Below are 230,686 nucleotides of genomic sequence, written 5' to 3'. Positions count from 1 at the left end.
CATCACAGGGAATCATCTCGATGTGATTTCGCAGCCAAGGGTATTGCCGTTCGATAATAGGAATAACTTCTGCTGGAGTATAAAGTTCACCCTTAATGCCCGTCCATCGACAAGCATCTGCCCATTCCGGTAGCCCACCAATATGATCAAAATGAGCATGCGTCACCAGCAGTCTTCGCATATTCCGAACTCCCTGCGCCTCCATCTGACGTCGCCAATCTGGCCCACAATCAATCACTAGAAAGTCACTGCTATTATCTATAAGTACAGAGGAACGCAGCCTTGTATTGCTCCCATGCTCCCTTGCTTCTGTGCAGGTCTCGCAGCTGCAATATATCCGTGGAACACCCATGGCATCCCCAGTACCCAAAAACACCAACGTATCCATATTCTATCTCTCCTTCAGTTCCCATCAAGGAAGTCTTAAATTACCATATGTCTATCTTAAAGATGCTCACCAAAATATCCCCACAAAGTGAAGCTTTGCTTCGATGCGTACCCAGGTACTTTTTGCGGGGGCCCCAATTATATACTTTCGTCAAAAAAGTCATCCCTTAAGCAGTAGCCCTGCTAGGATGACTCTATTTTTACACCTCTACCTATATTCCGGCAAGTATCTGATACCAAATTCCCCGCTTGGAATAAAGCGTGCTTCGCACCTCAGCCCAGCCCCCTAAATAATTAATATCGAAGAGACCCGCTGGATCGGGGTAGCGGCTTTTGTTCTCCGCATAGACCTGTTTATCTACGGGACGAAAGCCATATTTTGCAAAGATCTCTTGTGCCTGTGGGGTCATCAAGAAATCAACTAATGCTTCTGCTGCCGCGCGTGTCCCATGCTTATCCGCATACTTCTCTACGACAGCCGCCGGGTTCTCAATCAGCATTGTATTTTTAGGAATAATGACTTCATATTTAACACCCTGAGCAATCCGGGCCAGCAGTTCATTCTCATAGGTGACAATGACATCACCCACTCCATACTCGAAGGCAGCCATAGATGCGCGTCCGCTCTTATCCAAAGACTCCACATTGGCATGTACACTTTCTAAAAAAGCTTTCGCTGCTGCTGGATCCTTAACGCCCTCTTGCTCCTCTGACAGCTTCAGACCAGCCCCATAGATCGCGTTAATATCCCACTGCGCACCACCGGATGTTTTGGGATTTGGGTATAACACTTTAATCCCTGGCTTGGCTAAGTCCGCAAAATCGTGAATTCCTTTGGGGTTTCCCTCACGGGTACCAAGTGCGACTACCGAACGTGTCACCATGCCTTGTTCACCCTGCTCTTTCCACGTTGGCGCTACGAGTCCAGCCTTAACCAGCTTCTCGACATCACCTTCCATGGCTAGCAGTGTAACATCTGCTTCGAACCCGCCTACGATTGCACGTGCCTGTGTTCCGGAAGCTTCATAGGACTGCTGAAAACTAATCTCCTGTCCAGTATCCTCTTTCCACTGCGCTGCAAATAACGGCAAAATGTCTTCCATCGCATCCTTAGCCACACTGTATGCGCCAACGACTAGCGTAACATCCCCTTGCTTCGAAGGATCTGCCATCGTCGTAATCGCCTTCTCATTCCCGCAACCGACTGCCGCCAGCGTGAGTATGGCCAGCATTAGGGCAGCAAAACATCCGTGCAGTTGTCTGCTCCTTTTGAAATTCATTGCGGCCCACATCCTTCGAGGTAATGATTTTAATATTTCCTTGAAAGTAGCTCTATGGCTGAACTAAAAATTCAAGTAACCAACGTTCGGTATTTGCCGTAATTACGCGGAATGTTTGGACTTTCGGCCGCTGTTATGCTCTAATTTCTTGATTGGAACCGTATTACGGTTGAAATTAGAGCATAAAGGCGGTTGCTACCGCTCCTACAGTTCCAAACTTCCACTCCATTACTTCATACCTTCACATCAGTTCCTCTAATCCTAGCTCATCACATTCGCTACTCTTCAAAAAAATTGAAAATCATATTATTTATTTTATATTAAATAAATATCGGCATCGGATCTTCTTTCAGGTTGTTCTCCTGGATCCAGCTTCGCTCATCATTAAACAGGTAAGCGCGGTGCACAAGAACTGAGATATCCTGTCCCGGCTGCAATGTTTCTTTCTCCAAAGAACGGTAAGTGACCAGTTTATGACCATTAACTTCAACCTCTACGAGCCATTCACTTCCACGGAAATGCAGATGCTTTACGACACCTTTTTCCGTAGCTGAAGCCATCTTGAACTCATGCAGGTTACCAACTTCAATATACTCAGGACGAATTAGTGCTTTGGTAGGCTTACCGTCTCCAGCGCCTTTAAAGCCTTTCACCTCAGAAGCATCTTCAATCAGTGTCGACTCCCCGATAAAAGTTGCCACAAATGGTGTTTTAGGCTCCTTGTAAATGTCCCAAGGCGTACCCTTTTGTTCCAACTGTCCTTGGTTGATGATCATGATCTCATCTGCCACTTCTATTGCTTCGTCTTGGTCATGTGTTACGAAGATGGAAGTGATGCCAACACGCTCAATCAGCTCACGTAGCCAAGCGCGCAGCTCCTGACGGATCTTCGCATCAATAGCTGCGAACGGCTCATCTAAGAGTAATAGCTGTGGTTCAGGCGCGAGTGCACGAGCAAAGGCCACACGCTGGCGTTGTCCACCAGATAGCTGATGCGGATAACGCTTCTCGAAGCCTTTTAACCCCGTAAGCTCTACCAGTTCCATAACACGATCACGAATGGCGGTTTTGCTGGCTTTTTTTACTTTTAATCCAAAAGCAATATTATCAAAAACAGTCATATGCTTAAATAATGCATAGTTCTGAAACACAAAGCCGATCCCGCGCTCTTGAGGAGGAAGATTGTTAACTGTCTGACCATGAAAAATGATCTCGCCATTATCCGGTGTCTCCAGCCCTGCGAGCATACGAAGAATCGAAGTTTTACCGCCACCACTCGGGCCGAGCAGTCCGATCAGATGACCTTTTGTAATGGTGAAATTGACGTCCTTGACCGCATGAAAATCTCCAAAATGCTTATTTAATCCCCGCACTTCCACATGCATATTACTGCACTTCCTTTCTTCTCTTGGTCCATTCCATCAACAACAGTAGACCTGCGGAAAATGCAGCCAGAACTAGCGCTATTCCTCCAGCAGCCGTTACATTAAAATTCTCAACATCCTGATAGACTAGCGTCGTCGCCGTCTGGGTTTTGTTCATAATGTTACCCGAGACCACGAGCACCGCCCCGAACTCACCTAGTGAACGAGCCACCGTAAGGATGACCCCATACACAACCGCCCAACGGATCGAAGGCCAAGTCACCTTCCAAAAAATTGTCCAGCCACGAGCGCCCAGTGTAGAAGCAGCTTCCTCCTGTTGTGAACCAATCTCCTGGAGCACCGGCATTACCTCACGCACCATTAAAGGAAAGGTTACGAACAAGGTGGCAATGATCATTCCAGGAATCGCATAGACGATCTTCAGCCCAATCCCTTCAAATATCGCACCCAAGGCGCTATCCGGACCCAGCAGCAGGACAATCATCAGTCCGCCAATAACAGGGGACACAGCATAAGGCAAATCAACAATACTGTTAAGCAAGCCCTTTAGACGTCTATTTATCCAGTTCGCCCGGACAAGATACAGCGCCATCATAATTCCGAACAACGTATTTAATAACGTAACTACGATCACAACAAGCCCAGTCATCATAAGCGCATGCAGCGCTTCAGGCCTAGTCAGAGCATTCCAGAAACCACCAAATCCTTCACTAAAAGCACCTATAGCCATTTTCCCTAATGGTGCAGCGATTAGCAGAAAAAACACCAAGTAAGTGAGTCCGATCCACAATTTTCTCATGAGCGTCTCCCCCGCATCTGCAGCATATTAATGAGCCAAAGAATGAGAAAAGATAAGGTCAAGAGAATGACAGAAACCGCTGCTGCGGAAACCGGATTATCACTTTCAACTTCACCAAAAATAAAAACAGAAGATACGAGTGTACGACCTGGAATATTGCCTGCTACGAGGACTACAGCGCCGAATTCAGCAAGTGCCCGCGAGAAAGCAAGCATTCCACCGCTGATCATCCCAGGAGCCATAGAGGGGAGAATAACATGCCAGAAGACTTTAGTTCCCTTGGCACCCATTGTATATGCCGCTTCCTCTTCGGAAGGATCAAGTTCCTCCAGCAAGGGCTGAACCGCTCGAATCACGAAGGGAAAGGTTACGAAGACCATAGCAATTACGATTGCCGGTTGATGAAAAACAATTTCAAAACCAAGCGCTTCTGCAGCCTTGCCGATAAGACTACCAGGTCCGAGCAAGAGTAAAATCATCAAACCACCAACTGCCGTCGGCAGTGCAAATGGTAAATCCACAAGACTATTAAGCAATGCTTTACCAATGAATTGATAACGAATAAGAACCCAGGCAATCATTGTTCCTAAAAAGACATTAATTAAAGTAGCGATGATCGCCAGCTTTAAGGTTAACAGCACCGACTTCCAGGCAATCGGGTCGCTTATGCTTTCCACAAAATTACCGAAACCCAGTGAAAAAGAGTTGTAATAGACCCCAAGTATAGGCAGCACGATCAATACTACAAAATAGAGCAAAATTGTAGTTCGGAAACCCCAAGTCCAACCTTTGTGTCTAAGCAGCGAATTCAATGATTTTGCCCTCCCACCTCCGGATAACCGGTCGGTATACTAACCAACATCCCCATTAATTATTCCTATTTATATACTTGGTTTTATATTATTACTACTTTACCAAATCCTTCTCGTTGTCGTCAATTACTTTCAAGTGAATTTGGGGTAAAATATATATAACAAAGGTTAGGAAAAAGTGGCACATCACAGGAAGGGGAATGATTATGCTGCATACACTGGAGATTACTACAACGAAACGGGATGAATTACGGGATATTACTCGTGAAGTCATTTCTTTTGTGAAAAAAAGCGGGGTGCGTAGCGGGGTGATCGTAGTTTATTGTCCACATACCACCGCAGGAATTGCAATCAATGAGAATGCAGATCCTGATGTGAGGCATGATGTTCTGATGCGTTTGGATGAAGTCTACCCTTGGGAGCACCCGAAGTATCGACATGCTGAAGGCAATACTGCCTCCCACCTTAAGTCTATTACATCCGGACCTTCCCAGAGCATAATCATCCATGATGGCGAACTATTACTTGGACGTTGGCAGGGTATTTATTTTTGTGAGTTTGATGGACCTAGACGTAGACAATGTTTCTTAAAAATTATTGAGGGATAAACGATGAATGGCCGCTTCCGTTATTGCTACGGAGCGGCCATTAAAATATAACTAGAATTAAATATTACTTTGACCAAGCAGAGAAGTAGCGTTATACCAATGCACAGCTTTAAAGTGTGAACTTATAAAAAAAACAGCATGTTAAAGGCTGCGACATAAAACCTTGATATGAGCTGATGCTGCCTCTTTTACATCCTCAAATGATACTTTATCTTGGATATAATAAGATATAAATCCGTGAGCGGATAAGAACAAGGTTAGCGGCACGTTCTGCCAATCCTCGGACACATATCCCTCTTCCTTCATATGACGGCGTACAATACTTGAGAATAAATCAAAACATCGTCCCTGCTCTGCTCTACAATAAGCCAGCAGCTCTTCATCACGAATCATAAACATAATTTCATACTGATAAGGATGATCTATTCCAAACCTTATAAACTCCATAATTAGCTGCTCTACTCGAGTCATACCCTCTTCAGGTGGCTTATTCATTACTTGACCAAGCAAAGTAGCCACATGATTAAAATCTTCGACAACAATGGCGTAGAACAATTCCGCCTTCTCTTTGAAATGATAATAGAGAGAGCCGTGGCTGTATCCCAAATGCTGACCGATGCTTCGCATTGAAATCGCTCGATACCCTTTGGTAATAAACAGATGCCTAGCGGCCTCTAATATTCTTTCCCTCGACAACTCCTGCTCCACTGCTCTCCTTGCCATATACCTAATCCCCTTCGCTGTAGTAAATCCGCCGCCCTTCTGTTACCAAGGCTTGCCCTTGGGTTAGATCTGTTATCCATGCCATAAATGCGTCTCCCTCATCATTTCGCGGTAAACATAACAACGTTACTTTATCGGTGAACAAAGTCTCGCCGGTCTGAATACCTCTTCCCCGAAGTTCGTTCTCAACCTTGCCTAGCCAAGTGTAATCAATTTCTACGAATACCTCTCGTCTTAGCACACGGGTGATTACTTCTCCTGCTTCAAGCGCAAGCACTGCCCCATCCGTATAAGCTCTAATCAGCCCTCCGGCACCCAGCATAATGCCTCCGAAATAACGGGTAACAACAATTGCGACATTTTTAACTCCCTGGTTGCGAATTACTTCCAAAATCGGTTTGCCGGCTGTTCCACTCGGCTCCCCGTCGTCCGATTGCCTCTGGATTTCGTCTCTCTCCCCAATCACATAAGCAGAACAGTTATGCGTTGCGTCCCGATGTTTCTTCTTGATGTCTTCGATAAACAACAATGCTTCTTCTTCATTCTCAACTGGCATAATATGACCAATGAAGCGAGATTTGCGGATTACGACTTCCTTAGAACCGGAAGAGCGTACCGTTCGATAATGTTCTAACATAATTATTCCAGTCCTTATATACATATGATGTCTTCATATAATGTCAGGAGCAGCCCCGGTATTGGATTACCTATGGACTGCTCCTGGTGACTTACACTAGTATGAATGGTCTCTAAAATACTGCTGCAATACTATTCTGTAAGTCTTGCTTCCAACTCTGCCTTTTCTTTTTCGTAACCCGGTTTGCCAAGCAGCGCAAACATATTTTTCTTGTATGCTTCAACGCCTGGTTGGTCGAATGGGTTAACACCGAGCAGGTAACCGCTGATGCCGCAAGCTTTTTCAAAGAAGTAAACCAAATAACCAAATGTGTATGGTGTTTGATCAGGAATAGTAACGATAAGGTTAGGTACTTGACCATCTGTATGCGCAAGCATTGTACCTTGGAAAGCCTTCTTATTTACGAAATCCATAGTCTTTCCTGTTAAGAAGTTCAAGCCATCCAGATCATCAGGATCGTTCTCAATGGTCACATGATGAGCCACTTGATCTACTTGGATTACCGTTTCAAAGATATTACGGTTACCTTCTTGGATAAATTGACCCATGGAGTGTAGATCCGTAGAGAAATCAACGGAAGAAGGATAAATTCCTTTGAAATCCTTACCTTCGCTCTCGCCAAACAATTGTTTCCACCACTCCGATACAAAGTGTAAGGAAGGCTCATAGTTAACGAGGATTTCAGTTGTCTTACCTTTGCGATACAGAGCATTACGAACTGCAGCATATTGATAAGCTTGGTTAGTAGCTACATCTGGATTATTGAACTCATCCGCAGCGGCAGCAGCACCTTGCATCATCTCTTCAATGTTAATACCTGCTACAGCGATTGGAAGCAAGCCTACAGGTGTCAATACGGAGTAACGTCCGCCTACATCGTCTGGAATGATGAAGGATTCATAACCTTCTTCAGTAGCCAATTTCTTAAGGGCACCTTTTTCCTTGTCTGTAGTAGCGTAAATACGTTTGCGAGCTTCTTCCTTACCATATTTCTTCTCCAGAGCTGCGCGGAAAATGCGGAAAGCAATGGCTGGCTCAGTCGTAGTTCCTGATTTGGAGATTACGTTCACAGAGAAGTCTTTGCCTTCTACTAAATCAAGCAAATGCGTGATGTATGTAGAACTGATGTTATTACCAGCGAAATAAACTTCTGGAGTTTTGCGCTTATCTTTAGAAAGGTTATTGTAAAAAGAATGCGAGAGCGCTTCAATCGCTGCGCGTGCTCCCAGATAAGAACCACCAATACCAATTACAATCAGTACTTCGGAATCGCTCTGGATCTTCTTTGCGGCTTGCTGAATGCGTGCGAATTCTTCCTTATCATAAGCTGATGGAAGATCAATCCATCCAAGATAGTCGGAACCTACACCAGTCTTATTATGCAACTGTTCGTGCGCTAACATAACTGGAGCGGCAAGGTTGTCAATTTCTTGTTGGTTGAAGAAAGTAAGGGCTTTGGTGTAGTCAAAATTAATCTTCTTAGACATCGGTAATGGAAACCTCCTGTTTATCTCTTTAAATTTGAAACCGCTTGTTACAACTTTATAATTAGGATACTTTAATTTGCCTTGACTGGCAAGGTCTTAGGGCACATCCCGGGCTTTAGAACCAAGTTTTCGAAAGTTTCATGGAAGCGTTTCCCGCATCATTAGGCATGGCTGAGCTGTGGTGCTAGCCTAAGTGCCGTGATAGAATGAAGAAAACGGAAGGTGGCTATACAAATGAAACAAATCGGTTTTATCGGACTTGGAACAATGGGAGCGCCAATGGCTTCCAACTTGCTTCGTGGCGGCTTTCAGGTGACGGTGTACAACCGTACAGCAGCTAAATGTAAACCTCTTGAAGCAGAAGGTGCCCAGACTGCCCTTACGCCACGTGCCGCCGCTGAAGGTAAGGATGTTATTATTACCATGATCAGTAATGATGATTCGGTTCGTGAAGTGTTTTATGGTCAGGATGGTATTCTTGATGCACTTAAGCCAGGCGGCTTAATTATTGATTCCAGCACAATTTCTCCAGGACTAGTTCACGAAATTGCCACTGCTGTAGAAGCTCGAGGTGGACATTTCCTTGACGCGCCAGTGACCGGAAGCAAGCCGGCAGCTATTGAAGGAACCTTGGTGTTCATGGTTGGCGGCAGTGCTGAAGTTATAGAACAGCATCGCGATATCTTCGATACTTTGGGCAAAAAGCTGATACATATGGGTGAGAACGGCAGTGGTGCTGTAGCCAAGCTGGCTCATAATGCTATGGTCGGCATTCACAACATTGCCCTGGCTGAAGGATTCGCTATCGCTGTAAAATCAGGTGTTCCAGCTGACAAGTTCCTTGAACTAGTGCAGCTTGGTTCTGCGGGTAGCAAACAAGCAGAGCTTAAAGGCCGTAAAATCATAGAAAATGATTTCAGCAATCAGTTCTCCCTTGCATTAATGTTAAAGGATTTGAAGTTAGCCTCCGCCCACAGCGATTTCACAGGCGTCCCTTCTCCAATGCTGGGACTAGCTAAAAGCATGTTTCAAGCTGGGTTTACCCAAGGCTATGGCGACGAAGACCTCTCCGCTGTAGTGAAATGCTATGAAGAGTGGATCGGACAAAAAATGGGTTCTACTGTATCCGAATAACAGTTCACTTACTCATGACCGTTTCTCACATGACTTCCAATGTGAGAGGCGGTCTTTTTTAACTAATTAATTACTTATGCAGTTAAAATACACGAACGTTTGTTTGCATTAATAGTACTAAATTATTCTTTGTAGTGCAAGAAAAAAAAAGAAAAAGCCCTGCTTTTCAGCAGAGCTTTCTAGTTATCTCTTTATAGAACCGGGTAAGAACAGCAATAATCAGTTACTTCAAATACTTCCAACGCAAATTTTGAGTTGCCAGGGACATTGAACGTTGCCGCTCCCTTAATCTCCTGCCATACCTCAGTGCCGGGAAGCAGCACTTTAAGATCGCCGGACAGAATCTCCATAATTTCAGGACCATCCGTACCAAATTCATATACACCAGGCAACATGATACCAAGTGTGACCTTAGTTCCATCCTGCAAAATTACCGTACGGCTTGTTACTTGTCCGCCATAATATACATTGGCTGCTTTTTCAATCGTTGCGTTGTTAAACTGACTCATTACTTGTTCTCCCCCTAATGATTATTCAGTTAATTACAGAAGTGCTTTCACACGGCTAACTACATTTTCAACAGTAAAGCCGTATTCTTTCATTACTCTGTCTCCAGGTGCGGAAGCTCCGAAAGTAGTGATACCGAGGATATCGCCTTGGTCACCAGTGTAACGTTCCCAGCCAAAGGTTTGTGCCATTTCGATTGCAAGACGAGCCTTAACTCCTGGAAGAATTACGGAATCACGGTATTCTTTATCTTGTTTTTCGAACAGATCCCAGCTTGGCAAGCTGATTACACGAACATCGATACCTTCTTCAGCCAAAGCAGATTGTGCTTTAACAGCCAATTGTACCTCAGAACCAGTAGCGATCAGTTGTGCTTGTGGAGTGCCATTCTTGGAATCAGAAACAACATAACCACCACGTTTGATGTTTTCACGAACGCCATCAACTGTTCCAGCAAGAATTGGCAAGTTTTGACGAGTCAGAACCAAAGCAACTGGATTCTCTTTGTTTTCCATAGCATAAGCCCATGCTGCAGAAGTTTCGTTAGCATCAGCCGGACGAATAACAGTCAGACCTGGGATGATACGCAGGGAAGCCAATTGTTCGATTGGTTCATGCGTAGGACCATCTTCACCAACTGCAATACTGTCATGTGTCAGTACATAGGTTACTGGCAATTTCATGATCGAAGCCAAACGGATGGCTGGACGCAGGTAGTCTGTGAACACGAAGAATGTTCCTCCGAATACTTTAAGACCTGTGTGCAGTGCAATACCGTTCATTGCAGCAGCCATACCAAACTCACGTACGCCGAAGTAGATGTTGCGGCCATCATAAGATTCTGGTGTGAACGATGTCAAACCATTCAAATGCGTCATAGTGGAGCTTTCCAAGTCAGCAGAACCGCCCACAAGCTGAGGAACACCAGCAGTCAGACCGTTAAGCGCACTACCGGAAGCAACACGAGTCGATACTGCTTTATCTTCAGTAGTGTAAGTTGGAAGGTTAGCATCCCAGCCTTCTGGAAGATCGCCGTTGATTACTGTTTCGAACTGTGCAGCAAGCTCTGGATATGCTTTTTTGTAAGCTGCGAATTTGTCATCCCAAGCTTTATTAGCTGCGATTCCGTTTTTCTTCACTTCTGCAAAATGAGCACGCACTTCGTCAGGTACATAGAAATCTTCTTCGTATACCCATTTGTAGAAATCTTTGGTCAGCTTAGCTTCTTCTGCTCCAAGTGGGGAACCGTGAGTACCTCCATGGCCGCCTTTACCTTGTTTGTTAGGGCTACCATAACCAATTACAGTTTTCACTTCGATCAAAGTCGGTTTGCTAGTCTCAGCTTGAGCTTCAGCAATCGCTTTGGCAATAGCCGGAAGATCATTTCCGTCTTCAACGCGAAGTACTTGCCAACCATAAGCATCAAAACGTTGAGCCACGTTCTCGGAGAAGGAAAGGTTCAATTTACCATCAAGGGAAATATCATTTGAATCATACAATACAACCAATTTGCCCAGTTTCAAATGACCAGCGAGTGAAGCGGACTCGGAAGAGATCCCTTCCATCAGGTCACCATCACCACAAATAGCGTAAGTATAGTGGTCAACCACTTTATGTTCATCTTTGTTGTAGGTAGCTCCCAATTGAGCTTCAGCCATAGCCATACCAACAGCCATACCAATACCTTGTCCAAGTGGACCTGTTGTTGCATCGACACCAGCGGTGTGACCTACTTCTGGGTGACCCGGAGTCAAGCTGCCCCATTGACGGAAATTTTTCAATTCTTCCATAGGCAGATCATAACCACTAAGGTGCAACAAGCTGTACAGAAGCATAGAACCATGTCCTGCGGACAATACAAAACGGTCACGGTTTACCCATGTTGGATGATCAGGGTTGTGTTTCATTGTTTTTGCAAACAATTGGTAGCCCATTGGTGCAGAACCCATTGGCATACCTGGGTGGCCGGAGTTTGCTTTTTCAATGGCGTCAATCGCCAAAGTACGAATCGTTGTAATGGACAGGTTATCTACAGTTGAGTTTTCTTCCTTTTGAATCGCTTGTTCTTGTTCACTCATTTAATAGTTCCTCCTCTGAAATCTCAAGAATGTCATTTTGACTCTTATTGTATCATTAGTGTGGAAGCAATTCCAATTGTTTTTAAAAACTCTTTATTTGAACAGCTTATCTTTTGCAATATCGACGTATTTATATACACACAAGAACTATGAGACAAGCCAGAATTGCACTAGTCTATGGTCTAGTTTTTAATTGCGACTAAAGATTGTTTTACAATGCTCAAATATACAGTAAGATGGAGTTAGTTAAGCATAATTTTCATTCATTACCCAACATTTCCTAGTGGAAAGGAACTTTGAACATGAGTTCGAATAAGGACATCTTTATTGTGCTTACCGGTACAGGTACGGCCTTTAGTGGTTTTATTAAGTGGTTTACAAAAGCCGATCTGAATCATGCTTCGATCGCCTTTGACTGTGAACTGCGGGAGGTATACAGCTTCGGAAGAAAAAAAATGCACAATCCATTTGTGGCAGGACTAATCCAGGAGAACTTTATCGACCCTTTTTATAGCAGTGCTAATTGTTCCATCTATCAGTTACGTGTTAGCGCTGAGGAATACGATACGATGTACAATCACGTCCAAGGGATGATGCAAAATCAGGAGCGTTATAAATACCATCTTTTAGGATTAATCGGTGTGCTTCTGAATATTAAAATCGATAGAGAAAATGCTTATTTTTGTTCCCATTTCGTTGCCTCTTTATTTGAAGAAACTGCAGTTCAGCCTGTGAATAAGCCTTCCTGCTTCGTTACACCGGAAGATTTCGCGCTTTCACTCTGTGCACATAAGATTTTTACTGGCAAGCTATCCTATTATTTACGTAGAGCTCAGAGAGCCTCTGCGCGCCCATCCTCTTTACCATTACATACTACTTCGGTTGCCGCACGAATGATGCGAATGAATGAAGACCGGACTGAAGGGGTCGTATAAAAGGTTCTATGCTTGTGAAAAAGGACTAAGCGGATTTAAATCCGCTTAGTCCTTTTTCATTAACCATCAAATAACAAATTGGACCATGTACTGTTTGCACATAAGCTCAAAGCCGATGGATTGATATAGAGAAATTGCGCCTACATTTTCCTCAAGGACATTCAAATACACGTTAGAGGTAACCCTTCCCCCCGCTCGGGTGAGCTCGGCACAGATCTTTTTCCCGTAGCCTTGCCTTCTCCATCTTACATCCGTTCCGATGTTCCCCAATTCAACGTAATCTTCGCTATAAATATGGTATCCACCTACCGCAATCAGCTCATGTTGTTCCATCACACCATAGAACGGATACTGTAATTCTTCTTTTGAGAACGCCATTGTATCTAAATCGGCCATTTTCGACTCAATGAGTTCAAAATAAGGGGGACCCAAATGTAAAACGCTTGTATCCACCGGTGGTAACGCTTCTTGATGGATATGCTTCATTAGAAGCAGTTTTTTGGGTGACTTAACAAGTTCAAGCTGTGAAGCGAGTACAGCCATAACTTCTTCATTCACAATTACATTACCGACAGCATTGTCAGGTAAACTCAATTGATCTTTCATAAATGCAAGCACGGACCGGAGACAGAATGACTTCTCCACAGGGAATACGGAAAACGCATAGAACGAAAGCCCTCTAAAAAAAGCCAATACGCCGAGCAGCTCCCCCTGCTCTGTAAACTGTCCATAGTGTACCGTATTATGCTTACGAGCTGTAAGGTATGAATAGTATAAAAAGTGCTGTTCCCTATTAATCGAACTCAAGATTGATTTCATTTCCGCTGGTGTTAACTCTCGAATCATGTCCCCTACCCCTATCAATGTTTGATACAATGCTTCAACATTAACATGATCCTGTGAAGTCACGCAAAAAAGATAGGGTGATATAGGCTCCTACTCTACTTAATTCGATGACTCTGGAAATACTCCGACCAATCCGATGATATAACAACGGTAACTATATCCGTTTTGGTGTTATACGCATTCTGAGCCGTAAAGGTAAAAGTAACAGGTCCATCTGGTAGCTTTTCAAAAGAGCTATCGTACATTTCACCTGTCCAGAAGGTTTTATCGTCGTTAGTTGGGCTGAGCTGCGTAGTGAACCCTCCGTTCATGGTTACTTGCACAGTATCCGGGAGACCTGTTGCTGTACCTTGCAGAACAAAACGTTCTCCTGCCCAAAATACGTTGTATCCTCTTGGACTCTCCTCATTGCCGCTTTTTTTCAGATTGTAGCCTTTACGGTTGTTGTTCCACTCTTCGGTGTGCTTAACGCCTCCTTTAATACTCAGTAAATTCACCATGAAGTATTTACGTGGAGAGACATCGCTCCAGTTGTAACCATCAAAGACTTCCATTTCAACGGCATACTTTTCATTCTCAATCAGTGAACTGACTGGAATCTGCCATTGTTTTGCGCTTGAAACTTGTTCACCAGATTGTACCTTGATTGCACCGGTGGCCAAGTTAATAATTCGCACCTTATAACGTTGCTGCAGATCTCCGTCCTCATCTTGATAATCCCATTTAATGATCGGTGTAAGTGTACTTGCGATCGTTGGTTTAGATGGATCAACACTGGTTGGGTACGTAATATTAACTGTTGGAATTCTATTCACAACTGTTATACTATGGGATATTTCACGGTACAGCCCCAGAGAATCCGTTACAAGCTGTCTAAAGGTGAATACACCATTACTACTAAACTGCTTCGTGAAGTCCTTTTGAATGCTTGCTAGGGCTTCTGTTCCACTTGATGGTTTTAAGAAATACTTGTGGCTTATTGTATCTCCTTTTGGTTCGTCCGGATCAGTTGCGTTACTCTTAATGTTCAGAACGTCCGTCCGGTAGATCGGTATCTTAGTCGCATCTTTACCAGTATCTGTGATCAGAGTGAATCCCGGCTTAGGTGCATTATCGATGATGAATGTTTTTTCATTTGATACATCTGACCATGAAAATTTGGAGTACGCCCGACCTTTCACTGTAAAGTATTCAAACCGTTCAAATGTATTATTTGGGATTTGATATTGTCTGAGTAGGCCAGTAGGATCTGGATTTTCTACAGTGGAAACTAATAGACCATCCTTCGTAAAGAACTCTAATCTATATTTCTCCTGTGGATCATTTTCTGGATCTGCGTAAGTCCATTTAATTAATGGATCGCCTTGTTCCGAGTCAATCACAGATGGGTTTGTTGCTGTACCTGAAGGGCTAGTTAAAGTCATAGTAGGTGCCAAATTCTCTTTCACTTGGACTTGCAATCCAGCGATATTCGACTTATCTCCTATTTGATCGATTGCCCAATGTTCTAGCGTATATACCCCTGGATCTGAGAAGGTAAGCGTAATATCGCGAGTAAGATATGATTTCACTTCACCATTACTGTTCGTTACTTTCCAGTAGTATTCTAAAGAACCTTGATCTGATGTATCCTCATCGATATCCCCTGATGTAAATTGTTTCGTATCATACTGATTTACGGATGAAGGTCCGTTAATCTTAGCAACAGGAACATGATTCTTAACCATAAATGTACGCGTCGCATAAGAGCTTAACCTTCCATCAGAGGCTGTGAGCTGCATTTCCCAACCATCAGAAATGGCCTTTTTATGTGAGATACCGTTACGATTAATAAGATCACGAACGGTCATAGATTGATAACGGTTGTTTCCTGCCCAGTAGTAAGGAGAGTCATTAAATTTTGCATTCCAGGCATAAGATAAAACATCTCCATCCTCATCTGGATCTGGTGTTAAGTTATCCATTGTGATAATCGTATCGCGGTATATTTCGTTAGGCATTGTAAATGCTGCAGCCGGTGGATGATTGACTACCTGTACATTTTGACTGTACCAATCTGACCACAAGCCACGATTATCATGTACTTGTAGATTGAGTTGATAATTCCCTTCTCCGAATGATGCGATATTCGGTGGTGTTGTTGCTCCACCCCAATGTTCCCATACTTTATTCCATCCGTCTTTGATTACAGTCCAGTAATATACATCTAATGGATCATTATCTGGATCGAAAGATTTGTCTGTAATGGTCGTAGATTTACGATAAGAAACGGTATTCGGATTAACGGTAAATAATGCAACGGGTGGTAGATTAACGGCAGCATTCCCCACAGTACGTTGACACCAATCGCTCCATACACCGACTCCATTATCTCCATCCACATCACGGACTCTTAAACGTATATCGTAACTGTCCTTTTCAAAAACTCCCCCAGGCGGCTGCCCGTCGATCCACATCTCATCAACACTCTTTTTATATTGCCATTGCCACTGCATAATCCCTTTATCAGCACTTGTAATATGATCTAAATCGTAGGATGAATCTATTAATTGAACATTTCCATTGATAAGCCTTGCTGAAAAAAGCGCTATTGGCTTGCGATGGACTTTAAAACTCATCGTAGATGCGGCATCTTTACTCCACATCTGATATTCAGCAAAGCGAGCATCCTGTTTCGGTATATCCTTAGCTTGATAACTCACTACATATTGTCCGGTATACGGAAATGAAGTGTAAAGGCTCGTCCTCCATAGTCCCGAATCCCCTATAATCCCCATTGAGTTATCAAAGTAATTCGGATCATGATCATATCTCACTCGATCAGCGTACTTAGCATCCCACTCATAATCTTCATAGGTGGTGCCGCTATTCTCTATAGGACTATTAACGAGAACAAAAGCGTTTCGCTTCAGTCTGTTTGTAACTTTAAAGGTCATACTCGCGGATTCTGACATGTTTGAAGGATCTGCTACTTTTACAGTCATCGTATAATCGCCCGGCGGGATCGAATCAGCCACAGCGTCTACAGGGATAGAGAAATACTGATATCCTTTCGTTTGAGATACTACCGTCTTCCTATAAAATACATTTGGTATCTCCGCACTTACGATAAGATCATCATTATCTGGATCGTGGACATATCCCTCGATGTTAAGTATGTTTCGTCCAGGCTCGTTCTGCAGGACTTGATTATTGGGTGTATTTAACGAAATGGTAGGTGGACTATTAGGTATCAAAGGAAATACTCTTTGAAAATTATGACCAATGTACGGCCCTCCAAATCCATGTTCTGGACCATATCCACGCCATCCATCTTGTTGACCTGCGCCAAAACCGTAGTTAATTACTAACCCTATTGGAAGTTCGCCGTACCCTAAAGTCCCCGTATAGTTGTAATAGGTAACATCTGTCGCTAGATTAAATGTATGTTCAAATGTATTCGGGTAAAACGGTCCATCAAACCAACTCTTGTACAATGGGGTGAAATTGGTATACTGACTGGTCCAGTCACTCGGACAACCGTATTGGTAACTTGGTAAATCTAATGGTTTCCCCTCTGGAATTGCCGCTACACAGAGATCCGCTCGAACGACACGTTTATCTAGAGCACTTTGTGAAGGAACCAAGTTTACTCCTAAAGTCAATGTTGCATCCGAACTAATATCAAATGTTAGTTGCTTAGTGGTACGATTATATTTAATATTCGTTAGCTTTTGGTTATTTATTGTCCCACGCATAGTACCATAGTTCCAACCAGCGTCATAAAAATCACCATCAGCAGGTATATTTATATCTTTATACGTGATGAAATTTGGATCACCCGTTGCAGCCTCTGCTGTCTGAAGATACATTCCCTGACTAGGGAAAACTCCGAATAGGATAGTGATTATAATTACTAGTGAAAGTATTTCCTTTGTCTTCTTCATTTAAGCACCTCTCCTACCAGGACCAATCAACTTCTGGCGCTCGATTTTTCACTTCTACAATCCGTGAGCTTAACTTTTGTCCATCTGAATTTGTAGATTTCCGATCAGCTTCTGTCACAAACTCATCAATAGTTGGTTGACCAAACTCTTCAAACACAGTAAGTCGGACTTCATATTTCCCTACCTCGCTCAGCTCTAAATTTAAGCGATCTTTGTTCTCATTACTGAAGGTCACCCATGCTTCTCCGCTAAAACTCCCGTCATTATTAGAATCATAGCGATACTCCCAGAGTCTCCGACCCACTACATCTTTATCAGGTGAATAGGATATATCATCCAATGAAACCACCGCTTTATTACCGTAATCAGGACTTCGATATACCACTCCAGGCAGAGTAAAATAGTTGTACGGCGCTTCATCTGGCACAATATCAAAAGTAATCTCATCACTATCAGAATACCCAAGCGTATTTTCCACATAAATCGTAGCCTTATATTTTCCAGCTTTTTTAAATAAGATGTCTTTGCTTTCAAGTTCAGATAATGTACCACTATATTTAATATCTGCGTTCGTACCACCAGATACAGCAGTGATGGTAACTCGTGTTTTTGATGGTATTAACGGAAAGCGTGTTGGACTCTGGCTTCTATTAAACAATGTCGTTTTACGATTTTGTTTAAATATTCCTTCTATATTTATAATTGCTGCTGGCTTCGGCTCAATGACGGTAACTTCTGTACTTGTACTACCTATTTGTCCATCATTGTCAACGACTGTGAGAGCTATAGGAAATGTCTCTCCAACTTGCTCTATGGTATACCATACATACCCCCTTGGGACATTTCCGATTTCTCCCTGCGCTCCAGATGTGCTCCAAGCATAATCAGTGATATATCCATCCGGATCATAGGAGGCATTTCCACTAACGAGCATATCAGACCCTGCTTTTATGTATCTAGCTGTTGATATTCTTGCAATAGGTGGCTTTCCTTCAGGTTCTGTTGGAATAGTTGGATTTGGAGGAAAAGTAACTTGAGGATTGTTTTTATAAATACCTGCCGAAATCTGTAGAGGCTGTTCCAGAGAGGTAATGATTCCACTCTTTGTGACGATTGGCTTTTTAAAGCGGACGAGAACGGTTAAAGCATATTCCTGAGTAAAATGTTCGCCCGTTACACTCGACTTTTTGATCTCAAAGTCAAACAAAGTGCTTACGTTAAATGTCTTTGCAGATTCCTTTTTCGTTTTGAGTGTATTGTTCCTGTCTTTCTCTTTAGCATAGAACACCCACTCATCAATGTTTGAAGCATCATTGTAGCCTTGCAGCTGCCCCATTAATGAAATTTGTACGGGTTCGTCTTTATCTCCCAATTTTGTTGGATTGGGATTAGGTTTATTTAGAGTTACCGTACCGGTAAGTGTGGGTTCTGTAGGAAGGGTGTAGTCGAAGGAGACGCTTCCACTATACTTATACGTAGTCACATTAGCCGAACCTGTAAAGTAGTAGCTTAAATCTGTTTTATAACGTCTCCCCAGCGCATGACCACTTGGATCAAAATTTGAACTTAATTGTTCAGGAGCATAATTTCTTAAAGCTGCGTTAGTTTTATAATAAATAATAAATTGATTCCCATTTACAACATTATGATTAACATAGGTTGTTGGAAGCGATTCTTTAGGTACCACTAATTGGACAGTTGACTCTATGATCTGAGACGAATCAATTACCGAATTTACGTTTTTGTCGTACCATTTAATTCCCGAACGTGATACTGCAGATTGAGTCACCACTGTCATATCAGGTGGATCATTTCTAGGTGTACCACTACCTTGTCCATTTTTATCGTAATGTTTTTGACCATTAATGTATGGGTCCCATTCATTTATCTGCCATCTTACTCCGTCTGAATATCGCCAAATAGAATTACCGGGAATTGTTACAAAAAGGGTTTCAAACGAGCCGTGATAACCGAGCACATTATCTATTCGTTGCTTTGCTTCTACTCCCTTTAAAGTAACCTTTATTTTTCCATTCTCCATTGTCAGAGCAACCTTTTGATTGGTCCCATTATATTTAAGAGAAGAGACATCAATTGCCGAACTGGATACTCCACTTGGAAGATCTAAGTAGTAAGATTTTTGGGCATTTGCAGACCCACTAAGAATTTCTGAAGGTATTGACACTGTTTTGTTTTGCGAATTAGCTGCCTTAATATTCTGTGGGATATATACAAAAATTAATATAACTGTAAGCAGAACTATCCAGATTTTTTTCATAAATATTATTCTCCTGGACGTTTAACAATATATTTTTCTTCAAAACCCCCACCAAAACTAGCATATATAGAAATAACCGAAGGGTCTTTAAAGTACCCATACATTTGATAACTAGACAATTTTCCACCCGGTTTCAACACCCAATTCCACAATGCTTCCTTATTGTTCAACTCTAACATTGTTTTTCCTGGTGTTGGTGCAAGAAGATTAACACTATCCACTTTAAGATGCCATTTTTCATTCAAATCTACCGCACTTACTTGAATGACTTTACTCCCCTTATTTTCAATGGTGAGTTTAGTCCAAATCATATATTTAGTAGGTGATTTATAAATATTATCTGAATAACCATACATCTTCATTAGAGACTGTGCTTCTTTAGACTTTACATCGTAAAACATCAGCTTTTCTAACGTATACGTTAATCCTCCAGCGCTGATTGTTACTGGAAGATCCACTTCTTTTTTTAGACCAAATTTAAACAGATTATCTCTCATGATAGGCACTGGCGTTGCTATAGGTTTCACGGTTGCTGTGGGTACCGCGGATGTGGTTGGCTTAGCCGTAACTACTGATGTAACCGTTTCCGCTTTTGCAACCACTCCCTGCCCCAAAACCACACTAAATAACATTGCCGCTACCAAAGTCGCCTTTACAACTCTCTTCATCCCCAAATCTCTCCTTTGTCTCAATTGGATTTTTCCTACTTATTAAACTTATACTCCTGAACTGCTGGTACTCTGATTGGCTCTTGTGTTTTGGCTCTGGAGATCAGCAACGGATGTTCCGTCTCAATGACGGCAATAACCGAGGGACCCTCTATGTATTTGGTAATGCCATATTCACTATCCTCGTATAAAAGCGGAAAAGTTACTCCATCGGAATCATCAACAATATCAAACTTCACAATCTTTACTTGATTCTTAAAACGGCTGCCTACTTGGGGAGAAAGGCCGTTATCAAGCCCAAGATTCGCCTGCAAGACATGTTGAAAAGTATCGTAAGCAAGCGCGGGATCGATAATTAGACGACCTCGTGTGAGTTCAGTTTCATCTAATTCCTGCGCGGCATCATGAACAGCGATATTGTTTGCATCTTTTAGCATGCTGCGCAGCATGTCCCACTCCTGATTCTGGATCTGAAAGAACCAGGAGTAGATAAAGATCAGTAGGACAAATGCCAGCTTAATAATGTAATCCATAAATTAGGCTCATCCCTTAATCAATCGAGATATTCACTCATAATTGACCCATGTCCATAATATCGGGTCGGCTGCGAAACCGTGGAAAAGTTATACGGAAACAAATTTATCCGTGGTGCTGTTACATACACATCAATTCGTTGCTTGCGTTCTTGAATGGTATCTGTACTGCTCGTAATTTCTATAGAATCCTCTGAGAACCCAATCGCCTTCAGATTTGAAATCACTTCGTTCCGCATAGACGCTGTGACCATCCCCTCCGTTGCAGCTTTTTGTGTGATGTAGGATGTATTAGCTTTGACCTGTAAATCTAGCAGATAATCAATATAGGTGAATATGGGCTGCAGGATAATAAACAGGACAAGCCACATGAATAATGCCCGGAGGACGGTCTCCTTCAATAGAAACGCCTCCTTCTAATATTGTTCTACTTGCTTAGTATGTGTGATGATATCGTCTTGACTGCTGCCAATGATATGCGTAGCTACTGTGATAAACATCCCTGCGATTACAAAGCCAATAGCCAGAAACATTGCTATAGAGATAGAGTCTTTTTTCATAATCGAATTAAACCGAAGGTTGGGTTAAGACCCGAGCAGTTGCCGTTTGGCTGGAATCCAGCGGTTGAATAAATGTCACACCCGGAATCGTCGGTTTATTATCATCCGTAGCATCAATTACATCTCGAACTACAGGAATCAAAACGGCAATTACGATGGCCACACATAAAAATCCAATAGCAATAAACAAACCTGTAGAAATAGCATCCTTTTTCATTGTTAAAATCTCCCTTTTATTTTATATTTTTTAAATAATATTGAATATACTATTTTTCACTGGAACATACCGACCCCATTAAAATTCCCTTTGATCAGTAAAATGTACTGCATCGCCATCGCGACGATCATCAAAAAAGTAGCAATCGATGGGATAACATTAATGATCGTAGATAGATCACCGATAAAAGACCACTTTTTCAAATACTGATCGCTGGAGATTTTGGAGATAATCTTACCTTGCTCACGCAAATAATTCGCCGCTTCTGTGTCGTCATCCATACCCTCAGTAGCCAGCAAAATGGACCGAATGTCATTAATAAAACTATGATTATCCGGAAACTTTGCACAAAACCATTCAATCGCCCCCTCCACACCCTCATCTACTGCTCGTTCTGACAACTCGTACAGATCCTGACGTATATATTGAAAATGTCCAGCCGTACTCCCGCAAAAAGTGCCAAATTGCGCATATCCGCGCTTGCGTAGCCGATTATTCTCGTATAGACGGATGAAAGAGATCAGCTCACCGTCTTTTTTAATAACCGTTTTTTGATGAAGCCATGCAAGCACCCAGCCAAACGGAAGGTAGCGCATCGGACTGCTGATTACGAGAATAAGAAGAGCAATTAGAGGGTCATAAATAGAAAAAGAATTAGAACGAATGAAATCACTGACGACTTGAGTTATTAAATAAATCAGCGCTGCTGAGTAACGGAAAAGCGTAATTTTACGGGCTGAAATCGATAAACCAGAATCATTCAATAATTGCTGAAGTCTATCCCCCTGCACCCGTTCCCCAAGCTCATTCCACCGTAGTCCTAATCGGACAAGATATCTTTCCTGTTTACTACTACTGCTTACAAAGACAAGTAATGCGACATAAACAATCCCGATTACAGTAACTAATAGTAACAATCTGTCCATAGCTCATCACCTTAGTGGTAGTCCAGTTTAGGTCTGGCGAGAATAGTGCTGATCACAAAAGAAATAAAAAGACCGGAGACGATCACCATCAAAAAAGAAAGTCCTACTGTAGTCTCAAACTGCAATTGGAAATAGATATCAGGCTTCAGCATGTACATAAAGGTTCCAACCGTTGATACCAGCACCAAAAGATTCCCGTATAAGCCAAGGCTGATCGCATCTCTACTTCCCGCTTTTACAGTCAAAATCGTTTCTCTCTGTTGCTCCATGGAACGGTTTAACAGCATCAGTGAGCTTTTTAAATAACGGGTTCCTTCCTTCTCGGCATAGAGCAAATCCGATATAAATTCTAGGGCGAAGGTAGTACCAATCGCATTGGAAAATCTCCCTGCTTCCTCAACAAGCTCCTTCTCATTACTGTAATTGGAAAACGCAGCCCCTAGCAGCTTCAAAGGACCCTTCAGCACATTCTTATCCGTAAGAAAATCCGCTGTCCGATCGAGAACGGAATCTACCGACAAGTGAGTGAATTTGGTGGAGATTTTGACTACATCGAGTAAATCATAGCTTCCATGCACCTTCCTTTGCGCGTAGATGTATCTCATACGAAAATAAGGAATCGTCGCAGAAATCACAGCCATAAAAAGTGGAAATCTCCATGCCCCCTGAATCGAACGCCCTTCGTTAAAAGTTATCCCTTCCAGAAAAGGATTGTTAAAACTTAATTGTCCAGGAAGCTCGCTTAGCGTCAGTAGTCCTGATAGAAAAACCGCGATAAACACTATTGCTGTACGCATGATAAAACGCATAACGCTAATTCCCGGCTCATATTTTCGGTGTACGAAATATAAAAGATTATCTAGATGACGGTAGAGCCATAGCCTTTTTTTTACCGAGCTAACTCTTTTGCCAAAAATACTCATTTTATGTTTGATACGAAAATCGAATTTCTGACCCACTTGTCGTAAATGCCTTTCGATTAGCGGTTTAATGAGCAGCCAAATTCCCCATACAATTAACAAATGAAGGACAAAACGAAGAATATACAATAATAAATCCACGGTTTCACCTCCTCACTCGTTAAGAATGATCTTAGATTTCAAGCTTTCTTTGATAGGCTGATCCATTGGTTTTGCTGCTGCAAGCTGTCCCAGCTCTTTTTGAAGTAACTGTGTTGCCTGCTCATTTTTCCTAGTCATCTTCAGAATCAGGTTCTTTGTCAGCTTGTCATTATAGGACCAACACATCTTCTGGGGTTCCCAGCGCATCAGATCATTCGCAAATACAGAGTTCTTTTCCTCGTCATAAAAGACTTCCGATATTCGCGTTAACCGCTTCTTCCCGTTCGGAACACTTTCCAAAATAAAGACCAGCTCGCACGATTTCAGTGCAGAGATCAAATGCCCCTTAAGGCTCCCGCCAATCCTTGTCGACACGGCAAAAGAGCCTTGATAAGGAATATCCTCCGAATCAACGGTGTGGAAGGTTCCGGTGATGCCGTCATACCCTTTTTCCCCACTCCACAGATAAAATTCCCATTCGTTATAACGCATTTCCGTCATATACAAAATGTTTGGGTCATGCCGCAGCGATTCTACCCCTACCTCCATCAATTCCTCGTTCGCAGCCTGGATTGGAATAATTCGGTGCCCTTTAATCTGGTAAGGTAAAATCGACTCCGGATGCTTTTCTATCATCACTACACCCATACAGGATGAAGATCCGAGCAGTTGCTCACCGACGATCGTATTTGCAAAGGTTGTTTTTCCCGAGCCTACAGCGCCCGCAATAATGGTATTGCGAAAGGTAGATGATAACGCCCGAATCATTTCGACCGATTCCGCAGGAATACATTCTGTACCCGCCTGATCTTCCAGACTCAGAAACTCTACAACCTGCCGCCGTAACGATATTGTGGTGAAGCCATCCCATACTCTCGGGGATACCCAAATGGCAAGCCTAATAAATCGACCAGGCCAGAGCGGGTCATCCATTTTAAACTCCACTGAAGGGTTGTCCTTGTTCAGCTTTTTGTTGGGATCACTTTTTAATAAGGAGCGCTTTAACTGTTCAACCCGATCTAGTGAAGGCATCTCATATGGATAAGCTACAAACTCACCTTTCTGGTTATAAAAGATCTGCTTTCCGATCATCTGTAGCCCGGTTGATTCACTGTATGCACGATCAGTAAACCAACGATAAGCCGGACCAAAACCCTTCCACTCATGATAGAGCGCTTCTGCAGCCGTTCTGTATGCTTCTGGAACCTTGCCCGTAAAGGGTGTCTTCCGCAAGTATTTCTCTATCTCATTCATAAAAAAGCTAACCGCCTGCGGATCTCCAATTAGCGCCTTCGCATTTAACTCGAAGTAAGCATCATCCTCACGTTCCAGCCCTTCGTTCATATCGTTCTTCATTTTTTGCAAAAATGCATAAAAGTCTTCCTTGCCCGGTTTGCTCATGCGTAGGATACTTTGTTTTAGAGAGAACAACGGACGGTTCGGTTGATTTCCATTCATAGGAATATGCCTTTCTTTTTAGCTTCTGGTGCCAGGCTCATGGACACGAGCAGAGAATGTACCTTATCATCCACATGCTGCAGCTCTTTTTTGCCTAGAGGTAAGCTTTCCTGCAAGGGCTGGTAATACGGTAGCTCCAGCAATATTTCAGCCCCAAAGCGAAGCGCTAGATTTTTAGGAGAAGATATTTCTTCCACATTACTGCGGTTAATAATCAGTTGAAAATCATGTGGACGTAGATCCATATGCCCAGCAAGCTCTAGAAGAGGTTCGAGTCTGTATTCATGCTTTGGATGAGTGACGATCATACGCAGTGCCGATTTGTGCATTCCGACATACCATGCAGCACTTTCCGGAATAGAGCCAAAGTCAGCAATAACCACATCTGCATTTGCCCCAGCTCTAGCTAAAAAATATTCAATCTCATCCTCCTGATAATCTTGTGCACTCAAGTAATCGTAATTGCCTGGGAGATACGAGTAACCGTCTTGCTTAATCAATTGTTCAAAATCCTCATCATGAATCATCTTCCCTGTGAGCCTTGATCGAAGCCTATCCAGACTAATTGTAGCTTTGCGGTCATATCCGGGATCATATAAATCAAGTCCAAGGACAATAACACGAAGGCCTGCCGCGGCAATTCGTCTTGCGAACAGTTTGGCTACACTAGTGCAGCCGATCCCAGGACCAGATCCAAAAAAACCAACCAGATTACTTCGTTCCTCCCCTTCCTCGTCTAGAATAAAGCGAATCTTCTCTATCACCACTGACGAGGTAGAACGAGGAGGGATAAAATAGATTCCTAAGCTTTCACACAGCATATGTACAGCTTGGTAACCACTGATTCCCTTTTGCAAATATACATATAGGATCATTGAGCTCGGATAATTCCGGCGCAGTTCGCTAAGTGACTGAGCTTGAATCTGGTCACTGGTAACCATTAGCATATGGCCCTCTGCATGAGACGGATCAGGAAGTACGCTTTGTGTAATTACAATAAATCCTGCATTTTTGATATCATTAATGGTTAACTGATCTATGCCTAGACTAAATATTTTCAAGACTCTTCCCTCCTACTCGACCCGTACGATCCACAGCTTTTTTCCCTGCTCCAAAAATTGTCCGAGCCGCTCGCCATCACTTTTCTTCAGCTTCAATTCTGGTGTCGCCACCTTGCCAGTCGAAGTGAACCGATTATTGTTGTTTCCCTTTTCTGAATCCAGCACATCATTATTGTCTTCTGTTCGCACATAATTCACGGTGACTCCAGATATAAACACCTCCTTTGCAGGTTCACTAATTGAGCTCTGCACGATCAGTTCCTCCTCTTCCTTCTTGTTTGGGCTAAGCGATTCACTCCGCCTCTCTCGGTCTCCATCAACAAGATAAATATCTACCTTATCCCGGCTGCGCAGTGAACCATTGATGGCATAGATCGCTTCCTTTGGTATAGGGAAAATCCCTTCATCCTTGAGAGGTTCTAAATCACTAACATCCACTAAGGATGCCGTCAAAATACTTCCGTTGGTCAGATTTACATTCGTAATTTTATGCTCCACTTGTGCGATTTCTGTAATTACACCCGAAGGTATATCCTTGGTCTGAACAGAATCCAGATATAAATCACTTGCTTTCAGCTCATAGTTTTTTGGAAGAAGCTCCCCGCCTTCCACCTTGATTTTGACCACAGTTCGGGATAGTACGTAGGGCTTGAAGTAGAGATCATAGCCTAGCAATCCGCCGACTCCAGTAATCAAAATGAGACTTGCGAAGAAATAATTGCGTTTCAACAGTTGCCTACGCTGTAAAGCCAAGCCTTCCACCTCCTCAAAAACACAGTTTTGAAAAACGACAAAAAGCAACTTGGCGTAAATAGCCAAGCTGCTGGTAAAATGCTTTTTTACCTGTAGAGATTTAGAGAGCTATTAGATTATAGAGTTCCGGTAAAAGCGCTCAGGTTCATACCATAGGCTCTCACCGGAAAATAACCTTTTATTTAAACACTACGGTCTTATTTTGATGGACGAGGATACGGTCTTCGATATGCCACTTCACTGCACGAGCCAGAACAACCCGTTCAATGGTGCGTCCAATCCGCTTCAGCTCGATGACATCATCACCGTGACTTACCCGCTGCACATCTTGTTCAATAATCGGGCCACCATCAAGCTCTTCTGTAACATAGTGAGCAGTTGCTCCGATAATCTTTACCCCGCGTTGGTACGCTTGAGCGTAAGGATTACCGCCAATAAAGGCCGGAAGGAAGGAGTGATGAATATTAATAATTTGGTGGCGATAGTGCTCAATAAACGACGGTGAGATAATCTGCATATACCGAGCCAGAATTATAACATCAATGTCGTCTCCGATGACCTCAAGCTGACGTTTTTCCGCCTCAGCCTTAGTATCAGCTGTAACTGGAATATGGTGAAAAGGAATGCCGAAGGACTCGACATACGATTTCATATCCAAATGGTTGCTCACGACGAGAGCGATGTCGGCTTCTAGATCACCAGCTTGCCACTGCCAGAGCAGCTCCACAAGACAATGGTCTTCTTTAGAGACAAATATGGCTAATCTTTTCTTATGACGAACATTGAAAATTTTCCAGTTCATCTTGAAACGTTCAGCCACCCCACCGAACAAAGAACGTATCTCTTCCAGACGATCTCCTAATTCGGGAAGGTCAAACTCAACTCTCATGAAGAACATTCCGCCATCTGGATCCATTGTGTACTGATCCGATTGCACAATATTCGCGCCATGCTGATACAGAAAGTGTGATACAGCCGCCACGATTCCCGGTCCGTCAGGACAAGAAATGAGCATACGCGCCCGGTTGGAATAAGACTCAACACCTGACGAATTGTTTCTTTTTACGTGTAATTCCATGATCCTCATCCCATCCCCTCATCTACATGTGCAATCTGAAGTCTAACTTATGCGTGAACGAGCACTTACTTGCCTGCTAACCATGCAATCAAGCGATGATTAATGGCTTCCTCGCTCAATTGCGGGAACAGCTCGGCAGCGATGACTTCATCATATAGACGCTCCAGCGGTTCACGTGGATCAGCTTTTTTAGCCTTGGCATCGTTCTTCAGCATCTCCCAGACATTAAGCACAAATTGACGGGAATCGATCTCCTTATTAGCAAAAAACTCACGCAGTTTTTCAACATCCTCTAGAAACTCCGGTCCAAATCGTTCCGCTACGTTACCACGGAGCAAAGCAATCTCTACCTCATACATCGGACGCTGTTTCTTCGCATCTTTACCAACCCATGGCGTCTCAAGAATGAATGGCAGACCTGTCAATTTCTCATGATGGACGATTTTGTTAATCGTATCAAAACCGATCCAACCCGAACCAATTGGAGTGTGACGGTCTTTACCTGCTCCACATGGATTTTTGCTGTCATTGATATGGATAACCCCAAGACGATTCAAGCCGATAATCTCATCAAACTTGTTAAGAACGCCATCCAAATCATTAACGATATCATAGCCAGCATCATGAATGTGACAAGTATCAAGACATACGGACAAACGCTCGTTATGTTCAACCTTATCAATAATAGAAGCAATCTCCTCGAAGCTGCGCCCGATCTCTGTTCCTTTACCAGCCATAGTTTCTAGGGCGATATGAACTTCAGTTTCATTAGTTCCCCCAAGAACCTCATTAAGTCCATCTGCAATCCGCTGAATACCGTATTCTGCATCCTTATCAGTGAAGGCACCCGGATGTAATACGATATGCTTGACCTCAAGCGCATGCGTACGACGGATTTCCTCTTGTAAGAAATCAACGGCCAACTGATACGTGTTCTCTTTATAGGAAGCGAGATTAATAATGTAAGGTGCGTGGACGACAATCTCCTCCACACCGTTTTCTTTCATTGCTTGCTTTCCTTCAACCGGATACATGGCATCAATCGGCTTGCGGCGCGTGTTCTGTGGCGCTCCTGTATATATCATAAATGAGCTGGAACCATACTCATTTGCTTCATTTGCTGCGGTCAAAAGACCCTTGTCCGAGCAAGACACGTGTGAACCTATTTTCAGCATACTTCTTCCCTCTTTCCTTCACGAATTACCCCCTATTCTACCGTGATCAGAAAAATAAATCTAGACAAGGTCAATATGCTGGGTTCTGCTTCGCAAAACTTTGGAAATAAGCTATACTTTAATATGAGATTAAATTATGTGAGAATACTCATTGCCAAAAGGTGGTGTATGCATGTCTATCCAATCAGGACTTGGTTTATTATCCGCAACACCGAGCAATTGGTTCATGAACTCTATCGCTTTCTGGACATTTATGCTGCTGGGTTCCATGTGTATCGGCGGTTTTTTTATGTTCCGGAAATTCCTAAAGGTGTTGCCGAAAGCTGATGGAAAATCAAAGCTGGACTGGCAAAATTACTGGGTAGAACGCAGTCGTTCACTCTGGAGTGATGAATCAAAAGCTTTCTTAGACCAGCTTGTTCAGCCTGTGCCTAGCCCTTTTCGCGATATCGCCAAACATTCCATTGCTGCCGAGATCGGTAAGATCGCTGTGGAAAGTAATGCAAAAGAGGTAACTCGTGATCACTGCATTAAAGGTTACATAGTCGCCACACCACGGCGTGACAATCGTTTCCTCGTCAATTTTCTTGAAAAGAATAAAATCGACTACTCTGCTTACCAGCATTTGTTCAAGTGATTGATAATCTGATGTTGCGTTCAGAACGGAGGCCAACCTTATGAAATATGTAATATGTGGCGGCACCGGTTTTATTGGCAGCGAACTAGCAAAATACTGGCTACTAGCAGGCAATGAAGTTGCAATCGTCGGTCGCAATCTACCTAAGGCTGCACCTTATCATCCTAAGCTGAGTTACCACACATGGGACAGCCTTAACAATGATCAAGTGCCTATAGAAAATGCGGATGCCTTGGTCAATCTTGCTGGTGCTTCTCTTAGCCAGCGTTGGAGTCCAAGTGGTAAAAAGGCAATCATGCAATCCCGTCTTGCAACCGTTTCCGCTGCTGCTAAGCTACTCGACCGTTTGAAACACAAACCTTCTGTAGTCATTCAGGCGTCCGCTGTAGCTATTTACGGAACCTCTTTGCAAGATACCTTTAGTGAATCATCACCAGCCCATGTCATGGACTTCCCTTCAGAAGTGGTTAAGACCTGGGAAGAGGCTACTGATGAAGCATACAAGAATATCCGTATGATCAAGTTGCGTACTGGGGTTGTGCTCGGCAATGAAAGCGGTGCTTTCCCAAAAATGAAGCTACCTTATTTACTGGGCTTTGGTGGTAATATCGGCGCGGGAAACCAGTGGGTATCCTGGATTCACCTGACGGATATCGTCCGTCTAATCGATTTTTGTATTCAGAATCCCACCATCGCCGGACCTGTTAATGCGACTGCACCACATCCGGTCACGAACGAAGAGTTCGGTAGAACGATCGGCAAAGTATACAAACGGCCGCATTGGTTCCCACTACCCGCCATTCTGTTAAAAACAGCAGTAGGTGAATTGTCTGAGATCTTGCTCAAAGGACAACGCGTTCTTCCATCGGCGGCATTAGAACATGGCTTTATCTTTACCTTCCCCACACTTCAAACCGCTTTAGAAGATTTGAAAAGCCAAAAATAGCAGAATTAACATTCTTTGCTTGTACTCTTCATCCCATGTGGAATGTGTAACTTCCTTTTACAATCTTAAATACGGTCCCCTCTGACAGCGGGTACTCTTTGTAAGGGATCATGGCTTCGCCTTGAAAAAGCGTTCCATTTCTGGAGTCGAGATCCTTTAGTACGTATCCGCCAGGGCTCCTAGATATCTCCGCATGTACTCTAGAAGCTCCTTCCGATCTTTCTACATACTGAGCTACTTCTGCCGATCGGCCAATGATAAAGCTAGTTCGGTTTAACGCTATGGTTTCCGACTCTGCCTCTTCCTCATCGCTTCTTTTGAGATAAGGAACATTTCGAGCTAGCTTCTCATTTCGTTTGCCTTGCTCAGGTGTTTCCTCCCGTGATAATAAAGCGGTTGGGGCTATTGGACCTGGTGGTATTACAGTACTATCCTCCTCTTTCCTTGATTCAGATCGCACAGACGGAATGTTAGATAAAGGGTCGGATGGATGCTGATCTCCCTTTGGAATCGATGCTGCTGGACGCACAGGGGTCACAGGATACCTACCGAAATCCCACTCCAGTTCTCTTCGATTCGGACTCCGGTTTGTATCTTCAGAATCCTCACTCGTATGTTCCTTTTCTTCGTCACTTCCAAACCTAATTCTTTCGCTCCATACCATCCAGCTAAAAGTAGCCAAGGCAATCGTTGCGATCCCACAAACGGCTAGCCATAACGGTTTTGGGTTATTCAAATATAGGAATTTCCATAATAATGCATCACCCAATAAGCAACCTAGAATAATATAGGTTCTTGAGCTTGAGGGTTGTGAATTCGTCAACTTATTATCGTCTGTAGACCGAAGAAACCTTTCCTCTTCTTTCACCCTAAAATTCGGACTGGAATAGCTATTTAACCACGGAGCTGAATTCTGCTGCGTACGCAGACCCTTATCCTCGTTCCGCTCACTCATTTTTTTCTGGGGAGCAGGTACCTCATTCACAAACAGTTCCCTTACTCTCTCTTGCATTCGTCCTTCAGGCTCTGCCGGACGTACTTCTGTCAACTTAGGTGATGTGTATGCCATTTCTGCGTTATTACTGAATTGTCCTCTACTAGAGTCGCCCTCTGTCAACAGCTCTGAGAGAAGACCCTTTAAGCCCGCTGGTGTAAATTCTTCTTCCCCACAGTATTGCAGCACTCTTTGAACACCACTGCCAGTAAGCTCTGTGATAGAAGCCATCATCACCATGATCAGCGATTTGAGAGACTCTCCCAGCCTAGAAACAGGCTCATTCCCCTGAACAGGGATATAGGTGAGATATACCTTACCACTCTGCAATGATCCTTCAATAAAAATATAATCTTCATGCAAAGCATACTGATCCGCCCGAAGCATATATAACCTGCCATCTTCCATCCCTTGCGCAATTTGTAGAAGTAATCCAAAAAATGAGGTCATGCTCAACTTCTCACTTTTGAGCAAATGACTGAGCATTTTTTTACGCAGAACAGCATATTCCATCGTAACCTTTAAATCAATTTCCCTAAGTAACAACCTTAAATGATGAGGAATGTCAGTGTTCATCAGCATACGAGCTTGAACCATATTAAGCTTACCTACCGGCATTCCTTCTGGTTCGCCAAGCATCATATATATACCGTCCTGCTGTATAAAGTCACGGGATAATCCGTACAACAAGCATCACCACCTCCTATTTTAAAAATAAAGATAAGCGCAAATGGTACCAGGGACTACAGCCAGCATAAAGGGAAATCTCAACAGCTCATCATCTTTATTTATTAATAGGAATGAACTCTTCAATAATATGAATCCGGAAATTGTGTTAAATATCCTGCGCGTACGCCTGCCTGTCTCCCGTCTCTTTAAGACAATTAGCCAGCCTATCAAGGCCCCAAACAGTACGGAGTACATCACGACCTGCAATGTAAATAGCATTCCTGTCCACGCCCCAATCCCGGCAAAAAGCTTAACATCCCCTGCACCAACCGCCCCTATCAAATGCATAATTAGAAGCACTGCAAATCCTGCAGCGGCACCCACACCAGCCTTAAGCAGACCATCCCAGCCGTTCATCAGCGCTTGAGCAAGCAGACCAGCAAGCAAGCCTGAGACAGTGATCCAGTTTGGTATTCTCATCGACTTTATATCCGTAATAAATGCAGCTGCCAGAAACGGCAGACATCCCCAGAAGGCCCACTCCGCCATGGATTACACTCCTTTCCCCTTCACTCATTTCACTACTGTGAACATCACCTCAATAGATCTACCGTCATCGAGCTGAATTACAAATGGCCACGAGCCCGGTGTGGTATTCACACCAATTTTCCACTCCCACTCGATATATCCGTCCGCATCCGCTTGTTTCCAGCCTAAATATTTAGCAGTGCTTCCCCCGCTTTTATAAAAAACGGATAAGCTAGCGGAAGCATTCGGCGGAATTTTAGCACGAACTTTGCCTTGCTTATTGGCTACAGCTGGATTCGGTTTCTCCAAAATCTTAATAAAATCCTCTGGTTGACCAGTGCCGTCATTGCCCTTATTTGTACCCTCTCCTGTATCCCCGATCCAAAGACGTTCAACAGCACTTGCCTCAAGTACAATGCGTTGGTTTAGAAAGGGAACCTTCATCGGCAGCTCATAGCTAACCACCAATCCAAAGTAAGGTCGGGTACCCTTCTTTAACTCAGGCACGATAATGTTGGATACATGAATTCGATCATAATCCAGTAATTCTGATGACAGATACGGCTTTAATAGGGGTTTTATCGCTAGATCCAGTACACTTTCTGAGGTCTCAGCCTGTAGCTTCTGCAGAGGTCCCTCGCCCTTCTCTAAAGCTGACATGACCCACTCATTCAGCGGCTTAGGTAATGACATTGCATAACTACTGCCCCAATCTGTAAGTGACAAGCGAGGAATCGTCCAATTCGATTCGGCTTGATTGCCAGCGGATAGGTCGGTGCCATCCTTCACTGGATTAGCGCCAGCTTCGCTTGTTGCTCCCCATTTCTGCACAGCCAAAGCTGCTGGGTACATATGCGTTGAAATAGATTTCACAGTATCAGATGCTGTGCTTTGTAAGGCTGTTGAATACAAGGTCATCTGTACGATAGAAATTAGGAACAAAACAAACAGTAGGAAGATCGGAAGTACCATCGCCGCTTCTACTACCATGCTGCCTTCTTCCTGCGTCTTCCTCCTAATCCGGTACCCGTCCCCCATATCCTTACCAACCTCCTGCTAGTATGAAAAATCAGCCTGCACTGCTCTCATATATGTACTGCCTTGCACTTCTCCAGAATACCCAGCGCTATAGTCCAATAGCTTCACAACACCCGGTAGAAACCATAGTCGCATTCCAAGCTTAATATTCGATGAGACATACGTACTTCTTTCATCTGGATTTATTCCTGTGTTCAGTCGAATGAGAGCCAGCATCCGAGATAATTGAACATTCCCGCCTCCATGCAGCATCATGAACAGACGCAAATGATCACGATAAGTCAGCTGGGCCGGTAAATATTTAGACAGTGGTATGGAATCTTTCTCACAGAGTAACAACATGTCCTGAATAGCTTGCTGGATCCCATACAACAGTGCTGCGGCCAGAACAGCCAATGGGTTTCCTAAACTTGCCCTCTCAATAAAACCTTCCATCGTTCGAATAGACAGCCGCATGGCAAATATTTCAGCATACGCTGCGGCTACATTTCCAGCGGGATTATGAAATCCGTAAAGAATGTATTCCAGCTCTTGCGCTTTAGGATTAAGCTGGTCTGTAAGTTCGGCTGTGCCCTCAGAACCTTGTGCTAGAGTAGCTAACTTGGAAACATCAAAATGTTGAAAATAGAGAGCAGAATACTCCGTTTGAAAAAGTCTATCTCTAGCCCCTCCCATAATGCCACCCATCGCTGCATAGATTCCGTCCATATCCTCCATCGCCGAACTCCCAGCAGTATACGGGTTAGTGCTGACTTCAGATTTACCAAGTGGATCTGATGCTAATTCCTTATTAAAAGCAATATTCTCCTCGTAATATTGACGAAGTGTATCATAGCTTTTCAGAGAATCCGTCACTCCGTTACCCATCATTCGAATCTTATCAAGTAACGCTTTCGCTTCACCCAGCTTCGATTTTGCTTCTCTCTCCAATTGCTTACGCTCTTTATCCGAGCTACGGTGCTGTTCGATTAAAGCCAAATCACTAACGATAATACTTCCCTTCTTACCGTAATTCTGTAGATAGTTATTCACTACGCGTGAAGCTTCAAGAACAGAAGAGATCATTTGATAGGAGTCACCATATTCACTCAAAGCTTCATACAGCACACCCGACATTCCTGTTACGATAGGTTCAATGGCCTCGTAAGAACTTTTCTGCATAGATATACTATTCTCCATCTGACTTAGATCAGTTGAGGAGAGAATCAGTGCATCTTCCTGCTCACGCAGCTTTTTAAGCGGGTCTGAGCTTATCTCTCCTGAGCTCGCCGGAATATCCCAGTCATTAGCAGGAACATTTGATAGATCCACCCCCTCCATTCGTGACTGTTCCAATATATTTCTCATCTCGTCATTCAATTGCTCTGCCTTCTTTAACGCTTTATTCGCTCCCTCCATTGATCTTTCATGGTCTTCACGAAAAGCTGTTAATAAGGCAGGAAGCCTCGATAACATTTCAGTAGTTCGACTCCGGTAGAGAGACAATTGATAAGTGTACTTTGCAGGCTTTTTACTATCACGATAAAGATCATCGTAATATTTCCCAAGATAGTCACTATACTGTGCGGGAATATCCGCCGCCGATTGCATACTTCCGAGTGAACTGGCAGAAATGGATTCTGCAGGCGGATTCATAATCCATTGAAGTAACCTTCTTCCACTCTCCGCAGCCAGGCTTCTCTGCTCTAACATAAGATCCAAAGCCTCTTCTCGCTCGTCATATAACGGCTGTAGCTTACTGAGTAGTTCAGTAGCCCGTGAGGCCTCTGCCATTACTCCTGACATCGGCTTGAATTTACCTGCCAATTCCAAAGCGAAATCCACCGGAGCCTTATACTTCATTTCCTCCAGTATTTGTCGACTCACAACATCATAGCTACCCAGCGGTCTGCTCCATTTCAAAGACGACGATTCCAAAGCGAAGGGTACAAGATTGAACGCGTCACTCCTACCACTTTTATGCATATTATCATTGAGTACCTGAGACAGCAGCATATCCCCGTCACTCTCTCCAAAGGCGAATAAACCATACTTTTCTCGTAGCTCAACATCGTAAGATGACATTACAGAGCGAACGCTAGCCCTCGCTAAACGTTCCTCCTGAACATTGAAGGCAGCAATCCGCGCATAGTCAATCAGCACAGCGGTAAATAAAAAGACGAAAGCCAGCACCATAATTAAAAAAATTGAGACTGAACCTTCCGTTTTGCCTTTACCCTGCCTCTGTTTCTTTCGACTCTTACCGCTAACAAGGCAACTGGTAAAGATGCTCCTCATCAAAACCTCCCTCCTTATCCCTACCTTCAATAGATACAAGATCCATTAGCAAGGAAATATTCACTTATCCTGAAGCTTGGTCATCATCGCGGATGCATCCTTCTTCTCCATGTGGACTCCAGACCCACTAGTACCCTCTGAACCTCCCTTGAACTTAGCCCCGAAGTAACGCATCAGGTCGACCGTACGGATAAACTCAACAGGCTCAGCGATGATAGATTGAGTTTTTACAGTTGGCTTTGCCTCATCAGACAAAACTTCATCAAGTACAGGTAAGTGCAGTAGACGATTTAATTCAGCACTTACTTTCCGTCCTGCAAGTGAATATGCGTAGTTCAAATTTCCCGGCATGTTATTCGGAATCATAGAGGACGAATGTCTGAGTTTAAGCACTGGTAGATCACTTTCCTCTGACACTTCACCAGGTAGCTCTATTGTCGCGCCATCACTTCCAGCTTCTCCGCCGAATAAAGAGGCTAGTAAAGCATCGTCTCCAATTCTCCAATAAAGGGAGTCATACTCACCTGCAGCATAGGAGCCAGAAACCTCTTTGTGGCTGTTGTCCCAATTGTAAGCCGCACGCTCAGTAGCCCCTGAGGCCACTTGCAGGAGCATAGATTTCTGGTAGCTATACAAACAGAAGAACAGAAGAAGCATTGTAATACACATGACCATTGGTAGTAGAATTGAAGCTTCAATAGTAAAGCTGCCTCGATCGTCCTTAAGCTTTTTCACTCGAATACTTCCTGGCTCTTTTCTCCTGCAGTTTTAATCAAAGCCTCCACTACTTCCTGAATTTTGTCCTTAAACAAAAGAACGACCGCAATCAGCACTGCAATAATCAGAATCATTTCCAGTGTCCCCAGGCCTTCCTCGTCCTTCCAAAAATTCTTCACGCTACCCAACATTGTCGTCATCATTAGTTTCACCCTCCTACATTTTTAACATCATGAATGCTGGCGTTCCCACCAGTACAATTACTATTAAAAAGATAACTACCATCGGAAAGACTAGTTTAGAGGAAGCTTGCTCCCCTCGCGTTCGGCTGATAGCTTTCCGTTTATCCCACAGCATCCGCGAGAGATCGCGTAGCGATAACACAAAATCCGCTCCACCTCTGCGATAATTCAGAAGAACCGTCGTCGTGAACAACGATACCTCCTGCACTGCACATCTCTTGCTAAAATTCTCGAATGCCTGCTGAAATGAATAGCCTCCTTCCCATTCACTGGTCATGATCCTAAGCTCCTTATACAATGGGTGATTAACATCACCTCGGTGGCTCTCCACACAGCGAATAATCGCCCGTTGCACGGTCTCACCTGCTCCTACCAGCAATACAATGCTGTTCAGAAGTTCTGGTAGCTCGAGCATAATATTCTGCTCTCTCACCCTCACCTTTTTATGTAAATCACTCACCATAGCAGCTGGTAGAGCTACCGCCAAGAAAAAACCTAGAATCAGACCTGTCTGATCGCCGCTAAATCCTGTGATCAAACTTCCACCCACAAGCAGCAACCAACTGTAGCTAAGCATCTCACCCATGAACAACAGGGTTCGTTCTGCACTGTAACGCATCCCATAACTTCGCTGCAGGGAACGTTGAATCCTGAACATCAACGATGGAAAACGACTGACAATGCCGGTTTTCTCAATGAGCAGCAACAGCGGTTCACCCAGCTTCCGAAGTCGTAATCCTTCCATAGGAAGTTCTCTTAATCCGTCATATCTTTTTCCGCATTTAATTCGTAACAGAGCCCAGACAACAAGTAAAAATATAGTGACTACTGCACATAGCCATCGCATGATTTCTTCCCCTTCACAGCGGAATGTCCATTATTTTAGTAGTCCAGAGATAACATAAAAACAAAGCTACTAATGCAAGCGTCGATATGGCTATACCCGCTCCTGTGTACATGGGCTGCATGTAGTCTCCTGCAGTCAAACTCATAAAGATCACCATAATTAGTGGAGATATTAACAGCGCTTTCGCTTCGAATTTCTTCTGTGAAATGCTTACAGTAATATCTTGCTGAATATCCAGCTTCTCTCCAATAATCGTAGACGTACGGCGCACTACTTCTACCAGATCACCGCCTGTACGTTTACATACAGTGAACACGTCAGCGAACCGCTCAATATCTTCCATTCCTGCTCTTTCACTGAAATCCCGAAGCGCTTCCTCCACTGGCTGACCGTATTCCATGCGCGTACAGATAATATTTAGCTCCGAGATCATATCGCCGCCCCCCTCCGGGTCCAGCATACGTAAGTCTTGGACCGCTTCCCGGAAAGCATTCTCGACCGATCGCCCTGCTGAGAGTGAGGAAGACAATGAAAATAACGTCTGTTTAAACTGTAAATTAAGCATACTCCGGCGTCTTTTCAGCAAATAATTACGCAGCATACGAGGTGCATACAGCCCACCTGGCATAAGTAGTAACGACAGTATCCAATGATGATAAAAAAGATATCCCACTCCAAACAGCAGCAAACCACCTACTGCAATAGCCAGAGTTTTCTGCACCAAGGTCAACTCATATACCGTATAATCCGGCAATAATGAATGGCCTCTGGAATCAGCTTTCTTAGGCTTTTCAGCAGCAAACTTAATCTTAAACATTACCTCTTCCCCCTTTTAGAATTCAGAATCCAGCCTGTGATAACGGATAGGAGGTCACACCAGCCATTCTAAGCTTTGCTGTATGCATAAGCGGGTTTGCGCAAGAAACCAGCCCTCCTTGTACCCGGCCCTCTCGTTCACCGGACTCTCGAAATTCATATAGAGGGTTCAAGACCACTTCTCCATCTTTCAGGCCTGCAACCTCACTAATCTCCATCACTCGCCTAGAACGATCACGGAGCCTGGATAAGTGTACGAATATATCAATCGCCGATGAGATTTGCTGACGAACAACCGTTACCGGCAGATCCGCAGCACTTAACACCATCGTCTCCAGTCGACTGACCATATCGTGCGCGCTGTTACTATGCCCTGTGGACAAGCTTCCATCGTGTCCAGTGTTCATCGCCTGTAGCATATCGAGGCATTCCGCTCCCCGTACCTCACCCACAACAATTCGATTGGGTCTCATCCGCAGCGAAGAACGAATCAAATCTCGAATAGAAATCTCCCCTCTACCTTCCGTATTCGCGTTCCTAGTTTCCAGGGAAACGAGATTTGGCACCGTTACAATCTGTAGCTCAGCAGAATCTTCTATTGTGATGACCCTCTCCTGTGAAGGGATAAACTGAGATAACGCATTTAGAAAGGTGGTCTTCCCCGAGCCCGTTCCCCCGCTTATAAAAATGTTGTATTTAGCAGCTACTAAGATTTGCAGTAGCTCTGCTGCTTCCTGACTTAAAGCTTCACGACTCACCAATTCATTCATCGTCATCGGCTTCTCCGGGAATTTACGTATGGTCATCGCTGGTCCCTTCAGTGAGACTGGCGGAAGTACAATATTCACACGGGATCCATCCTTCAACCGGGCATCAACGATAGGAGAGGAGTCATTTACTACCCTGTTAACACCGGATACTACCGTTTGGATAATGTCCTCCAGCCTGCTACTGGACTCAAATTCCAAAGGAAGACGACGAATCTGACCCTCCTCTTCTATAAAAATCTCAGTATGACTATTGATCATAATCTCCGTGATCGCCGGATTATCCACTAATGGCTGAAGCACATCCAATCCTCGGAAGGAGTCAAATAGTCTCTTAACTAACTCATGCTTCTCCTGTGCTGTTAAGTAACGGAGGCTTTCACTTTCTAGAATCGTTCGTTCGATAAACCCAGTAAGTTCACGGTTTCCTACTGCAGAAGTCACATCAAGCCCTGCACGAATCTCACTACGCAGCGCCCTGAACATCTCCATCTCCTCATTCATGGATATTCTTCCCTGTAAAAACTAATGGGAGTGCTGGCTCTACAATCCGCTTGCACAACTGCATGATCTCCTGCTGAAATTGTGGAGAGTTCAAAAAGAGCTCCTCACGGTGTTGCAGCGTCCATGATGGGATAAAGGGACATACGCCTTCAATGATAATTCCTTCAGGAGGCACCCACTCTTCCAAACGATCCACTGCAAAATTCACTACAAATTTACTCTTCTCCATCACATAGGGGAGCATGCCAGAGTTAGGAGCGGTGCAATGCGACAACCATCTCATAGTCTTATACATGCTTACATCATCATTTTTCAGGACCCAAAGTAAAATCCCACTTCGCTGCAGCACAGCTTTCGCACGCTCTTCCTCGATGCTGCCGGTGTCCACAATAACAACATCAAAGTTTCTCTCCGCAACCAGCCGCTCTAACAAATCCAGCGTATCTTGCAAAGTCATCTGCAGCATTTCCTTCACATTAATAACTGGTCTGAAAGCAGCAGTTCGGAGGTGATCATATCTAATGAAGTATTGTCCTAATTCGATCGTATCCGCTTCATCCTTGTCTCGATTGGCCTTTATTTCATATAGCAGCCGCTCTAGTCCAGGCGTATAACCTACAGGGATTCTGAGAAACAACCCACTGCTGTCTATACTCTCAAGGTTCAGATAGAAAACCGAAAGGCCCATTTCACCAAGCTGCTTCGCCATATTCAATGCTATCGTTGTTTTGCCCATGTTGCCGCTGGCAGAGACAACCCCCAGCAACAGCGTTTCATCTAGCACAGAAGATCCTCTACCTCTCTGAACTTCACATAACTGGAGAAATGCTTCAAGGAGGGAAGGAAGCGCCTGATATTTGGCAATCATCACTCCCCCTCCCAGACTCTTAACACTCTTACCGAGATAACCTCCATCCTCACTCAAAACTGCCCATGGAACCGTGCTTTTCCCCTCTACTAGCCAAGCCTCGATAAAAGAAGAGTCCCCCACAACAGCATCCGGGATGTCCTCTCCCCTCATAAATTCGATAAAAGCATCCATTCGGCTAAAAGCCGTAATACGCAGCATTTCTCCGTACTCGCTGTGATGAAGATAGTGCAATAATGGTTCGATATATTGACTTTCACGCACTGCGAGCACAATCCTTGCCGCCATGAAACCACGCTCCTTTCGATAAGAAGAAATCCATTATTTCTTCAAAAAAAGACAGCAAAAAAAGCACCGACAATAACCGTGGATACGGTAATTGAACGGTGCTTCCGTCACTATTCCTTTAATTTACAGCTATAGTAGCATATATATAAGAAGGCAGCAATAAGTTTTTTCGCACACTAGCTGGATACTATACTCTCATCTTATCTTCACGCCAGATCTTAATGGCAGACCGAATATCGGCAGGGTTGAGCTTCTCCTTCACCGCCCGCTGACACAGTGCTGGAAACTCATCATCACCTGCATAGCGTAGCGCTATAATTTGGGCTATTTCAAGCTCTGGATTCAAAGCTTTGCCTGTCAGACGGAAATAGCGAAACTGCTCTTCCACTCTCACCACGCGGTCCTGATTTTTTGTCGCATATATACGAATTCTTGTAATCGCAAAAAGTAAGCATAAGGACATCCCGAATAATAGCAATGGCACCGTTAAAGCACCATCATCACGTATCTCTTGAACAGCATAAATCGCCGACCACACAAACAAAATTAGAGCAAGCGGCATCGTCACAAAATGAAAAGGCCAATCAAAACGCATAAATCCCTTGGGCTTCCCTTTATTCATAATTCATCTCCATATTTTATATGACTTGTATAGCGCTTAAAGCTTGGTCTCGCCGGGAATTGCCACAATAAAGGGCTTGTTGTTCTCCCAGTTCAGCGACTTCCCTGATACTTTAGTCGTTCCATCCGCATTAACGATTCCGCAAATAATCTGACTTCCCCATACACTCGTATAATAATAGGCATAGGATGGGGCTAAAACAGGGGCTTTACCATATTCCTTCGCAATGGGGTGTCCGAATATCGCGGTAAAATCTTTTTTATCAGCCTCTTTCGAATTGTCCAAATCTGCTTCCCATACGACTGTTCTAATGTTGTCTTTAATCTCATAATAAGATACAAAATGCCCATAGATTATGAAATATCCATCAGATCTGCCTTCAGGAAAATAATACGACATAGACAACGCATCATTATCACCCGTTAATTGGGACGGTTCTCTTTCTTCAACCGGGAATTGTAAAGATGCAATACGGGAAACTACCAAGTCCCTACTATTATAATTCTGCATAAGCTTCGCATTGGCACGTTCCTGAACCCAGACAGTATTCGTAGTAACATCTACCGTTACTCTTGCTCCAAGAGCTTCCGCAATAAATCTCAGCGGCACCGTAACTCTTCCATCCATGATGCTAGCAGGTGCATCCAGTTGTACGGATTCGGAGTTCTTCCACGCCGTTCGAGAACCCACAGCAAGCATAATCTTCATGGAGTCTCTAACGATCGTTACTTGCTTTGTACGGGCTTCCCACTGAATAGAAGTATTCTTGAAGCTCTCAAAAGCCTTCAGCGGAACCATCGTCTGTCCAGAGACGATTTGCACGCCATAATTCACGCTCGAATTATTCACCATTACCTTGAGCTTAGCATCTGCGGATACCGTTCCCATCGTACCTAAAGAAACTAGCATAACTATTAATAGATAAAGCCCTGCCTTTCGCAACATCCCTTCGCCCCTCGCTAAATGTCCTTAACTATAACAAATTATGGTTACATTATAACATCTAGCCAAATCCCGGATTACAAAAATCTTTGTTTGATCTCCGGTGTTGGGAGCAGACATTGCTCATCGCGCCCGAACCAACGGTAACGATTCCTTGCAACATAGCGGTAAAGGATATTCCGTATTGGGCGCGGCACTACAATAAAGAAATACGCAGCAGGCCAAGGCCATCTCAATCTACGTGCAATCCGCAGTACAGCAGCCGACTCTGTATAATATACACCGTTCTCCAGCAATACAACTGTGTTCAACTTCCCAGGTTGAAGTCCAGCCTCACTCATTAGCTTAGCGGCAATTTCACTTTGTAAAGGGGCGAATAGAAATTTAGCCTTGGGATCACGCGGGATGATGAAACGAAGCAAACCTTGGCAAAGATGACACACCCCATCAATCAACACAATGGACTTATTTTGCATAATGTTCAGCTCCTCGTTCATAGCTCCCCCTCCTTATAAAGATAAGTGTATCGCATATTTTGGGTAAACAAAAACGCGGGATAGAATCCCGCGCCAACATGTACCGTTCTTTAATTATTCAGCAATTGCCTTTTCAATCCATTGATCACCGATCATTTGTCCTTCGAAATCAGCAGTGAATGCCTCCATGCATTTACAGATGAAATCTTTGCGGCAAATTGGACATGGAGTTTTAAGCAGGCGGCTGATGTTCGTCATTTTCCATTCCGGAAACCGATTATAAAACGCACGGCACTCCGTTCCATCAGCAAGCTTGATAATGAACTCGTACAATCCTTCCTTATCGTTGCTGCTGGCTTTGGTCACATTCGTAATATTCGGTCTGTAAGACATCTTCATCACCCATTATTTAAATTTTTGGTTGTAAATTGCACACGCAACATATTCTCAGATACTTAGACATATTAAAGAATTTTAAGAGTGATGTCAACCAAAGACGCCTAACACGGAGGCTATTTATTGCTCTTTTCTGATCAACGCCTTTATTCAGTCATTATTTCCATAAAATATATACAGATACATTTAATTTATGATCATTCATTTTGCTGTGATTTAATAAACCGAATGGGCGTTAATGGTTCATAGAATTTTCTTATTTGGCTCACCCTCATAAATAGTGTACAATTAAATTGCGATAAATCAAAATTGGGAATTACAAAGGAGGTGGCATCCATGAGTATTTATGATTTTGAGGTCAACACTCTTCGGGGTGCAGAAGAATCATTGTCCAAGTACAAAGGTAAAGTACTCCTTGTTGTGAATACAGCTAGCAAATGCGGGTTTACGCCTCAGTATAAAGGGCTTCAGGAAGTGTACGAGAAGTTTAAGGATCGCGGATTCGAAGTGCTTGGCTTCCCAAGCAATCAGTTTGCTGGCCAGGAGCCTGGCGAAAGTGATGAAATTGCAGAATACTGCGAGATTAACTATGGGGTAACTTTTCCAATGTTCGAGAAGATTGATGTAAAAGGTGATGAAGCACACCCATTATTCAAATACTTATCAAAGGAAGCACCTGGTGTTCTAGGCTCAAAAAGCGTGAAATGGAACTTCACCAAGTTCCTGGTGGATCAAGAAGGCCGTGTCCTTAAGCGTTTTGCTCCTAAAACTACTCCTCAGCAGATCGAATCCTATATCTCCAAGCTTCTGAAATAATCCATTCAATAAGAAATTTTAAAAAAGGATACTGGCCACATCACTCAGCCCACTAGGTGATATGCGGTCAGTATCCTTTTTGTCATTATCCAAAATACGAAAATACAGCTTTCCGATTGCTCGTTAAGCATAAAAAAGAAGCCTTGCGTCGCAAGGCTTCTTTCGTCATTCTGTATGCGGTAGAGAGGACTCGAACCTCCACGGGTATACACCCACTACCCCCTCAAGATAGCGTGTCTGCCATTCCACCACTACCGCGCGGTGAGATAAAACATAAAACTTTGTTTGAGGTCAACATTCATTATTATAAATGTACTTCCCCGAAATGTAAAGGCGTTGATTTAAGAATTTTCGTCGGCCCATTTCTGCTTACGATATTCAGTGAATGCTAGGTATTCTTTAATGAATTCCTTTTCCTCTGGAAGCAGTTTATTCGTTCGATCTTCATTCAACTTTGCTTCTCCGAAATCATAGTCCTCATTGCTCTCTTTCAATATTTCAGATGTATTTCTACCTAAAATAAGCCAGTCCAGACTTACATGAAAAAAAGCGCCGATCTCAATTAATTTATGTGTTCCCGGAGTAGATTTGCCCCGCTTCCAATCTCCCATATTACCTGTGCTTATATTTAACTGCTCGCAGAATGATTTCTTGGTGAGACCTTTTTGCTTAATTAAGTACTCTATACGTTCGTATATGGTCTGCATCCGTAAACCGCCCTTCACAAAAAAAATAAAAAAAGACTTATTTAAGTAATTGCCTATTGCAAAATAACGTAAAAAAGTATATAATTGGTGTTACTATGTATTATCCGATTATATCATATGGTTAGAGTGACGATAAGAGGCGACTCAGGTGACAAGTGTCTGATGTAATGCCGTCTGACCCCCTTAATTAACATGTCATCCCGAAGGATCTCTAGGAGGGAGCGGTGACTTTTGTCAAAATGCTTATCATCTTCCATTATCCATTCACTTGAATATCTGACGCACAATGCAGTGGTCATCAACAGCCAAGGTGTTATCCAGTTCACCAACAGGAAGTGGAAAGCATTTAGTCATGAATATGGCCTCTCCCCTCACAAACAATGGATTGGAGCTTATTATTCGGAGCTTCTGCAAGATGTAATCATCGATTCCGATCAATGGGCCAAGCTTTATGATTCGGTGAAAATTATACTCCGCAGAGAGCAACAGATTTATACCTCTGAGTTCATCATTCAAACCGCCTATAAAGGGACGCGTATCTTTCGTTTGGAAATCTATCCGCTACTCTCTGATTATTATCTAGAAGCTGCTTTTATAATTTCTCTATATGATTTGGGTGTATTTATAGAAGGAACTAAGATGTCGGGGATCACAAGCAGCTGTTCGACATGTCAGCCAACACAAGAGTTAATCCCCATCTGCGCTTCCTGCAAATCCATTCGAAATTCTAAGGATGAATGGATCAACATTGAACATTTTTTAAAACATCAGCTTTCTCTGCAATTCACCCATGATATTTGCCCAGAATGTGTCAGACAGCTCTATCCCCAATATGCAAGAGCCTTCAAGAACTAATCAACTTGTCTAACCCTATAAAAAAAAGTAAGAAAACCTCTGCGAAGCAAAGGAATTCTTACTTTTTTATTTGTATGCGGTAGAGAGGACTCGAACCTCCACGGGTATACACCCACTACCCCCTCAAGATAGCGTGTCTGCCATTCCACCACTACCGCATAATATGACCCGTATGGGATTCGAACCCATGTTACCTCCGTGAAAGGGAGGTGTCTTAACCCCTTGACCAACGGGCCTTAGCAAGGTTGTCTTAACGTGACAACAAAAATTATGATACCAGAAATATAAGGACATGGCAAGCACTTTTTTTCATATCACTTCAGCCTGTAGCATTCTTCGATTCTTCAATCATCTCTATATCCCAATCACGTCTAATCCTTGCCTTGATCTCCTCATATTGTTCCCTGGAGTCGCTGTGTATCTCATGAACATAAAGAAGCTTCCTTCTAGGACCATGATCCTCGTAACGAATAAGTTCAATAGAAAGATTCATGCCGCAAGACTGTATAGTTTTGATTAGCTTTCTCCTAACAAAAGGATAATGCTTAGCAATCAGTACGAGATGCATATGTAGCATCATACCAACGCCGATCAACGCAGCAAGCCCACCAAAGATCAGTCCCGCAAGACCGTTATAATAAGACATATCCCCTTGATGTGTAAACGAAAGTATAGCTGTCTGTGTAAGAACAAGAGATATTAAAGAGGCCGCTAGATTGGATAACTTGATCGCCGAAACGGCTGGCGCTTTTCCTTTTCTCATCATAACGATCGACCCATGCACCGCCATAACAATTTCTACAAAAGTCATGCATGCGATGGCGAGTGCTACATTCTTCGAATAACTCACGGAACTGCCATACAAAAATAACAGCAAACAATAGATGATAAAAACAACGCTAGACGTAGTTAAGATGACTCCAACCTTGAAATAACTCTTATATTCTTCTCTACCGTAACCGTAGGGATGTGTTTCGTCAGGCGGCTGCTTCCCCGCGTAATGTCCCTTGACCGCCGTTGCCTTCGCCAAGGCCAGCCCTACATTGTAAAAAGCATATATGCATAAGAATACCGAGGCAGTGTATAACCCTACAATCATTTTCCCAACGGCCATAACAATGTTCATATAGTACGATACTTTTGCATAGGTGATTGAACGTTCTATTTTCCTATGATCCATGTTCCTCACTCCCGCCAACTAACAAAAAAAGAGCCATTATAGGCTCTAACTTGTGTGCTCTGTCAAATAGGTTTATAACTTAACATACTATTTTGAACAAAACAAATGCTTTTTCTTACAACCAGATTAAAAGATAACTTTACACTTTAACCATCAATTTCTTCTTTAAGCGGGTTACGAACAGCTCCATCAGAACGGCTAGGACTAAAATGAAATACGTTATAGCCCCAATCTCAATATTCCCGATGATCAGCTCTGGCGAAGACTTCGTAGAGTTTCAGTCAAAATGAGAATGGCCCGAATATGAAATAGCAAACCAAGTTGCGAACAATTTATTATTGCTACATCTTTATCTGACCTTATTCTAAGTTGTTCTTAACTATTTTTCATATATGTAATCGATAAATCCTTGCCGTATCCATTCGCCTTCAAACTTTCTTTCAAGCACTCGATCTTCTTTATATATTAATTGCATATCAGAAAACATAGAGTCCACCTCATCATAATCATAATAAGAGTGAATTACTAATTCATCATCTTCCATTTGCTCATACTGATGTTCTCCTAAATCAACTCCGTCACCGACTCGAAAATCCTTAAGGGTTAAAAAATTAACAAATAATAACCCACCAGGTTTTAGCACCCGTTTCAATTCATTTATCGCTTCTTTCACATCTTGTTTTTTCATATGAAAAATAGAATTATAAGAATACACAAAACTCATCGACTCATCGTTTAATGCCAACTGTCTCATGTCACCCTGATGTATGTTTAAATTCTGCCCTCTTTCTGCTGCGAACTGATTAGCTCTGTTCATTTGTTCAACATTCATCTCTATTCCATATGTAGCGTATCCATAATTCGCAAACAAACTTAGTGGAGGAGTATCCCCTCCTGCCCCACAATCTAATATGGTCTTTTCCATGCCACTTTCATTACATAAAGCCAAAAATCTGTACAAGGGTATTTGTTTAAAAAGCTCCACAGTTGTTTCTCTCCTTTGATTTTAGGTTTATGCCTTCCTCAAGCCACCTTAATCATAGCTAAGATCCTTCTTGTAGTAAAAGTGTTTACTTCCAAGCGGAGCATCTTCGATAGTTGCAATTACTTTATATCCATACTTCTTATAAAATTCGGGCGCTTGAAAACTGAATGTATCTAATTTGATAAAAGTACATTTCTTTGCTTTGGCAACTTTCTCTGCTTCTTCCAATAATCTTTTCCCGTAACCTTGACTACGATAGTTATCATCCACCCACAAAATACCAATTTCCATCCAATTCCAACATATCGCACTGTTGATACCGGCAACAATATCTCCATTATCATCCTTCAAGCATAAATTTATCTCCTCATAAATGCCGTTTGGTACTTGTTTAGAGTTAAATTCAATAAGTTTTTTTCTGACGTAATCTGTTTCTTCATTTGTGCTATAAAATATCTTAGGATTAATCGACATAAGTTCCTCCTGATGGTTTATCTCTAACATTTCGACTAACGTTTCTGAGTGGTTAACCACTCTATTATAAATAGTAACCTATCTCATTTAAGTGACCACTAGAAACCCATTCCTGTGCCTCTCGAATTGTCTCAAACTTTATTTTTCAACAAACCAGGATATTGAATTCTCAGAATTTTGATCAAAGTGATTCATTTAACGATCAATACCTTCTGGTTTTAAGGCTAAATGAATTTGTGACTGTAGTCCAACAATAAAATTATGATATGGCATTATAAAACCCTTTCAGATTAAGTCGTATGCATATGCATTTCTGACGTCCAAGCCGCTTCAGGTGCGTAGCATCGGTTAATTTACGAAGCAGAAATGCGACGTTATCCGCAGGTTAATTCTGCCTTGATTACGCCTTTATAATGCTTGTTCACCTTTTGGTTATTTCCTTTTTTCAAAGCTCAAAGACGCATAGAATTCATACAAAAAAACTTCACCTTGCAGATCCTATGAACTTTATGTGTTTTACGTAGGTAGCCTCGCAGGGTTATTCTCCTGATTCAACTCTATTCGAAATTCCTTGAGTGGACCATCAGTAAGACTACGATGCGTAGACGCTATGCTATCGAAAGTTTCTACTTCAATGGAACACTCTCAAATTTTCTTATCAATTATATGTTTGTTGTTCTTAATTTCTGTTCTAAGCATTCTAATTTCATCAATTAAAACATCCATTTTTTTTGACATATTTGATCCATCAATTGCACTTCGAATTATTAATATAAACATTGAAAAACTAAATAATAAAAGAAGAACTCCAGATATTATCAATAATATATTATCCATTAATTACGCTCCCACAGATGTTTTTTTATGATCGCCTTTTTGATCATGAATATAATTCGTCTTGCTGACGACTTCATGAATCACATAAACAATATTTCAATATTTTTTATGTCCTCTTATTACTCCATCATGAAAGATCTCAATCACAAATTCATTTGGTCGATAAAACCATATATCTGGTGAGACCGCAGTTATATTATTTAAGTTCTTTAATGCAGATTCTAACGTAGTTTGTATAACTGGATCTTCGCCATGACTCCACAGTACATACATCTCTTTTGATCTATCAATATATCTCGTGTTGTTTTCTATTACTTCTGCCGTTATTTCTATAAAATCATAATTTGACCATTCGATTCGACCATAAAATGTGATTTCATACTCTGCACTAAAATCTTTATATATTTCCTTTGATTTCTCTGAACTAAATATAAGGGTCTGCTTTCCAAGAGTTTGTATGCATTCATCAAACAAAGAACTTGTTATAATCTTTTTATTCTTTTTGTCTTGATGTTGTAATAGATATTGAAGTCGATCCTGCCTATGTTTGGTATCCATGAATTTTCCTCATTTCAAATTTTTTCGTCAATCTCCCACAACTCCAAACTACCACTCACCTAATCATCTGTTCCTATACAGTCTAATAGTCTCTAGATTCAGGATACCACTGATGTATTTGATGCTAAAATCGATTTCTCAAACGTCTTCTATTTTGCGTATACTTCAGTAAACTTTCGCCTTTCTCACTCTATTCACCTTCCAAAATATTGAATATGATCACTGATAATTCAGATAAAAAAAGACAAATCACACATCCGCGTGATCTGCCCCAGGCACTACCTCAATTCCAGATAATTCGAATTTAGCCACCTCAAATAAATTCATACAACAAAAAAAGAGCCCCCATAATGGAAGCTCTTCTTATGTAATTCAGAACGGAGAGAGTGGGATTCGAACCCACGCACCGCTTACGCAGTCTAACCCCTTAGCAGAGGGTCCCCTTATAGCCACTTGGGTATCTCTCCATAAAAATGGCTCCCCGAACAGGACTCGAACCTGTGACAACTCGATTAACAGTCGAGTGCTCTACCAACTGAGCTATCAGGGAACATTAGAAGTAAATTAGAAGTGAACATGAATTAATTTATCATGATTTCAAGGTCTAGTCAAGCAGGTAAAATAATTTTTGTGATCGTTTTCAAATTCATGCATTATTTCTGCCATTAGCTAGATTTAAGAGGGGATCACTCCCCCCTTTAGTTTATGCGTAACACCATTCCCCGTCTTGCGGAAGCTGTACTCGATCCTGTAGCTCCTCCTTCTCCAAGTGAGCTTTTAGCTTATCCCGGGTAACAAGGCAATGGTTGATGGCGTCCATGTGTACAGCGATCACCTTAGTAGAAGAAGCATATTCGCATAAGTCTACGACATCCTGCTCATTCATTGTGATATGACCTCCGGTTAAAAACTGCGCTCCACCAGCATTAACGATCGTCACCTCAGGTTTAAAGGCATCGAGTGCAATCTTCACCTCATCACACCAAATCGTGTCTCCTGCCAAATACACAACTGGTTCGTTTTCCGCCTGAAAGACAAACCCGGATACCTTCCCCATCAGCTTGCCAATCTCTCCGGTTCCATGCTGTCCACCGGTACGTGTTATAGTTACTCCTTGGAATGTCAGCTTATCGGTGATTTCCGAGACGTTCTCAAATCCCTGCTCTACTAGGGTATGCTTGTCCCCCTCCTGACAAAATAACGGGAGATTATGCGGCAGCAAGGAAACGGCAGCGGCATCCCAATGATCTGGATGAAGATGCGTGACTATTATTGCATTAGGATTCAGCCATTTGTCTACTGATCCCGGTAACGATACAAGCGGATTCCGACGGTCATTTTCCGTATTAAAAATGGGAGGATTAGCGCCCTGCTCACTCAACATAGGATCGATCAGAAATGTACTTCCCCCATACTCCATCCATAGGGTCGCGTTGCGAATATGCTGTATTTTCATCGTAAGCCCTTCTTTCTTTCAGATATCTTCTGCTACAATTAATTATAGTTGGACCTTGAAACAGAATACATTGAGATTGGAAAGAGATTGGCCTGTTCTACTTTCACGCAGAAAGGATTTTAAATAATGACGAGTTCCTATTCCATAGATGATGTGGATTTTCGCATCCTACAGCTTCTAATTGATGATTCCACGATCAGTCACAGAGACATTGGGCAGCAAGTGCATATGACAGGCCAAGCTGTGGGCGCACGTATTCGCAAAATGCAGGACACCGGAGTGATTGAAGGCTACACCGTCCGCTGGAATCCAGATAAAGTTGGTGAGGCGATCAATGCCTTTATAACGGTCTTTCTAGGTTCGAATACGGTACATCCAGCCTTTCAAACATTCGCAAAGCAGCATGACAGCGTAAAAGAAATGCATCGCGTCAGTGGAGAAGGCTGCTATTGGATACGTGTTCGTACGGGAAGCCAAGAGGATTTGAATAACTTTCTCGACGAGCTGCTAAAGTTCGGAAATTACAGAGTCAATTTGTCGATGGGGAAGCTTAAATAAGGCTGTATCGCCTATGAGGCCGCTATCGGAGCCAGTTGACCTTTTACGCAGCATAATCGAATATTTGGCATACTAACGGACCCTCTAGTCGCTATTGGCATGAAAATAACCAAATATGTTCTGGCAGACAGCCTTCGTCCAAAAAACGCAGAGCAGCTATTCTCCAATTACTGGAGAATAGCTGCTCTTTTAGTAGAAATTTAATTCAATAATCCAGCAGCTTTAAGTAATCTTGTTAGGATCACTGCTGCCTCTGCACGGCTAGTATCATTACCAGGTGCAAAGCTATCTGCCGATTGGCCTTTCATGATTCCTTTTGCTGTTAAGACATTCACAGCCTCTTTAGCCCAAGAAGAAATAGCAGATGAATCTGTAAATACATTTGTCGCAGGGTTAGCTCCCGATTCTCCTGCTCCAAGGTTTAACAGCTTCAGTGCCCTAGCTGCCATAACAGCCATTTGCTCCCGTGTAATAGGGGCGTTCGGACGGAAGGTTCCATCCTCATAGCCTTGAACCAGTCCTAAGGCTGCCGCAGCTTTGGCGTCTGCAGCATACCATGATAAATCAGACACATCACTGAAGGTCTTCGTTGTGTTCGCAGCGGCTAGGCCTAAAGAGCGAATTAGCATAGCTGCGAACTCAGCACGACTAACGGAATTATGAGGTGCAAAGTTATCTTTGGATTGTCCGGTCAAGATCAGTCGACTGGCAAGCGTTTCAATCTCGTTCTTTGCCCAGTGTGAAGAAATATCTCCAAAAGTTACAGGATGTTGTGCAACGAGGAATATCCCGCTAGCACTGCTGCTCTTAACAGTAACCTTGGTCATCCCGCCTACGATCTCGAACAATGCAGGTACATAACGGAAGGAACCCGTCTGCTCATCGTATATAAGAACTACTCCCGTCTTCGCATCCAGTACTTCCTTAATCATAAATGTACGCTCTACATACGTAGTACCGAAACCATTAGCAGGTACAGTGGTTTTGCCATCTGTAACCTTTAAGGTGATACTGGCCGGAGTTCCGTGTACAATAAAGCCTTGCTGCTTAGCCTTGGCAAGCAGTTGTTCCAATCCTTTTCCGCTTAGCGGACTTAGCTGAAACTCTAGCGTGCCTGCCGGCATTTGTGCAGCTTTCAGCACGCTCTCCACGAGTCCTAACGGAAAGCGATAGCTCATATCGCCACTGGCAATGACAAGCACCGCATTCGGGCTAAGTGCTGCTGCATCGCGTAAAGCTTCTGCGCTAAAGCGAGCTATACCCTCTCCGTTAGCTGAAATCTCGATAAGAGCTTGCCCAGCAGTCGCCTTAGCTTTTAGCTGCGCATCATGATTAGCAGCTGGTGTTGGAGTTGGTGTAGCGACAGGTGCAACAGGATTTACTGACCCCGCCGGATCAGGAGTACTCGTTGGTTCAGTCGGATCCACAGGATCCGTCCCACCATTAGGTAATACCACCTCAACTGTATACACCCTCTTATCGTTGCCAACAGTTACCGTGAAGTCTGTGCTTCCCACTTTAACTCCATGAATACTGTTGTTTGTAAAAGTAGCAATGTCACTGCTCATAAAATTAAGTGTAGCTTGTGTAGTAATATCCGCTCCTTCTTTGTCCAACACCTGAAGAATAGCTGACTTTCCTTGTTCTAGTACAACAGGTCCGCTCTGCCCATCTGCTAGCTTGATGGAGAAAGGTTTAACAGCTGTGGCTATCCCTTGATTCTGTTCAATGATGCTAAATTCAGGAGATGCATTGGACAGGAGGTTCATCCGTTCACCACGAATAATCAAGTTGTCGACGAGCAGGTTACCTTTCAGATTTTTCGTTACTTCTATACCGCTCGTACCAGCACCGTCTAATACATTATTCGTCAGAACAACTCCATCAATCGTCGTGAGAGCATTTCCCTCCAGATTACCGTGGGCAATCAGGCCAGAATAGGTGCTGTCGAGCGCCGTATTGTTACGGATGAGTACTTTTCCTTTTAGGTTGCTCTCACCAGCGTACAGCCATAACGCACCGAGGTTTACCCCGTAGCCCGAATCATAACTACCTGTGCGAAGCAATGTATTCCGCTCAACGATAGTCGTTCCTTGGAACGGCTCTGCGGAGAAACGGGTAGATACAGCGATCCCGGCTCCGTTAGTTACAGTATCTTTTACCACGTTATCTTGAACTTTGTTATCTTTACCACCGAAGACCACAATGTTATCGGCCAACCATGGCAGTGAGACGTTATTAAAACGTGCCGTATTGTTATAGCTAAATGTCCGTTCCGCGCCATTCACTTCATTCAATTTGGTATCTGTGAACGACCACATCGCAATACCATCATCCCCTGGATAGCGGATGTCACTTTGTTCCATCATGCTGTTGCCAGTGCCTACAGCAAAGTTAATTCCATCCGCCATCAGATTGCGGATTCGAAGACCTGCCATATACAGACCATTCGTACGAGCCTTCTCACCAATAGGTTGTGTTAACCACAAGCCTGCTTTGGTATGTTCAATCCATACGTTCTGAATGACCGAGCCTTGGCCAAAAGCACCATGGAAGGCGTTAGTGAACGCTTCATCGTCCCGTACATTAATGCCACCTTCAATCAATAGATCGTATACGCCAACCTTGCCACCGTGACCGTAAAATTTGGCGCCATTCAGAACCGTATACCACATGCCTGCTCCACGGATTTCGGCTGTATCCAGATCCAGCAGACCCTCTCCGACATTAAAGGTACCTACCGGGAACCAAACCCCTTTCCCTGTTGCCTTCGCTTCGGCAAGCGCTGCCTTAAAGGCTGCGGTATCATCTCCCTCATCATTGGCTACCGCTCCAAAATCCGTTACAGAAATAAAGCCGGTAGGGCGAGTCAACTCAGGGGCTACCTGCTCCATATCCACCAAGTCGATGACGTATGAAGTCGCTTGGTCTCCTGTTCCTTTCTCTAAACGAATGGTTGCTCCGGCAGGAGCATCGCCAATCAGAGCATGAATTTCATCAAAGAAGCGATGTCCACTACCTTGACGAGGATCATTTGACCATGGGTAGCTACCATATTCCCAAGCATATTTTGAAGTCAAATTAAGCTGTTTCTTAACTCCATTTACATATAGAGTCAATGTTTCTTCAGCACCAGCACCATCCGAACTGTCCGGAATGGAATAGCGCAGAACAATAGAATTAGCTGCTTCTGCAAGCTTGAACTCTATATAGTCCCCAGTATTCTTCAAGGCGACGGCTTGTCGTCCAGAAGCCTCAGAAGCCATAGTGCGATATTTCCGCGAAGGACCGATTAGTGTTCCGTTAGTCACTGCATCCTCAGCTTCATAGCTAATATAAGGAACTGTTGCCCCGCGGTAAACTTTGTTCACGCTATTTTTTACTGTCAGGCTATCAATGCCTACTTTATTCCAATCGATATTGTCGTTGCTTAGAGAAACGGTGTTGATTCCTGCACGCAGCTTCAGCTTCACCTGTACAGTCTTCCAAGAGGAAGTCTTGACCACGTTAACTTTATCTGATTCCTTCAGGCCGTTCACCTCAAGCAACAGATCTGTTACATCACTGGAAGTATTCTTGTAACGAACAACGGCATCATATTCACCGGCTTGCTGGGCATTGACTGCAAACCGTATAACATGATCTCCTTGGAATGCTTCTCCTCCTGCATACATTGCATCTGTAGGGATAGGCAGGAAGCTCCAAAGAGTGCTATTGGTTCCCACAGCAGAACCAAGTTGAACAGCTGATGCGTCGTGAGTAAGATAGGCTGTATTATCCGCACTTAACATGAGCTTGTAGCCCAACTTCTCTTCCAGCGTCCACTGGGAACGTTCTGCTTCCCCAGAAGCTAACAAGACGGCTTGGTCTGCTTCATTTAAAGAAAGATAATGTTTGGTCTGAACATTCATTATGCGTTTACGTCCATTTACATCTTGGATGATCCATTGGGTGTGAGCCGCCGTGTCGGAGGCTTCTGCATATACGAGTGCCCCTTCTTGTTCAGCCAATACTTTACCAGTCAGCCCTTTCGGCACGATCGTTATAATGTTGGTATCATTCTGAACTGGAGTTGTTGTATTGTTATTGCGCAGTTCTCCAGACGGAGTAGTAAACTCCTGCTGAGCCGCTTCAAGTGTCCATTGAGCTAAGCCGTCACTCTCTAGTAGGAGCGCACGTTCAGCATATCCTGTCTTATTCGCAATGTTTATTAATTCATCGTCGTATTCTCCATAGAGACTACGAATGGTGTAGTGCGTATAATCGGAAGCCAAGCTTACTTCCCAAGCAGATGCTCCGTCTATAGCCGGTTCCGCGCTACTGCTCTCCAAGTATGAATAATCTCCATTCAATGTTAAATAATGGCCTGTTGCTCGATTGATAATCGTTTGTTTGCCGTCCTGCACAAATATATTCCAATGCGAGAATCCATTCTCTGCTGACGGCTGCCCGTACAGAACAACTCCGTGTTCATTCTCGTATAAATACTCCCCGCTGCTTGCATTCTTAAATCTTACAGGGTAAGCAGGGATAGGTGGCGCAATCGCTTCAACGGCTTCAGCGGCAAAATGAGCACTGTTTCTATCCGCTGCATCGGGAGCCTTACTGATCTTTATAATCGGATTCCCATTCTCATCAGAAGCCCCATACATATAGTGGCCAGCCCATCCACTCTTGAAAGTAGTCAGACCTGAAGGCTGCATATCCACAATCCACTTAATGCTGCCCCATACATCATAGACGGTTTGCAGTGTCTGAACGGCAACATTAGGCTCAATCTCATCTACTGCACCACCTATATGCTCCAGGGAGAGGTAACGTCCAGTACCTTTATTTTTAATCTTCACAGATCCATTGCTACCAGCTATTTCTTGCAGCTGCCAGACAAAGGTATCGTCATTCATATCAAGTGAACCATAAGTAGCCTGACCTACTGTTACATCCTCGTTCGCAGCAGCTAAAGCTACAGGATTTGGATCAGCGGTTGCAGATTCCGACTTATCCTGCGGAACCATTGCTTCAGTGTCCTGTGAATCATAGACAGATTCAGTGACAGTCTTAGATTCTAGCAATTTCTCTAGTACATTTGGAGAAGTCAGCAAAGGACCATCTTTAAGATACTGATCCTCCCCATTTACAGTGTCTAGCTTAAAGCGGAATAAGTCCTGCTTTTTCTCTGTGACAGTAACGAATCTCCACTGTGGACTGCCCCAGCCTGGATTGATCACACCATACTCGGCGTATTTAGTGAGATTTTGAAGTGAAATGAACTTCTCAGGGAATTTATTTGGTTCCTTGTCGAGAACACTGCTAATTACGTATGTGTTGTCGCCAATATTTTTGCCTGTCCATATAAATTCTCGCTCCACATTATTCCTGTCTGGAAGCTCAGTGACCTGAATATGGCCATCTGGCATGTTCACTGTGTTAATGTAATGGCCTGTTTTCTTATTCTTGAATAGCTTGCGGCCATTATATTTCTCCACGAGCCACTGATCGGAGCCATCCTTCTGCATATTTCCATACTTCAAGAGGCCGTCAGCAGACTCATACCAATAAAAAGACTTCCATCCATTTTGAATTCGATAATATGGAATGGTTCCATCAGTCGGTGTATTGGGATCTAGAAGCTGCCACTGGGCGCTCAAGGAAGTCGCATCCCCATTTGCTCCAGCATTACCTCCACCCAAGGTAGAGATATAGATGTCTTTGCTCTCAACATTTTCTAGTGTCAGGTAATCATCATAATCATCAGAATCTTTAAATTTCCACTGATCCGATGGCTGACTTTCGCTGATCTCTACAGCCTTGGCTGTGCCGTCAGTGTATGAAATATAATGATTAGTTTCCGCATTACGGATACGCTTATTGCCATCATAATCCTCTACATACCATAGATAATCGGATGAATCTGCATCCTCTGAAGTCATAACGCCATGCTTAAGCTCGCCGTCTGCAGCTTCATATAAAAAATCTGTAGCTACTTGTGCATCTGTATAAGTAGCCAATCGTACCGGCTTAAATTCAGAAATTGGCACGATGCTCCACTGCGCACTTGGATTAGAGGCTGATCCCGGCCAGCCGTTAGAGCGCACGTTATTGTCATCGTTGAATTGTGGATTTAGCCATAACGGACTCCCACTATCAGTTAAACCACTGTTACGAAGCGTAATAAAGCCTGTTCCATCTGGATCTGGTGCACTCTCTTGGAACCACTCACTTAGCTTTACATTATTCATATCGATTTCTTGCGAAAAAACTCCTGCCCAAGTCTGCTCATTCTGCTTAATATAATGACCCGTCTCACGGTTACGAATCATCAACGTTCCTTCGTCCGTTCCCTGATCAAGATACCACTGGGCTGCTTCATTTTTCAAAGACTGTTTGCCGTAGAGAACATTTCCTTTTTCGTCCTCATACATTACCTGACCGGGACGCATCCGGCTTTCCAGCCTTACAGCTACTGGTACTGAATTCAGATCAATAAAAGCCCACTGCGGACTCTCAAACGTAATATTGATATCCGAGCTTACTTGCGCGTAACCAAGCTGATTCTCCTCGTGGATAACCAGTTTACTCTCTGGCACTGTTGCGCTTCGGATGATCATATATCCGTTTCTATTGGAAGTATCGATCAACCATTGATCCGTAACACTTCCTGATCCTTGTAGATCTGCCGCCTTAAGCGTATCCTCTTTGCCGTTATTACCAGACATTGTAATGTAGTGGCCCGTCTTCACATTCTTAATTCGTGACAGACCATTTACCGTCTCCACTGTCCAATGCGATGATGTGTCCGCTGGATTGGTCATGCCATAACGCACGATACCATCAGACGTTTCATATAAGAAATTATTTTTCCACTTATTCTTGATGAGTACTGTCCCTGATGGAATTAGCCCTGCGCCTGTTCCTCCAACCCCTTCTGCTCCTACGGAACCGCTACCGATTCCCATCACAGGCAAGCTTGAGAAAATCAGCAGCATCGCGAGCAGACCCGCCATCGCGGACCTGAATCGTTTCATAAATGTGCCCCCTCTACCTAATATGGACTTCCCTTCCATCTTAAGTTGGTAACGCTTACAAAACGATGTGTGATTTTATCCATAAAAAGGTGTATTTGTACGTATCTCCCGAAAGGTCTGAGCGCTACTGAAAATTGACAAATCTGCTGAACCCTAAGATAGTTAATTTAATTAGAAACGAGCATTCATTAAATGGAGGTACATATGAAATTCAAAATGGATTCACCAAAAATATCAGATCCAGACGCTCTACTCCCTGAGCAAATATACTCGCTGCAAACCAAAGATGAATTCAGTCGTTGCAGCATAAGCGATACAGTTATTGATAATCAAGAGGCGAATAAAGTCAGCTTTGATCAAGTGGTTTTTAAAAATGTTACGATTATCGAGTCGTCCTTAACTGGGATTGAACTGATGGATGTAATTTTTGAGCGATGCGATCTATCCAATGTGGATTTTACGAATGCAATTGTTCATCGAACCGAATTCAGGAACTGCAAGCTCATCGGTACGGACTTCACAAGAGGCAGATTCCAGAATGTTCGCGTGGTAGATTGTATCGGGGATTTCGCAACATTTCGAATGGCTAATCTGAAGCAGGTTGCTTTTGAGAATAGTTCATTGATGAGCTCTGATTACTACCAATCGAATTTCCAGAAAGTCAGCTTCAGCGAATGTAATATTGATCAAGCCACATTGTCAGGATCAAAGCTTAACGGGATTGATCTTAGTGACTGCGAGTTCAGTGGCTTGATCGTGGATATACAAGATTTAGAGGGATGTATCATTTCGCCTCAGCAAGCTGTTTCCTTTGTTGGATTGATGGGTCTGGTTATAAAATAACGTGCTGTTCTACTTACTGGACTTCCAGCGCTAGCAGCTTCAGCTTACCCGAACATTTGCCGCAGCGGTAGCGCTTTGGGTCTACTTTTCGCTTACGCGGATACTCCATAGCACATGCTGTACAGATCAGCTTGTACCGGTAAGGGAGTGACTTTCGAGCTTTCGCACCCGGCAATGTCTGACAATAGCGACTCCCGCCGACTTGTGCCAGCAGTCTTTTGAAATCAGTGTCACGATGCATATACCCTCGCTTCGCCAAATGCAGATGATAATGACAGAGCTCGTGTTTTATAATCTTCTCCGTCTCTTCTCTGCCGAACATAGCAAGCTGATGGGGATTAATCTCTATATTATGGCTCTTGGTAAAATATCGACCGCCTGTTGAAGATAATCGGCTGTTAAAGCTTGCCTTGTGCCTAAAGGGTACGCCAAAGCTGTCCCGTGATACCTGCTCAATCCACAGCTGCAGCTCTTCGTTGCTCATCGTTTCCATAGCGTTCTATCACAAGTCCTTTCCACGGGAATTAAGATCTCTACTTGAATTGTAACTTGTGCATAGGCTAAACTGTCAAGAAGGAAGACAAGTACGGAGGGAGAATGACCAATGCCGAAAATGCGGTATGTAATTTTGCAGCAACATCAAGAATTGCAATTCGTGGAAATGCCCGAGGAATATGCGTACCAGCTAAGTGCGCTCAATTTACGTCTAAACAAAGAAATCGACAAGCTGACAGCCGATAATGTACCGGAGCTGCCCTTAGCTATTGCTGAGTGTGATTCATTGGATCTGCTACGCGAAGATTACTCCCTAGAGTCCGGTCTGGATTATATCAATAGATTGGAACAGGCCTTTGCCTCTGTTCAGGAGCAAAAGAACTATCCACTCATCTCCCTGCTGACCGAGATTCGGGCGCTGCAGGCTCAATTAGAGCAGTGGTACGAAGAGGAAGCAGAAAGCATTCTGTAAATCGTCACCTTTAGGCTCATTTCTCCATATGCTAACTTACGTAAGCAGTTAGAGGAGTGATACCCTTGCCACAGTGGCTCTGCCATCAACTGATGAAAGCTTATTACAAAAAAGACCGCCGTCAGATCAAGCTGCTGAACGAGTGCTGGTTCTTTTATCGTAATTCTGCGGAATCACCGGATTCCATCCAGAGAAATTTATAGGATTCGTTAAATTCAAAAATCCATCCCGCTACTTACAGGGGATGGATTTTTGTATAGGATTCGTTGGAATCCGAATTAGAACATAGGGAATACATATCTGACCAAGAAGAAAAGTGCTCCGAAAAAAATAATAATATAAGCAGCATATTTAATAAAGGTAGATGCGACAACACTGGAATCCGATTTCCGTTGCACCTCTGTATGCTCCACTTCAACGCTTCTATCTTTATAGCCCGGTTCCATCATCAATCTCTCCTTTCGAATATAGGCTGGTAGATAGTCTCCATTAACCCGGGGCTTTCAGAGTTGAAACAAAATTCCAAATCAAACCAGTTATTTTCCGGCATCATGGAGCTGCTTTATTTCTTTTATGATTTCAAGCACATCGCCTTGTGAATTCGAGCTCCCTGATGGTTCGGCTCCAAGTGCAACGCTTCTTCAAATCGTTCTTTCGCTTCTGCCATTTTCCCTAAGCCTAATAAACCTAAACCCATCATGAACAAGCAATGAATTTGATTGCGTCTATTCAGATCATCCTCAAATACGAGGAAATCAGGTAAGGATACGGCAAAATAATCAATCTTCACCTCATCAAAGAGATGTCTTTCTGCGAAATCGATCAGCTTATTAAAACGCCGGTTCGCTTCCTTCGGATGATTCAGCTGTCCCCATGCTAAGCCCTGATAGAAGATCATTTCTGGCGGCTGATCGTTGTAGTACATCGCGCTGGCTGGTTCTTTCAAGCCTTGAGACGCAATCGCCCAGTGTCGTGCAGCTTCTTGCATATTGCCTAATCTGTTATAAGCCACACCAAGCTCGTAATACACATTATTCTCTTGCGCACCATCGAGCTTACCCTCACCTAAATTCTCTGGATAATGAAGCGCACGTGTTAATAATGAGATAGCCTCTTCATATTGGCCTACCTGATTCGCCTGCTTACTCAGTTCAACAAGCCCCAAAACATATTGCCCCGTAGCTTTCCCTTCGCCACCTTCCCATGGATGGAATTGGCGTCGTAATAGAACTGACAAAGCCTCTTCATACTTGCTAAGCAAATTCAGTAGGGTCACATATTCAAGGTATAGATCATCCCGCTCCTCCACCAGCTCCATATGCTGCTGCAGTCTTGCCATCCGCTCCTGAGCAGAAACACCCATCTTCTTATACAATTGGTCCAGCTCGTAGAATACTCTCGCATCATTCGTATTGCACTGGAAAGCTTGTTCAAGTGACTGCAAGGAAGCCTCAGCATCATTACGCTTATTGTAATAAGCAAGCGCAAGGTTACGATGAACCGTCGGGAAACGATCATCAAGCGCGACGGATTGCTCCCAATGGCGAATGGCATCGTCGGTACGTTTTTTATCATAGAATAGATTTCCTAGATAATAATGAGCCTTACTATCTAGCGGATTGCAGGCAATCGCGCTTTCTAATACCTGCAGCTCAAACAAGCTGTTCGGGAAGCAATAATCAGAAGATGCTGCTTGAGCAAGCTGAAGCTGCGCTGTCGCCTCTTCCTCACGGCCCATTTTCTCGTGTACATAAGCCAATGTGTAATGCACCATCGGATAATTGGGTTCATTCGATGTCCTACGAATTTGCTCTAACACCTGTGCAGCTTCCGCGAACAATCCACTACCTGCATAATCGGAAGCTAGATTTAAATAGTTATGCACATCGTTTCGCATGAACCGTGCAAGCTTCATCTGAGCCTCAGCTGCTTCCTCTTGTCGCCCGAGCAATGTAAGCGTAAGCACTCTCTCATGCGCTGCCCCGAAGTCCGCGATATCTAGTTTCAATGTCTCCTCTGCGAATGTAATCGCCTCAGAGTAACGTCCAAGCTTGCGTAAAAGTGCTGTTTTCACATGTCTTGATTTATAGTTTCTTGTGTTACGTGCCAAAGCTCTAGTTGCGAGCTCCAACGCTTCTTCATACGCCCCTCGTTCACAAGCAATTTGACTCAATGCATAGTATCCACTGTCTTGGAATGCTGCAGACCATACCGCCTTGTAGAAGGCAGCAAATGATTCTTCCTTGCGATCCTGCAGTCTGAGAACTACACCAAGCTGATAGTACGCTTCACTATCATATGGATTCGGATTGCGCCAAGTCAGCGATCGTATAGCTGTACGGAAATGTTCTTCCGCTTGCTTAAACAATCCTCGACGAAGCAGCAGCGTCCCATAAGCCACATTAAGCCGAATATCGGATGCATCTCTTCTTAAGCCTTCTTCATAATAATGCTCTGGCTCGAACGTGGCATGACGGTATTGCTCCAGGTGAACTCCAGCCAAATACAACTGCTCTGTGCTTTTTAATTCTTCCGGTAGTGGAAGTGGCTTGGCTGCATCTGGAACCTGTTCAATGCTAGGCTTCGCTGGACGATAAGATATGAGGCTGTTTCCGTTCACATCAAACACCGTTAGGATTAAGTGATGCGGCTGATCCACTTCATCTAACGTAATGACGGATTTATAGGTTAATTCTGGAGAGAGCGTAACGGTATCCTTTACGTACGTTCTATGCTGTCCTCTAAGTTCAATAACCGCTCCCTCGAATACCGAAGTTCCATAGGCCATCACAGTGGCAGTCCATAAAGTCTCATCCACCTCAAGATTAACGGCGGCATCAATAGAAGCATTTTTCACAACACCGATGTTCTTATATGGCATGAAATATTGTGTGAATGACTTCTCTTCATACGGCTGGAGCCAAGTGAAATCGGGTTGATTATCCGTAAATACCCCTGTCATTAATTCAATGTAGGGTCCGTCCTCATCGGTTAAATTACGGTCCCACGCTTGACCAAATTCGCCATTCCCCCAAGTCCACTGCTTTTTACCCGGAGATACATGGTGATTCGCTACGTGAAGCAGACCCGCTTCAACCCCATGATCATAGCCACCCACGAAATTATATTCGGATTTGTACGCCATGTATGAGGTAGGAACAGGAATATTTTTATAGCGCGAAATATCTACACCTTCGGAATAGTCCATCTTGTAATACGTTCCTGTTGCAATAGGGAATCTGGACACATCACGCTTACCATGGTCGAATACGGCTGTGACATCCGGTGGAAACACCGATTGCGTATGGTCATTGACTGCAACCGCAGGGTTTGCCCACCATAAGAAGGTTTGTGGCTCCGAAGTTCGGTTATATAGCTGTGCTGTAACTTCGAGATAGGCTTTTCCAGGATGCAGCGTGAAGCCCGTTGTGACCTTCGTTCCATACATCCGGTCAATTTCACTCACCCATACGGTTGCACTGCCATCTTCATTCTCCGTAATTACATGCTCCACAGGGCCAAACGTGTTCGGACGATGATGCTGCGGCCAGTTAAATTCAATTCCACCTGAAATCCATGGTCCTGTCAGACCAACAAGCGCAGGTTTAATCACGCGATTATAATAAACAAAATCATAATTGTTCGTCTTATCCAGAGCACGATAGATACGGCCGCCAATTTCAGGCATGATCTCGATGCGTACAAATTCATTTTCGAGCATTACCATCTGATACGATTTCATTTCTTTCTCATCCATAATTTTATCAACCACAGGATGTGGATATACTCGCCCCGAGCTGCCTTGATAGACTCGCTTCTCGAGGAACATTGGATTTTTATCGGGTTCGCCTGTTTCATAGGTAGGAATTTCAACCATTTCCTCCCATATGCGGACGCTGTTCGTTAAGATTGTAGAAGGCTCTTTCATACTCATTTCGTTCTCTCCTCCTTCGTGATATAGCTCTAATTTATCGTTGTATGCGCTTTTAAACAATTGACGATAATCTGTAACTGATGGACAATATTCTTATCCTAAAAATAATAATCTCCTTATGAATATGTTGTTATTTCAAATAAATTAATTATGTTCTTAAAAAGGAGGGTTATCATGACAGATATCTCATTAAAGCCGGATGGCTTCGATGAGCAGAAGCTTTTTGTGCTGCCCGATTTCATGATGAATGAATTAAATGAGAATCCGTTAACAAATTCCTTCTATGTAAGTGACATTGGCTGCTTCCCAAGAGCGAAGTTTCATTATCGAGAGCGTCCACAAGGATGTGACTCGCATATTCTTATGTATTGCGTAGAGGGTGAAGGGTGGATGGAGAGTCATCACAGTAAGCTGATCCAAATAAAAGAACGGCAAATAGCTGTCATTCCTGCCGGAACACCCCATCGATATGGTGCTTCAGATGTGAATCCCTGGACGATCTACTGGATGCATCTAAAAGGAACGCATGCCGCTGCGTTGATTCAAACTTATGCCATGGACGTAGAGCCGCTAACCTTTACACTGAACCTTCATACCCAATGGATCGAAGATTTCGAGCAATGTTATGCCCTGTTATCGGATAAGCCTTATGCCATGCGTAATCATATCTATGTGTCTCAGTGCATTCGTCATCTGATCAGCCACGTGGGGTTGAGTACTATGAACTCTGAGCAAGATAAAAAGAACGAACGTTATCTTGAGCAAGCCATTCGCTACATGACGGATCGAATCAACAGCTCCATTTCACTCCCGGATGTAGCGAAGCATATGGGGTTATCGAAGCAGCATCTAATTTATCTATTTAATCAAGAAACCGGGGTTCCCCCGATTGAATTCTATCTGCGCCTCAAAATGCAGCGTGCCAGTCAACTGCTAGCATTAACCGATTTACATATTAAAGAAATCTCTAGTGCTATCGGGATGCAGGACCCCTACTACTTTTCTAGATTGTTCAAAAAAATAATGGGATGCTCGCCGACTCAATATCGAAGCACCCCAAAAGGTTAAAATAAAGAAAAGCCACACGACCGCTGCACCAGGTAAACCAGTATAGTGGAGTGTGGCTTATATTTTTATTGTAGAGGTTCTAATTAAAACTACGGTTGGAAACCCAGGAGCCTTGCAGTTTACGAAGCATAATAATTTGTCCGGTGTGGTATGAATCATGCAGGATAAGACTCATTACCTCTTCCCCTGGGGCATGACCCGAACCACCCCAATCATATGCGCCTTCTTCCAACGCCTCAATGATTTCTCTAAGAGCAGCGTGCACATCCTTCAGGTCTGCAACGGCCTTCGCCCATGCTTCTTCCCCTTCCGTTGTTACAGTGAAGGTAGCATCGTTGCTTTCAGCATCAGGTTGTTTGGGCAACCCTTTTAACTTTCGCAGCAAACGCACCTTATAATATGTTAGATGGTTAACCGTCTCCCAGATGGAATTGACTGTACTCCCCTCTGGCTTCCAAAGTGCCTGTTTACTGTCCACACCTTCCAGTGCATCACTTAACGGTGGGGCCCAATCCTCGATATCCATGCAATAATCCCAATTTTGCAGCAGAACCTCACTGATTTTATTATGCATGTTCAACCTCCTAATTTTAACTAAATTATGTAACTACTTAAACCATCATATAGTGGTTACATTAGAAATGTAGCATATTTCCAGCGTTCAATCAAGTAACTAGCTAATCACAATTTTAACTGTTACAATCGTTGTAATCGAGAGTTGTGCGGAAAGGATGAACAGGACTTGTTGTGGGAGGATTTCATTAATAGTTACTGGCGGGATTGGCGAACAGGAGATAAGAACAAGGATCGGGATGAACTCGAAGATCCGGAGTGGATTGCGAAATGGCTGAAGAAGCATGCTCTGTTAGAAACACAGCTGCCGAATACGATAGAACTGGAACAGCTAAAGAAGCTTCGATCCCTACTATGGGACTGGGTACAGGCTATTGTACAAGGAAAATCGATGGATGGAGAAATGCTGAAGCAGCTCAATGTCTATATGGACAAGGGTCCTGTTACGCGGCGAATGGTATGGAAAAGTGCCGAGCAAGCGGAGATTTCATTATTGCCACTACATAGCGGTTGGGAGCAGGTGATGGCGGAGATAGCGGCGTCTTTTGCGGAGGCTATGCTTGAAAAAGAACCCTCAAGATTCCGTATCTGCGAGAATCCTGATTGTCTCTGGGTGTACTATGATGATACACGTAACCGTTCTAAGCGTTACTGCGATGACAAGGCTTGTGGCAACCTCATGAAGGTGCGGCGATTCCGGGCGCGGAAGAAGGCTGAAAAGGGTTCGGAGTGACTATTAAAGGAACTCTTGCGGGATGACGAATTTCGATCAACATTTATCCCCCCCAAACTTTTCAACACTCCTAATACGTCTTGCTAGTAAGTGCGCTAATAACACACTTATTACAACGAAATGGAGCGTGAACAAACAATGAAAAAGAGCCCTTTTAACGTATTGAAGCTTGGTGTAGTCGGATTAACGGTTGTGGGAATAAGCGCTGGCATGTTACCAATGAATGGCACTGCTTTTGCTGATGCAGTGAACACGACTAAGCCTGCCATCAATGCCCCGATTTCAGCTGTACCGATTTCCACCATCAATAACACTGGGATCCAAATCAAAGAAGTAACTCTCACATCTTCAACGGAGCTTCTGAATACAAATATTAAAGTGCCACAGATCGTAGGTATGTTGGACACTAAGGCTCAGGAAGAAATCAACAGTATCATTCTCTCTAAAGCGCAGAAAGACCTTGCTCTTTGGGAAAAGGATGCAACTGAAGCAGCAGCAGACGCTAAAAAGGCTGGTTTCGAGTATCGTCCATATGAGCTATACATTATTTATGAATTAAAAGAAAATGGATCGGATAACCCTTCTGGAGTGATCTCACTTGTTGTTACTTCTCAAGGAGACACTGGTGGAACGGGCATGCCTCGTGTAGATACATACAATGTATTTAATACGAAACAAGCGAAGCGGATTGCCTTGTCAGATTTCTTTGGAAACGACTTTAAGGAAAAGTTGAATACCGGTATCCTTGCGAAGATCAATGAGGAACCTGAGAACTATTTTATTGAGGATTTCAAAGGGATCGACGAAGAACAAGGTTTTTATATTGAAAATGGTGAGGTTGTCATCCTCTTCCCTAAATATAGTATTGCTCCAGGCGCCATGGGAACTCCTGAATTTCGTTTCAGTACCCATATTACGAACAACCCGAAGCTCGATTTAAGTACAATAGCTACATTTAAGAATGCTAATGGGGTTTCAATGGTGTCATTACGAGATGTGGCGAATCGTTTAGGATATGAAATCAAGTGGAATCAAACGTCGCGCTCAGCTGAGCTGAAGAAAGGTGCACAGTGGACAAATGTTACCTTAGGTAAAGATTCTTACTTTTTTGCCAAAATGGCACCTGTCACTTTAGGCACTGCTCCTATCCTAAAGAACGATACGATATACGTTCCGGTTAAAATGGTTACCGATATTTTACGTGTGGAATTTAAGAACGGCTAATTAGGCTAATGGCATTCCAGAATGATTTTTTGTTCTAGAATGCCTTTTTAAATTCATAGGCACTTGTGTACCGATTTCTGATCCATTCATGGTCACTCCTTTATTTACCAAGAGAAGCTAAGAACTTTTTTAAGTTAGTCATACGTCTTGCTGACATAAGACAACTGATGACGAAGGAATGAACTACCATGAAAGAAATCAAGGTTACACCACCGACTAACTCTTTAGAACTTGACAATTCCACGACTAGAAGGCGTTATATGCCGGGAATAGATGGACTTCGCGCACTCTCTGTGATCGCAGTTATTGCGTATCATCTCGACCTCAATTGGGCTCCAGGAGGACTTATAGGGGTCGGAATATTCTTCGTTCTGTCTGGATATCTGATCACGGATCAAATCATCCAAAGGTGGAAGAAAGACCGACGGTTCGACCTTAAAGATTTCTGGATCAGACGAGCGCGACGGCTATTGCCTGCTATGTTTGTCATGCTTTTTGTCACTGCTATGTGGCTTCTGTTGTTCGATCGTTCACGATTATCAGCATTACAAGGGGACTTTCTATCTTCAACGTTATACTTCAATAACTGGTGGCTTATTTTTCACGATGTATCTTATTTCGAGAGCTTTGGACCTCCTTCTCCTATCGGTCATTTGTGGTCGCTCGCTATTGAGGAACAGTTCTACTTCATTTGGCCATTGGTTATTATTGTAGGGTTACGCCTTGCACCTCAGCGAGGTAAACTCATTGTGATGTGTCTAACAGGGGCATTCCTCTCGGCACTTGCTATGGCGCTAATCTATCAACCTGGAGTTGACCCAAGCCGAGTCTATTATGGTACTGATACCCGAGCTTTTGCTCTACTGATTGGAGCCGCTCTCGCTCTAGCATGGCCGAGTCAAAATTTGACCGATAAGATTTCACGCAGATCTCGCTATATCCTTGACTTCAGTGGTGCAATCGGATTAATCACCCTCATTCTTATGATTTGGCGGACGAATGAATACGGACAATTTCTTTATTATGGCGGCTTGGTTATAGTGTCGATTCTTTCCGCAATTGTAATAGCTGTACTCGCACATCCTGCGAGCCGACTAGCTAAAATCATGGGTTGCAAGCCCTTGCGTTGGATTGGCGTACGTTCCTATAGTATTTACATATGGCATTATCCAGTCATCATTCTAACTAATCCTACAATAGATACAGGTGGGTTCGATGGTTTCCGTGTTCTTTTTCAGCTGGGAGTTAGCCTCCTATTAGCCTCACTATCGTGGAAATATATCGAAGAACCTATTCGTCAAGGTTTATTAGGAAGATGGTGTACGAAATTAAGCATTCGTCTGCAATTCAAGATTCGACCCTTATTCATCTTTATTGCAGTCCCGTTAATCATATTGTCCATATCCTGCAGTAGCAACTTGGATACTAAGATATCCGCAGATCCGAATACAGGCACTATTACTAATCCCGATAAGAATGAACATAATGTCACACTAGTGCCCCCTCAAAATGTACCAACACCTGTGCCTGTACCAGTACCAGTAGATCCACCGAAGATGCCAGAACCTCAGCCTCAGGTAGAAGAAGCAGGTAAAGGTGTTACTGCGATAGGTGATTCCGTAATCCTCGATGCTGCTCCTTATCTACAAGAACTTCTGCCAGGCATTGTTATCGATGGTAAGGTAGGCAGGCAGATGTCACAGGCACAAGAAGTGGTCGATAAACTTAGGACGAAGGGGAAACTTGGCACTCGAGTGATCATTAATCTAGGTACAAACGGAGCTTTTAACTCCAATCAATTGCGGAAATTACTTATTTCACTTGAAGATGTTCAGCAAGTCGTACTAGTAAACACACGTGTACCGAAAAAATGGCAAAATACTGTGAATACCTTGCTTAAGAAAGTGGCTTTAGAATTCCCCAATGCTATGGTTGTAGACTGGCATTCCTCAAGCGAAGGAAAGGATTCTTACTTCTATGAGGATGGCGTTCATCTAAAACGAGAAGGTGCCAAATCCTATGCCGCACTTGTAGCTAAAGCCATACAAAAGGAGAATCAATGAGAATAGTAATCTAACAAACTAAAGCTACGCAATATAAAAAGAGAAGGGTTTTACGAATATGCTTAAGAGGAATAAAGAGAAATTACTCACTCTTTGTATTACAGATAACAAGGAGAACATATACCGTCTAGCTTACAGCTATGTGAAGAACAAAGAGGATGCATTAGATGTTGTTCAGGATTCAATTTATAAAGCTCTCTCCTCTATAGGGTTGCTAAAGAACCCAGAATCCGTAAAGAGTTGGTTGTTTAGAATCGTAGTAACTACCTCTCTAGATTTTCTGAGGAAACATAAAAGAGTTCAACCGGTAGATGATGAAGCACTCGACTTTTTTATCCCTGGTGCGGTAGACGTGTATCCAGATATTGATTTAGAAAGATCGCTGGATGATCTCCCCCTTAAGTATCGAAATGTCATCGTCCTTAGATATATCGAAGATTTAAAGATCGAGGAAGTTGCGGAAGTATTAAATGAAAACGTCAATACAGTAAAGACTAGACTATATCAAGCACTCCAGTTATTAAGAATCAACATGCAGGAAGAATCCTCAAAGGAGATCAATTAGAATGGATAACCAAATCAAAAAAATTATAGAAGATTATAACAAACTCCCTATTCCTGAGGAATTAGATTTCGTTGTAAGTAAAGCATTAAAGAAAAGGAAGATAAGAAGAATACGTTACCAGTGGATATCTGGAGTTTGTGCGGCAGCCCTATTTTTCGTAATTGGAATTAATGTCAATGTTAACATTGCCAATGCCTTCTCTGCTATACCTGGTGTAGACAGTATTGTTAAAGTGCTAACTTTTAGAGAATACAAAGTGGATGAACAGACCTATAATGCAGACATAAAGGTCCCCATCATTACTAACTTAGAGAATAAAGAGCTGGAATCGACTCTGAATGAAAAATATCTCGAAGAAAACAAAAAACTATATGATGAGTTTCAAGCAGAGATGGAGTCTTTAAAGCAATCCGGAGAGGGGCATTTAGGGGTCGACACAGGCTTTGAGGTTAAAACGGACAATGCTGAGCTATTTGCGATTAGCAGATACGTGGTAAATACCGTAGGTTCATCGTCAACAACAATGCAGCACGATACGATAGACAAGAAGAATCAAATCCTGCTAAGTCTGCCTATGTTATTTAAGGATGATCGATATATCAGTATCATAAGTGAAAATATTAAAGAACAGATGCGCTCCCAAATGAAAGCAGATAAAGATATGTTCTACTGGATTTCAACAGATGAACCCAATGAAGACCTTTTTTATCAATTTGAAAATATAGCTAAAGATCAAGATTTCTATATCAACGATAAGTACCAGCTGGTTATTTCCTTTAACAAATATGATGTGGCTCCTGGCTACATGGGCGTTAGAGAATTCATCATTCCAACAGATGTAATTGCAGATGTTCTGGTCAGCCGTACGTACATTAAATAAATCATTATGAGACTCATAAAGGGTATGCGTTTTGTATCCCTTATGAGTCTTTTTTTGCGTGAAAAGTCATTAATCAATCCCTATGCCTCTAATGTCTTGCCATCCTATTTTTATTTCTTCTAATAATTCATTCCCTATCTTAACTTCTATACTTGAGATAGACTCTCCCCCAACGCTGTGGTAGAAATGAATCGCCGGATTGCCCACCAGCACCCAAGTCATGAACGAACTATAATTTTTCTTCAATAAATTCTGTGCTACACTTCTTATGAGCTGCTTCCCTAGACCTTTTCCTTGGTGTTCCTTAAGCAAATAAAGTGCGTAAAGCTCCGCATCGTAGAGATCCGGCTCTCTTCGCGCCCCTCCATTTGCAAAGCCAATGATCATCCCAGCCTCATCTTCAGCAACATACATTACCTCGTCTTTATTGGGATTTTCAAAATTCTGAATCCAGCGCTTCCTTCTAGCTTCTACTGTGAAATTATCAAGAAACTCGTCTGATATTAGTCCTTTATACGTGGTTTTCCAACTCGTAGCGTGGACGAAAGCGATCCCGTCTATATCACTAGCTGTTGCTTCTCTGATCTTCATTTTATCTCACCCCTGCAGCGCCTTTCGCACGCTTAATATATATTTCGCCTGATCTAATGGATTCACGCCCCGGCGGGTGCGCTCAGCGGATACGTCTGGCTGAGATTCTTCATAGCCGGCAAAAAAAGAAGTGAACGTGCTACGCCCCTTCGTATAGGAGCTTAAAGTAACAGGATAATCAAGCGACGTTGCCAGTGGCAGACGGCCTTCGATGATCATCCGCTCGCCTTGCAGCACAGGTGGCTCGAAGGTGCCGCGCATCTGAACCAGGTCGTTCATCACTCGGCCGCCATTCTCCTCAGGGACAACGATGCGAACCTGAAGAATCGGCTCCAGTAGTTTAGTGCCTACCCGCGCGAGTCCATCCATAATCCCCATAGGAGTCGCTACGGCAAAATCCAGCGGATGGGTATGCCATACATGATGCTGTCCCTCGATTAAGGTCACTTTAAGATCGGTAACCTCCCAGCCGTACAAGCCCTGTTGCAAGGCTTCTGGTACACGCCGTGCGGTCTCGCTCTGATATTGCGGCAGCAGATCGGAACTCCGCACTACCGAATCATAAACTAAACCACTGCCAGGAGGTCCGGGCTCAATCTGAAACCGCAGAATCGCCCAGCACGGCTTCGGCATCGTATAAGCGATAAAGCCTTGCCCAGCAGAGGCTGGCGTTTCTTTATAGATGACAGAAGGCTGACCGAAGGTAACCTTCAGCGCATACCGCTCCTCCAGAACACTATTCAGAATCTCCAGCTGAATAGGTCCCATTACTTTGATATGCAGCTCTCGCTCATCCTGCAGCCACTGCGCATCCAAGAGCGGATCTTCATCCGCCAGCTCCTGCAATGCTCCGATAACCTTATGGTCATCCATATCGGTTCCCCAGAATACGCGCACCGTTAGCAGCGGTACAGCCAGCTTCGCCTCCGCCGGAATCGCCTCCGGTTGGCCGAGTACATCTCCGATCCGTACCCCTGAAAGACCATAGATTACAGCGATATCCCCCGCTTCAAGCGATCCGATATCCTCAGTACGACCACCCTCGACCTTGCGGATCTGGGTCACTTTTCCCTGAATATTCTGCGTGTAGTTCATTACCGTATCGCGGTTACGGATCGTTCCTTCATAAAGGCGGACAAACGCCATTCGCCCCATGCTTTTATCACGCTGAATATTGTAGACAATGCCGGACACCGGCCCCTCAACATTGCCACCAGCTCGCGGAAAATACTCAACCATCGCGTCCAGCAATGCAGTAATGCCAAGCCCCTTGGCGGCAACACCATAAACCATTGGGAAGAAGCGTCCTGAAGCGGAAGCTGTCTTCATATATTTTTTCCAAGCTGCAAGATCAATCGAACTACCTGACATATACGTCTCTAGCAGATCTTCATCCCGCTCAGCCAATGCCTCCAACAATTCAGTCTGTGCAGCAGGATCGGCATCGCTCCCCCACAAATCTATTGCGCCTATGTACTCCTGCTCTTTCCCGGTGGGTTGCTGTACAGGAATGATATCACTAGACAAATAATTTCGCGCTTGCGCCAGCACAGCCTCAGGGTCTGCACCTACACGATCCATTTTGTTCATAAAAATAAGCGTCGGTATTCCCAGCTTCCTCAGCGCGTTCCAGATCATCTCACTTTGAGCCTGCACACCCTCTACCGCCGACAAAATTAGCACCGCACAATCCATCACTCGCAAAGACCGTTCAACCTCTGACAGAAAATCGACGTGTCCTGGTGTATCAACGAGGTTGATCTGCACACCCTTCCATTCAAAAGAAGCTAATGCCGCCCGAACGGATATTCCTCGTTGCCGCTCTACATCCATAGAATCCGTCAATGCTGTCCCACTGTCTACGCTGCCGAGCGCTCGAATGCGACCGCTTTCATACAAAATATGCTCTGTTGTTGTTGTCTTGCCGGCATCCACATGGGCAAATATCCCCACATTAATCCGTTCTGCTCCCTGCTGCTGAATCATCTATAGTACCCCTATCATGAGCTAGATTGATCTAAATTTATATTGTACACATCCTTATGTCTCATAGTAATACATCCCTCCTTGTTGTTCCACCCTCCTACTAAATTGGTTAAATTCAGCTATGCCGGGTATGTAATTACTAAGTAAGAAGTCTAACGCCAAGGAGGAAATTCATCATGTTAGATCAACGTTTGCAAAATAAAGTTGCAGTAGTCACAGGCGCAGGGTCCGGTATTGGAAAAGCTACAGCCATAAGGTTTGCTCAGCACGGAGCTAAGGTATATATGCTTGATCGCACCCCTGAGGAATCCTATGAAACTAAACGTGAAATTGAATCCATTGGAGGAACAGCTACAGTTATCGAATGCGATGTTTCCAATCCAGGTCTTGTCGAAGAAAGTATTCGTAAGGTTGCGGATGAGGCTCGGAAGATTGATATTATTTTTGCGAATGCTGGAATTAATGGTACATGGGCTCCAATCGAAACACTAGAAATCGAAGATTGGGACCAGACGCTAGATACCAACCTACGCAGTACCTTTGCCACAGTAAAATATGCTATCCCCCATATGAAAGAAAATGGCGGCAGCATCATTATCACTAGCTCTATTAACGGAAATCGAGTGTTCTCGAACATCGGCGCTGCTGCGTACTCCTCTTCCAAGGCTGGACAAGTCGCTTTTATGAAAATGGCTGCGCTAGAGCTGGCGCAATACGGTATCCGCGTAAATGCGGTCTGTCCTGGATCAATCGACACTCAAATTGGAGATAATACGGATAAGAGTGATGATCTTCAAGAAGTGATGATTCCTGTAGAATTTCCAAAAGGCAATCATCCTCTGGAAGATGCGCCCGGTAAACCTGAACAAGTAGCCAATCTAGTATTATTTCTCGCCTCGGATGAGTCTTTCCATGTCACAGGAACTGAGATCTATGTAGATGGTGCCGAGTCACTCCTTCGCGGATAACGTTTTACTTGAATCTTTATAATATTTTAAATTGCCTGCAACATTTTGGTCTAATCTACCATCTAAGAGTATGGAGGTGACGCATAATGAAGAAATCATTATTCATAAGTAATGTCAAAACAATGACGATAGCCTGCGGTATTCTAGCAGCAAGCCTGTCATTTGGAGCATCTGCTTTTGCTTTTTCGGATTTGAAAGGTGATCCTGCGGAAGCAAAAATTAACTCCCTGCATAAAGAGGGGATTATAAATGGAGTAGACAAAGATAAGTTCGCGCCTAAATCTAAAGTAAGCTTTGCCCAAGGGATTCAGTTCATCGTTGGGGGTCTGAATCTGTCTCCGAAGCCAGAGGCGGGTAACAGCTCATCCAAAGCTAGTGATTATTTTGATAAGGTGAACGACAAATCCTGGTATGCTTCAGCCTTCCTGACTGCCAAGCAAAATGGTCTTTCACTTGATCGAACAGTAGATCCTAACGGAACCATCACCCGTGCTCAGTTCGCTCACTTATTGACGCAAGCACTGCAAAGTAAAGGTAACTTCCCGGTTACACTGATGTATGTAGACATTAAGGATGGCGATAAACTTTCTACAGAGGTTATAAATAGTCTCCAGATCCTGCTGAATACACATATCGCCACACTCGATAAGAACGGTAATTTCCGGCCAAATGATGCCATTACCCGCTCGGAAGCAGCCGCAATGACCTACGATGCAGCTGCTTTTGCCAAACGCGTAATTGTGTCTAATGGCAGCCCTACTACTCCAACCTATGAGACTGAGGTTACACTAACCAAAGCGGGTGAAGGAGTAAACAAGGCTACATTGACCGTTAACAACTTACCGCATTCTGGATATGGACTAGTGATTGAGCGAATCGAATTTGGCAAAGACAAGACCGCAGTGATTTATTTTAATGTGACTGCTCCTGACCCAGGAAAAATGTACGCACAGGTGATCTCAAAAGCATCTGTTGTCACTTATCTGCCAGAGGGATATAAAGCGATCGCTAAATCGGTATCCGGATCTACATCTAGCGCTACGCAATAAAAGCTCCGGACTCGATTCTTATGGAACGAATCAAACGAAGGTGCCCCAAAAGCCGTAAAATGGCTACTGAGGCACCTTCGTTTTTTGGGTTCTCCCCCATGTTCTAAACTACCCAAGGACTAATAAGAATTTCTTACTTCTCAGGGTGTCCATTGATCGTGAATAATGCCTACTAGTGCATGATCCTCTCCAATCTTCTCGAAAACTAGACGCAGGCTGCGCCAGTCCATCCCTTCGACAGAAGGATCGATGCCAGTAATATGATATTCAACGAAATCATATTGCTCCTTGGGATACACTTCGTTCAAGTTATTGATCGTTGTACCTTGCCCAAGCCCCTTGTTCACAGCAATTTCGGCCGTCTGAATGAAGTCTGCATCGTAGACAAACCGCTTGTAGTAATCTGCGAATGTCAGCTCAATTAAATCACCCGATCCAGCAAATGTTCGCCAGACTCTTTTGGTAGAGTCATTCATTAATCCTTCCACTTCATCCTTGCTGAATACAAGATCATTCTTCGTATCTACGTATGCGTATGGAGAAAAACGTAACCCTTTATCTGAATGTACCCATGCGGCCAATTGCTTCATATCCTTATTTTTAATAGACCTTATGACTGTCGTCGCAGCTTCCTCTACAGTTGGCGGAAGTCCCTCCTGATCCAGTGGCTGATCCGTGCTTGATGGCTCCGTCTCCTGTAGTGGCTCCGTAGTAGCCGCTGGTTGTGCAGTTTGTGTCTGCTCTGGCTTTTGCTCAGGCATCTGCATTTGCGTCTGTTCTGGGGTCACCTTCGGTTCCGTTCCCGCTTCTGGCGTTCCTCTGCATGCTGTAAGCCATAACATAGCTGCTATCAGCGCCAAACCACCGATATTTCTTGCGAAGTACATAAGATCCCTCCTCGTTTTTGATCCCTCGCTCTTTAGACTGATTTGAACAAATGAAGGTTGCAGGCTTATACTAAAACTATCAGTCAAACAACTCTTATGAGAGGGCGGGGTTACTATCGATTTATCAGAGAAACTAAAGAGCCTTCCCCTGACTCCCGGCGTGTATCTCATGAAGGATGGCCTCGGCCATATTATATATGTGGGTAAGGCGAAACAGCTGAAACGGAGAGTGAAATCCTATTTTCAAAACTCGAAGTCTCATTCCCCAAAGGTAAAACAGCTCGTTCGACATATTAAAGATTTGGATATTATCCTTACAGATACCGAATTTGAAGCTTTTATGCTGGAGTGCAAATTAATTAAAGAAATAAAGCCCATGTACAATAGAAAAATGAAAAATCCGCAAGCCTATACGTATATCGTAATAGGAACGGATGATAAAATGCCTTCGTTAGAGATTACCTATGATCCTGCTGTTCAAAAAGGTAACCATATTTGGGGCCCCTACACGAGCAGAAGTACCGTGGAAAGAGCCGTGCAAGGCATCAAGGAAAGCTCAAAAATCCTTTGCAGCAATCCAAGCTTCAAAAATTCTTTATGCCTAAACCATTCGCTTGGCTTATGCATAGGGATGTGTGCTGGCGGCGATGCTGCCGTTCAATATAATACAATCATTGATAAAGTCATAGCCCTACTAAACGGAACGGATTCCAGTCTCCTTGTGGAGATGGAGCAACAGATGACTGAAGCTGCAGAGCAATTTGACTTCGAAACCGCCGCCAAATATAGGGATTACATCGGAGCCATCAGCTTCCTGAATCACAAAGAGAAGGTTATCGAATTCGCTGCAGAGAATCAGAATATCGCGATCCTTGAGGCCATGGATGAACAAACGCTTAAACTCATATTGCTCAAAGGCAATCGTATCCTGGCGCATACTAAGCTCGAATACGATCAACCCGATATTACCTACCTGCAATCCGTTATAACATCAGCGATTATGGACACTTTCTGCGGTGAACTTAACCAGGCCCCGGCAGCAATTACTCGCCATGAAATTGACGAAGCACAAATTATATACAGCTATTTAAAAAGCAGCTCGTGCAGCTACATCATCATGCAAGAGGATTGGCTTGCAGCTAACAATCATTCTCGTCTAGACACTGCGGTGGACAAGCTGTTGCGTATCTTTTTAAATGCTGCTCCAGCCCATTCGTATAATTAATCTACCTTGTAACTGCGGTGAATGTTTGGACTTCCGCCCGCTCTTGTCTTCAGATTTCTTGATTTCAAACCAGTATATGTGGTAGAAATCTGAAGACAAAGACGGACACTAACGCTCCTCCAGTTCCAAAACCCTCCTCCGTCCCCTTCATCTCATCTATTGGCTCAACTGTTACTCTAAACTTACCCAAAAAGAGCAGGTCTTCATTCCTTAAACGACAAAACAGGTTTCTCCCCCCATGTACGGAGCGGAAGAAACCTGTTTTGAAGCTTGCCTATCTCTCAACTATATTTACACAATCCTTCATCCAGAAGATTAACAGCAAAAGTTAATTTCTCTTCAGATACAATAAGCGGAGGATGCCAGGTGATGCAGTTTCCTCCAGCCAATTTAAAAGAAAGACCCTTCTCCAAGCAATAATACAGTACTTGCTCAGCTAATTCCTCATTCTTCTCTCTAGTCTCTCTGGACTTCACAAGTTCAATAGAAATCAGTAGTCCAGCAATACGGACATCTCCTATGCAAAGATGTTTAGCCGACAGAGTCTCAAGCTTCCCTCTTACAAATTCAGACCTGCTGATACATTGTTCCTGCAGATTTAAGTCATCGATATAATCGATGGTGGCACAGATCGCTGCACTTCCTAACGCCGGTTTCTCATGGGTATAGTGCCCCAAAGAAATATCCCCCGCACAATCATATTGCGTTCTGGTAAGCACCGCTGCTTGCGGGATCACCCCTCCGCCTAACCCTTTTCCGAGCACGAGGATATCCGGTTCGATATCGAAATTCTGATGGACGTAGAACCTACCGCTTCGCATCAGCGCTGTTGGAATCTCATCAAAAATCAGCAGAATCCCATATTCATCACATATTTTTCTTAATCTTGTGAAATAAGAGATAGGCGGGATATGCGTATCCGTCGCCCGAATAGGCTCAAGTAAGATCGCCCCGATCTCCCCCTCATGCTGAATCATATATTCCAGATAGTCGAGGCAGAAGGTAGCCACTGCTTCATGGGAATGACTTCCCAGCAGGTTGCGGTATGCGTTAAAAGGAATGGCTTTCAGCATTCCTGGCATTTGCGGGCCCATGTCCTTTTTAAACACGTATTCTCCTCCGACAGCGATTGTGTCCAGCCCCGCGCCATGGAAGGACTCCCACATGGAGATGACCTTATGCTTCCCCGTCCATTTGCGAGCAATCTTAAGGGCCAGACCTACAGCTGCACTTCCGGAAGGCGTAAATAATACTTTATAGTCCTTTGAGGCCGTTTTGTTGATTAAAGCTTCTGCAGCTTTCACTGCAATATCTGCCGTAAATCTTCTTGGAATGAACGGTAGCTCGTCGAGCTGTTTTTTCACAGCTTCAGTTACGTAAGGATTCTTATAGCCAATCTGATGAATGCTATTTCCATGAAAATCAAGATATTTGCGTCCATTCACATCTGTGATATAACATCCCTCAGCATCTACGATACTGTTCAAGCACGGCGTTGACATGGATTGTCGCATATATGCACGCTCGTCCGCTTCGATCCTATCTATACTCACAGCGCTTAACTGGGTCATCCACTCTGTCCGCAAGGGGCTAAAGTTGATGTCACCTTCTCTTTTCAGCTCATGATTATCTCGCATAAGGTCTGATTCCTTGAGAAATCAGTACATTGATTCGCCCAATCAGCTGAGGCAGCTCACTCATCGATTGAATCGTAAAGTCTGCCCCGTTTTGAATAAAAGAGGTTTGTGTCGCTGAGATCACCGTTTCCTTCTCCACGTCTGAAAGTGCATTAAATTCCTCCTGGCTTAAGCCCATTTCAGAGCTTCCAATGATTACACCTACGGACCAGACGCCTGCATTAACACCTTCTTGAATGTCTGAAATCGTATCACCTACCTTAACAACCTTCCATGCTGCCGATAACTTTAAAGCTTCCATATTATGATAAATCATATACGGGTAAGGTCTTCCCAGTGAATGCGTTCCATCTGGCGTGATTATATAATCCGGTTGATAGCCCTTCCCAGCGGCATTCGGAATTACAACATCCATCATGGACTCTGTATATCCAGTCGTTGAACCAATCTTTAGTCCTTGGCTTCTGAGCACTTGGACGGTCTCAATAACCTGCGGAATCGGATCAGTATATTCGGATAAGGATGCCATCAGGGCCGGTTCGAATTCAGCATACAGGTTCTCTACATCCTGTTCAGTAAAAGCTCTGCCATACTTTTCTTCCCACAAGGCACCTACTCTTGGCATGGATAACATCGCACGGATATGATCTATTTTCAGCATCCCCATAGGGGCTCTAGCTTCCTGCATCGTAACTTCAATCCCAGCCTCCCGAAAAATATCAAGGAAAACATTCACCGGTGCAAAGCAGCCAAAATCTACCGCTGTTCCTGCCCAGTCCAGAATTACGCCTTCGACTTGATTCATTGTGTCATTCCTCCCATGTATGCTTCGATAATATTACATAAGTTCTGAATATCTTCTTCGTAAATCTCACCAATATTCCCAATCCGGAAGGTGTCGTGCTCCGTTAATTTGCCTGGGTAGAGGACGTAGCCTTTTTCTTTCACATATTCATAGAAATCTTCAAAGCTGAATGTCTCGTTCGGAAAAAGAAAGGTGGTTATAATAGGAGACTGCTTATCGTTTGTGATATACGCCTCTATTCCTATTCTCGCAAGTCTTTCTCTCAGTATGCGGTTATTATTCTGGTATCTTGCTGCCCTTGCAGGAATGCCGCCTTCTTCGATCAGTTCTTCAATCGCTTTCGAAAATGCAGCCACTACATGGGTCGGAGACGTATAGCGCCATTTCCCATCCGCGTCCATCGCCTTCCATTGATCGTATAGATCAAGTGATAGACTACGTGCATTCCCTTTACATGTGAGCAGCTTATCCAGCTTTGCAATGACAAACCCAAATCCCGGAACACCCTGAATACATTTATTGGCGCTGCTGATTAAATAGTCAATTTCAAGCCCAGGTACATCAATCTCTATTCCACCGAAGCTGCTCATCGCGTCGATAATTAATGTTTTATCATAGGCTTTTGCCAGTTGTGAGATCATCTCCAGCGGGTTAAGAATCCCTGTCGTCGTCTCGCAATGCACCATCGCAATGTGCGTAATGGCTGGATCCTCTTTAAGAATCCCTCTAAGCTCTGCCTCTTGGGGGAATTCATTATATAGGGCACTATACACACGATAATGGAGTCCGATATATTGCGCCATTTGCACAATACGTTCTCCGTAGGCACCGTTTGTAATAATCAAAAGCTTATCATCCGCTGAAATCGCCGTAGTCAGCACAGATTCCACTGCAAACGTACCACTACCCTGCATGAGAACTGTCGTATATTCATCGTTCGTTGCCCTTGCCAAATCCAGAAGTCTGGATCTGATTTGTTGTGTAATGTTCTTATAGTCCTGGTCCCAAGTACAACGGTCAAAGAGCATTTGCTCTTTGACCGTGTTAGTAGTTGTCAATGGACCGGGTGTCAGCAATTTATAGTTGTTCATGGCCCTTCACTCCTTGTTCTAATCTTATTTATTTCGCTTCTTTAAAGAATTGTTGATGTTGCTCCAGCAGTTCCACAGTCAACGGCTTAACAAATTTCATACTGTGTGCAGGCTTATGGATATCACTAACCGTTTCATCTTTATACAGAGCCACTGGGTAATTTGTAATTAAGTCTTTTCTAGCATCTTTAATAATGGTTTCTGCCATTTTCATAGCCAGCTCTGTCGTTGCATCGTCTTTTTTCACCACGGCTACGGATTCTGTAAGCGAGAAGTTACCTTCTGTTGGATCTACATAGTCAATCGGTGCGCCTTCTTCTTTAGCTAATACTGCCTGATGACGAAGTCCAAAGCCTGCAGCCACTTCTCCTGCTTTTACCTTTTTAATCGGACCGGAGCCGGAGCTTTCCAGATGTGGGCCTACATTAGCAACTAAATCATGCAGAACCGTTTTACCTTCTTCTTCCCCGTATTGCGAAATAATCGCCTGAACCAACAACCAGCCTGTCGAAGAGTCCATAATGTTCGGAACAGATACCAAGCCTTTAAATTCTGGTTTTGTTAAATCCTTAATGGACGTTGGCATCGCCAAGCCCTTATCTTTAAGCACCGCTGTGTTTACAAAAATAGCACCGGTATTCGCCAAAATCGGCGTATAGTACGCTGGATAGGAATCTAGCGCGTTAGTCGTAAACGATAGATCTTTAAACATGCCATGTTTCTCTTGCGCACTTTCTACAAAATAAGAGCTCATCGTGATCAGGTTAGCCTCAATTTTGTCTCCCTCTGCCATCAGCTTTCCACCCAGCTCAGAAGTGCCCAAGGATTGAAAGAGATATTGCCCTTCGTACCCCGCACCTTTTAGCGCAGTCTCCATAGAGGCTACAGCTTCTTCATCCGCATTGGTCAAAATCACTACTTTACTCGCATCACCCGCTGCTTTATTTCCACAACCTGCTAATGTAAACACCAAACTCAAAGCCACGATAGACAACATAATTCCTTTGAATCCCTTAATCCTCTTAGACATAATTTCTCCCTCACTTTAACTGGTTTTTTTATATTTAAAATCGTTAACTAACGAGAGTTTGATTGCCGTTTCTGGAGATAGTCACCTAGGAGCTTAATGATAAGGTTGGTGCAAAAGATCAGGATGGATAGGACAAACACCTCATTAAATTTGGCGAAATGCTGCAGCTCTTTTATTTTGCTGGCAACTACCGAGGTTTGGGCAGTCACTAGAAAGATAATTCCGCTAATGGTCACCATCGCATTGATAAAATAGTAGCTGACCATCTCGATCACCGTGGATGCAGAGTTCGGTAGAATGACCCGGCGGATCGTCTGCAGCCAGCTGTCACCTAATAATTCAGCAGTGGTTTCCCACGATGGATTCATTTTCGCCAGAGAGTTCTTTGCCATCAAATAAGGAGTCGTAAAGTAATGAACAAGGGTGCAGAGCACAAGAATCGTAAAGGTTCCTTTGAGACTGCTGTTATTGAACAGAAGTAGATACGACAGACCAAGGACCATACCCGGTACCGTGTTCGTCACCATCGATAGGATGTCAAAAGTCGCTTTCCCTTTTATAGGCGTTCGCACATTGATGATAGCCGCAGCATAAGCCACGATCGTACCTACGATTGCCGTCAGTCCTGCTACGAGCAAGGAATTTTTATATACATTGATTAAATCGCTTGATTGAAAAACATCCACAAAATGCTTGAATGTAAACGTAAGATCATAAGGATAGCCTTTCATCAGTGGTGCAACGAACATGACTGCAAATACAGCAAGTAGCCCGATTAGAATCACGGATGAGATTAGTCCAAGAACCGAATCTCTGCCTTTATTCGGGATCATCTCGATTTCAGTCACCTTGTCATAATGGAAATTGAATTTTTCAAGATACGTTAACAGTACAACCCCGAACGCCGCCGGTATTAACATCAGTACAGCAATAACTGCCCCATTGTTGAAATCCGGTATAGCCCCAAGCATGACCTGATACAGCTGAGTAGCAACCACGTTATACGTCCCCCCCACCGATGCAGGGATCCCAAAATCCGTGAAGCTTAGGATAAAAGAAAGAACAAACGCCCCTCCCAAAGTGCCCCACAAAGGCCGAACGATCGTGTTCATGAAGCTTCGCAGCGTCCCATCCCCCATAAGCTTGGATACGACGATGAACTTTTTATCAATGTACTTGAACGAATTATGAATCAGCAGGAAAGCAGAAGGTAAGGTATAAATTACGTAGCCTATCAACAGCCCATTAAATCCATAAATCTCGAATAAATTCCGTCCGAAGATTTTAGTAATCAATCCCTGGTTGCCAAAAGAGTACATTATCGCAAACCCGTAAGTAATCGTAGGCAGCAGCATAGGAATCAGAATTCCAGTTCTAATGATGCTTTTTAACGGGCGATAGATTCTTGTACAGTGGATAGAATAGGCTAGGATAAAAGCTAGAACCGTCGTGATGAGTGCCGTAACACCGGAGACCTTCATACTATTTCCGATGGACTCTCGAATCTCTTGATCTTTCAAAATGGTGAGATAATTGGATACCGAATAACCTTGGCCCGTTTCAAATGAGCGGATAAATAAAACTGCCAGTGGTAAGATCAGAAACACGATAAATAACAATACGATTGGGATAAAAATGATCCGCATTTCCGGTTTAGCTTTAGGCATAATGTTCACCGAACAGGTTATAGATATTTTCCCGTTTCACTTGCAGTTGCCCTAAAATAAATTCTTTTACAAAATCATTGCTAGGTTGTTGAATGATCTCTTGAGGTGTTCCAAATTGGGCAATATGACCTTGATTAATGATGAGAATTTTATCCGACAGGGTTAACGCCTCTTCCGGGTCATGGGTGACGATAATCGTCGTAAGCTTGTATTCTCTGGCGATGGATTTAATCCGAGCTTTAATAGATTCCTTGATGATTCCATCCAGTGCGCTTAGAGGTTCATCAAGCAGTAATAATTTGGGCTTCATTACGAGCGTTCTTGCCAAAGCCACCCTTTGCTTCTGCCCACCCGATAGAGCGCCGATCTTCTTCGTTAAATGCGGCTTTAATTCCAGAAACTCGATATACTCCTGAACCTCATGCTCCGACGTTAATCCCTTTTTATTTTTCAGACCATAAACGATATTTTCGTAAGCATTAAGGTTGGGGAAGAGCGCATAATCCTGGAACACTATATTAAATCCGCGTTTCTTCATGGGTACATTGCTTAAATCTTGATCATTAAAAATGATTTGCCCCTGCTCCATCTTAGCCAATCCCAAGATGATGTTTAGCAAAGTGGTTTTGCCACTCCCGCTGGGGCCGAGTAAGGAGACAATTTCCCCTGCTTGGATGTCTAGACTAATATCCTCTAGAACAACCTTGTTATCGTAATGCTTGCTTATGTTTTGTAATTTAAGCAAAGGTTCCACCTCCTCAAGTACAACCTCAGTATAAAAAGGTTTTGTTTTTGAGGATAAACAGTTACGTAAAATTTATGTAAATTATAAATAAGTTGTGAGTATATTATAAGTATATCATGACTAACTTAGAAAGGAGTAGTTGCTACCCTATATTAATCCCTTTATACTTCAACTATCGAAAGCGATATAAACTTTGAATGGGTGATTACATGTTTCCACTGGAAAGACAAAAGAAAATCATAGAAATCTTAATGTTCAAAAAGGTTCAGAAGCTGCCGGAGCTAGCAGAAGAGCTTAATATTTCTATCGATACCCTTCGCAGAGATATCAACCTGCTGGACAAGCAAGGGAAGATCAAGAAGATTTATGGTGGAATTAAACTGGTGGAATCGGAGTTTGCTGAATCTCCAATGGATGCGCGGATGGTCGGTCACTTAGAGGAAAAGAAAATGATCGCCCAAAAGTGCAGCGAATATATCAACGATGGGGATTGCATCTATCTGGACAGCGGCTCTACCACCTATCAGATCGCCAAATATATCAAGAATAAAAAGAATCTCACGGTCATTACGAACTCCATTCCTGTGGTAAACGAGCTGATGAACAGTGCGGTTGAGCTTATTATCATTGGCGGAAAGGTCCGACTAAATGAGCAGTCTGTCATTGCATATGATTATCTATTTAATTTCAGTGAATTAAATATCCTTAAGGCTTTTATTTGCGCAAGCGGCATTACCCTTGAAAAAGGCATCTCCGACTATAACCTGGAGGAAGCGCAAACGCGCAAAAAAATTATCGATCTCTCCAAAGAAGTTTATGTTGCCGCTGACCATACTAAATTCGGGAAAGATGTGACCATCGGCATCGCCTCACTCGATAAAATTGGATACATTATTACCGACCGTAATATAGATCGAAGCTTCCTCCAGAAGTTTAAAACCAAACGCACGAGCTTGATTGTTGCGGAATAAAGACTTTCTTCATCCATCTAAAAACACAAAAAGGCCTCTCCTTGGATTTGAAATGGTGGTGGTACTTCCATTTTACCTAAGGGAGGTTTTTTTAGTGTTTTTTTAAGGATCGCAGACACTTACCTTAACATCATAGACAGCATTTCAGGAATCTCTTAAACTAAAAAATCAGAAGTACTATTACATTATGGAGTGTGAATATGCCCTTGAATCAGATGTCCGAATTACACCAGAGAAACAAATTAATTATTTACTTGTTTTGGGGCTGTTTGTTGTTCGGTTCAATTTCGCTTTACAGATTTCCACAAACAATCATGGCGATTATATCAGCAGCGGTACCCCTTGGATTATTGTGTACGGTACTAATTTGGAAACGTGTGGCTACACCCTATATTATGTACATAACAGCTATTGGCTTTAATATCATTACATACTTCTACATCGATGCAGGGGCAAATATCATTAGTACGTTAATTCTATACTGGGGTCTAGGCATCGTATCCCTCTATCACAACTATCGCCCATTGCTCCTTAATGGTGTGATAGCTTGTATCTTACTCAACTATTTTCTGATGACCAAACCCGCTTTCGAATCCGTTGACGCCTTAAGTGTTAACGTTTTTCTCATCATGATGATACTGGTTCTGATCTATCAGAGTCAGATTGGTGCGAAAATGTTCAAAAATATGTCTAAGAGCAGAAACGAAGCTGAACGTGCCAGAGCGGAAATGGAGACCATCCTTACAGGTGTTACTGAATCCGTAGGAGTTCTGAGTCAATCTAGTAACCTAATGCATAACAACGTACTGACAACAGATCGAATTTCCAAAGAAGTCGTAACCGCCTTCCAAGAGATAGCTAGTGGAGTAGAATCACAAGCACAAAGTGTTAGCGAAATCTCAAATGCTATGCAGCAGTTAAACGAATCAGCTATGCAGGCAAATGCTGCCTCCGTCTCCATGAGCAATAGAAGCCGTGAAACGGATCAAATTACGCAAGAGGGGCAAGATGAAATCATTCGCTTAACTGGAACTATGTCTGAAGTTACGGATATCGTAACGAGTACTGCTGGCTTGATGACACAAATGAATGAAGAAAATCAGAAGATTGAATCGATTGTTTCCAGCATCGTAGGAATTGCTGAGCAGACGAATCTTTTGTCGCTAAATGCTTCCATTGAAGCCGCTCATGCGGGGGAACACGGCAAAGGTTTCGCAGTCGTATCCAATGAAATCCGAAAATTGGCACAGAGCTCCCACAATGCATCGGCGGACATTGCCCGGATTCTCAGAAGCATTCAAAATAATATTGCCCAGGTTGGCGATATGGTTTCTAACGGGTTGCTAGTTGTAGAATCAGGAAAAAATTCCACTGATGATATCGCTCGATTATTCGAGGGCATTCGAAATAATACACACCAGGTGCTTGAACAAGCAGAAGACCTGAAGGATAGGAGCGATCATATCCGGCATGCATCCACCCTTGTACTCGGCGAAGTTAATTCAGTGGCTGCAATTACCGAAGAGAATACCGCAGCTATTGAACAAGTCCTCGCTAGCGCTGAGGTCCAGCAACAACATGTTTCTGAAACGGTGATTAGCATCAGCAATCTAAATGAGTTAGCTATTAAGTTAGACAATTTAACGAGATCTTCATAGATACAGCTGTTTGTTTCAATACCATTCAGTCAAAAGAAAAAGCCATCTACTCCTCACGAAGTAGATGGCTTTCTTTGTTCACTTAGTTCACTTTAGCTAAGACTTCCTGCCTCAACACGCGGCGGACGCATGGTCAGGCTGACCCGGCCCTTCTTCAGGTCAACACCCATCACCCAGACGGTGACATTATCTCCTACGGAGACAACATCCATCGGGTGCTTCACAAAGCTGCCGCTGAGCTGGGATATATGCACCAGCCCATCGTTCTTGATCCCGATATCGACGAATGCGCCGAAATCGATCACGTTGCGGACGGTTCCCTGCATTTCCATGCCGGGAACCAGATCCTCGATCTTCAGCACGTCGGTGCGGAAGATCGGCAACGGCAGCTCCTCGCGCGGATCGCGGCCCGGACGCTGCAAGCTCTCCAGGATGTCGCGAAGCGTTGGCACGCCGACATCCAGCTTCACAGCCAGCTCCTCGGCATTTTGTGCCTCCAGCTGTGAAGCCACTTCTTTGCTGCCCAGCTTGTTTACATCTAGGCTCAGCTCACGGAACAACCGATCCACCACCGGATATGACTCCGGGTGAATAGGCGTGCGGTCCAAGGTGTTATCCCCTCCAGGAATCCGCAGGAAGCCGATACATTGCTCATAGGACTTCGCACCCAGACGAGGCACCTTTTGCAGCTGCTTCCGAGTCGTGAACTTACCGTTCTCTTCACGGAATTTAACGATATTCTTAGCAATCGTTCCATTAACGCCAGCTACGTAAGAGAGCAAGGCTGGAGATGCCGTATTCACATCAACACCCACATGGTTAACCGCCGATTCCACGACGGCCTTAAGACTCTCCTCCAGATGCTTCTGGGAGACGTCATGCTGATACTGTCCCACACCGATAGCTTTCGGATCGATCTTCACCAGCTCCGCCAGCGGGTCCTGCACACGGCGGGCGATAGAAGCCGCGCTGCGCTCTGCGACATCCAGATCCGGGAACTCCTCCTGCGCTAGCTTAGAAGCAGAATAGACACTCGCTCCTGCTTCATTAACGATCAGGTAGGCCAGCTCTGGATTACCAATTTCAGCAATCACTTCTGCAGTAAATTGCTCGGTCTCACGAGAGCCTGTACCATTTCCGATAACAATAAGCTGTATGCCATATTTAGCGATTAGTTCTTTAAACTTAGCAGCAGCTTCAACCTTCTTGTTGTTCGGTGGTGTTGGATAGGTCACAGCTACTTCAAGCAGCTTACCAGTATCGTCTACGACGGCCAGCTTACAGCCGGTACGGTAGGCAGGGTCAACACCCAGCACACAGCGTCCCTTAACCGGCGGCTGCAGCAGCAAGCTGCGTAGATTACCAGAGAAGATTGAGATCGCTTGATTCTCGCCCCGCTCGGTCATCTCCCCACGAACCTCACGCTCCACAGAAGGAGCTATCAGACGCTTGTAGGCATCCTCAGTCACTGCCTCCAGCAGTTCCTTCACTGGGGATGGGCCTTTAATGATTTTCCGCGCAATGTAAGCATGAATTTTGTCAGTGATAACCTCAATGCCTACCTTTAATATATTCTCACGTTCACCGCGGTTAATAGCGAGTATACGGTGAGGCGGCATTTTGTGTACAGGCTCACGATAGCTATAGTAGTTCTCGTATACGGATTCCTGCTCTGCATCCTTAGCTTCAGACACAAGGATCCCCTGACTTGCCGTATATTGCCGAACCCAAGAGCGGATCGCAGGATCATCTGCAATGTTCTCGGCGATGATATCCAGTGCGCCTTGAAGCGCTTGATCTGCGGTCTCCACTCCTTTTTCAGCATCTATATATTTCACAGCCTCGGTTTGTGGATCCCCATGTCTCTGCTGCTCCATAATCCAGTTCGCAAGCGGCTCTAAGCCTTTTTCCTTCGCGACACTAGCACGAGTCTTACGCTTCTGACGGAAAGGACGATACAAATCCTCCACTTCCTGCAGCTTGACCGCATTGGTAATTTGTTCATGAAGCTCCTTGGTCAGCTTGCCCTGCTCTTCAATATTGCGGATAACGTCTTTCTTACGTTCGCCCAAATTGCGAAGATAAGCCAGGCGCTCTTCAATATCACGCAGCGCATTCTCGTCCAGCTCACCCGTCATTTCTTTCCGGTATCTGGCGATGAACGGAATCGTATTCCCCTCATCCAGCAGTCCAACCGTTGTACGCACCTGCTTCAGGCTAATGTTCAATTCCTTGGCAATCGCTACAGTAATCAATTCCTGCTCCCGCTGTGCGGCCGCCTCTTCCGTAATGACTCCCGTTTTGCTGTTATCTACCGTCATTAGTATCCCTCTTCCCGTACACAATCTGCTTATACAATTCTTGTTCTCATAACTAAAATAGTATCACAGATCGGCTCTGTTCCAAAGTCCAGCCTAGAGAGGAGGTAGATTGGGTGGTTTACGCGCGTTGTCCCATTCCCCTTTTTCCAGAACTAAGTGACAACATAAAACATAATGCTAGAACAAACGCCGCTGCCACATATGGAAAGTTAATACTTAGATCAAAAAGATACCCTGCAACGATAGGCCCTGCGATATTTCCAAGACTCGTATAAGCAGAGTTCATTCCTGCTACGAAGCCTTGCTGCGTTTCCCCCGCCATTTTGGATAACTGGGTGCCTACCGCTGGTCGAAGAATATCCATAGCCAAGAATACGACAAAGGTAATCGCACAAATCGCCCAGAAGCCACTTACAAACAGCGTCAACAGAATAAACATTGCAGCAGTTATAAGGCAAGTGGAGATTACCTTATTCTCGCCGAATTTATTCAGAATCCAGCCAAACGCGGATACCTGCACCACAGCACCGGCGATCGAGCCAAAGGTAATTACAAAAGCAATATCTTTAGGGGTAAAGCCAAATTTATGGTCCACGAACAATCCGAACACCGTTTCATAGTTAGCCAATCCAAAAGCCATAACAAATACAATAATTAACCCGAAAAAGTAAGGTTCACGATAAGAACGCATCAATTGCGTGAAGAAGCTCTCCTGATTATTTTTAGATAGCTTCGCTTCCATCCGTTTCTCTACAGACAGAGACTCAGGCAAGATCAAAACTGTAATTAGAGCTGCGATCCCAGCCGCACCAGCCGCACAGAAAAAGGGTACCCGCATGCCAAGCTCAGCAAGATAACCGCCAATCCCTGGACCGATAATAAATCCGGTAGTAATGGCTGCATTAATAAGCCCCATGCCTTTCGCTCTCTCTTCAAAAGAGGTCGTGTCCGCTACATAAGCCATAACTGCTGGCATAATTAACGCAGCGCCTACACCACCGAGCAGTCTTGAAACGAACAAGAGCCAGGACACATTCGCCAGACCAAAGAGCAGCTCTGAAAAAGCAAACACGATCAGACCCGCAACAATCACTTTTTTTCGGCCAATTCTGTCGGATAACCTGCCCGCGAATGGCGATACTAATAATTGGGCAAGGGAGAATGAAGCCACTAACAGCCCAACGGTACTTCCTGTGATCCCAAGTTCGTTCATGTAAGTAGGCATGATAGGGACTACAAGTCCGATCCCTGTAAAAGCAAGAAAAATATTAAGCATAACAAGTAGCATAGCGCCCCTGTTTCTAAGTAGTAATGACATTGTGTTAACCTCCGTAGTTTTTAAAGCCAAGTCTTCGAATAATTTCCTTTTAGAGACCGACCATCCGGTCTAAATTATAGCAAAAAAAATAGTCCTTCTAATCCGGTGCCTTTAAGAAGCTTCAGCCTTCTTGATTCCTGAATGTAAAGCTTCTTTCAAGCCCCATTATATCTTATCCCGTATATATCCCTTGTAATAACAGTCGTACTGATTCCCGGTAATATTTTTTGATATCATCCGGAGTCTTTTCAGGAATAGAACATTCAGCAGCTCTTCCGATCCCTTCGAGCATACCATTTACAATAATCACATAATCCTCTAAATCACCCTTAATAAAATACCCCGTGTCCATGCCTTCCTTCAGAAGATCACGACACGCATGCGAGGCAGCCTCATATAAATGAGCAAGCCGCTTAGTGATATCCTCCGGATGAACTCTGCTTCTTGAGAATTCCTCAAGCGCCTGAATCAACGGATTCTGAAAATCATTTGCATAGTGCTCGGCTAAAGCATATAAACGCTCCTGAACACCAACAATTTCATTCTTCTTATCTTCCCACGCCTGTAACCACTGCGCGGTATCCTCTTCTACCACATATAGAAAAAGTTCATCCTTGCTCGGAAAATGATGATATAAGCTGCCCTTACTAACATTCGAGGCTACGCAAACTTCATTCATGGTTACAGCTGCATACCCCTTCTGAACAAACAGCTGTGTGGCTTTAAGTACAATTCGTTTCTTTGTTTCTTCTCCGTCTGAACGTCCTCTGATTCTAAGCACCTCCTAAACCGACCGTACGGTCTAATACTATCAGATCATTTTGTAAAAGTGAACCCCTAATCCTTTTTTACCATGAGTTCGTAAAAATGCACATCAAAAGACGCCCGGATTCGTACCCGAGCGCCTATCTCATGGATTATCTATAACCCTGGGTGATTAAAAATCAATCAGTCCGAGGCTGATTTGCAGCGAATCATCCACCTTCTTCATAGTCTCATCATCAAGGTGGGTGATCTTGTCAGTTAAGCGTTGTTTGTCAATCGTCCTAACCTGCTCCAGCAGTATAACAGAGTCTCTGTCAAAGCCATGAGCTGCTGCGTCAATTTCCACATGCGTAGGTAATTTAGCCTTCTGGATTTGGGCCGTGATTGCGGCCACAATTACCGTCGGGCTAAAGCGATTGCCAATATCATTCTGGATTACCAGTACTGGCCTTACTCCGCCTTGCTCAGAACCTACAACCGGCGAAAGATCAGCAAAAAAAACATCGCCACGTTTAACGATCAATGTCTACACCCCGCTTACTAAGCGGCCAAGAGTGCTGTCTGCATCTTCCTCCGCGAGGAACGCCTCGCATGCCATGGTCAAGTTGATCTTAGCCATTTCCATGTAGCCGCGCTGCATGGACTCCCGGATAGAACGTTTCCTCCGTTCGCTCAAATACAGCTTCATGGCCTGCCTAATCAATTCACTCCGGTTGGAATTCTCCAATTGAACAATTCCGTCCACTTCCTGCAAGAGATGATCGGGCAAGCTGATCATGATTCTTTTGGTGTTCTGCAAATTGGCCACCTTCTCTTCCACCCCCACAAACCTTCTGCCCTTGTGTTCCAGTGTTGCAATATACAAGGAATTTTATACAAGGAATATATGCCGCCAGTATATCAAGTATGCTGCATCCCATTATAAACTAGAAATGGCGGTTCGTATAGGCTTTTAGTCATATCTCCTAAAACGATACAATTCCTTCTATTTTCTCCCTTGAATAACATCACTGTCAAGAACTTTAAGATTGTAACAGAGCATTTACTAATTTAGGAAGTGTGCCTTCACGGATATAAACGCGCGGCACCCGATGAGCCAGCATGCAAATTACCTCGTAGTGAATCGTTCCAAGATGGAGAGCCAACTCGTCTGCCGTGACCATCACGTCAGCTTGACGGCCGATGAGTACAACTTCTTCGCCTGCTTTAATTTGTTCCGCTTCTTCAGCGAAAGATTTGAGTGATACCATACACTGATCCATGCAGATTGTTCCGACGACAGGAACGCGGCGTCCACGTATTAACACCTCCGCTTTGCCAGTTAGCATGCGGGAATATCCGTCTGCGTACCCCACAGGTAACGTTGCGATAATCTCCTCGCTGTCTGTGAAGTACCGAGTGCCGTAGCTGACGCCCCAATGAGAAGGCAGGCTCTTCACATATACAACCTGCGTCTTCAGCGTCATTACCGGATGTAGTTCTACCAGCTGACGGTTTACCTCAGTTGAGGGATAAAATCCGTACAAGCTGATGCCTACCCGCACCATGTTGCTGGATAAATAAGGTGAATCAATGGCCGTAGCGCTATTGCCCGTATGTATGATCGGGATCTGAATGTTCTGCTCCCGCAGCGTTTCCGCCACGCTCATGAACCGTCGATGCTGTTCCAGTGTATAGCTTTTGTCTAGTTCGTCTGCCTTGGCAAAATGGGTAAACATACCCTCCAGCTCCGCCTGCGCAACAGACTGCACTTCAGAGATAAATGCGGGTGCGTCATCTGGTAAAAGACCCAGTCGCCCCATCCCGCTATCAATCTTGATATGCACCTTCAGCCGATGTTCCGGATCTACAGGAAGCTGTCTAACAGCCTCTAATACTTCCGGTGTGAACAGTGTTACAGTTACATGGTTCTCCCAGGCAACGGCTATTCCTTCTGGAGAAGTGTAGCCAAGCACCAGTATAGGAATCAGTATTCCCGCCTGACGCAGCTCCAATGCTTCATCCAAAAAAGCCACACTAACATAATCTGCTCCGAGTCTTTCCAGTTCCCGTGTCACTTCCACTGCTCCATGGCCGTACGCATTTCCTTTGACGCATCCCATAAACTTTGTCTCTGCCGGCAAGTAGCGGCGAAAGGCTTCGTAATTGGCACGCAATTCATCCAGATTAATTTCGGCTACTGTCGGTCGATAGCTTGCTTGCACTTCAAAGTCACCTTCTTACGTTGTAGTAAAACGTCATAGCTGTAATGATCATTGTCTTAGTACTCATGGTAATGCTACGGAAGGTGGCTGTCAATGTGAGCTCAGTTATCTTTTCGCTTCAGTTCAAAGCGGCTGGAGCGCTGGCAAATATAGAAAGGCGGATACTACGTTGTAGAGGAAAGAATCCCACAAAACGCAGTATCCGCCTACTTTATATTATTTACCCGATTGTGCCTCCATAGAAGCGGCAATTTGCATCATTTCGTTAACAGGAAGATTAGCACTTGTAATTCGATATTCTATACCCTCAGACATCCAAGTCAAAGTCTGCTGCTCATCACCACTCAGAAGTCCTGCGGTAAAACCAAGATCTATCAGCGTTCCAGGAGCCAATGCTACTGCACGGTCCAATGGACGGGCTTCCATAATGGTGTATTGATAAACCCCATCATACCGGATGAGAACAGCATGATCCTTGTTCCCCTCCATTTTATGGGAGTCCTTCAACTCGACACCTGCCGGAACGTACCCCGGTTCGATAATACCAAAGTCACCCAGCTCAGCAGCGACAGGTTGCCCCTCTTGCTCCTGACCCTCAGGAACTACAACCGGATTTCCATTTTCGTCAACCTGAGCTACTGTACTTTCTGAAGCAGCACCTGTAGTCATATTCTTTTGCATATCAAAGGAATCCTTAGTGAAATCTGTATCGAATTTAAAGGTGTCAAACTTCACGTCTACAACTACCTTGGCTTCAGAATCAGAGACTTGAACCTGTTTAGGCTCATAAGTCTTTTTATCCAGCCAAATCTTCTGCCGCACAAGGGCATTGCTCTGATAATTCGCAGCTACCTCAAACACATAGTTATCTCCATCTTCCACAAATTGACGATTGTTATCTGAGACGATGCCCCGAACTAGTGTCTGATACAAATAAACCTGGCCTTGATTGTCCGGCCAATCACTCTGGAAGCGGAAGCTCTTATTCATACTTGGTGTAAGTACGAACACTCCCTCATCATTACGAAGCACGATCTGCGTAATATCCTTCTGTACATTCGCCAAGCTGATCCGGTAATAAGAAGGGTTCTTGTACCATACCTCTACCTTATACTCCTGCGGCTGCTCGCCGGTGAATAGGGTCATAATGCCTGAAGCTTGGTACGTTCCCTGCTTACTCTCCAACTTGTCGGCCACATTGTTCAAATCCTTGACCACGGAAGCGGCATCCTTCTTCCCGCACCCCGTCATCACCAGGGCCACGCTCATAATGATCGCGAGTACCCATATTGTCCGGCGCATGACATCATCCCCTTAACCTGTTTTGAATGCATTGATTAGTACATGTCTATGAGGGACTTGGCCGCAATATGCAGACGGGCATGACAAGCTGGGAGTTAGATTTATTTTTCAGGAACATACAAACAAAAAAAGCCCACGCATAGCGCTGGCTTTATGTTTTATACAGAAATGTAATAACATTATGTAGGTCTTATCTTTTGAATAGAGAGAAAATTATACGATCAGTTTCTTGTTTCAACTCTCATTATCACTATGTATTGCTTTATTGTACTGATTGATTAATTCATCCAACCTCATCGACTGTCTGATCACATTTGGATGTAACAATCCACCGTATTCCCTTTCCATTAAATAAAGTTTGGCTCTAGCACCCTCTATTCTCTTTTGGATAATTTCTGGATTATTCATTACACTACCTCCTCAAATTAATATACTAGAGGTATATGTCAAATTCTATAATTTACAAATAAGTGCAGTACTATAAAGAAATGATTCTAATAAATACTAGAATGAAGGTAATAATTACGTTACTATGCACTGCTAACAACAAAGCCATTTTTCTTTTCGTTGATTCGCTGCACCTTACTAATTAGGTTTCTGTATTCTTTTTGCGTTTCTAAAGATACCGTATGACGTAGCTCTTCGAACATTCCAACACATTTTATAATACATGATTCGCTATTGATTTTTACTGAATATTCTAAACTTTCCATTATATACTTTATACTAATCTCATATTTATTTCTTCTTATATAATAAAACGCTATCTCAGCCATCAAGTTGGTATATCTATCTTCGAAGATTTGTTGATTATAGGATCTAATCTCTAGCTGATGATGATCTCTACAATCTGATATTTTCCCCTCAAACTGCAGAAGAATATCATCCACGTTAAATTGGTAATAATTAGCTGCTTGAAGGATTTTGAACAGACCTGAGAGGATCTCTTCCTCCCTTTGTTCAAGGTATGCCACATATTCCGGCAGCACCGTTATATCCCCTTTTAAAATTCGCAGCAAGTTAATATTAGCCCGTGCCCACTCCATACATTGATTCATAAGCTGCAAAGCTTCTTCCGTGTCTTCCCGAATCCAGTTCATATCCATATACATGTTAACATAATGTAAAGCCCTATCATAATCTCCTAGCTCTCTATAAACTACTGAACGTAGCATGTAAGAGTATTGAATATATGAGAATAGTGGGATTTCAGGTTCCTTTTGAAGCCTGCTTTTTCTGGCACGGTCGTATTTAGCATGATATTGAATTGTTGCTTTATTCCCCATTTCCTTAGCCATTGCCATTACCTTGTCCCAATGTCGTAAAGCACTATATGTATTCGCCAAATCTTTCAGCGCATCAAGCTGGTCCACCTCATCAAGCCGGTTAACAAATCCTTCAAATTGCACAGCTGCTCGCAAATTAGCATCCCGATCTTCACCCAAAGCGATCGTGAATAGCCTGTATTGGCAAAGGGCCAGCCGCTCTGAATGTTGATACTTCTCACTCTCAGCCACACTCTCATATAACATCGCTGCTGCTTTGTGCTTCCCTAGCGTAAAAAAATCTTCTGCAGTATCAAATAACGAAGGCGTATAAGATAAGCTATCCATCATGATCCCAACTACCCGTGCAATACATTCCAGCTTATCCAGCTCTGCACAGCGATATAGAAATGGCCGAAGACGTCTCCAATTCGGATTGGAGTGAACAAAACACTCATCCACATACAAATCATAGTAGCAGCCTTCTTCTAATCCCATACCTTCTGTAATCCGGTCTAATTGTTGCATGGCTATTGGGCGATTCCCATTGATGATATTACTGATCGTGCCTGAATTCACCTTAGACACCTCTGCGAACTGATTGATCGTTATCCCCTGCTTCTTGAGATAGTCTGCCAGTTCTGCACGAATGGTCATCTGCTTCATGATCAAAGCCACCTTCCGCCAACATAATTCATAGATAAGCAAATAGCATTTTAATAAATATATGTCTAATTATTCCAGTGGTCAAATACTTTTTTTCTATTCCTTTTCATTATGCAATTATTCGGTGATCAATGTATAGACTTTAAATTAGTAAAAGATAAAAACCACCAGAATACAAGGTGTAATAGACCTTTTCTGATGGTTTTTCTTATGATATTGCTATCAATAGTTATTCAATACATGCATTTAAATTCAACTAAGAGCTAGGTTTAATTATCATATCCAGCTTTTTAATATAAGGGTCTATCGTTTCAATTAACTTCTCTTGGTTTTGTATCTCTTCTTTCGAAAGCCGATCCATATGAACACTGCCATCTGCATCAAATACCTTAGCATCATAGCTTTGTAAGTCTATGATTAATCGTTCGATCTCCTCAAACTCTTTTTTAGTAAGCCTTTGTTCAGCTTTTTCAAGCAATCCATTCCAGAAAGCATCACGATCTACGGATTGCACTGATTTCTTTGATGTTTTCGCTTCATTTATTTGTTTGAAATATGGTTCAAGCTTAGCCTGTAACTCTTTATATGCCTTCTGGTCCTTCGCACCTAACTGTTCTAGGTGAAAGACGCCTTCAGCATCGGCCATTTGCAGATTATAAGCTCCCAAATCCTCTAGTAAGGACATCAGCTTTGTGAATTCCTCTTCGTCAAAGCTTTGCTTCGCGTTTTGCAGTTTGGCCTCAAGCCTGTCATATTGTTGCTGGGTTACTCCTATCGTAGCAGCAGTTGCTGGGGATCCATACATATTGTCTGCCAAATAATGATATCCGGCATAAGCTCCAGTAGGAATTAATAGTGCAGCCGCCATAATACTTGCCACGAGCCATTTCTTCATACGTCTTCCCCCTTGTTTGGCTACGGCCCTATTTAATATTTGCTCCTTCAGTTCCGGTGGGGCACTTATATTTCTCGCCTCTTCCTGCAGAACTGTCCGTAACTCTTCATTGAAATTCATGCAGGTCCTCCACCTTTCCCTTAAAAAGAGTATGATTGTCTGGCTTCTGACGAAGCTTCTGCAGTGCAGCGTGAATACGGGATTTCACGGTTCCGAGCGGAATACCCAGTATCGCAGCACTTTCTTCCTGTGAATATTCGTTTAAATAATGCAGAATAATCACCTGCTTCAGCTTAAATGGAAGACGATCTACACTTGCTAGCAGGCGGCGGTTAGATAACCTGTCCACAACATCACTCGTGAAATCATGCTCCAGCATTAGATCTGTTTGTTCTACTTTTTTTACCATTCGGAGATGCGTCCATCTCTTTCTTCGATAGGCATGAATTTGCCGCATGACCACTCCCATCAGCCAAGGCTTAAAGGGGCGGTTTACGTCAAATTGTTCAAGAGAACGGTGCACCTGAATGTAAATCTCCTGAACGATATCATCCACATCGGAGGTTTCGCGAACGAGGAAATGAACGGTCTGATACACATCCCGGATCGTTGCTTCATATAGCTCACCATACGCTTCACGACTGCCGGCTAGCGTAAGCGCAATAAGCTTAGAATATTCATTTGGATGTTTCATCCCTCTCAATCCCTCCTTCGGTCTTACACTATATATTGGTAAATCAAAGAGATATCGTTCGATTTATTTTAACGAATTTAACCCAGCCTTTTGAGCTGCATCAGGTTCAAGTGGTTTGACCGCCGTTATGGACCAAGCACCACGCGCTCTGGCATCACTCAAACTCTCCTTTCCCGCAAAATTTACTTAGCTAAATAAATTCGCCTGTAAGAAAGAGAGAACCCCTTAACTTGACAAGCTTATTATAGCTTCTATATATTTTAGGAACTAAAGTAAATTGGAGCGTGGCTATGAGCACAGAGCAAGATAAACAATATGCTATCCATAAGGTTATGGAATCTATGGCAAATGTGCAGCAGAAATCCCAGTTCTTCATTGATATGATCACCAAGCAGGAGACCCTGACTCACAATCAGATCCTACTGCTGTTCCAGCTCAGGCTTATAGGTAGCTTGAACATTACTGACATCTCCGAACGATTCATTATTACACCAGGAGCCGCTTCCTCGATGTGCGATAAGTTGGAAGATGCCGGTCTTATCGAACGTGTGCGGACGAAGGAGGATCGCAGAGTCGTCAACATTGTCCTTACAGAACAAGGGCATCAGCGGATTCTCCATATCTTTGAAGCATTTCCTACCTCGGATTTGGATAAAATTTCAGGAACCTTAGAACAAATAAATGTGCTAATGGATAAAATGATGAACTAAAAGCTTTTGGGTTATATATGCTGCCTGTCAGGAAACTGACGGCAGTTTTTTTATGTCCAAAATACTATATTGACTATATATTATAATAATTATATATTTTAATCATTAAAATATATTTCGAAAGGCGGCCCCTGTAAATGTCCAATGCTAATGATCTTTTTGAACGCCAGGAAATGATCGGTCCACCGCTGAAAGTAAGAGGTTCACTGACCCTCAAAGAAGATGTTCGTGCGGATACCATCGATGTTGTCGGTCATTTAAGTGCACAGAAGAATGTTACTACCGCTAAGTTAAAAGTATCTGGTGATTGTTCGATTGGAGGTCATTGTAGAGCCAAACAGGTTATCAATCTGGGAGGTCTCCGTGTTCAACACATCCAGGCAGACAGACTGCAATCGTCTGGATACTTTTCTGCAGCACAAGATGCTGCACTCGAAACCTTCTATGCCGAAGGTGCTGTGAAGATCCATAGGTTAACTGCTGAATCATCCATTGAGCTACGTTTAGGAAACAGAAGCACAATCGATGTCATAAAATCTAGCGGTACCATTACTGTTAAGCCATCTTTGAAGCTAATGAATGCGCTAATCCCCTACTTCCGGAAGCTCACCTGCAAAACGATTGAAGGGACTAGCATCATGTTATATCGAACGACAGCAGATCTCGTCTGCGGTGAAGATATTGTCATCGGACCGGGTTGTTCTATTGGGGAGATCCGCTATAGCAAAAGTCTAACGGTAGACCCTAAATCACAAGTTACTCGGACCGTATTTTTAAATAAATAGCAAACGTAACAACCTTGTCTCTGCTTTGTTTACAGAAAGTGACCTACTACGCGCTGATTTAATCTATACTTAAGAGGATTGGACTTAATCCTCGGAGGTAATTATGAATAAAATCATCGTAATCGGAGCTATTACGCTCTTTTTAGCCGGATGCGGAGCATCGGCATCTATAGATATGGATACAACAATGGCAATTAACCAAACACAAACTACTGAAGCACCACTGAAGCTAATCGTTGATGGAGAAACCGTTCTTCCTTCTCTCCCACCTTTTTTCTCAGGTGATAAGGTCTATGTACCTGCAAAAGTACTCATGGAGTACTACTCATCTGAACAACAATGGGATAATGCTACGAAAACCTTAACCATCTCTGATGGAAGCAGTAAATATGTTTTGAAGCCAGGTAATGAGTATATGCAAAGTGACGGTTATCAAAATGAGCTGGGGGGACCTGCAATTCTACGAAATGGTATTATATATATTCCGGCAGACTCTCTAAACTCTCTCTCTGGTGCCACTGCGCAGCTGAATGCCTCGCAAAATGAAGTTTCCATTACATCAGGGGATGTTAGTACTACCGTAAGAACACCCAGCGAACCTCTCGCGATTGCTACAGAAAATGACCAAGTTAAGCTGTATACTGCCCTCAAAAATGGCGGTACCTACGAAGGATTTGTTGTAGAGGTGAACGGTAACAAGCATACGTTTAATTGGGAAGCTCCAAGATTGTTAGGTTACACTCCTGAGATTCATTATGCCGACATAGATCAGGATGGGCAGGAAGAAGTTGTTGTCATACTGTGGCTAGGAACAGGTACGGGCATGTCTATGCAGGAGCTTCACGTCATTAAGCCTGACCAGTGGAAAGAAATGAATGTACCTTCCGCAGATAAAGCTGTCTCAGCATTTGTTACCTCAAAAATCTCCAATGAAAAAGGCGATGCCTTAATTCAAATTCAGGTAAAAGGTTCAACTCCATCTATGGTTACTATGCGATATCCGGATCGTGGCGGGGATGGCAATCTTGGCGAAAAAACCGGGATTGGTGCTGTGACTTACTACATGGTAGAAGAAGGCAAGCTGAAAGCTGAAACCAATGTTTATATTGGATTTTTAGAGAGTATTGGCACATTAACCTTTTCCTACAAATCAGGGAATGATGGAATGGAACCTGAATCCATTCGTTTTGAGCCTCATGAGGAGTATGCCTCTTATGTGGTGGGTAAGCAGCTATGATTGATGCCCATGTACATTTAGAGCAATATGAGCCTGAGGTTTCAGAACAAATGTTGAGTGAGATTCCTAACTTGGGGATCGAAGCCCTGATTGCTGTCTCCATGAATTTAGACTCTTGCGTTCGCACTCAAAAGCTTGCCGCTACCTATCCCGAAGTGGTACGTCCAGCTTATGGTTTTCATCCAGAGCAACCCATACCGCAGAAAGCTGAGTTATCCTCTTTGCTGGAATGGATTGAGCGTCAAGCCCGGGAGGATTTCATCGCTGTAGGTGAAATTGGACTGCCTTATTATTCACGTGCTGAAGCGCTGGAGCGCGGCGAAGCTTTTGATATGGAGCCTTACATTCAGCTTCTTGATCAGTTGCTTGAGCTTGCCGCCCGTATAGATAAACCAGTGGTCCTGCACGCTGTCTATGAGGATTCGCTGATTGCCTGTGATCTATTAGAGAAACACGGTATAAAGCGTGTCCACTTCCACTGGTTCAAGGGACCCGAAGAAGCCATTGACCGTATGATTAAGAATGGATACTATATCTCTTTCACCCCTGACATCCTTTATGAGACGGAGATCCAAGAGCTTGCCCGCCGCTATCCCCCAGAGCTTGTCATGGCGGAGACCGATGGTCCTTGGCCATTTGAAGGACCTTTTGCGGGTAGAGTCACGCATCCATCTATGATTCGAGATGTTGCTGCCGCTTGGGGAGTGCTCCATGGCTACACTTCCAGCCAAGCAGAAGAGATACTGACTGCGAATACTAAGCGATTTTATAGCTTGTAAATAAACAAAAGGATGGTTCCTAGCGAATGCCAGGCCATCCTTGTGAATAATCACAGCTTTATCCCAATTTGGGAGTTCACAACCTCTCCACACCCATTAACGTTCCTCCTGCAAACTCCATTTTATAAATATCCGGCTTTGTGGTTTGTAGTAGAAAATCCAGATCATATTTAGCGTCAAAATAATTCATCATAAGCGTCATGACTGCACCGTGAGTGCCAATCGCAATCTTTTGCCCACTGTGTTGTTTCAGTATATCTTGCAGTACGCTAACTGATCGCTTCTGACACGCATAAATGGACTCTCCACCAACCGGAACAAAATTTGGATCAGCAAACATTGTTTCCAGTAATGGATATAGCTCCTGGTCAGGCATGATCATATTTCCATCCGAAAAATGGATTTCCCGAAGATCTTCAACACTTTGAATCTCTGCCCCTAACTCCTGCGCCAAGCCAGAAACCGTATGTATAGCCCGAAGATATGGACTTGAATAAAAGACTTCAATTCCTTCGAGACGTAATTTCTCCGTTAATTTACGGGCATCCGCCTCCCCCTTCGCTGTTAATCCACGTGTTCTCTCAGTTCCTCCGGGCAGCTTGGGTGACTCTCCATGCCTTACCATATAAATAAAAGTTGCCATTCTTCCCCCTCCTCTACCTTTACATTTCTCGTGTTCTATCCGAACTCCGTCATAAAAAAAGCCCTTACGGGCAAGAATCGATCCTAGCGAGCTAGGAAATCTCTTAATTGCACTCTATACAACTATTAAGCGTAAAAAGAGGTCTGCTGAGCAAATAAGTGTAGTTTCTGCAACTAAAAACCATCATTTCTACCCTAAAAGAGAAAAAATCAAATTATAGCTGCACTAAATACAACTAAAGTTGGCCTTGAACGGTGGAACAGCATTTAATTGCAGATTCTGCAACTAAATGCTAGGTAAGCCCGCTAGGTAGTCTGTGCTACTCAAGCTTTCTAGTCTGGCTAGTTTGCCTGACCTTCACTCCCCACTTTCGCAAGCTTATTTCTGAATAAATCTGCAGCCTCAAGTTTCCACCACTTTAACCTTCCCCGCTTGCTCCGTTGAGCTATCACTTTTCTCTTTCTGCACAGGCCACAGCACGCGGCCAAATACTATCCCCAGCACACCTATCAAAGCGATTACGATACCAAAGTTTAAAAAGATTCGACTAGGCCCAGCAGCCTGAACCAGCATTCCACCGAGGAGTGGAGCGCCAATCATAACTCCGCTAAGAATGGTACTTTGAATACCGAACACACGCCCTGTCATGTACGGGGGAGTTTCTTTTTGTAAACAATAATTGAAGGTAATCATAAACATTCCGTTTCCGAGACCCAGTACGAATCCCAGCAGCAATACAGGAAGGCTAGTAACGCCTGGCTGAAGCAGGCCAAGCCCTCCGACCGATACACCAATAAGTGCATAACCCGTACCTAGCTTCCAGCCGTAGCCTGTTCCCCGGTTCATTTTGTTCATGACCATGATCATCAATATTGCACCCACACCAGTTGCCGCGACAAGCCAGCCCAGCATAGATTCCTCAGCAGGTGCGATAATTCTGAATAGACTTGTAAACTGAAAATCGATCATCTGAATAGCTAACGCACCAACTAAACCAAATAGCATGCTGTTTAGCAGCAGTCTGCTGCGCAGCATAAAGCTCCAGCCTTCCTTCCACATCGTGCGGAGAGAAACATGCTCCTCTGGATCCCCCTTGCTCTCTGAGCTGACTTGTCCTGCTTCACTATTTTTAACAGTAAGTAGGAGCAAGTAAGAGCATCCTCTAAGACAAGCATTGATCAAAATACACCACTGCGGCGTCAACACAGACAATGCAAAACCACCCAATAATGGCCCAGCGATTTTGGAACCCTGATTTACGATTCCATTAAGTGAAGTGGCTTGAAGCAGCTGATCTTCTCTAACCATACTGCGGGTCATCGACTGCTGGGCAGGCACATTTAACGTCGAGATAGCAGCACGCAACATCAGTAACGGGAGTAGCCACACCATACTGGGAGCGAAAAGAACTAGTACTGTTAACAATGCCGTTAGTAGATCACACATCCGCATTAGCTTTAGCTTATTTAGTCGGTCAGCCGCTACCCCCGCCACGGAGCCGAGCAGAATCCCAGGTAAAGCTATGGAGACTGGAATCAAAGCCAGCATTAACGGACTAGCCTGCCAGCGGTACCCTACGAGTACCTGAATCGCCAGTGCATCGAACCAATCCCCAAAAGTGGCTGTCGCATATGCGCTGTACACACGCATATACACTTTGTTTTTTAGCAGACTCGTTCCTGCTTGTGATGAAGCATTCATCGGACATTCCTCCAAGTTACGATTAAGAACAAGAACATATGAAGCATGATCTTAATGTAACGGAGAATTGTCAGAGAATTATCAGAGAGCTGTCACGATATTCATAAGCACGTTTTCCAAGGATTGCTCCAAACGATGGAATCCCCTCTCTTCCTTCTCACGTTCAAATAAATCTGCATATTTCTGATGCAAAGCTGACTGGGGAGCAAACTCGTTACAATAGTGAACAATTCGGTATAACGCATATATCCGCATCGGCACGAATCCTGACATCTCTAGCACCTGAAGCGCCTCATCCAATAACTGCTCTGCTTCACGCCAAGACTTGCGCCGTAGACACCACAAGCCTCTTGCAACTTTATAACTGCCGATCTCACGCAAAAAAGGTTTCTCCTGCAAAAGCACTTCAATGTCTTTTGCCATCCGCTCCAATTCCTGATCTTTTGTCCCCATCCACAAGTGTACGAGCATTTCGGAAATGGCCGTTACAGGAATGAAGTTCTCATACCCAGGCTCTTTAATCACTTCATGCGTTAGCTTTAATCGTTCTATTGCTTTTTCCGGTTGCCCGGCAAATGTGTACAAATCCAGAATATTAAGGATCTCCATTTCACGATGCTGGGGCGGCAAAAGAATCTTTTTCTCAAGGACTAGCTCACAGAACTCTAATTTCTTCTTCGGATCACCCAAAAATATATAACAGATCATCAAAGAATAGAAACGCTCTTCTATCTCAACTTCCTCTGTGTTCAGAAGCCATTCCAAATCTCCCTGCACAAAATGAATATAGATCGAATAGAACGGATCCATTTCATAACCCAAAACATCCTGTTGTCGCGCTAAAGTTAACATGGATCGTCCTTGGCCGTATTGATGATATTTTACGAATACCTCCCGCATCGTCTCTTGCATCTTTGCGTCATATGTAGTCGGATTGGTCATAGTTACTGAGGGTTCCCGCATCGTCAGACTATAGCCAAATCCACGAACAGTCTTAATATCCAAGCCTTGTAGCTTGTTAAGCTTTTTACGAAGGCGATAAATATGATCATCTACCGTTCGCTCTACTGGGTATTCTAGGGGCCATACCTTATCCAGCAGTTGTTCTCGACTAAACGTACGCCCTCTATTTTTGTACAAGAACTGAAAAAGCGTAAACTCTTTTGGGAATAATTCGATCGTTATCCCATCTCCGGTCACTTTATATTCACTTTCGATTAATTCCAGCTGCATGATAGAACCTCTCTTTCCCCCGAATCCGCTCATTGGTTACATTATATCAGCCCATCCAAGGCGTACTCCAGATTAAAAATAAACATACAAAAAGAGCAACCCGCAGATTTCTCTGCATGATTGCTCCTTGCACCCATTGCTGGTCTTATCCAGCCATATTATTAATGGAATCCTGTTCACTAAAAACAGAGATGTGACCTACCTTACCCGTCGAGTTTGGAATAATGAATTTCAACTGGAATTGATCATTAGCTTGATAAGTGTAGATCTTATCCTCGCCATTTACTTTGGTATCATCCGGCTTACCCAGTGTGGACTCGATCTGTTTCAGTGTTAGCTCTTGCAGCGCAGCATCACTGGAACGAACATCGAAGATTAGGCTCCCTTTATTGAATCCGAATACGACATGTTCATCAGTGTAGGTAGCATAAATACCTTTTCCCGCTGGCTCTTGTTGATCAGGTTTACCCCAATCGGCTTCTACCTCATCAATTAGTCCGGTATGAGCAGCATATTCAACACCGGGCACCTTCCCCTTTTTAGCAAGCGCAAGTAATTCTTGAAGTTGTTTGTCGCTATTCTGCGGATTCGCATTGGCTGTATCTTTATTAGTCTCCATAGGGGAAGCGGTCGCTGCTGGTGCGGTTTCCAAAGGAGTGGTTGATGGGCTAACTTCTGGTTCTGCGGTTGCTGTTACCGTTTCAGTTGGCGCCGTAGTTGGGGAAGCAGAATTAGCTTGCTCATTGTTCGAGCTGCATCCAGCTAATCCAATCATTCCTGTGAGCAAAATAGAAGCTGCTAAAAATTTAATCTGTACTGACATGATGTCATCTCCTTAGTAGGTTAGCTCAAAACCAGCTTGCAAAAAAATGAAACTGAAAATATAGACGATACTGAAATGAAAAAGTTTCATCAGCCAAGGAGGGCTTGGCTTGGTCTAAATATCATTTACCCAAATCTGCTGAACATCAATAAATTACGGGACATCATCTCGGGAGATACTCCCCCTTAGTAAAAATATTCCACACAAACGCAACCTTAATCCTCCAAGCCGCATCTTATTAGTAAAGGGAGGGGAGCTTCATCTGAATATTATAGAGAGAATCAAAGCAAAGGATGAGTCAGCTCTCCGCCTATTGATGGACGATTACGGCGATATGCTGCTCCGAACCGCTTGCTTACTGCTCAAAGATCGACAGAGTGCCGAAGAGGCGGTACAAGATACTTTTATTCAAGCCTATGCCAAAATGAATCAGTTGCAGGATCCGGAACGGTTAAAGGCTTGGCTCATTCGCATCGTAGTCAACCGCTGCCGCATGAAGCAACGGACTTGGAGCTGGCGTAATATTTTCCCCTCGGGTGGGTCAGAGCTACAAGCCAGCGATGATGCGGGCTTCACTGCCGGTGCAGAAGAGCTTTTTATGGTGGAATGGCATAATGTTAGACTCGCCGAATTCATCAGGAATCTCGATTATTTATACCGCGAATGTCTGACGTTATATTACTTTCATGAGATGAGCATCCGTGAAATTTCCGAGCAATTGAATACACCGGAGAATACGATTAAATCCCGGTTAGTTAGAGGACGGACACTCTTAAAAAAGATGTTGGAGAAGGAGGGACATTTCTTATGAATACGGGGAATACGGAGAATACGAAACGCGAAGCTATCAAGCAACAGCTAGATGAAGAACTACAACCCATACACTTCGAAGGACATGAACGCGTCCTCAAGATGACCCACCCTCCAACCTTTGGAGCCCGTCTCTTGGCTTTCTGGAATAAAGAAATCGAGATCCCTGTGAAACCTATAGGCGCGATTGGTGCCATTATTCTAGTCGTATCATTGACACTTCATCAACCAGAGGTTAAACATCAACCACAACAAAACGTCCAGCAGCACCCGAACCGTGAACTTATTGAGGCTGGGGGCAATACGTACTGGAAGGATATCTATGATCAGGCGGTGAAGAGACATGCGAATTAAGATCAAAGTCAAACATCTAGTGTCATTCGTGCTACTCCCTGCCTCCCTGCTCATTCTTCTATTTAACTTTCTGCCCTCCTCAAAGGCACAAATGGAGGAAAGCCCAGCTGTTCAATCTAACCTGGCCCGTACAGAACTTCTGAAAAAGCTAGAGTCTACAACTGGCAGTAAACGTATGGAGCTTATTCAAACAAATATCATCGATAAGGAGCACGGCTACGATCCGTATAGATACGACGTAAATATTGGCCCCTCTATGAGTCAGTGGAATCATGATGAACCTAGTATTTCCGACTTGCTGTCAGAGGATAAAATCGCGTTGCTAGAGGAATACATTCTTGATGGGCCAGCGAATAATACACGTATATTTGCGGTAAAGCTGCTTGCCTACGAATATGATGCTCTTGGTCGTAGAGACGACGGAGATCAAGCGCTAAACACCGCCGCGAAACAGTTAGACAGTAATTCTAGCGTGGCAAAAGAACTGGCGCTGCTTCAAGCAGAACGTGCCCTGAATCGTGGGGATACAACAGCCGCTGAATCTATTCTTGAACAAACCACATTTCCATACGAGAATCAGAAAGATTTAGAAGCGCAAAAAGCATGGCTTACCGGGCGCCTGCTCTTCACGAAAGGCAAAGCGCAGGAAGCCCTTGCCGTAATAACCAATGGCTTGGAGAGCTACAAAAAATACTGGCAGGATATTCATAAACAAATGAGTCTTGTCATTAGTAACTCTGATAAAGACACCGCAGACAGCGAAGCAGCGGGCTCATCATCAAGTTCAGCCCCAACGATTGGCACTTCAGAAGCCGAAATGCAGCTTGAAGCGCTAATATCTGCCATTCAGTCAGCTGTAGATATGGGAAGTACCTCAACAGCTGTCGTATCTGGAACCCTAACCCGAAGCGATGGGACACCAATCTCACGCGCAGGTATTTTTCTCCGTGCTGAAAGCGAGGTTAATCACAGCATCACAGCTGCTGAACCGTACCGAATCGTTACCGACGATGAAGGGCGTTTCGAATTCCACGGTGTGATTCCGGGCTTCTATCAATTGCAGCTTGGACTTAGCTATGATCAGATCGACGGATGGACTTGGCCTGTACAGAATGACGATTGGATTGAAGTTAAACCGGATGATAGGTTGAATGAGAGCATTGTTCTACAACCTCTGCTTGAGCTTCAGTCTCCTATTAATCAGGAGACGATAACGGGTCAGTCTGTAGATTTCCACTGGAAGGCTGTTGAAGGTGCGGCTTACTATCGTTTAAGCGGTGGGGTCTCAATGGTGGGGAGCTCCTTCAGTTCGCAGATTCGGGACCATATCACGGACAATCAAGTCTCTATTCCAGTAGATGAACTCTATTACAACAGTGGTTTCTCCTACGGCAGTGGCGGAGAGGGCTTTGAATCGATTGATCCTCTATCTTTTCTCGTGTTCATGAATCCTGAAGCACGCTTTTCTTGGAATATCGAGGCATTTGATGCGGATGGACATCTGCTTACCCGCAGTAATGGCTACAGATTGAACGAAGACACCGTTGGTAATCTGCCCTTCTTCTATCTCAAGGAACGAGAATTAACCACAGCCGATAGACTATTGTTAAATAAGAAACCTGATCAAGCCATAGAAATGTACCAACAGAATGTTGCCGATGATCCACAGGATGCTCATGCCCTGCATATGCTTGTGAAGCTGATGCTCGCTAAATCCTCCCTGACGAAGGATGACTCATTAGAAGATCAGGCGATTCCGCTACTCCAAAAGCTCATACAGTTGCATCCTTATTCTAATTATACCTTCACGTTGACACAGTATTATTTTGACCATGCGGACTGGAAATCATATAACGAATTTCATTCCCGCTACAACGAGTTAAATCCAATCGAATTAAACAGTTATATACGCTCTATAAACGCCGTAGCTCTCATGCATCAAGGCAAGCTAGAAGAAGCACGCGAACAATTTGCTATGGCTCTAGAGCATGATGGCAGCCATCGTTTTATTGGCAGCTATTTGGCGGCTGAATTATACGCTGGTGAGTCGCTTTCTTCTGTATTGACACTGGCTGAGCATTACCCAGAACACAGCTTTGGTCTTAATGGGTATCGTTGGCCACAAATGATTAAACAGCTCATAGCTGAACGAACAAAACAGCCTAACAACTTTGACCAAGAGCTGAAGGAAAAACTCGGATGGTATGTAAATGGTCAGACAGATGTTTTGAAGCAATGGATCGAAGGGGCAAAGTCTTCCGCATTGAAGACCTTTATGCAAGCTGTTGAAAAGGTAAGCTAACTTAGCCTAACTCACTTATACAAACAAAAATCCGGTCCCTCTCGATTAACACGAGCATGGACCGGATTTTTTAATTACGCATGATTTTATTTACCTTTAGCTTCCATCATGTAATTCTGGAAGTCCGTAATGCTCGGGTTGGACATATAGTGACCACCCTCTACTTCAATCGTTTGACCAGTAATGAATTTAGATTCATCCGATGCCAGGAACAACACTGTGTTTCCGATATCATCCGCTTCTCCATGGTAAGGCAGAGCGTTGAACTTCTGAAAAATATCCAGCACAGCTGGCGGCATATTTCTTGCAGCCGCAGGTGTTAAGATCAGGCCCGGAGCCACTCCGTTGCAACGAATCTTATCTTTACCATATTGTGTGGCGATGTAACGAGTTAGGTTCACAACAGCTGCCTTAGAGGAGCCATAAGCCGTGCGCAATGAATCTCCAGCAAATGCTGACATGGAAGCTGTGTTAATAATCGAACCCCCGCCCGCTTTAATCATATGTGGAATGGCAAACCGGCTGCCTAACAGAACACTTTTGGTGTTCACATTCATCAAGCGATCCCATTCTTCCAAATCTATGTTGACGACATCTAGGTCTTTTTGCAGATTAGTTAGACCTACATTGTTAAATAAGACTGTAATCGTGCCATACTGAGCGACTGTGAAATCAACAGCTTCCTTGATCGAATCCGCTTGGGATGCATCCAGGAAAAGACCTTCCGCCTCTCCACCTTCACTTTTAATCTTAGCCGCTGCTTCTTTGGCAGCCTCTACATTAAAATCGGCGATGACAACTTTGGCTCCTTCTCTAGCCATTAAAGTAGCGGCTGATAAGCCAATACCTGAAGCGCCTCCAGTTACTAATGCAACCTTACCTTGAACTCTTCCCATATTCATACCCCTTTATAATGTGATTAAGATTCTTAGATGACTTCATTTATGTTTCAGAGCTATCAAAGCTCGTTAACAACTTTTCATAGATTTTCAAGAATTGCTGCAGTTCTTCTTCATCGAGCTTCTGAAACATTTCAGCTCGGAGCTCCTGCCCTTTTAGCTGTGCTTCCTTCAGTACATCTCTGCCTTTGTCCGTGATAGACAGCAGTACATTTCGGCGATCATCCTCGTTATATTTGCGCTCGGCCATTTCCTGCTTAATTAAGCGATTGGCAATATTCGTCATCGCCCCCGGCGTATAACCTAGCTTCTTAGCCAAAGTAGTTTGCTTCTGGGGACCCTTTTTATTCAATTCTCCCAAGACGAGAACAGGAGATATCCCAATATTGTGGTCAAAAGCATTCATCCATCGAACAATAATTTCATTCGTGAATAATTCAACTGCATGTATGAGTCTAAAAATATCTGGGTTTTCCAAGACATCCTCCTTAGATATTCATAATTATTAGCTGCTTCGAGATATATTTTAACACTAAAATATTTAATAGTAAATTATTTAATAGTAAAATACTTAATATTAAAAAAGAATGCTTATAAAAGCATCCTTTAGATTGCGGATTTATCAACAACATAAGTACCAGCCATCATATCGTGAAGCGCCCGTTTACGGGGAGTAAATGCGACAAATAGATAATCCACAAGCATGATGAGGCCAAGTATTTTACTGAGGTCAGTAGCTAAAGGTGCCCATAAATTAAGAGTGGTGGAAATCACAGTGAGATCGTAGAGGCTTACGCCAACAATCATTGAAAAAATCGTACTAATGATTCGGAAAATATTTCGAATTAGAGCTTCCTTCAACGTTGGGATATTCCCTTGCTGATTGACAATTTTCATCTTTAAAACCAGCTTCCCAGGCGTTCCGCCAAATCTAACGATCATAAAAACATCAAACACGACGAAGAAAATATACTCAAGGATGATGGGAATCTCCGAATGCAAGGATACAGCTAATGAATTGAATATCCAGTATACAATAACCGCAGGTATCAGAATGATAAGGAGATCAAGAATAGTAGCGAGAACTCTTTTCCAAAAGCCTATGAAATCCTCCTGTTCCAAACGTTCAACCTTATAATTATCCATATTAGGGCCTCACTCTCTATGCTTACTTTATTCATTCATCCTGATTATCCGCTCTTCAATAATGGTTTCCAGTTCCTTATTATGCTTTAGAATCATTCGTCTATCAGAAAATTTATTCGTTAATTCAACTATTCTATGTATCGCTTCCTGATCATATCCCCGATTCCATTCAAAAATCATCACAGCCCCCGATGATTCTAATCCTCATAGGCTTAGCCGAGCCCGATCGGCAGGATGATAAGTCCTAGCGATACAACCATTGTGATTCTCGTAGTGAGGATCGTTAGCTTTTGATTTTTCTGCGATTTGTACCAACCTTTAAACTGAAAATGATTCCGATACAGCATAAAAAATATCAATAAATTCCCGAGCGCCATACTCCAGTTATACATAGGCTGACCAAATATAGATTGATATATAAATCTCTCTACCCCGCCTAAAATAAACAAGGTCAACACAAGCAATACACACATTCGAAGTAATTCCAATATAAAAGAGCCGAATTTTGTCATTTCTACAGCCTTCCCTTCAAGATTTTCTGTACGCAAAACATCCATATTCATCCAATTATACACTTTGACTGTGATGACTCCTAATGGAATATTCAAAAAAACAACCCCGCCCAAGATACCTTCTATCCTGAGCTAGGTTGTGTCGATTCTTCCCTATGAGTGTATAGCTTTTTCCTTACCCTCTATTTCCTGAATCTGCGTCCTCAGATTAACGATTTCCGCCATTAACGCTTCATTCTCCTCCTCTGTATTCCTAGTTCCGCTCTGGATCAGTTGATTCAGACGCAGCTGCAGAAGAACGAGGTCGTCCTCAAGGGCCTGTTCTTTACGGGTAAGCACGCGACTCCTGTCTTTTGAGATGTATTCCTCATAGGAGCCTTGAAAAAACTTTGGTGCCTGAGTCGGTGCTAGTATTACCAAACGATTAGCTACTTTAGTGTGAAGATACCGGTCATGTGAGACCATCACAATTCCTCCCGGATATACCCTTAGCGCTTCTTCTACTCGTTCCCTAGTGTCAATGTCCAGATAATTGGTGGGTTCATCCAGTACTAATAGGTTAGCTTTTCCAAAGTACAGTTTAAGGAAAGCTACACGACATTTCTCCCCCAGACTTAAATCACCAATTCGTTTAAAGACATCATCCCGCGAAAATAAAAAGCAGCCCAGAATCGTTCGTGCCTCCGTTTGGGTCATACCTGGCAGTTCAAGCAAACTATCCAGAATGGTGGACGACACCGCTAGATTATCGAGCTCTTGCGCAAAATAACCAACCTTCGTACGCGGATGCAGCCGCACTTCACCTTTGCTAGGTTGATGAATACCAGCAATCAGCTTCAGCAAAGAAGACTTACCGACACCATTAGGACCCAGAATAGCGAGACGATCTCCTCGATTCAATGACAAACTGAAATTTTTCAGTACAGGCGCACTACCCTTATATGCAAAATCAATCCCGCGGAGTGACAGCAAAGTGTCCGCCATAAACGCTTCACTTTCCAGCTTCATCTTCAGCTTACTTGTCTCGCGTGGTAATTCCACACGGTTCTTATTTAAGCGTTCGAGTGCAGCTTCCTTCGCATGAAGACGAGATACGTTCTTCTTTGATTTCGCACGCAGGAAATCATGCTGTCCGGCAGCACGGTGTGCCTGTTGGAACCATTCGGAATACCTTCTGATGCTCTCCAGCAGCTTCTCCTTTTCCTGTTCCTGCTTCTTATATTGTCCCTCTAGCGTTCGCGCCTCTACCTCCTTCTGCTCCCGATACTGCGTATATCCACCCGAATACCGGCGACACCCCTCTGGACTAAGCTCCAGCAACGCCGTCGCCGTTCGATCGATGAACGTACGATCATGCGAAACATAAAGCACAGTTCCGGGATAGGTATGGACCCATTGTTCCAACCACTCCATCGTTTCTCCATCTAAGTGATTCGTCGGCTCATCTAGAATCAACAGCTTCGGCTGCTGAGCTAACAATGCGGCCAATTGAACGCGTGTCTTTTGCCCACCGCTTAGCGATGGGTACGGCACATTCCAAACCGAACGCTCAAGTTTGAGCTGCTTCAAGCATTTTTCCGCTTTTGCCTCCCAGTCATAACCACCAAGCTGCAAGTATTGATCGTACACTTCGGCGTATTCAGTAAGTCCCGCTTCACTCTCGTCGTTCTGCTCCTGCAACCTCTGACTGAGAATTTCAAGCCTGCGCTTCAATTGGGGGAGCTCTGGCGATCCGGCGATTACGTAATCCAAGGCGGTCACTTCTTCGGACACTTCTAGCTGCTGATCCAGCACACCCCATTCCTCACGTGGCAAACCATGATAGATACTTCCCTCCTCAAAGAGGAGGCGACCGATCAGCCCCTTAAGCAATGTGGTTTTGCCGATTCCATTACGACCGAACAAGAGCACACGCTCTCCTTCTGATATCTCAAAGGACACCTTCTCGAACAACAGGGTCCCGTTCCATTCTTTACGTATATTTTTTGCTTTTATTAGGGTCATATTTCATTCCTCCGATTATATTGCAAATAAAAAACCGCAGCCAGCGGTCTGCGGTCAAATAGCGTATGATGGGGGGGGAAATATGCCATAACATGAATAGACTACGGCCGTGATCACCTGCTGTATGCAGAGTAAACCAAACAATAGATAGATCTATTCATATAAAAGCAACGTAAGACCCCCGACCGACACACGTATCCCTGACCGTTATCACCCTGAACGGGTGATCCGTGACTTGTGCATATGCACTTCACAAGCTCTATGGTCTTCTTCTAGGAAACGTGTTAGTTATTCATTAGTCGGTGGTCCTCCGTCATTGTCCGAATTGGTTTGAATGAATATAGTATATACCCATTTAAGCCAGAATTAAAAGTTCAAGAATAGTTATAAAATAATCTTTACCGACTGAGACTGTGAACTCCATTGCACCTGAATACCAAATAATTCGGGCAAGATGCTCAGCGGAATCATCAATCGACCATTTTCATTACGGGACGCTGGTATCGTAAACGTCTTTCCATTTACAACAGCCTGATCGGATAAAGGCTGATGTGCCACCGTACGATTTCCTATCGTAATTAGCAGTGCACCTGTTCCAGCTTTGCTCTGTAAAGTTCCACCTAACAAGGCTACAGATTCTCTCAGCGGAACAAACACACGGGAGTTATCCATTAAAAAAGGATCTTTTAGCTTTGTCGTGACTCCATCCAGCTCAAAAGCTCCAGCAAACATCTTACTTCCTACGGAATACCCATTTTTAGTCGCAATACTCTCCATAGCCAGTGTGCTTGTTGTAATAATGACCCTTGTATTTTTAGCTATTTTTGGGTACAGCCAGTGGATGTCATCATTATGCATTCGAATACATCCGGCGCTGACATACTTTCCTATGGAGGACTCATTATTATTGCCATGAATCGCATATGTGGTACCATAAGTTCCGTTCACTTCTAGCCCTAGCCAGCGGTCGCCAAGTGGATTGGCCGGATCACCCCCGGGTATTTTCTCTTTGTAATAGGGTCTGTTCTTTACTTTAACTACCATTTTGAAGCTGCCTTCAGGCGTCAGTTCCTTTGATTTTCCTGTTGCGACTGGAAAAGTCTTCACAAGCTTGCCATCACTGAAATACGCGAGTTTGTTTGTCTTTTTGTTCACGATAATCAGATCGGATCCAGCAGCAGCTTCCGCCTTTCCCACACCTGTAAAACATGCAGCGAACAGAAGTCCAAATACAAGCATCAGCTTCATGTTCCGCTGTAATAATGATTCAAACCGGCCACCCGAAACGAAAAATCCCAATTTTCTCCACCTCCATATATAAAGACGAAATCATTTCAATTTTGTTGCATACCAACCTGTACCTATTCTTTTCAACTCGTCCCCCACATTTGACGCAGAGATTGCAATACTGTAACCAAGTGAACGCACATTAAAAAAGCCGACCTTTGGATAACCAAAGATCAGCTCTATATTTTATATGCTCAGTATTTCATGATTAGACAACTAATGTTTCTTACCTGAACCAAATGCAATCACGTATCCATCCGGATCTTTAATCGCAAAATCCTTCCAGCTCCCCCAGTCTGCTTCCTGAAGATCAGGCTCTTGAACAAATTCTGCTCCTTTACCCTTTAGCTCTTCATATAGCTCGTCAAGCTCAGAATGAGTCTCCACATAAGCATAGGTGTCCCACGGAGTGATCTGACCTTGTCCGGCTATATTTGGTTGTACATCTTCCGTACGAGCTGCTTGTATTAGCTTAAATCCCAGTGCAAATTCATCGCGTACCGCCCACCAATCATTCACTTCACAGCTTAACACTGTAGCGTAAAATTCCTTGGACCGCTCCAGATTGGATACCAGCCTTACTTGAACCGAAAACTGTACCTTACTCACTGTGGATCATCCTCCGATTGTCATATTTGACTTGATCAACATTTGCAAATTTAATATTCCGATTTTATAATATCATCCAATATACGGAAATTAAATCGAAATCTGCTGACAAGTTTATCGAAGAATGGAATCAATAAGTAACGGTGAGGTTACAGCTCTTTTCTTTGATCCAAAAAGTTTCGAACAGCCTGCAAGCGAAGAGGATCTATCGGCATTAGCGCATCTCCATCTTCTCTAACGGCTGAACCGAAATGCACTCGTCGCACACCCGTTTGTTTTATAAAATCACTTAACCCGTCTGCCGTTAACCCACTGCCAGCAAGAATAGATATAGATTGCTCCGAGGTAAGCTGCTCCAGTGCAGCAAGACGTTCCGCACCTTTAGGGGCTGTATTCTCGGCTCCTGATGTTAGAATGTCAGTAATTTGAGGATAACACATCAATATTTCTAACGCCTCAAATTGATCCCTCACTTCATCAAAAGCACGATGGAATGTCACCTCCAAACCTTTTGCAGTATGAAGCAGCCTTTGAAGTGACTCTTCGTCAATTGTTCCATCAGGGCGTAACATACCCATTACGACAGATACCCCGCCGATAGATACGATATGCTGAATATCCTGCTCCATGGTTTCTATGTCATCCTTATCATAAGAAAAGGATCTGGCATGGGGTCTAACCATTACCCTGACCGGGATAGAGACAGCATTGCGCACTTTTTCAATCCCCCTTCACTGATCCCAGTGATCAATTCAATTCGATCAGCTCCATAACGCTCGGCCATTACTGCATCACTTAATGTTGTAGCAATAACTTCTAGTAACATTGTTGTCTCTCCTTTATTCATCTTAGAACCTTGCTTTCTGCTATTTTCTTCATCCGCACATTATCCTAACCCACATCCACATAAACACGCAAAAAAAGATCTTGATCCTCTACAAACACTAGAGAATCAAGACCTTTCGTTCTTAAACTATTCTTACGCCCACCACATACCTTGTGGTTGATCGCGAATAAGAATGGATTGCAAATTGGTTACGGCACGTTGGAAGCCTTCGTCTACCGTCATAAGAGGGTCTTCATGCTCGATGCTGACCACATAATCATAACCGTAAGTACGCAGCGCACTCATGATATCCGACCATTCAGATATGCTGTGTCCACAACCAACGGAGCGGAAGGTCCACGCGCGGGTCTGTACATCGCCATAAGGCTGCATATCCGTCAGACCATACATATTAATATTGTCCTGATCCAGGTACGTGTCCTTGGCATGGAAATGATGGATCGCGCCAGCTTTACCAAGAATCTTGATCGCGCCTACAGGATCGATGCCTTGCCACCACAGATGGCTCGGGTCTAGATTCGCGCCGATCGCATCACAGGTTGCTTCTCTAAGCTTCAGAATCGTGTAAGGAGTATGGCAGAGGAATCCGCCATGAAGCTCGATACCGATCTTAACGCCATGCTCCTCAGCCAGCTTACCAATTTCCTTCCAGTAAGGGATCAGTTTATGCTCCCACTGCCAGGTTTTAATGTCGCTGTACACGGTAGGCCAAGGTGTTACTGGCCAGTTTGGTGCTTTTGCATCTTCGCTGTCTCCCGCGGTTCCCGAGAAAGTGTTCACTACCTTAACGCCCATTAGCGAAGCTAGCTTGATCGACTTACGCAGAATTTCGTCGCCTTCACGAGCTTCTTCTTTATCCGGCGAAATCGGGTTATTATGGCAACTGAATGCACTGATCATAATGCCACGTTTCGTGAACTTCTCCAGATATTCCTTACGTGCTGATTCGCTGGCAAGCAGCTCATCTGTTGGACAGTGGGCATTTCCGGGATTGCCTCCTGAACCGATCTCTACCGCATTCAAACCAGCAGCAGCGATTTTATCAAGCATCTCATCGAGAGTCAAACTTCCAAATACAGGATCAAATACGCCTAATTTCATTTATAATACCACCTTTTCTTTGATTGGCTCCAAAGCTTCAGAATGTCCGTAAACTGGATAATCACGCTTCGTTGGTGCACACCAGTTCACACCATTGATGATCACTCTTTGGATTTCTTTGTTGTAATAGGTTGGATAAGATTCATGACCAGGTTGGAAATAAAAGATCTTCCCGTTCCCACGACGATAGGTCGATCCGCTTGGGAACACATTGCCGCCTTCAAACCAGCCGACAAAAATTAGACTCTCTGGTGCTGGCACATCAAAGTGTGCTCCGTACATTTCCTCTTGCTCCAAATCGATATATTCGCCAATGCCCTCAGCAATCGGGTGACTTGGGTCCATAACCCAAAGACGCTCCTTCTCCCCTGCTTCACGCCACTTTAGATCACAGCTGGTGCCCATTAACTTCATGAATATTTTGGACATATGACCCGAATGAAGCACTACTAGCCCCATGCCTTGAAGCACTCTTTGGTGAACACGATTTACAATCTCATCACTAACTTCTTGATGGGCAACATGTCCCCACCAAATCAGTACATCCGTGTTATCCAGTACTTCTTGTGTCAGTCCATGCTCCGGTTCATCCAGCGTAGCTGTCTGAGCGTCCAGTCCAGCTTCCTGAAGGAAGCTTGCCAATTGTCCGTGAATCCCTTGCGGATAGACCTTGAGAATTCTCTCTTCCTGCCGTTCATGGCGGAATTCATTCCATACCGTTACTCTGGTCACTTTGGACACACTCCTAGTTCATAGTTATCTATGTCGTTAAACTTGACTGTTTATTCAAGAAGAAACGCCGTTGTCATCCTTAGAAGATGATAAACGTTTCTCGTAGAAAAGTAAGGATTAAGTATAACGTGGAACTTATACTTTCTTACTTTTCAAAAAATACAGGCATGCCAGTTTCAGAGGATTTATAAATAGCCTCCAAGATGCGGGTAACAACGAGCGCCTGCTCTGGCTTCACTACAGGCTCGGTGTCATTGACGATGCTTTCGATCCACTGAGTAGCCTCGGTCAATGCAGGATCATCTCCCGCGCCATCATAAAAGTCAACGCCACCGGCTTCCAGGCTGATATGCTTCTCGAATGTTTTGCCGTATTCTTCTCCGTTAATGCGCAGACCGTTCTCCATGTCCGCTCCACCTTCAGTACCGCAAAGCACCGTCTTAGCTTCACCAACATCAAGGGTATTCAGCGCCCAGCTTGCTTCGAGAACGATGCTAGCTCCATTCTCCATAGTAATGAATCCAATGGCGGAATCCTCAACTGTAAATTTCTCTGGATCCCACGGGCCCCAAGCGTTCGCAGCGTTTTTACGACCGGACAGCTTATGATAAGCGTTACCGACAACATATTTTGGTTTGTAGTTATCCATCATCCAAAGAGTCAAATCAAGGGCATGAGTACCGATATCAATCAATGGACCTCCGCCTTGCGCTTCCTCGTCCAGAAACACGCCCCACGTTGGAACGGCACGACGACGGATCGCCTTAGCTTTAGCATAATAAATCTCTCCAAGACCATCATTCTCGCATACCGTATGCAGATAAGCTGAATCTGGTCTGAAACGGTTTTGGTAACCGATGGTCAGCTTCTTCCCAGTTCGTTTTGAAGCATCGATCATTGCTTGCGCTTCTGCTGTGGTCTTAGCCATCGGCTTTTCACACATTACATGCTTGCCTGCCTCCATTGCCGCAATGGAAATCTCTGCATGAGAAATGTTTGGTGTACATACATGAATTACATCTATACTTGCATCTTTAAGAAGCTCTTTATAATCTGTGTAGACCACGGAGCCCTCATCCCCAAACTCCGCTTTTGCCTTCTCAGCACGCTCTGGAACGATATCGCAAAAAGCAACCATTCGAGCACCTTCCACTTTTGATAACGCTGGCATATGTTTGCCGTTTGCAATGCCTCCGCAGCCGATAATTCCTACTGTTAATGTCATTTTTGTTCTAACCTCCACTTGTTCCTGTTTTGATATCTCTATCATACAAAGCCCGGGGGCGTCTTTCTTCCTGCATTCTTGCTGTATTATTCCCGAATATTGTCTTATGGTATTTTAGGGGGGATATCCCCGTGGCATCTTTGAAAAAATGATGGAATGTCTTCACGCTGCCAAACCCGGCGGCTTCCGCCACCGCAGACATCGGCAAATCTTCATTGATTAAGATCCATTTAGCTTTGTTAAGCCGATATTCGTTTAAGAAAGCTATAAAGGTCATACCAGTATTCTTCTTGAATAGCTTGGTAAAATAATACGGGCTAAAGCCCATATAGCTAGCTACCTCATTTAGCGTAATGGCTTCCTGGTAATGCTGCTCTACATAGATAAAAATTCGCTCTAATCTTTCCAGTGTTTCTCTAGACTGGTTCAGCGTATCTTCCGAGAACTTAGGCTGTTTATTGAGTGTACTCTTCGGCACTTCCCGTAAAATAACGGTCAATAGTTCAAACAATCTAGCTTTGATTAAGTAAGCGTACCCATCTCTTCGCTGCACGTCTTCCTCATAAATACTCTCAATCAGCCCTTTGATCTTCACGGCGGTTGCTTCGGGCCATTTTGAACTAGAATGCTCCATAAGCGTAAAAACCTCACGAAGCGAATAATCACTTCCGCTCAAAGCTGCGACTTCCTGAAACAGGTTAAGATCGAATTGAATTACTACCCGTTCGCTTTCAGGTGAGGCGAGAAAATAATGGACATCCCCACCGTTGATAAATTGAACCTCACCCTGCTCCATGTGAATAGGGGTATCGTTTATTCCCAGATTTAGACTTCCTTTAGTTACATATATAATTTCAATTTCTTTATGCCAATGCGGATAGCACAGCGTATCTCCTCCACATAGTAAACTTCTAAAAGGAAAATGCTTATCCACATCTGGAATTTCGAGATAAATATTCATAAGCGCAGCTCCTTATCCGGTTAAACACTAAACCAACGATAAACATGTCAATCCGATTTCACGTAAGCGTTTACTGTCTAAATGTTAGTCCTCTAATATTCTTTTGTCAATTCTGGGTCTCTGTATTCTTAATATCCTGCTCCAACTACATTTCTCCCTCTTATACACCACTTTAACAGAGATTTTCTGGTAATTTAATCGGTTTCATTCTATTAAAAAATAATTACCTTTCATGGTTCCTATCATTCACATATTTTTTAAGTGGAGTTGACAAGCATACCTGCCAGGATTTATATTCAGGGTAAGCGTTTACGTAATACTTTTTAAGTAATTTGATTTTCGAAGCGTAAACGTTTAATCTAAGGCTAACCGTAATCTAAGGAGTCGTATGAATGAACCCAACAATTAAAGATGTTGCACAAAAAGCGAACGTTTCCATTGCAACAGTCTCTCGCGTGCTAAACAATTTAAGTGGGTACTCCGACAAGACGAAACAAAAGGTAAATGAAGCTATCAAAGATCTCGGCTATCAACCTAACGCGATTGCTCGTGGCCTAATCAATAAGCGTACGCAGACGATTGGTGTAATGTTTCCAAGTGTTTCTGGAGCGTTCTCCTCCGATCTGCTTAAAGGCATTGAGGAATTGGCCAATGACCGCAATTACAGTGTAATGGTCTGTAATACCGACCAGGATGGTAAACGAACGTTAAAGTACTTACAACTCTTAAGGGAGAAGCAGGTCGATGGCATTATTTACTCTAGTGAGGTCTTGAAGAAAGAGTATTACGATGTGCTAGAAACCATGAAGATCCCAGTTGTGTTGGTTTCTTCTCAAACGGAATTTGCCAGTGTACCTTACGTGAAAGTAGACGATTACCAGGCTGCTTATGATGCTACCCTCTACTTAATTTCCAAAGGTCATAGCAAAATAGCCATGATCAGCGGAAATCCAAGCGATGCTATCGCTGGTGCACCCAGAGCCGAAGGATATCGTAAAGCGCTTGAAGCGAGTGGGATTCCTTTCGACAGCCGCTATCTCACCTTTGGAGACTTTCTGTATGAAAGCGGGAGCATTGCAATGGAAGCTCTCTTGGAGCAAGCCCCTGATGTCACTGCCGTCTTTGCCGCTAGTGATGAAATGGCGATTGGTGCTCTTTCCACGGTCATCAAATATGGTTTAAGTGTTCCCGACGATATATCCATTATGGGTTATGACGATCTTGGAATGGCGAAAATGATTATTCCTCCGTTAACTACAGTGCGTCAACCACTGTACGATATTGGTAAGATCGCCGTAGAGAAGCTTATTCAGATGATTGAAACAGGCGAGACTGTGGATAGTAAAATTGTCGATCACTTAATCGTGGAAAGACAAACGGTAAGATCACTTACCTGAGTCTTTTTACCCCTTTTACGTAAACGTTTACTCTCTCTATTGGTGATGCATATCTGCCGCCTATAAGTAGCAGAATATCAATTAGTTTTCATTTACGTACATGTTTAATCTCTTACATGTTCATAATACCAACAAATTATTAGGAGGATTTAATCATGAAAAAAACAATCAAACCCGTAGTGGTTAGCGTACTGGCTATGTCCGTACTTAGTGCCTGTGGTAGCAATGCGGCTGACAACAGCGCAAATAGTGGTGGAAATGCCTCCTCCGGTGAAAAGGTAAAAGTCGAGTTTTTCCAAAATAAAACCGAAGCCAAAGCCACCTTCGACAAGCTGGTTGCGAAATTCAATGAAGCCAATCCAAATATTGTTGTCACACAGGTTAACCCGCCAGATGCTGAAACGGTATTGAAAACTCGTGCAGCGAAGAAAGATATTCCTGACGTGGTAGGGATCGGAGCAACTGACACCTACAAGACGTTATCTGGCAGCGGTCTTTTTGAAGATTTCACAGGTGATCCACTCGCTGAGAATATCCAGCCAGCATATCTTCAAATGCTGAAAGACCTGACGGGTTCGGACGAACTGAATGGTCTTCCATTCTCTTCAAACGCAAGTGGTGTTATTTACAATAAAGCGATGTTCGCTGAAGCCGGTGTTACTGTTCCAACTACTTGGGATGAGTTCATGGCTGTCGCTCAAAAGTTCAAGGACAGCGGTAAAAATGCTTTTTACCTGACGCTGAAGGATTCATGGACAACACTTACGCCGTTCAACTCCCTCTCCACGATCATTAAAGGGAATGATTTCTTCAAGGAGCGTGCAGCAGGCACTGTAACCTTCGCAGACAGCTTTAACGAGGTTGCTGAAAAGCTGCTTAAGCTGACGGAATACGGACAAAAAGATATTTTTGGTAAAGGTTACAATGACGGAAACACAGCATTCGCTAAAGGTGAATCCGCAATGTACCTGCAAGGCGTATGGGCGATCCCAGAAATCGTGAAAGCCAATCCATCCATTGAACTTGGCGTATTCCCATTCCCAGCAACAAATGATGCTGCCGATAACAAAGTCATTTCTGGTGTAGATACGTTGCTGACGATTTCCAAGAACACTAAACATAAAGAAGAAGCAAAGAAATTCGTAGACTTCCTGCTTCAACCTGAGAATGTTAGCCTATACATCAATGAGCAAAAAGCATTCCCAGCTGTAAAAGGTGTAACACAAGATGATCCAACGATGGATGGCTTCAAAGAAGCGTTTAGCGCTGGCAACTTGGCTGACTTTGCTGACCACTACATTCCAAGTGCGATGAAAGTGGATACCATCAACCAATCCTTCTTGCAAAAGAAAGACATTAAAGCTTACCTAGAACAGCTTGATAAGGAATGGGATAAAGTAGCTAACCGGAAATAAACTGATCAGACAAACATGAACCGCGAAAGAGAACGGGGCTTCCCCTCTTCTCTTTCGCTTTTACAATGAGGAGGATTACATGATGGCCAAACGCCGAGTCGCCTTTTATCTGATGACTATACCGGCATTACTTCTTTTCTTTGCCTTCCATACCTTTCCTGCAATCCAGGGTATATATTATTCGTTCACGAACTGGGACGGCTTTAGTGACAGCTTTGATTACGTAGGATTTAAGAACTTCATTAACATTTTTCAAGATGAAAATGTGTTGAATTCATATGTGTTCACTTTTAAATATGCCATTCTAACCACTATTCTTATCAATATCATCAGCTTGTTGATTGCGCTTGGACTTAACGCCAAAATTAAAGCTAAAAACTTTTTCCGTGGCGTATATTTCTTGCCGAATATCCTCAGCGTATTGATTGTTGGTTTTATTTTTAACTACTTGTTCGCTAATGTATTCCCTATTTGGGGTGCGAAAATCGGCAGCGAATTCCTATCACAGAACATTCTCGGTAACTCCGACTGGGCTTGGATCGGTATCGTCATTGTAGCCGTTTGGCAGGGGATTGCTTATAACACGATTCTCTATCTGGCGGGTCTTCAAACCATTCCTCATGATCTTTACGAAGCTTCCAATCTGGACGGCGCTAGTCGCTGGAGAGAATTCTGGAGCATTACGTTTCCAATGCTTGCTTCCTTCTTCACCATCAATATGGTGCTCGCGATGAAGGGCGGTCTAATGGTATTCGACCAAATCGTTGCCTTGACAGGCGGGGGTCCAGGTCGTTCAACGCAATCCATTGCCCACTTAATCTACACAGGCGGCTTCCAAGGCGGAGAATTTGCCTATCAATCGGCGAACGCCGTGATTTATTTTATCGTGATTGTCGTTATCTCCGCCCTTCAGCTTAAATTTCTGCAGAAACGGGAGATGGACTTATGATCAAAAAATCAACCAACTGGCCTGTAACGATTCTTATCGCCCTAGGCTCAATACTGATCCTGTTTCCGCTGTACATGACCATTGCCATCGCACTCAAGAATCCCGAGGAAATGGCTCAATCAATCTTCTCGCTGCCAACTGGCCTGCATTTTGAGAACTTCTCCAATGCGATTAAAGCAACGAATTTCTTCAATGCATTAGGAAATAGTACCGTGATTACCATTACAACAGTCGTGTTCATATTGCTTACCAACTCCATGGTAGCCTATGCTATTGCACGTAATATGAAGCGAAGATTTTTTAAAGTGCTTTACTTCTATTTTATCAGCGCAATGTTTATCCCTTTCCAGATTATCATGCTGCCTGTGGTCAAAGTGACTACGGATCTGCACATGAACAACATTGTAGGGATTATTATTCTATACGTCGTATATGGTCTGGCTTTTAACGTGTTTGTTTACACCGGTTATATCCGTTCCATTCCGTATGAACTGGAAGAAGCGGCTACAGTTGACGGTGCATCGACCTTCGGAACGTTCTGGAAGATTATTTTTCCACTTCTTGCTCCTGTTAGTGCAACGATCGGTATCCTGTCTTGTCTATCCACTTGGAATGACTTTATGCTACCGCTGGTTCTGCTCGGCGATCAGGATTCCTACACACTTCCGCTGGTACAATATGTATTCCAGGGACAGTTCAGCACAGATTTCAACTTAGCATTTGCTTCATATCTGCTCGCATTAACCCCGATGCTCATCGTCTATTTGTTCGCTCAAAAATGGATTATCAGCGGACTTACATCAGGATCCATTAAATAAAATAGTAAGATCTATATAGAGATAGGAGATTACAACCTTGGATAAAAAATGGTGGAAAGAAAGCGTAGTGTATCAAATTTACCCCCGCAGCTTTAAAGACAGTAATGGGGATGGTATTGGTGATCTGCAAGGGATTATTTCGAAACTTGATTATTTAAACCATCTTGGTGTCGACGTGGTGTGGCTGTGCCCAGTGTACCAGTCGCCTAATGACGATAACGGTTATGATATCAGTAATTATCAAAGTATCATGGATGATTTCGGAACGCTCTCCGATTGGGAGGAACTGCTTGCTGGTCTTCACAGCCGTGGCATGAAGCTGATTATGGACCTTGTGGTCAACCATTCCTCAGATGAGCATGCTTGGTTCGTAGAGTCCCGCAAATCGCAGGATAATCCTTATCGTGATTATTATATCTGGCGTCCGGGTAAAGACGGACAGCCGCCGAACGACTGGGGCTCCTTCTTCAGTGGATCAGCTTGGGAATACGATGAGAAGTCGGAGGAATATTACCTCCATCTATTCTCCCGTAAACAACCCGATCTAAATTGGGACAATCCAAAGCTCCGCAAGGAAATCTACGATATGATGACCTGGTGGCTAGATAAAGGAATTGACGGATTCCGCATGGACGTGATCAACCTGATCTCCAAAGTACCGGAATTGCCTAGCGTTTCTGGGGAAAGTAACGGAGAACAGCCTACGTACCACTTCGGTGGAGACTATTTCGTTAACGGTCCACGCGTACATGAGTATATGCAGGAAATGAACCGTGAGGTGCTATCCAAGTACGATATCATGACAGTGGGCGAAGCTGTTAATGTTACTCCAGAAGAAGCTTCACTGTATGTTTCCGAGGATCGTAACGAGCTGAACATGGTATTCCATTTCGAGCTCATGGACGTCGATTCCGGTCCTGGAGGTAAATGGAATGTACAGCCTTGGAAGCTGGCGGACATTAAGTCCATTATTTCCAAGTGGCAAGTCGCACTCGACGGTAAGGGTTGGAACAGCTTGTATATGAACAACCATGATCAGCCGCGTATGCTATCCCGCTTTGGTGATGATAAGCTGTTCCCGAAAGAGTCTGGCAAAATGCTAGCAACACTGCTTCATACGCTCCAAGGTACACCTTACATCTATCAAGGTGAAGAAATCGGCATGACAAATGTACAATTTGCTTCCATCGATGACTACAAGGATATTGAAATTGTAAATATGTATAAGGAATACTTGGCTGCCGGACACTCGGAAGAAAAAATCATGAATTCCATTTACATCAAAGGTCGGGACAATGGCCGTACGCCGATGCAATGGAACTCGGAACCGCAGGCAGGCTTCACTACCGGCAATCCGTGGTTGGCTGTGAACCCTAACTACAAAGATATCAACGTAGAGAAGGCACTGGCTGATCCCGATTCTATTTTCCACTACTATAAGAAGCTAATTGAACTGCGTAAGCAGCATGAGATTATCGTATACGGAAACTATACAATCTTGGCCGAGGAGAATGAGCAGGTATACGCTTATCTACGTACTCTTGGAGAAGAACAGCTACTGGTTGTATTGAATTTCTTCGGAGAGCCTACGACTTTCGAACTCCCTTCTACTGTGAAATTCCAAGCGAAGGAATTGCTTATTGCCAACTACGAAGTAAATCCAGAAGAAGAACTAAACACAATTCAGCTTCGTCCTTATGAAGCTCGTGTATATAAGCTTAAATAATAAAATCCATTCGATCTGTCAGCAAAGGTCAATGGTAGAACTATAAAAAGGAGCCCTTCGGCTCCTTTTTGTTTTATATGCTTGTAAAAACTTTAAAATTCACTTTATATAGCTTAATCCTCAGAGTTAATAATTCCATAATGAATAAGGTCATCATATTTATTTTCTTTATAGATATGTTGTATGAATATGCCTTCCTCCACCATTCCACATTTTTGCATTACCTTCCCAGAGCCGGGATTTGAAGCAAAGTGTCTTGCAAATACTTTATGATAATGCTTTTCTGAAAAAGCAAACGCAATGATCGCTTTTGTTGCTTCAGTCGCGTATCCTTTCCCCCAATATTCCTCACCGATCCAATATCCAACTTCACCATTTCTGTGTGCTTGCTTATTTGTCAGTCCTATAGCTCCATAAAGCTCGTTTGTACTTTTATCAGTAATCGCAAACTCATAATACATATTATTGATAAAATTCTCTTCATGAGCTTCAATCCATGATATTGCACATTCGATAGTATATGGATAGGGTAGAGTCAACGTACTTTTGTAGATATTATAATTATTACAGAGTTCAGAGACACGTTTTGCATCAGATAATTCAAAGGGTCTCAGTATCAATCTTTCGGTCGTCATTGTTCTTTTCTCTTGATTAAACATTGTTTTACCTCCGCTCAAGAATCTCCTGCACAATTGGCATCGTCAAACCCATATTCTCCGCTTCGATTACTATCGCTGTTAGTCCCTTCTCTGTGCGTGTCTCATGCCACTCGCCCTTGTCCCAATATACAGCAGAGCTAGCGCTAACTGAAATTTCCGCTTCTTCCCCTGCTCTGACCCAGCCTTCTCCGCTAACAACCAGAAACAGCTGTGGAATCGGAGCCTGATGCCAGCCAATAAGTCCATTCACGCCCAAGTGCATACAACCTACTTGCGGAGAAACCGCCTCTGTCAGTATTCTCGACATATAAAGCTGCTGGCTTCCGAAAGCATCAATAGATTTACCAGCTTCTTTGGCAAAGCTATATACTATCATCTTACATTGTTCCTCCTACCGACACTGGATTTACCTGTACCTGATCTGCATGCAATTTTTCAATAATCGCCAATAGGAAGGTTTCGGCTAGACTATTCTTTTTAATAGCAATGGCGGCCTCTTCCAAAGTAAACCATTCTGCATGATCTACCTCAGCACTCACCTGACTTAAGTCCTCCGTATCTGCAACACCTATAAAATTCAGCATCAGCGTATTAGAAGGTGCGAAATACAAGCTGCGCATATATTCATAAGCTACAATATCAATTCCTACCTCTTCTTTTACCTCACGAATAAGTGTGGTTTCCGCATCTTCACCTTTATTCACGTACCCTGCAAGCAATATATAATCTGGTCGGTTATACTGCTGAATCAATAGAATCTTATTCATATCCCGATTTAATACTGATGTACTGATCGCCGTGCTAAAAATAGGGAATCTGAACGTTTCGCATGCATTACAATAAGGTACCTGCCCTTCCCCATCGCTTTCTTTCATTACTAACGCTGTTCCACACTCTAGACAATATTTCAAGCTGATCTCTTCCTTCTATAATAAAGTAGTCAATACCTATTCCAGTTGCGGTGGAACACGATGCTGCGTAGCTTGTTCAAACCCATAGGCTATGGATAGGAGCGTAGGCTCACTATAGGCTTTTCCGGAAAAAACTACACCAAAGGGACCCCGAGTAGGATCACCATCAGCATCAATAATGCCCTGTTCTACATACCCTGCCGGAACGGTAATTAACGGATACCCTAAGCGTGCCGCAATATACATACCATCTACATCACCTGGCAGTAATAGCGCATCCAAACTATATTGTTCCAACACGTAATCTATTCCTTGCTCGAGCGCTAGCTTTCTGTATTCTTGTTTCTTTTGCTGATATTCTTCTTCTGTTAAAGTTACTTCCTCTGACCTAGTTAATGTGTCTTGCCCATATTGTAATGCGATTTCAGCATGGAGCTCATTATACGCTATCAGTTCTTGCAAAGAGTGAATCGGAACGGAATCATCTACCCCAGATAAATACGCGTTGAGCCCCTTTTTAAATTCATAACAGATTACATCATTATTCCAGTTTTGTTGTTCAACGTAAAGCGTAACCGGATCTATAATCGTAGCCCCTTCATTCTTCAAAGTCTGGATAGCTGCTTCCATAATTGAAAGTCGCTCTGCATCTAAATGGTTATAATAATGCCGTGGGACACCTATTCTTGCTTGCCGTATAAAGCTTTTATCTAGAAATGGAGTATAGTCCGTAAAAGCATGCTTCTCGCTCGATAATGTTGCTTCATCCTTGTCATCCACTCCCGTTAATGCCCCCAAAATAATCGCCGCATCCATAACCGTTTTAGCAATAGGTCCAGGAGTGTCTTGGCTAACTGAAATAGGAATCACTCCAGTACGACTGACTAATCCGACCGTTGGTTTGATCCCGACGAGAGCATGCTGACAGGCTGGCCCAACAATTGATCCCGCGGTTTCCGTTCCGATCGATGCTGCTGCCAAATTCGCCGCAATAGCTGCTGCAGGTCCAGAACTAGATCCGCTGACAAATACGCTCCCAGGTCCATAAGGATTCAGCACTAGCCCTCCCCGGGAACTATACCCAGCTGGCATTGAACTAGACATGAAGTTAGACCACTCCGACATATTCGCCTTTCCAAGCAAAACAGCTCCTGCCGACCGAAGTTTCGCAGCTACGAAGGAATCTTTTGCCGCGAATGATCCTGCTAAAGCTATTGACCCAGCACTCGTATGCATTTTATCCGCGGTATCTATATTATCCTTCAACAATATAGGAATACCGTGTAGACTTCCCCGACTTCCTTGTTCCCTACGTTCAATATCCAGTGCTCTAGCGATGTCTTTAGCCTCTGGATTGATTTCTAAGATTGCGTTTATGTCTATATCGTACTTATGAATCCGTTCCAAATAGGCTGCTACCAAATCTTCTGAGCTGACTACGCCTGCTTCCATAGCCGCTTGCAGCTTTGCAATATCCGCTTCTATTATCCATTCCTGAATTTTGATCTTCATCAGAACAGCTCCTTCAAGTATAATCGCCTTCGGCGTCCTTATAAGGACGGTAAGCGTTTAGCGAGAAATATAAGGATAAAATATAGTGTGAAACGTATACTTTCTTATATTTCAAAATAATGTAATTCTCCCTAGCATAAACCTACCATAAATGATTAGCTCAAGGACATGACGAATTTGACTATAATTATTTAAACCTGTGATTTGACTCCCTCGGCTACAGATGATAGGGTATTTTCGAAGTTAAATTTTTCCGGGAGGGAATGCCCATGACGGAAGTAAAGCTTAGTATCGGATACGACGAATTCGAAGAAGGCCAAAGAATTGGCACTGAAATTGAGAAACTTAGTAGCAGCCCTGAAAGTTCTTCGCTGACAAGTCTAATTATCGGTGATTGGGGGCAAGCCTACGAAAATAGTTCAGAAGAAGTTGTAGAGTCACTGGTTACGCATAGTGCTAGTTTCCCTGCTTTGCGCAAGCTTTTCATAGGCGAGATGGGCTATGAGGAATGCGAGATTTCTTGGATTACCCAAAGTGATCTATCGCCGTTGCTCCCTGCTTTTCCAGAGCTACAGTCACTCACGATTCAAGGTGGGAATGAGCTGAGCCTCTCAGAACTCAAACACGACAAGCTAGAAGAACTGATTATTATAAGTGGAGGCTTAGGTAAAGCCGTTCTTGAACAGATTGCAACTAGCCAATTGCCGAATTTGCGCAAGCTGGAGCTATATCTCGGCGTAGATAACTACGGATTTGACGGCAGCCTAGCAGATCTTCTCCCTCTTATAGAAGTAGGAAAGTTCCCTAAGCTTACTTATCTAGGTTTAAAAAATAGCCAGATCCAAGATGAGATCGCAAGTGCATTAGCAAATGCTCCTATTCTGGATCAGCTAGATACGCTCGATCTATCACTCGGTACCCTAAGCGATGAGGGGGCAGAATTGCTTCTAGCCAGCGACAGAATCAAAAAATTAAAAGCATTAAACCTAAGCCATCATTATATGTCTGACGAGATGATTACCCGCTGGAAACAAAGTGGATTGCCTGTTGATGTTAGCGACAAGCAGGAAAGCGATGATGAGGAAGACTGGCGTTATCCTTCCATCACAGAGTGAGCCTCTCATGAGGCCGATGATCGTTATCGGTATTCCCGGTGATAAACGGACTAGCGGCATCCAGCAAGCGCGTTCCGATCTTGGAATGCCCCCTGCCATTATTTTATCGTACGCTGAGTTTCTACAAGGAAGATCGTTAGGCGATCTTATGGAAGAGCAGAAGAAACAGATACCCCGTCAGTCCTCCGTTTATAACGGAGTAGATCTCAGTGCAGCTCCCCCGCTACTGAGACTGGAATCGCCTGGCAGCAGCTTCGAGATAGAACGAGCCATTATCGCTCTGGGTGCACCGGATTCGGATGATATGGACGATTCCCTTCATCCCTTCGCCGATAGGCCTGATCCGCGACCACTCCGCGTGAAGGTAGCCCGTCAATTGAAGGAAATACAAGGTGTCCTGCATCATCCATCACAATGGTTCCGTGGCTACTGCCGAATGCTGGCTAGACTACAGCGAGAGGCCAACACCGCGTGTCCAGGTTCGCTGTGGTTAAATGACCCTACTGACATTGCGGCCATGACCGATAAACGCCAGACACAACAGATTCTGAGCGAGGCAGGGATTCCAATCCCTCGCCCAGTAGGCGAAGATCAGCAGCCTACGGATTACGACTCTCTCCGGGAGATGATGTTATCCCGGCGCATGCACCGGGTATTCATTAAGCTAGCCTTTGGTTCTGCCGCTTCTGGAGTGATCGCCTATCAAATCCATCCTGTGACGGGGGCCGAAATTGCCTTAACAACAGTGGGGGTCGAGGATTACATCACTCGACCACCCATTTACTATAATTCCGGTAAACTGCGACGGTACACGGATACCGCCACAATCTCGGGAATTATGAACTGGATCTACCAGCACGGTGCTTATGCTGAGCAATGGATCCCTAAAGCGGGGCTTAAGGGTAAAGCATTCGATATTCGCCAGCTAGTCGTTCTCCGCGAGGCCTGCCACGCGGTTGCTCGGGTCAGCCCTACACCAATTACGAATCTGCATTTACGCAACCAGCGGATGTCTCTTTCGGAAGCCGGTCTGTCTGAATCCGTACAGGAGCAGGTGCGGAATACCGCTGTGCAAGCACTGGCTGCTTTTCCCCGTTCCGGGGTAGCCGGAATCGATGTACTCGTCTCCGGGGGTTCACAGCAATGTTTTGTCGCGGATGTCAATCCATTTGGCGACTTGCTGTACGATGTAAAATACCGCGGCTGCAGCACCTACGAATGGGAAATGAAGGTATTGTCGGCTAGAGACTATATCACACCTCCCTCCACACCGCTTATAAAGGAAGGATTATCTTAATGGATATGAACACCATCGTCGGCACTCATGACATTCTTATGATCACACTCGATACTCTTCGTTATGATGCTGCTGTTATGGAAGAATCAAACTGCCCGAACTTGTGCGGAACCGGATCATGGGAGAAAAGACATACCCCAGGCAGCTTTACCTATGCGGCTCATCACGCCTTCTTCGGCGGTTTTTTGCCTACTCCAGCCACAACGGATAAGACGGAACATATCCGAATGTTCCATTCTCGAAACACCGGAATGAAGACGCATCCCCATACCTGGCTGTTCGATACACCCGATATCGTATCCGGGCTTGCTGCCGAGGGCTACCGTACGGTTTGTATTGGGGGCGTTATTTTTTTCACCAAAAAAAATCCACTCGCTCGTGTGTTACCAAGCTATTTCCAGCAAAGCTACTGGCGGATGACGTTCGGGGTCACCAATCCGCGTTCCACAGAGCATCAGGTGAATCATGCCTTGAAGCTGTTGAAGGATACTCCGGGCGAACAAAGATTGTTCATGTTCCTCAATGTCTCAGCCATTCACGGGCCAAACCATTATTTTATACCCGGTGCTAAAAAGGACTCCGTAGACAGCCAGCGCGCTGCACTCCGCTATGTGGATGGTGAACTGGGCCGATTATTCGATGCCTTCCGGGAACGCGGTAATCCTACCTTCTGTCTGGCGTTTTCTGATCATGGAACCGCTTTTGGCGAAGATGGCTATCAGGGGCATCGCTTGGCTCACGAGACCGTATGGAACGTCCCTTATCGGGAATTTATTTTATAAAAGGAAAGGATGGAGAACTGTTATGACGTTATCGTCCTTCTCTTTAGAAGAGCTTCACGGGTGGAAAGACAATATTACTGCTAACCCTTACCGATCTTATCTGTATTCCTATCCACACAAAACAGCTTACAGGGATTTGCAGCCTCCGATGCCGCTAGAAACCTTATGGCGAGATGAACCTGCAGAATCCTTTTTTCTATATATGCATATCCCGTTTTGCGGTGCTCGCTGTGGATTCTGCAACCTGTTCACCTTGCCTGATAAACGCGCGAATGTTCACGCTACATACGTAGACGCGCTAGAACGCCAAGCCAAGCAGTGGGCAGCGTTCACCAAACATAAGCCGTATGCCCGTTTCGCGATTGGTGGTGGAACACCTACATTATTGGCGGCAAATCAACTGCGTCGTTTGTTCCACATTGCCGTTGATACGATGGGACTGGATACGAGCTCAGCCTCCATCTCAGTGGAAACTTCACCGGAGACGATCACCGAAGAGAAGCTGAATATTCTAAAAGAATATACGGTGGATCGGGTCAGTATGGGCATTCAAAGCTTTGTCGCAGCTGAATCGGCGGCCATCTATCGCCCGCAGAATCCGGATGAGGTGTATCGCGCATTGGAGCTGCTGGGAAAATATGATTTTCCCATTCTAAATTTGGATCTGATCTATGGTCTTCCAGGGCAGACCGTCGACTCTTGGCTGTATTCGCTAAATCAGACGCTTAGCTATGATCCTGAGGAAATCTTTATTTATCCGCTCTATACCCGTGAGCATACCATCGTAAAGCCTGATGATATCCAGCGTCAGGAGGATATTCGCCTAGACTGCTACAAGGCCGCTGAGCAGCTGCTTAAAGCCAGAGGTTATCGCCAATATTCCATGCGTCGTTTCGCCAAGGAAACCGCAGGAACAGATAAACGCATTCTTGACTACAGCTGTCAGGAAGAAGGAATGGTCGGGCTAGGCTGCGGGGCTAGGTCCTATACCCGCAATGTGCATTACGCTTCCCGTTATGGGGTGAGCCGTAAAGCAACCGAGAGCATTATTGCCGATTACGTCAGTGCAGATCGTTACGATACTGCAGATTACGGAATTGTGCTAAGTCTGGAAGAACAGAAGCGCCGCTTTATTCTAAAGGCGATTTTACATAGTGAAGGTCTGAGGCTTGGAGATTATAGTCTGCGCTTCGGAAATTCACTCTGGAGTGATTATCCTGAACTGTCTAACCTGCTTCATACCGGCTTAGGGAAAGAAGAAGATGGAGTTTTACGCCTCACTACTGAAGGCATGGGCTACTCCGATTCCATCGGTGATTGGTTTATTTCAGGGGAGATACGAGAGCAGATGGAAAGGTTCGTATTACCATGAATGCGGTCCTCTACTACCGTGGGTCTCTCACCTCCTGCAACTATGACTGCCCCTACTGTCCTTTCGGCAAAACAAGAGACAGCGCAGCCACTCTCGCGAAGGATCGACAAGGACTGGAGACCTTTGTCGAGTGGGCCTCTCTGCAAGGTACAGCGGGCCATCGGTTGTCTATCTTTTTCAATCCCTATGGCGAAGGGCTGATTCATCGCTGGTACAAAGAAGCGATGATCTCGCTCTCCAATATGGAGCATGTGGAGAAGGTAGCGATTCAGACGAACCTTTCAGCAAATCTTGACTTCATTCATAAGCTGAATCGAAACAAGGCTGCCTTTTGGGCTACTTACCACCCCGGACAGGTGAGCGAGGATAAGTTTCTAACGCAATGCATGACTTTGTATGAGAATAATGTGCCTTTCAGTGTAGGGAGCGTTGGGATCCGCAGCGCCTTTCCTGCTATAGCCTCGCTTCGCGCAGCATTACCGGAGAGTGTATATCTATGGGTCAATGCTTATAAAGATAAACCGGATTACTATACTGCCGAGGATCTTTCCATTCTTAGCAAAATTGATCCGCATTTTGCTGTGAATGCTATGGATTACGAGAGCCTTGGTCAAACCTGCAATGCTGGAAATGAAGTCTTTTATGTACAAGGCGCCGGACTGGTGAAACGCTGCTATAAGGACAGAGGTGTCATTGGCAATCTCTACCGCGATGGCTTGGAAGGCCTATCCGCTGTAAGAGCCTGCCGAATGAAGGTATGCGACTGTTATATCGGTTATATTCATATGCCAGAGCTGAAGCTGCAAAACATCTATGGATCAGGTCTGCTGGAACGGATTCCTTATGGCGCTATGAATCATTGAGGCGAGAATTTGCAGTAAGATTAACTGCATGTTAAATTTCAAGAAATAGAGCCCTGTCAGTATTTCTAGACAGGGTTTCTTGTCTTCATGTGGAATATGAAAAGTAGCCCTCGTCTACAGGGCGACAGCAAACACTAAGTTGGAGGGATGAATAGCTGATGAAAAACATTATTAATTTTGCGCATCGCGGCGCATCGGCAGTGTGTCCGGAAAATACTATGGCAGCGTTCCGCAAAGGTCTTGAGTTAGGTGCAACCGGGATTGAAACCGATGTACAAATGACAAAGGATGGCGGGCTTGTTCTTATTCATGATGAAACCCTAAACCGTACGACAAGCGGAATTGGCTATGTGAAGGATAAAACCCTTGCAGAAATTCTGGAAGTGGACGCGGGCTCTTGGTTCAGTCCCGAGTTCAAAGGCGAGAAACTCCCCTTGCTAGAAGATTTGTTAGATCTGCTGCAAGGTCGAGATACAGTACTGAACATCGAGTTTAAAAATGGTACTTTCTTTTACCCGGGTATGGAGGAAAAGGTTATCGCGGCTGTACGGGAGTTCAAGATGAGCGATCGCGTGATTTTTTCGAGCTTCAACCATTATTCACTAGCTCACAGTAAAACGATCGCACCTGAGATCAAGACAGGAATTCTATACGGGGAAGGTCTGTATCGTCCTTGGGATTATGCAGCTACGCTTGGCGCAAACGCACTACATGCTTATCATCAAGCAGTGCTTCCTGAATTCGTCGAAGAAGCCGCTAAGCATGGCATCGCTTATCATCCTTGGACTGTTAATGATCCAGAGCGGATGAAGGCTTTAATCGAAGCTGGAGTGTCAGGTATTATTACAGATCATCCAGATGTGCTGGCTGGGCTTCTAGCTAAATAATAAGGGAGTGTGACTGTGTGAAAAAAGTCTGGTTGCTCGGATTCGGCTTTTTCAGCATCAGCATTACGTGGAGTCTGTATAACGCATTTGTACCCTTTTTTCTAGAAAAATACGTACATAGTGTGGCACTTATCAGCTTCTTGATGACGATTGATAATTACTTTGCCTTATTCCTGCAGCCTTGGATTGGCAACCGTAGTGACCGCACTACCTCGCGTTTTGGACGCAGAATGCCTTATCTTATGATCGGTATGCCTTTCGCTGCCGTGCTAACCATGCTGATTCCGTTTCATACCGGACTATTTACACTTCTGTTGTTTATGATGCTAATGAATCTGGCCATGAGCTTATACCGTTCACCAACCGTCGCCCTTATGCCGGACATTACGCCAGAAGAGCAGCGTACAAAGGCCAACGGGCTGATTAATTTCATGGGTGGGTTCGGTTCTATTCTCGCTTTTGGCGTAGGTTCGATCCTGTATAAATCCAATCCAGCACTTCCGTTTATCGTAGCTGGACTGATTACCTTATTATGTATGTTTATCGTATCACGCTTCATTAAAGAAAATCGGGACGGCGTAAACGTGCAAATGAAGCTTCCTTCAGAAGCAGCTACTGCCACCAAGCCCTCTCGTATTTCCTTTCGAAGTCAGCTTGACCGTACCACAATATTTTTGCTAGCGGCGATTTTCTTCTGGTTCGTAGCATATCAAGGCGTTGAGACACTGTTTACCTTATATGGTAAACATCATCTCGGCCTAAGCGAACAGGCGGCCTCTTTCTCGCTCACTTTCTTCTCTTTGGCCTTTGTGCTGTTCGCCATTCCGAGCGGTTGGCTGGGCGGAAGATTCGGGAAGAAAAAAATGATCATCATCGGCGTATGCGGACTAATGACCATTTTTGCTCTCGTCGGTTTTGCAAAGGACTTATTGCTCCTTCGAGGGTTACTGTTGCTAGGTGGAGTCTTCTGGGCTTGTATTAATATCAATTCCTATCCTTATGTTGTGGCAACAGGGACAGAAGAGAGTATTGGTACACGAACAGGGATGTATTATCTCGTCTCTTCCCTTGCGGCCATCAGTTCGCCTCCACTATTGGGACTTATGATTGATATCTTTGATTACTCGATCCTGTTCTACGTGGCGGCGATTAGTATGGCAGTTGCTCTTGTCTGCTTGTTCCTCATGAAAGGCCGCAAGGATGTGACTAACAGCATTCATTCGCCTGGCGCATAATTTCATTTCAAAGGGAATAGTTAGTCCAATAAAAATAGCGGCAGTCTAGGACCTATTGTAGAGGTCCATGGCTGCCGCTTGTATTTTATACCAACTCAATCTAATTCTTATAGACGGAGTAACGCCCCGTACCAAGCTGTTTGGCAGCGTACATCGCTGTATCTGCTTCATTTAGCAGTCTAAAATGATCTACCTTACCATGACTTATGCTGATCCCTATACTCATGGATACGAACAAGTTATGTTCGCCAAGCTGGTAACTCTTAGTCGTCTTCTCCAGAATCCGCACAGCAAGCTGCTCCGCTTCCTTCTGAGTGCTACCTTTGGCGACAATCACAAATTCATCCCCGCCGACGCGGAAAATATGACGTTTTCTTTTGCTGGAGAATTGAATTAGATTTTTACCCACTTCTTGCAGCAATAAGTCCCCCACATGATGCCCCAAGCTGTCATTGATCGATTTGAAACGATTCAGATCCAGAAACAAAACAGCAAGCTGCTCATTTACTTTGCATCGATCCCAAAAATGATCCATTCCATTCTTATTCAATAACCCCGTTAAAGCATCCTTATACGCCAGTTCTTTCAATTGCTCTCTTTCAGCCAATACTAGATTCATGCGTGTAAGTAAAAACATGCATAGGGCTATCGTAAGACTATAGACCACCAGCGGTATAATAACCCCATCATCGTCCACTTCATTTCCCAGTAAGGTTTCTACACCTAGCTGGTGCATGATCCATAGGGAGGCGACGATAATGATCACGGAAAGACCGGTATGAATCGCTCTTTTTTGAGGCGTTTTAGATGAAATATCCCGGTAAAGTCTTAGCACTAAATAACCGGCCGCTGCTGCGATGAGAATGGAGAATAACGTTTGTAAGTAAATCTGGACCTCTGCCACCTTAAATTCGCACATCCTTCTGACTACAAAAATGATTAACTATCTGAGCAATTACTATATTAAAATGCTCTGAACATTATCTGAACACTAATTATATCTTCAAATGCCGTGCACAATTGTATAGTTCGCAATTCCATGTCGAATCGGATTTAATAATCCGGGTAATAGATGTATTACTCAGCAAAACAGTTACATTCAGTTCTGGAAAAAGTCTTCTAAGGCTACTCCGTAAAATCGCACCATGGCTAACGACCAATATACGACTGCCCGGATGTTTCTCCGCGATATCTTCGATGGCCTGACTGCCTCTGATCTCACTGGCCTCCGGACTTTCCAGTCCCAAATCTAGCTTCTTCCACTCACTTCCCCATCGTTCAACGCGATCTTGTTCCGTAGTACCTTCAATCTGCCCTGCGTTCATCTCACGGATCCCTGGTACTAAACCGGCGATCTCCATACCAAGCCTTGTTGCAATTACCTCTGCTGTTTGTCTCGCTCTAAGCAGATCACTCGAATATAAATAGTCCCATTGTTCAGTGCTGAGCCGCTCAGCAAGAAGAACCGCCTGCTGCACACCCTCAGCATCCAATGGATTATCCGTATGCCCTTGCGCTCTGCCTTCTTTATTCCACGCGGTACTTCCATGGCGAATTAAACCTATTGTAGTCATAAAGATCTCCCTTTAGTTGTTGAGTTCTAGTACTATTCTTGTAATGGTATCTACATTCTATCAGAATCTTTCCATGGATATTTGAAAAATGAGGTTATCCATGTTTTAGAACTTGAGGTATAATAAACCTTACCGCTTTTTACATCAGCTACAGGATAAGGAGATTTTGGTTAATATGAAAAAGTTATTGTTTCCGTTCTTTCTCGCATTTCTACTATGTTTGGTTCCGGTTTATACAGTTTGTTCCTCCACTGTTGATGCTGCTCCGGTTCCAAAAAACACCGTGTATGTGACCAAGAATAATCACTCGTACATCCCGCTGCGTCTCTTAAATAATTTCACTGGTATACATGCTGAAATGAATGCTAGTGACAAGCGTATAACCATTACGAACGCAGACACTAAGATTACACTTACTGTAGGACAAGCAGCTGCGCTAGTCAACGACAAGCCAGTTACACTAACCGATTCCGCTTTTAGTGATAACGGTACGGTATATATCCCTTTGTCCTTTATCAGCAAAACGCTGGGCTTTCAATTAGAGTGGAATCAGGAAGCCTCTTCTGTAACCCTTACTAATAACGGAATTTCATCAATGGTACCTGTACTGACTGGCGCACTTATCAAAGCAGATTCCTCCCCCGTTGTCAGTGCTAGCAAAACTTTTAAGGTGGGCGGAAGATCCTTCAAAGCCCAAACGGTTACGGTATCCCTACTGCATCCTAAAGTGAAGCTCGACGTTGTACTAGCAGGAAATACGGTGGGAAAGGTTGAGGACCTGAGCAGTCTAGCCAAGCGCAATAATGCCGTAGTGGCTATTAATGGTACGTTCTTTGATGCCTATACTAAAGGGGCCTACAAAGCTCCTTACGGTTACATGGTCAGTGGTGGAAAAATGCTCAAAAACAGCTCTGGAGATCGCCGTACGATTTTCACCTATGACAGCAATCACCTGGCCTCGCTTATTCCCGGACTAGAGTTTACGAACCATTTCGCTTCCGGATCTATGGAAGGGGCGCTCCAAGCCGGACCACGTCTGCTTGTGAATGGTAAGGTATCTCTTAATGTTGCAGCAGAAGGCTTCAAAGATGCTAAAATCTTAACAGGCGGCGGAGCCCGCAGCGCACTCGGCCTCACTCGCGACCACAAGCTAATTCTGCTAACTACTGGTGGAGCTACTATCCCACAGCTGGCAGAAATGATGAAGCAGGCTGGAGCGTATCAAGCCATGAATCTGGATGGCGGCGCATCGAGCGGATTATACTACAATGGCAAATATCTCACGACCCCTGGGCGTCAGATTAGCAACGCGATTGTGGTTAAATATCAATAGAATGATCTAGCCAGCGGCACGAACGAGCGTTGTGCTAGGTTCGGCTTCTACTTCTAAGAATACTTTTTTTGATGCATCTATTGCAGTTTGTGCAATAGATGCATTCTTTTTTATAGGAAAATAGGATTCTGTTGTACTTTGTACATTAGAATTCGACCCATTTGTAATAATAAGACGTTTTGGTAACCAATTGGTTGCAGAATGTGCAATAGAATCAAATTCCAATGTCTTTTTGATAGAATCTATTGTACAAAGTGCAACTATTCCTCATATTATTTTTCGGCAGCTAGACGTCCTTTTTGCATAATTTTCCTAGTCCGTGTTACTGTATAACCGTGTGAACCATTGCATTCTTATATTTGATCAAAGGAGCACAACTGTGGAGACTATTCTAATCATAGAGGACGATGCTAAGCTCGCAAGCCTACTAAGCACGTATCTATCTAAATATGAATTTCGTACGGTGATAGTAGAGGATTTCAACAGGGTACTGGAGATTTTTAATGACAACCATCCTGACCTTGTTCTGCTGGACGTTAACCTGCCTAAATACGACGGGTTTTATTGGTGTCGCCAGATTCGCACTACCTCACTCTGCCCTATTCTTTTCATATCCGCTCGGGATAGTGGAATGGATCAGGTGATGGCGCTAGAAAATGGCGGGGATGATTACATCACCAAGCCTTTTCATTATGAAGTCGTACTTGCCAAAATCCGCAGCCATTTACGCAGAGCTTACGGCTCTTACTCACAAATTCAAGAGGAACGGACGCTCCAAGCCGGAGAACTAATTCTTTATCCTGAGCGGTATGTGATTCAATATGGCGGACATACTAGCGAGCTGACACAGAAAGAAGCGGTTCTACTGGAAGCCTTATTGCTAAAAGAAGGACGAGTTGTTAACCGAGAGCGTCTGCTAGATCTCATGTGGAAGGATCAGCATTTTATAGACGATAATACTTTAAATGTGTACATAACCCGTGTCCGCAAAAAGCTCAAGGATCTCGGTCTTGGCGATATTGTGGAAACCGTAAGAGGCGCTGGCTATCGGCTTATTGTCACTAAGGATATGCCATGAAGCTATTTTGGAGAGACCAGATTTCGCTAATCCTTTTCTATCTGTTTCAAATGCTACTTATTCCTTTGCTATATTGGCTGTCTGGAGAGAACAGACCGATCTCTATCATGCTCTATGGAATCGCTCTGAGCACCGTAGTTCTTTTACTATTTTTAGGCTACCGATATGTTCAGCACCGGAGATTGTATGCAGCATTAAGTGATCCTATGGACATGCTCCAAAAGCATCTCGTATCCTTAGGGGACACTCCACTTGCCGAAGCGATCCATGAGTTATTACAGCTTATTGACCGCCAGTATCAGGAGCAGGTAAATGGGCATGTCCGCCAAATGGATCAGCATATCGTATTCATGAACCGCTGGGTTCATCAGATGAAAACTCCACTCTCTGTAATTCAGCTCACGCTAAAGGATCTTGAAGAGGAAGCCGCTACAAGTATTCAGGAGGAATTAGAACGTCTACGCGGTGGGCTGGAGATGGTTATTTATACGGCAAGGCTTGACCGATTTGAAGATGATTTTCAAGTTGAACCGTTACTTCTACGCAAAACAGTTAGTGAAGCGGTAGCCGAGAATCGCAGACTCTTCATACGCCGAGGCATAAAAGTAGATGTACAGGTGGATGCCAATCTCGCTGTATATAGTGATGCCAAATGGTTGATGTTTATGCTGACCCAAATCTTAACCAATGCCGTAAATTATACCTCCACCTCCGGTACCGCTAAAACTGTTACCCTCTCAGCTCAGCGTGCAGGCACCGACACGATTCTGGATATTACCGACCAAGGCATCGGTATTTCTCCTGAGGATTTGAAGCGGGTTTTTAATCCCTACTTTACGGGTGATCGTGGACGACATTATCATGAATCGACAGGTATGGGACTGTACCTCGTTCGGGAGATTTGCAGCAGGCTCGAACATAAAGTGGTTATTCAGTCCCGGCTCGGAGAAGGAACCCGCGTGCGACTAATATTCAGCAACAGTGATCATCTACAGAAATAAGCCCAGAGGGTACTTCTAGTCATACTTATGGCTATGTAGTCCCTTTTTTTTGCAAATACCCCACTCTTGTTAGGATACGAACATAACCTTAACCACGTTGTAAGATAACGTTAAGGTAAATCCATAGCAGCTTATCACTCGATCTTATAAATTATATACATAAGCCGTCCCTGCTTCGTGAGGGATAAAATCACTTTTGTATTGGAAGGAATGTATGATATGAATGTATTAGAGGTCAAAGGACTTCATAAGGTATACCCCGGCAAAATAGCGACCCAAGCCCTCACCGATATCCATCTTAATATTGAAAAAGGTGAATTTGTAGGCATCATGGGCCCCTCCGGTAGCGGCAAGACAACACTGCTTAACATGGTTTCCACGATCGACAATCCCTCCTCTGGCGAGGTGAATATCAATGGCAGCAACCCATATCTTTTGAATAAAAAAGAGCTCGCCCATTTTCGCCGCAAACAACTAGGCTTTGTGTTTCAGGACTTTAACCTGCTTGAGACATTAACCGTTGCTGAGAATATTGTGCTGCCCCTAACTCTGGATAACCGTAGACTCTCGCAGATGGAGATCTTGCTTCAAAGCGTCGCAGAACGCTTAAACATTACCGATATTCTTAGTAAACGCACCTATGAAATTTCAGGGGGACAACGTCAACGGACCGCAATTGCCCGGGCAATCATCACCTCCCCTTCGATTATATTGGCCGATGAGCCTACAGGTGCGCTTGACTCCAACTCTTCACGGACGGTAATGGAATCGCTGGAGAATATTAACCACATAGAGGGCACGACGCTAATGCTTGTAACGCATGATCCACTGGCAGCGAGCTACTGTAATCGAATCGTCTTTATAAAAGATGGCAAACTGGCGGCAGAAATTCACCGGGGAGATAACCGTCAGGCCTTCTTCCAAAAGATTATCGATACACTTTCATTCTGGGGAGGGAATAGTCATGAACTTTCCTCAATTCGCGTTTAACAATGTGCGGCGCAATTCACGGGCTTATTTTGCCTTTTTCTTAAGCAGTGCTTTTATGGTCATGATCTTTTTCTCTTATTCAGTCTTTATTTACCACCCTAGTATTACGAACATCGCGCTGGGTGCCAATTCAGCCTCCGGCATGCAAATTGCTTCTTATATCGTGTTTATCTTTGCGTTCTTTTTCGTTCTATACTCGATTAGTGCGTTTCTGAAAATGCGTAATCTGGAGTTCGGCATACTGATGATTTTAGGCGCACGCCCCGGCCAGATCAACAAGCTGATTCTTATAGAAAATATGCTGATCGGGATGCTCTCTATAGTAACAGGTACGTCTTTTGGCATGCTTTTATCCAAGCTGTTCTTGCTGCTAAGCACGACAATTATGGGCATGGAGCCACTGCCATTTTATTGGCCAATGAAGGCGTTAATAATTACTTCTATCTCTTTCATTTCATTATTTCTGGTCATTTCGATCTTCACATTATTGTTCATTCGCAGGCATCAAGTCCTTGAACTGCTTAAGGGAAATGTTAAGCCTAAAAAAGAGCCTCGTGTCTCCTTCTTGTTCTCGCTTTTCGGATTTCTACTGTTGACCATCGGCGCTCTCGCTATACGGAAGCAATTGTCTCCCAGTTCACTCCTAGTCGCTGCTGTTACAGGTATTGCGGGAACCTATTTTTTCTACTCTCAGCTGTCCGTACTAGGAATACGATTGCTTAAGCTAAGCAGAAAACGGCTTTGGCGTGGAACCAATCTGCTGTGGATTTCCGAGATGAGCTACAAGATCAAAGACAATGCAAGAATGTTATTTCTTGTTACGGTAGTTACCTCGATTGCTTGTATGGCTTCAGGATTTCTTTTGTCCATCAATCAAGCGAACACGGAGCACTATAAAAAAACCTCCTTCGCAATGAATTATTCAAATTATAATCCAAAGGGAGAGATGCCTGATTTAGGACACATCCATAATAAATTACAGAATGCCAAAGTCGAGTATACAGAGAATAAAGTTGATCTAATTTCCGCTTCCATTCAAGGAATCGATAAAGAAACCATACTTAACATTGATATCATTTCACGGTCAGAGTTCAATCAATTGGCTCCTCAAATGAATGTGCCCGAAGTGGGACCCTTATCTGAGAAAGAAGCTGTATTACTGCTGAGCCCTCATATCCAGACACAGAATTATGCTGCTAATCAAACGGTTCTTTTGAAAAATCAGAAAGATGAAGAGCTGCTGCTAAAAGAACTGCGAACTCCCAAGATACATCCAATGGACCCCATGGCAAGCTCACTCTTAATCGTAGATGACGGCTTCTATGAGAAGTTTTCTTCAGCAGGGAAATACACCAGGCCATATGTGAGATACCTATATAAAATCCCAGCATGGGACGGCCCTACTCCTGAGGATAACTCCCCTGAAGCTGTGATCACCAGAGAACTTATCCAGTGGAGTAAAGCATCCAACAGTGCTAACCATCAATACAACGCCTTACTTACAGCACGAGCAGACAGCTATTTATCAACCAAACAGGGAACAGCCATATTTAGTTTTATTGGCATTTTTATCGCGCTGATTTTCTCGCTTTCATCGGCCAGCTTTCTCTTTTTTAAGCTTCATACCGAGCTGAATACGGACAAACAAATGTACAATGCTTTATCCAAAATCGGTTTAAGTACAAAAGAAATGTCAGCTTCTGCTACCAAACAAATTTCTGTGCTCTTTTATATTCCGATTGTGATTGCCACCATTCAGACCCTTGTCGTGATTCGTCCCATACTGAAGCAAATGAATATCACCGATGTAACTCTTCCCGTACTAATTACATCCGGTACATTCCTTGCTGTGCAGACCCTCTATTTCATTATTGCTCGATCTCGTTACATTCATAGTCTCAAAAAAATAATGGTATAAAAGACTTCTCTTCAGTTGGCGGAACAGTGACTCTCACGTTACACTTGCTATATTATTCAATAAACCTAGCAAGGAGGTTCCGAATTTATGTCCAAGGCTGATCATATGTTATCCATTCTTTGGATGCTTAAGCAGCGGGGAAGAACCGCCGGAGAACTAGCGGAAGCGTTAGAGATCAGTGTTCGGTCTGTGTACAGATACATCGATGCGTTATGCATCAGTGGTGTACCCGTTATTGCGGATAGCGGGCCTGGTGGCGGTTACAGCTTACCGGAGCATTTTATTGAGGCGCCATTATTCTTTGACTCCGAAGAGCAGCGGGCCCTTCTACAAGCTTCTTCTTTTGCCAGGGGCACCGGATATCCTTATGTTGAAGCTCTGGACCGAGCCCTATCCAAGCTAAAAAGATATAGCAATGCCCAGCAATTAGAACAAATGGAGCGCCATGAGAATGGCATTGAGACGATCCATTCTCCTTCCCCGTCGCTTAGCCATCTGATTCAAGAATTGGAATTGGGGGCAGCGAACGGATACACCCTGCAAATGGAATATCGTAAGGGTAATGGAGAAACCAAATCATCCCGTGCCATTGATCCTTACGGACTTGTACTCTGGAAGGGCCAATGGTACACCGTAGCTTACTGCCACGAGCGACATGAAATTCGTAGTTTCAGGGTGGATAGAATCATTGAACTACATCGTACAGAAGCTGTGTTCGCTCGTCCTGCTGACTTCTCTGCACGTGATTTTTTGTTAAAGAGCTTACTGCCTGCACGCAATACTGAAGAGAAACTAGTTACAGTAGTCATCGCATCCGACGAGGGAGTCTTGAATGATCTATGCAGCCATTGGTTGTTCGGACATACGCTGGTACAGCGCATGGAAGGACAAGCCCGCTTTCAAGTGGACGAAACTTCTTTACTGACTTATGCACCCTATTTCTTGTTGCCTTATGGAACCACATTACGCATCATTAAGCCTTCCTCACTAAGAGAAAGACTAGCCTCCATAGCCTCCAATTTAGCAGCTCATTATAAGACATAAATTACTTTAGGATCACTGACCGTAGTTGTCAGTGATCCTTTTGTATAGTGTAAATGAGTCTGAGGGAATAAATGAACCTATAAATCAAGGAGGAATAACGAATGAAGGAACTACACTATGAATTTTATATTGGCGGAACACCTGAGCAGGTATGGGAAACCTTAATCTCTCCGGAAGGTACGAAGCAGATTTATTACGGCAGCGTTATTCGTTCAACCTTCAAAGAAGGAGAATTACTGGAATACATCGGACCGGGTGCAGATGGAGATGAAACGCTGCATGTCTATGGGACTCTGCTGGAGTTCACCCCACAAAAAGCACTGCGTTTCACACATAAGGTCGGCCCCTCCTATCATAAAGGATATGAAAGATATGAATCGCGTATTTCTTGGCTGCTTGAACCAGTGGGCGGAACTACTAAGCTCACGCTTATCCATGATGAATGGCATCCTGAAGATCCTTCGTATGCAGGCAGCATCAGCGCTTGGTGGCAGGTTCTAAGTAATACCAAGACTTTAGTAGAGACTGGACGCACGCTTGATTTTGGAAGCTGGACATAACTTCACGACTAATAAAAACTTGGATCAGACTATTCCAATTAAAGACAAGCCTATAAGTTGACTCAACCTTAGCCCCTCGGCTGGAGAGCGCAAGCCTTCTTTCCGTTAGGGGCTTTTTTGCGCCTAAATTAATTTTGCCTTAGGGAAACATTCTTGTTGCAGGGACAAAGTTGTTCGCATATACTAATATTGTGTCAGACCACAAGAAAAATTCCAATGCACAAAATAATAACCATAAAAATACAAATAATAATAAATGAAAGAAGGGGATCTAATGTCTGGAGCTAGTATTCCTTTATCAGAAGCGGCTAAAGGAAGCACACTGCGTATCAGCGGCATTGAAGTTCAGGGTGTGCTTAGAAGAAGATTACTGGATCTCGGGTTTGTAGTCGGTAATGCCGTTGAGGTGTTACGGCGTAGTCCCTTAGGAGATCCTATAGCTTTTCGGGTAAGCAACACGACCATTGCATTACGTAGAGAAGAAAGCTCTTTAATATTTGGAGAAGTCATCGGAGGTGTAGAAGCATGAGTCATTTCACAGTCGCTTTTGCAGGCAATCCTAACACTGGCAAAAGCACGCTTTTCAATCTGCTGACCGGCATGCGCCAGCATACAGGAAACTGGGCAGGTAAAACCGTCATTACTGCTGAAGGCGAGTTTAAGCATAAGGACCATACGTACCTCGCAGTAGATCTTCCTGGTACGTATTCGCTGTACTCGAATTCTGCTGATGAAGAAGCGGCTAGAGATTATATTATTTTTGAACAGCCCGATGTGACACTAGTTGTTCTTGACGCTACCTCGCTAGAACGAAATCTCAACCTTGCCTTACAAGTGCTGGAGATTACCGGGCGGGCTGTAGTCTGCATCAACCTCATCGATGAAGCCCGTAAACTCGGTATCGACATCAATCTAAAACGTATTTCCAAACGTCTCGGCGTGCCTGTTGTAGCGATATCGGCTCGCAATAAAATCGGTATTGAGGCGTTATTGGATCAGGTGGAGCGAGTGGCTACAGGCGCATTCACTGCACAGCCACTGCGTATTACGTACAACGAGGAGATTGAACGAGGAATTGCAGAGCTTACACCGCTGGTAGAACAAACCATTGGCAGCAAATACCCGGCCCGCTGGATTGCATTGCGCCTGTTAGATGGTGATGACAGCCTTCTTACCTCACTTAAAGAGAATATGAAGAATAAAGAATTACCTGAAGCAAAGGAGGTCATCGGTCATGGAGTCACCGCATATCACTAAGGGATTAGATCCTCTAGATTCCTTGCTGTCCACCGCGAAAAAGCTCGCTGACGGCGGAGCGATACGGGATGAGATTGTCAGTGGTATCTATGGCGTATCCGCAGGCATCTGCGGGGATGCAGTCACCTATAGGGATAAGAAGAAGCTGAACAGCACTTATAAGCTAGATAATATCGTAACTTCAAAAATATGGGGATTCCCCATTATGCTCGCCATCCTCGGTATCGTGTTCTGGATTACGATTGCCGGCGCCAACTATCCTTCAAGCTGGCTTGCTTCCTTCTTCGGCTTCATCGAAGGCTATCTCACTGCCGGATTTGAGGCGATCCATGCCCCCGCTTGGCTACACGGTGTACTTGTTCTGGGATTATATCGAGGAACCTCTTGGGTCATCAGCGTCATGCTGCCACCAATGATGATATTTTTTCCAGTGTTTGCGCTGCTTGAGAATTTCGGATATCTGCCGAGGGTTGCTTTTAACATGGATCGGTTGTTCAAAAAATCAGGTGGTCACGGCAAGCAAGCTTTGACCATGTCTATGGGTTTCGGCTGTAATGCCGCCGCCATCCTCTCCACACGAATCATCGAATCGCCGCGTGAACGGATGCTCGCGATTTTGACCAACAATTTCGTTCCATGTAACGGCCGCTGGCCGACATTGATTCTATTGTCTTCCTTATTCATGGCAGGAGCGGCTACGACAGGCGCACTCCGTACCCTCACCACCGCCTCCGTACTTATGGGGATGGTGCTGATCGGCATCATCGTTACTCTGACGGTTTCCTGGGTCATGTCCAAAACTGCGCTACGCGGTGTTCCAACGCATTATACACTAGAGCTCCCGCCCTATCGTCGTCCACAAATTTGGAAGACCATACTTATTTCCTCTAAAGATAAGTCTCTTAACGTACTTACTCGTGCCATCGTCGTTGCTGCCCCTGCCGGTATTATCACTTGGATTCTTGGCAACCTGTTTGTTGGTGGAGATTCTGTCCTGAATCATATGGCTGCATTCTTCGATCCTTTTGCACACATGCTCGGCATGGATGGCTTTATCATCATGGCCTTTATTCTAGGACTTCCTGCGAATGAAATCGTACTGCCCATTCTGCTTATGGGCTATATGTCCTCAGGAGCTATGGTCGATATCGACAGCTTGGGCAGCATCAAAGATGTCTTTTTATCACATGGCTGGACTTGGCTGACCGCACTTAATATGATGTTGTTCTCCCTGCTCCACTATCCTTGCGGCACTACACTCGTGAACATCTATAAGGAGACGAAAAGCATGAAATGGGCTGTTCTCTCAGCAGTCATCCCGCTCGGCATCGCCATTGGTGTTACGTTTGCTGTCGCTCAGCTTGCTCGGTTATTCGGGTGGGTGTGACGAAGCTTGTAGCATGGATTCATCTTACAGCAGCGAACTTTAACTGATTTCAACTTACATTAGCTAAATTTACCTTGTCTCACCTTACAACATCTAATGTTCACCGTATTTCACAAAATTCTGCCCTCCTTGAACTCATAATTAGGGAAATTCTCCCCCAAATTCGAACTTTATAAGCGCAAATTAAACTTTTTGCGGAAATTCTCCCTAATAAATAGTCGATTATAGGAAAAACAGGGCATTTCCGCAGAATTTTAGGGAGGAATTCCCCAATTATCGATCATATAGAGTAAAATACGATTAAATCAGGGAGATTTTCCCTAATTATCGATAATATCGAGTAAACCACGACAATTTTAAGAAGGATTTCACTTACTTCGAGTTTTGATGACCCGAGCTATACTTAAGCACCAGTACCCACACCGCCCACCACCTATTTAAGGTCAGCTCAAACAAATAAGCGGTCGCCCGAACAACTCCCGGGCGACCGCTTATTTCATCACGACATAACGTGAACCTACAGTTATAGCGTTATTTCTTACGCGTTCCACCATCTCTACGACGGTAGAGTACAGCGCCAGCTATCGCTATCAAAACGATAATGATTCCACTGATCCCTACATTCACAAGTGGAAAAGAGTCACTCTCCGCAGCTGGTTTCCCCTCAACTTCAGTCGCCCCATTATTCCCAGTTTCGGATTTCGGCGAATGGTTTGATGTTACCTCCTGAGAAGCTGTAGGAGTACCTGCCGATATACTAGGTCCAAGCTCCTTCAGATCCTCTGATGCCGAGGCAAGCAGCTTCGTTCGGCTGCATAAACTGGCCTCTAATTTACCAGAGTCATCTTCGTCATTAGCATATGCATAGACGATATAACTTTCCCCTTCCACGAATTCAAACCCACAGCTGGCAGACGATAAAGCAGTACTCAAGGTAACTTTATTCCCCTTAATTCCTTTCCAGCTGGAATCGACTTCAAAGGTTACTTTTACTGGATCCGCAGATGAGATTATAGTCCCCTTTGGCTCCTTTTTGTCCACTACTTTCCCAGTAAAGACGGCTGAACTTGACTCCAGCGCCTCAAGTGGCTCCGCAGGTACAACACAGGAACACGCATAAGTAACGGAGGGACGCACCGTCAGCAAGGCCATAAATATTAACGTTATACTTAGGAACATCGTAAGTGGACTGCGTAACTTAGCCTTAACCATCATAATAACCTCCTTCTTTACTCTACAGACGGAACAGAAGAAGAAAGTGTTACAACAATTTCCAAACAAGTTATACAAGTCTAATCTATTCCATCCTAAATAGTCTTCATTAGTTCCTCATGTCTACTGTACCTACTCATAACCCCCGCGCAATTGCAATCATCCGCTGAATCCCCTCACGTAGCACCCCTTCGCTTGCAAAGGAGTAACTTATTCGAATCCTCGACCTCATCTCACCAAGCGGATCAAACAACTCTCCTGGCACAAAAGCAATAGACTGGGCCATACTTGAGACAAACAGTCGATCCGCCGAAAGATGGTCCGGCAGCTTCACCCATAAATTCAAGCCCCCTTGCGGAGGCGTCCACTCCCACCCAGTCCCAGCCAGCTCCTCCTCTACAATCTCCTTATGCACCTGAAGTGCAATGCGTAGCTTACCGAGATGCTGTTGCAAACGTGATGACGTGTAGTAATGTAGGAATATCTTCTGGTTAAGCAGCGGAGTACCATTGTCCGCGAGTGATTTGGCCGTGATCAAGCGCTCCATAAACGGATAGCGACAAGCCACCGCACAGATCCGTAAGCCTGGGGCTACATATTTACTGAAGCTGCTAATATAAATCACCCAGCCCTCCGTATCATAAGCAAAAAAAGGCGGCGGGGGCTCCTCTTCAAAATACATATCGCGAAATGGGTCATCCTCTACCAGTAGACAGCGATAACGCTCAGCAAGCTCGACCAACAGTTTACGTTGCTGCGCTGGCACCGTATATCCAGTTGGGTTATGATGAGTCGGATTGATATAGAACATGCGCGGTCTATGCTTTTTCATCAGCGCTTCAACTTCCTCCAAGTCGTAGCCCATCGGAGTGATCTCCACCGGAACCAGCCTTGCCCCCTCCCGGCGAAAAATATCCATGGCCACACTGTAGGTTGGTCGCTCCACAAGCACCGTGTCCATAGGCCCGAGCACAATTCGTGCAATCAGATTGATCGCCTGCTGCGCACCTGAAGTAATAAGCAGCTCTTCCGAAGATAACTGTAGCCAATGCTTCTTCCGAAAATGACGACTTAGCGTCTCCCGTAACTCCTCATCTCCCTGAACCGAAGAGTACGTCCCCATGACCTTGGGATATAAATCGAACACTTTTTTGACATAGTCGGATAGAAAAAGATTTGGCAAAAGACCTGGATCAATCAGCGCCTGTGAGAACTGATACTTAGCAGGCATTCTCTGTATATCCGAAAGAGGATTAGTGAGCGCATAGGCAGTCACTGCTGCTCCTTTTTCTACAATAGGAACCAAGCTAACAGGCGATACGTAATAACCTGATTTATCTTTTACATAAACTTTTCCATCCTCTGTCAGCATTCTATACGCTTTGAATACTGTCAGTCGATGTACCTGTAATTCCTCCGCCAGCAGCCGTATAGAAGGAAGCTTATCATGTGCCCCCCACTCCCCTCGCTCCATGCGATTCACTAGAAATTCATATACCTGCCGAAACAAGGGATGATTATTCTCCACGCTCGCTGACTTTTTCACCTCACTGCAACTCCTCTCCGAACAACTCCTATTTACAGTATTGTACACGATTTTCGAAGTCATCTGTTCTATTCAACATCATCTGTTCTGTGTTCTCCCCTATATGATTAACGAACTGGTTCAAGGATCGTTATATACACACACTAAAGGGGACTTTCAAAATGATCTTATTCGCTTATGCACTTGTATGTCTGATCTTCGGCACGACCTTTCTAGCTATCAAAATCGGTGTGGATGCCGGTGCGCCGCCCTTCTTTTCAGCAGGCTTGCGATTTTTTGTTGCAGGCGCTGTTCTATTTCTATGGATGGTCTGGAAACGAAAAGCTAGCTTCTCCCTGCTCCTGCGTAAAGAAATGCTCTTCACCGGATCTGCGTTAACCTTTGGCACCTTTGCAGGTCTCTACTGGGCTGAACAATATGTATCTTCCGGGTTAGCAGCTGTACTCTCTGCCACAGGTCCGATCATGATTCTGTTGCTCCAAACTTCTATTCTTCGACAAAAAGCACCTGCCATCTCCCTATATGGTTGTATCATCGGGTTGACCGGCGTACTGCTGCTCGTTCTTCCTAATCTTGTCGTAGATATTTCACCGTTATGGCTCATCGGCTGCGCAGCTGTCCTCATTGGGGAATGCTGTTACGCAGTAGGTGCGATTTATTCTAAAAAAGTAATCAACAGTATGCCTGAGGTCTCTCCAATCGCACTAAATGCAGCCCAAATGATGTATGGTGGAGTGCTGTTATTCATTCTTTCCTTAGCCACCGAAAATGTACATCCTGAGTTTCTGCTCTCTTACGAAATCGCAGGTTCACTGCTCTATCTAATCGTAATCGGCTCGATGGTCGGTCATTCGTTGTTCTACTGGCTCGTCGCTAAGACAAATCCTGTGTTTCCCTCTACCTGGCTCTATATCTCTCCACCGATTGCCGTAGGGGTTGGCTTTTTCTTTTATCATGAAGCCGTGAATTGGGTTACGATCCTCGGTGTATTCACTATCATTGCTGGGACCATCCTGGTCAATGCTGATGCCTTGAAACAATTAATGTTAAAGCGTAGGGTCCGAACATCTGCGTCAAAAAAAATGAATATATGACGTACTATATATTGCAATTATGAGCACTATTGCGTATTATATAACCAAGTTAAATTAAAAACATCTATATATGACTCATATATGAAAGGAGGATTCGCTTAACGGCGCTTCTTTTCTAAAGAGGAATGCCTTTTTATCTGAAGTGGAGGGAATTGCGATCGAACTGACATCACGTCAACTAGAAATCATTGATATTGTGAACAAAAGAGCTCCGATTACCGGCGAACAGATTGCCGAATGTCTGAATTTAACACGGCCAACGATTCGCTCCGATCTCTCTGTTCTGGTTATGCTCAAATATATCGATGCTAAACCTAAAGTCGGTTACTTCCCGGGACTCAAATCATCTAATCGTCTGGGAAGCAATTATTTGTTGCAGGAGACAAAGGTAAAAGAGATTCAAAGTGTACCTATTATTATCCGTGAGACTACTACGGTTCAAGATGCCGTAGTTACGCTATTTCTACAGGATGTTGGCACCCTTATTATTTGTGACGAAGAAGGCAAGCTCACCGGTGTTGCTTCACGTAAGGATTTCCTGAAAGTAACCCTTGGCAATCCGGGTGCTGTCTCTATGCCCGTAAGCATGGTCATGACACGCCAGCCCAAAGTAGTCACAACTTCACCAGATGAGACAGTGCTTGATGCCGCACATAAAATGATTTTTCACGAGGTAGATAGTTTACCGGTAGTTGTTCCCAGCGCCACAGAAGACAATGGTACGAAACTGGATGTCATAGGACGCTTGACGAAAACTGCTATCGTAAAACTTCTCCTCGAACTAGAAGCCAAAGGATAACAGGAGGAATTCATGAGCATCGAGCAATCTTCCAACCTAATAACGATCTGCTCAGATTCTATAGGAGATACGGCGGAAGCTGTCGTGCAGGCCGTCATTCATCAATTCCAGAATCAGCAGATCACCATCAAAAGATACGGGAACATTAGACATGAAGATGAGCTCCGGAAGCTTATGGAAGAAGCCGCGCAGCATAAAGGTTTTGTCGTCTATACGCTGGTGCAGCCGGAGCTAAGAGAGATGATTAAAGAAGAGGCTGTACGGCTTGACCTTCGTATCGTCGATATCATGGGCCCAATGATGCAAGCTTTCATTGATACGTTTGACGACGCTCCTCAGCAGCGACCGGGTTTATTGCACCAGCTTGATGAGAACTACTTCCGCCGTATGGAGGCTATCGAATTCACAGTTGCCTGTGATGATGGTCGCGATCTCGGCGCTATGATGAAGGCCGATATCGTTCTACTAGGGATGTCCCGTACTTCAAAAACACCACTTAGTATCTTTTTGGCCCATCGGGGGAAAAAGGTCGTTAACTATCCGTTTATTCCAGAAATTGCTCCTCCGCAAGAGCTGCTAAGCTTGCCGTCGAACCGACTGATCGGACTAACCATGAAGCCGGAGTATATGCTGAAGATTCGCTCCGAGCGGCTGAAGGTGCTTGGGTTACCGACTGGCTCCCAATATGCAAGTCTGGAGCGGATTACAGAGGAGATGGAATATGCCTCTTCTCTGTTCAATAAGCTAGGCTGTCCTGTAATCGATATTACCGACAAAGCTATAGAAGAAACCGCTGGTATTATTATGGGTTATATCTAACATTCAGTTAAAATTTATGGGATGTACTGGAGGGAATTAGAATGGATCGCGAACTGGCTCTTGAGATTGTACGGGTAACTGAACTAGGTGCATTATCCTCAGCTCGCTGGATCGGGCGGGGAGATAAAAATGCGGCAGATGATGCAGCCACGACTGCCATCCGCTCCATGTTTGATTCCGTCTCCATCGACGGAACGGTCGTCATTGGTGAAGGAGAGATGGATGATGCTCCAATGCTCTATATTGGCGAGAAAGTCGGGAATCAAAAGGGTCCTTCTGTCGATGTAGCCGTCGATCCTCTGGAAGGCACTGAAGTGGTGGCCTGTGGTCTTCACAATGCCCAATCCGTGATTGCCATAGCAGATAAGGGCAGCCTGCTGCATGCTCCAGACATTTATATGGAGAAACTCGCTTGCGGTCCTGAGCTTGCCGGGAAGCTTAGTCTTGAAGACCCTGTGGAGGTCACTCTCCAGAAAGCATGCCTCTTCAGTGGCAAGTCCCTCTCCGAGCTAACCGTAATGGTACTTGACCGCAAACGGCATGAGGAGCTCATTCATAGTCTTCGAGAAGCGGGTGTACGGATTAAGCTACTCGGTCACGGCGATGTGGCTGGCGCTATTGCAGCAGCCCTGCCGGATAGCGATGTCGATTTGTACATGGGCTCGGGCGGAGCACCTGAAGGCGTCCTTGCCGCTGCCGCACTGAAATGTCTTGGTGGAGAAATGCAGGGCCGTTTGCTTCCCGATGGACCTCTTGAGCAGCAGCGCTGTGTCCGTATGGGAATTTCTAATCCTACGCGAGTGTTATACATGGAGGACATGGTTGGCACAGGCGACGTACTCTTTGCCGCCACTGGCGTCACCTCAGGTGAATTCCTGAACGGTGTCCGTTTTATCGGCAAAGAGCGCGCTGAGACGCATTCGGTCATCATGCGGGCACAGAGTCGAACAATCCGCTACATCCGTAGCATTCATTTCCTGCCTGGCAAAGAAATACCGGATGGACTAACCGTTAGACAGAATGTTGCCTCTCTATAGCATTACACAAAAAAACAGGCTATCTCACCAGCTCACCCTTGGCTAGTGAAATAGTCTGTTTTTATTACTAAATAGATAATCATCTCTTATTTATTTCTAATGCGCTCACTCGCTAAGGTATCCATGGCATCCATGGTTCCGGTAGCTTGAGCCAAATTTCTCGCCTCTTGTTGATCAGCGGCTCTGAGCGCATCGCTTTCCTTTACACTGCCATCATAATTTCGATTTTCAGCTGTATTCATATTCGCAATATCCTCAAAACGGTCTGCATTCAGACTATTATGCTGTACGAAGATCCGCTTCACTTCTTCCTCTTTCTGCTCGCCCTCCACATCCACCATTACAAGAATATGGCCTTCATCTACGTAGTTATCGTAACGCTTGGCTTCCTCTTCAGGAATGCCTAGTCCAATAAGACCGCCAACTAATCCACCGCTGCCTGCACCTATTGCCGCTCCAGCAAGTGTTGCCGCAAGCGGTCCGGCTGCAATGATCGGCCCGATGCCTGGAATAGCCAAAGCGCCTATCCCCATCAAGAGCCCAGTTAATCCACCCAGCAGACCACCCGTAGCTGCACCAGTAGCTATTCCTTCCGGCGCTTGGGTCCCTGATTCATCTCTAAGCGTATCCGCACTCTCTGAATTTCTCGCGATAATCGATATGTCCTCTGTTCTGCAGCCTTGACGTTTCAACTCTTCAATAGCCCTCGAAGCTTCGTATTCGGCAGCAAAGACACCCACTATTCTCTTATTCATCTCCATTACCTCCTAGTGATCGAAGTTAGCTCATACGTTCAGCTTCATAGCTTACTTAACCAAACTGGGCAGGGATAAACTTCTATCTCAGAATTCATAAAGTATTCCAAGTAATGTCCCTGCTAAAATATACTGTATAATAAAAGAAGACGGGCAAATTTGCCCTTGGTTAACTCTATAAAAGAAAGAGACTGAAGCATTCATGGCGATATTTAATTATAATTCTGAGCGTCCCTTCAGAGGTAATCCCGATCTGCATCTCCATTACTGGGGGCGGGAGCAGTGTCTACCTGGGCATTTTTTCGGACCCGGAGTTCGTGACGTTTACAAAATACATTTCATTCATGAGGGAACTGGAAAGGTATCTGTGGGTGAACAAACCCATATCCTGCAAGCGGGACAAGCTTTTCTTACCTACCCTCATATCGTTACTTCTTATGCAGCGGACCTGACCAATCCTTGGATCTATTCCTGGGTAGCCTTTACCGGAGAACAGGTATCATATATTTTATCCAAAACCTCCTTGACCCCTGAGCAGCCAATCTTCCCGATGGATAAACAGCTTATGCCTAATCTCTACGAACGCCTGACAGAAGCAGCCGACAATTCGGATTGTCTTGACCTACCGCTAAAAGCGATCATGTATGAGTTTTTCTCCCTCTTGCTACAAGCGGTGCCAGCTGTTCCGGATGTACTACCTTTACCGCGTCAAAAGAGTATTTACGTCGAGCAAAGTCTCCACTTTTTGCATACACATTATTGTGAGAACATTTCGGTGGAAATGCTGTCTTCTTCTCTCAAGCTGGATCGCAAATATTTATCTTCCTTGTTCAAACGGACCATTGGTATGCCACCACAGCAGTATTTATTGAATTACCGTGTCGCTAAAGCATGCGAGCTTCTGACAGAAACCCTCTGTACTATCGGTGAGATCTCGCGTTCCGTCGGCTATCAGGACCCCTTACTCTTTTCGCGAATGTTCAAGAAGGTGAAAGGTTGTTCTCCAAAAGAATACCGTATTCGTCATCTCGAAAATGACATTGTGCTATAAACTTCTTCCTTGCTGACATACGTTTGTCCGGGATCTTTCGCTACAATAAGGACGTAACGTAATCAGAAATAAGTCTTTTTAGGAGGAAATAATGATGTATAACGCAAGCGCTACCAGATATGACAATATGAAATATAACCGCACTGGAAAAAGCGGCCTACTCCTTCCGGCGATCTCGCTAGGACTTTGGCATAACTTTGGCGGAAACGACTTATTCGAGAATGGTCGCGCCATGGCAAGAAGAGCTTTCGATCTTGGAATCACTCATTTTGATCTCGCTAATAACTACGGTCCTCCAGCTGGCTCCGCAGAAGAAAGCTTTGGTCAAATCCTTAAGAAGGATCTTGCTCCTTATCGTGATGAAATGGTCATCTCGACTAAAGCCGGATATTATATGTGGGCCGGTCCTTATGGCGAATGGGGCTCCAAGAAATATCTCGTCTCCAGTCTAGACCAAAGCTTGAAACGTATGGGCCTTGATTATGTAGATATTTTCTATCACCACCGTCCAGATCCGAATACACCACTGGAAGAGACTATGGCTGCGCTGGATCTTATTGTACGTCAAGGTAAAGCGCTGTATGTTGGGATTTCGAATTACAACCCTGAACAGACACGCGAAGCGGCACAAATTCTGCGTCGACTTGGAACGCCATGCCTGATTCATCAACCTAACTACTCCATGATGTCCCGCTGGATTGAAGATGGCTTGCAGGATGTATTAACTGAGGAGGGTATCGGATCGATTGTGTTCTCTCCACTACAAGGAGGCATTCTGACCGACCGCTATCTTAACGGAATTGCTCCTGATTCTCGCGCTGCTGGACCAAGTGTATTCCTGTCCGAAGATGCCATTACGGAAGAGAAGATCGCTAAAGTTCGCAAACTGAACGAGATTGCTGCTGCACGTGGACAAAAAATGTCTCAGCTAGCGTTATCTTGGGTACTCCGCGGAGGTAAAGTCACTTCAGCTTTGATCGGTGCAAGTAAGGTGAGCCAGATTGAAGATGCAGTCGCCTCCTTGAATGCACCAGAGCTAAGTGCAGAAGAGCTGGAGCAAATTGAGACGATTTTGCGAGGATAATTATAGATTAAACCATAAAGACGGCCAATGAGGTCAGGTAGCTTAAGCTGCTCTGGCACTTCATTGGCCGTTTTTTCCCTACTCACCCAAATATCTGCGTGATATACACCATAATTAATAATCCAAAGATAAACGAATACGTCGAAGGCCGTTCGTAACCATGACCATGACTCTCTGGAATAAGTTCCTTGTAGACGATGAATAGCATAGCCCCGGCTGCAAAAGCAAGACCATAGCCCACTACATTCTGTAGGTAACTCGCCGTAAAATACCCAATAACCGCAGATACCATTTCCATAAGTCCGGTAAGCGTAACGATTCCCAATGCTTTTAACTTAGTTGTTCTAGAGTTCATCAGAAAGACTGCGAGAATCAATCCTTCAGGCATATTTTGTGCACCAATCGCTATGGCCACGGTGGGACCCAGACTCGCCTGCTCACTGGCATAACTGAATCCCGTACTAAGACCTTCTGGTATATTGTGAATGAACAACGCAATCAAAACGAGCAACGCCTTCGAATCCATATTGGTATATCCGGGTTTATTCTCCACGTCGATATGCGGGATGTTCTTTTCAATTAAATCAAGCAGTAGAACTCCTGTAATCAGGCCCAAGGTTAATGCGATAATCCCCGATTCTTTAATCGCTTGCGGCATGAGTCCAAATGTAGAAGCTGATACCATTATACCTGCAGTAAAAGCAACTAGAACGTCCTTCCATTTCTCAGATAACCTCTTCACGAACAGGATCGGAAACGCTCCAAGAACCGTAGCCATTGCTGATACAAAGCTGCCAATAAGCGCAGATTCCAAACCTTCAACTCCTTCATTACAATTCTGATAGACCAACATATGTTAACACAAAAAGTATTATTACTTCTATATAGCTTTTCCGAATAGTACGCTAATCATAAAAAGACCCCCATAGGCTCGATTCATACCCTAAGGAGGTCTTTGTCTAACATGTAATTATGCGATTCTGTTACACTAGCTTCTTCCGAATCATGCCGGAAATCAGATCAATAATCGTAATCATCGCAATGATACCTAGCAGGATAATTCCGACACGGTCCCAATTCCGTGAACTGAGGGCGAAGATTAACGGTGTGCCAATCCCGCCTGCTCCAATCACACCCAGAATCGTAGCTGAGCGAACGTTAATTTCGAATCTGTATAAAGTGTAGGATAGAAAGCCTGGCAATACCTGCGGCACAACAGCAAACCATAACACCTGCATGCGGCTGGCACCAGAAGAGATTAAGGCTTCGAGCGGACCGTTATCAATATTCTCAATCTCATCCGCGAACAATTTGCCGAGCATGCCGACGGAATGCAGTCCTAGAGCCAGTACACCCGCAAATGAACCCGGCCCAACAGCCTTGATGAACAGCAAAGCCATAATGATCTCAGGGAATGTCCGTATAAAGCTTAATATTAGCTTGCCGGAGCCCGAAATCGCCTTTCCCTTGCTCATGTTGACCGCAGCCCAAAAAGCAAAGGGGATACATATGAAGGTCGAGATAAAAGTCCCTAAAATTGAAATAGCCAACGTCTCAAGTAATCCTCGAAGCAGATCCTCCCCATCTGGTAAATAAACGAAGGCCCAGTCAGGAGAGAATATCCCGGCAAAGATGGCCTTAGTAATGATCCCAGCGGTTTCTTTAAATCCATTAAACGGCACTCCCGAAAAAGCCCAGATGTACACTGCCGCTAATGCTACATAAATCAGCCATCGGAAACGATTTTTACGAGGTTTGGGTACTAGGGTATTCCATGATTTACTCATATTAATTTCTCCCGCAGCTTAGTGCTTACATAATCAATAATCAAGACTACTGCTAATGTGAACAAGATGATAGTGCAAGTCTTATCGTATTCTAAAAAGCCTAATGTCACTTCATAGTAATGGCCGATTCCACCCGCGCCTACCAAACCTAAAACTGCTGCAGCACGGACATTAATCTCAAAGGCATACAACACATAAGACATGAAATGAGCCTGTACCTGCGGAATGACGCCGAACATAATTCGTTGAGTCTTATTCGCTCCGACTGAAGTCATTGCTTCCAAAGGTCCCTGTTCAATCGTCTCCAACGATTCATAGGTAAGCTTGGCGATCAGCCCTAGCGAAAATACCGTCAAAGCAAATATTCCCGGAAGCGCACCAAGGCCAAAAATGGCGACAAAAATAGAAGCCAGCAGTAGATCGGGAATTGTGCGGATCAAATTCAGCAGCATACGTACCGGATAATGAAGCCATCGGCTTTGCGTAATATTGCTTGCACACAGTAGGGCAATGGGAACCGCCAGAATGGCACCAAACGTTGTACCGACCAATGCCATCCGGATCGTCTCCAGCATCGCATCTATAATATTGTCAAAATACCCCCAGTTTGGAGGGAACATTTCCTTAAGCAGATCCAGCATATTTGGCAGACCGGAGATCAGCTCTCCAATGGATGAATCGGTCAAGACCGCACTTCTCCACAGTAATACTACTAATATAATGGCTGTAAAATAATGCTTTATCTTCCTTGGTGGTTTGGGATGTAGCTTCTCTGCATTCACACTCATATCACATGCCTCCGCTTACAGGCTCACCTAACAACTCATCCTGATGAATCGGTCTGCCGTAAATCTCAGCAAATTTCTCATCGGTGGCCTCGGATACAGGACCATCGAAGACCACTTCTCCTGCCCGGAGCCCAATAATCCGGGTGGCATATTCTCTAGCGAGGTCGATAAAATGCAAATTCACGATGGTCGTAATCCCAAGCTCCATATTAATGTTTTTCAAATCATCCATAACCTGCTTGGTCGTCAGTGGATCCAGTGAAGCGACAGGTTCATCTGCAAGGATAATTTGTGCCTCCTGCGCAAGAACACGAGCAATAGCCACACGCTGTTGCTGACCTCCAGATAGTTGATCTGCACGTGTGTAGGCCTTCTCAGCAATATTGACCCGATCGAGAGACTCGAAGGCTAAATCAATATCCTTCTGTGGGAATTTGCCAATTATCGTCCGTATTGTGGAATGATAGCCGACCCGCCCTGCCAATACATTACGAAGCACAGTCGTACGTTTCACCAAGTTGAAGCTTTGGAAGATCATTCCGATATTTCTACGGATCATTCGGAGCTGGCTTCCCTTTGCCTTCGTGATGGATTGCCCATTTATAAGAATATCACCTTCTGAAATATCATGAAGCCGGTTAATGGAACGTAGCAGGGTTGACTTTCCCGCACCCGAAAGACCAACAATAGCTACAAATTCTCCAGCTGGAATAGTCAGGTTAATGTTGTTTAAGCCTTTGGTTCCGTTTAGATACGTCTTGGACACATTACGAAGCTCTATCATGAAAATCATTCCTTTTTGTGTTTTCGTATATTCGTATAAAAGAGAAAGCCAGGTCCGGGGGGAATCCGGAGCTGGCTATCCTTAGTTCCTGTTATACACCAACATCGTTGTATCCTTGAACGGCCTGAACTACTCTGTTTTTACTTTATTGTTGTATTCACGAACAATGTCAAAGTTGCTATCTTGTGACTTCACATAACCTTCATGCGAGTAAATATCTTTGATAATCTCATGTCCTTCTTTGTCAGCAGCGATATCAATAAACGCCTGCTGAATCTTCTCAATCCATTCCTTATTCATATCTGAACGGACCGAAATCGTGTCATTAGGGATTTTATCAGTAAAGGCGAGAACACGAGTATCTTCAAATACTTTCGGATAATCCTTAACGACTATATTACGAGCATCCTGGAAAATAGCTGCGGCATCTACATCACCGTTCAGTACAGCAAGTACGCCTTGGTCATGTCCCTTAACCGTGATAGCTTGTACATCCTTCAACGGATCAAGTCCTGCATCCATTAGTGTTGCAGCCGGCCATACAAAACCTGCTGAGGATGTAACGTTTTGATAAGCGATTTTTTTGCCTTTCAAATCGGCAACGGATTGGATCGCAGAATCTTTCTTAACGATAATCATAGATTTATAGAAGTCAGCCAATTCATCTGTCGGAGCACCCGTTTCATCATTTACACCAAAACGTTGAGCTTGAAGAATAACTTCAGCAGCTCCTTTTTCTTTTGCCAATACGTAAGCTGTTGGAGGAAGGAAACCTAAATCTACTTTTTTGGAAGCCATAGCTTCGATAACAGTGTTGTAATCAGTAGAGACACTTACTTCTACAGGAATACCGAGTTTATCACCCAGTAATTTTTCAAGAGGTTTCGCCTTAGCTTCGAGCGTATCCGCATTTTGGGAAGGGACAAATTGTACTGTGAGCTTCTCTGGAACATAACCCTCTGCTACAGGAGCTGCCGTTTCCTTCGGTGCATTTGCTCCATCCGTCGATCCTTGGTTTGCAGTATTAGCAGTGTTATTAGCACCACAACCACTAAGCAAAGTAATAGACATCATTAGCGGCAATACGAATTTACTTATTTTTCTCAAACGAAAGACCTCCACTGTTCTCTTTTTTTTTAGTACTTCTAGACTATAAATATTTTGTATTAAATCTAAGGCCTCTAACTATTAAATATATGTAAAATTTATTTTAATCTCTTAAAATTTCCAAATTATCTGATAGAATGAGGTCTGAACTTATTATCCGTAGGAGGCTACCCATGAATAAAGACAACACCTTAACCTGCGAAATCCTCATAACAAGTGATCTACATGGGCATTTAGGGCCCATTGATTACCGCACGGGTGAGAAACAACAAAAAGGCTTAGCAACCATTGCTAGCCTTATTAAACAAGAAAGATCCCATTGTCCAGAGCTAATACTTCTCGATAACGGTGATCTTATTCAAGGTACACCGCTAGCTTATTATGCAGCCACACAGTACAGTGACGAACTAAATCCAGGCATAGCTGCATTGAATGAATTGAAATATGACGCTGCAATTATTGGCAACCATGAATTTAATTTTGGTAAGCCACTGCTTAATAAAGCCATTCAGGATTCCAAATTCCCTTGGTTATCTGCTGGAATTATAGATCGCGCGACATGTAAACCTGCATTTGGTAGACCCTATATCATCAAATGGATAGACAAAAAAATCAAAGTAGCCATTCTAGGAGTTACCACACATTACATTCCCCACTGGGAGAATCCTGTCCATATAGAAGGACTTCAATTCAAGGATTCGTTAGAGACTGTAAAGATTTGGTGTGCCACTATTAGAGAAGAAGAACAGCCCGATTTACTCGTTGTAGCTTATCATGGCGGGTTCGAGCGCGACCTCCTTAGTGGTGAACCTGTAGAGAGACTAACTGGAGAGAATCAAGCCTATGCAATGTGCACAGAGGTTGAAGGCTTAGATGTATTAATTACCGGACATCAGCATCGCTTCATAGCTAGTGAGCTAAATGGTGTGACGATCATACAGCCTGGTTGTAATGGACATTCCCTCGGTAAGATTTCAGTAGTCTTTCAAAAAGAAAACGAACGTTGGAAGATTAAGAGTAAACAAGCCGAACTCCTTGCTGTAGACGACAAGACCGCTGTAGATGATACAATTCTAGAGCTTAGCAGCACGCTTGAATCAGAAACAGAAGCCTGGTTGGATGAGAGAATAGGTACAGTTATCGGTGACCTTTCTATTTCTAGTGCAGATGAATGCCGATTGGCTGACCATCCCTTTATAGAATTTATGAATAAGGTACAAATGGAAGCTACAGGTGTAGAGATCTCGACAGCAGCTTTACTCAGCAACGATTGCAAGGGCTTCAGTAACACCATTACCCGGAGAGATATTCTTTCCAACTTCATTTATCCTAACACGCTAACTGTGCTAAGACTGACCGGACAAGATATAAAAGAGGCACTGGAACAAACCGCCAACTATTTTCAAAAGGATCTAGAGGGAAATGTAATTGTTAACCCTGCTTATGTAGAACCTAAATCGCAACATTACAATTATGATATGTGGGAAGGCATCCACTACGAGCTTCATGTCAATAAACCTGTAGGCAAAAGAGTCCTCCATCTGCTGCATCGTGGGCAGCCTGTGGAGGACTCTAAGGAATATGATGTTGTTATGAACAACTATAGAGCAAGCGGCGGTGGAGATTATGAGATGTATAAGGGCAAGCCGATTATCAAAGAAGTACTGATCGACATGTCTGAAATTGTCACGAATTACATTGAAAAACGCGGCCAAATTGAAGCTACCTGTGATCACAACTGGAGAGTTGTTTAGGTCGTACTGATGAATGCCTCAATATCGGTTTCAATCAGCATTAAAGCACCTCTCCAAAAATCAATGGAGTGTACATCAATATCCATAAACTTTGCTACATCTGCAATATTATGCTTGCTGGTAGCACTAAGGAACTGACGATACCGGGCGACAAACTCCTCGCCCTTTTTTAAATATTCTGCGTAGAGTCCTTTAGCGAATAACAGTCCGAAAGAATACGGGAAGTTCATAAATTCATAACCAGCCATAAAATATCCGGCCTTGTTCATCCACATGTAAGGATGGATCGTATCAGGATCAATGCTCTCACCGTAAGCTTCCACCATACAAGCAATCATCAGTTCGTTCAGCTCTTGAACAGGAAGCGGACCCGAGGTTCTTCTCTCATATAGTTTAAGCTCAAATAAATAACGGGCATAGAAGTCTACAAGATAATACCCAGCATCGGAAATACTTCTCTCCAATATAAGCTGCGTTTCCTTCTTGGTCGAACTAGTGAGTAGTGCCTGATTTACGATCGTCTCGCAAAAGATCGAAGCCGTTTCGGCAATCGGTATCGGATAATCTGTGTTCAGCATCGTTTCTTCTCCCAGACAGGAGCTATGATATGCATGGCCGAGCTCATGGGCAAGAATACTAATATCTATAGCATTTCCAGTGAACTGTGTCATGATTCTGCTCTCGCCTATCGGAAAAATATCAATGCAGAGCCCATATCCACCCTTACCCGCTCTAGGTTCTGCATCAATCCATTGCTGATCAAAAGCCTTTTGAGCTAAATTGGCCAATTCCTCGCTAAAGGTTCCGAAGCTAGAGACAATTGTTTTTTGAGCATCTTCGTAAGAGATTTTTACACTTTCTTCGCCAATCGGTGCAAAAATATCGTAAAAAGGCAGCTTTGTGGAATGTCCCAGCCGTTCGGCTTTCTTTTGATAATAGGTATGAAAAGCTGGCAAACTCTCCTGAAGAGCGGCGAGCATTGCCGATAAAGTTTCACTGTCCATTCGCGATGCCACTAACACCTTTTCCAGAGAAGATTGATATCCACGCATGCCATAAATCGTTAGCGCCTCACCACTTATTCCATTCATGCAAGCTGCACAAACCCCAGCAATACGACTGCAAGCTTCAGCCTCGGCTTCATAAGCCGCTTTTCTTAATTTAGCGTTATTCTCATAGGCCATACTCCTTAGTTCCGCAAGCGTTACTTTCTTAGTTTCCCCTTGTATTACCACATCTGCAAGTGTACTCGATACGCTCTCCATGTAGAGCCTTCCCCACGCTTTGGAACCCGTGCTCTGCATTCTGGCAATCGCAACTTCTACTTCCTCATTTAACACATAACGGGATTGCAGAAGAAGCTCCTTTAAATAAAATTGATGTTTCAAAAGATAAGTTGAGCTAACGATAAGCTCATCTATGTGTTCACAAGTGCTAATCCATCGTTTAAAACCCGCAACTACCCCAGCAATCTCTGAGCTCATATGTTCAATATCATCAGCAAGATTCATGGCTTCCTCAGAACTGCTGTCTGCGCTAAGGGTTAACTCTGCATAGGCTAATAAACATACATATACGCTTTTATAATCGTTGTAGAGTCTTAGAAAGTCCTCGATCCCTGCGACGGAAACACCCTCAAGCTTTAGATTGCCCTCAGCCCAGGCTTTCAAATCTATAATAAGTTGACCGAGTAGCTCACGATCGCCTTTTAACTTCTCTGACTCAAAGGAAGGATATAAGCTATCCAGATTCCATGTCATATTCATTTGTGAACCTCTCCTCTACTTCTTTGGCCATCCCTGATTTCTTCATTATACCGTCCTTAGTGGGTAAAATCTGTATACTACCTATGTTTTCGGGATGGCGCAAGAACAAAAAAAAAGGACCCTGCCAACGTATGGCAGGGTCAAGGTCTATATTATAAGGGGGTTATGTGATTACTATAACCCTCTTAGCTTAAAAGAATATGAATAGTAGATAAAGATTGGCTTAATCTACAGATCTCTGTCCTCTTCATCAACAAAAAAAGGACCCTGCCAACGTCCGGCAGGGTCAAGGTCTATATTTAAGGGGGTTATGTGATTACTATAACCCCCTTAGCTTAAAACGATATGAATAGTACCTAAAGATTAGCTTAATCTGAAATCATCCCTTATTGGCTTAAAGCTGAAGGGTTATTTCTGGCCTTAGTAATCTGAATCCCAATATAAATAATTAGAAACAGCACCATGAACCCAGCAGAATAACGATACATCATCCCATAATCGGATGCCGCCGAGATTGCCCCAAGAATAATGGCCCCACTGGCTACCCCTAAATCTGTTGAGTTATAAAACATACTGTTCGCCATACCATACTGTGCAGGTGTAGATGTCCGAAGCATCCAAGCCTGTATAGTAGGCTGGATAGCTCCAAAGCCGAGTCCATACAGCAATGCGGATATAATGAGCATTGGCATGGATGTTGTATACGAGAGCACTGTTAAGCTCGCGACGACACAAACCGCTGCGGGAATCAGAACAGCAGCCGGACCTCTTTTATCAAATAATCTGCCGGAAATAGGTCTAATAATGATGATCGTAATCGCGTTAAATAAAAAGAACAAACCCACTTGCTCTAAATGCACCGCTTCGCCGAACAAAGCGATAAAGCTAAGCAATCCACCATAAGTGATCGCGAGTAAGACATTCAGTATTGCAGGCAATACTAACTTTGTATTAAAAGGAACCTTGAGTGGTTTGGATGGTGCAATGGATCGCTCAATAGGCTGTTTTTTCGGTACAGCTGGAAGTGAACGTGAGAACAATAAGACTGGAAAGGCAAGAAGCAAGGTGAATGTTCCGATCATCGCCAGTGTTCCGAACCCCGATTGCTTCATTACGTTCAAACCAATCATAGGACCAATGGACATTGCAAGACTGGTTGATAAGCCGAAATAGCCGATCCCTTCGCCCATTCTTTTGCTAGGAATAATCTGTGAAACAATCGTGGGAATAATCGTGCTGGCAATCCCGAACCCAATCCCATAGCCTACCCGCATCAGCAATAGTGACCCGATTGAGTCTGCTACCACATAAAGACCGGTTATGGCGGCCGCGATAGCTAAACCAATATACAGTAGTACATTGCGGCTAACCCTCCGCATCAGAAAAGCAGTCATAAAACGTGAAGCAATCGCAGTTAGCGCAAATACACTTGTAACCAAGCTGACCATAATATCTCCGGCTTGAAATTCACTTTTAACATAAGACGGAAATGAAGATAGCAGCATCTGTAAATTCATAAATAAAAATAAAGCACTAAACGTTAAAGCAATAAAAGACTTGGTCCATAGTTTCGTACGTAGTTCTTGTTGTTCTGGCATAACTTACGTTCCTACTCTCCATCATTTATTTGATCAATATGATTGTTTATTCTTAGCAACAACCCCATGAGCAGCTCATATTCATCACTGGAAATACAGTTCATAATCTCGTCTGTGACTTGATCCTCAATAGGAAAGGTCTCCTTAATCAGAGCTCTTCCTTTTTCCGTAATATAAACCTTAAAAGAACGCCGATCATTCTCCCCGGTTCTTTTATAGACCAGTCCTTTTCCTTCCAAGTGATCCAGAATTCGCGTCGTAGTTGGTTTATCCTTACCCGAACGCTTCGCGATATCCTTCTGAATCAGCCCTTCCGTTCTGTCGACTTGAAAAAGCACTGACCATTGCTCAGGTGTTATATCATATTCCTTTAGCCCATTTTGGAATAACGCGCTTAATTTACGATAGGTCGTTCCCATCATAAATCCTAACGTAAGTTCGGATTGGTTATGCTTTGTCGTCATGATCAGACCTCTTCTCATTTCATCTTCTTTTTAATAGTTGCTTAAACAATTATATTCTAGACAACTAAATTTGTAAAGGTGAGACAAAATTATAAACTAACTATTATTAAGTTGCTTGACAAAGTAAACTAAACACGGTATTATTATCTCATGTTAAAGATACTTAACTTAAAGACAACTAGAGCGTAACACGCTTAATATTATTTATTTAAAGGTTGTGTAATTCATGGGATTTCTAGACAAACTATTTGGTAGAACAAAAATCGAGGAGGAACAAACAATGTCTAAATTAAACATCGGAATCATTCTGGGAAGTACTCGTCAAGGTCGTTTAAGCCCACAAGTAGGGGAATGGGTTAAAAAGGTAGCAGATGCACGTGGAGATGCTAATTATGAGATCGTAGATATCGCGGACTTCAAACTTCCACTAATGGGAGAAGTTGATGCTACTGAACAAGCAACTGCTTGGAATACAAAGCTTGCTACGTTAGACGGTTTCGTATTTATCGTTCAAGAATACAACCACAGTATTTCCGCATCACTGAAAAATGCACTCGATTACGCGCGTGAAGCTTGGAACAACAAAGCAGCGGGTATCGTGAGTTATGGTTCTGTAGGTGGGGCTCGTGCAGCTGAGCATTTACGTGGGATCTTGGGAGAGCTGTCTGTAGCAGATGTTCGTGTACATCCAGCCCTGTCCCTGTTCACTGATTTCGAGAACGGTTCTGTGTTCAAACCAGCGGATCTTCACCTGACCAATGTAAATGGCATGCTTGATCAAGTATTGGCTTGGAGCGGTGCGCTCAAGACGCTTCGTTAAGATCACCCGCTTTAATATTATGAAATACACCTCTAAGAATAGACATGGATAAACCTATGGTTTGTCCGGTCGATTCTAAGGGGTGTATTTTTTGTATGATGAAATGACCACCTTGTATAGAATCTTTTCTCGCATAATCGGCGAGGATTTCAATCTACAACAAGGAGCAATGATCATATGGTTTGTGCTTGCATTATTAACAGCTCTCGCTTGAGGATGGAGAGTGTTTGGGGTGAAGTGCCCGGGCCATCGCATCCATATAGCTCTGAACGGCGCGCTGACTCACTTCCGCTTCTGGAACGAATATTTCGAAAAGATGAAAACATCCGGGATACAGGTTAAATTCGATATCTACACCTGCATGCGCAAGTCGTGTTACATATTCGATCGTCTCATCTCGGAAAAGATCAAGCTGACCTACACAAGTATAGGTTGGTGGCAGTCCTGCTAAGTTCTCCGCTCTCGTTGGTACCGCGTAGGAAGATATCCTGCTGGCATCGTTCTCCTCGCCCAGGTACATGTTCCAAGCCGTTAAGTTGTCCGTCCGGTTCCAGATTGCACCTTCTTCCGTAATCTCATGGCTTGATGGCGTAATGTTACGGTTGTCGAGCATCGGGTACAACGGCATCTGAAAGATAATGGATGGTCCACCTTTGTCTCGTGCCATCAGCGCAAGTGCTGCTGTCAGCCCGCCGCCACCGCTTGCACCAGCAATCGCAACCCGATTCTCATCAATGCCAAGCGATTCCGCCTCCTCCGTCATCCATACTAAGCCAGCATAACAATCTTCGATTGCAGCTGGATAGGGGTGCTCGGGTGCCAGCCTATAATCAACCGACACGACAACACATCTAGCCGTCTGAACAAAGCGTTCACACAACTCATCGTCCATATCAGGATGTCCCAACACGTATCCGCCACCGTGAATCCACAGCATAGCTGGAAGCTTGTCAGCATTTCGCCCAGCAGGTTCATAAATTTTTACCAGTATCTCCCCTGCAACACCCGGAATTTTTCGACTGGTTGTGTTTACATGCTCTGACCTCTTCAGTGACGGAGCCGACACTAAACTTCTGCTCCACTCTAAATTCTCTTCCAATTGAAACCCTGGAAATTGTGAATATGCCTCTCTTAATTCTGGTAGTATACGTTTATCGATACTCAAGAAAATCCCTCCAATACAATAATGATTGCTTGTATAATCCTTATTCCTTCTCAGCCTCCCACTTGGCAATTTCCTCTCGTACTCGTGGAGCAACCTCCGTTCCGAGCAGTTCTATAGCCCGCAACACAAGTTCATGCGGCATCGTGCTTAGTGGAACATACATCATAAAGCGTGTTATTCCTACATGCTTCCGTAGATGAATGATCTTCTGAGCAACTGTTTCCGGATCTCCAACGTACAATGCGCCCTCAAAGCTTCGGGCCGCATCATAGCTGGAGCGGTCGTAATACGACCATCCTCGTTCTTTGCCGAGCTTGTTCATGCCGTACTGGGTAGATGGAAAAAAGATATCTGCTGCCCGTTTCGTATCTTCTGCGACGAATCCAATCGAATGAGATCCCACCTGAAGCTGCGATACATCATGTCCAGCGCGGGCCGCCGCCTTCTTGTACAGCTCTACAAGCGGAGCAAAATTCATTGGATTCCCACCAATGATCGCCAACATCAATGGCAGACCCAAAAGTCCTGCACGAACGGCAGAGCTTTGCGTACCTCCGCTGCCAATCCATATTGGTAAAGAGCTTTGGACGGGCCGCGGGTATACACCCAAATTATGAATTGCTGGCCGATGGCCTCCCTTCCAAGTTACTTTCTCGGATTCCCGTATTTTCATAAGCAGTTCGATATTTTCATTAAATAGCTCATCATAGTCATGTAAGCCATAACCAAACAACGGAAAGGATTCAACGAATGAACCCCGGCCCGCTATAATCTCGGCTCGTCCATTGGAGATGCCATCAAGCATAGCGAAATCCTGAAACACACGTACAGGATCGGCAGATGAAAGGACCGTCACAGCACTAGTCAGGCGAATCCGTTTAGTTAAGGACGCAGCAGCGGACAACACGATTGCTGGTGAAGAAGCTGCATAATCTTCACGATGATGCTCACCGATACCAAAAACATCAAGTCCCACCCGATCCGCAAGGACGATTTCTTCGACTACTTCTCGTAATCGCTGTGCATGACTCATTACAATTCCAGTCTCAATATCAGGCTTTGTTTCTACGAACGAAGTAACACCTATTTCCATGATTTATCACACCTCTTTTAATTTTTCTCCTGCACTACAACCAACAGAGATTTGGGGCAACCCTATTTTTTAAGAAGAATGCTCTAGACAACGGATTAAAGCTGTCCAATCCATCTCACCATAACCACGGGCTATTCCATCAGATAAATGATGATGGATAAGTTGGCCCAAAGGTAGAGGAGCTTGGACGGACTGCGCTGCCTCTATAGCCAGTGCAACATCCTTCAGCCCTAGCTTCATTTTAAAACCTGCTGGTTCAAACCGCTGTTCTGTCATTATCGCCCCATAGTTCTGATATAAGGGAGATTGAAAAAGAGCATTCACCACATCCATAAAACGGGCTGGCTCTATGCCATACTTTTCTACCATCAGCTGCGTTTCTGATAAAGCTTCCAGCATAGAAGCAATTAAAAAGTTTACGCCTATTTTCACAACATTTCCTGCTTCGCTATAATCCCCAATCTCGAATATTTCCTGACCTAATTGTTCTAAAACAGGAATTAACTGTCGTCTGGCTTGCTCCGGACCTGCCAAAATGATGCGCAATTTAGCTGCTTTAGCGGCATCCGGACGCCCCAGCACTGTGGCAGACACAAAGTATTGCTTTCTCTCCGCATGCGCCGCGGATAATTTCCGAGCCAGATCTACACTGATCGTACTGGCAGATATGTGAATTCCTTTTTCTGATAATCCATTCAAAATTCCATTCGGACCCTCAACAATCTCCTCCAAAGCGGCATCGTCAGAAAGCATGGTTATGACCATATCGCTCTTTTGTGCTGCCTCCAATGGTGTCTCGGCATAATGCGCTCCTTGATCTATTAGGGGTTGCGCTTTTTCACGAGTACGATTAAAAACGATTAATTCATTACCAGCTTTCAACAAATTTTGGGCCATTGGAAAGCCCATTTTCCCAAGCCCGATAAATGATATTTTCATAAGTCTCTTCTCCGCATTAAGGATGATTTACAATAACGGAACGATCGTTCCAGAATAACCAAAAAAAATTTATATTCCTGCAATTACAAAGCTTATCATCTCTTTGGCACGTTGCTGATCTTGATCTGCTTTTGCCATAATATTTATGCTTTGATGTAAATTCAGCAATAAATAAGACCACGCTTTGACATCAGTGGTTTTATCAAGTTCGCCTGATTGTCGGCCTTTTTCCAAAAGCTCGCAAAAAGCCTGTTCTAAATTCAAAAAACTAGTCTTTATCAATTCATTTATTTTTTCATCCCGCGACTCTAGTGTTGTAGCTGCATTCGTTACAAAACACCCGCCGGGTAGGCTCGTATCGTACGCTGAAGTAATATGTTGCTCAAAAAATTGTTGAATCCCTGCTCTAACGCTTGACGCCTGTTCAAGAATGACCTGTCTATTGAAGCTTACCTTTTTGTAATGTTCCAGTGCGGCAATGTACAACGTTTGCTTGTCAGAAAAAGTATCGTAAAGACTAGATCGGCTAATGCCCATAACCTGCAGCAAGTCCGGTATGCTTGTTGCCTCATAACCCTTTTTCCAAAACAACAGCATCGCTTGATGTAGTGCTTGATCCTCGTTAAACTCTCTTGTCCTTGCCATGAGTAACACCTCCTGTAATGGCAATATAACATATCTGGAACGATCAGTCCAGATAAACTTCGAGAGAAAACCTTACGGTTTGCTTGGCATAGCTGATGAACTATAATTTGCACACAAAAAGGCCTGCTCGGTAGGCTTCATCGCTTACGAACAGGTCTTAGTTTATTATTTCGGTCTTTCAATCTCAAAAATCTCACCAATCGTTGCGTAATTTGATCCCGCCAAACGACTCACTGCATTTAAGGCTCTAGGGTCAATCCGCCCCTCCTGATAAATCGATTCATCGATATGAAACTGAACAATCTCGCCAATGAATAGATCACTTCCAGGTTCTTCTTCCCCTAGAGGTATCGCTTGTACAAGCTTACATTCCATTCGAACCTTTGCTTCCAATACACCAGGTACAGCTATATTTTTACTTGGGACCGGTGTAAGATTGGCAAGTTCAATTTCACTTTCTGCTCTTGGCAATGAAGCAGCGGTTTGATTGATTTTCCCAACATTCTCATCATCTACAATATGCACAACAAACTGATGATTGTTATAGATATTACGGGCTGTATCTTTTAATCGCCCCGCTGGTCTTTGAATAGACAGTGAAACCATCGGAGGATTAGACGAGACGATATTAAAATAGCTAAACGGCGCACCGTTCAAAATGCCATCTTCTGATTGAGTAGTGACAAAAGCAATGGGCCTAGGAATAACAGTACCAATTAATAACTTATAATTTTCCCGCTCACTATTTTGCTTCGGATCAATCGAAATCAATCTCCCCAGCTCCTTCTTCACTCTTTCACGAAATCGATCGTGCTTCTAACGGTATCAATAGGGCGTACTAACTTCTCAATTTGCTCACGTTTAGGTTCTAAGAATGGTGGCAATGAAAGCTTTTCTCCAACCGTTTCGTATTCCTCATCGCCCATAAATCCAGGTCCATCTGTCGCAAGCTCAAACAGGATTTGTGGAGCAACACGTGTATACAGCGACTCGAAGAAATGACGATCCACATAACCTGAAGTACGGAATCCAAAGTCTTCAAAATGCTTAGTCCACTCATCCAGCATCGCACGGTCTTCTACTCGGAAAGCCGCATGGTGAACCGTACCAAAACCTTGGCGTGAATTTGGTAAGTCCTCGTTATGTTCAACAATAATTTGCGCCCCGTTTCCGCCTTCGCCGACTTCAAACAAATGATAAGCCTCTTCCTGTCCGATTTCTTTAAACAGCATGACTCTTTCCAACATTTCTTTAAAATAGCTGAAGTCAGCTATACGTACAAAGATCGGTCCCAAACCAGTGATCGCAAACTCTAAAGGAATCGGTCCTTTTTGCCATGGTGTACCTGATGCGACCCCTTCATTAAATTCATCGGAGATAAGTTGATATTGCTGGTCATCAAAATCTACGAAGGATAAAGTCTTTTTGCCAAACTGCTCTTTAATTCCGGTATGCTTCACATCCAGGCGATCAAAACGTTTAACCCAGTAGTCTAATGCAGCATCAGTTGGTACTCGGAAGGATGTCTTGGCGATCTCATTGGTTCCGTGAACACCTTTAGGAATGTTAGGGAAGTCAAAGAACGTCATATCCGTTCCGGCACTGCCCTTATCATCTGCAAAAAACAAGTGATACGTTTGAATATCGTCTTGATTGACGGTTTTCTTCACTAGACGCATTCCCAATACGTAAGTAAAAAACTCGTAGTTTTTCTCTGCGCTGCTTGTGATGGCTGTTACGTGGTGAATCCCTTTTAAATTTCTCATGATTATACACTCCTAAAGTTTAGTTTGATTTTAGTAATATAATTCCCTAGTTTAAGAAAGATTAATTGAATTATCTTAATGTTAAGATATCCACCAAAAAAAATATCTTTCCAACATTCGATTACATGTATCTCACAAATTATCTTTACATTAATTATCTTTAACTTAAGATAAATTTAGCACACTCCTTTGTTGTTGTCAACAAAACACTATAAAAGATAACAGCCTTGTTCAGTATGTAAATAGATATCCTGAACAAGGCTGTTTTGTTTTGGTTCTTACTCGATCACAAATTTACCAACCGTCTCATTCATCATTTCCGCAATATTCGCCTGGTGCTCAGAAGAAGCAGCCACATCTTCAAACGCTTGTAATGTATCTGAAATGTGATTTCGAATGCCACTTACATTGTCCGCAGACTGTTGAGATACTGCGGCAACATTCGTCATCGCTTGATCTACCTCTGCCATTGATAGCTTCAGTCCGTGCATTGAAGATACCATTTCACCTGTAATCTCATGAAACATATCGGCATCATTTTTATATTGCATACTTACTTGCTCGAAACTCTCATAATCACTTATCACCGTCGAATCGATAAAATCCAGCAGCGATTGTGATTGAAAGGACACATTCTCAAAAGCATCTTCCACTAGCAGTGTCATTTTCTGAATCTTCCCCACCGACTCCTCCGACTGTAGAGCAAGTTTGCGTACTTCATTAGCAACTACAGCGAATCCTCTTCCCTCATCCCCAGCTCTTGCTGCTTCAATGGAAGCATTCAAGGACAATAGATTCGTTTGGGCTGCAATCTCTGAAATGTACCCAGCTATCTCTCTTACTTCATTAACAACTTTCCCTGCCTCGATCGCGTGCATAATGGAATTCTGTTTCTCAGCATACAAACTTGTCGCATATTGAATCGATGCTACAGCCTTTTCCTTCGCGGAAGCTGCCTGTACCAGAATTCCTTCGGAGGTATTTAGTGCGACTCCCGCCTTATCACTTAGCAGATCTGCATTGGAGATAATCTCTTGTACTGTTGCATTTACTTCTTCTGTTGTAGCACTTAAAGATTCACTTCCAGAAGCAACCTCTTGCGAGGAATTATAAATTTGATCCATTGTAGCATTTACTTCCTCAACTGTTGCAGATAATTCTTCGCTAAGTGCACCTAACTCTTGTGCTGAGGAAGAAGCACTAGTTACGATGGTTTGTACTTGCTCTGCCGAATGATTAAGCGACTTCACGATTCGACCAAATTCATCTTCAGCATCAAACTTAGCTCTTTGAGTCAGATCTCCTCGACCAAACGCCTCTGAAAAGTTCAGGATAATGGTTACTGCTCGTGAGAAATATCTTCTCAAGGACAAATATGAACCGATTGAAATCAGGATAACGAGAAAAGCAACAATGATATTGACCGTAAGTCCTTTTTGAAATAGCTTCTTATTCTGAACATCTGCATATTGGGCACTTCCTAAGTTCATTTCAACTAATTTTCCAAGGTCTTCATTTCGTTTCATATTTAACGCTTCAAGATCAGAGATGATATCTTCAGCAGGATCATATGTAGGGGTATTTAGCATCTTCTCAAACATCGGAAGCTGAATTTGCCGATACTGTTTCGTTAATGATAAAACTTCAGCATAAATCTCCTTTTCGTTTGGGAGGGAACGTGTTTCTTCATACTTATTCAAGATTCCATTGTTTTCAGCTTGAAGCTCAACAACTTTCTGATAACTCTCTTGAAGTTCGCTTGGATCATGACTAGCGATCATCTTATTCGTTAAGGTTACTATTTCATGATTATTAGATTCGAATTTCCCAAGTGCATAAACTGACGTAAGATCGTTCTTATACATACTTCTAGAGTTCGCATACATATTGCTGAAATACACACTACCAACGATCGCAATGATCAGAGCACCTAACAGTAATATTGAATTAGTAACAGTAATTTTGCCTACGATAGTCCAATTTCTCATTTTCCTCATGCTTTGCACTCCCTATGTACTTTTAATTAAGCTTTCATATTCTACTACTGGCATTGGTTTCGCGAAATAGTATCCTTGTGCGATTTCACAATCTATTTGTTTCAAAAAATCAATTTGCGCCTCTGTCTCAACTCCCTCTGCCACAACTTTCATATTTAAATCCCTAGCTAGCTTGACCATACTGGCAATTACTATCTTCCCTGTCTCATCATTTGACTTACTCATCAGAAAAGCCCTGTCTAACTTAATGACATCAGCAGGGAAATATTGCAATACATTTAAGGAACTATAACCTGTCCCAAAATCATCGATAGCTATGGAAAATCCTTTACGTTTCAACTCCAACAAAATATCTCTAACAAACTCTAAATTTTGGAATACAATAGACTCGGTCAGCTCTAACTCTATCAATTTAGCAGGTACCTGGTAGCTGTTAATAATATTCGTCAAATGGAGCAGGAAATCATTATGATATAGGGTTATAAGCGATATATTCACTGAAATCGGAAGTGGCTGGATTCCTTCCTGGATCCATTTACTCAACATGATACATACTGATTTAAACACCATTAAATCTAATTTCACGATAAAGCGATTTCTCTCAAATATGGGGATAAATACTGCAGGAGATATAAGTCCCTTCTGAGGATCATTCCATCGAACCAATGCCTCAGCGCCATGAAAACTGTTCACTCGCAGATCCATTTTCGGTTGTAAATATACTATAAATTCACCATTTGTCATGGCAGCATCCATCTTTCTTACGATGTCTTGCTCTTCGTGTATCTGCAATAGCAATTGTTCGTCAAAGAAAGCGCATGAGCTCTTGTATCCACCTTTAATGGACTTACAAGCGATTCCTGCTCGGTCAATACATGTGAGGATATCGCTCTGACGATCATCTATACAGTAAATTCCACAATTAATCACTAGCCTAAAACCTTCTTCATTTCCAAACGTATAGTCGCTCATTTGTTCAGTAAGTACTTGTATACGGATGAATAATTCCGCCTTATTGTCATACGAAGTGAAAAGAATAAAACGATCACCCCCTAAGCGTCCAATGACATCCTCGTCTAATGTGTTTGCTGTTAAGCTATTAGCCACTTGAATCAAAATGCTATTTCCTTCATGAAAACCGACAATTTCATTTATGTATTTAAATTGTTCAATATCAAATTGCAACACAGCAAACTTTGTATTCTGTTTCTCTTTAAGTAAATACTGAGCATCTATAACAAATTTATTCGTTCTAGGAAGATGTGTTAACTCATCCTCAAAGGCAATCCTCTCCATCTGTTTCCTAATTTTGCTCTTATTTAATAGAATGTTAACAAATATGATCAATAATAAGACAAACATGATTACACATAATAAAAAAGTCGCCTGACTCATTTGAGACGCTTTGGCCATGATCACATCTTTCGGTATCACGGAGAGAATATACCAGTCCTCAACCCCCTGAATGCCAGAATAACCAACCATTTTGCTATCTCCGTTAATCCAAAATATTCCTACTCCAGATTTTTTTGCGGTTATGTTCTCTTTAAAGATTTGCAGTTGTTTCTTATTTCTAGAATCAATACTTATACTTTCGAATATGTTATCAATTGACTTATCCTCTTCGAGATTCTTCGATTTGATAATGACTTGTCCCTTTTGATCAATGATTTGAGAATAACCATGACCTTTAAAGAAGGAAACTGCAAGAGCATCATAAAGATCCTGTGTATATTTGCTGGCAGATAAAGCACCCTTCACTTCACCTTTAAACTTAAGTGGACTATTGATCGTGATAATTTCTTTATTGGAGATCTTATCTAAGAATGGATCAGAAATACTGCTAATACCCTGAAGAGCTTTTTGGAATCCTACTTCATCTGATACATCAAACATTGTCCCATCTGATGCGTAAGCTTTACCATCTGGGCTGTTGATGCTAATTCGAATAAAATTATATTTTTTATCAAAGTGATGCAGATATTTTTTGGTCTTATCCCAGTCCATATAATTGATTTCCGAAATAGAATCAGCAATTCCATCTAATGAATCTAATCCACCATGTATCATATTTCCAATCGATCTACTCGCATGTATCGTAGCTTCTGATGTAGCAGCAACCGCTTCTTGCTCATAAGAGTTAGCAGTCCATTTTATGAAATAGTAAGAGCACCCCCAAAATATCAACGTTGCCATTATGACGAGGCCTATCATTCTCCATACTCTCAATGGTTGTGTTTGATCCATGTACTATCATCCTTTTTCCGATTTATTACGTTTTTATTAGAAAACGAATTAAAAAAAGCCGCTATCAGAATGATAACGGCTGCATATGCATCAAAAAATAAGATCAAGAAACTCCAACTGCATGCAACCGGCTGTCATATCTATATGTAGATTTAGACCCTATGGCTTTGTGTCCCTACTTTTCAATAGGTTTACCAATATTCTGTTTTAACTATTATTAGTCATAAATACTCTATTAATAATAGGTTGCCTCCAAAAGACCTATTTCCGTAGTAAATTTTAATTTTTCCATGGGAAAATTTTCACAAATATCAATGTTAACTTTAATATAATATTTATTAATGTAAAGCAACAATTCTGCGAACAATTATAAAATTAGATACTAAAGCCCAATGTAACATTTAAATATGTCACATTGGGACTTATTTCTCAACACGAACTATGTTTGTCTTACACACGCATAACGAAGAACAGCTTCTTCCAAAATATCAATCCCCATAATGATATCATCCAAGTCTGTATATTCATTGGGATGATGACTAAGTCCATCTACAGAAGGAACAAAGATAAGCCCTACTGGGCAAAGTTTGTTCATGTTCATGGCATCATGCCCTGCACCACTGATCATCCGTTGACTCGATATCCCTTTCTCTTCACAAATCGATTCTAGAACCTGACTGATCTCATCAGATAATAGGACGGGTTCCTCCGAAATAATTTCCGTACTCTCAATTACAAGTTGTCTATTTTCTTGTACTAAGGATATTGTTTGATACAAATGGTCTAACACACGTTGCCTGGATGCCACTGAAGTAGATCTGATATCAATTTTAATTTCTACCTCTCCCGGAACCACGTTCATAGCGCCATTCAAGATATCTATCACCCCTAGCGTCGCAACCGTTCCAAATTCTTGTTCGAGTTTGGCTGCTTTCTCAAGCTCAAGTGCTATTTCTGAGGCACCCAGAAAAGCATCTTTTCTCATATTCATAGGTGTCGTTCCAGAGTGGGATGCCTTCCCTGATATTTGAATATGAAGCCTCACGGGTGCAGCAATTCCAGTCACAATTCCAATTCTTTTATTATTGTTTATTAAGACAGGACCTTGCTCAATATGTAATTCAAAAAACGCTTTTAATTCTTCATTCTCTCTACTCGCCTGATCAATATTGTTATAATCCAGTGCACATAGCGAAAATGCCTTTTCCATGGTAATACCGTCTTTGTCCTTCAAAGATCTATATTTCTCCTTCTGAAATAACCCTGACATTACTTTACTGCCTACTGTTGAAATCCCAAAACGCGAGGATTCTTCACAGGCAAATGAGATGATTTCGATCGGATGATCCGTTTCAATCCCTTTTTCGTTTAGACGTTTGATCACTTCCAAAGCAGCCGTTACACCTACTACCCCATCGTACTTCCCACCTTGGTATACCGTATCCAAGTGAGAGCCCATTACAACGGGTGGGAGCCCTTCTATCTTCCCATTCCTTCTAGCGATCACATTTCCGCAATGATCCATCCGAATATCTAAATTTTCAGCCTTACACATCCGCATAAAAGCACTCGTACATGTCTGCTCTTCATTTGTATAGGCAATTCTAGTGATGCCCTTCTCACCCGAGTTATATTGATTAATATTATCAAATAAAGCCTGATATCTTCTCTTTCTATCCATGCTAATATCTCCAATCCTGGGTATTCATGATTATGGTTTCATCAAAATTCGTGAATGATATACAATAGAGGTAGTGCTAGTCTTTAAAAATTACTTACTTGATGAGGTGTAATGGATAGCTATGAAGAAGACCATTATTTTTAAAGAAAATGACTCATTTACAATTAAAGCTGATTTTTATGAAACAAACCGTCCCCAAGCCCCTGCTATTGTTTACATTCACGGAGGCGGTCTACTTTGGGGTGATCGAGAAGATCTATCCGAGGAAATGATACAACTTTACACTAATAATGGTTTTGCGCTATTTTCGATTGACTATAGATTAGCCCCTAGGTCAACCCTATCTGACATCCTTGAAGATATCCAAGACGGTCTTCTTTGGTTAGTGAATGAAGGACCCAAGGAATTCTCCATTGATCCCTCAAGGATTGCTGTCGTGGGAAGCTCCGCAGGTGGTTTCCTTGCGCTGTGCACAGGAATGTTTACCCATAAGCCGCGTGCGATTGTCTCCTTCTATGGATATGGCGATATTAGTGCTCCATGGGCACTCGAACCAAGTAAATTCTATTGTGAAAAGGATATCGTCTCCATGGAGATTGCAAAAGGTACAGTGTCCGATCAAATCATTACGAGCGCAAGCGTTGACGAGCGTTTTCTTCTCTATTTATATGCAAGACAATCCGGTCGTTGGATCGAAGAAGTGACGGGCTTGAATCCTTCTCTACATAAGGAAGAAATCCTCAAATTCTGTCCTATTCATCATGTAACTAAGGAATTCCCCCCTACATTGTTACTGCACGGAACGAACGATGTAGATGTACCGTATGAACAATCGGTATTCATGAGAGCTGCGCTAGTGAAAGAAGGAGTACCGGCAAAGCTTATTACTATTCCAAACGGAGAGCATGTATTTGAAAAAGATTTCGATAACCCTGTTGTGCAAAAAGCTCTTCATCAGGTGATTGATTTCCTTCAGCTTCATCTTGCTGAGTAGGTCTGTAGAAGAACAGGAAAATCCGGCACTAAAATAGTGCCGGAAAATATAGGAGACCGCATGAATTATTTCTTGTTTAATTCGTGGAAATGCGTCCATAAATGATCGCAATCTTCTCTAGCTTCCACTTTAATCATATTAACAACACTCTCATCATGCCCCACAAAATATTCGCGAAGGTGAATGTCAGAGAAGCCATGCTCTTTCGCATCATCTCTTGTGCTGCAATAATGAACTTCCTTAACACCTGACCAAATAATAGCGCCCATACACATCGGACACGGTTCACAGGTGGCATAAATTACACAATCCGATAAGTCCATCGTGTCTAGCTTTTTGCAAGCTTCTCGGATAGCTACCATTTCCGCATGTGCAGAAGGATCCGTATCTCTCATCATCGTATTGCTAACCGCTGCAATTACTTCATCGCCTCGAACAATCGTTGCACCAAACGGGCCCCCAAATTTCTTATTCATACCCTCGATCGTTGCATCTACCGCCAATTTCATGTAATCCATTTCAAAATTCCTCCTCTAGTTTAATTGGGATGATTTTAGTGTTTTGCTAAAGATGGTGTATAGAACAAACGAAACAATTAAACCACTAAAGAAAGCAAAATCATTCATCCTAACTAGGAAGGGGATACCCTTAAGAAATGCACCTGACATAGGAAGGATGAAGCTGACTGCTAGAACAGCCATCGCAACAGGATTGTAACCATTCTTATATTCACCGTTGCTGCCTGCTGGGACATAGATATTATCAAGATTTAATACTCTTTTCCGATGAATAAAGAAGCTTGAAAGCATAATACCCGCAATTGGACCAAAGATAGACCCAATAAAGCTATAGAAGTAGAATAAGGTCGTTGTACTTTCTACAAGCTTCCATGGCAAAATCAAAGTTCCAACAACGGCTGTTAAGACACCTGCAGTCTTTACAGTGAATTTTTTCGGGAAAAGAGATGACATTTGCAAGCCAGCTGGCAATAGGTTTGCAAACACTACGAAGGCGATTGCTCCTACGTTTAGCGCTAGAATCAATACAACAACAGCGAAAGTGTTTTCAATTTTATCAATGGCATGAACGATATTGAAAATCGGTTCACCAAACGCAATTTCAGTACCCGCGATTAAAGCCACACAAGTGATGGCAAAAAGAATATAAGATAAGATAAACCCTACTGGCAACCCAATCATAGCCGCTTTTGGTGATTTCGCACGATGTGTGAAGTCCGACATATTCACAACAGGACCCGCCCAGTTAGATACCAATGCACTCACGCAAGCAATAAAGACTAATGGACTTGAGCTTGGGTTCGCTGGTACATACTCTAAAATCGGTCCAAACCCTCCAGCAATCTTGATCGCCCAAACAGCAGCACCAATAATAAACACATACACTACTGGGGAAGACCAGTTACCGAACTTACCTAATGTTTTCATTCCACCTAAGAACAACAGAACCGTTGCTGTCCAAAGAATCGCATAGGAGATCATTGTCGGGAATGCTAACCCGAATAGTGTGAAGCCACCGCCTAAATCCATATAATTCGGAATAAATCTAGCAAATATAACATTTAATGATTCTGCACCAACAACGGTAGTGGTTCCAAAGAATACTAATCCGGCAACAAGTCCTCGTATCAATGCCGGTATAATTGCTCCTTTTACCCCAAATGAATCACGAAGCAACATCGCGAATGGCAGCCCATATTTGGAGGCAGAATATCCGTTTAAAGCATAAAATGCGGAGACAATAATGGCCGAGAGCATAACGGCAAAGAGTACCTGTGTTGTATCCAACCCTAAGACGAAGAAACCTGCGACTGTCATATACGACATAATATTATGAACAGCACCCATCCAAAGGGTTATATAGTTGGACATTCCCCAGTCTCTTTGCTCAGGCTTCTTGGGCAGTAATTCCTCACCGTAACCGTATGATTTGTACCTATCATAATTTTGTTCCAATTTTGCTTGATCCATATCTACACTTCCCCTCGCTTAAATTACTTCACGATATGAGTGCCTGCCTGTTCATTGATCGCATCTTTTAAGCTTTCCGGATTCGTAATAATAACTCGCGTTCCGCTGTTCTCTAAGAAGCTTAAACTCGCCTCGATTTTAGGCAGCATACTTCCTGCTGGGAAGTGATTTTCTAGTACATATTGTTTAGTCTCATCAACCGTCATTTTGGAAAGCTCTTTTTGATTCGGCTTACCATAGTTGATGCATACTCTAGACACTCCCGTTGTAATAATTAAGGTCTCCGCATGAATCTGTTCTGCTAAAAGACTCGTAGCAAAATCCTTATCGATGACTGCATCAACACCTTTGTACGTGTTATCATCAGACTTCACGACTGCGATACCTCCACCGCCTGCAGCGACAACGACAAAGCCCCCATCGATTAATGATTTAATCGCGTCTTTCTCCACAATATCTATAGGTCTTGGGGATGGAACTACTCTACGGTATCCTCTGCCAGAGTCTTCTACAAAGCTCCATTCCGGATGTTCTCTTTTCATTTCTTCCGCTTGCTCTTTGGAAAAGAAGGATCCTACTGGTTTCGTCGGATTCTTGAAATTAGGGTCTTCTGAGCTTACTTCGACTTGTGTAATCACCGTAGCCACATTCTTGTGGATCCCTCTAACTGCAAATTCATTAATTAAAGCTTGTTGAATTAAATAACCGATTCCACCTTGTGTATCGGCTCCACAATTCACTAGTGGAACAGGAGACATGCCGGCAATTTCATGTGCAATCTCAGATCTTCTTAGCCCAAATCCTACCTGTGGTCCATTACCGTGTGTAACGACGACATTGTAGCCCTCTTGCACCATATCAACAATATTAACGACAACTTCTTTTACTGCTTCAGTTTGGTCATGAATCGAATCCAGGCCATTTTCCTTGACCAATGAGTTTCCGCCAATAGCAACGATCACAGTTTCTTTCATCTGATGCCTCCTATGTTGCAATTCTTATGCTCTAACCGAGTAATTCAAGAGATTGCTTTTTGTGTGAGTGATATAACGGATTCGTTGGATCATTCTTAATTGCGTTCTCGATAGCCTCAATGGCCTCTTTATGCTTACCAAGCGATCTTAGACTGTTCGCCTTATGGAAGGAGAAGTCATATCTATTCGGCTGAAGCGCTAGCAGCTTATCCATCTCGATAACTGCTTCTTGGTGTCGCCCAAGTTCTCTTAAATAATTGGATTTGTGGTAGCGATAGAACGTTTCATTAGGTGCCAGCTCACAGGCTTTATCATATTCCTGAAGAGCTCCCTCCGGTTTTTTCCACAGTCTCAAACAATTCGCTGTGTAGAAATAAAACTCTAAATTAGCTGAATCAATAGAGATAGCGCTTTCATAGCATCGAAGTGCCTCTTCATATCTCTTTAGTTCTTGCAAGAAATACCCTTTATAATAGATGAAATCCAGGTTGTCAGCATCCACTTCTAGCGCTCTATTGATGATGGATATAGCTTCTTCATATTGATCGTTGTTAGCGAGAGCCTTTGCCTGCTTCACATATTCATTATTTTCTTGGAAGCTCTGTTCTAGAATCTTCACGACTTTATGCTGACCGTTCTCTTCGGCACGTTGTAGGGATGAGAGCCCATCTCGATCAGGCAAATGCACATCTGCCCCTGCATGAACAAGCGCTTCAATAATGTCAGAATATAGTCGTCCGCCATTCCCCAATATGACTGCTTCAAGTAGGGCTGACCAGCCTAAGTCGTTGACATGATTCACTGGAACCCCAGCATCAATACACACCTCTACTGTTTTTAAATAGCCCTTTTCGCTCGATGGTAACAGCGCTGTACCTCCAAATCGATTCACGCTCTTCAAATCAGCTCCACCAGCAATCATGAGACGCAGGATTTCATAAAAGCCATTTGCTGCTGAGCAAATAAACGGTGAGAGTTGTGTAATATCTCTAGTGTTCACGTCACTTCCTGCTTCTATTAATCTTTTAACAATCGCGATTTGATTGTTTTGAGTTGCCGCCATTAACGCTGTTCGCCCTGCAGCATCTTTATAATCAACACTGGCACCTTCGCCTAATAGTTTCTCAACAGAAGCCAGTTCTCCCTGTTCACTCGCCTCAATAAGTTTTGTATTCAAGGATAGACTATCCAAAATTGTTCACTCCTTCACAGCCTAGCACGAAGATGTTCGTCTAGTTCGAAATAAGAATGGTGGGCTAAGCAAGTTAGCCCTCTTCTTATTTAATATTTTCACTTAATGCAAGTAATGCTTGTTCAAATGCTTCGATTGGAGGGTTAACGATACCTGCACCAATCATTCCAATCCCCGCATCTTTATGTGCAATGGCTGTATTGATAATCGGCATAATTCCTGTTTGGATGACTTTTTGAATATCAATACCTGTTGGAATCCCTATAAAGTCAAGCATTGGAATCGTCACGTTAGGATTTTCAGTGGTTGTGATTTCTGCCATTTTTGTGGTGTAACTGATTGCATCATCAACGGTACCCCCCACAAGCGAAACAATAGCCGGTGCAGTTGCCATAGCAAATCCGCCAATTCCATAGGTCTCCGTAATCGCACTGTCACCAATATCAAGACCAGAATCTTCTGGTTTATAACCAGCAAACATAGGTCCAATTACTTGTTGTGCAGGACCTGTAAACCACACGTTTCCAGCGATTCCACTCACGCGAATACCGAATTCCACTCCGTTGCGAGCCATTGTGGTAACAATGGTACTATTCTCAATACCATGCGCAGCATCAAGGGCACATTTACAAAGCGCCATCCATGTCGGACCCGAGAAATAGTCGCTGCTGCTAACGAATTCAAACACTTCTTTTTTCTGTTCAACAGTGAAATCGGTTTGGATAATATAAGGCGTTAGTGCTTGAATGATCAGGGTTGTTCCAGCTACATTTCGGTTATGACACTCGTCCCCCATATGAAGGGCTTGTGAGAGCATTAGGCGCAAGTCAATCCCATTTGGATTAAGTTTCATCGCATCTCTTAAAATAGGACCCAATACATCTCGCATCCAAATCAAACGCTGGATAACACTCTCGTCATTGGCACCCATACGAAGGATTTTGGACATTTGTTCACTTAAATTTGTATAGGCAATATTTCCATAAGTTTTATTCTCAACAATATGCATAAACATGGAAGCCGATGTTACACCAGCCATGGAACCAACACAGTTATGTTCATGACATGGCGAGAAAATAATCTCTCCGGACGCGGCTAGTACAGCTGCTTCGTCAATATTTGGGGCAAGTCCTTCAAATACAATGGCTCCTGTTACCGCACCTTTCATCGGACCATTCATTCGTTCCCAAGTGATTGGCGGGCCAGCATGTAAAATCGTATTTTTCGTCATACCAGGAACCACATTGATCGCTTGGTCAAAGCCAATCAGTACCGGTTGCGAGTTAATAATTCGCTCAACAGCCTCTTTGTTAGCAGCTGCAATCTTATCTGTAACACTTGGGTCTTCAAGCTTATCCAGCGCAGCAATTAATTCTGGATTCCCTCTGCCTGGCGGCGTCCACTCCAAGTGAGTTACATTCGCGTTTTGTTTTAATAAATCATCTCTAAAGTTCGCAATGCCTACATTTATGACATTTAGTTTATTCGTAAAAAGTTCATTGATTTTACTCATGACTATTCTCCTTTCACAACGAATTCTCTTGCTAGTAGACCTGCGTTCTGACTGCTGCTTGCATGTGTAGCACCAGAAGCTAACAATTTATTAATTTGACCTTCAATATTTTGACTATCTAGCTCGGTTCCAAGAATGTATCCAATTATCTCTAGATGTCTTCCTTCATCTTCAGCGGCTTGCTTCGCTTCGATAATCGCTGGAAGCATTGCGCCTACAGGATCTTCGTGTGCCCCGAAGCCTAGAACAAAGTCCATCACAATAACACCGACAGAAGGATCTTTTGCTTCTTGAATAAATCTTTCAATTCGAGTGGATGGATCTATCATTGGATGTGGTTTGCCTTGTGTAAATTGGTCGTCTCCGAAGTCAATAAAGGTATGATCTTGGCTTACTCTAACATCTTTTAAGCGATATTCAGGATCTCTCTGAATGTTACTGTAGACATTATCGAATTTCTCCATAGCAATGTGCATCGCTTCATCACAGAGCGTACCGCCACTGAATAGGCCACGGATATATTTTTGCTGAGGATTTAACTTCGCACGCACTTCTTCAATAAGCGGAAGATTTAACGCACGTTTGTTAAGCTTCGATTCGTCTGCTCCAGCTAAAAGTACCGCTTTAAGTGCCGCTTCTTTTGACATTTTTGCAAAATGACCGCCTGCTTGGGTGACCTTTTCTTCATTCCCACCCACAAACCAAACCACGACTGGTTTCTTACATTGTTTAATTTGTGCAAGTACTTTCTCTTCTACACTTGGTGCTGGTGGTTTAGATACGAGAACAATAACCTTTGTTGCATCGTCCTTTTCTAACGCTTTAATTCCGGCCAGCATCATAATGCCGCCAACCTCTTCACTTAGATCTCTACCGCCTGTACCTATCAACTGTGTGATTCCACCGCCAAATTCATGAATACGAACCGTTACCTCTTGGCTACCTGTTCCTGATGCGCCAACGATCCCGATATTGCCTTTTCTCACGGCATTCGCAAAGCACAAAGCGACATTACCAATAATCGCAGTTCCACAGTCTGGCCCCATCATTAGCAAGCCTTTTTCTTGGGCTAAAGTCTTTAATTCAATCTCATCTTCAATACTTACATTGTCGCTAAACAGCATGACGTGAAGATTATTTTCAAGAGCTTTTCTTGCTTCTCTAGGAGCATAGCTCCCATTTACGGCAATAATCGCCAAGTTAGCTTCAGGAGTACCGTTTACAGCTGAGGTAATGGTTGAGTATTTAACCTCACTCTTTCCTTTAGAGGAATCTTTCTTTTTCGTTAACAAATCATTGATGCTATCGAAAGCACCCTCACATAGTTCTTCAGAGGCAGCCTTCACAATAATCACTAAGTCACTTGTTTTGGCACTTTCTACTTCAGGTGTCATCAAGCCCACATTTCTAATGACCTCTTTATTCATTTCAGTACCCATTGCAATAATGGCTTGTTCTACGATTTCGATCTGATTCGCTTTTGTTGAGAGTGACATCAAAGATACGGAATCGATATAAGTGTTTGGTTTTACTAAAACTTGAACAGTCATACTTGTACCTCCCATTTACTTGTTCATTTCCAGCCCTGCAACAATTCCTAGAGCTATATCAGTACCCGAAGTGGACCCTACAGCCAGTACCCTATCTAAAGCCAATAGCAATTCCTCTTCGCTACCTCTAAATAAAGCTTCCATTAAGTCACTTATAGACTCTCTTACCTGGCCAACTGCTGCTTTAGCTAATGCCATATAGCTGATGTCATTGGTTAAAGTCTTCGCTTGTAATACGACTTCTTCACAAAACGATTTGTATAAAAAGTATCGATTATTTTCGATGTTCAAGACAGTAAAAAATCCAACCAAGAAATCATCGCCAGCTGGCGTTAAGCCTGGCCCAAGGCCTATGAGCGAAGTTGCATGTGTGATTGCAGTAGAGATTCGCTTGTTTTGCAATTCCGATACAAGTAACTGCGTCCGTTCATGAAGCATTCTAGACATTTCATCGTCAAAAGGATTGCCGCTCTTGAAAGCCCTTTCAATTCTGCTGTTATTTCCGTGAAGTTTGATATATTGCTTCATGGTGGATACATTCATTATTAAGACATCAGCTTCTGAAGGATATTTAGGCAGCTTACAATTCCATTTCTTAACACCATTCATTGTGATAGACATCTTATTAGCAATTGATAAAACGGAATGATCCGAACTTACAATGTCATTCACCCTGATATCTGCTTCTTCAAAGTGTTCTAAGTCAATAATAAGTGTATTAGGAGCATTATCGATCCCCTTACACGCAATAGTATACAAATCTCCACGATCCAAACATTGAATATTGATTGTGCGATTAAACGTGCTATGAACAAAACCATGAAACTTATGATGAATGATTCGTTGAATAAATTCTCCATCACCGGATTTCGCAAATCTCACTAGAGTCACCTCTGTTTTAATTCCTTATATTTTCAAAAAGGTGATTGACCTCCTTTTCACTTCAACAGATGGATGAATGCATTGAATAATATGATTTGGTTACATCGTACAAAGGCAACGACGAGCGTAACTACCTTACGCACTTAATATATAATATACTGGTAGGGATCGTCATCGTTTAAGCGAACCAAAAAGAGTGCATCCTATTTGTGCATGTTATACAAGCGAATGTGTTAAAAGTGTGTCTGAGGAGCGTGCCAAAAATTGCTAACTGTTAAAGACTTAATGAAGATCAAGGCTATAGAGGGAATAAAAATTGTTGCTGGAGAACAAGGCATTGATAAATCCATATCCATCGTTAACATTATTGAGAATCCTGACGCCTTTGACTGGCTTTCACCTAACGAACTACTCTTATCAACAGGCTACATCTTTAAAAATAATGCAGAACTACAAAATCGAATTATTAAGGAACTTGCGGAGCTGAACTGTTCAGGATTGGTTGTAAAAATGAAACGGTACTTTGACAAGCTTCCTCAGAACATGATTGATGAAGCCGATAAGTATGGGTTGCCCCTTTTAGAACTGCCCTTTGAATACACACTCTCTAACATGATCTCGATCATTAATGAGAAGGTTTCCGGAAGATATGATTTGCTCAATAGAAAGACTTTAGATATACATAACTTGTTCTTCAAAATCACCCTCGAAGGCGGTGGTATTGCCAAAATAACTTCCATGTTATCCGAAACGATTAGTAATCCTATTATTGTCGTAGACAAGGATTGGCGATTATTGCATCACACTGAACATGCGAAGAACAACAGTCCTCTTGAGTATTATCTTGATTTTTCAAATCGACAGCCTGTTTTTAATAAAGCGTTCATCGATACTATTCCTACCAATCTAAATGAAATGAAAAAGTCTATTAAGAGGACCTATCATTCAGAAGGTGCAGAAATAAAATGTCGAGTGATTCCTGTCGCTGCTTCAAACTATATTTATGGCTATATTGTGATTTGGCAGACAGTGCAAGAGCTATCAGAATTTGATTACATTATTTTGCAGCAAGCCTCCACCATCATGGCACTCGAGCTGATCAAAGCAAAGGAAATTAGCGAACTTGAAATAAGAATTAAGCAGGACTCCATTGATGATTTACTTTCGGGGAAAATATCATCCCATGAAGCGCTGCAAACCTTATGTTATTTACATGGATTAAATCCGAGCTATATGTATTATAGTATGGTGATAAATATTGAAATGAATGAAGCAGACAAGTTTGAAGATATGATTATCGGAAAGTACAAAATGGAGTCTATTGCAAAAAAATGTGTGGACATCATTTATGACTTGTCGCATAAAGCGATTGGAGAAATAAAGTGCTTTTATAGAAATAATAGAGTCATCATTCTAGTAGGGCAAAATGAAGAAAGACCTCCTGTTGCGATTAGTGATGCCAAGTTATATGCAAATGAACTGCTTGAGGTACTTATTGAAAGAACGAAGGAAACACTCTTAATAGGCATTGGTCAGCAATACAGTACAATCAGCTCGCTGCATAATAGCTTTTCTGAGGCGAACGAAATGATTAAATTGATGCAACAAAAAAACCTTCAAAACAAGGTCTCACATTTCGAAGATTATTCGGTTTACCATCTGTTGGAAGCTAATATCAAAGTCGTTGCCTTAGAAGAATTTTTTCGGAAGTGTCTAGGTAAAGTGTATGATCATGATCAATTACATGGTACAAGCTACATGTTAACTTTAGAAAATTACTTTATTAACAATCTGAATGTTACCGAAACTTCAAAGGCTATGTTTTTACACAGAAACACACTTATCTATCGCATTGAGAAAATAAAGGAGATCCTAAATCTGGACTTAAAGCATTCAGAAGAATTACTACGAATTCAAATAGCGCTAAAGATATTTAGTATTTTAAATAAAACGATTTAAAAAAACTCCCCTTACAGCAGCAGGGTTCATTATTACACCTGTCTACTACATGGGGAGTCTTTTTATACATACTTATCTCGGCCAGACAACATTCCAAACGTCGTAACTACTCCAGAGATAACGATCAGTGTGATAAGTGGAATCGTCCACACTTGGGTCATATCGTATAAATAACCGATCAATATAGGCCCTATGGCTGCAAGCATATATCCCGTGGATTGAGCCATTCCAGATAATTCTGCAGCTTGATTTCCGTTTCGGGCACGAATTCCGATATAACTTAGCGCCAATGGGAAATTCCCTCCCAAAGCGATACCAATCAAGATAATACTTAGGATCATCATGGGGTAAGATGAGCCCATCCATAGGCCACCATAACCAACAATGGAGCACATGCCTAATGCGAATGCAATCCATACTTGAGAGCGTAGTCGTCCTGCAAGAATAGGAACAAGAAAACTAACAGGTACGCCAACAATTTGTGTGAAGGATAATAACCAGCCTGCTGTCCCCCTACTTATGCCATAGTTATATAAGATTTCAGGTAACCAAGACATCGTTATATAAAATAATGAAGACTGAAATCCCATGAATAGCGCTATTTTCCAAGCGAGTGGTGAACGCCAGATTTGCTTAGCACTGATCCTTACACTTTTTACTGCATTATCTTTGGCTGGATTTAATCTAATTAGAAGGATCCATACCACGATCGCTATGATTGTCGGAATTCCCCATACGATTAAGGCTCCGTCCCACCCAAGCTTCAGACCATGGGCTAGAGGAATACTAATACCTGATGCTAACGATGCGAACAATCCCATTGAAGTGGAATAGATACTTGTCATTAGACCGAACTTTTGTGGAAATTTCTCCTTCACAACTACCGGCAATAGAACATTTCCGATGGCTATCCCTACTCCAATCAATAGCGTACCAACGAAAATAAAGAGTGTCATTGAAATGGAACGAATTGAGATACCGACCAAAAGAATAACCAAACCTAACAATAGCGTCTTCTCGTTGGATAAACGAGCAGCGATTCTAGGAACGAGAGACGACATAACAGCGAAGGATATCAAAGGTATACTCATTAATAAACCTGCACTCCAGTGTGCAAGCCCCACATCTTCTTGGATAATGCCCACTAATGGGCCTACCGATGTAATTGCAGGGCGTAAATTAAAGGCTACCAGAACAATCCCCGAAATGAGTAAAATGATATATAACGAATTCTTGTTGTCTTGTGTCTGTGGTGAATGCAAAAACTAAATCTCCCCTCAACTAATCAAATGCCAAATGATCTTCAGAATGTAGCATTAGTTATAACATATAAGAAAGTAGTTTAAAAGTATAAAAACAAACAGCGCGCACCGATTGAGTATCGGCACGCGCTGAATTTCTAAGCTAGATAAAGAGAAATATTTAATTGTTTGATTTTCTCAATCCACTCTTCTGATAAACCTCTATCGGTTACAATCGCATCAAAATCATTTAACGAAGCAAAGTAAGTGGATTTAACCATATCAAACTTAGAGGAATCAATCACTAAAATTTTCTCAAGAGCACAATTAATTGCCGCATTCTTTGTGTCCACTTCACAACTGTTCGTGCAAGTAATGCCTAATTTAGCATTAACTCCAGCAGCAGAAATAAATGCTTTTGTTGTTCGTGTTCTACTTATTAAATCCAACCCTTCTCTGCTTTCAAACATTTGAAGTTCTGGACGGTAATGACCACCAATAAGAATAAAATCCTTAAACCCTTTTTTATGAATCTCAATTAATGCGTTCATAGTGCAGCAAACAATTTCTACAGAATGATTTGACGGAATATGTTCGATGATTTGAGCGGTTGTTGTACCAATATCAATAAAAATAATATCGTTAGGCTCGATTAGTGAAGCTGCTAACTTACCTATATTATATTTTTCTGATGCTCGATTATTTTTTTGAGTTGTCAAATCATATTCATCTTGTTTATTCTCATTTGGGTCAGAACCATTATAAATAACCGCACCTGAAACAACTTGAACGATTTTATTTTCTTTTAGATATTTAATATCTCGGCGAACAGTCATTTCTGTGACATCAAGTTGATGTGAAAGTTCTTTGATGGATGCGCCACTTTTATTTTTTAGGATTGATACAATTGTATTTACTCTCTCTTGCTTATCCATACCGGTTCATCCTAACTACTAATAATAAAGTATAATTATCAGAATTATACCATATCTAATACCCCAATACTTCCTGCCCTTTTACAATTTTAACTATGGCACTAGTTCCTAAACGGTCTGCACCCAAATCGATAAATGCTTTAGCATCATCCAAAGAGCGAATGCCTCCAGCTGCTTTAATCTTCACATTCTGACCTATGTTCTGTGCAAACAGGCTGACATCCTCTTTAGTTGCTCCAGCTTTTGAAAATCCAGTGGATGTTTTGATATAATCAGCACCAGCTTTTGTAACAAGCTCACATACTTTCACTTTTTCCTCTTGGGTGAGCAAACAGGTTTCAACAATAACCTTTAATACTCTACTTCCACATGCATTTTTAATGGCACGTATTTCGTCGCAAACTTCCTCATAACGTCCACTTTTTAAGAAGCCCACATTGATCACCATATCAATTTCCGATGCTCCATTTGTAATTGCATCCGTTGCTTCAAATACTTTAACGGCTTGTGTACTATAACCATTCGGAAATCCGATAACTGTACATATTGCTATTTTGCCTTCAACATAATTTGCAGCTTCTCTAACATAAGCACTTGGGATGCAAACACTGGCCGTCTGGTATTTCATCGCATCATCACATAAATTCTTTATATCATCCCATGTAGCAGTAACATCAAGGAGGGTATGATCTACTTTTCCTAATATATCTTTAACATCCATTCTGTTCACTTCTCCCTTAATAATTAATTATAAAACGTTTAAAATGTTAATATTCTAACAATTGTTATTGCACTACATGTAACTATTTTTTCCATAGCCATTGAAGGTGAAGAACCGAGCTCTGGGTGCGTGCAACTGCAACTAATAAGTGCTCCTAATATGTATCGGTTTAAGTTGCAATTCCTCAGTTTCCGCTACAAATCAGGTTTTCCCCCAATAACTCACAGGAACAACTACTGTTCTGAATCACACTCCTCCTTCTAATAACTCCAGGATATTTCATTTGTTACATTACCAATATATATATTGTTATATTAATAACATATGTTTGAATTATAACACAATTATGAATATAGTCAATTAAAGTAAAGTTGAAGCCCTTATTCGTGTCATACACCAATACATAGGCAGGAGCATAGACTTTAGGTATCTGTTAATTAGAGGTATCTAAGGAGGTTAATAAGTGGGATATTTTTACTTCAGAAATCCGTACTATGTGTGCCCAGGTCGTAGTTCCCCCCCATTCCAACCAATGACTCCAGGTGGCATGCAATCAGGCGGACCCATGCCCATATATCCTGGAAGCGGCACCCAACAACCAGGAATGCAGACGCATTCTAGTGGTGGCCCGGTATTTGCATATCTAACCATCACTGATATTCAACCTTTCCTCGGAAAATGGGGGATTTTCACCTTAAGTAGTGGTCAAAAGGTTGTAGCCTATGTCAATACAGTTAATACTGATTCAATTAGTGTGCTATTTGCAGATGGCAAAAGTGCTGTCATTGACGTAAAAATGATATCCATGGCTGAAGGACCGTTTCCCACAATGCCAGCTACTCCTGGTAGTGGTTCTGGTAGTGGTTCTGGTAGTGGTTCTGGCAGCGGCCCTGGTAACTGCAGTTGGAAAGAAATCCCCGGCCTTGGTTGGATTTGCATATAATAACTCACGATCCGTCAATGGAAATTTTCCTTCCGACGGATTTTTTGTGTTGTTTTACTAGATTACTAGTTGATATACGAAAAGGCCGCCGGATTATTTCCGACGACCTCTATAACTTCTCTTCAGGTTAAGTTATGATGCTGAGCAATAACCCCTTCTTGAGTTTGCTGATCCAACTTATAACATATCAAAGCAATCACACATGCCGATATCGCCAGGATGGAAGCAGCTATAGGAAGGGAGATTAATCCTCCATGCTGGGCAACCACTCCCCCAATCGCGGATCCTCCTGCGATTCCCAGGTTAGACGCTACTGGATTCAACGATGCAGCAAGGTCCTTCGATCTTGGTGAATACTGCTTGGCCAAATCTATCAAATAGAGCTGAGCTGGTGCGCTAACAATACTCGACATTACGGCTAGCATCATCAGTACGATCATTCCTAGAATCGAGATCGATGCGGTCAAACTAAAGATGATATAGACCACAGCTTGGATAAGAAATACGAATCTAAGCTTACTTACCGCATTTCCGGTTGCAACCTTGCCTCCAATCCAGTTGCTGACAATCGTGGCAATCCCGTATACAAACAGTACGCCACTAACCGAGCTCTTAGGAATATTCATCACTTGCTCCAGCAATGGTGTAATGTACGTGTACATCACAAACACCGCTCCCACTGCCGTAACTGGAATGAGAAACGCAAGAATAATGCGTCCATTCGTGAGCAGTTCGATCTGATCCTTAAGTGAGCTAGGCACAGGCTTCGGTAGTTTGCGTGGAATATAGGCATAATTTAGCGCTATGGCAATTCCGGCTAATACCCCATTTAGTACAAATGCTGCAGGCCAGTTGAAATACTGCCCTACAAAAGTGCCGATCGGTACACCAAATACATTCGCAACAGCGAAACCGCTCAAAATTGTAGCGATCGCTTTGCCTCTTTTCTCCGGGTCCACCGCTTCATTCGCTACTGTAATGGCTACAGAAAGAACAAAACCACATAGTACGGCAGTAACTATTCTAGTCACTAGCAGCATACTGTAGGTTCCAGTTATAGCACTCCACAAATTCAGCAGCAGAATCAATACAAGCGATACAAGAATCGTAATCCGTTTCGGGATACGGCTGAACAAAGACATCATAATGGGTGTGCCAATGGCATAAGCGATCGCGAAACCAGATACCAAGCCCCCGGCTGTCGCTAACGTTACTCCGAGGCTCGAGGATATTTCCGAGAGTAAACCAACGATAATATACTCCGTCGTACCCAGAATAAACGCCATAAAAGTAAACGAGAAAATCAATGCGTTCTGTCGTGATGTTGTCATCGTGCTCTCCATCCTATTTATCTCTATTTTCATAAGAACATACCTACTCATAATACTCATTTAGACTATATTGATCAATCCTATTTTTCATAAAAAGAAGCTTCCCTTAAGTTCAATGAACTCATGAGAAGCTTCTAGTTTAGGCCGGAGGCAAAATAATTAAGGTAATGACTTGTTCTTCGGAATAAGATCTGGCTGTTCCGGGTCCATCCGCATCTGCTTTGAACTTAATGAGGTAGGTCCCAGGGGCCGGCATCTTTTTATTTTCAAGTTGAAACGCGATATCCGAAACACCTCTGTTGCTTCCTGTGAAAGTCAGCGTATGCCCATCATTGCTAATTTGATCACTCGTAAGATTTAACCACCCACTAATGTTATAGTAGTCATTTGTGGTAAAGGTCATGCCTTCTATCGTTACCTGAACTTCAGCATTCGTAAAGGTTTCTCCGGAAAAAAAGTCAAAGCGAATGGTCCGTTGCGTAGAACCAGTTACCAGCTGTTTTGTTTTTGAAATACCTCCGTCAAAGCCATATATGGAGCTAGTAACCGTAGGTGTGATCAGAACACCATTAATAAGCTCAATCGTAACGGCATGTGCAGCGTCCTTCGCCGATTCATTATTGGCTGAATCCTTAGCGGTGATCACGAAATGATACGTTCCTGCGTTCAGATCACCAATATTGGCCGCACTCACAGATCCGTCTGCTTCACTGGTGCCTAATGCGATGGCTGTTCCTAATTCATCGGCATCTACTTCACCGTTCTCATTCGCATCCGTCCACAGGTAGGCTTGTACTGCTGCTCCTTGCTCGCCGATTGCTCCCGCTAACCCGCGAAGCTGATCTTGTGTCCCGTTATAGTTATCGATCGCCTCGAACTTGGCTGAGTCCACTACCGGTGCAGTCGTATCCGGAACTTCGTTCTTGCTCAAGGTCACCGTAACGGTATGTGCACCATCCTTCGCCGATTCATTATTTGATGAATCCTTAGCGGTAATCACAAAACGATACGTTCCTGCGTTCAGATCACCAATATTGGCCGCACTCACAGATCCGTCTGATTCGCTGGTGCCTAATGCGATGGCTGTTCCTAATTCATCGGCATCTACTTCACCGTTCTCATTCGCATCCGTCCACAGGTAGGCTTGTACTGCTGCTCCTTGCTCGCCGATTGCTCCCGCTAACCCGCGAAGCTGATCATGTGTCCCGTTATAGTTATCGATCGCCTCGAACTTGGCTGCGTCCACTACCGGTGCAGTCGTATCCGGAACTTCGTTCTTGCCCAAGGTCACCGTAACGGCATGTGCACCATCCTTCGCCGATTCATTATTTGATGAATCCTTAGCGGTAATCACAAAACGATACGTTCCTGCGTTCAGATCACCAATATTGGCCGCACTCACAGATCCGTCTGATTCGCTGGTGCCTAATGCGATGGCTGTTCCTAATTCATCGGCATCTACTTCACCGTTCTCATTCGCATCCGTCCACAGGTAGGCTTGTACTGCTGCTCCTTGCTCGCCAATGGCTCCCGCTAAACCGCGAAGCTGATCTTGAGTCCCGTTGTAGTTATCGATCGCCTCGAACTTGGTGCTATCAACCATAGGTGCATTGATATCTGAATTGCTGCTATGCCCACTTTGTGAAGAGGAGGACCCTCCAACAACAGGAGTAGGTACTGTTACCACTTCTTTACCCGGCTGAGGAGTTGGTGTGGAGCTTGGCTGCTCAGTATTCCCGTTCTCCTTAAACTTCAAAAACTTGGAGGCTACTAGAGCTACAGCCTGACGATCTACTTTGGCATCAGGATTAAAAAAATTATTATATCCAGTAATCAATCCATATTCTACAGCGGCAGCTATAAAATCTTTGGAATAATCAGCAATTTGGCTACTATCAGCAAATTGCAAAGTTCCAGCTTTACCCGTAGGATTGACCCCCAATGCTCTCACGAACATGACGACCATATCCTGACGTGATAAATTTTGCCCCGTACCGAAAAGATTACTGCCTGTACCCTTGATCAATCTGGCTTTGACAGCTGCCTCTACATAGCTGTATGCGTAGTTGCTTGCGGGAACGTCCAGAAAGGTTGGCAGCGCAGGAGGGTTCGAAACATCCAGCTTCAATGTTTTTGCTAAAATAATTGCAAAATCCTGCCGTGTAATATTCGACGTAGGATAGAACTTACTCTCTTCAACACCGGTCACTATCCCCTGATCGAATAGCTCAACAATCGCTTTCTTTGCATATGAGCCATCAATATCAATAAAGGAAGCGGCAGCCGATCCTTTGGTCGGCATAAGGATAGGGCTTGATAATACAGCAGCAGCCAATATAGAGCTTATCCATTGCTTTTTGTTCACTTGCTTGTCCCCCTGTTCATTGGATGCGTTATGTCGTTTGTCTACAGGATTATAACAAGGATCAATAAACAGATTATAAACAAATAAGCCATGGCCTTATATGCTGGTGGATACTACCACCACAAACATAGCTGTCGCTCACATCATTGATTCTGTGCATCAAACGAAAAAAAATGATAATATGTATGTTGGGTAAAAGGTCTTTGCTATAACTTATATGTTTTTATATATCGCAACAAGAGGAGATAATATGAGTAACGAACAAAACTTTTGGCTTGATTTACCGAAGCCGTTTTTTATATTAGCACCAATGGAAGATGTCACAGATGTTGTATTTCGTCACGTCATTAGTGAAGCTGCCAAACCCGACGTGTTTTTCACAGAATTCACTAATACAGAAAGCTATTGTCATCCTGTAGGAAAAGACAGTGTACGTGGTCGATTAACTTTCACAGAAGATGAGCAACCAATTGTCGCTCATATTTGGGGTGATAAACCTGTATTTTTTGAACAGATGAGTATTGATATGAAAAAACTTGGTTTTCGCGGTATCGATTTAAACATGGGATGCCCCGCACAAAACGTCGCAGCCAATGGTAAAGGTGCTGGATTAATACTACATCCTGAGGTTGCAGCAGAAATTATTCAAGCAACAAAAGCCGGTGGATTGCCGGTTAGTGTTAAAACAAGATTGGGTTACTCTGAGATTGATGAGTGGCGGGATTGGTTAACACATATATTAAAGCAAGATATTGCGAATCTTTCCATTCACCTTCGTACAAAAGAAGAAATGAGTAAAGTAGATGCACACTGGGAGTTAATCCCTGAAATAAAAAAATTACGCGATGAAATTGCTCCAAATACGTTATTAACTATAAATGGAGATATCCCGGACCGCGCAACAGGATTAAAGTTAGTTGAGCAATACGGCGTTGATGGTGTCATGATTGGCCGCGGCATCTTCACCAATCCATTTGCTTTTGAAAAAGAACCTAAAGAACATAGTCCAAAGGATTTTCTCAATTTACTTCTATTACAGTTGGATCTTCACGATAAATATTCAAATGAACTCGAGCCACGTTCATTTAAACCACTTCTTCGCTTTTTCAAAATCTATGTTCGTGGATTTAGAGGCGCAAGCGAATTAAGAAACCAATTAATGGATACAAGATCAACAGATGAAGTACGTCGTTTAGTAAAAACTGTTTTAGAACAAGAATTAGAATGAGGCATATTCACCTGTGAATTGCCCCGTCAATTAGACAGTATAAAACTATCTGATGCTTAACAGAATGAAAGGCCTCTCGTATTCCTACGAGAGGCCTTTCATTTTTACCCTATACGGTCAGAACGTAGTCCTCAATTCTAGTAAAATCAACTTATCCCCATATGGCAATGGAGATGATCCCACAGGTAATCACAGCCGACATGATAATTCTTCGCACTCCTTGCTTCTCTTTTAGTACAAGTATGCCAAGAATCGTACCTACAACCGTTCCAATTTCTCGTATTGGTGCAATTGAAGCTAGTGGAGCAAGCTTCATTGCCATCAGAAACATAAAATAAGAAGCTGGCGAGCAAATACAACCAATCAAGATCATTTTCCAGTTTTGTTGCCATTCTCTTATAATTTGTGCACGACCGGCTCTTATGACCATGAAGAAAGCGACGATTACATAATTAATATTGGATAATTCAAGCGTTGATAGTGGAGATAATTGCTGGACAATTAGTTTGTCCATTAATGTATAGCCTGCAACACACATCCCTACTACAATTGCATAAAAAATGGATATAGAATGAGTCGTTTTCCCTTGATTTGCATGACGATTAACGATTCCACTAATAATAAAGAGCCCTACTATGATACAACAAAAGCCTATCCAGCCTACTAGAGTTAAGGAATCCCCGAATAACACAACACTTAACAAGGTCACTAGCATGACACCAGTCCCTCGCATGATTGGATAGGTCTGCGATAAATCACCATAGGAATACGATTTAGAGAGGAAAATGAAGTACGACCCTTGAAATAAAGCAGATATCGCCATATAGCCAAGTGTCTCCGCATGAAGCTCAACTTGAAGCAGCTCAATAATAAAATAAGGTAATAGAGCAAGTGTACCAACAATATGAATCGACCAGAGAAATACGTATTTATTCAGACTTCTCTTTGTAAATAGGTTCCATACCGCATGGGTAATACCTGAAAATAAAACTAAAAAGAATGCCATTGAAATCATAGAAATATCCTCATTTCACTTATGCGCTAACTCATATGTCCAGTTGCATCCCATCAAATGCTACTGTAATCCCATTCGGCTCAAAAATATGAACCAAATCTTCATGCAACAGATGAGCATTATGAGAGAAATGAGTGACTACGATTCGCCCTTCTGCTTTCATAACAAAATTCTCGATTAACCATTCCCGTGTTTTTAGAGTATCTTCAACATTCATGTGAACTTCACAATTTGGGGCATTCCCAGTCGTACATTCTAGAATAGCAAGATCCAGTTTTTTCCCTTTCAACCAGTCCCAAGTCTGTTTGGGAAACCAACCGCTGTCGTGACCATAGAAAATGGCTTTTTCATCCTTTTCTATGTAATACAATAAACAAGTTTCTTTAGAATCATGATTGGCAAGCAATGGCGTAATCGTAGCTGTTTGTGTTTGTACGGTTTCAAAGGGCCTCAAGTTGTGAAGTTGGAAGCGATGCCTTTCCGTGGCAAGCAATTGACTACAGTGCTTAATAGGCAAATCATGACCGTATAGATGAAGTTCTTCCTCTTCATTAAATTGAGCATAACCAAGCGCACGAATCAGTAAATCTTCAGGATACAAATGATCGGAATGTGAATGTGTAAACAATAAATCGCGAACCTTATCCATATCTACAGAATCACGAATGGAATGATGTAAGGTGTCCGCCGGAAAATCAATCTTAAGTATTTCATCAATCAAGACCGAAGTGCGTGTACGAATATTTTTTCCACCACGTACTTTGGCATGCTTGCAAGTCTCGCAATGACAGAATAACGAGGGAATCCCTTCAAATGCAGCCGTTCCATGAAAAAGAACCTTCATAAATATACCACCCTTGTAGTAGAGAACAACAGGAGGTTAATCCTGTTGTTCTCTACGAGTAACACTCTAAACTGGCTCACTCACTTAATATTTGCATCATCCAAATACTGCAACCATTGCTTCGTGTATTCCGCTTGAATTTTATCGAGACCAGCTTTTTTCGCCTTTTCCATAAATAACTTCAAGCCGGCTTCAACATCCTTAACCATACCATCATTCAAAGGATATAAGTATTGCTTTTCAACTTGTAGAAGGGCCGCCTTCTCTGCTTGATAAGACGTCCAATCCTCTCCGAAACCTTGGAAAATATTCGGTTTTGCTATCTTATCCATTTCATCGAACATGTCTAACACAGCTTGATAGCTCTTATCAAACAACATGAACTCCGGATTTCTCCATGCCCATCCATTCATACCTTCTCTTGTGAATCCATTTGATTGGGCATCACCAAGCATTTTATAATATTTCCCATCTTCAATTTCAAAATGCTTGCCTTCAATACCGTATTGCGTCAGCCAATTGTAGCGTTTATCCGTGACCAATTTCTCATAGAAAGCAAGAGCTCTCTCTGGGTTTTTGCTGCTGCGTGGAACTGCAAAGCCATTATGAATCGGGTGAACGGGTGAAGAGAATCCTTTCATGTTCGGATACGGGGAATAGCCTAGCTCCCAATCCGGATGCAGTGATTTCACTTTGACAACAGCATCACCAAAGCGGTTAGGATTCTCACTTCCCAAAATTGCTGCGGCTTTACCGGCAGCAAATATATCACTACCGCTATCTTTAATGTTCAGCATATTCTTCATAAAGTACCCTTTTTCTTGCCAACTCCTGAACATTTTTAAATCTTCCAAATGCTGCGGAGAGCCCCAATAGCTGGTTACGTCTCTTGGAGTGTCATACATGATGCTAAGTCCATATGGAACTTTATCGTTGGTATTCACAGTTTTAGTAGTCATTTGACGGATGGAATCTACATGACTAACCTCAGTATCCGCCAGAGGTAGCATATCCGGTTCATTCTTGCGTATGCCATCCAAATACTGCTCTAGCGTTTCGAGTGATTCCGGCTTTGGCAAATTATACTTTTTACGCAAATCTTCCCGATAGGCAATACCATCATTTACATACTCCTTCCAGATAGCTGGAACGGTGTAAATTTTCTTGTCAACCTTGACTGCTTCCCAGAAATCCTGTGGTACATATGCTTGTAGCTTAGGTGCAGCCTTCGGTAGGAGATCATCTAGCGGAAGGAAAGCCCCTTTCACCGCATATGACTGGTAATTTGTCCATTCTGCCGTAAAGATCAGGTCAATCGGCTGCCCTGAGGACAACAGAAGCTTATACTTCGACTCCCAGTCTGTCCAGGTTGTGAAGTTGAATTTGACGGTTGCATTCAAATCTTCTAATGCCATTTTGTTAACTTCATCCTGAATGAGATTTAAATCCTTTGGGGCATCGCCCAGCATATAGAACTGAAGCTCTACTTTCTTGGATGTGTCGATTCCAGTCGCTTCTGATGCTTCTGGTGCTGGAGTACTGGTATTCGAATTCGAATTCGAATTCGTTGTTGATTCTGACGATGCCTCCTTAGTATTCGTGCTATTACTACTGCAGCCAGCAAACAAACTTGCAGTTAAGAATAAAGAAGTGCCGATCGTTAACAATTTCTTTTTTCCTTTTCTCATACTAACCCTCCCCTTAATTAAATGATCTATGTCAGCCGATCGCATACGAGTTCCCTTCGTTTGCTTTCGGTACTAACCCTTCACTGCACCAATCGTTAATCCCTTCACAAAATATCGCTGCACAAACGGATATAAGAAAATAATGGGTCCAGTAACGACGATCGCCATTGCCATCTTGGTCGACTCTGTCGGAATGTCACGCCCTAGGGTTACACCGGTTCCAGTGGCCATTTGAGAAACGAACATCATGGTATTGATCGTGTTATACAAGTAGTATTGAAGCTGATACATGCTAACGTCATTAATGAACAAAGAAGACATGAACCAGTCGTTCCAGTACGTCAGAGCAAGGAACAGACCTACAGTCGCTATGCCAGGCATAGCAAGCTTCAGCACGATACTGTAGTAGATCCTAAAGTCGTTCGCGCCATCGATTTTGGCCGATTCGAATAATTCTTCCGGAATCGCAGATTTGATAAAGTTTTTCATTAAAATAATGAGAAAAGGTGTCATAAGACCAGGTAATATCAGTACGGCATAGGTGTCTGCCAGCCCAAAGTATGTAGTCAGCATGATGTACCAGGGCACAAGCCCCCCTCCAAACAGCGTTGTGAAATAAATGAAGAAGGACAAATGATTGCGATACTTGAAATCTTTCCTCTGCAGAACGTAACCCGCCATCGTAATAAGAAACAATCCCACCAACGTTCCAATCACAGTTACAAAAATCGTTACACCATAAGCCTTGATTAGCTGAGTTGGAAAGATAAATACCATTTCATAACCTTCCAGCGAGAACACTTTAGGAATCAAGTGAAAACCGTCGCGAATAATGGATTCATTGGCTGTCAATGAGCCTGAAATGATCAGAAGGAAAGGAAAGAGACAGAGCAAAGAAAAAATCATAATAATCAGGTAAGCCATCATGCGGAAAACTCTAGAACTTAGAATGTTGTCATCCAATGTAATCCCTCCTCCCTACTTTAGAACAATGCGTAGTCATCATTAATTTTCTTGATGATATAATTCACTGTCATAATCATTACAAATCCGAAGATAGACTGATACAAACCAGCAGCAGTTGCCATACCAATATCAAAATTAACTTTCAAAGATCGATAAACGTAAGTATCTACAATATCCGTAACGTTGAAGAGCACTCCGTTGTTCCCGACAAGCTGATAGAACAGATCGAATTGACCTTTCATAATGCTTCCGAGTGCAAATAAGAGCAGAATGATAAATGTTGACTTCAGCATAGGTATGGTAATATACCAGATTCGCTGAAAAATATTTGCACCATCAATTTTGGCAGCTTCGTAATACTCATCGCTAATTCCCATGATGGATGCAAGATAAATGACCATGGAATAACCCAGGTTCTTCCATAAATAAAATGCTGTAATCAGAAATGGCCAGAGCCATGGTGTATTGTATATGTCTACTGGATCCAATCCGAACGATTTGAGTAACTGATTAACAAAACCAGAATCAGCATTAAACATGTTAAACGCTAAAACACTAATCAGAACAAACGAAACGAAGTAGGGTAGAAACATAATGGATTGTGATAACTTTTTAAATAGCTTCCCTCGGACTTCACTTAATAGGATTGCTGCCCCTATAGATACCACGTTACCTAATATGATAAAAACCACGTTGTATCCAAGCGTATTGATTGTCAACTTCAACAGAATTCCAGATTGCGTTAAAAATTTAAAATTGTCTAATCCTACAAACGGACTTCCAAATAAACCACCTGCAAAATCATAACTTGTGAATGCATAATAGATGCCGACCATTGGAGCATAAGAATTTATTAAGAAAAAAATCAGTGTCGGTGCTATCATCAAAAACATGATTTTATTCTTATTTAATTCATAAAAAAAACCTTTCTTCTTAAACATGACTGACCTCCTCCTGAATAGAATTGCTCGTGAATCTTACTTCCAAATCATAGAAGAAGCGGATTCGATAATATACTGTACAATGATACACATTGCTGTAATCTCGGTATTTGTGAAGTATGAAATTTCTGTACTTTTGTGAATATTCACTACATTTAACCTAATTTCGGCTGCTGGATTTATAAATTTGATTGAAAGCACCAGACTGATGATTTATACTCAGACCAGCGATGAAAGGGGTTTCAACAAATGATAAAACATTGGTCTAAAGAGCATAAAAAAGTTTACAGCCGAATACTCCTTGGCTCTATTGGATGTGTTGTTATTACCCTTTTGATAACTTCAACTATTCTTTATATGAACTTTACAAGCATCGCACTTAAACAAGTTTATCGTTCCGATTCAAATAGTCTAAATCAAATTAAAACGCAATTATCTACTATGACAGAGACTGTTACCTCACTGTCCTCCCAGATTTACTATGATTCTGCGGTATCTAAGTTGTTGTATTATGCGGACTTGAATATCTATGATGTCATTTTTGCACAGCAACAACTTGATAACTATCGCGCATCCTTACCATTCATTGAATCCATTTATGTATATAATGCGAAATCCAATCAGTTCTATATTAGTTCCAATAATTCACGAAGCGGAATTCAACCGAAGTCCGAACTGGATGATGATGGAATTCTAGACCTTTTTATGAAATTCAAAGAACATCGCCCCTTTCAACCGATTCCCAGAACCTATAACATCGGTTCGGTTCAGACCACTCCAGTATCAAGCTACACTTACTTATGTTATAGCGTCATTGATGATAATAAAGATTTAAATACAGCTGTTGTTGTCAATATCTCGGCATCATGGTTAGGCCTGCGAATGGATCAGTCGGAGAAAGAGATCTCGGAGAATAACACGTTTATCATTAATCAGGATGGAATATTATATTCCAGTAGTGATAAGCAAGAGATGCTAACTGATATATCTGATAAAACCTATATACAGAAAATTATTCAGGATACTTCAGAATCTACATATTTTGTAGACACTGTGGATGGAGTTAAATCTTTAATAACGTTTACTACACCCGATTCATTAGGCTGGAAATATGTTCGGATTACCCCTTATAGCAATATCACTCAAGAAATAAATGAAATGAGGTATCGAATATTATTTATCTGTATTGGCATTCTTCTCTTAGGATTGTTGATTTCGTTAACTTTATCCCATAGCGTATATCGCCCGATTGACAAAGTCATACGCAAGTTCAAAACCCTGGAAACAGAAAGACGTAACCATCAGCATATTCTCAAGCAGGATTTCCTTAGAAATACGATTTTAGGTAGAGAAACGAATAATGCTGAGGTATTACAACAGAAATTACATTACTTCAATTCAGAGCTTATGGTTAATAATAAATCACTGATTGTTTTGATAAGGATCGATCAATTCCCCACAGTCCTCGAGAAATACAAAGAAGATATAAAATTGCTCAAATATGCCATAATGAACATTTGTACAGAAATTTCCTCACCGATCTTTCAAGTCGAAGCCATTGATATGGGGGATGATAGTCTTTTACTTTTGCTAAACTTCCATGATCCGCTTTATATAACGGAACGGGATTCGCTGATTGAAATGGCAGAGCTTATGCAATTGTCAATCGCCAAACATTTAAAATTATCCATCACGATTACCTTTAGTCCTGTGAAGGAATCCATTGAGCAATGCATCTTAGTCTACAAGCAAGTACTTGAGGCTTCTTACCATCGATTATTCAAAGGATACGGTAGCATCCTCTTTTCGGTTGACATTATGAACTTAAAAACCAAAGAATATATGTTTCCAGTTCACAAAGAAAAACAGTTCATTGAATCCTTGATGTCAGGAAATGCGGAAAAGGCACGGAGCATCTATATTGATATCGTAGGAGAAATATCAGAATATTCTTTTACCGTTGTTCAACTTGTCGTATCGCATTTAGCACTTACTGTTAATAACGTCTTGCGAACATTAAAAAAGAACAATGCGATTTTAACATTACCCGAATTCGATACAACGTTCTTACTACCAAATCATGTTGAAACCATGGAAGAAATCAACACTCCATATTTCAAGATATTTGAAGAAATAAGTGAAAAACTCGAAGAGAAAAGAAGTACAAAACAAGAAGATCTCATTAGAAAAGTACATCAAATTATTGAGCGAGATTATAGCAATTCCAACCTGTGCATAAATTCAATTGCAGACGAGCTCTCGATGTCTCCAATCTATTTGAGCCGGTTATATAAACAATTAACTACAAAAGCACTACCCGATATAATTAGTGAAATGCGGTTGAATAAAGCCAAAGAGCTGTTGAAGACCTCTGAATGTACCATTGTTGATATCGCAGAAAAAACTGGATTTACTAGTAGTTCGTATTTTTATCGTTTATTTAAGAATAGTACTGGTATAACCCCGAGCGATTATAGAAAAAAAAGAGACCCTCTACAATTTTGTGCAGCAAGCGAAAAAAAATGATACTATGTATGATGGGCAAAATGTTGTAAAAGAAGGAGAACTTAATGAGTAACGAACAAAATTTTTGGCTTGATTTACCAAAGCCGTTTTTTATATTGGCACCTATGGAAGATGTCACAGATGTTGTATTTCGTCACGTGGTTAGTGCAGCTGCAAAACCGGATGTGTTTTTCACGGAATTCGCAAATACAGAATATTACTGTCACCCTAAAGTAAAAGTAAAAGAAAGTGTGCTTACTCGATTAAAGTTCACGGAAGATGAACAACCGATGGTCGCTCATATTTGGGGCAATAACCCAGAGTATTTTGAACGAATGAGCATGGATATGAAAGAGCTTGGTTTTCGTGGTATCGATATAAACATGGGATGCCCAGTAAAAAACGTCGCAACCAATGGAAAAGGTGCTGGATTAATTCGACATCCTGAAGTGGCAGCAGAAATTATTAAAGCGACTAAAGCAGGTGGCTTACCAGTTAGTGTAAAAACAAGATTGGGTTATAGTGAAATTGATGAGTGGCGCGAGTGGCTAACACATATATTCAAACAAGATATTGCGAATCTTTCCATTCACCTTCGTACAAAAAAAGAGATGAGTAAAGTAGATGCACACTGGGAGCTTATCCCTGAAATCAAACAATTACGCGATGAAATTGCTCCAAATACGTTGTTAACGATTAACGGAGATATTCCTGACCGTGCAACAGGCTTGAAATTAGTCGAACAATACGGCGTGGATGGTGTCATGATTGGCCGAGGTATTTTCAAGAATCCATACGCTTTTGAACTAGAATCTAAAGAACATAGTGTGGAGGAACTTCTTCATTTACTACTTTTTCATTTAGATCTTCACGATAAATATTCAAAAGAACATGAACCACGTCTATTTAATCCACTTCGGAGCTTCTTCAAAATCTATATTCGTGGATTTGATGGTGCCGACGAACTAAGAAATCAATTGATGGAGACGAATTCAACCGATGAGGTGCGGCGATTGGTGCAACCTTTCTTAGATAAAGAATTAGAGTAATTCGTAATAAAAAATAATGGCCTCAGTTCTGAATTTCATCAGACGGAGGCCTTTTTTATTAAAGATAACCTAATTCCACTCAAGCTTTGGCAGCAATTCTTTTTGCAGCTCACACATCTCATCGATCATCGCACAAGCTTGATAATAGGTTGGAGCTTGCGGATCAAGCAGAATCGCTTGCAGCAATTTTGTTCTCGACTCTTCAACAAACGCCTCAAGTAACAGCTTATGGATTGTACCTTGGATATGGATCGTTCCGATAATGGCAGTTGGCAGTTCAACCGTCATTGGCTTAAATTCGATACCATTTTTGTTAACGATCGCTTGTGTTTCAACGACCATATCATCTGGAAGTCCTTTAATAGCGCCATTGTTTTGCATATTAACAGCATTCAACTCGATTTCATCTTCGAAGAAGATCGCTTCAATAATTGGCACTGCATATTCATTACTAATTTGAACCTTTTCTTTATCGAACGTATAAGCTTGCTCTATCCAGAGCTCTTGGTTCATTGTTTTTTCGAACAAGCCTTTATCTAAAGTACTGCCACTTGCACAGTATACAAATTCAGGTGTTCTAGAATCTTTCTTCCATAGCTGCTCACTTATTGGATCGTAACGGAACTGCAGGGGTAGTCCAGCATAGAAATCTTCTGCCCAAGAAATATACTCGCCGCAATGGTTAGTACCCGGATAAGGGAAGTAGCCATACGTTCGATACAACGTTCTGGATAATCCAACATGATCAAATTGTGCCAAACGGTTAGCTATCTTTTCTTTTTCATGGAGTCGAGGGTATAAATCCTCTCCCGTATTCTTGTTCCAGATCTTCGTGAAGAAGCCAAAGTGGTTCAATCCGCCGCCTTCAACAGCGATATCTTTACCATCCATCTCCAGAAATTCAGCTAGCTGATGAATACCGATGTCTAAACCATGGCATAAGCCTACCACTTTGATTGAAGTTAATTTGGAGATCGCTTCCACCAATTTCGCTTCCGGATTCGTGTAATTGATTAGCCAAGCATTTGGACACACCTTCTCCATTGTCTTTGCAATTTCCAACATCGGACCTAGATTTCTCAAAGTGTGGAACATTGATCCTGGACCGCCGTTCTCACCATATAGCTGCTTGCTGCCGTAACGCCGTGGGATATGGAAGTCTTGTGACCAGTAGTGATATCTCTCTACCTCAATCGCAACGATGGAGAAGTCAGCATCTCTTAATGCATCTTCCAAATTCGTCGTTTGCCAAATCTTCGCAGGATGAGAAAATGCCGTGAACATTTCGGTTGCATACTTGTATGTTCTATTCACATTTTCTTCTACAATGTCCATAAGCGCGATTTCGAGCTCTACTTGATTTTTTAAACGTTCTGACAACACCATATCTTGAAGTGCTCCTAGCCCAAAGGAAACACTTCCTGCTCCGATTAACGCAACCTTCAACTTTTTCATTGTCTTCAAGCTCCTTTTTCCTTTTTATATACGTTATAGCCAGCACCAATAATTCCGGCGTCAGGTCCAAATTCAGTCAACACGATTTTAATGTTCTCTTTTAAATGTGGAAGGACTTTCTTTTTAGCGCTTTCTATCACTCTATCAATCAGCCACTGGTTGTGATGAATGACCGCTCCTCCGATAACAAAAATATTTGGATCAATTGTTTGCATCAAAGAAACAATTGCGTTGGAAAAGTACTCAACCCATCTGTCGATCACTTCAATCGCTTGCCGATCTCCCATATGATATCTTTCAAATAACAAACTCGACGTGGCATCAATGCCATATAAAAACTTGCTTTCCGCTTCAAGAGCAATGCCGCTGCATAGGGATTCCAAAGTGCCGTTATACAACGTTGAATGGTTTCTTTTGCTGTCGGAAATAATCATGCTTCCGATCTCGCCCGCATATCCATGAGCTCCTTGAATAATTTTCTTATCAAGTATGATACCGCATCCAATTCCTGAACTAACCGTTATATAAATGGATTGATTATACGGCTTGGCAGCTCCATGATCCGATTCAAGCACTGTGATCACGTTTACATCATTCTCAAAAAACACTTCATAATTCGGAAAGAACGCCCTGATAGTTTCGATACTAACATTCTCTAGGCAAGGGATATTGGTTATATCTCGAATAAACTGTGTTTGATCATTCCAAGGAATCGGCAATACAATACCTATCTTGCTTGCTAGCTGTTCATGATCGACTTTCGCTGTCATTTCCTTGACGGTTTTGAAAATTTCGTCAGCATTTTGGAAATCTCTTGTTAATGCCGACTCCTTCCGAACAAGTTCAAGGTGCTCATTCACTAATCCAACCCTTATATTTGTACCTCCAATATCAACACCAATAACGAAGTTACCCATATTACGCTCCTCAACTATGATGACTGATCCATATATTTGGCGGCTGCAGCATCTAAAAAGAAATCTATATGATCATAGCCGAGCAATTGCTGAGCAGGCAGCCGTGCGTCAGAGTTTGTGAAAATCTCCTTCACGATTTCAGCTTTGTGCTCTCCAGTTATGACGATAACCACTCTTTTACTACTTGCAATCTGTTCCAAACCTAATGTAATGCCTTGCTTTAATTCAGTCTGCTCATGAAAATATTTTTGAGCGACAGTCTTTGTTGTTTCCGACAGCTCCACAATACTGCTGTAATTTAATACTGGGCTACCCGGTTCATTTAATCCGATATGTCCATTCATACCTACGCCCATCAAACTGAATGTAATTGGGTGTTGCTCGATAAAGTGATCAATTCGCAAGCATTCCTGCTTCATATCCGGCGATGTTCCATCAAAAAACACAATCTGTCTGCTATCCAGTGAAATCTGTGAGAACAGATCTTGATTCAACATCTGATAGCAGCTTCCTTCAGAGCTTTTGTCAATGCCAACCCATTCATCCAAGCTAACGATATTAAGCCTCTTGATTTTCAATTGGAGGCCCGCATCATTGGAAAATTTCTGATAGCTTTTTTGTGGAGTACTCCCTGAAGCCAGGCAGAACACGGGATGCTGATCAGTAAATAAATGATCTTTCATCTCTCTGGCAATTTCGTTTGCTACTTCCTCTTCATTCTCAAAGATTTTGATCATGTTGCTCACTTCCTTCTTGTTTACTCCGAAATAACATTTATCATCTCTTGCTGGAGAATAAGTATAGCTGCTCCCATTGCTGTTGATTGATGTAACTTACTCACCGAAATTTGAGGAGTCCACTCCGTATATTGCTCGACATAGCTTTTCGTGCGGTCCAATATACGTTCCGGAAACAGCGCTACCGTTTTACCGCTAATAATGACCTGGTCGATATCCAAGATGCTGATCATATTGGTAATCGTTAATGCCAGATTCTTCGAAACATAATCAATGCAAGCTTCTACGTCATTCGTTGAATTCAAATCATATGTGCTTAACAAATACTTAATAGCTAATTTGCTTTCCAGCCAACCGACTGAAGATGGAGTCCTTTTATATTCTGAATCAAAGCACATATACTCCAGCTCACCCGCACTTGCATTAACGCCGCGGTGAAGCTCTTTGTTAATAATCAAGCCGCCCCCGACCCCATCACCTGCAGCAACATGAACGAGACTCGTCAGTGCTTGATCCGAGTTTTCAAGATTCCGAAATTCCGCCACAGTCGCTGCGTTCACATCATTCTCCAGAAGAATGGGCAAGTTCACTTCGCTCTTAAGAGTTTCAATAATCGTTTCATACTTAAAGTCGTTTTCTTTATTGTGATGCGTTCTCATCCGGATCGTTTTCTTTCTTGTATTGATCGCACCATCAACGCCAATACCAATCCCCAAGACAACACTATCCGTTTCCTTCGCTTTACTCTTCAAATGCTCCACAATCTCTATGAATATCGAAGTGAACTGCTGGCTATAGAACGGAATATCTGTTTCAATCGAATACGAATCTATAATCTTGCCGTGCAGATTAATAAGTACCGCTGTAATCGTGTTGCCAATAATCTGTATTCCGATTGTCGTATAGCTGTTTTCATTAAATCTGTAAACCGTACGTTTTCTTCCCAAGCCACCAGATCCTTCTCGACTTTCACCAGTGACGGTCAATAAACCAATCTGTTCAAAAAAGGTAACTATCTTGCTTACAGTAACAAAGCTCATTGCCGTTTTTTCTGTGATCTCGACTTTCGCCAGTTCAGGATATTGAAGCAAAATATCGAAGACTATTTTTCTATTCTCATCTTTAATATCATTGGGCAAAAATGATTTCATATGTCCTCCTCGTTATATTATTAATATAATTAATAAATGAAGTTAAATAATTAATCAAAAAAATCAGGTCAGCACTGACCTCTTGAATTTATTATATATTCACTGTAGTGAACGTTCAAGTGTATTTATTTAACTTCCTTAAATTTATCTGTACTCTATCTTATTATCACCAACTAGGCGTGCATTTGGTACGCCACAAAAAGAAGCCTCTCATGAGTTCAATGAACTCACGAGAGGCTTCTAATCCAACCTATTTCAAGGCTTTATCAGCCTTAATTACATCATGCCGCCCATTCCACCCATGCCGCCCATATCAGGCATACCTGGTTTTTCTGGTTCTGGCTTGTCAGCAATTACTGCTTCAGTAGTCAAGAACATAGCAGCTACGGATGCAGCATTTTGAAGCGCGGAACGAGTTACTTTAGCAGGGTCAACGATACCCGCTTCGAACATGTTCACCCACTCGCCAGTAGCAGCGTTGTAGCCGATGCCGATAGCTTCTTTTTTCAAGCGATCCACGATAACGGAACCTTCTTGACCAGCGTTAGCTGCAATGGTACGAACTGGTTCTTCGAGCGCGCGAAGCACGATGTTAACGCCTGTTTTCTCGTCGCCAGTTACATCTACAGCAGCAACAGCATTATATACGTTCACAAGAGCTGTACCACCACCAGAAACGATACCTTCTTCAACCGCAGCGCGAGTTGCGTTCAGGGCGTCTTCGATGCGAAGTTTACGCTCTTTCAATTCAGTTTCAGTTGCAGCGCCAACTTTGACAACGGCTACGCCGCCAGCCAATTTAGCCAAACGCTCTTGCAATTTTTCTTTGTCGAACTCGGAAGTTGTTTCTTCCAGTTGAGCACGAATTTGGCTTACGCGAGCATTGATGTCCGCTTTGTCACCGCTTCCGTCTACGATTGTTGTGTTTTCTTTAGTTACGCGTACTTGACGTGCGTTACCCAGTTGTTCAATGGAAGTGCTCTTCAGATCAAGTCCGAGCTTCTCAGTGATCACTTGACCACCAGTCAGGGCAGCGATATCTTGCAGCATAGCTTCGCGGCGGTCGCCAAAGCCAGGAGCTTTAACAGCAACAGCGTTGAATGTTCCACGCAGTTTGTTCACGATCAACATGGCTTGTGCTTCGCCTTCGATATCTTCAGCGATAATAACAAGCGGTCTAGCTTGTTGAACGATTTTTTCAAGCAATGGAAGGATTTCTTGAGTGCTGCTGATTTTTTTATCAGTGATCAAGATGTATGGGTTCTCCAGAACAGCTTCCATTTTGTCCGTATCAGTAATCATGTACGGGGAAATGTAACCGCGGTCGAACTGCATACCTTCTACGACTTCAAGTTCAGTAGCGAATCCACGGGATTCTTCAACAGTGATAACACCGTCTTTACCTACTTTTTCCATAGCTTCAGCAATCAATTGGCCCACTTCTTCGTCAGCAGCAGAGATAGCAGCTACTTGAGCGATAGCTTGGGAATCTTCGATTGGCTTAGCGATTTTTTGCAATTCTTCAACTGCTGCACGAACTGCTTTGTCGATCCCTTTGCGAATAACCATTGGGTTAGCGCCTGCAGTTACGTTCTTCAGACCTTCACGGATCATAGCTTGTGCCAGAACCGTTGCAGTTGTAGTACCGTCACCGGCTACATCGTTAGTCTTAGTAGCAACTTCTTTAACCAGTTGAGCACCCATGTTCTCGAATGCATCTTCAAGTTCGATTTCTTTAGCGATAGTTACACCATCGTTAGTGATAAGCGGGCTACCAAATTTCTTCTCAAGTACCACGTTGCGACCTTTTGGTCCAAGTGTAACTTTTACCGCATTTGCCAAAGCATCTACACCGCGCAACATAGAGCGGCGTGCTTCTTCACTAAATTTAATTTCTTTAGCCATTGTGTAATTACCTCCTAGAATTTTTTGTATATCACGTTACTTTAAGTAGTTTAGATTTAGCTTATAATCGACTCTCGCTTAGTCAAGAATCGCGTGAATGTCGCTTTCTTTCATAATCAAATATTCTTTACCTTCGTATTTGATTTCTGTTCCTGCATATTTAGAGAAAAGAACACGGTCGCCTTCTTTTACTTCGAGCGCTACACGTACTCCATCTTTCAAAGCTCCGCTACCTACTGCAATAATAGTTCCTTCTTGTGGCTTTTCTTTCGAGGAGTCCGGAAGCACAATCCCGAATGAAGTGGTTTCCTCCTGCTCGCTCGGTAGCACCAATACGCGTTCACCTAAAGGTTTGATCATGAAAAAATAGCCTCCTTTAAAATTATGTTATTTTGCTTCAAAACATAGTTTAGAACTTACCTGTCTTACTTCAAAATCTCTGGTGTTTATGAAAAATATCAATTGGACGCTATGAATATCTGGTCCATCTCATATTTTCCATAAGCATTAGCACTCGACAGCTTGTAGTGCTAACAACAATTTTTATGATACTCAACTTGAGCCCGGATTTCAAGTCCTTTTACACAAATTCGCATTTGTTTTCGTAAAAAATAACGTTTCACTGGTTGTCCTAGGCACACACTCTATACATTCTATCCACAGGGTGTGAAAATATGCGTATGATTTCAGTAGTCTCAACTGTACCACCTACGCCCGAACATTTCAAAAAACAGGGGTTTAAAACAAAAGAACTGTCTCTTTCGTAGAAAAATCTACTTAGTGACAGCCCTCTTATCATCATTCCTCACTCTTGGTGTACTGAGCTTCCCTTGCCGCATCCGCAGCAAGCTGTTTGCGATAGACGAAGGCGGACAGGAATACGCTAAACTCATACAACACAAGCAGTGGAATCGTCACCAGAAAGTCTGAGATGAAGTCCGGAGGAGTGATGACTACAGCAATAAAGACAAGCGTGAAATAAGCGTATCGACGCATTTTACGCAAGCGTATCGGGTTAAGAACCCTCAGTTTTGTCAGAAACATCACCAACAGCGGTAGCTCAAACAGCAGCGCTAAAGGTAGCACCAGACTGAACATGAAGTTGAAATATTGCGCAATTCCGTAGGTCTCTTCCAGTCCCATACTCCGGGTGATAGAGATTGTGAACGAAAGCGCCATTGGAAATACAACATAATAAGCAAAAGAAAGACCGATTAGAAAAAGAACAAAAACATAGGGTACATAACGTAGTGTTGCACTACGCTCTTCCGGTCGTAAGCCCGGACTAATAAACGCCCACAGCTGGTAAGCAATAAAAGGAACTGAAATGACTAATGAAACCGCCATTGCGATCTTCATATACATTCCGATACCATCCCAGAATGAGAACGCATGCAGAACAAAACCTTGCGCTAGATCTGTACTAATTAAATAATCGTAGATTGGCTTGGCACAGAACAGCCCCCCTACCAATCCCAAAATAAATACAATCAGCACATAAATAATCCGTTTACGTAGCTCGGTGAGATGATCCACCACCGACATTTCTTCCGATTCGAGAGACATCCTGACACCATCCCATGACAAGAATAGAAACGCCACACCGACTTTATGTATAGCTGTGCCCGTTTCTGCAGAAAGCAGCAACCAAATTGAAAAAGGGACATCTCCTAAGTCTATTAGACTTGAGAGATTGCCCCATTGTTAAATCTTTTATTATTCCGGCAGGCGTTTGTCCTGAGGAATATCTGCAGCGACCGTCTGCGGGGCCGTCGGCACAGGAGCTTCGCTCTTCTTCACCGGATCACCATCACCAATGATTTCACGTGCGCCTTCCTTAAATTCACGGAAGGTTCGTCCAACTGCGCGGCCTAACTCTGGCAGTTTATTCGGTCCAAAGAGGAGCAGTGCCAGTATAACCAACAAGATAATACCCGGAGTACCAATTCCACTAAACATTATTATTCCTCCTTGTCCGTCTATCCGATCATGGTATCGATTACGATAATCTAATAATACCATAACTTATGTCACAGTTACATCCACTATCTTCTATAAATAGTTTATCCTTGTGACGTGACAAGAATATGACAATGTTATTGGCGGTATTGGCCAGTTACCATGAGTAACGCTTCAGGTAGTTGATCCATAATGGCTGCTAAATTCTCATGAACACCCTTCGGTGTGCCCGGTAAGTTGACAATCAACGTGCGTCCACGAATGCCGCATATCCCGCGGAACAGCATCACCGCACGGTTTTTTTGCATCACCGTACTTCGCATCGCTTCAGAAAGTCCAGGCACCTCCCGTTCGATTACACGCCGGGTTGCCTCTGGAGTCACATCGCGTATCGCTAAATCCGTACCTCCGGTAGTCAATACCAGATCTGCTTGAAAATAATCTGTAAGTTCTATCAAAGCTGCGATAATCTCATCTTGTTCATCGGGCACGATCCGATATTCAACGATCTCGCCTCCAAGTTCCTCTTCCACCAGCTCCCGAATAACCTGGGCGCTCGTGTCTTCCCGTTCGCCCCTGGCCCCTTTATCGCTGGCCGTTAGGATTGCTGTTTTCCACGCCATAGGTTTGTCCTCCCTCTCTATGTATAATTGGCTGTACAGTGCAGCCCACTTGCTTCAGCGCATCGAACGTCAGCTCTGATCATGGTTTAAGCGCGTAATCTCCATTCTTGCCCCCACTTTTAGACACTAAGAGCGTTGGTCCGATAATCATGTCCTTCTGAAGAGCCTTGCACATGTCGTACACCGTTAGTGCTGAGGCAGAAACAGCGGTCAATGCCTCCATTTCAACTCCGGTCTTTCCGGTAGTATGGACTGTTGCTTCTATATAAAGTTCATCTTCGCTGTTATCGGAGAAGCGGATGTCAATACCGGTAAGTGGGAGCGGATGGCACATCGGAATCCAGTCAGACGTCTTCTTAGCCGCCATAATTCCAGCGATCTGCGCAACGGCAAGTACGTCTCCTTTACTGATCTTGCCTTCCTTGATGGCACTAAGCGTCTCAGTTGCCATCTTGATCTTACTCCGCGCGACAGCTGTCCGCTTCGTAATCTCCTTTTCGCTCACATCCACCATACGAGCTCTTCCCTGCTCGTTAAAATGGGTCAATTCCACGGCTCACTCTCCTTTTCGGCAGTGCACTATGCCATTTTCAGTAATCAGCATGTCCATAAAGGCATCATGCTCATCCATGGGCACTTTCGGAACCAGTTGCATACCAAAGGCTAGCCCGATCCAGACAGGGGGCTTCGCAGCGGCATACTCTTCCGTCTCCCATGACGCACGCAATCGATCATAGTATCCTCGGCCGTAACCAAGCCTGCCTCCCTGAAGATCAAAAGCCAGCCCCGGAACAAACACAACATCCGGTAGTGTAACAACTTCAATCTCTTGTGAATCTTTGCCGGATACAATAGGTTCATGGATACCATACGCCCCCGGCTCAAGCTCACTCCAAGCGTTTACCATATGAACACTCATTGCACCACTTGCCGGAATGACACGCGGCAGCAGTACCCTGCGCTGGTCCTTCCACGCCTGTGTAAGAAGCGCGTTGGTATCGAGTTCAGAACGGAAAGATACATAGGCCATCAGTGAGGCTATGTCTTTCGTCTTCAGCCACTCTGATGCATGCTTGCAGACCAGAAAAGACAATTCCCTTCTCTGGTCCGAGGAGAGCTCGTTTCGGGCGATGGTCTTCTCAGTTCTTAGTTGTTGCTTTGCTTTGGAGATCACCGACTCCTTGCTTGACATCGTCGGCCACCCCCATATATTTATCCCAAGCTTATCCTTGTTTGTAAATCCAGTTTACCACTCTTCTCCCCGGTTCGCCAAGGTGGATAGGACTGTGTTTCTGGGCCAGGTCGTTATTCTCTGCTTCCGATATATCGAGCTCTCGCTTGGGAAACGCTTTTCATGTAAACTATAGAATAATTTGTTTCCAGTCATCCCCTGACTTGAGGTAAATTAGGATAACCGTTGCTATATATGGGGCTTGTTATCTTTCGTTTAGGGTAACTTTGGGCTAGTTGAGGTGGGTATATGTACATTTCGTCCCCAATTTGTCCCCATGGGGACAGAACAAAGAACGGTTCCCTTGAGGCTGATAATTATTTAAACTGAGGAATTAACGCTTGGTGTTCGTGTCCGTATAACAGTTGGTTTCCACACTGAGAAGATCGGTATCGTGCTAGCGAAAGGAACGCAAACTCTCCTGCTCGACATTGGCGAGCTTTTACTCATTAGTGAGCTGCCAGAACGTATAGAACCCACACCGGAGGATCTGCTGCCTCCAGGGTGGGAAGGATTCGAGGTATAAACCAACAAAAGCCCTGCTACTATAATGGTCAGCAGGGCTTTATAGTGCTTCATACTATTGTAGGATTGATTACAGATAAACAAGAATTTATCCGAGCAACAAAAGAACCGTCTGGGATATCCTTACAGTGGCTTTTCATTCTCACGTTTTATCTTCTCTTCAATAGCTTCTAATATAAAGGCGTTACGGCTCATATCCACCGCTTTGGCTGCGGCATCGATACGTTCCCTGTCACCCTTCTTTACCCATAGCTTTACTTGATCATAATTTGCAGCGTTGTATTTGTCCTTCGCCCGGGTTGATGCCTTTCCTTGGCCTTGCTGTTCCATTAGCCTGTCCTCCTTTTTTTACAGAATACCACAAAAAATATACTGTTACCAGTATAAAAACCCTTGATTTCATAGTGGTACCAGTATATAATAAAGGTATGTAAAGGAGGTGAACAGGGCATATGAAGGATTGGGCAAACTTAGCAGTCTCCATAGTGAACTTGGCAACGGCACTAGTCCTACTAAGGAAAGCAACGAAGGAGACAAAAGAAAAAGGAACCAAACGCAGCCGTGGCGGCAAACGTAAATAGGTTCCCGGAGAGTAGGAGTAGCACCTCCTGCTCTCCACCTAATCATAACATAAACGGTTTGGACGATACAATCTACCGGCGGGTATACGCGGGCGAGATTTGCAGTAGTTATCTGGAGTTTCGGCGGTGTAAGTGAAATATGGGCAACCGAAGACGAACTTTATAATCTCAAACAGTCGAAATCGGTATAAATGGATTTCTTTAAGTAATCAGGGGGCTACGGCCCATTAATATGAAGGAGGAAGCGATATGCTGAACACAATCACCTGGATCATTATCGGGGCGGGGCTGGTCTTGTCTGTGGTCGCGCTGATTAAAGCTCGGGGGCGGCGCTAATGCTGCCCACACATATTAGACTCGCGGAGCTATACCATCTGCACAAAGCAGGCAAACTCAAAGCCGAGCACGGTCCAGAGTTGCTGCAATGCCTAGCAGTCAACGCACGGTATTGCTGGAACACCCTGAAGCTGCAGCAGCTTTTCAATCTGACCATATCTGCAGAAGACATTGCATGGCTGAATAGCCTCCGTAACCAAGAAGAAACCCTGCGGTTGACAAGGAGGGCACTGAGTTTATGAAATGGGAAGAAATAAAGCCGGGGCAATCTGTACGTATCGATAAGAATCATTTAAGCGGATTTGGAGGTAGGTGCGGAAGAGTTGTAGCGATTGGTACTTTTATTGGAATCAGCGAACGTATAGGTGCTTTGATTGATATACATGAACCGCTACTTATAATTATTGAACCAGAAGCCCTCGAAGAAACCGATTTGGAATTACTACCACCAGGATGGGCTGAATTTGATATATAACTCATCAATTATAACGCCTCGTCATCATCACTGACGAGGCGATTTTCACAACCGTATTAGCGAGGTGTCTTATTGAGCTATCGTTTCCCGTTAGTTTAATTAGAATGGGTTTTCTCCTTTTACAAATGGAATAGAGATTATGTAAATTGAACCAATAAAAAGAAACCAAAAAATTTTTGATTTCAGACGTTGTTTAAAGTAGATAGTATTTTTCATAATAAATAATCCAGTAATAACCGTGTATAGTACAAAAAGAAAGTAAGAAACTCCGAACCAATTTACCCAAACATTACCTATAAATTCAATTCCAAAACTCTCATAAATTTTACTTGCTACATTTACAGTAAGTAACAAGCCAATAGCCAAAAAAACAATTGATTCAAGCAATATAACAACATCTTTCTTTAAGCCTTGAATAACCTCATCTCCTTTTAAAAACACAGTATTACACATCGACAGCCTTCTCCTGATCTCTATTAAGCTATCGTGTCCCGTTAACGTAATAAGTTTATTTTCTATCATTTACAAAACTACCTACTATTGAAACGATTAAACCAACAAATGATATTCCAAGACCAATTACTGATGCTGATCCACTTGATACCAATATCATTGCAATACCAAAAAGGATAATTGCGATTCCTAAGAGAATAATTTTCATAAACTTCCTCCATTTTCATCAATCAAACCCCTTTTATTTCACACTACTATATCAATTTGAATTATATATAGAGTTTTATTTGTTATATTAATCTGCCCATTAGCTTAATAAGGATAAGTGAAAATGTAGCTAGAAGAAAGTGAATAGTTACAAAATGAAGTGGAAGATATCACCTTATTCTGATAGACTACTCCCAGAATCATACATTGGGGGTATTTATTTTTTTATGAAAAGAATTATTGTTCCAATCATCATGTCCCTTGTTTTATTGTTGATGCCTGTGCTTGCTGAGGCACATCCAGGACGCACAGATGCAGATGGCGGTCATTATTGCCGCACAAATTGCGCAAAGTGGGGACTGGAAGACGGAGAATACCATTACCACAACGGAGGAAGTTCAAATTCAAAACCGGCTGCCACTACTAAACCAACTGTTAAACCTACCGCGAAGCCAACAGCAAAGCCAACTGCCACACCAGCTCCAGCTTTGCTTTTACCAAAGAAACAGAACGTTGGTACTCTTCAGGTCTACTTTTTCGATGTTGGACAAGGTGACTCTACTCTAATTCGGACTCCGAATAATCAATATGTCCTCATTGACGGAGGTAATAACGATCAGGGTAAGAATGTAGTAAAGTACCTGAATGGCCTTGGTGTAAAGACACTTGATGCCCTCGTTGCTACTCATCCTGACGCAGATCACATTGGTGGGTTAGATGATGTTTTGAAAGCGTTGGACGTTAAATCTGTCTACGCCCCAAAGGTATCACATACCACTGAAACATACAAAGATTTTTTAACCGCTGTGAAGAATGAAGGACGTACCATCAAAGCAGTAACTAAAGGCACCACTATTCCTCTAACTGGCGTTGAGGCGAAGTTTCTGGCACCTATTAGATCCTATGGGGATAATCTTAATAACTGGAGTGCTGTCTTAAAGGTCACATATAAGAACAAGTCCTTCCTCTTTACCGGTGATGCTGAAAAGGCTTCTGAAAACGATATGTTAGCCGATGGCATGAATTTAAAAGCAGACTTATTAAAAGTCGGACATCACGGCTCCAGTAGTTCAACCAGCAAAGCATTCCTCGACGCCGTTAAACCACAGTACGCAGTAATAAGCGTAGGTAAAAACAATTATGGGCATCCAGATTCCGGAATACTTACAAGGTTGAAAAATGCGAATACTTCTATTTTACGAACGGATCAAAAAGGAACCATTACTGCAATAAGTGATGGCAATAAAATCACTTTTACATCGACTAAGGGGGTCAAGTAAATGCTGAAAGGAATCATAGATCGCTTTGAGGGTGAGTATGCCGTCATTGAATTTGATGGTAAAACCAAAGATGTCCTTAGATCAGAACTACCGGCAGAGATTAATGCTGGAGACACCCTTATTTTTGAAAACGGCAAAGTCATAATCGATATTGAGGCTACAGCCTCACGGAAAAAGGAAATCGATAGTTTAATGGATGAGTTATTCGAAGAATAATAGTTATGCCCCGGCGAAAGCGTCCGAGGCATTTTTTATGTAATCACCTGTATCACATCGTCAATTTTAATCCATTCCCAATTGTCATTGTGGAGAAACTTAATCAGTTTCAATCGCCGGTCTATTTTCAATACTATTCCATGTATAGATTTGTCCTCATTTTGACCAAACAATTTTAGTGTTATTGGCTGTAATCCTCTAAAGATTGAGCCAATACCTGTGAGATGTCTACCAACGCTTGAGGAATTAAATCAGGATTTGTGTGTATCTTCTGATTTAGCGCATCGTCCAGCAACCTATTTTCATGCTCTGGCATAATCATAAGACTTCCTTCCATAGTCCACTAGCTTTTAATTTCCCCCCATCAGAAAGCCTCCTAATATTTTGTCCAGTATTCAATGTTGCCGCCATCAACACCCCACTGTGTCCCTTGTGGAGATGTCTCGAGTCTATTAAATCGAGGATCAGGTCGTTCCCATCCTTCAATAATAATAGCTCTCTCTGGTGGCATACTTGCTTCCCACTGGATATAGTTTTCCATGGCGAGCATTGCAAGGCCATCTTTGATAGGCACCGGCAAACGTCCACTCAATCGCTCCAGTTCTGGCATACCCGGTAACCTCCCAAAGTGTCTTTGGTAATGAGTCAAGATGAGTAGAAGTTTACGAGACGTATCATTTAGCATCACTGATCACCTGCAATGACCGCGGCGTACGTTCCTGCCTCTTGATGTATCCCTTTGCTTTCAATTTATCAAGCAACCCTTGTGCTGTTGAACTGGAGGTGAGCCCTATTTCCTTCATAACCTCCCGTACAGTAGGTGAATGCCCCGATTCTTCCGACAGTTTATTAATCGCCTGGAGTGCCGCATATTGTCTTGGGGTTAATGTCTTCATGTTAATTCCTCCAAAATAAGAACGTTTGTTTGTATTATAATCGAACATTCGTTCGCTAATCAATGGAAATTTAGAACAGCCTATCCCAAGACTTACCCACACTTTCTAACTTATATGGGACATTATTATTGAGTGATATAAACAACAAATTCCCAAAAGATTATTCTTTATTATTGATTCTTTATTTTGAAATAATGATCAAAAAAGAGAAAAATGTCGAACGAATAGTAAATATATGGAAAAGTATAAACAAAATGATAGGTATAATTATCTATTGTGAAATAATTCACCAAGAGGGATAATGTTCTAGCAAACAACAAAATATTCCAAAAAAGGATGCGAAGACATGAAGAAGTTTAAGTTAACAGGTTTTATATCAATGGTTTTAGCTGTAGCAATGATTGGCACTTCCGGCTCAGTACTAGCAAGCCCAGTTAATGTACCAAGTACTCAAAACGAGAATACTTCTTGGACAAATACTGAAGATGTTATTGTGGCTGGTTCAAAAATTGGTTCAAAAGAAATTATCACAAATTATAAAAAGGTATATAATGAAGATGGTTCCACTATTGTTAATTTAGAAACGGAGGTCCATTATAATTTAAACGCTAATGCTTCTGATATCGAAAAAGATATCTTAAAAGATAAAGTAGACAGTACAACTATTGAAGTTACGGATAGTGGCGACTATCTTGTAAATGGAAATCAATTATCTAAAGAAGAACTAGATCAAGAGTTAGTAATGTACAACGCAAAGTCACACGTAGGTATTGCTGCTGCATCTACTGTGAGTGGTGGAATCCCAGCAATAAGTCATTACTACGGAGACTTTACTAAAGTTCATTTTGCATCTTATTCTGACCTGAATATTTTAGGTGGCGCTCAAGGCTCCAATTATCAAAAGGATGGCAGTTACAACAATAGCATCTCTCAAAGAGCTATGTCACAGATTGATATATTCTACAACGATTATAATAGCCTTAGTATGAATAGAAGTTTATTCCAAATACAGGCAGGATTAGCGGTAGTGACAATTGTAGGTGTTATTTCCGCAATTACTGAAGGAGCTGCTGCAGCGTACACAGCAGGTCAAGTTTGGCAAAATTTCCAAGATTGCAAAAATGATTTGACACAAGCCACTAACGCCATAAACGCTCTGTAGACTAATTAAATCAGCAAGGGATCTGTCTATAAAACTTAGCAGATTCCTTGCTGATTTCAAAATAAGAGGTGAGGTTCTTGAGTAACTTTATTCTGATATTTATTCCTTTAATGTGGATCGCAATTCTATATCAATTTTTAAAACATAAGTGGTTAATTAATGATTTGTCGAATATAGGTATGTCTTTATCAACCTGGCTATTAATTTATGTAGATCACCAAACAAAGTATCAAAGTTCCTCGACACTATATATTGCATACATCATTATTACATCAATACTTCTGATATCTTCAATCGCTAGTTTCATTATTGCTAATTACAGAAATAAAAAAGATAAACATTCTTAAAGAAAGATTACCTTTGAATTAACTAATTTCGCTTTTTTATTTAGCCTATGACCCCCCTTACCGCTAATGTTTGACTCTACAAACGCAGCATTTGCAGATGTGGTTGCAAGCAGCTGGCGGAGGGATTTCACATAAAGGTCCAGAGTTAAATCGCAATCAGTCCACTACGCCCATAATCATACGCATAATAGAGCTGGAGGACATTCTTTCTTTTAAGGAGATATAATGCTAAAACAATTAGATAAAAATTTCAAAGCATCAGGTCTACCATCAAATTTCACCTTAGACCAAGCAGGACAGTTACTTCAAAAAAATTACAATGCAATTGAACTAAGTAAAGATGATTTTAAAGATCTACAAAATGATCCAGACGCAAAGTACGACCACATTGCAAAGTGCTATAAAATAATGGACACAAAATTACTTTATTCAATTTACACCCAGGATGAGAAACAGGATTTATCTGAAATGATCTTATATCTTAATAGTTTGGTTAACGATAATACAGGAGCGTCAGAAAAATCTGAAAGTGAACTTATATGGAAAGATATACAAGAAGGGAGACGAATCAATATTGTACTAGAAAGTGTAGATAACAACTCTATATCTTCATTTACTATGCAAGGTTTGTCTCAAAAAATTCTGAATGATCTAATTATATTAAAGGGTATTCCAAATGAATATTGTGTACTGGGCAATCCTCATTATGAATATTACCTGAATGTACTGCATAATGCAGGAAAAATATAATGAATATTTCACTGAACTTAATTTCATTACTAAATTAATTAAATAAAAAAATACCCCGCCAACCATATAAAGGTTGACAGGGTATTTGTTATACATCCTTATGCCAAAATCATCCTAAATTCAAATTCATTTCTCATGTAATAAGCATCCGCGACTTTCACACTAACTGGACTCCATTTCTGGACTGGACCCTCACAATCAATTATGCAGCCAGCTAGATCACCACGGCGTTCAAGAATATCTACCTGTGACTGTGACAAAGCAGCCGTTAGGAATTCAGAGTCTGTCTTTAGGATTTTGTAAATATTACTCAACACGATCACTCCTATGTATGAAATACTACTAGTTCCGACAGGACAGAAGAAAAATAAGCATAAAATCTTCTTCCTCTGTAAAAAAAATTCCGAAAACCAAATAGCAAGTACTCATCCTTAATCAACCTCTTGATTTAGAAGCGATTCATTCGGAATTTTATAAACATATATCCTTTGTGATAAGAGTTCTTCTTTAGCAATAGTTTTAAATACTTTTGCATCATCTGGATTTACTGCATCCCCTAACAAATAAGTATCCTTAGTGGCTAGATGATATATGTACCACCTCACCGAGTCCTCTTCCTCGTAAAAAAAAGTCTCTCCAGTGTATCGAGCGAACTTCTTAATAATGCTCTTAAATATGGCCTTTGTTGCAGCCACTAAAAATGAATTGGTTATCAGCAAGGCTACTCCAAATGTAATAATTACGGTTTTATTTGCAAAATGGATATTCCCCTTAGTAACTTCACCAGCCAGACTACTAGGCAATAGAGAGAAGCAGCTCACTATAAATACCATATGGAATGAGAAGACCCAAAGTAACCGTTTTTCTCTACTATTCAAAATCCATTCAAATATACTATATTTGGGCGCTTTTAATTTCCAGTTAAAGTTCCCAACTAAGAATAAAATGATCGTCGACACAAGAAACATAGTCGCTAATATAGTAATAGTTGTATCAATATAACTGTAATGTGATTTAAATAATTTTGTGTTATAAAGTGCAAAGTAAATAGTATATGAACCAATAGATGCAAAAAAGGCCATAATCACATTACCTATAACTCCTAGAACCTTTAATGATAATCTTTTTTCCTTAGAGAAAAGCACCCTTTC

The 230,686-nt window shown here is 43.1% G+C and carries 222 protein-coding genes, 5 tRNA genes and 1 riboswitch (2 of these 228 only partly in view); of the genes, 72 read left to right on the top strand and 155 right to left on the bottom strand.

Annotated features, from left to right (window positions below):
- The 5 genes from NSS87_RS06495 to cysT all read right to left on the bottom strand — a co-directional run.
- A protein-coding gene (locus tag NSS87_RS06495) for an MBL fold metallo-hydrolase (RefSeq protein WP_339245670.1) crosses the window boundary here: on the bottom strand, positions 1 to 388 show its 5' portion. 404 nt of this gene lie to the left of the window's left edge; 388 of the gene's 792 nt are visible here — the first part of the coding sequence; the start codon lies at positions 386 to 388; its stop codon lies off the left edge, out of view.
- Between the two features lie 211 nt (positions 389 to 599).
- Positions 600 to 1,667 (bottom strand): sulfate ABC transporter substrate-binding protein, encoded by a 1,068-nt coding sequence (locus NSS87_RS06490; RefSeq protein WP_042185596.1) that lies wholly within the window; start codon positions 1,665 to 1,667, stop codon positions 600 to 602.
- A 320-nt stretch (positions 1,668 to 1,987) separates the two neighbouring features.
- On the bottom strand, positions 1,988 to 3,052 hold the full coding sequence (gene cysA / locus NSS87_RS06485) for a sulfate ABC transporter ATP-binding protein (RefSeq protein ID WP_042124940.1): 1,065 nt from the start codon (positions 3,050 to 3,052) through the stop codon (positions 1,988 to 1,990).
- A 1-nt stretch (position 3,053) separates the two neighbouring features.
- Positions 3,054 to 3,851, bottom strand: coding sequence for a sulfate ABC transporter permease subunit (locus tag NSS87_RS06480; protein WP_042124938.1), 798 nt, complete (start codon positions 3,849 to 3,851; stop codon positions 3,054 to 3,056).
- Positions 3,848 to 4,663 carry a sulfate ABC transporter permease subunit CysT gene (gene cysT / locus NSS87_RS06475; RefSeq protein ID WP_076284086.1) on the bottom strand — a complete coding sequence of 272 codons (816 nt, stop codon included), beginning with the start codon at positions 4,661 to 4,663 and terminating at the stop codon, positions 3,848 to 3,850. The genes NSS87_RS06480 and cysT overlap by 4 nt, the downstream gene beginning before the upstream one ends.
- Positions 4,664 to 4,869: 206 nt before the next feature.
- On the opposite strand from cysT, the gene NSS87_RS06470 reads away from it, so the two are divergent.
- Complete coding sequence (locus tag NSS87_RS06470) at positions 4,870 to 5,271, top strand: secondary thiamine-phosphate synthase enzyme YjbQ (RefSeq protein ID WP_042185590.1); 402 nt, start codon at positions 4,870 to 4,872, stop codon at positions 5,269 to 5,271.
- Positions 5,272 to 5,412: 141 nt separating this feature from the next.
- On the opposite strand, the gene NSS87_RS06465 is transcribed toward NSS87_RS06470, so the two are convergent.
- The 3 genes from NSS87_RS06465 to NSS87_RS06455 all read right to left on the bottom strand — a co-directional run bounded on the left by NSS87_RS06465 (position 5,413) and on the right by NSS87_RS06455 (position 8,118).
- A complete protein-coding gene (locus tag NSS87_RS06465; protein WP_076284085.1) occupies positions 5,413 to 5,994 on the bottom strand; it encodes a TetR/AcrR family transcriptional regulator in 582 nt (193 codons plus the stop codon).
- A 4-nt stretch (positions 5,995 to 5,998) separates the two neighbouring features.
- Positions 5,999 to 6,631, bottom strand: a complete 633-nt coding sequence (locus NSS87_RS06460; RefSeq protein ID WP_339245663.1) for a YigZ family protein — start codon at positions 6,629 to 6,631, stop codon at positions 5,999 to 6,001.
- 131 nt (positions 6,632 to 6,762) lie between these two features.
- The gene (locus NSS87_RS06455) at positions 6,763 to 8,118 is read right to left on the bottom strand and encodes a glucose-6-phosphate isomerase (protein WP_339245661.1); all 1,356 of its coding nucleotides are present in this window, start codon (positions 8,116 to 8,118) and stop codon (positions 6,763 to 6,765) included.
- A gap of 234 nt (positions 8,119 to 8,352) precedes the next feature.
- On the opposite strand from NSS87_RS06455, the gene NSS87_RS06450 reads away from it, so the two are divergent.
- Positions 8,353 to 9,252: an NAD(P)-dependent oxidoreductase gene (locus tag NSS87_RS06450; RefSeq protein ID WP_042185580.1), complete on the top strand. Its 900-nt coding sequence runs from the start codon at positions 8,353 to 8,355 to the stop codon at positions 9,250 to 9,252.
- Between the two features lie 191 nt (positions 9,253 to 9,443).
- On the opposite strand, the gene NSS87_RS06445 is transcribed toward NSS87_RS06450, so the two are convergent.
- Positions 9,444 to 9,761 (bottom strand): pyrimidine/purine nucleoside phosphorylase, encoded by a 318-nt coding sequence (locus tag NSS87_RS06445; RefSeq protein ID WP_042185578.1) that lies wholly within the window; start codon positions 9,759 to 9,761, stop codon positions 9,444 to 9,446.
- A gap of 33 nt (positions 9,762 to 9,794) precedes the next feature.
- Positions 9,795 to 11,837, bottom strand: a complete 2,043-nt coding sequence (tkt, locus tag NSS87_RS06440) for a transketolase (RefSeq protein WP_339245654.1) — start codon at positions 11,835 to 11,837, stop codon at positions 9,795 to 9,797.
- A 302-nt stretch (positions 11,838 to 12,139) separates the two neighbouring features.
- On the opposite strand from tkt, the gene NSS87_RS06435 reads away from it, so the two are divergent.
- A complete protein-coding gene (locus tag NSS87_RS06435; RefSeq protein ID WP_042124922.1) occupies positions 12,140 to 12,772 on the top strand; it encodes a hypothetical protein in 633 nt (210 codons plus the stop codon).
- Between the two features lie 66 nt (positions 12,773 to 12,838).
- Here NSS87_RS06435 and NSS87_RS06430 read toward each other — a convergent pair whose 3' ends face one another.
- The 15 genes from NSS87_RS06430 to NSS87_RS06360 form a co-directional block, all read right to left on the bottom strand.
- Positions 12,839 to 13,618 carry a GNAT family N-acetyltransferase gene (locus NSS87_RS06430; RefSeq protein WP_339245651.1) on the bottom strand — a complete coding sequence of 260 codons (780 nt, stop codon included), beginning with the start codon at positions 13,616 to 13,618 and terminating at the stop codon, positions 12,839 to 12,841.
- Between the two features lie 95 nt (positions 13,619 to 13,713).
- Positions 13,714 to 17,544, bottom strand: coding sequence for a hypothetical protein (locus tag NSS87_RS06425; RefSeq protein WP_339245648.1), 3,831 nt, complete (start codon positions 17,542 to 17,544; stop codon positions 13,714 to 13,716).
- Between the two features lie 13 nt (positions 17,545 to 17,557).
- The gene (locus tag NSS87_RS06420; RefSeq protein WP_339245646.1) at positions 17,558 to 19,822 is read right to left on the bottom strand and encodes a PKD domain-containing protein; all 2,265 of its coding nucleotides are present in this window, start codon (positions 19,820 to 19,822) and stop codon (positions 17,558 to 17,560) included.
- A gap of 5 nt (positions 19,823 to 19,827) precedes the next feature.
- Positions 19,828 to 20,490, bottom strand: a complete 663-nt coding sequence (locus NSS87_RS06415) for a hypothetical protein (protein ID WP_339245643.1) — start codon at positions 20,488 to 20,490, stop codon at positions 19,828 to 19,830.
- Between the two features lie 35 nt (positions 20,491 to 20,525).
- Complete coding sequence (locus tag NSS87_RS06410) at positions 20,526 to 21,023, bottom strand: hypothetical protein (protein WP_339245641.1); 498 nt, start codon at positions 21,021 to 21,023, stop codon at positions 20,526 to 20,528.
- A gap of 20 nt (positions 21,024 to 21,043) precedes the next feature.
- Positions 21,044 to 21,424 (bottom strand): hypothetical protein, encoded by a 381-nt coding sequence (locus NSS87_RS06405; RefSeq protein ID WP_042185567.1) that lies wholly within the window; start codon positions 21,422 to 21,424, stop codon positions 21,044 to 21,046.
- A 15-nt stretch (positions 21,425 to 21,439) separates the two neighbouring features.
- Positions 21,440 to 21,583, bottom strand: coding sequence for a hypothetical protein (locus tag NSS87_RS06400; RefSeq protein ID WP_156113062.1), 144 nt, complete (start codon positions 21,581 to 21,583; stop codon positions 21,440 to 21,442).
- Positions 21,584 to 21,590: 7 nt separating this feature from the next.
- Positions 21,591 to 21,800, bottom strand: a complete 210-nt coding sequence (locus NSS87_RS06395) for a hypothetical protein (protein ID WP_042185565.1) — start codon at positions 21,798 to 21,800, stop codon at positions 21,591 to 21,593.
- A gap of 56 nt (positions 21,801 to 21,856) precedes the next feature.
- On the bottom strand, positions 21,857 to 22,726 hold the full coding sequence (locus NSS87_RS06390; RefSeq protein WP_042185563.1) for a hypothetical protein: 870 nt from the start codon (positions 22,724 to 22,726) through the stop codon (positions 21,857 to 21,859).
- Between the two features lie 11 nt (positions 22,727 to 22,737).
- A complete protein-coding gene (locus NSS87_RS06385; RefSeq protein ID WP_042185561.1) occupies positions 22,738 to 23,787 on the bottom strand; it encodes a hypothetical protein in 1,050 nt (349 codons plus the stop codon).
- 12 nt (positions 23,788 to 23,799) lie between these two features.
- Positions 23,800 to 25,245, bottom strand: coding sequence for an ATPase, T2SS/T4P/T4SS family (locus NSS87_RS06380; protein ID WP_042185559.1), 1,446 nt, complete (start codon positions 25,243 to 25,245; stop codon positions 23,800 to 23,802).
- Positions 25,242 to 26,306 carry a hypothetical protein gene (locus NSS87_RS06375; RefSeq protein WP_042185557.1) on the bottom strand — a complete coding sequence of 355 codons (1,065 nt, stop codon included), beginning with the start codon at positions 26,304 to 26,306 and terminating at the stop codon, positions 25,242 to 25,244. The genes NSS87_RS06380 and NSS87_RS06375 overlap by 4 nt, the downstream gene beginning before the upstream one ends.
- Before the next feature lie 12 nt (positions 26,307 to 26,318).
- Positions 26,319 to 27,059 (bottom strand): SAF domain-containing protein, encoded by a 741-nt coding sequence (locus NSS87_RS06370; RefSeq protein WP_042185555.1) that lies wholly within the window; start codon positions 27,057 to 27,059, stop codon positions 26,319 to 26,321.
- A 178-nt stretch (positions 27,060 to 27,237) separates the two neighbouring features.
- Entirely contained in the window at positions 27,238 to 28,137 is a 900-nt protein-coding gene (gene purU / locus NSS87_RS06365; RefSeq protein WP_042193405.1) for a formyltetrahydrofolate deformylase, read from the bottom strand.
- Positions 28,138 to 28,202: 65 nt separating this feature from the next.
- Complete coding sequence (locus NSS87_RS06360; RefSeq protein ID WP_339245635.1) at positions 28,203 to 29,312, bottom strand: deoxyribonuclease IV; 1,110 nt, start codon at positions 29,310 to 29,312, stop codon at positions 28,203 to 28,205.
- Positions 29,313 to 29,484: 172 nt separating this feature from the next.
- Between NSS87_RS06360 and NSS87_RS06355 the strand changes: the two genes are divergently transcribed.
- Together NSS87_RS06355 and NSS87_RS06350 are read left to right on the top strand one after the other, a co-directional pair.
- Entirely contained in the window at positions 29,485 to 29,949 is a 465-nt protein-coding gene (locus NSS87_RS06355) for a DUF2621 domain-containing protein (protein ID WP_042124904.1), read from the top strand.
- A 40-nt stretch (positions 29,950 to 29,989) separates the two neighbouring features.
- On the top strand, positions 29,990 to 30,895 hold the full coding sequence (locus NSS87_RS06350) for a TIGR01777 family oxidoreductase (protein ID WP_042185551.1): 906 nt from the start codon (positions 29,990 to 29,992) through the stop codon (positions 30,893 to 30,895).
- 28 nt (positions 30,896 to 30,923) lie between these two features.
- Here the strand turns inward: NSS87_RS06350 and NSS87_RS06345 are convergent, their stop codons facing one another.
- The 14 genes from NSS87_RS06345 to NSS87_RS06280 all read right to left on the bottom strand — a co-directional run bounded on the left by NSS87_RS06345 (position 30,924) and on the right by NSS87_RS06280 (position 43,883).
- Positions 30,924 to 32,579 (bottom strand): DUF6382 domain-containing protein, encoded by a 1,656-nt coding sequence (locus tag NSS87_RS06345; RefSeq protein WP_339245633.1) that lies wholly within the window; start codon positions 32,577 to 32,579, stop codon positions 30,924 to 30,926.
- Positions 32,580 to 32,597: 18 nt separating this feature from the next.
- Positions 32,598 to 33,107: a prepilin peptidase gene (locus NSS87_RS06340; RefSeq protein ID WP_042185547.1), complete on the bottom strand. Its 510-nt coding sequence runs from the start codon at positions 33,105 to 33,107 to the stop codon at positions 32,598 to 32,600.
- Positions 33,108 to 33,131: 24 nt separating this feature from the next.
- Complete coding sequence (locus NSS87_RS06335; RefSeq protein ID WP_042185545.1) at positions 33,132 to 34,124, bottom strand: TadE family protein; 993 nt, start codon at positions 34,122 to 34,124, stop codon at positions 33,132 to 33,134.
- An 18-nt stretch (positions 34,125 to 34,142) separates the two neighbouring features.
- Complete coding sequence (locus tag NSS87_RS06330) at positions 34,143 to 36,401, bottom strand: hypothetical protein (protein ID WP_042185543.1); 2,259 nt, start codon at positions 36,399 to 36,401, stop codon at positions 34,143 to 34,145.
- Positions 36,402 to 36,461: 60 nt separating this feature from the next.
- On the bottom strand, positions 36,462 to 37,136 hold the full coding sequence (locus NSS87_RS06325; protein WP_339245629.1) for a TadE family protein: 675 nt from the start codon (positions 37,134 to 37,136) through the stop codon (positions 36,462 to 36,464).
- On the bottom strand, positions 37,133 to 37,321 hold the full coding sequence (locus NSS87_RS06320; protein WP_042185540.1) for a Flp1 family type IVb pilin: 189 nt from the start codon (positions 37,319 to 37,321) through the stop codon (positions 37,133 to 37,135). The genes NSS87_RS06325 and NSS87_RS06320 overlap by 4 nt, the downstream gene beginning before the upstream one ends.
- A 13-nt stretch (positions 37,322 to 37,334) precedes the next feature.
- Positions 37,335 to 38,207 (bottom strand): type II secretion system F family protein, encoded by an 873-nt coding sequence (locus NSS87_RS06315; protein WP_156113061.1) that lies wholly within the window; start codon positions 38,205 to 38,207, stop codon positions 37,335 to 37,337.
- Positions 38,208 to 38,220: 13 nt separating this feature from the next.
- Positions 38,221 to 39,024, bottom strand: a complete 804-nt coding sequence (locus NSS87_RS06310; RefSeq protein ID WP_339245626.1) for a type II secretion system F family protein — start codon at positions 39,022 to 39,024, stop codon at positions 38,221 to 38,223.
- Positions 39,025 to 39,046: 22 nt separating this feature from the next.
- Positions 39,047 to 40,294, bottom strand: a complete 1,248-nt coding sequence (locus NSS87_RS06305; protein WP_339245624.1) for a CpaF family protein — start codon at positions 40,292 to 40,294, stop codon at positions 39,047 to 39,049.
- The gene (locus NSS87_RS06300) at positions 40,287 to 41,450 is read right to left on the bottom strand and encodes a hypothetical protein (protein ID WP_339245622.1); all 1,164 of its coding nucleotides are present in this window, start codon (positions 41,448 to 41,450) and stop codon (positions 40,287 to 40,289) included. Before NSS87_RS06300 ends, NSS87_RS06305 begins: the two co-directional genes overlap by 8 nt.
- 187 nt (positions 41,451 to 41,637) lie before the next feature.
- Positions 41,638 to 42,072, bottom strand: coding sequence for a DUF6526 family protein (locus NSS87_RS06295; RefSeq protein ID WP_042185530.1), 435 nt, complete (start codon positions 42,070 to 42,072; stop codon positions 41,638 to 41,640).
- Positions 42,073 to 42,108: 36 nt separating this feature from the next.
- Complete coding sequence (locus NSS87_RS06290) at positions 42,109 to 43,017, bottom strand: copper amine oxidase N-terminal domain-containing protein (protein WP_339245621.1); 909 nt, start codon at positions 43,015 to 43,017, stop codon at positions 42,109 to 42,111.
- A gap of 74 nt (positions 43,018 to 43,091) precedes the next feature.
- Positions 43,092 to 43,511 (bottom strand): thiol-disulfide oxidoreductase DCC family protein, encoded by a 420-nt coding sequence (locus NSS87_RS06285; protein WP_339245618.1) that lies wholly within the window; start codon positions 43,509 to 43,511, stop codon positions 43,092 to 43,094.
- Between the two features lie 93 nt (positions 43,512 to 43,604).
- The gene (locus NSS87_RS06280) at positions 43,605 to 43,883 is read right to left on the bottom strand and encodes a hypothetical protein (RefSeq protein WP_042124803.1); all 279 of its coding nucleotides are present in this window, start codon (positions 43,881 to 43,883) and stop codon (positions 43,605 to 43,607) included.
- 339 nt (positions 43,884 to 44,222) lie between these two features.
- Here NSS87_RS06280 and NSS87_RS06275 point away from each other — a divergent pair, with 339 nt between their 5' ends.
- The gene (locus tag NSS87_RS06275; RefSeq protein WP_042124801.1) at positions 44,223 to 44,702 is read left to right on the top strand and encodes a glutathione peroxidase; all 480 of its coding nucleotides are present in this window, start codon (positions 44,223 to 44,225) and stop codon (positions 44,700 to 44,702) included.
- 175 nt (positions 44,703 to 44,877) lie between these two features.
- On the opposite strand, the gene NSS87_RS06270 is transcribed toward NSS87_RS06275, so the two are convergent.
- A tRNA-Leu gene (locus NSS87_RS06270) sits at positions 44,878 to 44,960 on the bottom strand.
- An 83-nt stretch (positions 44,961 to 45,043) separates the two neighbouring features.
- A complete protein-coding gene (locus NSS87_RS06265; protein WP_076284054.1) occupies positions 45,044 to 45,409 on the bottom strand; it encodes a helix-turn-helix domain-containing protein in 366 nt (121 codons plus the stop codon).
- Between the two features lie 231 nt (positions 45,410 to 45,640).
- Between NSS87_RS06265 and NSS87_RS06260 the strand changes: the two genes are divergently transcribed.
- Complete coding sequence (locus NSS87_RS06260; protein WP_339245615.1) at positions 45,641 to 46,264, top strand: hypothetical protein; 624 nt, start codon at positions 45,641 to 45,643, stop codon at positions 46,262 to 46,264.
- Positions 46,265 to 46,339: 75 nt separating this feature from the next.
- On the opposite strand, the gene NSS87_RS06255 is transcribed toward NSS87_RS06260, so the two are convergent.
- From NSS87_RS06255 to NSS87_RS06210, 10 genes are all read right to left on the bottom strand, one after another.
- Positions 46,340 to 46,422, bottom strand: a tRNA-Leu gene (locus NSS87_RS06255).
- A 6-nt stretch (positions 46,423 to 46,428) separates the two neighbouring features.
- A tRNA-Glu gene (locus NSS87_RS06250) sits at positions 46,429 to 46,500 on the bottom strand.
- A gap of 83 nt (positions 46,501 to 46,583) precedes the next feature.
- The gene (locus NSS87_RS06245; RefSeq protein ID WP_339245612.1) at positions 46,584 to 47,444 is read right to left on the bottom strand and encodes a cation transporter; all 861 of its coding nucleotides are present in this window, start codon (positions 47,442 to 47,444) and stop codon (positions 46,584 to 46,586) included.
- 379 nt (positions 47,445 to 47,823) lie between these two features.
- Positions 47,824 to 48,429 (bottom strand): class I SAM-dependent methyltransferase, encoded by a 606-nt coding sequence (locus tag NSS87_RS06240; protein WP_339245611.1) that lies wholly within the window; start codon positions 48,427 to 48,429, stop codon positions 47,824 to 47,826.
- A gap of 48 nt (positions 48,430 to 48,477) precedes the next feature.
- Complete coding sequence (locus NSS87_RS06235) at positions 48,478 to 48,903, bottom strand: GNAT family N-acetyltransferase (RefSeq protein ID WP_339245609.1); 426 nt, start codon at positions 48,901 to 48,903, stop codon at positions 48,478 to 48,480.
- A 645-nt stretch (positions 48,904 to 49,548) separates the two neighbouring features.
- Positions 49,549 to 49,740, bottom strand: coding sequence for a hypothetical protein (locus NSS87_RS06230; protein WP_339245606.1), 192 nt, complete (start codon positions 49,738 to 49,740; stop codon positions 49,549 to 49,551).
- A gap of 96 nt (positions 49,741 to 49,836) precedes the next feature.
- The gene (locus tag NSS87_RS06225) at positions 49,837 to 50,298 is read right to left on the bottom strand and encodes a hypothetical protein (protein ID WP_042185514.1); all 462 of its coding nucleotides are present in this window, start codon (positions 50,296 to 50,298) and stop codon (positions 49,837 to 49,839) included.
- 378 nt (positions 50,299 to 50,676) lie between these two features.
- A tRNA-Ser gene (locus tag NSS87_RS06220) sits at positions 50,677 to 50,765 on the bottom strand.
- A 7-nt stretch (positions 50,766 to 50,772) separates the two neighbouring features.
- Positions 50,773 to 50,848: transfer RNA gene (locus NSS87_RS06215), tRNA-Asn, on the bottom strand.
- 153 nt (positions 50,849 to 51,001) lie between these two features.
- Complete coding sequence (locus NSS87_RS06210; RefSeq protein WP_339245604.1) at positions 51,002 to 51,754, bottom strand: MBL fold metallo-hydrolase; 753 nt, start codon at positions 51,752 to 51,754, stop codon at positions 51,002 to 51,004.
- Between the two features lie 126 nt (positions 51,755 to 51,880).
- Here NSS87_RS06210 and NSS87_RS06205 point away from each other — a divergent pair, with 126 nt between their 5' ends.
- Complete coding sequence (locus NSS87_RS06205) at positions 51,881 to 52,312, top strand: Lrp/AsnC family transcriptional regulator (RefSeq protein WP_149645207.1); 432 nt, start codon at positions 51,881 to 51,883, stop codon at positions 52,310 to 52,312.
- Positions 52,313 to 52,512: 200 nt separating this feature from the next.
- Here the strand turns inward: NSS87_RS06205 and NSS87_RS06200 are convergent, their stop codons facing one another.
- Positions 52,513 to 59,337 (bottom strand): S-layer homology domain-containing protein, encoded by a 6,825-nt coding sequence (locus NSS87_RS06200; RefSeq protein WP_339245601.1) that lies wholly within the window; start codon positions 59,335 to 59,337, stop codon positions 52,513 to 52,515.
- Positions 59,338 to 59,541: 204 nt separating this feature from the next.
- On the opposite strand from NSS87_RS06200, the gene NSS87_RS06195 reads away from it, so the two are divergent.
- Positions 59,542 to 60,180: a pentapeptide repeat-containing protein gene (locus NSS87_RS06195; RefSeq protein ID WP_042185508.1), complete on the top strand. Its 639-nt coding sequence runs from the start codon at positions 59,542 to 59,544 to the stop codon at positions 60,178 to 60,180.
- Between the two features lie 13 nt (positions 60,181 to 60,193).
- Here the strand turns inward: NSS87_RS06195 and NSS87_RS06190 are convergent, their stop codons facing one another.
- On the bottom strand, positions 60,194 to 60,664 hold the full coding sequence (locus NSS87_RS06190) for a SprT family protein (protein ID WP_081382729.1): 471 nt from the start codon (positions 60,662 to 60,664) through the stop codon (positions 60,194 to 60,196).
- A 120-nt stretch (positions 60,665 to 60,784) separates the two neighbouring features.
- Between NSS87_RS06190 and NSS87_RS06185 the strand changes: the two genes are divergently transcribed.
- Positions 60,785 to 61,147 (top strand): hypothetical protein, encoded by a 363-nt coding sequence (locus NSS87_RS06185; protein ID WP_042185506.1) that lies wholly within the window; start codon positions 60,785 to 60,787, stop codon positions 61,145 to 61,147.
- A 65-nt stretch (positions 61,148 to 61,212) separates the two neighbouring features.
- Entirely contained in the window at positions 61,213 to 61,350 is a 138-nt protein-coding gene (gene cmpA, locus NSS87_RS06180; protein ID WP_094874036.1) for a cortex morphogenetic protein CmpA, read from the top strand.
- A 75-nt stretch (positions 61,351 to 61,425) separates the two neighbouring features.
- Here the strand turns inward: cmpA and NSS87_RS06175 are convergent, their stop codons facing one another.
- On the bottom strand, positions 61,426 to 61,596 hold the full coding sequence (locus NSS87_RS06175; RefSeq protein WP_156113060.1) for a hypothetical protein: 171 nt from the start codon (positions 61,594 to 61,596) through the stop codon (positions 61,426 to 61,428).
- Between the two features lie 122 nt (positions 61,597 to 61,718).
- Entirely contained in the window at positions 61,719 to 65,081 is a 3,363-nt protein-coding gene (locus NSS87_RS06170; protein WP_339245596.1) for a DUF5107 domain-containing protein, read from the bottom strand.
- Between the two features lie 174 nt (positions 65,082 to 65,255).
- Here NSS87_RS06170 and NSS87_RS06165 point away from each other — a divergent pair, with 174 nt between their 5' ends.
- Positions 65,256 to 66,149 carry an AraC family transcriptional regulator gene (locus NSS87_RS06165; protein ID WP_052404181.1) on the top strand — a complete coding sequence of 298 codons (894 nt, stop codon included), beginning with the start codon at positions 65,256 to 65,258 and terminating at the stop codon, positions 66,147 to 66,149.
- A 79-nt stretch (positions 66,150 to 66,228) separates the two neighbouring features.
- On the opposite strand, the gene NSS87_RS06160 is transcribed toward NSS87_RS06165, so the two are convergent.
- Positions 66,229 to 66,723: a DinB family protein gene (locus NSS87_RS06160; RefSeq protein ID WP_339245593.1), complete on the bottom strand. Its 495-nt coding sequence runs from the start codon at positions 66,721 to 66,723 to the stop codon at positions 66,229 to 66,231.
- 168 nt (positions 66,724 to 66,891) lie between these two features.
- On the opposite strand from NSS87_RS06160, the gene NSS87_RS06155 reads away from it, so the two are divergent.
- The 5 genes from NSS87_RS06155 to NSS87_RS06135 all read left to right on the top strand — a co-directional run bounded on the left by NSS87_RS06155 (position 66,892) and on the right by NSS87_RS06135 (position 72,187).
- On the top strand, positions 66,892 to 67,455 hold the full coding sequence (locus tag NSS87_RS06155) for a CGNR zinc finger domain-containing protein (protein WP_339245591.1): 564 nt from the start codon (positions 66,892 to 66,894) through the stop codon (positions 67,453 to 67,455).
- A 138-nt stretch (positions 67,456 to 67,593) separates the two neighbouring features.
- The gene (locus NSS87_RS06150; RefSeq protein ID WP_339245590.1) at positions 67,594 to 68,679 is read left to right on the top strand and encodes a stalk domain-containing protein; all 1,086 of its coding nucleotides are present in this window, start codon (positions 67,594 to 67,596) and stop codon (positions 68,677 to 68,679) included.
- 188 nt (positions 68,680 to 68,867) lie between these two features.
- Positions 68,868 to 70,742, top strand: coding sequence for an acyltransferase family protein (locus NSS87_RS06145; protein ID WP_339245588.1), 1,875 nt, complete (start codon positions 68,868 to 68,870; stop codon positions 70,740 to 70,742).
- Positions 70,743 to 70,800: 58 nt separating this feature from the next.
- On the top strand, positions 70,801 to 71,307 hold the full coding sequence (locus tag NSS87_RS06140) for a sigma-70 family RNA polymerase sigma factor (RefSeq protein WP_339245587.1): 507 nt from the start codon (positions 70,801 to 70,803) through the stop codon (positions 71,305 to 71,307).
- 1 nt (position 71,308) lies between these two features.
- Positions 71,309 to 72,187, top strand: coding sequence for a DUF3298 and DUF4163 domain-containing protein (locus tag NSS87_RS06135; protein ID WP_042124758.1), 879 nt, complete (start codon positions 71,309 to 71,311; stop codon positions 72,185 to 72,187).
- 69 nt (positions 72,188 to 72,256) lie between these two features.
- Here NSS87_RS06135 and NSS87_RS06130 read toward each other — a convergent pair whose 3' ends face one another.
- Both NSS87_RS06130 and NSS87_RS06125 read right to left on the bottom strand, forming a co-directional pair.
- Entirely contained in the window at positions 72,257 to 72,778 is a 522-nt protein-coding gene (locus NSS87_RS06130; protein WP_042185496.1) for a GNAT family N-acetyltransferase, read from the bottom strand.
- A gap of 6 nt (positions 72,779 to 72,784) precedes the next feature.
- Positions 72,785 to 74,764, bottom strand: coding sequence for a translation factor GTPase family protein (locus NSS87_RS06125; protein ID WP_339245585.1), 1,980 nt, complete (start codon positions 74,762 to 74,764; stop codon positions 72,785 to 72,787).
- 176 nt (positions 74,765 to 74,940) lie between these two features.
- Here NSS87_RS06125 and NSS87_RS06120 point away from each other — a divergent pair, with 176 nt between their 5' ends.
- Positions 74,941 to 75,732, top strand: a complete 792-nt coding sequence (locus NSS87_RS06120; protein WP_339245583.1) for an SDR family NAD(P)-dependent oxidoreductase — start codon at positions 74,941 to 74,943, stop codon at positions 75,730 to 75,732.
- Between the two features lie 86 nt (positions 75,733 to 75,818).
- Positions 75,819 to 76,781, top strand: a complete 963-nt coding sequence (locus NSS87_RS06115) for an S-layer homology domain-containing protein (RefSeq protein ID WP_339245581.1) — start codon at positions 75,819 to 75,821, stop codon at positions 76,779 to 76,781.
- Between the two features lie 140 nt (positions 76,782 to 76,921).
- On the opposite strand, the gene NSS87_RS06110 is transcribed toward NSS87_RS06115, so the two are convergent.
- Positions 76,922 to 77,668 carry a hypothetical protein gene (locus NSS87_RS06110; RefSeq protein ID WP_339245579.1) on the bottom strand — a complete coding sequence of 249 codons (747 nt, stop codon included), beginning with the start codon at positions 77,666 to 77,668 and terminating at the stop codon, positions 76,922 to 76,924.
- A 169-nt stretch (positions 77,669 to 77,837) separates the two neighbouring features.
- On the opposite strand from NSS87_RS06110, the gene NSS87_RS06105 reads away from it, so the two are divergent.
- A complete protein-coding gene (locus NSS87_RS06105) occupies positions 77,838 to 78,893 on the top strand; it encodes a UvrB/UvrC motif-containing protein (RefSeq protein ID WP_339245577.1) in 1,056 nt (351 codons plus the stop codon).
- 281 nt (positions 78,894 to 79,174) lie between these two features.
- Here the strand turns inward: NSS87_RS06105 and NSS87_RS06100 are convergent, their stop codons facing one another.
- From NSS87_RS06100 to NSS87_RS06075, 6 genes are read right to left on the bottom strand one after another with little or no spacing between them, the layout of a single operon-like run.
- Positions 79,175 to 80,530 carry an aspartate aminotransferase family protein gene (locus NSS87_RS06100; RefSeq protein WP_339245575.1) on the bottom strand — a complete coding sequence of 452 codons (1,356 nt, stop codon included), beginning with the start codon at positions 80,528 to 80,530 and terminating at the stop codon, positions 79,175 to 79,177.
- A complete protein-coding gene (gene phnX, locus NSS87_RS06095; RefSeq protein ID WP_339245572.1) occupies positions 80,520 to 81,335 on the bottom strand; it encodes a phosphonoacetaldehyde hydrolase in 816 nt (271 codons plus the stop codon). Before phnX ends, NSS87_RS06100 begins: the two co-directional genes overlap by 11 nt.
- Positions 81,332 to 82,426 (bottom strand): 2-aminoethylphosphonate--pyruvate transaminase, encoded by a 1,095-nt coding sequence (phnW, locus tag NSS87_RS06090; RefSeq protein ID WP_339245570.1) that lies wholly within the window; start codon positions 82,424 to 82,426, stop codon positions 81,332 to 81,334. Before phnW ends, phnX begins: the two co-directional genes overlap by 4 nt.
- Before the next feature lie 28 nt (positions 82,427 to 82,454).
- On the bottom strand, positions 82,455 to 83,456 hold the full coding sequence (locus NSS87_RS06085; protein WP_339245568.1) for an extracellular solute-binding protein: 1,002 nt from the start codon (positions 83,454 to 83,456) through the stop codon (positions 82,455 to 82,457).
- 47 nt (positions 83,457 to 83,503) lie between these two features.
- A complete protein-coding gene (locus NSS87_RS06080; RefSeq protein WP_339245565.1) occupies positions 83,504 to 85,123 on the bottom strand; it encodes an ABC transporter permease subunit in 1,620 nt (539 codons plus the stop codon).
- On the bottom strand, positions 85,116 to 85,868 hold the full coding sequence (locus NSS87_RS06075; protein WP_042124736.1) for an ABC transporter ATP-binding protein: 753 nt from the start codon (positions 85,866 to 85,868) through the stop codon (positions 85,116 to 85,118). Before NSS87_RS06075 ends, NSS87_RS06080 begins: the two co-directional genes overlap by 8 nt.
- Before the next feature lie 209 nt (positions 85,869 to 86,077).
- On the opposite strand from NSS87_RS06075, the gene NSS87_RS06070 reads away from it, so the two are divergent.
- Positions 86,078 to 86,839, top strand: a complete 762-nt coding sequence (locus NSS87_RS06070) for a DeoR/GlpR family DNA-binding transcription regulator (RefSeq protein WP_076284150.1) — start codon at positions 86,078 to 86,080, stop codon at positions 86,837 to 86,839.
- A gap of 200 nt (positions 86,840 to 87,039) precedes the next feature.
- A complete protein-coding gene (locus tag NSS87_RS06065) occupies positions 87,040 to 88,497 on the top strand; it encodes a methyl-accepting chemotaxis protein (protein ID WP_042185481.1) in 1,458 nt (485 codons plus the stop codon).
- Between the two features lie 92 nt (positions 88,498 to 88,589).
- Here the strand turns inward: NSS87_RS06065 and NSS87_RS06060 are convergent, their stop codons facing one another.
- The 11 genes from NSS87_RS06060 to NSS87_RS06010 form a co-directional block, all read right to left on the bottom strand.
- Positions 88,590 to 90,818, bottom strand: a complete 2,229-nt coding sequence (locus NSS87_RS06060; RefSeq protein WP_339245559.1) for a Tex family protein — start codon at positions 90,816 to 90,818, stop codon at positions 88,590 to 88,592.
- A 118-nt stretch (positions 90,819 to 90,936) separates the two neighbouring features.
- On the bottom strand, positions 90,937 to 92,136 hold the full coding sequence (locus tag NSS87_RS06055) for an MFS transporter (protein ID WP_076284029.1): 1,200 nt from the start codon (positions 92,134 to 92,136) through the stop codon (positions 90,937 to 90,939).
- 172 nt (positions 92,137 to 92,308) lie between these two features.
- On the bottom strand, positions 92,309 to 92,917 hold the full coding sequence (locus tag NSS87_RS06050) for a TetR/AcrR family transcriptional regulator (protein ID WP_339245557.1): 609 nt from the start codon (positions 92,915 to 92,917) through the stop codon (positions 92,309 to 92,311).
- Positions 92,918 to 93,073: 156 nt separating this feature from the next.
- On the bottom strand, positions 93,074 to 93,424 hold the full coding sequence (locus NSS87_RS06045; protein ID WP_042124727.1) for a type II toxin-antitoxin system PemK/MazF family toxin: 351 nt from the start codon (positions 93,422 to 93,424) through the stop codon (positions 93,074 to 93,076).
- A 3-nt stretch (positions 93,425 to 93,427) separates the two neighbouring features.
- On the bottom strand, positions 93,428 to 93,709 hold the full coding sequence (locus tag NSS87_RS06040; protein ID WP_025698676.1) for a CopG family ribbon-helix-helix protein: 282 nt from the start codon (positions 93,707 to 93,709) through the stop codon (positions 93,428 to 93,430).
- Between the two features lie 214 nt (positions 93,710 to 93,923).
- On the bottom strand, positions 93,924 to 95,105 hold the full coding sequence (gene alr / locus NSS87_RS06035; RefSeq protein ID WP_149645231.1) for an alanine racemase: 1,182 nt from the start codon (positions 95,103 to 95,105) through the stop codon (positions 93,924 to 93,926).
- A 216-nt stretch (positions 95,106 to 95,321) separates the two neighbouring features.
- Entirely contained in the window at positions 95,322 to 96,407 is a 1,086-nt protein-coding gene (locus NSS87_RS06030; RefSeq protein ID WP_094872533.1) for an outer membrane lipoprotein carrier protein LolA, read from the bottom strand.
- Positions 96,408 to 96,641: 234 nt separating this feature from the next.
- A complete protein-coding gene (locus NSS87_RS06025; protein WP_076284026.1) occupies positions 96,642 to 96,815 on the bottom strand; it encodes an aspartyl-phosphate phosphatase Spo0E family protein in 174 nt (57 codons plus the stop codon).
- Between the two features lie 122 nt (positions 96,816 to 96,937).
- Positions 96,938 to 98,338: a helix-turn-helix transcriptional regulator gene (locus tag NSS87_RS06020; RefSeq protein WP_339245547.1), complete on the bottom strand. Its 1,401-nt coding sequence runs from the start codon at positions 98,336 to 98,338 to the stop codon at positions 96,938 to 96,940.
- A 256-nt stretch (positions 98,339 to 98,594) separates the two neighbouring features.
- A complete protein-coding gene (locus NSS87_RS06015) occupies positions 98,595 to 99,353 on the bottom strand; it encodes a DUF3600 domain-containing protein (protein ID WP_339245543.1) in 759 nt (252 codons plus the stop codon).
- Positions 99,340 to 99,927 (bottom strand): sigma-70 family RNA polymerase sigma factor, encoded by a 588-nt coding sequence (locus tag NSS87_RS06010; protein WP_339245541.1) that lies wholly within the window; start codon positions 99,925 to 99,927, stop codon positions 99,340 to 99,342. The genes NSS87_RS06015 and NSS87_RS06010 overlap by 14 nt, the downstream gene beginning before the upstream one ends.
- A 290-nt stretch (positions 99,928 to 100,217) precedes the next feature.
- On the opposite strand from NSS87_RS06010, the gene NSS87_RS06005 reads away from it, so the two are divergent.
- The 4 genes from NSS87_RS06005 (at position 100,218) to NSS87_RS05990 (ending at position 103,438) form a co-directional block, all read left to right on the top strand.
- On the top strand, positions 100,218 to 100,637 hold the full coding sequence (locus NSS87_RS06005) for a MarR family transcriptional regulator (RefSeq protein WP_076284020.1): 420 nt from the start codon (positions 100,218 to 100,220) through the stop codon (positions 100,635 to 100,637).
- Positions 100,638 to 100,774: 137 nt separating this feature from the next.
- Complete coding sequence (locus tag NSS87_RS06000) at positions 100,775 to 101,422, top strand: hypothetical protein (RefSeq protein WP_042185468.1); 648 nt, start codon at positions 100,775 to 100,777, stop codon at positions 101,420 to 101,422.
- Between the two features lie 103 nt (positions 101,423 to 101,525).
- A complete protein-coding gene (locus NSS87_RS05995) occupies positions 101,526 to 102,659 on the top strand; it encodes a copper amine oxidase N-terminal domain-containing protein (protein WP_339245536.1) in 1,134 nt (377 codons plus the stop codon).
- Positions 102,656 to 103,438, top strand: coding sequence for a TatD family hydrolase (locus NSS87_RS05990; RefSeq protein ID WP_339245534.1), 783 nt, complete (start codon positions 102,656 to 102,658; stop codon positions 103,436 to 103,438). Before NSS87_RS05995 ends, NSS87_RS05990 begins: the two co-directional genes overlap by 4 nt.
- A 76-nt stretch (positions 103,439 to 103,514) precedes the next feature.
- Here the strand turns inward: NSS87_RS05990 and NSS87_RS05985 are convergent, their stop codons facing one another.
- The 4 genes from NSS87_RS05985 to NSS87_RS05970 form a co-directional block, all read right to left on the bottom strand.
- Positions 103,515 to 104,081: a histidine phosphatase family protein gene (locus tag NSS87_RS05985; RefSeq protein WP_339245533.1), complete on the bottom strand. Its 567-nt coding sequence runs from the start codon at positions 104,079 to 104,081 to the stop codon at positions 103,515 to 103,517.
- A 402-nt stretch (positions 104,082 to 104,483) separates the two neighbouring features.
- Positions 104,484 to 105,782, bottom strand: coding sequence for an MFS transporter (locus tag NSS87_RS05980; RefSeq protein ID WP_339245532.1), 1,299 nt, complete (start codon positions 105,780 to 105,782; stop codon positions 104,484 to 104,486).
- Positions 105,783 to 105,863: 81 nt separating this feature from the next.
- Positions 105,864 to 107,015, bottom strand: a complete 1,152-nt coding sequence (locus NSS87_RS05975; protein WP_339245529.1) for a winged helix-turn-helix domain-containing protein — start codon at positions 107,013 to 107,015, stop codon at positions 105,864 to 105,866.
- Positions 107,016 to 107,160: 145 nt separating this feature from the next.
- Positions 107,161 to 107,838, bottom strand: coding sequence for a DUF4309 domain-containing protein (locus NSS87_RS05970; RefSeq protein ID WP_339245527.1), 678 nt, complete (start codon positions 107,836 to 107,838; stop codon positions 107,161 to 107,163).
- Between the two features lie 313 nt (positions 107,839 to 108,151).
- Between NSS87_RS05970 and NSS87_RS05965 the strand changes: the two genes are divergently transcribed.
- Genes NSS87_RS05965 through NSS87_RS05955 form a run of 3 tightly spaced genes read left to right on the top strand, consistent with a single transcriptional unit; the run spans position 108,152 to position 111,304 of the window.
- A complete protein-coding gene (locus tag NSS87_RS05965) occupies positions 108,152 to 108,649 on the top strand; it encodes a sigma-70 family RNA polymerase sigma factor (protein WP_339245524.1) in 498 nt (165 codons plus the stop codon).
- A complete protein-coding gene (locus tag NSS87_RS05960) occupies positions 108,646 to 109,002 on the top strand; it encodes a hypothetical protein (protein ID WP_339245522.1) in 357 nt (118 codons plus the stop codon). The genes NSS87_RS05965 and NSS87_RS05960 overlap by 4 nt, the downstream gene beginning before the upstream one ends.
- Entirely contained in the window at positions 108,992 to 111,304 is a 2,313-nt protein-coding gene (locus tag NSS87_RS05955; protein ID WP_339245521.1) for a carboxypeptidase-like regulatory domain-containing protein, read from the top strand. The genes NSS87_RS05960 and NSS87_RS05955 overlap by 11 nt, the downstream gene beginning before the upstream one ends.
- Positions 111,305 to 111,390: 86 nt before the next feature.
- Here NSS87_RS05955 and NSS87_RS05950 read toward each other — a convergent pair whose 3' ends face one another.
- From NSS87_RS05950 to NSS87_RS05890, 13 genes are all read right to left on the bottom strand, one after another.
- A complete protein-coding gene (locus NSS87_RS05950; protein WP_042185448.1) occupies positions 111,391 to 112,200 on the bottom strand; it encodes an SDR family NAD(P)-dependent oxidoreductase in 810 nt (269 codons plus the stop codon).
- Between the two features lie 46 nt (positions 112,201 to 112,246).
- Complete coding sequence (locus NSS87_RS05945) at positions 112,247 to 112,681, bottom strand: MarR family transcriptional regulator (protein WP_042185446.1); 435 nt, start codon at positions 112,679 to 112,681, stop codon at positions 112,247 to 112,249.
- Between the two features lie 128 nt (positions 112,682 to 112,809).
- Positions 112,810 to 113,349, bottom strand: a complete 540-nt coding sequence (locus tag NSS87_RS05940; protein ID WP_052404175.1) for an RDD family protein — start codon at positions 113,347 to 113,349, stop codon at positions 112,810 to 112,812.
- Between the two features lie 212 nt (positions 113,350 to 113,561).
- The gene (locus tag NSS87_RS05935) at positions 113,562 to 113,957 is read right to left on the bottom strand and encodes a hypothetical protein (protein WP_339245516.1); all 396 of its coding nucleotides are present in this window, start codon (positions 113,955 to 113,957) and stop codon (positions 113,562 to 113,564) included.
- A gap of 57 nt (positions 113,958 to 114,014) precedes the next feature.
- Positions 114,015 to 115,865: an ABC-F family ATP-binding cassette domain-containing protein gene (locus NSS87_RS05930; RefSeq protein WP_339245513.1), complete on the bottom strand. Its 1,851-nt coding sequence runs from the start codon at positions 115,863 to 115,865 to the stop codon at positions 114,015 to 114,017.
- A 384-nt stretch (positions 115,866 to 116,249) separates the two neighbouring features.
- Entirely contained in the window at positions 116,250 to 117,164 is a 915-nt protein-coding gene (locus tag NSS87_RS05925; RefSeq protein WP_231573390.1) for a L,D-transpeptidase family protein, read from the bottom strand.
- Positions 117,165 to 117,368: 204 nt separating this feature from the next.
- On the bottom strand, positions 117,369 to 117,761 hold the full coding sequence (locus tag NSS87_RS05920) for a VOC family protein (protein ID WP_339245508.1): 393 nt from the start codon (positions 117,759 to 117,761) through the stop codon (positions 117,369 to 117,371).
- A gap of 149 nt (positions 117,762 to 117,910) precedes the next feature.
- Entirely contained in the window at positions 117,911 to 118,477 is a 567-nt protein-coding gene (locus tag NSS87_RS05915) for a copper homeostasis protein CutC (protein WP_339245505.1), read from the bottom strand.
- Positions 118,444 to 118,587: a hypothetical protein gene (locus NSS87_RS05910; RefSeq protein ID WP_339245503.1), complete on the bottom strand. Its 144-nt coding sequence runs from the start codon at positions 118,585 to 118,587 to the stop codon at positions 118,444 to 118,446. The genes NSS87_RS05915 and NSS87_RS05910 overlap by 34 nt, the downstream gene beginning before the upstream one ends.
- 153 nt (positions 118,588 to 118,740) lie before the next feature.
- On the bottom strand, positions 118,741 to 119,709 hold the full coding sequence (locus tag NSS87_RS05905; RefSeq protein WP_339245500.1) for a sugar phosphate isomerase/epimerase: 969 nt from the start codon (positions 119,707 to 119,709) through the stop codon (positions 118,741 to 118,743).
- Positions 119,710 to 120,441 (bottom strand): ThuA domain-containing protein, encoded by a 732-nt coding sequence (locus NSS87_RS05900; protein WP_042124690.1) that lies wholly within the window; start codon positions 120,439 to 120,441, stop codon positions 119,710 to 119,712.
- Between the two features lie 145 nt (positions 120,442 to 120,586).
- The gene (locus NSS87_RS05895; RefSeq protein WP_042185435.1) at positions 120,587 to 121,666 is read right to left on the bottom strand and encodes a Gfo/Idh/MocA family oxidoreductase; all 1,080 of its coding nucleotides are present in this window, start codon (positions 121,664 to 121,666) and stop codon (positions 120,587 to 120,589) included.
- A gap of 7 nt (positions 121,667 to 121,673) precedes the next feature.
- Complete coding sequence (locus NSS87_RS05890) at positions 121,674 to 122,627, bottom strand: AraC family transcriptional regulator (protein ID WP_339245496.1); 954 nt, start codon at positions 122,625 to 122,627, stop codon at positions 121,674 to 121,676.
- A gap of 392 nt (positions 122,628 to 123,019) precedes the next feature.
- Here NSS87_RS05890 and NSS87_RS05885 point away from each other — a divergent pair, with 392 nt between their 5' ends.
- The 5 genes from NSS87_RS05885 (at position 123,020) to NSS87_RS05865 (ending at position 128,932) form a co-directional block, all read left to right on the top strand.
- The gene (locus NSS87_RS05885; RefSeq protein WP_042185431.1) at positions 123,020 to 124,024 is read left to right on the top strand and encodes a substrate-binding domain-containing protein; all 1,005 of its coding nucleotides are present in this window, start codon (positions 123,020 to 123,022) and stop codon (positions 124,022 to 124,024) included.
- Positions 124,025 to 124,179: 155 nt separating this feature from the next.
- The gene (locus NSS87_RS05880; RefSeq protein WP_052404174.1) at positions 124,180 to 125,439 is read left to right on the top strand and encodes an extracellular solute-binding protein; all 1,260 of its coding nucleotides are present in this window, start codon (positions 124,180 to 124,182) and stop codon (positions 125,437 to 125,439) included.
- 82 nt (positions 125,440 to 125,521) lie between these two features.
- A complete protein-coding gene (locus tag NSS87_RS05875) occupies positions 125,522 to 126,388 on the top strand; it encodes a sugar ABC transporter permease (protein ID WP_042185429.1) in 867 nt (288 codons plus the stop codon).
- Positions 126,385 to 127,206: a carbohydrate ABC transporter permease gene (locus NSS87_RS05870; protein ID WP_179085741.1), complete on the top strand. Its 822-nt coding sequence runs from the start codon at positions 126,385 to 126,387 to the stop codon at positions 127,204 to 127,206. Before NSS87_RS05875 ends, NSS87_RS05870 begins: the two co-directional genes overlap by 4 nt.
- A 37-nt stretch (positions 127,207 to 127,243) precedes the next feature.
- Positions 127,244 to 128,932 carry an alpha-glucosidase gene (locus NSS87_RS05865; protein ID WP_076301066.1) on the top strand — a complete coding sequence of 563 codons (1,689 nt, stop codon included), beginning with the start codon at positions 127,244 to 127,246 and terminating at the stop codon, positions 128,930 to 128,932.
- Positions 128,933 to 129,045: 113 nt separating this feature from the next.
- Here the strand turns inward: NSS87_RS05865 and NSS87_RS05860 are convergent, their stop codons facing one another.
- The 4 genes from NSS87_RS05860 to NSS87_RS05845 are packed head-to-tail and all read right to left on the bottom strand — an operon-like array spanning position 129,046 to position 132,014.
- Positions 129,046 to 129,591: a GNAT family N-acetyltransferase gene (locus NSS87_RS05860; RefSeq protein ID WP_339245492.1), complete on the bottom strand. Its 546-nt coding sequence runs from the start codon at positions 129,589 to 129,591 to the stop codon at positions 129,046 to 129,048.
- A gap of 4 nt (positions 129,592 to 129,595) precedes the next feature.
- On the bottom strand, positions 129,596 to 129,967 hold the full coding sequence (locus NSS87_RS05855) for a cupin domain-containing protein (RefSeq protein WP_042185423.1): 372 nt from the start codon (positions 129,965 to 129,967) through the stop codon (positions 129,596 to 129,598).
- Between the two features lies 1 nt (position 129,968).
- On the bottom strand, positions 129,969 to 130,502 hold the full coding sequence (locus NSS87_RS05850; RefSeq protein WP_042185421.1) for an NUDIX domain-containing protein: 534 nt from the start codon (positions 130,500 to 130,502) through the stop codon (positions 129,969 to 129,971).
- Positions 130,503 to 130,538: 36 nt separating this feature from the next.
- The gene (locus NSS87_RS05845; RefSeq protein WP_042185419.1) at positions 130,539 to 132,014 is read right to left on the bottom strand and encodes an amidase family protein; all 1,476 of its coding nucleotides are present in this window, start codon (positions 132,012 to 132,014) and stop codon (positions 130,539 to 130,541) included.
- Between the two features lie 269 nt (positions 132,015 to 132,283).
- Between NSS87_RS05845 and NSS87_RS05840 the strand changes: the two genes are divergently transcribed.
- The 7 genes from NSS87_RS05840 (at position 132,284) to NSS87_RS05810 (ending at position 139,565) form a co-directional block, all read left to right on the top strand.
- A complete protein-coding gene (locus NSS87_RS05840) occupies positions 132,284 to 133,129 on the top strand; it encodes an STM4015 family protein (protein ID WP_042185417.1) in 846 nt (281 codons plus the stop codon).
- Positions 133,089 to 134,426: an STM4014 family protein gene (locus tag NSS87_RS05835; protein ID WP_231573389.1), complete on the top strand. Its 1,338-nt coding sequence runs from the start codon at positions 133,089 to 133,091 to the stop codon at positions 134,424 to 134,426. Before NSS87_RS05840 ends, NSS87_RS05835 begins: the two co-directional genes overlap by 41 nt.
- Entirely contained in the window at positions 134,426 to 135,208 is a 783-nt protein-coding gene (locus NSS87_RS05830; protein WP_042185413.1) for an STM4013/SEN3800 family hydrolase, read from the top strand. The genes NSS87_RS05835 and NSS87_RS05830 overlap by 1 nt, the downstream gene beginning before the upstream one ends.
- 22 nt (positions 135,209 to 135,230) lie before the next feature.
- Complete coding sequence (locus NSS87_RS05825) at positions 135,231 to 136,580, top strand: STM4012 family radical SAM protein (RefSeq protein WP_042185410.1); 1,350 nt, start codon at positions 135,231 to 135,233, stop codon at positions 136,578 to 136,580.
- Complete coding sequence (locus tag NSS87_RS05820) at positions 136,577 to 137,443, top strand: STM4011 family radical SAM protein (protein WP_042185408.1); 867 nt, start codon at positions 136,577 to 136,579, stop codon at positions 137,441 to 137,443. Before NSS87_RS05825 ends, NSS87_RS05820 begins: the two co-directional genes overlap by 4 nt.
- A gap of 158 nt (positions 137,444 to 137,601) precedes the next feature.
- Positions 137,602 to 138,330, top strand: a complete 729-nt coding sequence (locus tag NSS87_RS05815; RefSeq protein WP_042185406.1) for a glycerophosphodiester phosphodiesterase — start codon at positions 137,602 to 137,604, stop codon at positions 138,328 to 138,330.
- Positions 138,331 to 138,347: 17 nt separating this feature from the next.
- Complete coding sequence (locus tag NSS87_RS05810; RefSeq protein ID WP_042185405.1) at positions 138,348 to 139,565, top strand: SLC45 family MFS transporter; 1,218 nt, start codon at positions 138,348 to 138,350, stop codon at positions 139,563 to 139,565.
- A 100-nt stretch (positions 139,566 to 139,665) separates the two neighbouring features.
- On the opposite strand, the gene NSS87_RS05805 is transcribed toward NSS87_RS05810, so the two are convergent.
- Together NSS87_RS05805 and NSS87_RS05800 are read right to left on the bottom strand one after the other, a co-directional pair.
- Positions 139,666 to 140,484, bottom strand: a complete 819-nt coding sequence (locus NSS87_RS05805; RefSeq protein ID WP_081951045.1) for a GGDEF domain-containing protein — start codon at positions 140,482 to 140,484, stop codon at positions 139,666 to 139,668.
- Positions 140,485 to 140,560: 76 nt separating this feature from the next.
- Positions 140,561 to 141,139: a histidine phosphatase family protein gene (locus NSS87_RS05800; protein WP_042185403.1), complete on the bottom strand. Its 579-nt coding sequence runs from the start codon at positions 141,137 to 141,139 to the stop codon at positions 140,561 to 140,563.
- Positions 141,140 to 141,314: 175 nt separating this feature from the next.
- Here NSS87_RS05800 and NSS87_RS05795 point away from each other — a divergent pair, with 175 nt between their 5' ends.
- The 10 genes from NSS87_RS05795 (at position 141,315) to NSS87_RS05750 (ending at position 151,707) form a co-directional block, all read left to right on the top strand.
- Entirely contained in the window at positions 141,315 to 142,472 is a 1,158-nt protein-coding gene (locus NSS87_RS05795; protein WP_339245485.1) for a phosphodiester glycosidase family protein, read from the top strand.
- A 379-nt stretch (positions 142,473 to 142,851) separates the two neighbouring features.
- A complete protein-coding gene (locus NSS87_RS05790) occupies positions 142,852 to 143,550 on the top strand; it encodes a response regulator transcription factor (protein WP_042185399.1) in 699 nt (232 codons plus the stop codon).
- Complete coding sequence (locus NSS87_RS05785) at positions 143,547 to 144,551, top strand: sensor histidine kinase (protein WP_042185397.1); 1,005 nt, start codon at positions 143,547 to 143,549, stop codon at positions 144,549 to 144,551. The genes NSS87_RS05790 and NSS87_RS05785 overlap by 4 nt, the downstream gene beginning before the upstream one ends.
- A 219-nt stretch (positions 144,552 to 144,770) precedes the next feature.
- Positions 144,771 to 145,541, top strand: coding sequence for an ABC transporter ATP-binding protein (locus tag NSS87_RS05780; protein ID WP_339245482.1), 771 nt, complete (start codon positions 144,771 to 144,773; stop codon positions 145,539 to 145,541).
- The gene (locus NSS87_RS05775) at positions 145,516 to 147,459 is read left to right on the top strand and encodes an ABC transporter permease (RefSeq protein WP_339245479.1); all 1,944 of its coding nucleotides are present in this window, start codon (positions 145,516 to 145,518) and stop codon (positions 147,457 to 147,459) included. Before NSS87_RS05780 ends, NSS87_RS05775 begins: the two co-directional genes overlap by 26 nt.
- A gap of 87 nt (positions 147,460 to 147,546) precedes the next feature.
- On the top strand, positions 147,547 to 148,503 hold the full coding sequence (locus NSS87_RS05770) for a YafY family protein (RefSeq protein ID WP_339245476.1): 957 nt from the start codon (positions 147,547 to 147,549) through the stop codon (positions 148,501 to 148,503).
- A 101-nt stretch (positions 148,504 to 148,604) separates the two neighbouring features.
- Positions 148,605 to 149,063, top strand: coding sequence for an SRPBCC domain-containing protein (locus NSS87_RS05765; protein ID WP_042185389.1), 459 nt, complete (start codon positions 148,605 to 148,607; stop codon positions 149,061 to 149,063).
- 274 nt (positions 149,064 to 149,337) lie between these two features.
- Positions 149,338 to 149,592 carry a FeoA family protein gene (locus NSS87_RS05760; RefSeq protein WP_042185387.1) on the top strand — a complete coding sequence of 85 codons (255 nt, stop codon included), beginning with the start codon at positions 149,338 to 149,340 and terminating at the stop codon, positions 149,590 to 149,592.
- Positions 149,589 to 150,320, top strand: coding sequence for a FeoB small GTPase domain-containing protein (locus NSS87_RS05755; RefSeq protein WP_042185385.1), 732 nt, complete (start codon positions 149,589 to 149,591; stop codon positions 150,318 to 150,320). The genes NSS87_RS05760 and NSS87_RS05755 overlap by 4 nt, the downstream gene beginning before the upstream one ends.
- On the top strand, positions 150,298 to 151,707 hold the full coding sequence (locus NSS87_RS05750) for a nucleoside recognition domain-containing protein (RefSeq protein WP_042185383.1): 1,410 nt from the start codon (positions 150,298 to 150,300) through the stop codon (positions 151,705 to 151,707). The genes NSS87_RS05755 and NSS87_RS05750 overlap by 23 nt, the downstream gene beginning before the upstream one ends.
- 531 nt (positions 151,708 to 152,238) lie before the next feature.
- Here NSS87_RS05750 and NSS87_RS05745 read toward each other — a convergent pair.
- Together NSS87_RS05745 and NSS87_RS05740 are read right to left on the bottom strand one after the other, a co-directional pair.
- Entirely contained in the window at positions 152,239 to 152,922 is a 684-nt protein-coding gene (locus tag NSS87_RS05745) for a hypothetical protein (RefSeq protein ID WP_339245471.1), read from the bottom strand.
- A gap of 133 nt (positions 152,923 to 153,055) precedes the next feature.
- On the bottom strand, positions 153,056 to 154,465 hold the full coding sequence (locus NSS87_RS05740; protein ID WP_042185381.1) for a PLP-dependent aminotransferase family protein: 1,410 nt from the start codon (positions 154,463 to 154,465) through the stop codon (positions 153,056 to 153,058).
- A 161-nt stretch (positions 154,466 to 154,626) separates the two neighbouring features.
- Between NSS87_RS05740 and NSS87_RS05735 the strand changes: the two genes are divergently transcribed.
- The 4 genes from NSS87_RS05735 (at position 154,627) to glpX (ending at position 158,214) form a co-directional block, all read left to right on the top strand.
- A complete protein-coding gene (locus NSS87_RS05735) occupies positions 154,627 to 155,559 on the top strand; it encodes an EamA family transporter (RefSeq protein ID WP_042185373.1) in 933 nt (310 codons plus the stop codon).
- 142 nt (positions 155,560 to 155,701) lie between these two features.
- Positions 155,702 to 156,358 carry a helix-turn-helix transcriptional regulator gene (locus tag NSS87_RS05730; RefSeq protein ID WP_042185371.1) on the top strand — a complete coding sequence of 219 codons (657 nt, stop codon included), beginning with the start codon at positions 155,702 to 155,704 and terminating at the stop codon, positions 156,356 to 156,358.
- A gap of 12 nt (positions 156,359 to 156,370) precedes the next feature.
- Entirely contained in the window at positions 156,371 to 157,177 is an 807-nt protein-coding gene (locus NSS87_RS05725) for a pyruvate, water dikinase regulatory protein (protein ID WP_339245467.1), read from the top strand.
- 41 nt (positions 157,178 to 157,218) lie between these two features.
- Positions 157,219 to 158,214 (top strand): class II fructose-bisphosphatase, encoded by a 996-nt coding sequence (gene glpX, locus NSS87_RS05720; RefSeq protein WP_042185368.1) that lies wholly within the window; start codon positions 157,219 to 157,221, stop codon positions 158,212 to 158,214.
- Between the two features lie 86 nt (positions 158,215 to 158,300).
- Here glpX and NSS87_RS05715 read toward each other — a convergent pair whose 3' ends face one another.
- Positions 158,301 to 158,969, bottom strand: coding sequence for a general stress protein (locus NSS87_RS05715; protein WP_076299198.1), 669 nt, complete (start codon positions 158,967 to 158,969; stop codon positions 158,301 to 158,303).
- A gap of 202 nt (positions 158,970 to 159,171) precedes the next feature.
- Here NSS87_RS05715 and NSS87_RS05710 point away from each other — a divergent pair, with 202 nt between their 5' ends.
- Both NSS87_RS05710 and NSS87_RS05705 read left to right on the top strand, forming a co-directional pair.
- Positions 159,172 to 160,020: an AraC family transcriptional regulator gene (locus NSS87_RS05710; protein WP_076283977.1), complete on the top strand. Its 849-nt coding sequence runs from the start codon at positions 159,172 to 159,174 to the stop codon at positions 160,018 to 160,020.
- 91 nt (positions 160,021 to 160,111) lie between these two features.
- Positions 160,112 to 161,104 (top strand): aldo/keto reductase, encoded by a 993-nt coding sequence (locus NSS87_RS05705; RefSeq protein WP_042185364.1) that lies wholly within the window; start codon positions 160,112 to 160,114, stop codon positions 161,102 to 161,104.
- 82 nt (positions 161,105 to 161,186) lie between these two features.
- On the opposite strand, the gene NSS87_RS05700 is transcribed toward NSS87_RS05705, so the two are convergent.
- The 5 genes from NSS87_RS05700 to NSS87_RS05680 form a co-directional block, all read right to left on the bottom strand.
- On the bottom strand, positions 161,187 to 161,918 hold the full coding sequence (locus tag NSS87_RS05700) for a ZIP family metal transporter (protein WP_042185362.1): 732 nt from the start codon (positions 161,916 to 161,918) through the stop codon (positions 161,187 to 161,189).
- Positions 161,919 to 162,087: 169 nt separating this feature from the next.
- Positions 162,088 to 162,891 (bottom strand): phosphonate ABC transporter, permease protein PhnE, encoded by an 804-nt coding sequence (gene phnE / locus NSS87_RS05695; RefSeq protein ID WP_042185360.1) that lies wholly within the window; start codon positions 162,889 to 162,891, stop codon positions 162,088 to 162,090.
- Entirely contained in the window at positions 162,888 to 163,679 is a 792-nt protein-coding gene (phnE, locus tag NSS87_RS05690; protein ID WP_042185358.1) for a phosphonate ABC transporter, permease protein PhnE, read from the bottom strand. The genes phnE (NSS87_RS05695) and phnE (NSS87_RS05690) overlap by 4 nt, the downstream gene beginning before the upstream one ends.
- A 1-nt stretch (position 163,680) precedes the next feature.
- On the bottom strand, positions 163,681 to 164,463 hold the full coding sequence (gene phnC, locus NSS87_RS05685; RefSeq protein WP_339245462.1) for a phosphonate ABC transporter ATP-binding protein: 783 nt from the start codon (positions 164,461 to 164,463) through the stop codon (positions 163,681 to 163,683).
- 129 nt (positions 164,464 to 164,592) lie between these two features.
- On the bottom strand, positions 164,593 to 165,570 hold the full coding sequence (locus NSS87_RS05680; protein WP_042185354.1) for a phosphate/phosphite/phosphonate ABC transporter substrate-binding protein: 978 nt from the start codon (positions 165,568 to 165,570) through the stop codon (positions 164,593 to 164,595).
- Between the two features lie 173 nt (positions 165,571 to 165,743).
- Between NSS87_RS05680 and NSS87_RS05675 the strand changes: the two genes are divergently transcribed.
- A complete protein-coding gene (locus tag NSS87_RS05675; protein ID WP_339245458.1) occupies positions 165,744 to 167,324 on the top strand; it encodes a bifunctional metallophosphatase/5'-nucleotidase in 1,581 nt (526 codons plus the stop codon).
- On the opposite strand, the gene NSS87_RS05670 is transcribed toward NSS87_RS05675, so the two are convergent.
- The 3 genes from NSS87_RS05670 to NSS87_RS05660 all read right to left on the bottom strand — a co-directional run bounded on the left by NSS87_RS05670 (position 167,321) and on the right by NSS87_RS05660 (position 171,152).
- Positions 167,321 to 169,090 carry a M3 family oligoendopeptidase gene (locus tag NSS87_RS05670; RefSeq protein WP_339245456.1) on the bottom strand — a complete coding sequence of 590 codons (1,770 nt, stop codon included), beginning with the start codon at positions 169,088 to 169,090 and terminating at the stop codon, positions 167,321 to 167,323. The two genes, NSS87_RS05675 and NSS87_RS05670, sit on opposite strands and share 4 nt — an antisense overlap.
- Before the next feature lie 386 nt (positions 169,091 to 169,476).
- Complete coding sequence (locus NSS87_RS05665; protein ID WP_339245454.1) at positions 169,477 to 170,688, bottom strand: MFS transporter; 1,212 nt, start codon at positions 170,686 to 170,688, stop codon at positions 169,477 to 169,479.
- Between the two features lie 11 nt (positions 170,689 to 170,699).
- Positions 170,700 to 171,152: a MarR family transcriptional regulator gene (locus NSS87_RS05660; protein WP_042185346.1), complete on the bottom strand. Its 453-nt coding sequence runs from the start codon at positions 171,150 to 171,152 to the stop codon at positions 170,700 to 170,702.
- Positions 171,153 to 171,432: 280 nt separating this feature from the next.
- On the opposite strand from NSS87_RS05660, the gene NSS87_RS05655 reads away from it, so the two are divergent.
- The gene (locus NSS87_RS05655; protein WP_042124617.1) at positions 171,433 to 171,972 is read left to right on the top strand and encodes an NADPH-dependent FMN reductase; all 540 of its coding nucleotides are present in this window, start codon (positions 171,433 to 171,435) and stop codon (positions 171,970 to 171,972) included.
- Between the two features lie 196 nt (positions 171,973 to 172,168).
- Here the strand turns inward: NSS87_RS05655 and NSS87_RS05650 are convergent, their stop codons facing one another.
- The 9 genes from NSS87_RS05650 to NSS87_RS05610 all read right to left on the bottom strand — a co-directional run bounded on the left by NSS87_RS05650 (position 172,169) and on the right by NSS87_RS05610 (position 183,505).
- Positions 172,169 to 173,137 carry an alpha/beta hydrolase gene (locus NSS87_RS05650; RefSeq protein WP_339245451.1) on the bottom strand — a complete coding sequence of 323 codons (969 nt, stop codon included), beginning with the start codon at positions 173,135 to 173,137 and terminating at the stop codon, positions 172,169 to 172,171.
- 40 nt (positions 173,138 to 173,177) lie between these two features.
- The gene (locus tag NSS87_RS05645; RefSeq protein ID WP_339245448.1) at positions 173,178 to 174,230 is read right to left on the bottom strand and encodes an LLM class flavin-dependent oxidoreductase; all 1,053 of its coding nucleotides are present in this window, start codon (positions 174,228 to 174,230) and stop codon (positions 173,178 to 173,180) included.
- A 69-nt stretch (positions 174,231 to 174,299) separates the two neighbouring features.
- Positions 174,300 to 175,169 carry an NAD(P)-dependent oxidoreductase gene (locus NSS87_RS05640; RefSeq protein WP_339245447.1) on the bottom strand — a complete coding sequence of 290 codons (870 nt, stop codon included), beginning with the start codon at positions 175,167 to 175,169 and terminating at the stop codon, positions 174,300 to 174,302.
- Between the two features lie 69 nt (positions 175,170 to 175,238).
- Entirely contained in the window at positions 175,239 to 175,814 is a 576-nt protein-coding gene (locus tag NSS87_RS05635) for a TetR/AcrR family transcriptional regulator (protein WP_339245446.1), read from the bottom strand.
- Between the two features lie 165 nt (positions 175,815 to 175,979).
- The gene (locus NSS87_RS05630) at positions 175,980 to 176,585 is read right to left on the bottom strand and encodes a flavin reductase family protein (RefSeq protein ID WP_042185336.1); all 606 of its coding nucleotides are present in this window, start codon (positions 176,583 to 176,585) and stop codon (positions 175,980 to 175,982) included.
- 17 nt (positions 176,586 to 176,602) lie between these two features.
- Positions 176,603 to 177,580 carry a ring-cleaving dioxygenase gene (locus tag NSS87_RS05625; RefSeq protein ID WP_042185334.1) on the bottom strand — a complete coding sequence of 326 codons (978 nt, stop codon included), beginning with the start codon at positions 177,578 to 177,580 and terminating at the stop codon, positions 176,603 to 176,605.
- Between the two features lie 278 nt (positions 177,581 to 177,858).
- Entirely contained in the window at positions 177,859 to 179,577 is a 1,719-nt protein-coding gene (locus NSS87_RS05620) for a methyl-accepting chemotaxis protein (RefSeq protein WP_339245443.1), read from the bottom strand.
- A gap of 12 nt (positions 179,578 to 179,589) precedes the next feature.
- On the bottom strand, positions 179,590 to 181,824 hold the full coding sequence (locus tag NSS87_RS05615) for an EAL domain-containing protein (RefSeq protein ID WP_339245441.1): 2,235 nt from the start codon (positions 181,822 to 181,824) through the stop codon (positions 179,590 to 179,592).
- A 119-nt stretch (positions 181,825 to 181,943) separates the two neighbouring features.
- Positions 181,944 to 182,030, bottom strand: a riboswitch (cyclic di-GMP riboswitch).
- Positions 182,031 to 182,263: 233 nt separating this feature from the next.
- Positions 182,264 to 183,505, bottom strand: coding sequence for a Zn-dependent hydrolase (locus NSS87_RS05610; protein WP_339245438.1), 1,242 nt, complete (start codon positions 183,503 to 183,505; stop codon positions 182,264 to 182,266).
- Between the two features lie 121 nt (positions 183,506 to 183,626).
- Between NSS87_RS05610 and NSS87_RS05605 the strand changes: the two genes are divergently transcribed.
- Positions 183,627 to 184,499 carry an alpha/beta hydrolase gene (locus NSS87_RS05605; protein ID WP_339245435.1) on the top strand — a complete coding sequence of 291 codons (873 nt, stop codon included), beginning with the start codon at positions 183,627 to 183,629 and terminating at the stop codon, positions 184,497 to 184,499.
- Between the two features lie 65 nt (positions 184,500 to 184,564).
- Here the strand turns inward: NSS87_RS05605 and NSS87_RS05600 are convergent, their stop codons facing one another.
- The 7 genes from NSS87_RS05600 to NSS87_RS05570 all read right to left on the bottom strand — a co-directional run bounded on the left by NSS87_RS05600 (position 184,565) and on the right by NSS87_RS05570 (position 192,598).
- Complete coding sequence (locus tag NSS87_RS05600) at positions 184,565 to 185,017, bottom strand: nucleoside deaminase (protein ID WP_042124600.1); 453 nt, start codon at positions 185,015 to 185,017, stop codon at positions 184,565 to 184,567.
- Positions 185,018 to 185,032: 15 nt separating this feature from the next.
- The gene (locus tag NSS87_RS05595) at positions 185,033 to 186,487 is read right to left on the bottom strand and encodes a cytosine permease (protein WP_042185326.1); all 1,455 of its coding nucleotides are present in this window, start codon (positions 186,485 to 186,487) and stop codon (positions 185,033 to 185,035) included.
- 23 nt (positions 186,488 to 186,510) lie between these two features.
- Positions 186,511 to 187,461, bottom strand: coding sequence for a carbamate kinase (gene arcC / locus NSS87_RS05590; protein ID WP_339245432.1), 951 nt, complete (start codon positions 187,459 to 187,461; stop codon positions 186,511 to 186,513).
- Positions 187,462 to 187,492: 31 nt separating this feature from the next.
- The gene (locus NSS87_RS05585) at positions 187,493 to 188,653 is read right to left on the bottom strand and encodes an ankyrin repeat domain-containing protein (RefSeq protein WP_339245430.1); all 1,161 of its coding nucleotides are present in this window, start codon (positions 188,651 to 188,653) and stop codon (positions 187,493 to 187,495) included.
- A gap of 85 nt (positions 188,654 to 188,738) precedes the next feature.
- On the bottom strand, positions 188,739 to 190,166 hold the full coding sequence (locus NSS87_RS05580) for a DUF1116 domain-containing protein (RefSeq protein WP_339245428.1): 1,428 nt from the start codon (positions 190,164 to 190,166) through the stop codon (positions 188,739 to 188,741).
- Positions 190,167 to 190,168: 2 nt separating this feature from the next.
- Positions 190,169 to 191,716: an acyl-CoA synthetase FdrA gene (fdrA, locus tag NSS87_RS05575; protein ID WP_339245426.1), complete on the bottom strand. Its 1,548-nt coding sequence runs from the start codon at positions 191,714 to 191,716 to the stop codon at positions 190,169 to 190,171.
- A gap of 15 nt (positions 191,717 to 191,731) precedes the next feature.
- On the bottom strand, positions 191,732 to 192,598 hold the full coding sequence (locus tag NSS87_RS05570; protein ID WP_339245424.1) for a DUF2877 domain-containing protein: 867 nt from the start codon (positions 192,596 to 192,598) through the stop codon (positions 191,732 to 191,734).
- 264 nt (positions 192,599 to 192,862) lie between these two features.
- Between NSS87_RS05570 and NSS87_RS05565 the strand changes: the two genes are divergently transcribed.
- Positions 192,863 to 194,557 carry a PucR family transcriptional regulator ligand-binding domain-containing protein gene (locus NSS87_RS05565; protein WP_339245421.1) on the top strand — a complete coding sequence of 565 codons (1,695 nt, stop codon included), beginning with the start codon at positions 192,863 to 192,865 and terminating at the stop codon, positions 194,555 to 194,557.
- A gap of 62 nt (positions 194,558 to 194,619) precedes the next feature.
- On the opposite strand, the gene NSS87_RS05560 is transcribed toward NSS87_RS05565, so the two are convergent.
- The 3 genes from NSS87_RS05560 to deoC form a co-directional block, all read right to left on the bottom strand.
- On the bottom strand, positions 194,620 to 195,819 hold the full coding sequence (locus NSS87_RS05560; RefSeq protein ID WP_339245418.1) for an MFS transporter: 1,200 nt from the start codon (positions 195,817 to 195,819) through the stop codon (positions 194,620 to 194,622).
- Positions 195,820 to 195,956: 137 nt separating this feature from the next.
- Positions 195,957 to 196,733: a DeoR/GlpR family DNA-binding transcription regulator gene (locus NSS87_RS05555; protein WP_042185310.1), complete on the bottom strand. Its 777-nt coding sequence runs from the start codon at positions 196,731 to 196,733 to the stop codon at positions 195,957 to 195,959.
- Between the two features lie 55 nt (positions 196,734 to 196,788).
- Positions 196,789 to 197,454 carry a deoxyribose-phosphate aldolase gene (deoC, locus tag NSS87_RS05550; protein WP_076283948.1) on the bottom strand — a complete coding sequence of 222 codons (666 nt, stop codon included), beginning with the start codon at positions 197,452 to 197,454 and terminating at the stop codon, positions 196,789 to 196,791.
- 463 nt (positions 197,455 to 197,917) lie between these two features.
- Here deoC and NSS87_RS05545 point away from each other — a divergent pair, with 463 nt between their 5' ends.
- Positions 197,918 to 198,397, top strand: coding sequence for a hypothetical protein (locus NSS87_RS05545; RefSeq protein WP_339245413.1), 480 nt, complete (start codon positions 197,918 to 197,920; stop codon positions 198,395 to 198,397).
- A 122-nt stretch (positions 198,398 to 198,519) separates the two neighbouring features.
- Here the strand turns inward: NSS87_RS05545 and NSS87_RS05540 are convergent, their stop codons facing one another.
- Complete coding sequence (locus NSS87_RS05540) at positions 198,520 to 199,728, bottom strand: MFS transporter (RefSeq protein ID WP_042185304.1); 1,209 nt, start codon at positions 199,726 to 199,728, stop codon at positions 198,520 to 198,522.
- Positions 199,729 to 199,867: 139 nt separating this feature from the next.
- Positions 199,868 to 202,093, bottom strand: coding sequence for an S-layer homology domain-containing protein (locus NSS87_RS05535; RefSeq protein WP_339245408.1), 2,226 nt, complete (start codon positions 202,091 to 202,093; stop codon positions 199,868 to 199,870).
- A gap of 250 nt (positions 202,094 to 202,343) precedes the next feature.
- On the opposite strand from NSS87_RS05535, the gene NSS87_RS05530 reads away from it, so the two are divergent.
- On the top strand, positions 202,344 to 203,321 hold the full coding sequence (locus tag NSS87_RS05530; RefSeq protein WP_339245406.1) for a tRNA-dihydrouridine synthase: 978 nt from the start codon (positions 202,344 to 202,346) through the stop codon (positions 203,319 to 203,321).
- A gap of 151 nt (positions 203,322 to 203,472) precedes the next feature.
- On the opposite strand, the gene NSS87_RS05525 is transcribed toward NSS87_RS05530, so the two are convergent.
- The 5 genes from NSS87_RS05525 to NSS87_RS05505 form a co-directional block, all read right to left on the bottom strand.
- Positions 203,473 to 204,336 carry a DMT family transporter gene (locus NSS87_RS05525; RefSeq protein WP_042185300.1) on the bottom strand — a complete coding sequence of 288 codons (864 nt, stop codon included), beginning with the start codon at positions 204,334 to 204,336 and terminating at the stop codon, positions 203,473 to 203,475.
- A 31-nt stretch (positions 204,337 to 204,367) separates the two neighbouring features.
- Positions 204,368 to 205,180, bottom strand: coding sequence for an MBL fold metallo-hydrolase (locus NSS87_RS05520; protein WP_339245402.1), 813 nt, complete (start codon positions 205,178 to 205,180; stop codon positions 204,368 to 204,370).
- Between the two features lie 80 nt (positions 205,181 to 205,260).
- Entirely contained in the window at positions 205,261 to 206,868 is a 1,608-nt protein-coding gene (locus NSS87_RS05515; protein WP_339245401.1) for an extracellular solute-binding protein, read from the bottom strand.
- A 72-nt stretch (positions 206,869 to 206,940) separates the two neighbouring features.
- Positions 206,941 to 207,837 (bottom strand): carbohydrate ABC transporter permease, encoded by an 897-nt coding sequence (locus NSS87_RS05510; protein WP_042185294.1) that lies wholly within the window; start codon positions 207,835 to 207,837, stop codon positions 206,941 to 206,943.
- 14 nt (positions 207,838 to 207,851) lie between these two features.
- Positions 207,852 to 208,775, bottom strand: a complete 924-nt coding sequence (locus NSS87_RS05505; RefSeq protein ID WP_339245399.1) for an ABC transporter permease subunit — start codon at positions 208,773 to 208,775, stop codon at positions 207,852 to 207,854.
- Positions 208,776 to 209,024: 249 nt separating this feature from the next.
- On the opposite strand from NSS87_RS05505, the gene NSS87_RS05500 reads away from it, so the two are divergent.
- Positions 209,025 to 211,301: an AraC family transcriptional regulator gene (locus NSS87_RS05500; protein ID WP_339245396.1), complete on the top strand. Its 2,277-nt coding sequence runs from the start codon at positions 209,025 to 209,027 to the stop codon at positions 211,299 to 211,301.
- Between the two features lie 44 nt (positions 211,302 to 211,345).
- Positions 211,346 to 212,329 carry a tRNA-dihydrouridine synthase gene (locus NSS87_RS05495; RefSeq protein ID WP_339245394.1) on the top strand — a complete coding sequence of 328 codons (984 nt, stop codon included), beginning with the start codon at positions 211,346 to 211,348 and terminating at the stop codon, positions 212,327 to 212,329.
- Between the two features lie 69 nt (positions 212,330 to 212,398).
- Here NSS87_RS05495 and NSS87_RS05490 read toward each other — a convergent pair whose 3' ends face one another.
- The 11 genes from NSS87_RS05490 to NSS87_RS05440 form a co-directional block, all read right to left on the bottom strand.
- On the bottom strand, positions 212,399 to 213,784 hold the full coding sequence (locus NSS87_RS05490; protein ID WP_339245391.1) for an alpha-galactosidase: 1,386 nt from the start codon (positions 213,782 to 213,784) through the stop codon (positions 212,399 to 212,401).
- Positions 213,785 to 213,789: 5 nt separating this feature from the next.
- Positions 213,790 to 214,701, bottom strand: a complete 912-nt coding sequence (locus tag NSS87_RS05485) for an ROK family protein (RefSeq protein ID WP_042185284.1) — start codon at positions 214,699 to 214,701, stop codon at positions 213,790 to 213,792.
- Positions 214,702 to 214,715: 14 nt separating this feature from the next.
- The gene (locus tag NSS87_RS05480) at positions 214,716 to 215,438 is read right to left on the bottom strand and encodes a 6-phosphogluconolactonase (protein ID WP_339245389.1); all 723 of its coding nucleotides are present in this window, start codon (positions 215,436 to 215,438) and stop codon (positions 214,716 to 214,718) included.
- Between the two features lie 20 nt (positions 215,439 to 215,458).
- Positions 215,459 to 216,589, bottom strand: a complete 1,131-nt coding sequence (locus NSS87_RS05475; protein WP_339245387.1) for an ROK family protein — start codon at positions 216,587 to 216,589, stop codon at positions 215,459 to 215,461.
- 276 nt (positions 216,590 to 216,865) lie between these two features.
- Positions 216,866 to 218,494, bottom strand: a complete 1,629-nt coding sequence (groL, locus tag NSS87_RS05470; protein WP_042185277.1) for a chaperonin GroEL — start codon at positions 218,492 to 218,494, stop codon at positions 216,866 to 216,868.
- A 78-nt stretch (positions 218,495 to 218,572) separates the two neighbouring features.
- Positions 218,573 to 218,854 (bottom strand): co-chaperone GroES, encoded by a 282-nt coding sequence (gene groES / locus NSS87_RS05465; RefSeq protein ID WP_036676506.1) that lies wholly within the window; start codon positions 218,852 to 218,854, stop codon positions 218,573 to 218,575.
- Between the two features lie 438 nt (positions 218,855 to 219,292).
- Positions 219,293 to 220,060, bottom strand: a complete 768-nt coding sequence (gene tatC, locus NSS87_RS05460) for a twin-arginine translocase subunit TatC (RefSeq protein WP_339245385.1) — start codon at positions 220,058 to 220,060, stop codon at positions 219,293 to 219,295.
- Between the two features lie 150 nt (positions 220,061 to 220,210).
- The gene (locus NSS87_RS05455) at positions 220,211 to 220,453 is read right to left on the bottom strand and encodes a twin-arginine translocase TatA/TatE family subunit (RefSeq protein ID WP_042185275.1); all 243 of its coding nucleotides are present in this window, start codon (positions 220,451 to 220,453) and stop codon (positions 220,211 to 220,213) included.
- A 137-nt stretch (positions 220,454 to 220,590) separates the two neighbouring features.
- Positions 220,591 to 221,076, bottom strand: a complete 486-nt coding sequence (locus NSS87_RS05450) for a MogA/MoaB family molybdenum cofactor biosynthesis protein (RefSeq protein WP_020429419.1) — start codon at positions 221,074 to 221,076, stop codon at positions 220,591 to 220,593.
- A gap of 79 nt (positions 221,077 to 221,155) precedes the next feature.
- Positions 221,156 to 221,629, bottom strand: a complete 474-nt coding sequence (gene moaC / locus NSS87_RS05445; protein WP_339245379.1) for a cyclic pyranopterin monophosphate synthase MoaC — start codon at positions 221,627 to 221,629, stop codon at positions 221,156 to 221,158.
- 3 nt (positions 221,630 to 221,632) lie between these two features.
- The gene (locus tag NSS87_RS05440) at positions 221,633 to 222,268 is read right to left on the bottom strand and encodes a 5-formyltetrahydrofolate cyclo-ligase (RefSeq protein WP_042185271.1); all 636 of its coding nucleotides are present in this window, start codon (positions 222,266 to 222,268) and stop codon (positions 221,633 to 221,635) included.
- A gap of 433 nt (positions 222,269 to 222,701) precedes the next feature.
- Here NSS87_RS05440 and NSS87_RS05435 point away from each other — a divergent pair, with 433 nt between their 5' ends.
- Positions 222,702 to 222,833 (top strand): hypothetical protein, encoded by a 132-nt coding sequence (locus NSS87_RS05435; protein ID WP_339245376.1) that lies wholly within the window; start codon positions 222,702 to 222,704, stop codon positions 222,831 to 222,833.
- A 122-nt stretch (positions 222,834 to 222,955) separates the two neighbouring features.
- On the opposite strand, the gene NSS87_RS05430 is transcribed toward NSS87_RS05435, so the two are convergent.
- The gene (locus NSS87_RS05430) at positions 222,956 to 223,162 is read right to left on the bottom strand and encodes a transcriptional regulator (RefSeq protein WP_339245373.1); all 207 of its coding nucleotides are present in this window, start codon (positions 223,160 to 223,162) and stop codon (positions 222,956 to 222,958) included.
- 122 nt (positions 223,163 to 223,284) lie between these two features.
- On the opposite strand from NSS87_RS05430, the gene NSS87_RS05425 reads away from it, so the two are divergent.
- Together NSS87_RS05425 and NSS87_RS05420 are read left to right on the top strand one after the other, a co-directional pair.
- Positions 223,285 to 223,413, top strand: a complete 129-nt coding sequence (locus tag NSS87_RS05425) for a hypothetical protein (protein ID WP_339245372.1) — start codon at positions 223,285 to 223,287, stop codon at positions 223,411 to 223,413.
- 574 nt (positions 223,414 to 223,987) lie between these two features.
- Complete coding sequence (locus NSS87_RS05420; protein WP_339245369.1) at positions 223,988 to 224,224, top strand: hypothetical protein; 237 nt, start codon at positions 223,988 to 223,990, stop codon at positions 224,222 to 224,224.
- A 99-nt stretch (positions 224,225 to 224,323) separates the two neighbouring features.
- On the opposite strand, the gene NSS87_RS05415 is transcribed toward NSS87_RS05420, so the two are convergent.
- Both NSS87_RS05415 and NSS87_RS05410 read right to left on the bottom strand, forming a co-directional pair.
- On the bottom strand, positions 224,324 to 224,677 hold the full coding sequence (locus tag NSS87_RS05415) for a hypothetical protein (protein ID WP_339245366.1): 354 nt from the start codon (positions 224,675 to 224,677) through the stop codon (positions 224,324 to 224,326).
- Positions 224,678 to 224,732: 55 nt separating this feature from the next.
- Complete coding sequence (locus tag NSS87_RS05410; protein WP_339245364.1) at positions 224,733 to 224,885, bottom strand: hypothetical protein; 153 nt, start codon at positions 224,883 to 224,885, stop codon at positions 224,733 to 224,735.
- Between the two features lie 226 nt (positions 224,886 to 225,111).
- Here NSS87_RS05410 and NSS87_RS05405 point away from each other — a divergent pair, with 226 nt between their 5' ends.
- Positions 225,112 to 226,164, top strand: a complete 1,053-nt coding sequence (locus NSS87_RS05405) for an MBL fold metallo-hydrolase (RefSeq protein ID WP_339245362.1) — start codon at positions 225,112 to 225,114, stop codon at positions 226,162 to 226,164.
- Entirely contained in the window at positions 226,165 to 226,380 is a 216-nt protein-coding gene (locus NSS87_RS05400) for a DUF3006 domain-containing protein (RefSeq protein WP_339245360.1), read from the top strand. It begins immediately after the preceding gene.
- A 181-nt stretch (positions 226,381 to 226,561) separates the two neighbouring features.
- Here NSS87_RS05400 and NSS87_RS05395 read toward each other — a convergent pair whose 3' ends face one another.
- The 3 genes from NSS87_RS05395 to NSS87_RS05385 all read right to left on the bottom strand — a co-directional run bounded on the left by NSS87_RS05395 (position 226,562) and on the right by NSS87_RS05385 (position 227,276).
- A complete protein-coding gene (locus tag NSS87_RS05395) occupies positions 226,562 to 226,702 on the bottom strand; it encodes a hypothetical protein (RefSeq protein ID WP_339245358.1) in 141 nt (46 codons plus the stop codon).
- 54 nt (positions 226,703 to 226,756) lie between these two features.
- Complete coding sequence (locus NSS87_RS05390) at positions 226,757 to 226,990, bottom strand: hypothetical protein (RefSeq protein ID WP_339245356.1); 234 nt, start codon at positions 226,988 to 226,990, stop codon at positions 226,757 to 226,759.
- Between the two features lie 64 nt (positions 226,991 to 227,054).
- Positions 227,055 to 227,276, bottom strand: coding sequence for a MarR family transcriptional regulator (locus tag NSS87_RS05385; RefSeq protein ID WP_339245354.1), 222 nt, complete (start codon positions 227,274 to 227,276; stop codon positions 227,055 to 227,057).
- A 346-nt stretch (positions 227,277 to 227,622) separates the two neighbouring features.
- On the opposite strand from NSS87_RS05385, the gene NSS87_RS05380 reads away from it, so the two are divergent.
- Positions 227,623 to 228,438: a hypothetical protein gene (locus NSS87_RS05380; RefSeq protein WP_339245352.1), complete on the top strand. Its 816-nt coding sequence runs from the start codon at positions 227,623 to 227,625 to the stop codon at positions 228,436 to 228,438.
- 572 nt (positions 228,439 to 229,010) lie between these two features.
- Positions 229,011 to 229,535 carry a hypothetical protein gene (locus NSS87_RS05375; RefSeq protein WP_339245349.1) on the top strand — a complete coding sequence of 175 codons (525 nt, stop codon included), beginning with the start codon at positions 229,011 to 229,013 and terminating at the stop codon, positions 229,533 to 229,535.
- 98 nt (positions 229,536 to 229,633) lie between these two features.
- Here NSS87_RS05375 and NSS87_RS05370 read toward each other — a convergent pair whose 3' ends face one another.
- On the bottom strand, positions 229,634 to 229,849 hold the full coding sequence (locus tag NSS87_RS05370) for a hypothetical protein (RefSeq protein ID WP_339245346.1): 216 nt from the start codon (positions 229,847 to 229,849) through the stop codon (positions 229,634 to 229,636).
- A gap of 117 nt (positions 229,850 to 229,966) precedes the next feature.
- Positions 229,967 to 230,686 carry the 3' portion of a hypothetical protein gene (locus tag NSS87_RS05365; RefSeq protein ID WP_339245344.1) on the bottom strand. It continues 132 nt past the right edge of the window, so only the last 720 of its 852 coding nucleotides appear in the window; its start codon lies off the right edge, out of view; it ends in the stop codon at positions 229,967 to 229,969.

Source organism: Paenibacillus sp. FSL F4-0243, assembly GCF_037963295.1.
Taxonomy (GTDB): domain Bacteria; phylum Bacillota; class Bacilli; order Paenibacillales; family Paenibacillaceae; genus Paenibacillus_AQ.
Note: the sequence above shows the minus strand (reverse complement) of the source record. Positions and strands in the feature narration are given on the sequence as shown.

Excerpts from the sequence above, each read along its gene's own strand:
- NSS87_RS06170 (WP_339245596.1), bottom strand. The coding sequence starts at position 65,081 with ATGAGTATGAAAGAGCCTTCTACAATCTTAACGAACAGCGTCCGCATA.
- NSS87_RS05610 (WP_339245438.1), bottom strand. The coding sequence starts at position 183,505 with ATGGATAGAAAGAGAAGATATCAGGCTTTATTTGATAATATTAATCAA.
- NSS87_RS06340 (WP_042185547.1), bottom strand. The coding sequence starts at position 33,107 with ATGGCGGAGTGGGCCTTCTGGGGATGTCTGCCGTTTCTGGCAGCTGCA.
- NSS87_RS06010 (WP_339245541.1), bottom strand. The coding sequence starts at position 99,927 with ATGAAACATCCAAATGAATATTCTAAGCTTATTGCGCTTACGCTAGCC.
- NSS87_RS06305 (WP_339245624.1), bottom strand. The coding sequence starts at position 40,294 with ATGAATGAGGAGATGGAGATGTTCAGGGCGCTGCGTAGTGAGATTCGT.
- NSS87_RS06275 (WP_042124801.1), top strand. The coding sequence starts at position 44,223 with ATGAGTATTTATGATTTTGAGGTCAACACTCTTCGGGGTGCAGAAGAA.
- NSS87_RS06195 (WP_042185508.1), top strand. The coding sequence starts at position 59,542 with ATGAAATTCAAAATGGATTCACCAAAAATATCAGATCCAGACGCTCTA.
- glpX (WP_042185368.1), top strand. The coding sequence starts at position 157,219 with ATGGATCGCGAACTGGCTCTTGAGATTGTACGGGTAACTGAACTAGGT.
- NSS87_RS06435 (WP_042124922.1), top strand. The coding sequence starts at position 12,140 with ATGAGTTCGAATAAGGACATCTTTATTGTGCTTACCGGTACAGGTACG.
- NSS87_RS06100 (WP_339245575.1), bottom strand. The coding sequence starts at position 80,530 with ATGCGAGATAATCATGAGCTGAAAAGAGAAGGTGACATCAACTTTAGC.
- NSS87_RS05635 (WP_339245446.1), bottom strand. The coding sequence starts at position 175,814 with ATGGCAAGGACAAGAGAGTTTAACGAGGATCAAGCACTACATCAAGCG.
- NSS87_RS05405 (WP_339245362.1), top strand. The coding sequence starts at position 225,112 with ATGAAAAGAATTATTGTTCCAATCATCATGTCCCTTGTTTTATTGTTG.
- NSS87_RS05485 (WP_042185284.1), bottom strand. The coding sequence starts at position 214,701 with ATGGGTAACTTCGTTATTGGTGTTGATATTGGAGGTACAAATATAAGG.
- NSS87_RS06380 (WP_042185559.1), bottom strand. The coding sequence starts at position 25,245 with ATGAATGGAAATCAACCGAACCGTCCGTTGTTCTCTCTAAAACAAAGT.
- NSS87_RS05805 (WP_081951045.1), bottom strand. The coding sequence starts at position 140,484 with ATGTGCGAATTTAAGGTGGCAGAGGTCCAGATTTACTTACAAACGTTA.
- NSS87_RS06310 (WP_339245626.1), bottom strand. The coding sequence starts at position 39,024 with ATGTTTAAGATTAAGTTTGCTGCTGAAAAGCCTAAGAAAGCTGATTCC.
- NSS87_RS06205 (WP_149645207.1), top strand. The coding sequence starts at position 51,881 with ATGACGAGTTCCTATTCCATAGATGATGTGGATTTTCGCATCCTACAG.
- NSS87_RS05440 (WP_042185271.1), bottom strand. The coding sequence starts at position 222,268 with ATGTCAAGCAAGGAGTCGGTGATCTCCAAAGCAAAGCAACAACTAAGA.
- NSS87_RS05755 (WP_042185385.1), top strand. The coding sequence starts at position 149,589 with ATGAGTCATTTCACAGTCGCTTTTGCAGGCAATCCTAACACTGGCAAA.
- NSS87_RS05830 (WP_042185413.1), top strand. The coding sequence starts at position 134,426 with ATGGATATGAACACCATCGTCGGCACTCATGACATTCTTATGATCACA.
- NSS87_RS05430 (WP_339245373.1), bottom strand. The coding sequence starts at position 223,162 with ATGGAACAGCAAGGCCAAGGAAAGGCATCAACCCGGGCGAAGGACAAA.
- NSS87_RS05845 (WP_042185419.1), bottom strand. The coding sequence starts at position 132,014 with ATGAAGATCAAAATTCAGGAATGGATAATAGAAGCGGATATTGCAAAG.
- NSS87_RS06410 (WP_339245641.1), bottom strand. The coding sequence starts at position 21,023 with ATGGATTACATTATTAAGCTGGCATTTGTCCTACTGATCTTTATCTAC.
- NSS87_RS06320 (WP_042185540.1), bottom strand. The coding sequence starts at position 37,321 with ATGATGACGACAATGTTGGGTAGCGTGAAGAATTTTTGGAAGGACGAG.
- NSS87_RS05530 (WP_339245406.1), top strand. The coding sequence starts at position 202,344 with ATGAGTAACGAACAAAACTTTTGGCTTGATTTACCGAAGCCGTTTTTT.
- phnX (WP_339245572.1), bottom strand. The coding sequence starts at position 81,335 with ATGAATCAAGTCGAAGGCGTAATTCTGGACTGGGCAGGAACAGCGGTA.
- NSS87_RS06085 (WP_339245568.1), bottom strand. The coding sequence starts at position 83,456 with ATGTCTAAGAGGATTAAGGGATTCAAAGGAATTATGTTGTCTATCGTG.
- NSS87_RS06285 (WP_339245618.1), bottom strand. The coding sequence starts at position 43,511 with ATGAACGAGGAGCTGAACATTATGCAAAATAAGTCCATTGTGTTGATT.
- NSS87_RS06140 (WP_339245587.1), top strand. The coding sequence starts at position 70,801 with ATGCTTAAGAGGAATAAAGAGAAATTACTCACTCTTTGTATTACAGAT.
- NSS87_RS05890 (WP_339245496.1), bottom strand. The coding sequence starts at position 122,627 with ATGAATATTTATCTCGAAATTCCAGATGTGGATAAGCATTTTCCTTTT.
- NSS87_RS05765 (WP_042185389.1), top strand. The coding sequence starts at position 148,605 with ATGAAGGAACTACACTATGAATTTTATATTGGCGGAACACCTGAGCAG.
- NSS87_RS06120 (WP_339245583.1), top strand. The coding sequence starts at position 74,941 with ATGTTAGATCAACGTTTGCAAAATAAAGTTGCAGTAGTCACAGGCGCA.
- NSS87_RS05870 (WP_179085741.1), top strand. The coding sequence starts at position 126,385 with ATGATCAAAAAATCAACCAACTGGCCTGTAACGATTCTTATCGCCCTA.
- NSS87_RS05605 (WP_339245435.1), top strand. The coding sequence starts at position 183,627 with ATGAAGAAGACCATTATTTTTAAAGAAAATGACTCATTTACAATTAAA.
- purU (WP_042193405.1), bottom strand. The coding sequence starts at position 28,137 with ATGGAATTACACGTAAAAAGAAACAATTCGTCAGGTGTTGAGTCTTAT.
- NSS87_RS05725 (WP_339245467.1), top strand. The coding sequence starts at position 156,371 with ATGAGCATCGAGCAATCTTCCAACCTAATAACGATCTGCTCAGATTCT.
- NSS87_RS05760 (WP_042185387.1), top strand. The coding sequence starts at position 149,338 with ATGTCTGGAGCTAGTATTCCTTTATCAGAAGCGGCTAAAGGAAGCACA.
- NSS87_RS05705 (WP_042185364.1), top strand. The coding sequence starts at position 160,112 with ATGATGTATAACGCAAGCGCTACCAGATATGACAATATGAAATATAAC.
- NSS87_RS05775 (WP_339245479.1), top strand. The coding sequence starts at position 145,516 with ATGAACTTTCCTCAATTCGCGTTTAACAATGTGCGGCGCAATTCACGG.
- NSS87_RS05490 (WP_339245391.1), bottom strand. The coding sequence starts at position 213,784 with ATGAAAAAGTTGAAGGTTGCGTTAATCGGAGCAGGAAGTGTTTCCTTT.
- NSS87_RS06235 (WP_339245609.1), bottom strand. The coding sequence starts at position 48,903 with ATGTCGATTAATCCTAAGATATTTTATAGCACAAATGAAGAAACAGAT.
- tatC (WP_339245385.1), bottom strand. The coding sequence starts at position 220,060 with ATGTCTCTCGAATCGGAAGAAATGTCGGTGGTGGATCATCTCACCGAG.
- NSS87_RS06265 (WP_076284054.1), bottom strand. The coding sequence starts at position 45,409 with ATGCAGACCATATACGAACGTATAGAGTACTTAATTAAGCAAAAAGGT.
- NSS87_RS06430 (WP_339245651.1), bottom strand. The coding sequence starts at position 13,618 with ATGATTCGAGAGTTAACACCAGCGGAAATGAAATCAATCTTGAGTTCG.
- phnE (WP_042185358.1), bottom strand. The coding sequence starts at position 163,679 with ATGAGTGTGAATGCAGAGAAGCTACATCCCAAACCACCAAGGAAGATA.
- NSS87_RS06415 (WP_339245643.1), bottom strand. The coding sequence starts at position 20,490 with ATGAAGAGAGTTGTAAAGGCGACTTTGGTAGCGGCAATGTTATTTAGT.
- NSS87_RS06175 (WP_156113060.1), bottom strand. The coding sequence starts at position 61,596 with ATGATGGAACCGGGCTATAAAGATAGAAGCGTTGAAGTGGAGCATACA.
- NSS87_RS06110 (WP_339245579.1), bottom strand. The coding sequence starts at position 77,668 with ATGTACTTCGCAAGAAATATCGGTGGTTTGGCGCTGATAGCAGCTATG.
- NSS87_RS05500 (WP_339245396.1), top strand. The coding sequence starts at position 209,025 with ATGATAAAACATTGGTCTAAAGAGCATAAAAAAGTTTACAGCCGAATA.
- NSS87_RS06160 (WP_339245593.1), bottom strand. The coding sequence starts at position 66,723 with ATGCATAATAAAATCAGTGAGGTTCTGCTGCAAAATTGGGATTATTGC.
- NSS87_RS05455 (WP_042185275.1), bottom strand. The coding sequence starts at position 220,453 with ATGTTTAGTGGAATTGGTACTCCGGGTATTATCTTGTTGGTTATACTG.
- NSS87_RS05520 (WP_339245402.1), bottom strand. The coding sequence starts at position 205,180 with ATGAAGGTTCTTTTTCATGGAACGGCTGCATTTGAAGGGATTCCCTCG.
- NSS87_RS05620 (WP_339245443.1), bottom strand. The coding sequence starts at position 179,577 with ATGAGGAAAATGAGAAATTGGACTATCGTAGGCAAAATTACTGTTACT.
- NSS87_RS06465 (WP_076284085.1), bottom strand. The coding sequence starts at position 5,994 with ATGGCAAGGAGAGCAGTGGAGCAGGAGTTGTCGAGGGAAAGAATATTA.
- NSS87_RS05980 (WP_339245532.1), bottom strand. The coding sequence starts at position 105,782 with ATGAATGCTTCATCACAAGCAGGAACGAGTCTGCTAAAAAACAAAGTG.
- NSS87_RS06065 (WP_042185481.1), top strand. The coding sequence starts at position 87,040 with ATGCCCTTGAATCAGATGTCCGAATTACACCAGAGAAACAAATTAATT.
- NSS87_RS06145 (WP_339245588.1), top strand. The coding sequence starts at position 68,868 with ATGAAAGAAATCAAGGTTACACCACCGACTAACTCTTTAGAACTTGAC.
- NSS87_RS05815 (WP_042185406.1), top strand. The coding sequence starts at position 137,602 with ATGAAAAACATTATTAATTTTGCGCATCGCGGCGCATCGGCAGTGTGT.
- NSS87_RS06060 (WP_339245559.1), bottom strand. The coding sequence starts at position 90,818 with ATGACGGTAGATAACAGCAAAACGGGAGTCATTACGGAAGAGGCGGCC.
- NSS87_RS06315 (WP_156113061.1), bottom strand. The coding sequence starts at position 38,207 with ATGCGATGGCTATGTGCAGTAGTCACTATATTTTTACTTGTTGTCTGG.
- NSS87_RS05960 (WP_339245522.1), top strand. The coding sequence starts at position 108,646 with ATGAATACGGGGAATACGGAGAATACGAAACGCGAAGCTATCAAGCAA.
- NSS87_RS06005 (WP_076284020.1), top strand. The coding sequence starts at position 100,218 with ATGAGCACAGAGCAAGATAAACAATATGCTATCCATAAGGTTATGGAA.
- NSS87_RS05715 (WP_076299198.1), bottom strand. The coding sequence starts at position 158,969 with ATGAATAAGAGAATAGTGGGTGTCTTTGCTGCCGAATACGAAGCTTCG.
- tkt (WP_339245654.1), bottom strand. The coding sequence starts at position 11,837 with ATGAGTGAACAAGAACAAGCGATTCAAAAGGAAGAAAACTCAACTGTA.
- NSS87_RS05410 (WP_339245364.1), bottom strand. The coding sequence starts at position 224,885 with ATGAAAATTATTCTCTTAGGAATCGCAATTATCCTTTTTGGTATTGCA.
- NSS87_RS05990 (WP_339245534.1), top strand. The coding sequence starts at position 102,656 with ATGATTGATGCCCATGTACATTTAGAGCAATATGAGCCTGAGGTTTCA.
- phnE (WP_042185360.1), bottom strand. The coding sequence starts at position 162,891 with ATGAGTAAATCATGGAATACCCTAGTACCCAAACCTCGTAAAAATCGT.
- fdrA (WP_339245426.1), bottom strand. The coding sequence starts at position 191,716 with ATGACTGTTCAAGTTTTAGTAAAACCAAACACTTATATCGATTCCGTA.
- NSS87_RS05875 (WP_042185429.1), top strand. The coding sequence starts at position 125,522 with ATGGCCAAACGCCGAGTCGCCTTTTATCTGATGACTATACCGGCATTA.
- cysA (WP_042124940.1), bottom strand. The coding sequence starts at position 3,052 with ATGCATGTGGAAGTGCGGGGATTAAATAAGCATTTTGGAGATTTTCAT.
- NSS87_RS06030 (WP_094872533.1), bottom strand. The coding sequence starts at position 96,407 with ATGCGCCGGACAATATGGGTACTCGCGATCATTATGAGCGTGGCCCTG.
- NSS87_RS05750 (WP_042185383.1), top strand. The coding sequence starts at position 150,298 with ATGGAGTCACCGCATATCACTAAGGGATTAGATCCTCTAGATTCCTTG.
- NSS87_RS05895 (WP_042185435.1), bottom strand. The coding sequence starts at position 121,666 with ATGACATTAACAGTAGGAATTATCGGCTGCGGAGGCATTGCAAACGGC.
- NSS87_RS06400 (WP_156113062.1), bottom strand. The coding sequence starts at position 21,583 with ATGAAAAAAGACTCTATCTCTATAGCAATGTTTCTGGCTATTGGCTTT.
- NSS87_RS05675 (WP_339245458.1), top strand. The coding sequence starts at position 165,744 with ATGAATAAAGACAACACCTTAACCTGCGAAATCCTCATAACAAGTGAT.
- NSS87_RS06105 (WP_339245577.1), top strand. The coding sequence starts at position 77,838 with ATGAAGGATGGCCTCGGCCATATTATATATGTGGGTAAGGCGAAACAG.
- NSS87_RS06490 (WP_042185596.1), bottom strand. The coding sequence starts at position 1,667 with ATGAATTTCAAAAGGAGCAGACAACTGCACGGATGTTTTGCTGCCCTA.
- NSS87_RS05375 (WP_339245349.1), top strand. The coding sequence starts at position 229,011 with ATGCTAAAACAATTAGATAAAAATTTCAAAGCATCAGGTCTACCATCA.
- NSS87_RS05600 (WP_042124600.1), bottom strand. The coding sequence starts at position 185,017 with ATGGATTACATGAAATTGGCGGTAGATGCAACGATCGAGGGTATGAAT.
- NSS87_RS06480 (WP_042124938.1), bottom strand. The coding sequence starts at position 3,851 with ATGAGAAAATTGTGGATCGGACTCACTTACTTGGTGTTTTTTCTGCTA.
- NSS87_RS06115 (WP_339245581.1), top strand. The coding sequence starts at position 75,819 with ATGAAGAAATCATTATTCATAAGTAATGTCAAAACAATGACGATAGCC.
- NSS87_RS06080 (WP_339245565.1), bottom strand. The coding sequence starts at position 85,123 with ATGCCTAAAGCTAAACCGGAAATGCGGATCATTTTTATCCCAATCGTA.
- NSS87_RS05970 (WP_339245527.1), bottom strand. The coding sequence starts at position 107,838 with ATGTCAGTACAGATTAAATTTTTAGCAGCTTCTATTTTGCTCACAGGA.
- NSS87_RS05785 (WP_042185397.1), top strand. The coding sequence starts at position 143,547 with ATGAAGCTATTTTGGAGAGACCAGATTTCGCTAATCCTTTTCTATCTG.
- NSS87_RS05855 (WP_042185423.1), bottom strand. The coding sequence starts at position 129,967 with ATGATAGTATATAGCTTTGCCAAAGAAGCTGGTAAATCTATTGATGCT.
- NSS87_RS05940 (WP_052404175.1), bottom strand. The coding sequence starts at position 113,349 with ATGGATAATTATAAGGTTGAACGTTTGGAACAGGAGGATTTCATAGGC.
- NSS87_RS05380 (WP_339245352.1), top strand. The coding sequence starts at position 227,623 with ATGAAGAAGTTTAAGTTAACAGGTTTTATATCAATGGTTTTAGCTGTA.
- NSS87_RS05800 (WP_042185403.1), bottom strand. The coding sequence starts at position 141,139 with ATGACTACAATAGGTTTAATTCGCCATGGAAGTACCGCGTGGAATAAA.
- NSS87_RS06230 (WP_339245606.1), bottom strand. The coding sequence starts at position 49,740 with ATGGATAATATATTATTGATAATATCTGGAGTTCTTCTTTTATTATTT.
- NSS87_RS06165 (WP_052404181.1), top strand. The coding sequence starts at position 65,256 with ATGACAGATATCTCATTAAAGCCGGATGGCTTCGATGAGCAGAAGCTT.
- NSS87_RS06460 (WP_339245663.1), bottom strand. The coding sequence starts at position 6,631 with ATGTTAGAACATTATCGAACGGTACGCTCTTCCGGTTCTAAGGAAGTC.
- NSS87_RS05745 (WP_339245471.1), bottom strand. The coding sequence starts at position 152,922 with ATGATGGTTAAGGCTAAGTTACGCAGTCCACTTACGATGTTCCTAAGT.
- NSS87_RS05840 (WP_042185417.1), top strand. The coding sequence starts at position 132,284 with ATGACGGAAGTAAAGCTTAGTATCGGATACGACGAATTCGAAGAAGGC.
- NSS87_RS05640 (WP_339245447.1), bottom strand. The coding sequence starts at position 175,169 with ATGAAAATATCATTTATCGGGCTTGGGAAAATGGGCTTTCCAATGGCC.
- NSS87_RS06355 (WP_042124904.1), top strand. The coding sequence starts at position 29,485 with ATGTCTATCCAATCAGGACTTGGTTTATTATCCGCAACACCGAGCAAT.
- NSS87_RS05660 (WP_042185346.1), bottom strand. The coding sequence starts at position 171,152 with ATGACGACAAAGCATAACCAATCCGAACTTACGTTAGGATTTATGATG.
- NSS87_RS06350 (WP_042185551.1), top strand. The coding sequence starts at position 29,990 with ATGAAATATGTAATATGTGGCGGCACCGGTTTTATTGGCAGCGAACTA.
- NSS87_RS06000 (WP_042185468.1), top strand. The coding sequence starts at position 100,775 with ATGTCCAATGCTAATGATCTTTTTGAACGCCAGGAAATGATCGGTCCA.
- NSS87_RS06070 (WP_076284150.1), top strand. The coding sequence starts at position 86,078 with ATGTTTCCACTGGAAAGACAAAAGAAAATCATAGAAATCTTAATGTTC.
- NSS87_RS05665 (WP_339245454.1), bottom strand. The coding sequence starts at position 170,688 with ATGCCAGAACAACAAGAACTACGTACGAAACTATGGACCAAGTCTTTT.
- NSS87_RS05645 (WP_339245448.1), bottom strand. The coding sequence starts at position 174,230 with ATGGAAATAGGTGTTACTTCGTTCGTAGAAACAAAGCCTGATATTGAG.
- NSS87_RS06200 (WP_339245601.1), bottom strand. The coding sequence starts at position 59,337 with ATGAAACGATTCAGGTCCGCGATGGCGGGTCTGCTCGCGATGCTGCTG.
- NSS87_RS06295 (WP_042185530.1), bottom strand. The coding sequence starts at position 42,072 with ATGAATAAAGGGAAGCCCAAGGGATTTATGCGTTTTGATTGGCCTTTT.
- NSS87_RS05555 (WP_042185310.1), bottom strand. The coding sequence starts at position 196,733 with ATGGATAAGCAAGAGAGAGTAAATACAATTGTATCAATCCTAAAAAAT.
- NSS87_RS06020 (WP_339245547.1), bottom strand. The coding sequence starts at position 98,338 with ATGAAGCAGATGACCATTCGTGCAGAACTGGCAGACTATCTCAAGAAG.
- NSS87_RS05880 (WP_052404174.1), top strand. The coding sequence starts at position 124,180 with ATGAAAAAAACAATCAAACCCGTAGTGGTTAGCGTACTGGCTATGTCC.
- NSS87_RS05835 (WP_231573389.1), top strand. The coding sequence starts at position 133,089 with ATGATGAGGAAGACTGGCGTTATCCTTCCATCACAGAGTGAGCCTCTC.
- NSS87_RS06290 (WP_339245621.1), bottom strand. The coding sequence starts at position 43,017 with ATGTTGCGAAAGGCAGGGCTTTATCTATTAATAGTTATGCTAGTTTCT.
- NSS87_RS06300 (WP_339245622.1), bottom strand. The coding sequence starts at position 41,450 with ATGGCGGCAAGGATTGTGCTCGCAGTGCGTGAAAGTCAATATATCGAA.
- NSS87_RS05780 (WP_339245482.1), top strand. The coding sequence starts at position 144,771 with ATGAATGTATTAGAGGTCAAAGGACTTCATAAGGTATACCCCGGCAAA.
- NSS87_RS06390 (WP_042185563.1), bottom strand. The coding sequence starts at position 22,726 with ATGGACAGATTGTTACTATTAGTTACTGTAATCGGGATTGTTTATGTC.
- groES (WP_036676506.1), bottom strand. The coding sequence starts at position 218,854 with ATGATCAAACCTTTAGGTGAACGCGTATTGGTGCTACCGAGCGAGCAG.
- NSS87_RS05735 (WP_042185373.1), top strand. The coding sequence starts at position 154,627 with ATGATCTTATTCGCTTATGCACTTGTATGTCTGATCTTCGGCACGACC.
- NSS87_RS05930 (WP_339245513.1), bottom strand. The coding sequence starts at position 115,865 with ATGACCCTAATAAAAGCAAAAAATATACGTAAAGAATGGAACGGGACC.
- NSS87_RS06450 (WP_042185580.1), top strand. The coding sequence starts at position 8,353 with ATGAAACAAATCGGTTTTATCGGACTTGGAACAATGGGAGCGCCAATG.
- NSS87_RS05385 (WP_339245354.1), bottom strand. The coding sequence starts at position 227,276 with ATGAAGACATTAACCCCAAGACAATATGCGGCACTCCAGGCGATTAAT.
- NSS87_RS05390 (WP_339245356.1), bottom strand. The coding sequence starts at position 226,990 with ATGCCAGAACTGGAGCGATTGAGTGGACGTTTGCCGGTGCCTATCAAA.
- NSS87_RS06150 (WP_339245590.1), top strand. The coding sequence starts at position 67,594 with ATGAAAAAGAGCCCTTTTAACGTATTGAAGCTTGGTGTAGTCGGATTA.
- NSS87_RS05595 (WP_042185326.1), bottom strand. The coding sequence starts at position 186,487 with ATGGATCAAGCAAAATTGGAACAAAATTATGATAGGTACAAATCATAC.
- NSS87_RS05395 (WP_339245358.1), bottom strand. The coding sequence starts at position 226,702 with ATGATTATGCCAGAGCATGAAAATAGGTTGCTGGACGATGCGCTAAAT.
- NSS87_RS06470 (WP_042185590.1), top strand. The coding sequence starts at position 4,870 with ATGCTGCATACACTGGAGATTACTACAACGAAACGGGATGAATTACGG.
- NSS87_RS05655 (WP_042124617.1), top strand. The coding sequence starts at position 171,433 with ATGTCTAAATTAAACATCGGAATCATTCTGGGAAGTACTCGTCAAGGT.
- NSS87_RS06335 (WP_042185545.1), bottom strand. The coding sequence starts at position 34,124 with ATGGGGGACGGGTACCGGATTAGGAGGAAGACGCAGGAAGAAGGCAGC.
- NSS87_RS06135 (WP_042124758.1), top strand. The coding sequence starts at position 71,309 with ATGGATAACCAAATCAAAAAAATTATAGAAGATTATAACAAACTCCCT.
- NSS87_RS06190 (WP_081382729.1), bottom strand. The coding sequence starts at position 60,664 with ATGAGCAACGAAGAGCTGCAGCTGTGGATTGAGCAGGTATCACGGGAC.
- NSS87_RS05770 (WP_339245476.1), top strand. The coding sequence starts at position 147,547 with ATGTCCAAGGCTGATCATATGTTATCCATTCTTTGGATGCTTAAGCAG.
- NSS87_RS05710 (WP_076283977.1), top strand. The coding sequence starts at position 159,172 with ATGGCGATATTTAATTATAATTCTGAGCGTCCCTTCAGAGGTAATCCC.
- NSS87_RS06445 (WP_042185578.1), bottom strand. The coding sequence starts at position 9,761 with ATGAGTCAGTTTAACAACGCAACGATTGAAAAAGCAGCCAATGTATAT.
- NSS87_RS06130 (WP_042185496.1), bottom strand. The coding sequence starts at position 72,778 with ATGAAGATCAGAGAAGCAACAGCTAGTGATATAGACGGGATCGCTTTC.
- phnW (WP_339245570.1), bottom strand. The coding sequence starts at position 82,426 with ATGAACAACTATAAATTGCTGACACCCGGTCCATTGACAACTACTAAC.
- NSS87_RS06420 (WP_339245646.1), bottom strand. The coding sequence starts at position 19,822 with ATGAAAAAAATCTGGATAGTTCTGCTTACAGTTATATTAATTTTTGTA.
- NSS87_RS06025 (WP_076284026.1), bottom strand. The coding sequence starts at position 96,815 with ATGAATAATCCAGAAATTATCCAAAAGAGAATAGAGGGTGCTAGAGCC.
- NSS87_RS06395 (WP_042185565.1), bottom strand. The coding sequence starts at position 21,800 with ATGAAAAAGGATGCTATTTCTACAGGTTTGTTTATTGCTATTGGATTT.
- NSS87_RS06245 (WP_339245612.1), bottom strand. The coding sequence starts at position 47,444 with ATGGATCATAGGAAAATAGAACGTTCAATCACCTATGCAAAAGTATCG.
- NSS87_RS05495 (WP_339245394.1), top strand. The coding sequence starts at position 211,346 with ATGAGTAACGAACAAAATTTTTGGCTTGATTTACCAAAGCCGTTTTTT.
- NSS87_RS05955 (WP_339245521.1), top strand. The coding sequence starts at position 108,992 with ATGCGAATTAAGATCAAAGTCAAACATCTAGTGTCATTCGTGCTACTC.
- NSS87_RS05820 (WP_042185408.1), top strand. The coding sequence starts at position 136,577 with ATGAATGCGGTCCTCTACTACCGTGGGTCTCTCACCTCCTGCAACTAT.
- NSS87_RS05425 (WP_339245372.1), top strand. The coding sequence starts at position 223,285 with ATGAAGGATTGGGCAAACTTAGCAGTCTCCATAGTGAACTTGGCAACG.
- NSS87_RS06210 (WP_339245604.1), bottom strand. The coding sequence starts at position 51,754 with ATGAAAATACAGCATATTCGCAACGCGACCCTATGGATGGAGTATGGG.
- NSS87_RS06015 (WP_339245543.1), bottom strand. The coding sequence starts at position 99,353 with ATGAATTTCAATGAAGAGTTACGGACAGTTCTGCAGGAAGAGGCGAGA.
- NSS87_RS05415 (WP_339245366.1), bottom strand. The coding sequence starts at position 224,677 with ATGTGTAATACTGTGTTTTTAAAAGGAGATGAGGTTATTCAAGGCTTA.
- NSS87_RS05580 (WP_339245428.1), bottom strand. The coding sequence starts at position 190,166 with ATGAGTAAAATCAATGAACTTTTTACGAATAAACTAAATGTCATAAAT.
- NSS87_RS05625 (WP_042185334.1), bottom strand. The coding sequence starts at position 177,580 with ATGAGAAATTTAAAAGGGATTCACCACGTAACAGCCATCACAAGCAGC.
- NSS87_RS05860 (WP_339245492.1), bottom strand. The coding sequence starts at position 129,591 with ATGTTTAATCAAGAGAAAAGAACAATGACGACCGAAAGATTGATACTG.
- NSS87_RS05480 (WP_339245389.1), bottom strand. The coding sequence starts at position 215,438 with ATGATCAAAATCTTTGAGAATGAAGAGGAAGTAGCAAACGAAATTGCC.
- NSS87_RS05400 (WP_339245360.1), top strand. The coding sequence starts at position 226,165 with ATGCTGAAAGGAATCATAGATCGCTTTGAGGGTGAGTATGCCGTCATT.
- NSS87_RS05615 (WP_339245441.1), bottom strand. The coding sequence starts at position 181,824 with ATGGATCAAACACAACCATTGAGAGTATGGAGAATGATAGGCCTCGTC.
- NSS87_RS06425 (WP_339245648.1), bottom strand. The coding sequence starts at position 17,544 with ATGAAGAAGACAAAGGAAATACTTTCACTAGTAATTATAATCACTATC.
- NSS87_RS06225 (WP_042185514.1), bottom strand. The coding sequence starts at position 50,298 with ATGGATACCAAACATAGGCAGGATCGACTTCAATATCTATTACAACAT.
- NSS87_RS05905 (WP_339245500.1), bottom strand. The coding sequence starts at position 119,709 with ATGAAATTAGGCGTATTTGATCCTGTATTTGGAAGTTTGACTCTCGAT.
- NSS87_RS05910 (WP_339245503.1), bottom strand. The coding sequence starts at position 118,587 with ATGTTACTAGAAGTTATTGCTACAACATTAAGTGATGCAGTAATGGCC.
- NSS87_RS05525 (WP_042185300.1), bottom strand. The coding sequence starts at position 204,336 with ATGATTTCAATGGCATTCTTTTTAGTTTTATTTTCAGGTATTACCCAT.
- NSS87_RS05985 (WP_339245533.1), bottom strand. The coding sequence starts at position 104,081 with ATGGCAACTTTTATTTATATGGTAAGGCATGGAGAGTCACCCAAGCTG.
- arcC (WP_339245432.1), bottom strand. The coding sequence starts at position 187,461 with ATGAAAGAAACTGTGATCGTTGCTATTGGCGGAAACTCATTGGTCAAG.
- NSS87_RS06125 (WP_339245585.1), bottom strand. The coding sequence starts at position 74,764 with ATGATTCAGCAGCAGGGAGCAGAACGGATTAATGTGGGGATATTTGCC.
- NSS87_RS06280 (WP_042124803.1), bottom strand. The coding sequence starts at position 43,883 with ATGTCTTACAGACCGAATATTACGAATGTGACCAAAGCCAGCAGCAAC.
- phnC (WP_339245462.1), bottom strand. The coding sequence starts at position 164,463 with ATGATAGAGCTTCGTAATGTGTCCAAGACGTATCTAAACGGAACCAAA.
- NSS87_RS05995 (WP_339245536.1), top strand. The coding sequence starts at position 101,526 with ATGAATAAAATCATCGTAATCGGAGCTATTACGCTCTTTTTAGCCGGA.
- NSS87_RS05975 (WP_339245529.1), bottom strand. The coding sequence starts at position 107,015 with ATGCAGCTGGAATTAATCGAAAGTGAATATAAAGTGACCGGAGATGGG.
- NSS87_RS05825 (WP_042185410.1), top strand. The coding sequence starts at position 135,231 with ATGACGTTATCGTCCTTCTCTTTAGAAGAGCTTCACGGGTGGAAAGAC.
- NSS87_RS05540 (WP_042185304.1), bottom strand. The coding sequence starts at position 199,728 with ATGACAACATCACGACAGAACGCATTGATTTTCTCGTTTACTTTTATG.
- NSS87_RS06330 (WP_042185543.1), bottom strand. The coding sequence starts at position 36,401 with ATGAGGAGCATCTTTACCAGTTGCCTTGTTAGCGGTAAGAGTCGAAAG.
- NSS87_RS06055 (WP_076284029.1), bottom strand. The coding sequence starts at position 92,136 with ATGTCATTACTACTTAGAAACAGGGGCGCTATGCTACTTGTTATGCTT.
- NSS87_RS06455 (WP_339245661.1), bottom strand. The coding sequence starts at position 8,118 with ATGTCTAAGAAGATTAATTTTGACTACACCAAAGCCCTTACTTTCTTC.
- NSS87_RS05950 (WP_042185448.1), bottom strand. The coding sequence starts at position 112,200 with ATGGGAAGAGTTCAAGGTAAGGTTGCATTAGTAACTGGAGGCGCTTCA.
- NSS87_RS05885 (WP_042185431.1), top strand. The coding sequence starts at position 123,020 with ATGAACCCAACAATTAAAGATGTTGCACAAAAAGCGAACGTTTCCATT.
- groL (WP_042185277.1), bottom strand. The coding sequence starts at position 218,494 with ATGGCTAAAGAAATTAAATTTAGTGAAGAAGCACGCCGCTCTATGTTG.
- NSS87_RS05475 (WP_339245387.1), bottom strand. The coding sequence starts at position 216,589 with ATGAAATCATTTTTGCCCAATGATATTAAAGATGAGAATAGAAAAATA.
- NSS87_RS06360 (WP_339245635.1), bottom strand. The coding sequence starts at position 29,312 with ATGCTGAAAATAGGTTCACACGTGTCTTGCTCGGACAAGGGTCTTTTG.
- NSS87_RS06185 (WP_042185506.1), top strand. The coding sequence starts at position 60,785 with ATGCCGAAAATGCGGTATGTAATTTTGCAGCAACATCAAGAATTGCAA.
- deoC (WP_076283948.1), bottom strand. The coding sequence starts at position 197,454 with ATGGATGTTAAAGATATATTAGGAAAAGTAGATCATACCCTCCTTGAT.
- NSS87_RS05795 (WP_339245485.1), top strand. The coding sequence starts at position 141,315 with ATGAAAAAGTTATTGTTTCCGTTCTTTCTCGCATTTCTACTATGTTTG.
- NSS87_RS05450 (WP_020429419.1), bottom strand. The coding sequence starts at position 221,076 with ATGGCGTGGAAAACAGCAATCCTAACGGCCAGCGATAAAGGGGCCAGG.
- NSS87_RS05420 (WP_339245369.1), top strand. The coding sequence starts at position 223,988 with ATGAAATGGGAAGAAATAAAGCCGGGGCAATCTGTACGTATCGATAAG.
- NSS87_RS05515 (WP_339245401.1), bottom strand. The coding sequence starts at position 206,868 with ATGAGAAAAGGAAAAAAGAAATTGTTAACGATCGGCACTTCTTTATTC.
- NSS87_RS05670 (WP_339245456.1), bottom strand. The coding sequence starts at position 169,090 with ATGAATATGACATGGAATCTGGATAGCTTATATCCTTCCTTTGAGTCA.
- NSS87_RS05505 (WP_339245399.1), bottom strand. The coding sequence starts at position 208,775 with ATGTTTAAGAAGAAAGGTTTTTTTTATGAATTAAATAAGAATAAAATC.